145 protein-coding genes, 6 tRNA genes and 1 other RNA gene (1 of these 152 cut by a window edge) are annotated in these 168,258 nt (G+C 60.9%); 113 read left to right on the forward strand and 39 right to left on the reverse strand.

Annotated elements, in window-relative coordinates; all coding sequences use genetic code 11:
* Positions 1-472 carry the 5' portion of a LysR family transcriptional regulator gene (locus tag ACSBQQ_RS17580; RefSeq protein WP_033649519.1) on the reverse strand. It extends 383 nt beyond the left edge of the window, so 472 of the gene's 855 nt are visible here — the first part of the coding sequence; the start codon lies at positions 470-472; its stop codon lies beyond the left edge, outside the window.
* A gap of 126 nt (positions 473-598) precedes the next feature.
* Between ACSBQQ_RS17580 and ACSBQQ_RS17585 the strand changes: the two genes are divergently transcribed.
* From ACSBQQ_RS17585 to ACSBQQ_RS17595, 3 genes are all read left to right on the forward strand, one after another.
* Entirely contained in the window at positions 599-1,798 is a 1,200-nt protein-coding gene (locus ACSBQQ_RS17585; RefSeq protein WP_072269941.1) for a cyanate transporter, read from the forward strand.
* A 75-nt stretch (positions 1,799-1,873) separates the two neighbouring features.
* Positions 1,874-3,217, forward strand: coding sequence for an esterase-like activity of phytase family protein (locus tag ACSBQQ_RS17590; protein ID WP_060429053.1), 1,344 nt, complete (start codon positions 1,874-1,876; stop codon positions 3,215-3,217).
* 97 nt (positions 3,218-3,314) lie between these two features.
* Positions 3,315-3,409: transfer RNA gene (locus ACSBQQ_RS17595), tRNA-Sec, on the forward strand.
* Between the two features lie 146 nt (positions 3,410-3,555).
* Here the strand turns inward: ACSBQQ_RS17595 and ACSBQQ_RS17600 are convergent.
* Positions 3,556-3,894 carry a colicin E1 family microcin immunity protein gene (locus ACSBQQ_RS17600; RefSeq protein WP_052210578.1) on the reverse strand — a complete coding sequence of 113 codons (339 nt, stop codon included), beginning with the start codon at positions 3,892-3,894 and terminating at the stop codon, positions 3,556-3,558.
* Positions 3,895-4,093: 199 nt separating this feature from the next.
* On the reverse strand, positions 4,094-4,996 hold the full coding sequence (locus ACSBQQ_RS17605; RefSeq protein WP_039568343.1) for a LysR family transcriptional regulator: 903 nt from the start codon (positions 4,994-4,996) through the stop codon (positions 4,094-4,096).
* Between the two features lie 140 nt (positions 4,997-5,136).
* Between ACSBQQ_RS17605 and ACSBQQ_RS17610 the strand changes: the two genes are divergently transcribed.
* The 6 genes from ACSBQQ_RS17610 to ACSBQQ_RS17635 all read left to right on the forward strand — a co-directional run bounded on the left by ACSBQQ_RS17610 (position 5,137) and on the right by ACSBQQ_RS17635 (position 11,002).
* A complete protein-coding gene (locus ACSBQQ_RS17610) occupies positions 5,137-6,672 on the forward strand; it encodes an MFS transporter (protein ID WP_060429055.1) in 1,536 nt (511 codons plus the stop codon).
* A gap of 41 nt (positions 6,673-6,713) precedes the next feature.
* On the forward strand, positions 6,714-7,757 hold the full coding sequence (locus ACSBQQ_RS17615) for an HlyD family secretion protein (RefSeq protein ID WP_060426700.1): 1,044 nt from the start codon (positions 6,714-6,716) through the stop codon (positions 7,755-7,757).
* Positions 7,754-9,199 (forward strand): efflux transporter outer membrane subunit, encoded by a 1,446-nt coding sequence (locus tag ACSBQQ_RS17620; RefSeq protein WP_033653984.1) that lies wholly within the window; start codon positions 7,754-7,756, stop codon positions 9,197-9,199. Before ACSBQQ_RS17615 ends, ACSBQQ_RS17620 begins: the two co-directional genes overlap by 4 nt.
* Entirely contained in the window at positions 9,180-9,953 is a 774-nt protein-coding gene (locus tag ACSBQQ_RS17625) for a siderophore-interacting protein (protein WP_033653985.1), read from the forward strand. The genes ACSBQQ_RS17620 and ACSBQQ_RS17625 overlap by 20 nt, the downstream gene beginning before the upstream one ends.
* Positions 9,954-9,974: 21 nt before the next feature.
* Positions 9,975-10,418 (forward strand): universal stress protein, encoded by a 444-nt coding sequence (locus ACSBQQ_RS17630; RefSeq protein ID WP_033636596.1) that lies wholly within the window; start codon positions 9,975-9,977, stop codon positions 10,416-10,418.
* A 71-nt stretch (positions 10,419-10,489) separates the two neighbouring features.
* Positions 10,490-11,002, forward strand: coding sequence for a DUF962 domain-containing protein (locus tag ACSBQQ_RS17635; RefSeq protein WP_060429057.1), 513 nt, complete (start codon positions 10,490-10,492; stop codon positions 11,000-11,002).
* A 64-nt stretch (positions 11,003-11,066) separates the two neighbouring features.
* Here the strand turns inward: ACSBQQ_RS17635 and ACSBQQ_RS17640 are convergent, their stop codons facing one another.
* Positions 11,067-11,237 (reverse strand): hypothetical protein, encoded by a 171-nt coding sequence (locus ACSBQQ_RS17640; protein WP_162846235.1) that lies wholly within the window; start codon positions 11,235-11,237, stop codon positions 11,067-11,069.
* A 731-nt stretch (positions 11,238-11,968) separates the two neighbouring features.
* Here ACSBQQ_RS17640 and ACSBQQ_RS17645 point away from each other — a divergent pair.
* Positions 11,969-13,135 (forward strand): MFS transporter, encoded by a 1,167-nt coding sequence (locus tag ACSBQQ_RS17645; protein WP_039568202.1) that lies wholly within the window; start codon positions 11,969-11,971, stop codon positions 13,133-13,135.
* Between the two features lie 32 nt (positions 13,136-13,167).
* Here ACSBQQ_RS17645 and ACSBQQ_RS17650 read toward each other — a convergent pair whose 3' ends face one another.
* Positions 13,168-13,917 (reverse strand): NAD-dependent epimerase/dehydratase family protein, encoded by a 750-nt coding sequence (locus ACSBQQ_RS17650; protein ID WP_033650001.1) that lies wholly within the window; start codon positions 13,915-13,917, stop codon positions 13,168-13,170.
* 663 nt (positions 13,918-14,580) lie between these two features.
* Between ACSBQQ_RS17650 and bglF the strand changes: the two genes are divergently transcribed.
* The 3 genes from bglF to ACSBQQ_RS17665 all read left to right on the forward strand — a co-directional run bounded on the left by bglF (position 14,581) and on the right by ACSBQQ_RS17665 (position 19,383).
* The gene (gene bglF, locus ACSBQQ_RS17655) at positions 14,581-16,443 is read left to right on the forward strand and encodes a PTS beta-glucoside transporter subunit IIABC (RefSeq protein WP_060429059.1); all 1,863 of its coding nucleotides are present in this window, start codon (positions 14,581-14,583) and stop codon (positions 16,441-16,443) included.
* Positions 16,444-16,457: 14 nt separating this feature from the next.
* Entirely contained in the window at positions 16,458-17,861 is a 1,404-nt protein-coding gene (locus ACSBQQ_RS17660) for a glycoside hydrolase family 1 protein (RefSeq protein WP_033650003.1), read from the forward strand.
* A 127-nt stretch (positions 17,862-17,988) separates the two neighbouring features.
* Positions 17,989-19,383 carry a carbohydrate porin gene (locus ACSBQQ_RS17665; protein WP_039568339.1) on the forward strand — a complete coding sequence of 465 codons (1,395 nt, stop codon included), beginning with the start codon at positions 17,989-17,991 and terminating at the stop codon, positions 19,381-19,383.
* Here the strand turns inward: ACSBQQ_RS17665 and ACSBQQ_RS17670 are convergent, their stop codons facing one another.
* Complete coding sequence (locus ACSBQQ_RS17670) at positions 19,384-19,983, reverse strand: HD domain-containing protein (protein ID WP_033636604.1); 600 nt, start codon at positions 19,981-19,983, stop codon at positions 19,384-19,386.
* Positions 19,984-20,080: 97 nt separating this feature from the next.
* Between ACSBQQ_RS17670 and ACSBQQ_RS17675 the strand changes: the two genes are divergently transcribed.
* The 14 genes from ACSBQQ_RS17675 (at position 20,081) to dppF (ending at position 35,511) form a co-directional block, all read left to right on the forward strand.
* A complete protein-coding gene (locus ACSBQQ_RS17675) occupies positions 20,081-20,545 on the forward strand; it encodes a MarR family winged helix-turn-helix transcriptional regulator (protein WP_033650004.1) in 465 nt (154 codons plus the stop codon).
* Between the two features lie 160 nt (positions 20,546-20,705).
* Positions 20,706-21,131: an organic hydroperoxide resistance protein gene (locus ACSBQQ_RS17680; RefSeq protein WP_004934114.1), complete on the forward strand. Its 426-nt coding sequence runs from the start codon at positions 20,706-20,708 to the stop codon at positions 21,129-21,131.
* 226 nt (positions 21,132-21,357) lie between these two features.
* The gene (gene eptB, locus ACSBQQ_RS17685) at positions 21,358-23,052 is read left to right on the forward strand and encodes a kdo(2)-lipid A phosphoethanolamine 7''-transferase (RefSeq protein ID WP_039568194.1); all 1,695 of its coding nucleotides are present in this window, start codon (positions 21,358-21,360) and stop codon (positions 23,050-23,052) included.
* Positions 23,053-23,179: 127 nt separating this feature from the next.
* Positions 23,180-23,770 (forward strand): transcriptional regulator UhpA, encoded by a 591-nt coding sequence (gene uhpA, locus ACSBQQ_RS17690; RefSeq protein WP_033636607.1) that lies wholly within the window; start codon positions 23,180-23,182, stop codon positions 23,768-23,770.
* Entirely contained in the window at positions 23,767-25,311 is a 1,545-nt protein-coding gene (gene uhpB / locus ACSBQQ_RS17695) for a signal transduction histidine-protein kinase/phosphatase UhpB (RefSeq protein WP_039568191.1), read from the forward strand. The genes uhpA and uhpB overlap by 4 nt, the downstream gene beginning before the upstream one ends.
* Before the next feature lie 95 nt (positions 25,312-25,406).
* Positions 25,407-26,738 (forward strand): MFS transporter, encoded by a 1,332-nt coding sequence (locus ACSBQQ_RS17700; protein WP_039568188.1) that lies wholly within the window; start codon positions 25,407-25,409, stop codon positions 26,736-26,738.
* 120 nt (positions 26,739-26,858) lie between these two features.
* Positions 26,859-26,935 (forward strand) — tRNA-Pro (locus ACSBQQ_RS17705).
* Positions 26,936-26,970: 35 nt separating this feature from the next.
* A non-coding RNA gene (locus tag ACSBQQ_RS17710) (RtT sRNA) lies at positions 26,971-27,099 on the forward strand.
* A 425-nt stretch (positions 27,100-27,524) separates the two neighbouring features.
* Positions 27,525-29,216: a glycosyl hydrolase family 18 protein gene (locus tag ACSBQQ_RS17715; RefSeq protein WP_060429061.1), complete on the forward strand. Its 1,692-nt coding sequence runs from the start codon at positions 27,525-27,527 to the stop codon at positions 29,214-29,216.
* A 601-nt stretch (positions 29,217-29,817) separates the two neighbouring features.
* Positions 29,818-31,425 carry a dipeptide ABC transporter periplasmic-binding protein DppA gene (dppA, locus tag ACSBQQ_RS17720; RefSeq protein ID WP_019452584.1) on the forward strand — a complete coding sequence of 536 codons (1,608 nt, stop codon included), beginning with the start codon at positions 29,818-29,820 and terminating at the stop codon, positions 31,423-31,425.
* A 170-nt stretch (positions 31,426-31,595) separates the two neighbouring features.
* Positions 31,596-32,615 (forward strand): dipeptide ABC transporter permease DppB, encoded by a 1,020-nt coding sequence (dppB, locus tag ACSBQQ_RS17725; RefSeq protein WP_033636611.1) that lies wholly within the window; start codon positions 31,596-31,598, stop codon positions 32,613-32,615.
* 11 nt (positions 32,616-32,626) lie between these two features.
* Complete coding sequence (gene dppC, locus ACSBQQ_RS17730) at positions 32,627-33,529, forward strand: dipeptide ABC transporter permease DppC (RefSeq protein ID WP_060429063.1); 903 nt, start codon at positions 32,627-32,629, stop codon at positions 33,527-33,529.
* A gap of 15 nt (positions 33,530-33,544) precedes the next feature.
* A complete protein-coding gene (gene dppD / locus ACSBQQ_RS17735) occupies positions 33,545-34,525 on the forward strand; it encodes a dipeptide ABC transporter ATP-binding protein (RefSeq protein WP_004934132.1) in 981 nt (326 codons plus the stop codon).
* Positions 34,522-35,511: a dipeptide ABC transporter ATP-binding subunit DppF gene (gene dppF / locus ACSBQQ_RS17740; RefSeq protein ID WP_047569862.1), complete on the forward strand. Its 990-nt coding sequence runs from the start codon at positions 34,522-34,524 to the stop codon at positions 35,509-35,511. Before dppD ends, dppF begins: the two co-directional genes overlap by 4 nt.
* Positions 35,512-35,809: 298 nt before the next feature.
* On the opposite strand, the gene bcsG is transcribed toward dppF, so the two are convergent.
* From bcsG to bcsE, 3 genes are read right to left on the reverse strand one after another with little or no spacing between them, the layout of a single operon-like run.
* Positions 35,810-37,465: a cellulose biosynthesis protein BcsG gene (bcsG, locus tag ACSBQQ_RS17745; protein WP_060429065.1), complete on the reverse strand. Its 1,656-nt coding sequence runs from the start codon at positions 37,463-37,465 to the stop codon at positions 35,810-35,812.
* A complete protein-coding gene (bcsF, locus tag ACSBQQ_RS17750; protein WP_004934139.1) occupies positions 37,462-37,665 on the reverse strand; it encodes a cellulose biosynthesis protein BcsF in 204 nt (67 codons plus the stop codon). Before bcsF ends, bcsG begins: the two co-directional genes overlap by 4 nt.
* On the reverse strand, positions 37,652-39,220 hold the full coding sequence (gene bcsE / locus ACSBQQ_RS17755; protein ID WP_060429067.1) for a cellulose biosynthesis protein BcsE: 1,569 nt from the start codon (positions 39,218-39,220) through the stop codon (positions 37,652-37,654). The genes bcsF and bcsE overlap by 14 nt, the downstream gene beginning before the upstream one ends.
* 189 nt (positions 39,221-39,409) lie before the next feature.
* Here bcsE and bcsR point away from each other — a divergent pair, with 189 nt between their 5' ends.
* The 9 genes from bcsR to ACSBQQ_RS17800 all read left to right on the forward strand — a co-directional run bounded on the left by bcsR (position 39,410) and on the right by ACSBQQ_RS17800 (position 55,447).
* Positions 39,410-39,601, forward strand: coding sequence for a cellulose biosynthesis protein BcsR (gene bcsR, locus ACSBQQ_RS17760; protein ID WP_033649881.1), 192 nt, complete (start codon positions 39,410-39,412; stop codon positions 39,599-39,601).
* A 3-nt stretch (positions 39,602-39,604) separates the two neighbouring features.
* Entirely contained in the window at positions 39,605-40,345 is a 741-nt protein-coding gene (bcsQ, locus tag ACSBQQ_RS17765; RefSeq protein ID WP_049195646.1) for a cellulose biosynthesis protein BcsQ, read from the forward strand.
* On the forward strand, positions 40,342-42,945 hold the full coding sequence (bcsA, locus tag ACSBQQ_RS17770; RefSeq protein WP_033653998.1) for a UDP-forming cellulose synthase catalytic subunit: 2,604 nt from the start codon (positions 40,342-40,344) through the stop codon (positions 42,943-42,945). The genes bcsQ and bcsA overlap by 4 nt, the downstream gene beginning before the upstream one ends.
* 62 nt (positions 42,946-43,007) lie before the next feature.
* The gene (gene bcsB / locus ACSBQQ_RS17775) at positions 43,008-45,314 is read left to right on the forward strand and encodes a cellulose biosynthesis cyclic di-GMP-binding regulatory protein BcsB (RefSeq protein WP_060429069.1); all 2,307 of its coding nucleotides are present in this window, start codon (positions 43,008-43,010) and stop codon (positions 45,312-45,314) included.
* A gap of 5 nt (positions 45,315-45,319) precedes the next feature.
* Complete coding sequence (gene bcsZ / locus ACSBQQ_RS17780) at positions 45,320-46,432, forward strand: cellulose synthase complex periplasmic endoglucanase BcsZ (protein ID WP_033649884.1); 1,113 nt, start codon at positions 45,320-45,322, stop codon at positions 46,430-46,432.
* Positions 46,414-49,887 (forward strand): cellulose synthase complex outer membrane protein BcsC, encoded by a 3,474-nt coding sequence (bcsC, locus tag ACSBQQ_RS17785; protein ID WP_060429071.1) that lies wholly within the window; start codon positions 46,414-46,416, stop codon positions 49,885-49,887. The genes bcsZ and bcsC overlap by 19 nt, the downstream gene beginning before the upstream one ends.
* A 229-nt stretch (positions 49,888-50,116) precedes the next feature.
* Positions 50,117-52,123, forward strand: coding sequence for a biofilm formation regulator HmsP (gene hmsP, locus ACSBQQ_RS17790; protein ID WP_060429073.1), 2,007 nt, complete (start codon positions 50,117-50,119; stop codon positions 52,121-52,123).
* Positions 52,124-52,397: 274 nt separating this feature from the next.
* On the forward strand, positions 52,398-53,684 hold the full coding sequence (locus tag ACSBQQ_RS17795) for a dicarboxylate/amino acid:cation symporter (protein ID WP_060429076.1): 1,287 nt from the start codon (positions 52,398-52,400) through the stop codon (positions 53,682-53,684).
* Positions 53,685-53,944: 260 nt separating this feature from the next.
* Complete coding sequence (locus tag ACSBQQ_RS17800) at positions 53,945-55,447, forward strand: M16 family metallopeptidase (protein WP_033636624.1); 1,503 nt, start codon at positions 53,945-53,947, stop codon at positions 55,445-55,447.
* A 25-nt stretch (positions 55,448-55,472) separates the two neighbouring features.
* Here the strand turns inward: ACSBQQ_RS17800 and ppiC are convergent, their stop codons facing one another.
* The gene (ppiC, locus tag ACSBQQ_RS17805; protein ID WP_004934175.1) at positions 55,473-55,754 is read right to left on the reverse strand and encodes a peptidylprolyl isomerase PpiC; all 282 of its coding nucleotides are present in this window, start codon (positions 55,752-55,754) and stop codon (positions 55,473-55,475) included.
* A 109-nt stretch (positions 55,755-55,863) separates the two neighbouring features.
* Here ppiC and rep point away from each other — a divergent pair, with 109 nt between their 5' ends.
* Entirely contained in the window at positions 55,864-57,888 is a 2,025-nt protein-coding gene (gene rep, locus ACSBQQ_RS17810) for a DNA helicase Rep (RefSeq protein WP_060388287.1), read from the forward strand.
* A gap of 177 nt (positions 57,889-58,065) precedes the next feature.
* On the opposite strand, the gene ppx is transcribed toward rep, so the two are convergent.
* Both ppx and rhlB read right to left on the reverse strand, forming a co-directional pair.
* On the reverse strand, positions 58,066-59,562 hold the full coding sequence (ppx, locus tag ACSBQQ_RS17815) for an exopolyphosphatase (RefSeq protein WP_033636627.1): 1,497 nt from the start codon (positions 59,560-59,562) through the stop codon (positions 58,066-58,068).
* A gap of 5 nt (positions 59,563-59,567) precedes the next feature.
* Positions 59,568-60,854, reverse strand: a complete 1,287-nt coding sequence (gene rhlB / locus ACSBQQ_RS17820; RefSeq protein ID WP_004934183.1) for an ATP-dependent RNA helicase RhlB — start codon at positions 60,852-60,854, stop codon at positions 59,568-59,570.
* Positions 60,855-60,985: 131 nt separating this feature from the next.
* Between rhlB and trxA the strand changes: the two genes are divergently transcribed.
* The 19 genes from trxA (at position 60,986) to ACSBQQ_RS17915 (ending at position 78,582) form a co-directional block, all read left to right on the forward strand.
* Positions 60,986-61,312, forward strand: coding sequence for a thioredoxin TrxA (trxA, locus tag ACSBQQ_RS17825; RefSeq protein WP_033636629.1), 327 nt, complete (start codon positions 60,986-60,988; stop codon positions 61,310-61,312).
* 400 nt (positions 61,313-61,712) lie between these two features.
* Complete coding sequence (rho, locus tag ACSBQQ_RS17830) at positions 61,713-62,972, forward strand: transcription termination factor Rho (RefSeq protein ID WP_004934188.1); 1,260 nt, start codon at positions 61,713-61,715, stop codon at positions 62,970-62,972.
* A gap of 296 nt (positions 62,973-63,268) precedes the next feature.
* Entirely contained in the window at positions 63,269-64,366 is a 1,098-nt protein-coding gene (gene wecA, locus ACSBQQ_RS17835; RefSeq protein WP_049233749.1) for a UDP-N-acetylglucosamine--undecaprenyl-phosphate N-acetylglucosaminephosphotransferase, read from the forward strand.
* A 20-nt stretch (positions 64,367-64,386) separates the two neighbouring features.
* A complete protein-coding gene (gene wzzE / locus ACSBQQ_RS17840; protein ID WP_033636634.1) occupies positions 64,387-65,439 on the forward strand; it encodes an ECA polysaccharide chain length modulation protein in 1,053 nt (350 codons plus the stop codon).
* An 85-nt stretch (positions 65,440-65,524) separates the two neighbouring features.
* Complete coding sequence (wecB, locus tag ACSBQQ_RS17845) at positions 65,525-66,655, forward strand: non-hydrolyzing UDP-N-acetylglucosamine 2-epimerase (protein WP_041037227.1); 1,131 nt, start codon at positions 65,525-65,527, stop codon at positions 66,653-66,655.
* Positions 66,652-67,914, forward strand: coding sequence for a UDP-N-acetyl-D-mannosamine dehydrogenase (gene wecC / locus ACSBQQ_RS17850; RefSeq protein ID WP_033649872.1), 1,263 nt, complete (start codon positions 66,652-66,654; stop codon positions 67,912-67,914). The genes wecB and wecC overlap by 4 nt, the downstream gene beginning before the upstream one ends.
* Complete coding sequence (rffG, locus tag ACSBQQ_RS17855) at positions 67,911-68,978, forward strand: dTDP-glucose 4,6-dehydratase (RefSeq protein ID WP_033649871.1); 1,068 nt, start codon at positions 67,911-67,913, stop codon at positions 68,976-68,978. The genes wecC and rffG overlap by 4 nt, the downstream gene beginning before the upstream one ends.
* A 48-nt stretch (positions 68,979-69,026) precedes the next feature.
* A complete protein-coding gene (gene rfbA / locus ACSBQQ_RS17860; protein ID WP_033649870.1) occupies positions 69,027-69,908 on the forward strand; it encodes a glucose-1-phosphate thymidylyltransferase RfbA in 882 nt (293 codons plus the stop codon).
* On the forward strand, positions 69,886-70,617 hold the full coding sequence (gene rffC / locus ACSBQQ_RS17865) for a dTDP-4-amino-4,6-dideoxy-D-galactose acyltransferase (RefSeq protein ID WP_033649869.1): 732 nt from the start codon (positions 69,886-69,888) through the stop codon (positions 70,615-70,617). The genes rfbA and rffC overlap by 23 nt, the downstream gene beginning before the upstream one ends.
* Positions 70,604-71,734, forward strand: coding sequence for a dTDP-4-amino-4,6-dideoxygalactose transaminase (rffA, locus tag ACSBQQ_RS17870; RefSeq protein ID WP_060429078.1), 1,131 nt, complete (start codon positions 70,604-70,606; stop codon positions 71,732-71,734). Before rffC ends, rffA begins: the two co-directional genes overlap by 14 nt.
* 1 nt (position 71,735) lies before the next feature.
* The gene (gene wzxE / locus ACSBQQ_RS17875) at positions 71,736-72,986 is read left to right on the forward strand and encodes a lipid III flippase WzxE (protein ID WP_033649867.1); all 1,251 of its coding nucleotides are present in this window, start codon (positions 71,736-71,738) and stop codon (positions 72,984-72,986) included.
* The gene (locus tag ACSBQQ_RS17880; RefSeq protein WP_060429080.1) at positions 72,983-74,068 is read left to right on the forward strand and encodes a TDP-N-acetylfucosamine:lipid II N-acetylfucosaminyltransferase; all 1,086 of its coding nucleotides are present in this window, start codon (positions 72,983-72,985) and stop codon (positions 74,066-74,068) included. Before wzxE ends, ACSBQQ_RS17880 begins: the two co-directional genes overlap by 4 nt.
* Positions 74,065-75,432, forward strand: coding sequence for an ECA oligosaccharide polymerase (gene wzyE / locus ACSBQQ_RS17885; RefSeq protein ID WP_033649865.1), 1,368 nt, complete (start codon positions 74,065-74,067; stop codon positions 75,430-75,432). Before ACSBQQ_RS17880 ends, wzyE begins: the two co-directional genes overlap by 4 nt.
* 14 nt (positions 75,433-75,446) lie before the next feature.
* A complete protein-coding gene (wecG, locus tag ACSBQQ_RS17890; RefSeq protein ID WP_060429082.1) occupies positions 75,447-76,187 on the forward strand; it encodes a lipopolysaccharide N-acetylmannosaminouronosyltransferase in 741 nt (246 codons plus the stop codon).
* A 365-nt stretch (positions 76,188-76,552) separates the two neighbouring features.
* Complete coding sequence (thrP, locus tag ACSBQQ_RS17895) at positions 76,553-77,956, forward strand: bifunctional threonine/serine APC transporter ThrP (protein WP_033649864.1); 1,404 nt, start codon at positions 76,553-76,555, stop codon at positions 77,954-77,956.
* A gap of 135 nt (positions 77,957-78,091) precedes the next feature.
* A tRNA-Arg gene (locus ACSBQQ_RS17900) sits at positions 78,092-78,168 on the forward strand.
* A 59-nt stretch (positions 78,169-78,227) separates the two neighbouring features.
* Positions 78,228-78,303, forward strand: a tRNA-His gene (locus ACSBQQ_RS17905).
* A gap of 41 nt (positions 78,304-78,344) precedes the next feature.
* Positions 78,345-78,431: transfer RNA gene (locus tag ACSBQQ_RS17910), tRNA-Leu, on the forward strand.
* Between the two features lie 74 nt (positions 78,432-78,505).
* A tRNA-Pro gene (locus ACSBQQ_RS17915) sits at positions 78,506-78,582 on the forward strand.
* Positions 78,583-79,303: 721 nt separating this feature from the next.
* On the opposite strand, the gene hemY is transcribed toward ACSBQQ_RS17915, so the two are convergent.
* From hemY to hemC, 4 genes are read right to left on the reverse strand one after another with little or no spacing between them, the layout of a single operon-like run.
* Positions 79,304-80,500, reverse strand: coding sequence for a protoheme IX biogenesis protein HemY (gene hemY / locus ACSBQQ_RS17920; protein ID WP_033649634.1), 1,197 nt, complete (start codon positions 80,498-80,500; stop codon positions 79,304-79,306).
* Between the two features lie 3 nt (positions 80,501-80,503).
* A complete protein-coding gene (gene hemX / locus ACSBQQ_RS17925; RefSeq protein WP_033636648.1) occupies positions 80,504-81,628 on the reverse strand; it encodes a uroporphyrinogen-III C-methyltransferase in 1,125 nt (374 codons plus the stop codon).
* A 22-nt stretch (positions 81,629-81,650) separates the two neighbouring features.
* Positions 81,651-82,391 carry a uroporphyrinogen-III synthase gene (gene hemD, locus ACSBQQ_RS17930; RefSeq protein ID WP_060388291.1) on the reverse strand — a complete coding sequence of 247 codons (741 nt, stop codon included), beginning with the start codon at positions 82,389-82,391 and terminating at the stop codon, positions 81,651-81,653.
* On the reverse strand, positions 82,388-83,329 hold the full coding sequence (gene hemC, locus ACSBQQ_RS17935; protein WP_004934233.1) for a hydroxymethylbilane synthase: 942 nt from the start codon (positions 83,327-83,329) through the stop codon (positions 82,388-82,390). The genes hemD and hemC overlap by 4 nt, the downstream gene beginning before the upstream one ends.
* Positions 83,330-83,645: 316 nt before the next feature.
* Between hemC and ACSBQQ_RS17940 the strand changes: the two genes are divergently transcribed.
* On the forward strand, positions 83,646-86,198 hold the full coding sequence (locus tag ACSBQQ_RS17940; protein ID WP_019452546.1) for a class I adenylate cyclase: 2,553 nt from the start codon (positions 83,646-83,648) through the stop codon (positions 86,196-86,198).
* Positions 86,199-86,234: 36 nt separating this feature from the next.
* Here ACSBQQ_RS17940 and cyaY read toward each other — a convergent pair whose 3' ends face one another.
* On the reverse strand, positions 86,235-86,555 hold the full coding sequence (gene cyaY / locus ACSBQQ_RS17945; RefSeq protein WP_015376263.1) for an iron donor protein CyaY: 321 nt from the start codon (positions 86,553-86,555) through the stop codon (positions 86,235-86,237).
* Between the two features lie 78 nt (positions 86,556-86,633).
* On the opposite strand from cyaY, the gene lptM reads away from it, so the two are divergent.
* The 6 genes from lptM to uvrD all read left to right on the forward strand — a co-directional run bounded on the left by lptM (position 86,634) and on the right by uvrD (position 92,311).
* Entirely contained in the window at positions 86,634-86,840 is a 207-nt protein-coding gene (lptM, locus tag ACSBQQ_RS17950; RefSeq protein WP_004934241.1) for an LPS translocon maturation chaperone LptM, read from the forward strand.
* A 71-nt stretch (positions 86,841-86,911) separates the two neighbouring features.
* Positions 86,912-87,736 (forward strand): diaminopimelate epimerase, encoded by an 825-nt coding sequence (dapF, locus tag ACSBQQ_RS17955; RefSeq protein ID WP_004934244.1) that lies wholly within the window; start codon positions 86,912-86,914, stop codon positions 87,734-87,736.
* On the forward strand, positions 87,733-88,446 hold the full coding sequence (locus ACSBQQ_RS17960; protein WP_033636652.1) for a DUF484 domain-containing protein: 714 nt from the start codon (positions 87,733-87,735) through the stop codon (positions 88,444-88,446). The genes dapF and ACSBQQ_RS17960 overlap by 4 nt, the downstream gene beginning before the upstream one ends.
* Complete coding sequence (gene xerC / locus ACSBQQ_RS17965; protein WP_060429084.1) at positions 88,443-89,354, forward strand: tyrosine recombinase XerC; 912 nt, start codon at positions 88,443-88,445, stop codon at positions 89,352-89,354. Before ACSBQQ_RS17960 ends, xerC begins: the two co-directional genes overlap by 4 nt.
* Positions 89,354-90,070, forward strand: coding sequence for a 5-amino-6-(5-phospho-D-ribitylamino)uracil phosphatase YigB (gene yigB / locus ACSBQQ_RS17970; RefSeq protein WP_033649639.1), 717 nt, complete (start codon positions 89,354-89,356; stop codon positions 90,068-90,070). The genes xerC and yigB overlap by 1 nt, the downstream gene beginning before the upstream one ends.
* 78 nt (positions 90,071-90,148) lie before the next feature.
* The gene (uvrD, locus tag ACSBQQ_RS17975; protein WP_033649640.1) at positions 90,149-92,311 is read left to right on the forward strand and encodes a DNA helicase II; all 2,163 of its coding nucleotides are present in this window, start codon (positions 90,149-90,151) and stop codon (positions 92,309-92,311) included.
* Between the two features lie 46 nt (positions 92,312-92,357).
* Here uvrD and ACSBQQ_RS17980 read toward each other — a convergent pair whose 3' ends face one another.
* Entirely contained in the window at positions 92,358-92,831 is a 474-nt protein-coding gene (locus ACSBQQ_RS17980) for a WbuC family cupin fold metalloprotein (RefSeq protein ID WP_033636654.1), read from the reverse strand.
* 445 nt (positions 92,832-93,276) lie between these two features.
* On the opposite strand from ACSBQQ_RS17980, the gene corA reads away from it, so the two are divergent.
* Positions 93,277-94,227, forward strand: coding sequence for a magnesium/cobalt transporter CorA (gene corA / locus ACSBQQ_RS17985; RefSeq protein ID WP_004934262.1), 951 nt, complete (start codon positions 93,277-93,279; stop codon positions 94,225-94,227).
* Between the two features lie 16 nt (positions 94,228-94,243).
* On the opposite strand, the gene rarD is transcribed toward corA, so the two are convergent.
* Positions 94,244-95,131, reverse strand: coding sequence for an EamA family transporter RarD (gene rarD / locus ACSBQQ_RS17990; RefSeq protein WP_033636655.1), 888 nt, complete (start codon positions 95,129-95,131; stop codon positions 94,244-94,246).
* Positions 95,132-95,196: 65 nt separating this feature from the next.
* On the reverse strand, positions 95,197-95,667 hold the full coding sequence (locus ACSBQQ_RS17995) for a thioesterase family protein (RefSeq protein WP_033636656.1): 471 nt from the start codon (positions 95,665-95,667) through the stop codon (positions 95,197-95,199).
* A gap of 203 nt (positions 95,668-95,870) precedes the next feature.
* On the opposite strand from ACSBQQ_RS17995, the gene pldA reads away from it, so the two are divergent.
* From pldA to rhtC, 3 genes are read left to right on the forward strand one after another with little or no spacing between them, the layout of a single operon-like run.
* On the forward strand, positions 95,871-96,749 hold the full coding sequence (gene pldA / locus ACSBQQ_RS18000; protein WP_039568129.1) for a phospholipase A: 879 nt from the start codon (positions 95,871-95,873) through the stop codon (positions 96,747-96,749).
* A gap of 43 nt (positions 96,750-96,792) precedes the next feature.
* The gene (recQ, locus tag ACSBQQ_RS18005; protein WP_033636658.1) at positions 96,793-98,625 is read left to right on the forward strand and encodes an ATP-dependent DNA helicase RecQ; all 1,833 of its coding nucleotides are present in this window, start codon (positions 96,793-96,795) and stop codon (positions 98,623-98,625) included.
* A 12-nt stretch (positions 98,626-98,637) separates the two neighbouring features.
* Positions 98,638-99,258 carry a threonine export protein RhtC gene (rhtC, locus tag ACSBQQ_RS18010; protein ID WP_016929486.1) on the forward strand — a complete coding sequence of 207 codons (621 nt, stop codon included), beginning with the start codon at positions 98,638-98,640 and terminating at the stop codon, positions 99,256-99,258.
* Positions 99,259-99,305: 47 nt separating this feature from the next.
* On the opposite strand, the gene rhtB is transcribed toward rhtC, so the two are convergent.
* Positions 99,306-99,926, reverse strand: a complete 621-nt coding sequence (gene rhtB / locus ACSBQQ_RS18015; RefSeq protein WP_060429087.1) for a homoserine/homoserine lactone efflux protein — start codon at positions 99,924-99,926, stop codon at positions 99,306-99,308.
* A 148-nt stretch (positions 99,927-100,074) separates the two neighbouring features.
* Here rhtB and pldB point away from each other — a divergent pair, with 148 nt between their 5' ends.
* Together pldB and yigL are read left to right on the forward strand one after the other, a co-directional pair.
* Entirely contained in the window at positions 100,075-101,118 is a 1,044-nt protein-coding gene (pldB, locus tag ACSBQQ_RS18020) for a lysophospholipase L2 (RefSeq protein WP_033649643.1), read from the forward strand.
* A gap of 4 nt (positions 101,119-101,122) precedes the next feature.
* Entirely contained in the window at positions 101,123-101,920 is a 798-nt protein-coding gene (gene yigL, locus ACSBQQ_RS18025) for a sugar/pyridoxal phosphate phosphatase YigL (protein WP_033636660.1), read from the forward strand.
* A 54-nt stretch (positions 101,921-101,974) separates the two neighbouring features.
* Here the strand turns inward: yigL and glpQ are convergent, their stop codons facing one another.
* Together glpQ and glpT are read right to left on the reverse strand one after the other, a co-directional pair.
* Positions 101,975-103,054 (reverse strand): glycerophosphodiester phosphodiesterase, encoded by a 1,080-nt coding sequence (glpQ, locus tag ACSBQQ_RS18030; protein WP_033649644.1) that lies wholly within the window; start codon positions 103,052-103,054, stop codon positions 101,975-101,977.
* 82 nt (positions 103,055-103,136) lie between these two features.
* Positions 103,137-104,492, reverse strand: coding sequence for a glycerol-3-phosphate transporter (gene glpT / locus ACSBQQ_RS18035; RefSeq protein ID WP_033636663.1), 1,356 nt, complete (start codon positions 104,490-104,492; stop codon positions 103,137-103,139).
* Between the two features lie 364 nt (positions 104,493-104,856).
* Between glpT and glpA the strand changes: the two genes are divergently transcribed.
* Genes glpA through glpC form a run of 3 tightly spaced genes read left to right on the forward strand, consistent with a single transcriptional unit; the run spans position 104,857 to position 108,960 of the window.
* Positions 104,857-106,506 (forward strand): anaerobic glycerol-3-phosphate dehydrogenase subunit A, encoded by a 1,650-nt coding sequence (gene glpA / locus ACSBQQ_RS18040; RefSeq protein WP_033649645.1) that lies wholly within the window; start codon positions 104,857-104,859, stop codon positions 106,504-106,506.
* Positions 106,496-107,764 (forward strand): glycerol-3-phosphate dehydrogenase subunit GlpB, encoded by a 1,269-nt coding sequence (gene glpB / locus ACSBQQ_RS18045; RefSeq protein ID WP_033654017.1) that lies wholly within the window; start codon positions 106,496-106,498, stop codon positions 107,762-107,764. The genes glpA and glpB overlap by 11 nt, the downstream gene beginning before the upstream one ends.
* Positions 107,761-108,960, forward strand: a complete 1,200-nt coding sequence (glpC, locus tag ACSBQQ_RS18050) for an anaerobic glycerol-3-phosphate dehydrogenase subunit GlpC (RefSeq protein WP_033636667.1) — start codon at positions 107,761-107,763, stop codon at positions 108,958-108,960. Before glpB ends, glpC begins: the two co-directional genes overlap by 4 nt.
* A 35-nt stretch (positions 108,961-108,995) precedes the next feature.
* Here the strand turns inward: glpC and ACSBQQ_RS18055 are convergent, their stop codons facing one another.
* From ACSBQQ_RS18055 to ACSBQQ_RS18065, 3 genes are all read right to left on the reverse strand, one after another.
* On the reverse strand, positions 108,996-109,559 hold the full coding sequence (locus ACSBQQ_RS18055) for a DcrB family lipoprotein (protein WP_033636670.1): 564 nt from the start codon (positions 109,557-109,559) through the stop codon (positions 108,996-108,998).
* An 80-nt stretch (positions 109,560-109,639) separates the two neighbouring features.
* Entirely contained in the window at positions 109,640-110,074 is a 435-nt protein-coding gene (locus ACSBQQ_RS18060; RefSeq protein ID WP_060419881.1) for a GNAT family N-acetyltransferase, read from the reverse strand.
* A 41-nt stretch (positions 110,075-110,115) separates the two neighbouring features.
* Complete coding sequence (locus ACSBQQ_RS18065) at positions 110,116-110,775, reverse strand: 7-cyano-7-deazaguanine/7-aminomethyl-7-deazaguanine transporter (RefSeq protein ID WP_033636672.1); 660 nt, start codon at positions 110,773-110,775, stop codon at positions 110,116-110,118.
* 220 nt (positions 110,776-110,995) lie between these two features.
* On the opposite strand from ACSBQQ_RS18065, the gene tusA reads away from it, so the two are divergent.
* On the forward strand, positions 110,996-111,241 hold the full coding sequence (gene tusA, locus ACSBQQ_RS18070) for a sulfurtransferase TusA (protein ID WP_025304890.1): 246 nt from the start codon (positions 110,996-110,998) through the stop codon (positions 111,239-111,241).
* Positions 111,242-111,330: 89 nt separating this feature from the next.
* Here the strand turns inward: tusA and ACSBQQ_RS18075 are convergent, their stop codons facing one another.
* On the reverse strand, positions 111,331-113,649 hold the full coding sequence (locus ACSBQQ_RS18075) for a zinc/cadmium/mercury/lead-transporting ATPase (RefSeq protein ID WP_049211706.1): 2,319 nt from the start codon (positions 113,647-113,649) through the stop codon (positions 111,331-111,333).
* Between the two features lie 681 nt (positions 113,650-114,330).
* Between ACSBQQ_RS18075 and ACSBQQ_RS18080 the strand changes: the two genes are divergently transcribed.
* On the forward strand, positions 114,331-115,794 hold the full coding sequence (locus tag ACSBQQ_RS18080; protein ID WP_033636674.1) for a serralysin family metalloprotease: 1,464 nt from the start codon (positions 114,331-114,333) through the stop codon (positions 115,792-115,794).
* Between the two features lie 55 nt (positions 115,795-115,849).
* Positions 115,850-116,227, forward strand: coding sequence for an AprI/Inh family metalloprotease inhibitor (locus ACSBQQ_RS18085; RefSeq protein ID WP_038874139.1), 378 nt, complete (start codon positions 115,850-115,852; stop codon positions 116,225-116,227).
* A gap of 42 nt (positions 116,228-116,269) precedes the next feature.
* Here ACSBQQ_RS18085 and ACSBQQ_RS18090 read toward each other — a convergent pair whose 3' ends face one another.
* Positions 116,270-116,896, reverse strand: coding sequence for a lysoplasmalogenase (locus ACSBQQ_RS18090; RefSeq protein WP_033636676.1), 627 nt, complete (start codon positions 116,894-116,896; stop codon positions 116,270-116,272).
* 159 nt (positions 116,897-117,055) lie between these two features.
* On the opposite strand from ACSBQQ_RS18090, the gene ACSBQQ_RS18095 reads away from it, so the two are divergent.
* Positions 117,056-117,412 carry a DUF2500 domain-containing protein gene (locus ACSBQQ_RS18095; protein WP_033649654.1) on the forward strand — a complete coding sequence of 119 codons (357 nt, stop codon included), beginning with the start codon at positions 117,056-117,058 and terminating at the stop codon, positions 117,410-117,412.
* Positions 117,413-117,415: 3 nt separating this feature from the next.
* On the opposite strand, the gene ACSBQQ_RS18100 is transcribed toward ACSBQQ_RS18095, so the two are convergent.
* Complete coding sequence (locus ACSBQQ_RS18100; RefSeq protein WP_004934327.1) at positions 117,416-117,688, reverse strand: DUF1145 family protein; 273 nt, start codon at positions 117,686-117,688, stop codon at positions 117,416-117,418.
* The gene (rsmD, locus tag ACSBQQ_RS18105; protein ID WP_060429089.1) at positions 117,678-118,298 is read right to left on the reverse strand and encodes a 16S rRNA (guanine(966)-N(2))-methyltransferase; all 621 of its coding nucleotides are present in this window, start codon (positions 118,296-118,298) and stop codon (positions 117,678-117,680) included. Before rsmD ends, ACSBQQ_RS18100 begins: the two co-directional genes overlap by 11 nt.
* A gap of 242 nt (positions 118,299-118,540) precedes the next feature.
* On the opposite strand from rsmD, the gene ftsY reads away from it, so the two are divergent.
* The 4 genes from ftsY to rpoH all read left to right on the forward strand — a co-directional run bounded on the left by ftsY (position 118,541) and on the right by rpoH (position 123,042).
* A complete protein-coding gene (gene ftsY / locus ACSBQQ_RS18110; protein WP_077038714.1) occupies positions 118,541-120,247 on the forward strand; it encodes a signal recognition particle-docking protein FtsY in 1,707 nt (568 codons plus the stop codon).
* 5 nt (positions 120,248-120,252) lie between these two features.
* Positions 120,253-120,924, forward strand: coding sequence for a cell division ATP-binding protein FtsE (gene ftsE, locus ACSBQQ_RS18115; protein WP_004934337.1), 672 nt, complete (start codon positions 120,253-120,255; stop codon positions 120,922-120,924).
* Positions 120,914-121,867, forward strand: a complete 954-nt coding sequence (ftsX, locus tag ACSBQQ_RS18120) for a permease-like cell division protein FtsX (RefSeq protein ID WP_033636680.1) — start codon at positions 120,914-120,916, stop codon at positions 121,865-121,867. Before ftsE ends, ftsX begins: the two co-directional genes overlap by 11 nt.
* Before the next feature lie 317 nt (positions 121,868-122,184).
* A complete protein-coding gene (gene rpoH / locus ACSBQQ_RS18125) occupies positions 122,185-123,042 on the forward strand; it encodes an RNA polymerase sigma factor RpoH (RefSeq protein ID WP_004934345.1) in 858 nt (285 codons plus the stop codon).
* Positions 123,043-123,105: 63 nt separating this feature from the next.
* Here the strand turns inward: rpoH and ACSBQQ_RS18130 are convergent, their stop codons facing one another.
* The 3 genes from ACSBQQ_RS18130 to panM are packed head-to-tail and all read right to left on the reverse strand — an operon-like array spanning position 123,106 to position 126,777.
* Positions 123,106-125,127, reverse strand: a complete 2,022-nt coding sequence (locus tag ACSBQQ_RS18130; RefSeq protein WP_371929193.1) for a hypothetical protein — start codon at positions 125,125-125,127, stop codon at positions 123,106-123,108.
* A gap of 43 nt (positions 125,128-125,170) precedes the next feature.
* Entirely contained in the window at positions 125,171-126,388 is a 1,218-nt protein-coding gene (locus ACSBQQ_RS18135) for a DUF3142 domain-containing protein (protein ID WP_060435839.1), read from the reverse strand.
* Entirely contained in the window at positions 126,385-126,777 is a 393-nt protein-coding gene (panM, locus tag ACSBQQ_RS18140; protein WP_049198652.1) for an aspartate 1-decarboxylase autocleavage activator PanM, read from the reverse strand. The genes ACSBQQ_RS18135 and panM overlap by 4 nt, the downstream gene beginning before the upstream one ends.
* Before the next feature lie 405 nt (positions 126,778-127,182).
* On the opposite strand from panM, the gene ACSBQQ_RS18145 reads away from it, so the two are divergent.
* The 12 genes from ACSBQQ_RS18145 (at position 127,183) to ACSBQQ_RS18200 (ending at position 139,470) form a co-directional block, all read left to right on the forward strand.
* Positions 127,183-128,298 (forward strand): branched-chain amino acid ABC transporter substrate-binding protein, encoded by a 1,116-nt coding sequence (locus ACSBQQ_RS18145; RefSeq protein WP_033636684.1) that lies wholly within the window; start codon positions 127,183-127,185, stop codon positions 128,296-128,298.
* 117 nt (positions 128,299-128,415) lie between these two features.
* Positions 128,416-129,342 carry a high-affinity branched-chain amino acid ABC transporter permease LivH gene (gene livH, locus ACSBQQ_RS18150; protein WP_015376290.1) on the forward strand — a complete coding sequence of 309 codons (927 nt, stop codon included), beginning with the start codon at positions 128,416-128,418 and terminating at the stop codon, positions 129,340-129,342.
* Positions 129,339-130,622 carry a high-affinity branched-chain amino acid ABC transporter permease LivM gene (locus ACSBQQ_RS18155; RefSeq protein WP_033636685.1) on the forward strand — a complete coding sequence of 428 codons (1,284 nt, stop codon included), beginning with the start codon at positions 129,339-129,341 and terminating at the stop codon, positions 130,620-130,622. Before livH ends, ACSBQQ_RS18155 begins: the two co-directional genes overlap by 4 nt.
* Entirely contained in the window at positions 130,619-131,389 is a 771-nt protein-coding gene (gene livG / locus ACSBQQ_RS18160) for a high-affinity branched-chain amino acid ABC transporter ATP-binding protein LivG (protein WP_060429096.1), read from the forward strand. The genes ACSBQQ_RS18155 and livG overlap by 4 nt, the downstream gene beginning before the upstream one ends.
* 1 nt (position 131,390) lies before the next feature.
* Positions 131,391-132,092 carry a high-affinity branched-chain amino acid ABC transporter ATP-binding protein LivF gene (livF, locus tag ACSBQQ_RS18165; RefSeq protein WP_033636687.1) on the forward strand — a complete coding sequence of 234 codons (702 nt, stop codon included), beginning with the start codon at positions 131,391-131,393 and terminating at the stop codon, positions 132,090-132,092.
* A gap of 44 nt (positions 132,093-132,136) precedes the next feature.
* Complete coding sequence (locus ACSBQQ_RS18170) at positions 132,137-133,324, forward strand: PLP-dependent aminotransferase family protein (RefSeq protein WP_043148328.1); 1,188 nt, start codon at positions 132,137-132,139, stop codon at positions 133,322-133,324.
* A gap of 188 nt (positions 133,325-133,512) precedes the next feature.
* The gene (gene ugpB, locus ACSBQQ_RS18175) at positions 133,513-134,832 is read left to right on the forward strand and encodes a sn-glycerol-3-phosphate ABC transporter substrate-binding protein UgpB (RefSeq protein WP_060426710.1); all 1,320 of its coding nucleotides are present in this window, start codon (positions 133,513-133,515) and stop codon (positions 134,830-134,832) included.
* 78 nt (positions 134,833-134,910) lie between these two features.
* Positions 134,911-135,798 carry a sn-glycerol-3-phosphate ABC transporter permease UgpA gene (ugpA, locus tag ACSBQQ_RS18180; protein ID WP_015376293.1) on the forward strand — a complete coding sequence of 296 codons (888 nt, stop codon included), beginning with the start codon at positions 134,911-134,913 and terminating at the stop codon, positions 135,796-135,798.
* Positions 135,795-136,640, forward strand: coding sequence for a sn-glycerol-3-phosphate ABC transporter permease UgpE (ugpE, locus tag ACSBQQ_RS18185; protein WP_019455301.1), 846 nt, complete (start codon positions 135,795-135,797; stop codon positions 136,638-136,640). Before ugpA ends, ugpE begins: the two co-directional genes overlap by 4 nt.
* 5 nt (positions 136,641-136,645) lie before the next feature.
* Entirely contained in the window at positions 136,646-137,716 is a 1,071-nt protein-coding gene (locus ACSBQQ_RS18190) for a sn-glycerol-3-phosphate import ATP-binding protein UgpC (protein ID WP_060426712.1), read from the forward strand.
* On the forward strand, positions 137,716-138,453 hold the full coding sequence (ugpQ, locus tag ACSBQQ_RS18195) for a glycerophosphodiester phosphodiesterase (protein ID WP_060388301.1): 738 nt from the start codon (positions 137,716-137,718) through the stop codon (positions 138,451-138,453). The genes ACSBQQ_RS18190 and ugpQ overlap by 1 nt, the downstream gene beginning before the upstream one ends.
* A 60-nt stretch (positions 138,454-138,513) precedes the next feature.
* The gene (locus ACSBQQ_RS18200; RefSeq protein WP_060388302.1) at positions 138,514-139,470 is read left to right on the forward strand and encodes an AEC family transporter; all 957 of its coding nucleotides are present in this window, start codon (positions 138,514-138,516) and stop codon (positions 139,468-139,470) included.
* Here ACSBQQ_RS18200 and ACSBQQ_RS18205 read toward each other — a convergent pair.
* Entirely contained in the window at positions 139,451-139,780 is a 330-nt protein-coding gene (locus tag ACSBQQ_RS18205) for a hypothetical protein (RefSeq protein ID WP_033649665.1), read from the reverse strand. The two genes, ACSBQQ_RS18200 and ACSBQQ_RS18205, sit on opposite strands and share 20 nt — an antisense overlap.
* Positions 139,781-139,931: 151 nt before the next feature.
* Here ACSBQQ_RS18205 and ACSBQQ_RS18210 point away from each other — a divergent pair, with 151 nt between their 5' ends.
* On the forward strand, positions 139,932-140,792 hold the full coding sequence (locus ACSBQQ_RS18210) for a carboxylate/amino acid/amine transporter (RefSeq protein ID WP_060429098.1): 861 nt from the start codon (positions 139,932-139,934) through the stop codon (positions 140,790-140,792).
* Positions 140,793-140,814: 22 nt separating this feature from the next.
* Here ACSBQQ_RS18210 and metR read toward each other — a convergent pair whose 3' ends face one another.
* Entirely contained in the window at positions 140,815-141,759 is a 945-nt protein-coding gene (gene metR, locus ACSBQQ_RS18215) for an HTH-type transcriptional regulator MetR (protein WP_033649667.1), read from the reverse strand.
* A 90-nt stretch (positions 141,760-141,849) separates the two neighbouring features.
* Between metR and metE the strand changes: the two genes are divergently transcribed.
* A complete protein-coding gene (metE, locus tag ACSBQQ_RS18220) occupies positions 141,850-144,138 on the forward strand; it encodes a 5-methyltetrahydropteroyltriglutamate--homocysteine S-methyltransferase (protein WP_080281320.1) in 2,289 nt (762 codons plus the stop codon).
* An 84-nt stretch (positions 144,139-144,222) separates the two neighbouring features.
* Here metE and ACSBQQ_RS18225 read toward each other — a convergent pair whose 3' ends face one another.
* A complete protein-coding gene (locus ACSBQQ_RS18225; protein ID WP_435013426.1) occupies positions 144,223-145,050 on the reverse strand; it encodes a dienelactone hydrolase family protein in 828 nt (275 codons plus the stop codon).
* 491 nt (positions 145,051-145,541) lie between these two features.
* On the opposite strand from ACSBQQ_RS18225, the gene udp reads away from it, so the two are divergent.
* The 12 genes from udp to hemB all read left to right on the forward strand — a co-directional run bounded on the left by udp (position 145,542) and on the right by hemB (position 156,149).
* Positions 145,542-146,303, forward strand: coding sequence for a uridine phosphorylase (gene udp / locus ACSBQQ_RS18230; RefSeq protein WP_004934432.1), 762 nt, complete (start codon positions 145,542-145,544; stop codon positions 146,301-146,303).
* Between the two features lie 129 nt (positions 146,304-146,432).
* On the forward strand, positions 146,433-147,215 hold the full coding sequence (locus ACSBQQ_RS18235) for a tyrosine-protein phosphatase (protein WP_033636699.1): 783 nt from the start codon (positions 146,433-146,435) through the stop codon (positions 147,213-147,215).
* A 79-nt stretch (positions 147,216-147,294) separates the two neighbouring features.
* Complete coding sequence (locus tag ACSBQQ_RS18240) at positions 147,295-147,825, forward strand: DedA family protein (RefSeq protein WP_033649669.1); 531 nt, start codon at positions 147,295-147,297, stop codon at positions 147,823-147,825.
* 140 nt (positions 147,826-147,965) lie between these two features.
* Entirely contained in the window at positions 147,966-149,513 is a 1,548-nt protein-coding gene (rmuC, locus tag ACSBQQ_RS18245) for a DNA recombination protein RmuC (protein ID WP_033655131.1), read from the forward strand.
* Between the two features lie 78 nt (positions 149,514-149,591).
* Positions 149,592-150,347, forward strand: a complete 756-nt coding sequence (gene ubiE, locus ACSBQQ_RS18250) for a bifunctional demethylmenaquinone methyltransferase/2-methoxy-6-polyprenyl-1,4-benzoquinol methylase UbiE (protein ID WP_060429099.1) — start codon at positions 149,592-149,594, stop codon at positions 150,345-150,347.
* A 13-nt stretch (positions 150,348-150,360) separates the two neighbouring features.
* Positions 150,361-150,969: a ubiquinone biosynthesis protein UbiJ gene (gene ubiJ, locus ACSBQQ_RS18255; protein WP_033636702.1), complete on the forward strand. Its 609-nt coding sequence runs from the start codon at positions 150,361-150,363 to the stop codon at positions 150,967-150,969.
* The gene (ubiB, locus tag ACSBQQ_RS18260; RefSeq protein ID WP_033655130.1) at positions 150,966-152,597 is read left to right on the forward strand and encodes a ubiquinone biosynthesis regulatory protein kinase UbiB; all 1,632 of its coding nucleotides are present in this window, start codon (positions 150,966-150,968) and stop codon (positions 152,595-152,597) included. Before ubiJ ends, ubiB begins: the two co-directional genes overlap by 4 nt.
* Before the next feature lie 80 nt (positions 152,598-152,677).
* Entirely contained in the window at positions 152,678-152,941 is a 264-nt protein-coding gene (gene tatA, locus ACSBQQ_RS18265) for a Sec-independent protein translocase subunit TatA (protein WP_033636704.1), read from the forward strand.
* 3 nt (positions 152,942-152,944) lie between these two features.
* Complete coding sequence (gene tatB, locus ACSBQQ_RS18270) at positions 152,945-153,502, forward strand: Sec-independent protein translocase protein TatB (RefSeq protein ID WP_060388304.1); 558 nt, start codon at positions 152,945-152,947, stop codon at positions 153,500-153,502.
* 3 nt (positions 153,503-153,505) lie between these two features.
* The gene (tatC, locus tag ACSBQQ_RS18275) at positions 153,506-154,276 is read left to right on the forward strand and encodes a Sec-independent protein translocase subunit TatC (RefSeq protein ID WP_033649673.1); all 771 of its coding nucleotides are present in this window, start codon (positions 153,506-153,508) and stop codon (positions 154,274-154,276) included.
* A gap of 53 nt (positions 154,277-154,329) precedes the next feature.
* Positions 154,330-155,112, forward strand: coding sequence for a 3'-5' ssDNA/RNA exonuclease TatD (gene tatD, locus ACSBQQ_RS18280; protein ID WP_033649674.1), 783 nt, complete (start codon positions 154,330-154,332; stop codon positions 155,110-155,112).
* Positions 155,113-155,126: 14 nt separating this feature from the next.
* Entirely contained in the window at positions 155,127-156,149 is a 1,023-nt protein-coding gene (gene hemB, locus ACSBQQ_RS18285) for a porphobilinogen synthase (protein ID WP_033649675.1), read from the forward strand.
* A gap of 45 nt (positions 156,150-156,194) precedes the next feature.
* Here hemB and rfaH read toward each other — a convergent pair whose 3' ends face one another.
* Positions 156,195-156,683 (reverse strand): transcription/translation regulatory transformer protein RfaH, encoded by a 489-nt coding sequence (gene rfaH / locus ACSBQQ_RS18290; RefSeq protein WP_039568044.1) that lies wholly within the window; start codon positions 156,681-156,683, stop codon positions 156,195-156,197.
* Positions 156,684-156,928: 245 nt separating this feature from the next.
* Between rfaH and pepE the strand changes: the two genes are divergently transcribed.
* From pepE to fre, 3 genes are all read left to right on the forward strand, one after another.
* Complete coding sequence (gene pepE, locus ACSBQQ_RS18295) at positions 156,929-157,654, forward strand: dipeptidase PepE (protein ID WP_060429100.1); 726 nt, start codon at positions 156,929-156,931, stop codon at positions 157,652-157,654.
* Positions 157,655-157,740: 86 nt separating this feature from the next.
* Positions 157,741-159,237: a 4-hydroxy-3-polyprenylbenzoate decarboxylase gene (gene ubiD / locus ACSBQQ_RS18300; RefSeq protein ID WP_025304926.1), complete on the forward strand. Its 1,497-nt coding sequence runs from the start codon at positions 157,741-157,743 to the stop codon at positions 159,235-159,237.
* A gap of 50 nt (positions 159,238-159,287) precedes the next feature.
* The gene (gene fre, locus ACSBQQ_RS18305; RefSeq protein WP_004934474.1) at positions 159,288-159,989 is read left to right on the forward strand and encodes an NAD(P)H-flavin reductase; all 702 of its coding nucleotides are present in this window, start codon (positions 159,288-159,290) and stop codon (positions 159,987-159,989) included.
* Between the two features lie 172 nt (positions 159,990-160,161).
* On the opposite strand, the gene fadA is transcribed toward fre, so the two are convergent.
* The gene (fadA, locus tag ACSBQQ_RS18310; RefSeq protein ID WP_025304928.1) at positions 160,162-161,325 is read right to left on the reverse strand and encodes an acetyl-CoA C-acyltransferase FadA; all 1,164 of its coding nucleotides are present in this window, start codon (positions 161,323-161,325) and stop codon (positions 160,162-160,164) included.
* Between the two features lie 10 nt (positions 161,326-161,335).
* Positions 161,336-163,525 carry a fatty acid oxidation complex subunit alpha FadB gene (gene fadB, locus ACSBQQ_RS18315; protein ID WP_039568036.1) on the reverse strand — a complete coding sequence of 730 codons (2,190 nt, stop codon included), beginning with the start codon at positions 163,523-163,525 and terminating at the stop codon, positions 161,336-161,338.
* Positions 163,526-163,954: 429 nt separating this feature from the next.
* Between fadB and pepQ the strand changes: the two genes are divergently transcribed.
* Genes pepQ through hemG form a run of 4 tightly spaced genes read left to right on the forward strand, consistent with a single transcriptional unit; the run spans position 163,955 to position 167,950 of the window.
* Positions 163,955-165,286 (forward strand): Xaa-Pro dipeptidase, encoded by a 1,332-nt coding sequence (pepQ, locus tag ACSBQQ_RS18320; RefSeq protein ID WP_039568033.1) that lies wholly within the window; start codon positions 163,955-163,957, stop codon positions 165,284-165,286.
* Positions 165,286-165,900, forward strand: a complete 615-nt coding sequence (locus ACSBQQ_RS18325) for an IMPACT family protein (protein ID WP_033649682.1) — start codon at positions 165,286-165,288, stop codon at positions 165,898-165,900. Before pepQ ends, ACSBQQ_RS18325 begins: the two co-directional genes overlap by 1 nt.
* Before the next feature lie 35 nt (positions 165,901-165,935).
* The gene (gene trkH, locus ACSBQQ_RS18330) at positions 165,936-167,387 is read left to right on the forward strand and encodes a Trk system potassium transporter TrkH (protein WP_004934492.1); all 1,452 of its coding nucleotides are present in this window, start codon (positions 165,936-165,938) and stop codon (positions 167,385-167,387) included.
* 29 nt (positions 167,388-167,416) lie between these two features.
* Positions 167,417-167,950 carry a menaquinone-dependent protoporphyrinogen IX dehydrogenase gene (gene hemG / locus ACSBQQ_RS18335; RefSeq protein ID WP_033636714.1) on the forward strand — a complete coding sequence of 178 codons (534 nt, stop codon included), beginning with the start codon at positions 167,417-167,419 and terminating at the stop codon, positions 167,948-167,950.
* The last annotated feature ends 308 nt before the right edge of the window (positions 167,951-168,258 follow it).

Below are 168,258 nucleotides of genomic sequence, written 5' to 3' on the forward strand. Positions count from 1 at the left end.
GCGGCGGTTGTCGGCGGCGCTGCTTCACCAGGATCAGATCCAGCTCTTCACGCGCGTAGGCGCTGTGCAGATCGGCGCTCAGGCCGCTGGCGACGTCCAATCGCAGGTGTGGGTGCTCGCGGCTGAAGTCGGCCAGCAGCTCGGTGGTGGGCACGGCGAAATCCTCCGGCATGCCGATCCGCAGCACGCCGTCGCGCCAGATGCCGGTTAGCGCGTCGTGGGCCTCTTCATTCAGCGCGATGATGCGGCGCGCGTAGCTCAACAGCTTGACGCCTTCTTCGGTCAGCAGCACCTGATGCGAGGAGCGCTCAAACAGCGGCTTGCCCAGCATCTCTTCCAGCCGGCGCACCTGCTGGCTGACGGTGGACTGCGACAAAAACACCCGCTCTGCGGCGCGGGTGAAGCTGTTGCTGTCGCATACGGCGACGAAGCTGAGCAGCAGCTGCGGATTGAACATCGGGTAGCGATTCATTTTCCCACTGTTGGCTATTTTATTATTTAATTTCCCAATACTAGCGGCGTTGCCTACAGTAACGCAACGCTGCGGCGATCGCGCTGTGACGCCGCACTCTTCATTTTGCAGTACCAGGAATATACCGTGTTAAATCATTCTGTTAATTCACCTTCTTCGCGCCGCTGGTTCAACCCTCTGCTGCTGGCGCTGGTGTTGATCGGCCTGAACATGCGGCCGCTGTTGACCTCGATTGGCCCGTTGCTGCCGACGCTGCGCCAGGCTACCGGGCTGAGCTTTGGCGGCGCGGCGCTGCTGACCACGCTGCCGGTGCTGATGATGGGCCTGATGGCGTTGGCGGGTGGCGCCATCAACCGGCTGTTCAGCGAACGTAACGCCGTGGCGTTGAGCCTGTTGGCGATTGGGTTGGGCGCACTTTGGCGCGAGCTGGCCCCCGGCAGCGTGCAGCTGCTGATGAGCGCGGTGCTGGGCGGGCTCGGCATCGGGGTAATCCAGGCGGTGATGCCCGGTATCATCAAGCATAATTTCCTCAACAGCATGGCGCTGGTGGCCGGGCTGTGGTCGGCGGCGCTGATGGGCGGCGGCGGACTGGGCGCGGCGATCACTCCGTGGCTGATGAGCATAGGGCACGACTGGCACAGCGCGCTGGCCTGGTGGGCGTTACCGGCGCTGGTGGCGCTGCTGGCCTGGTGGCCGGTCAGTCGCGGGCTGTCGCGCCTGGGCGCGGCGGGAGAAAACCGCGGGCCAAGCCTGCTGCGCAACCGGCGCGCCTGGCTGCTCGGCGCCTATTTCGGCCTGATCAACGGCGGCTATACCAGCCTGATCGCCTGGCTGCCACCGTATTACATGCAGCTCGGCTGGCAGCCGCAGGCCAGCGGTTCGCTGCTGGCGCTGATGACCTTCGGCCAGGTGGTGGGCGCGCTGCTGTTGCCGGCGCTGGCGCGCAATCATGACCGGCGGCCGCTGCTGCTGCTGGCGCTGATGATGCAACTGATCGGCTTTATCGGCCTGATTTACCTGCCGCAGACGCTGCCGTGGCTGTGGGTGTTGGTTTCTGGGCTGGGGCTGGGCGGCGCGTTCCCGCTGTGCCTGGTGCTGGCGCTCGATCACCTGCACCAGCCGGCGGCGGCCGGGCGGCTGGTGGCCTTTATGCAGGGCGTCGGCTTCCTGCTGGCGGGCGTGACACCCTACCTCTCCGGCCTGCTGCGCGACTACAGCGGTGGCTTCGTGCTGGACTGGCAGATCCACGCGCTGCTGGTGGTGGTGCTGATCGCCATCACCTGGCGCTTCCACCCGCACAGCTACCGGCGGGCGTTCGCCGAATAATATTTCTGTCATTGCCGCTCCCTATAGTGACGTTGCTTTTACTTCTGGGCGATAACAACGAAAAGGGACAATGACATGCACAACACCAAAACCCGGCTGGCGCTGCTGGTCGGCTGCATGGCGCTGAGCGCCAACCTGTGGGCCGAGGCGCAGCCGGTACCGGCGACGTTGGCGGGGCATGCGCTGCTGCCGGTGAAATCCACCGTTTCCACGCCGAAGGACGCGCCGAGCGATCTGCAACTGAGCGGCAAGTACACCAGCGGCAAACGCGTCACCGAGCTGGGCAGCGTGGCGGGCAAATCCGCCGATCGCCTGACCGGCCTCGGCCTGCCGATCGACGGCCAGCCGCTGCAGGGCCACTCCGGCATCAAACACATGCCCGACGGCACCTACTGGGTGCTGACCGACAACGGCTTCGGCAGCAAGGCCAACTCGCCGGACGCCATGCTGTATCTCAACCACTACAAGATCGATTTCAAAGACGGCACGGTCGCGCCGCTGAAGACGGTTTTCCTGCACGATCCGGATAAAAAAGTGCCGTTCCACATCATTAACGAGAGTACCGAGCAGCGTTATCTGACCGGCAGCGATTTCGATCCGGAAAGCTTCCAGTTTGCCGACGATGCCTTATGGATCGGCGAAGAATTCGGGCCTTACCTGATCAAGGCCGACCTGAACGGCAAGGTGCTGGCGGTGTTCGACACCCAGGTGGACGGCAAGGTGGTGAAATCGCCGGACAACCCGACGCTAACCCTGCCGGGCGCGCCGGACGGCAAGCAGAACTTCCAGGTGGCGCGCTCCAAAGGCTTTGAAGGCATGGCCGCCTCGCCGGACGGCAGCAAGCTGTACCCGCTGCTGGAAGGGGCGCTGTGGGACGGCGAGCAGTTCGAGAACGTCGGCGGCAAACGCTATCTGCGGGTGCTGGAGTTCGACGTGAAACAGCAGGCCTGGACCGGCCGCAGCTGGCAGTACGTGCTGGAAGACAACCAGAATGCCATCGGCGACTTCAATATGATCGACGCCACCCACGGGCTGGTGATCGAGCGCGACAACGGCGAAGGCACGCCGGATAAAGCCTGCGCCGCAGGCGCGCCGACCGACAACTGCTTCAGCCAGGTGGCCAAGTTCAAGCGGGTGTATAAAATCGCCTTCTCGGACGCCAACGTCGGCAAACCGGTCGACAAACTGGCCTATATCGACCTGATGAACATCCAGGATCTGAACAAGCTGGCGCGCAAGCCGCTGAACGACGGCGTGCTGACCTTCCCGTTCTTCACCATCGAGAACGTGGACGTGGTGGACGCCAACCACATCATCGTCGGTAACGACAACAACTTCCCGTTCTCCTCCAGCCGCCAACCCAATATGGCGGATGACAACGAGTTCATCCTGCTGGACGTGAAGGATTTCCTGAAGTAGTTCTCCCCGGCCGCCGAATCGCCGGCGGCCGCCATTTCCCGCTTAGCACAGCGAACAAACTGCGCTATAATCAGCGCCTTGCTTCTCCCTTCTCCAAGGAAGATCCTCGTCCCCGGTGGGGCGGCCGGACTTCAAATCCGGTTGGGGCCGCCAGCGGTCCTGGGCAGGTTCGACTCCTGTGATCTTCCGCCAATCAATATCTCCCAATCTCCCCTGTGATTGTCGGCTCCGGTAGGGGTAATTTACTCCTCTCATTTTGTGATAGTGCGGCTTGTGTGGGTAGAAGAAACGTTCATGAAGAAGGACTACGAGGCGGTAAGCCTTGACGTAAAAACCGCTTACGCGGCCTTTTTATTTCTGAGGAACAGGGCAAGCAGATACAGGGCGCCCAGCGGCACGGCCATGACATAACAGAATGCATAATACAGGATCAGCACGCCATTTTTGCCTATGGTATCGGCGAACAGTCCGCGGTGCCAAAATTCTTCACTCGTGAACCGCAGGGCGAACGTTTCAATGCCTTTTTTAGCACAGGGATACAGTAAAAAGCTCAGAATGGAGAGGATCAACGAAAGTGCGATATTCACCATGTCCTGGAAAGAATAGATGTAATAAAGCGCGGTAAAAAAATAGGCCGCTCCCCACACCTGACTTTTCCAATAATACGCTTTGGTCATTTGTGCCTCCCTGGGCATGAGTTCCTTTCTGTTTCGTGCTTGGCGAAATGGAATACCGATGCCATTGCCCGCGTCGCGCGGTTTACCCAAGACGTCTGAGTATGCGCAGGGCTTCGGCAAAATGCCATGTTACCGGCTTATCTGGCAGGCGTATTTGGGTTCTGCCGCGAGCGTCTTCTCTCCCCAACACCTAACCCCTTCACTCCCTTTGCAAAAAGAACTGCTTGATGGTCTGCCGCAGCCAGCGGTGCGCCGGATCGCGATCGAGGCGCGGATGCCAGGCCTGCACGATGAACACCGATTCCAGCTCGAGCGGCAGCTCGATCTCTGCTAACGGCAGGTGGATGTTGCTCACCCCCTGCAGCACGTGGCGCGGCAGCGGCAGGATAAAGTCCGATTTCATGGTCAACATCATCGCCGAATGAAAGCCCGGCAGGGTCAGGGCGACGTTGCGCTGCAGGCCGAGATCGCGCAGCGCATCGTCGATCGGCCCCTGGGTGCGCCCGCGGCGGGAGACGCTGATATGCGGGTAATGGGTCAGGGTTTCGGGCGTTACCCGGCCAATGATCGGGTGCCCCGGCCGCACCAACGCCTGAAAGGTGCTGGTGAACAGGCTCTGCGTCTTGATTTCCGGGTGCCAGTCGCGTGAGGAACCGATCACCAGATCCACCTTGCCGCTGCGCAGCGCGTCATCCTCGCCGTCGCTTTCGGCGATAAACTTCAGGCCGCTCAGCGGCGCCATGTCCCGCAGCGTCTCCAGCAAGCCGCCTGCCAGCGCGCCGATAAAAATGTCGTTGGCGCGAATGGTGAAGGTTCTGGTCAGCTTGCCGGGCTCGAAGGATTCATTCGGCGCGATCAGCGTGGCAGCCTGCTCGATGATCTCGCCGAGCTGGCGTTTCAACTCCAGCGCACGCGGCGTCGGCACCAGATGCTTACCGGCTCTGACCATGATCGGGTCGTCGAACTGCCGGCGGATGCGCCCCAGAATGCGGCTCATCGCCGGCGCGCTCAGATTCATCTTCTCGGCGGCGCCGCTCACGCTGCCTTCTTCCAGCAGCAGATTCAGCGCATAGATCAGGTTGAAATCAATTTTTTGCGGCATGGCCTCTCCGGTGGTGGTGCGCTCAATGGATTGCGTTTTGTGCAACTAGTTAATTACATCATTTCATTTTAAACAATCGAAGTAAGCCCGGATACTGCCCACGACAACAAAGATTGAGGCTGAAACAGCAGGAGTGGGGAATGGTTGAGGTGTCTGTTACGCCGCACCAAAAAAATCGATGGCTCGCCAGCGCCGGCGAAATCAACGGCCGAACTTGGCTGGGGTTGTTCGGCGTGTTTTTGGCGGTGATGGCCAGCGGCGTGGGGGAAAACGCCAGCAAGTTCGCGCTGGCGGATATACAGGGCGGCATGCTGCTGAGCTTCGATGCCGGCAGCTGGCTGACCACCTGTTATGTCACCGGCTTTGTGATCGGTTCCGGGTTTACGCCCTGTTTTTGGCCGACCTTTTCGCTGCGCCGGGTGGCGTTGACGATGTGCGGCATTTACCTGGCCGGTGGACTGCTGACGCCCTGGTTGGGAGAACAGTATGGCGCGCTGCTGGCGGTGCGCAGCCTGCAGGGCTTCGCCGGCGGCGCGTTGCCACCGATGCTGATGACGGTGGTGCTGCGTTTTATGCCGCCGCTGATCAAGGTGCTGGGGCTGGGCGCCTATGGCTGGGTCTCCGCCTGGAGCGCCACGCTGGGCGCCACTGCCGCCGCCTTTGCCTTTCACTGGGGCTGGAGCGGGTACTTCTATTGGAACCTGCCGCTGATGGCGATCGCCGCTGTGTGTATCGGCTACGGTCTACCGCAGGATCCGTTGCGGCTGGAGCGCCTGCGGCAGTTCAACTGGCGCGGCCTGCTGCTCGGCGGCATGGCGCTCGGCATGCTGACGATGGGCATTTCACAGGGGGAGCGCCTCGACTGGCTGAACTCGCCGCTGATCTACGTTTTATTATTGGGCGGCGGCGGATTATTGGCGTTATTTCTGATGAATGAATGGTATCACCCGCTGCCCTTTTTCAATTTGCAGTTATTAAGCAAAAGGAATTTGTCCTTCTCCTTAATTACGCTGGGTGGCGTGCTGTTAATTATGGTGTCGCTAGTCAATATTACGTCGGGATATTTAGCCGCGATTCAGGGCTATCGTCAGGAACAAACTTCCGACTTAATGCTGTGGGTGGCGTTGCCGCAATTAATTACGCTGCCGATTGTCGCCATGATATGCAATACGCCGCGGGTGGATTGCCGCTGGGTGCTGGCGCTCAGCCTGCTGTTGATGGCCACCGCCTGCGTGCTGGCCGCCCAGCTGACGCCGGAATGGAACGGCGACACGTTTCGCGTTATCGCGTTGTTGCAGGCGGTCGCTCAACCGATGGCGATCATCCCCCTATTGATGCAGGCGACCGGCGGGCTGTTGCCGACCGACGGGCCGTTTGCGGCGGCCTGGTTCAACGCGGTGAAGGGTTTCGCCGCCACCGCGGCCGGCGGCGCCATCGCGCTGCTCAGCAGGCAGCGCGGGGACTATCACGCCGGCACGATCGCCGACGGCTTTGGCTCGGCCTACAGCCGCGCATCGGGGTCGGCGGAGCAGTTGGCGCAGCTTGCCGCTCGGCAGGGCCACGTGCTGGCCAGCGCCGATCTTTATCTGTTGGTTGCCGGCCTGGCGTTATTACTGACCGCGCTGATTTTATTTATGCCGACCCGTATTTATCCGCCGCGTTCGGTCGCCGCCTGACATTTTATCATCAGAAATAAATATTAAGTGGAGTCACTTTTATGGCTAACAAGAAAGTCGCCGTCGCCGTATTGGCGGTTACCGTTATTACGCTGGGGTTATTAATCAATAAATTCTTTATTAAAGAAACACAGCAGAATACCAACGACGCCTATATTCGCGCCGATATCTCGCGTATTTCTCCGCAGATTGCCGGTGAAATTGCGCAGGTGTTGGTCAGGGACAACCAGTGGGTCAAACAGGGTGAATTGCTGGCGGTGATCGACCCGCGTGAATTCAACGTCGCGCTGGCGCAGGCGACGGCGCAGGAGCAATCCGCCCGCGCCCGGCAGGACGACGCCAGGGCCAATCTGACCCGGCAAAGCGCGCTGATCGCCGCCGCGCAGGCGGAGCGGCAGGCGGCGCAGGCGGAGCTGGCGTTTGCGCGCCAGGAGCAGAACCGCTACCAGAGAATGGCCAGCAGCGGCGCGGGCTCCCAGCAGGCGGCGCAGCAGGCGACAACGCGGGTGCACACGCTTTCCGCCAATGTGGCGCAGGCGGAGGCGACGCTCAAAGCGGCGCGAAACATGGAGCAGGTGCTGCAAGCCAAGCTGGCGGACAGCGATGCCGAGCTGATGCTGGCGCAGGCCAAGAAAGCGATGGCCGAGCTGAACCTGTCTTACACCCGAATCACCGCGCCGATCGGCGGCGTGGTCGGCAAGAAAAGCCTGCGGGTCGGGGAGTTCGTCAAACCGGGCGATGCGCTGCTGGCCATCGTGCCGCAGGACAAGCTGTACATCATCGCCAACTACCAGGAAACCCAGCTGGAAAACATTGCGCACGGGCAGTCGGTGGACATCCATATCGATACCTTTCCCGGCCAAACGCTGAAAGGGCAGGTGGACAGCATTGCGCCGGCTTCCGGCGTCAGCTTCGCGGCCGTGGCGCCGGAGAACGCCACCGGCAACTTCACCAAGATCGTTCAGCGCATCCCGGTGAAGATCGTGTTTGATAGCAACAAGGAGCACGCCGCCTTGCTGAGCGCCCTGCGCGTCGGGATGTCCGCGGACGTCAGCATCAATACGCTGGACGGAGGCCTGCAATGAACAGAGCCGTGATCCCGCTGCTGTTGATTGCGCTGAGCGGCTGCCGGGCGGTAGGGCCGGACTACGCTCGGCCGCAGAACGCGCTGCCCAATAACTGGGGCGAGCAGGCCGGCGGCGGAGCGCTGCCGGTGGCCTGGTGGTCGATATTCAACGACGCGCCGCTGTCGCAACTGGTGCAGCGCGCGGCGGCCGGCAACCTGGATCTGCAGCTCGCCACGGCGCGCATGCAGCAAAGCCGCGCCCTGCTGGGCGTGACCGAGGCGGCGCTGATGCCGGATCTGAGTCTGGACGGCGCCTATCAGCGCCAGCGCGCCACCTCGGTGGGCAGCATGGATCCGTCCGGCAACGGCGGAGAGGCGGATTATAACCTCTGGCGCGGCGGATTCAGTGCCAGCTGGGAGCTGGACATGTGGGGCAAGCTGCGTCGCGCGTCGGAAAGCGCGCGCGCCGGCTTCGCCGCTTCGCAGGAGAATCGGCGCGCGCTGCTGACGTCGGTGACGGCGGAGGTGGCGAGCGATTATCTGCGCCTGCGCGCCACGCAGCAGCAGCTGGCGGTGGCGCAGGAAAACCGCGCCACGGCGCTACGCACGCTGCAGCTGACGCAAAGCCGTTATCAAAGCGGCGCGGGCAACGAACTGGATATCGATCAGGCGCAGGTGCAGTTGGCGCAGGTGGATGCCCTGCTGCCGACGCTGGTCGATCGGCAGGAACGCTTGATCAACGCCATCAGCCTGCTGTTGGGCGAGCGGCCGGGCGCGCTGAAAGCGATGTTGTCGCCGACGGGGCCGCTGCCGACGCTGGCGCGCGCGGTGCCGATGGGCGTGCCGTCGGATCTGGCGCTGCGCAGGCCGGATATTCGCGAAGCGGCGGCGCGTTTGCATCAGGCGACCGCCGAGATCGGCGTCGCCACCGCCGACTACTATCCGCGCATCACGCTGACCGGCAACGCGGGCTATCAGGCGCTGGCGCTGGCGGATATGGGCAGTTGGTCCACGCATACCTTCGCCATCGGCCCCACCCTGTATCTGCCGCTGTTCGACGGGGGGAAAATCACCCAGCGGGTACGCCTGAGCGAATACCGGCAGCAGGAAATGGCCATCGCCTACCAGCAAACGGTGCTGCGCGCCTGGCACGAGATCGACGACGCGCTTTCCGGCTATCGCGCCCAGCAGCGCCGCCAGACGCACCTGGCCGAGGCGCTGGCCGCCAACCGGCACGCGTTTGCGCTGGCGCGCGACAGCTATCTGAACGGCGCCAGCGATTTTATCCATGTTCTGAGCACGCAGCGTGCGCTGCTGGATCTGCAGTCCGCGCAAATTGTTTCTCAGGAGGAGACGGCGATCGCCGTGGTGAATATCTATCGAGCGCTGGGCGGTGGCTGGGAACACACCTATCCGTCTGCGGCGCCACAGGAGAAGGCTGATGCACAACACGCTGAATAAAATTGTCGATGAGATGCTGGAAAGGGACACCCGCCGCAAACGGGAGGCCCGGGTGAGCGCCGTGCGGCAAGTCACCGCCCGGATCCGCCGCATCACGTTGAGCGGCGACGATGTGGATAAGTTTATCGCCGATCCGCGCGCGCAGGAACCGGCCAGCTGGGTCAAGGTGTTCTTCCCGTGGCGCGACACGCTGGCCGGACGGGCTTACACCCTGAGCGGCATCGACAAACTCGCCCGCACCTTCGATATCGACATGGTGCTGCACGGCGAAGGCCCGGCGTCGAACTGGGCGCGCGACGCGATGCCGGGCGACAAGCTGGGGTTCGCCGGCCCTTGCTCCGGCGGCTTTCGTCTGTTGCCGCAAACCCGCTGGCTGCTGTTGCTGGGCGATGAGACCGCGCTGCCCGCCATGCGCACCATCCTCGCCTCGCTGTCTGCCCCGTTGCCGGTGCTGTGGTTCGCCGAAGTGGGCGATGCGCAGGAGATTCAGGATGTCGATTACTCCTTTTTGCAGGTGAACAGCTGGCAAATCCGCACCCGACATTTCGACAGTGTGATGAACAGCCCGCTGGTGCAGGCCGTCAGCCATTGCGAGCTGCCGCCCGGCGAAGGGCAGGTGTGGCTGGCCTGCGAACACCAGGTCGCCGCCTATCTGAAGGCGCGCTTTATCAACGAAATGGGCATTTCCCGCGCTGCGCTGTTTGCCAAGGGTTATTGGAAAAAGGGCGAAGCCAACTTCAAGGGTGCGATTTAACTCGGGCGAATGAGGGTTGTTATGATTGAGAGAGTGTTATTGGCGGTGGACTGTTTTGAACACAGCGGCAATGCCCTGGATTTTATGGCGCGTCTGCAAGGCAGCATCGGCGGCGTGATCGTACTGACGGTGGTAGACAATGCCTTCACGCTCAGCCGCAGCGGCCTGCGTTTCGACAGCGACGAGCGCGAGGAATATCCCGCCGCCCAGCGCGAAGAGGCGCTGGCGGAAAAGCAGGTCGGACAGGTGACGCGGGCGCTGAAACAGATGGGCTTCAACGCCCAGGGGCTGCTGGCCGCCGGGGCGCCCATCGAGGTGATCCCGGAACAAATGGCGCTGTTTAACTGCGATTTGCTGATCATCTCGCACCGCCACCTGTCTTCGTTGGGGCGCTGGTTGAACGCCTCCGTCACGCGCGGCCTGCTGGATGAGATTGGCCAACCGGTATTGGTGATCCCGCGCTAAGCTATGGGTAAGGGCAGCCGCATGCGGCTGCGCGCGTTCGGCGACGAAGGCCGTACATACCGGAGGTCAACATGCGAAGCCTGGAAGATCAACTTGCCGCTTATGCCGCCTACCACCGCGATGCGCGCAATATCGCCACGCATTTTATCGGCATCCCGCTGATCGTCGTCAGCCTGCTGGCGCTGCTCTCCCGGCCGGCGTGGGGGGCGGGAGGGCTGCCGTTTTCACCGGCCTGCGCGGTGGTTATCGTCGCGGCCCTCTATTACCTGCGGCTGAGCCTGCGCCTTGGCATCATGATGCTGGCGTTGCTGCTGCTGTGCCTCGTGTTCGGCGCCTGGGTGGCGTCGCTGTCGACGGCGGCGTGGCTGAGCATCGGCATCGGCGGTTTCGTCATCGGCTGGCTGTTTCAGTTTGTCGGGCATTTCTGGGAGGGGCGAAAACCGGCGTTTATGGACGACGTGACGGGTCTTATCATCGGCCCGCTGTTCGTGCTGGCGGAAGCCTGCTTCCTGGCCGGCGGGCTGCGCGAACTGCAACGGAACATCGAACTGCGTGCGGGCAAAGTGCGCAATGCAAAGCGCTAAACGAGGCGATTCCGATAGTCAGATGAAGAGCCTCTTTCAAAGAAAGAGGCTGAATGGGTTCAGATTAGGCGTGTTGGATCAATTTCCAGGTGACGCCTTTGCCGCCATAGGGGGGCATGATATTGCCTTTGGCGATTGGCGCTGTGGTTGAGGGTTTGCCAACCACTTCCCAGACACCGCTTTCCGGGCATTTCTGTCCTGTTGAGGCGGTAGTACCAATAGGTGACTTAGACATACGATCTTTCCTTAATCAAAGCGGCGCCACCATAGCGCCGGGCATAAAGATATTTACATGTTCGCTTAAATATTCAACCCATAGGGGAGAATATGGAAGATAGGCATATTTTCTCTTTCTTATTTGGATTCTTTGACTTTTTTATTTGCGTTTTTAATTTTTAAATATCAACTTATTTATCATTTTAATCTATGAATTGTAATTATTTTTGAATTTAATTGTTTTGGAGGCTATCTGTAAAATGCTTTCAATTTCATTATGTTAGTTTGTTTTTGTGTATTCTGATATCAATGGTGTTTATTTGGCTTATATAATTCACTTCAGAATTATATAAGAATTGATTTTGTTGGTTACATTCATTGCGTGTATATAAGTGAGTTGGTAGGGCAAGGGTTTTCCATGCTATCGCCGATAACGCATAATCAGTAAGGAATATCGTTGGTTTTTCATTGGATTTATCCGGACATGGTATGCGGAGGTTAAATACCCCAAGTGCAGAGTGATTCCCCTCGGCGCTTATCCTTCAGACGCATTAACGCCATTCTCCGCACGCATCGCCGCGATCGCGGTAAAGCAACCTTGATGCCCAATGCCGATCTCACCTCCTCACTTTTAACAAATTTGCAAAAGTCTTTTAGCCTCCCGCCTGCTTATCTTTGGTGTGATCAATGTCATACTTTCGGCATCTTAACTGTTCCCGCGCTTCGGCAGCGGTAAACCGGAGTTGTTGCATGAAAGTGAATTATCCCTTGTTAGCGCTGGCGGTAGGGGCGTTCGGCATCGGCACTACCGAATTCTCTCCCATGGGCTTGCTGCCGACCATCGCCAAAGGGGTGGACGTCTCCATTCCGATGGCCGGCATGTTGATCAGCGCCTACGCCGTCGGCGTGATGGTCGGCGCGCCGCTGATGACGCTGCTGTTGTCGCACCGGGCGCGCAGAAGCGCGCTGATTTTCCTGATGGCGATCTTTACTCTGGGCAACGTGCTGTCGGCCATCGCGCCGGATTACACCACCCTGATGCTGTCGCGCATCATCACCAGCCTGAACCACGGCGCCTTCTTTGGCCTCGGTTCGGTGGTGGCCGCCAGCGTGGTGCCGAAAGAGAAACAGGCCAGCGCCGTGGCGACCATGTTTATGGGCCTGACCATCGCCAATATCGGCGGGGTGCCTGCCGCGACCTGGCTGGGTGAAACCATCGGCTGGCGCATGTCGTTCCTGGCGACGGCCGGGCTGGGCGTGATCGCCATGCTGGGGCTGTGGTTCTCGTTGCCGAAAGGCAGCGCCGGGGCGCGCCCTGACGTCAAGCGCGAGCTGTCGGTGCTAGTGCGCCCGCAGGTGCTGACCGCGCTGCTGACGACCGTGCTGGGGGCGGGCGCGATGTTCACGCTCTATACCTACATCTCGCCGGTATTGCAGCACATCACCGAGGCGACGCCGCTGTTCGTGACGGTGATGCTGGTGTTGATCGGCGTCGGTTTCTCCATCGGCAACTACCTCGGCGGCAAGTTCGCCGACCGTTCCGAGAGCGCGACGCTGAAGGGCTTCCTGCTGCTGTTGGTGGCCATCATGCTGCTGATCCCGCTGCTGGCGCGCAGTGACATCGGCGCGGCGGTGAGCATGGTGATTTGGGGCGCGGCGACCTTTGCCGTGGTGCCGCCGCTGCAGATGCGCGTGATGCGCGTGGCCAGCGAAGCGCCGGGGCTGTCGTCTTCGGTCAACATCGGCGCTTTCAACCTGGGCAACGCGCTGGGCGCCGCCGCCGGTGGCGCGGTGGTCTCCGCCGGTTTGGGCTACAGCTTCGTGCCGGTGATGGGGGCGATTATCGCCGGATTGGCGCTGCTGCTGGTGTTGTTCACCAGCCGCACCGCCGCAAAAGTCGTTTACGCCAACGGCTAAATACGCAGATGCGGCGGGCCTGCTCGCCGCACCTACTCAAAGCCGAGCAGGCTGAACGCATCGTCCTGCGGGGCGTAACCCAGCAGGCGACGGGTCTCTTCCAGCGATAAACGCGTGTAGCGGTTATTGGAAACCCCGTGCACCACCGCATATTGCACCCCTTCGACGCGAATGCAGCGCTCCAGCAGATCGGCGGCGTCGCGATGGCTGAGGAACGCGCTCATGTCGCGAGCGCTGAGCCGATCGCCCGGGCTGAGGGTGGTGAAGTTGGCGATGCGCACCGACAGGGCGGAAAGCCCTTCCTGATGGGCGAAGTAGGCGGCGATGCCTTCGCCGAAGGCTTTGCTGGCGCCGTACAGGTTCTTCGGCTTCGGCGCGTCGTCCGGGCGGATTTGGTAATCGAGCGGATAGCCTTCCACCGCCTGCGCGCTGCTGGCGAACACCACCCGGCGGCAGCCGGCGTCTTTCGCCGCGCGGAAGATATTGAAGGTGCCGAGAATGTTGTTGTCCATCAACGAACCGCAGAAGTCGGCATCGGGGGAGGGATCGGCCGCCAAATGCAACACGGTGTCGATATTGGCGCAGGCCGCGCGGCAGGCATCGAGATCGGCGATGTCGAAGCTGATGACTTCGTCGCCCGGCTGCCGATCGCTCAGCAGGCTGATGTCTCGTTCCGCCAGGCGCAGCGCGTAGCGATCGCCCATCGCCAGACGAAACGCCGTGGCTACCCGGCCGCCGGCGCCGGTGATCAGAATCCGTCCCAACTCAGTCCGCAACGTCATGGTCGCTGTCATCCCTACAATCGATTACGCGTTGACCAGTAATAATCGCCCGCGTGACTTTTGTCCAGTCGTTTTAATTAGTCTCTCTGATGTTTCTGTCGCCATCGTCAATTGCGCACGGTGATTTTTGCGCGGGTGAATATCGTGGGATGTTAACGATGCGCAATCAGGTTTGGCGATCTATTTACCTTATGGATTGCGGGTTGTGACGAAAAAACGAGGACTGGCAGTGGATGAGTGAGCGCTTTGCTTTCGCTTGATAGTGAATTATTAGGTTAGTTAATCTTATGTTTTTGGGCGAAGCGGAGCGGTACTCCGCCACCCCTTTCCATTCTATCGCCTGCGCGATATATCACCGTGGCGCTGAAGCCGATAGAGGGCGGCAGGCCTTATTTGCCACCCCGGGACGGTTTTGCCCACCCGATCACAGTTCGGCAATTTGCCGGCGCAAAGCCTTGCGCCGGCAAAATCCGCGGTGTTAACGTCATAACTCAACCGATTTAGGGTTGTTACTGCTACGGCAGGCAAAACCTAAACCTCGCGTTTCTGTTCCCCGATGGGGCAGAGGCCGCGAGGTTTAGGTTTTTTTTTGCGCCGAATTCCGCCTCAGCGCCAGGCCAGTGCGGGGGGGAGCGGCAGAACGCGAAGTCTAAGGATAACCGTATGAAATATGACACATTAGCCAGTGAGATTTTGGCCGGCGTCGGTGGCCGCGACAATGTGAAAAGCCTGGTGCACTGCGCCACCCGCCTGCGTTTCAAGCTGCGTGACGACACTCGCGCCAACGCGGCAGCGCTGAAGAAAAATCCTGGCGTCATCATGGTGGTAGAGAGCGGCGGCCAGTTCCAGGTGGTGGTGGGCAACCACGTGGCGGAGGTGTTCGACGCGGTCAACCGGGTTGGCGGATTGGCCGACGGCGCGCCGAGCGACGACGTGGGCGGCAAAAAAGACAACCTGCTCAGCCGCTTTATCGATCTGGTGTCCGGCATTTTCACCCCGCTGCTCGGGGTGATGGCCGCTTCGGGGGTTCTGAAAGGCTTCCTGGCGCTGAGCCTGGCCTGCGGCTGGCTGCTGGAGAGCGGCGGCACCTTCAAAATGCTGTTCGCCGCCAGCGACTCGCTGTTCTACTTCTTCCCGATCATGCTCGGCTACACCGCCGGGAAAAAATTTGGCGGCAACCCCTTCGTCACCATGGCTATCGGCGGCGCGTTGACGCATCCGCTGATGATGGCGGCGTTCGAAGCGGCGCAGCAGCCGGGGGCGGTGCGCGAGTATTTCTTCGGCATTCCGCTGACCTTCATCAACTACAGCTCGTCGGTGATCCCGATCATCTTCGCGGCCTGGGTGTCCTGCCGCCTGGAGCCGCTGTTTAACCGGGTGATCCACAGCGCGCTGCGCAATTTCATCACGCCGCTGCTGTGCCTGGCGATCACCGTGCCGTTGACCTTCCTGCTGATCGGCCCGGCGGCGACCTGGCTCAGCCACCTGCTGGCCAACGGCTATCAGAGCATTTACGCCTTTAACCCGATCGTTGCCGGCGCCTTTATGGGGGCGATGTGGCAGGTGTGCGTGATCTTCGGCCTGCATTGGGGACTGGTGCCGTTGATGATCAATAACCTGAGCGTGCTGGGGCGCGACACCATGGTGCCGCTGCTGTTGCCGGCGGTGATGGGGCAGGTCGGCGCCACGCTGGGCGTGATGCTGCGCACCCGCGATGCCAAACTGCGGGCGCTGTCCGCTTCGGCCATCGGCGCCGGGATTTTCGGCATCACCGAACCGGCGGTGTACGGCGTCACGCTGCCGAACAAACGCCCGTTCATCTTCGGCTGCATCGGCGGCGCGCTGGGCGGTGCGGTGATCGGCTACTTCCAGACCTCGGTCTACTCGTTCGGCCTGGTGAGCGTCTTCACCTTCGCGCAGATCATCCCCGGCGGCGGCATCGACGCCACGGTATGGGGCGCGATCGGCGGCACCCTGCTGTCGTTCGTGTTCGCTGCGCTGGCCAGCTATCTGTTCGGCGTTGCGCCGGCGGAAGACGCGGCGCAGCCTGAAGCTGCCGCGCCGCTTAACCGCAAACAGGCCATCCTCAGCCCGATCGCCGGCGACATCGTGCCGCTGGATCAGGTGAACGACGCGACCTTCGCCAGCGGCCTGCTGGGGAAAGGGGTGGCGATCGCGCCGCAGCAGGGGCGCGTGGTGGCGCCGGTGAGCGGCAGCGTGGCGTCGCTGTTCAAAACCAAACACGCCATCGGCATCGAATCGGACGACGGCGCGGAGATCCTTATCCACGTCGGCATTGATACCGTGAAGCTGGACGGGGCGCATTTCACCGCCCACGTGCGGGAAGGCGAGCGGGTCGCCCCGGGCGATCTGCTGATCGAGTTCGACCAGGCGGCGATCCATGCCGCCGGCTATGACACCACCACGCCGATCATCATCAGCAACAGCGATGACTACGTGGACGTGTTGACCAGCGGCCTGTCTCCGGTGCAGGAACAGGCGCCGCTGCTGACTTTATTACGTTAATTGAGGAGCAAGCGATGAACGGCAAGTTTCCGCAACATTTTCTGTGGGGCGGCGCGGTAGCGGCGAACCAGGTAGAAGGCGCGTATCAGGCCGACGGCAAGGGGCTGTCGACCTCCGATCTGCAGCCGCAGGGCATCTTCGGCGCCATCACGCCGCGCACGGCGGGCGACAGCGGCATCAAGGACGTGGCGATCGATTTCTATCATCGTTATCCGGAGGATATCGCGCTGTTCGCCGAAATGGGTTTCAAGTGCCTGCGCACCTCGATCGCCTGGACGCGCATTTTCCCGCAGGGCGACGAAGAGACGCCGAACGAAGCCGGGCTGGCGTTCTACGATCGGCTGTTCGACGAGATGGCGAAGTACGGCATTCAGCCGCTGATCACGCTGTCGCACTATGAGATGCCTTACGGCCTGGTGAAGCACTACGGCGGCTGGGGCGATCGGCGCACCATCGATTTCTTCGAACGCTATGCGCGCACCGTGTTCGAACGCTACAAGCACAAGGTCAAACACTGGCTGACCTTTAACGAGATCAACATGTCGCTGCACGCGCCTTTCACCGGCGTCGGCCTGCCGCAGGAGAGCGACAAGAGCGCCATCTATCAGGCGATCCATCATCAGCTGGTGGCCAGCGCCAAAGCGGTGAAGGCCTGCCACGAGATCGTGCCGGAGGGCAAAATCGGCAACATGCTGCTGGGCGGCATTCTGTATCCGCTGAGCTGCAAGCCGGAAGATCTGCTGGAAACCCAGCGGCAAAACCGCGACTGGCTGTTCTTCGGCGACGTGCAGGCGCGCGGCTATTACCCGGCCTATATGCAGCGCTTCTTCCGTGAAAACGGCATTCAGGTGGCGATCACCGAGGAAGATCGGCAAACGCTGCGCGAAACCATCGACTTCATCTCGTTCAGCTACTACATGAGCGGCTGCGTCACCGCCGATCCGGAGCAGTACGAGACGGCGCGCGGCAACATTCTCGATATGGTGCCGAACCCGCATCTGGCCAGCTCGGAGTGGGGGTGGCAAATCGACCCGATCGGGCTGCGCTACCTGCTCAACGTGCTGTACGACCGCTATCAGAAGCCGCTGTTCATCGTCGAGAACGGGCTGGGCGCCAAAGACCGCGTCGAAGCCGACGGCAGCATCCACGACGACTACCGCATCAACTACCTCAATGACCATCTGGTGCAGGTGGCGGAAGCGATCGACGACGGCGTCGAGGTGATGGGCTACACCAGCTGGGGGCCGATCGATCTGGTCAGCGCCTCGAAGGCCGAAATGTCGAAGCGCTACGGCTTCATTCACGTCGACAGGGACGATGCCGGCAACGGCAGCCTCGCGCGCAGCCGCAAGAAGAGTTTCTTCTGGTATCGCGATGTGATCCACAGCAACGGCGCCAGCCTGAAAGACCGACGCTAACCTCTAAGCCCGGCGGCAAGCGCCGGGCATTAACCTAACGTTATTCGCTGCTGTTCATGATGGGAAATTCTCTCCCAGGGAATGCTGTTGCCCGCAGTCAGCCGTTATGCGGAGAAATATAATAATGATGAAAAGCTTATTACCTCGTTCCATAACCCTGGCGGCGCTGGCGCTGCTCTGTAGCCAGGCGCAGGCGGAAACGCTGCAAACCGGCAAGGACGTCGAAGCCCCCACCGCCAAGTGGGAAGGGGTGGCGCTCGGCTTTGAACCGCCGCAGCCCGGGCTGTTGGGGGATATGCTGGGGATCAGGCCGATCCTGGAGGATCACGGTTTCCACTATAACCTCGGCTACCTCAGCCAGCTGTCGTATAACGCTGGCGGCGGTTACAACCACGATAAACAGGCGTCGTACATCGACCAATTCTCGCTGACCTTCAGCCAGGATTTGCAGGTGCTGACCGGCATTCCGGACGCGGCGATCGAAGGCAATATCGTCAACCGCAACCATGACAACAACCTGACCCGCGATCGCTTGCAGGATCCGCGCGTCGGCCTGACCGATCTGTCGCAGGAGAGCTTTGGCGGGCAGTCGATTACCCGCCTGGGCTGGCTGACCTTCAGCCGGTCCTTCCTCGATCGCCGGCTGCAGTGGCGCATCGGCATGATGAACAAGGTGCAGGATTTCGATCAGATCATCCCCTGCGATTTTCAGACGCTGACGCTGTGCGGCGGCAAGTCTGCCAACTCGTTGACCTGGTACAACTGGAACGTGCATTACTGGGGCACCACGCTGCAATACAAGCTGACCGACGGCCTGACGCTCAAGGGCGGCGTGATGGAGCAGAACCCGAGCGCCCCCAGCCGCAGCCACGCCTGGAGTTGGTCCACCAAGGGCAGCAAAGGCTTCCTGTTGCCGATGGAGCTGGAGCTGAAAACCCACGCCGTCAACCAGCTGCCGGGGGTGTATAACCTGGGCGTGCTGTTCACCAACGCGCGCCAGAGCGATCTTTATGAAGGGGTGTCCGGCGGGCCGGGCGCCAGCGATCCGCAGGGCTATCGCAGCCACGATCGCACCTGGTTCCTGTATACCGGTTTCAATCAGCAGGTGACGCGCCATGCGGACGACATAAACCGCGGTCTGAGCGTGTTTTACAGCCTGGGGCTGGGGGATCAGCGCAGCAACTACCTGCACTGGTCTACCTCGACCGGCATTCGCTATCGCGGGCTGTTCGATGCGCGGCCGGACGACTGGCTGGGGCTGGGCGTCTCGGTGGTGAAGCTGAGCGACCGCTATAAAGATAATCAGCGTTATCTCAACCAAATCAACGGCGTCAGCGATTATCACGATCCGAGCTACCGGCCGGTGCCGGGGCACTCGGTGACGGCGGAGCTCTATTATCGCGTGAACGTCACGCCGTGGTTGCAGCTGCAGCCGGGCCTGCAGTACTGGCATCACCCGGCGGGCGTCAGCGAGACGCAGGACGCCTGGGTGACGGCGTTGAAAACGGTGGTGACCTTCTGATCAGGCCGCATCGCTCTCGCGGTAGCGCCGGCGGGCGTGTTCGAACCAGCTGGCGGGCACGTTGTGCGGCGGCTGCTGCAAGCGGAGCAGCCCTTGCTCAACGATATGGCTGGCCTGGCGCCACAGCGTCGGGTCGCCTTCGGTCAGCACCTCCAGCAGACGCTGTTTCTCGATCAGGTAGGTCTGAGCGAAGTGGCTGTCATAGTCCAGCAGCGAGCGGGTGTTGTCGATCAGATCCGCCAGCTTGATAGTTTTGGCCTGCGGCGATGCGCCGGCGCTGTGGCGCCGATCGCGGTTTTTGCGCTCGAAGCGGTTGCCGTCCTCGGCGCGGCTGACGTTGGTTAGCATCCGCACCAACTCCGCCACCTTCGGCCCGAAGTGGCTTTCGATATCGCCGAGGGTGGTGGGCGTGTCTTCCACCGTGTCATGCAGCCAGGCGGCCGCCAGCATCTCTTCGGTGTGCGGCACGCTGCGCACCAGTTCCATCACCGCCTGTGGGTGGACGATGTACGGATCGTCGGTGTATTTGCGGCGCTGATCGATGGCCGCATGCGCCTTGGTGGCGTAGCGGCGCGCGCGTTCTACAAGCGTGTTCGTCATTTCCTTTCCCTCCGAGCATCCTCTGCATAAAAAAAAGGTAGCATACCTCACAAGAAATAGCTTGCGATTACATCGTGCGCTATCTATATTCAGACACATGAAAAGCACCGATACCGAACAACCCCACGCGAAGAATCTGCTGCAGCTCGATCAGCAGCTCTGTTTCGCGCTGTACTCCGCCAACCTGGCGCTGCACAAAGTCTACCGCAAGCTGTTGAATCAGCTCGAACTCACCTACCCGCAATACCTGGTGATGATGGTGCTGTGGGAGCGCGATCGGGTGACGGTATCGGATATCGGCGAGCGGCTGTTCCTCGATTCCGCCACGCTGACGCCGCTGCTGAAGCGGTTGGAAACCGCCGGTTTGCTGGTGCGTTATCGCGCCACCGCCGACGAGCGGCAGGTGATCATTGCACTCACCGAAGCCGGCCGCGCGCTGCGCGAGCGGGCGCAATCGGTGCCCGAGGCGGTGATGTGCGCCACCGACTGCAGCCTGGACGAGATCGTCTCGCTCAAACAGCAGCTGGAAAAGCTGCGCGGCAGCCTGATCGATCAGATTTGACCCGCCGCCGCCGGACGCAAGAACGGCAGGGGTGGTCTACACTGGTTAATAAGCGTCAAAAATAAGTAGTGCGCGATTTAATCGCAAAAGATAAATATGTGACCGGCTTTACCTCGTGGAAGCCGTAGTCATCTCGCCAACCAGCAAGAAGGAATGAACGATGTCTATTGAGAAAGTGGTTTACCGCGCTCACGCCACCGCAACCGGCGGCCGCGACGGCCGTGCGACCTCCTCCGACGGCGTGTTGGACGTGAAACTGGGCGTGCCGAAAGAGATGGGCGGCGCCGGCGGCGAAGTCACCAACCCCGAGCAGCTGTTTGCCGCCGGTTACTCGGCCTGCTTCCTCGGCGCGTTGAAGTTTGTCGCGGCGAAAGAAAAGGTCAAAATCCCGGCCGAAGCGAAGATCGACGGCACCGTCGGCATCGGTGAAATCCCGAACGGCTTCGGCATCGAAGTGCAGCTGGATATCTCGCTGCCGGGCATCGAGCGCAGCGTGGCGGAGGATTTGGTGAAAAAGGCGCACGTGGTGTGCCCATACTCCAACGCCACCCGCGGAAATATCGATGTGACTCTGAACGTTAAGTAAGATTTTTATCCTTATCGCGAAAAAAATGGAGGGTTTGACCCTCCATTTTCTTATCTGCCCCGCTTGAAAGCCGTTTGCAAAAAGCGTAAAAATTGCCCGTTTTGTGAGAATTCTCTTGATTATTACCCGCAAAATAACGCTTATTGCCGGTTGGCTGAACCAGAAGCCCTAATAAGTGTCTGACTGATCCAGAACCGCTACACCGTCCCCGGAGCCACCGCGTTACATGAACAAAGTTAAATCGCTATCACAGCAGAATTTATCGTTATTGTTAGCGATCTATATCGGCATATTTCTCAACCTGTCCGTTTTTTATCGTCGTTTTGATTCGCTGGCGCACGGCATTCAGGGGATTAAGTTGATTTCGGCGGTGACGGAAGTCATCGCTATCGTCCTGTTCACGTTCTTCATCATGCGGCTGGTATCGCTCGGCGGCCGGCTGTTTTATCGCATCGTCGCTTCGCTGCTGGTGTTGATTTCTGTCGCCGCCAGCTACTACATGACGTTTTTCAACGTGGTGATCGGCTACGGCATCGTGGTGTCGGTGATGACCACCGACATCGATCTGTCGAAAGAGGTGGTCGGCCTGCACTTCGTGCTGTGGATGGTGGCGCTCAGCGCCTTGCCGCTGCTGCTGATCTGGAAAAACAGCCTGCGTTACACCCTGATAGAACAGCTGAAAACCCCCGGTCATCGCATCAAGCCGCTGCTGGTCTTGCTGGCGGTGGTGGCGCTGGTCTGGCTGCCGCTGCGCATGCTGGACGACGAGCAGAGCGTGCAAGAGAAGCTCTCCAACGTCGATCTGCCGAGCTACGGCGGCGTGGTGGCGCACTCGTATCTGCCGTCCAACTGGCTGTCGGCGCTGGGGTTGTTTGCCTATACCCGCTATGACGAAAGCCAGGATCAGAGCACGATGTTCGATCCGGGCAAACACTTCACCTACGTACCGCCGGCGGATATCGACGACACCTACGTGGTGTTCATCATCGGCGAGACCACGCGCTGGGACCACATGGGCATGCTGGGCTATGAGCGTGATACCACGCCGCGGCTGTCTAAAGAGAAGAATCTGGTGGCGTTTCGCGGCGAGTCGTGCGACACCTCCACCAAGCTGTCGCTGCGCTGTATGTTCGTGCGCGAAGGCGGCACCGAAGACAACCCGCAGCGCACGCTGAAAGAGCAGAACGTGTTCGCGGTACTGAAGGATCTGGGCTTCTCTTCCGAGCTGTTCGCCATGCAGAGCGAGGTGTGGTTCTACAACAACACCGAGGTGAACAACTATTCGTTCCGCGAGATGATCGCGTCCGAGAAGCGCAACGACGGCAAGGCGGTCGACGATATGCTGTTGGTGGACGAAATGAAGGAGTCGCTGGCGCGCTATCCGAAGGGCAAACACCTGGTGATCCTGCATACCAAAGGCTCGCACTACCTGTACTCGCAGCGTTATCCGCGCAGCTATGCGCGCTATCAGCCGGAGTGCATGGGGGTGGACGATTCCTGCACCAAGGCGCAGCTGATCAACGCCTTCGACAATACGGTGCTGTATACCGACAGCTTTATCGCCAATGTGATAGACCAGGTGCGCGACAAGAAGGCCATCGTGTTCTATGCCGCCGATCACGGCGAATCGATCGGTGAAAACACGCACCTGCACGGTACGCCGCGCGAGATGGCGCCGCCGGAGCAGTTCCGCGTGCCGATGATCGTATGGGCGTCGGACAAATTCCTTGAGAACCCGCAGCACCTCAGCGCCTTTGAGCAGCTGCAGGCGCAGCAGCGCATCGGCAAAACGCATCGCCACGTCGAGCTGTTTGACACCATCCTCGGCTGCCTCGGCTACACGTCTCCCGATGGCGGCATCGTGGATAAAAACAACTGGTGCCATCTGCCGCAGGATAAAACGGCGCCCGCTAGCCTGTAGTAACCCCTCCCGCCGGGTGCCTGCCTTGCGCACCCGGCAATTTCACCCAATACATTCTCTTCATCAATTATTCCGGTGTGTGCATACGGTATACTTGCGCACTTCCCCCTGTTAACCGGAGATTTCCATGACCCTGCGCGTGGCGTTTATCGACGATCATGACATTGTGCGTTCGGGCTTCGTGCAGCTGCTGTCGCTGGAAGCCGATATTCAGGTGGTGGGCGAATTCAGCGGTGCGGCGCAGGCGCGCGCCGGCCTGCCGGGGCTGGAGGTGGACGTTTGCATCTGCGACATTTCGATGCCGGACGGCAGCGGGCTGGATCTGTTGGCGGACATTCCCTCCGGCATCCGCGTGGTGATGCTGTCGATGCACGATAACCCGGCGCTGGTGGAAATGGCGCTGGATCGCGGCGCCGGCGGCTTTCTCTCCAAGCGCTGCAAGCCGGAAGATTTGATCACCGCGGTGCGCACAGTCGCCGGCGGCGGCGTTTACCTGATGCCGGAAATCGCGCAGCAGCTGGCGCGGGTGAGGGTCGATCCGTTGACCCGCCGCGAGCGCGAGATCGCGCTGTTGCTGGCGCAGGGCCAGGAGGTGCGCGAGATCGCCGCCGCCTTGGGGTTGTCGCCGAAGACGGTGCATGTGCATCGCGCCAACCTGTTCGCCAAGCTGGGTATCAACAATAACGTCGAGCTGGCCAGACGGATGCTGAACCTGTGACGCAGCGCCTGATCACCCAGCTGGCGCTGTTTTTCATCTACGCCGCCAGCGCGTTTTGCCTGTGGGGCATCGGCACCGCGCTGATCGACCCGCCCTGGCAGGCGCTGCTGCTGTTCCCGTTCGGCCTGCGCATGGGTATTTTGCTGCAGAGCCCGTACCGTTTCTGGCCGGGGATCCTGCTGGCCGACCTGCTGCTGATGGCGCTGCTGGCGGACCAGTTCGGTTACGGCCCGGCGCTGTGGGCGTCGGTGGCGGTGCTGGTGTTGACGGTGCTGCTCAGCCTGCTGGCCTCGCCGTGGCTGTTGCGCCATCAGCAGAGCGACAGCGAATGGCGCTGGCCACTGTTGCAGGGCGCGGTGGTGGGCGCCGCCGCCTTGCTGCAGGCGCTGGTGTGGCAGCTGGTGAGCGGTGAAGGCGCCCGCGCGCTGCTGCTCGGCCTGACCGGCGGTTTCACCATCGCACCGACCTGCCTGCTGTTGTGGCACTATCTGGCGCGCCAAATCTGGGTGCCGCTGGAGCCGGGGCTGATCCACAAGCCGGTGGAGCTGCGTCTGGGCCATCTGGCCAGCTACCTGCTGCTGTTTGCGTTCAGCATCTGGCTGCAGCAGCAGGTGAACGCCGCCGAGCTGCGGCGTTTCGCGCCGTTCTGCCTGGCCATTCCTATCGTGTTCATGTCTTACCGCTACGGCTGGCAGGGCGCGCTGTTGGCGACGCTGCTCAACGGCGTGGCGCTGATGGTCAACGAGCCGCCGCAGCCGGAGTCGCACCGCGATCTGCTGCTGTCGCTGCTGGCCCAAAGCCTGACCGGGCTGCTGCTGGGCGCCGGTATTCAGCGCCAGCGCGAGCTGAATCAGCAGCTGAGGCTGCGGCTGGCGGAGAACCGCCAGCTGGCGCGGGCGCTGGTGACGGCGGAGGAGCAAACCCGGCGCGAGGTGGCGCGCGAGCTGCACGATGAGGTGGGGCAGACCATCACCGTGATTCGCACCCAGGCCAGCATCGTCAAACGCCTGGCACCGGAGCCGGCGGTGGTCGGCTGCGCCGACGCCATCGATGCGTTGGCGCTGCGGGTCTACGACGGGGTGCATGATGTGCTGACCCAGCTGTGGCCGGCGGCGCTGAACAACCTGCCGCTGTCGGCGGCGGTGGCGGCGATGCTGCGGGAGTCGCTGCCGCAGGACGCGTCACTGGTGAGCAGCCTGCAGTGGCAGGTGCCGGACGAGCTGCTGGATGAAACGCTGAAAATCACGCTGTACCGGGTGTGCCAGGAAGGGGTGACCAATGTGTGCCGCCACGCCGGCGCCAGCCGCCTGGAGCTGGATGCGCGCCTGCAGCCGCGCAAAGGCGCCGCGCCGCAGATCGCCCTGACCATCCGCGACAACGGGGTGGGCTTCGATGAGGAAAACCATCAGCCGGGCTATGGCCTGCGCGGCATGCAGGAGCGCATCAGCGCCCTCGGCGGCAGCCTGCGGTTCACCGCTGAGGGGGGCGCCTGTTTGAGTGTGATCTTGCCCACAGTTTCGCCGGCGCAAACGCAAAACTAGGAAAAACTCCTAACCGCGTCGGGAATCCGGCGTAAGCCTCCCGCGCGCGCGAGGAGCATCATAGCGGCACTTTATTCAATCCTCTGAGGTTCCACATGTGGTCTTTCCTTAAAAGCCGCCCGGACGCGCCGCAGGTCACCGATCAACGGCAGATCGACGCCAGCTACAAATACTGGCGCATCCAGCTGATGTGCACCATGTACATCGGCTACGCCGCGTTTTACTTCACGCGCAAAAGTTTCAACTTCATCATGCCGGCGATGCTGAGCGATCTGGGCCTGACGATGTCCGACGTCGGCATCCTCGGCACGCTGTTCTACATCACCTACGGCTGCTCGAAATTCATTTCCGGCATGATCAGCGATCGCTCCAACCCGCGTTACTTTATGGGGCTGGGCCTGATCATGACCGGGGTGCTGAATATCTTCTTCGGCCTCAGTTCGTCGCTGCTGATGCTGGGCACGCTGTGGATCCTCAACGCCTTCTTCCAGGGCTGGGGCTGGCCGCCGTGTTCAAAAATCCTCACCAGCTGGTATTCGCGCTCCGAGCGCGGCAGCTGGTGGGCGATCTGGAACACCTCGCACAACGTCGGCGGCGCGCTGATCCCGCTGCTGGTGGGCTTTATCTCGCTGCACTTCAGCTGGCGTTACGGCATGATCATCCCCGGCATTATCGGCGTGGTGCTTGGCCTGCTGATGTGCTGGCGCCTGCGCGACAAGCCATCCACCCTGGGGCTGCCGAGCGTCGGCAAATGGCGCAACGACGCCATGGAGCTGGTGCAGGAATCGGAAGGCCAGGGGCTGAGCAACCGCGAGATCATCAAACGCTACGTGCTGACCAACAAGTACATCTGGCTGCTGGCGGTCTCTTACGTGCTGGTGTACATCGTGCGCACCGCGATCAACGATTGGGGCAACCTCTACCTGACGCAGGAAAAGGGCTATTCGCTGATGACCGCCAACTCGGCCATCTCGCTGTTTGAAGTGGGCGGCTTTATCGGTTCGCTGGTGGCCGGTTGGGGGTCCGACAAACTGTTCCGCGGCAACCGCGGCCCGATGAACCTGATCTTCGCCATCGGTATCTTCCTGTCGGTGGCGGCGCTGTGGTTGATGCCGGGCGTGACCTACCTGCTGCAGGCCTGCTGCTTCTTCGCCATCGGTTTCTTCATCTTCGGCCCGCAGATGCTGATCGGCATGGCGGCGGCGGAGTGCTCGCATAAGGATGCGGCGGGCGCGGCGACCGGTTTTGTCGGCCTGTTCGCCTACCTGGGCGCGGCGCTGTCCGGCTACCCGATCGCGCGGGTGATGGAGATCTGGCAGTGGAACGGCTTCTTCGTGGTGATTTCCATCGCCGCCTGCCTGTCGGCGCTGTTCCTGCTACCGTTCCTGCGCGCGCAGACGCCGGCGCTGAAACCGGCCAAAGCCTGAGCAAAATACGCTGCGCAGCCCCCGGCGCAGCGCATTATGGCGCTTTTATCACCACTTGAAATGCAGGGGCAAAAAAGTGATTGACGCCTATAACTGCCAGCAGTAAGATGCGCCCCGCATCGGCGAGTAGCGCAGCTTGGTAGCGCAACTGGTTTGGGACCAGTGGGTCGGAGGTTCGAATCCTCTCTCGCCGACCACCATTCGAAAAACCTGCTTTTAAAGCAGGTTTTTTTTCGCCTGTCGTTTATGAGGATGAGTACCTCCGCAGGAGGTTCGAGCCTCGCGAAGCGAGACAACGTTGCTTTGGCAACGGCCCGCAGGGCGCGCATCAACGATGCGCGTAATCCTCTCTCGCCGACCACCATTCGAAAAACCTGCTTTTTAAAGCAGGTTTTTTTTCGCCTGCGGTTTATGAGGATGAGTACCTCCGCCGATATGGCCGGCTTCGCTTTATGGCGTGCCTCAATCTGCCGTCCTCGTGAAATATATTTATTCTTTACGCTTAATTAATTCACACTCCTTATTCCCTTTAGGTTTTTATTTCCATATTTAAATAAATTCATGCTTGCCGAATAAAACCCGGTTGATAGCGCTCTTGTTTTCACGTTTTTTTTACCTATAGTCTGAATGGACAACGCGGGATATGTTATTCCCGCCGAGTGGGAAATATCGTGACTATTTATTAACGTTAATCTTCGTGGATTATTGCGGAATCATTTCGCTCCGGCAATGCGTGGCGTCGATTAACTCTTTTATGTTTATCCTCTCGGAATAAAGGAATCAGTTATGCGCAAATTTAATAAACCGCTGTTGGCGCTGGTGATCGGCAGCACGCTGTGTTCCGCGGCGCAGGCCGCCGCGCCGGGCAAGCCGACCATCGCCTGGGGCAACACCAAGTTCGCCATCGTCGAAGTCGATCAGGCAGCCACCGCTTATAATAATCTGGTGAAGGTAAAAAATGCTGCCGACGTTTCGGTCTCCTGGAATTTATGGAATGGCGACACCGGTACGACGGCAAAAATTTTATTAAATGGCAAAGAGGCGTGGAGCGGCCCTTCAACCGGCGCTTCCGGCACGGCGAATTTTAAAGTGAATAAAGGCGGCCGTTATCAAATGCAGGTGGCATTGTGCAATGCCGACGGCTGCACCGCCAGCGACGCCACCGAAATTGTGGTGGCCGACACCGACGGCAGCCATTTGGCGCCGTTGAAAGAGCCGCTGCTGGAAAAGAATAAACCCTATAAACAGAATTCCGGCAAAGTGGTCGGCTCTTATTTCGTCGAGTGGGGCGTTTACGGGCGCAATTTCACCGTCGACAAGATCCCGGCGCAGAACCTGACCCATCTGCTGTACGGCTTTATCCCGATCTGCGGCGGCAACGGCATCAACGACAGCTTGAAAGAGATCGAAGGCAGCTTCCAGGCGTTGCAGCGCTCCTGCCAGGGCCGCGAGGACTTCAAAGTCTCGATCCACGATCCGTTCGCCGCGCTGCAAAAAGCGCAGAAGGGCGTGACCGCCTGGGATGACCCCTACAAGGGCAACTTCGGCCAACTGATGGCGCTGAAGCAGGCGCATCCTGACCTGAAAATCCTGCCGTCGATCGGCGGCTGGACGCTGTCCGACCCGTTCTTCTTTATGGGCGACAAGGTGAAGCGCGATCGCTTCGTCGGCTCGGTGAAAGAGTTTCTGCAGACCTGGAAGTTCTTCGATGGCGTGGATATCGACTGGGAGTTCCCGGGCGGCAATGGCGCCAACCCGAACCTGGGCAGCCCGCAAGACGGGGAGACCTATGTGCTGTTGATGAAGGAGTTGCGGGCGATGCTGGATCAGCTGTCGGCGGAAACCGGCCGCAAGTATGAGCTGACCTCCGCCATCAGCGCCGGCAAGGACAAGATCGACAAGGTGGCTTACAACGTCGCGCAGAACTCGATGGATCACATCTTCCTGATGAGCTACGACTTCTACGGCGCCTTCGATCTGAAAAACCTGGGGCATCAGACCGCGCTGAATGCGCCGGCCTGGAAACCGGACACCGCCTACACCACGGTAAACGGCGTCAATGCGCTGCTGGCGCAGGGCGTCAAGCCGGGCAAGATCGTGGTCGGCACCGCCATGTATGGCCGCGGCTGGACCGGGGTGAACGGCTACCAGAACAACATTCCGTTCACCGGCACCGCCACCGGGCCGGTTAAAGGCACCTGGGAGAACGGCATCGTGGACTACCGCCAAATCGCCAACCAGTTCATGAGCGGCGAGTGGCAGTACACCTACGACGCCACGGCGGAAGCGCCTTACGTGTTCAAACCTTCCACCGGCGATCTGATCACCTTCGACGATGCCCGCTCGGTGCAGGCCAAAGGCAAGTACGTGCTGGATAAGCAGTTGGGCGGCCTGTTCTCCTGGGAGATCGATGCGGACAACGGCGATATTCTCAACAGCATGAACGCCAGCCTGGGCAACAGCGCCGGCGTTCAATAATCGGTTGCAGTGCGTTGCCGGGGGATATCCTTTCGCCCCCGGCTTTTTCGCCGCCGAAAGTTTTTTTACGCCGCACAGATTGTGGGCCTGCCCGGCGCAAAAAGCGCTCATCGGACTCACCCTTTTGGGTAATTCTTCAGCATTTCCTCCTGTCTTTAACGGCGATCACAAAAATAACCGTTCAGATATTCATCATTCAGCAACAAAGTTTTGGCGTTTTTTAACGGAGTTAAAAACCAGTAAGTTTGTGAGGGTCAGACCAATGCGCTGAAAATGTCCGCTTAGCATAAATTTTCATGCTGGAAGTGTTAACAAAAGGTTTTTTTTATGTTTGTTTGCTGTTTCTCACAGTCTGCGTAAATCCCCACTGGTTATATTGACGACACCCCAAACAGTTGGCAACTTGATAGCCTCAGGGGTAAGAGCGAGAGTTGTTTGAGTGAATTCCACGCGCTCAGACGTCCCCGCCGCGATGCGTTCCATCCGGCATTCTCTCCTCGTACACCTTCTGCCTTCGGGCACCGATCGCACAGGCCACGCAATAAAAAATACAGGTCTGGCGGCAATGACACACATCACATCACACAATGGAGCACTAACGATGACACGTTCCTTGGGTAAATCGGGGGTTCTGAAATTCGGCATTGGGCTGATCGCGCTGACCGTGGCGGCCAGCGTACAGGCCAAGACGTTGGTTTACTGTTCTGAAGGTTCCCCGGAAGGGTTCAACCCGCAGCTGTTTACCTCCGGCACCACCTACGACGCCAGCTCGGTACCGATCTACAACCGCCTGGTCGAATTCAAAATCGGCACCACCGAACTGCAGCCGGGCCTGGCTGAGAAGTGGGACGTCAGCGAAGACGGCAAAACCTACACCTTCCACCTGCGCAAAGGCGTGAAGTGGCAGAGCAGCAAAGACTTCAAACCGACGCGCGATTTCAACGCCGACGACGTGGTGTTCTCCTTTGAACGCCAGTTGGATGCGAACAACGCCTATCACAAAGTGTCCGGCGGCAGCTACGAATACTTTGAAGGCATGGACATGCCTAAGCTGATCGCCAAGATTGAAAAAGTGGACGACAACACCGTGCGCTTCGTGCTGAACCGCCCGGAAGCGCCGTTCCTGGCTGACCTGGGTATGGACTTCGCGTCCATCCTGTCCGCCGAATACGCCGACGTGATGATGAAAGCCGGCACGCCGGAGAAAGTCGACCTGAACCCGATCGGCACCGGCCCGTTCCAGCTGCTGCAATACCAGAAAGACTCCAAGATCCTGTACAAGGCATTCGACGGTTTCTGGGGCACCAAGCCGAAGATCGATCGCCTGGTGTTCTCCATCACGCCTGACGCCTCCGTGCGCTACGCCAAACTGCAGAAAAACGAATGTCAGGTGATGCCGTACCCGAACCCGGCCGATATCGCCCGCATGAAGCAAGACAAGTCCATCAACCTGATGGAACAGCCGGGCCTGAACGTGGGTTACCTGTCGTTCAACGTCGAGAAAAAACCGCTGGATAACCTGAAGGTGCGTCAGGCGTTGACCATGGCGGTCAACAAGCAGGCGATCATCGACGCGGTTTATCAGGGCGCGGGCCAGGCGGCCAAGAACCTGATCCCACCGACCATGTGGGGCTATAACGACGCGGTGCAGGATTACGCTTACGATCCGGCCAAGGCGAAAGAGCTGCTGAAAGAAGCGGGCATGGCCGACGGTTTCAGCATCGACCTGTGGGCGATGCCGGTACAGCGTCCTTACAACCCGAACGCGCGCCGCATGGCGGAAATGATCCAGGCCGACTGGGCCAAGATCGGCGTGAAAGCCAAAATCGTGACCTATGAGTGGGGTGAATACCTCAAGCGCGCCAAAGCGGGCGAGCACCAGACGGTGATGATGGGTTGGACCGGCGACAACGGGGATCCGGACAACTTCTTCGCCACGCTGTTCAGCTGCGCGGCGGCGAAAGACGGCTCCAACTACTCCCGCTGGTGCTACAAGCCGTTTGAAGATCTGATTCAACCGGCGCGCGCCGAATCCAACCACGACAAGCGCATCGAACTGTACAAGCAGGCGCAGGTGGTGATGCACGATCAGGCTCCGGCGCTGATTGTCGCACACTCCACCGTGTACGAGCCTGTGCGTAAGGAAGTGAAAGGCTACGTCGTGGATCCGCTCGGTAAGCATCACTTCGAGAATGTCTCTGTAGACTGATTTCGACCGCTTTACCGGAGACGCACGAATGGACTTGCAGGGGCGCAACAGGTTTGCGCCCCTGCTGACCAGTCTCCGGCGTATGGCCGTCGAATCGTTCAAAGGCATGTGAGCGTTAATAAGCCTGGCGGACGATGAGCTGCCGGGCATTGATACAGAGAGTTCGGGATATGTTGCAGTTCATACTCCGACGTTTGGGGTTAGTTATCCCAACGTTTATCGGCATTACATTGCTGACTTTTGCATTCGTCCATATGATCCCCGGCGACCCGGTGACCATCATGGCCGGGGAACGCGGTATCTCCGCCGAGCGCCACGCGCAGCTGATGGCGGAAATGGGGCTGGACAAGCCGCTCTATCAACAATATTTCTCCTACGTGTCCAACGTGCTGCAAGGCGATCTGGGCACCTCCCTCAAAAGCCGCATCTCCGTCTGGAGCGAGTTCGTTCCGCGCTTTCAGGCCACGCTGGAACTGGGCATTTGCGCGATGATCTTCGCGGTGCTGGTAGGCATCCCGGTCGGGGTGCTGGCGGCGGTCAAACGCGGCTCGGTCTTCGACCATACCGCGGTGGGCATCTCGCTGACCGGCTATTCGATGCCGATTTTCTGGTGGGGCATGATGCTGATCATGCTGGTGTCGGTGCAGCTTAACCTGACGCCGGTGTCGGGGCGCATCAGCGACACGGTCTTCCTCGACGACAGCCAGCCGCTGACCGGCTTCATGCTGATAGACACCCTGATCTGGGGCGAGCCGGGCGACTTCGTCGACGCGGTGATGCACATGATCCTGCCGGCCATCGTGCTGGGCACCATCCCGCTGGCGGTGATCGTGCGCATGACCCGTTCCTCGATGCTGGAGGTGTTGGGCGAAGACTACATCCGCACCGCGCGCGCCAAGGGCGTGAGCCGCATGCGGGTGATCGTTGTTCACGCGCTGCGCAACGCGCTGCTGCCGGTGGTGACGGTGATCGGGCTGCAGGTCGGCACCATGCTGGCCGGCGCCATTCTGACCGAAACCATCTTCTCCTGGCCGGGGCTGGGCCGCTGGCTGATCGACGCGCTGCAGCGCCGCGACTACCCGGTGGTGCAGGGCGGGGTGTTGCTGGTCGCCTGTATGATCATTCTGGTTAACCTGCTGGTAGACGTGCTCTACGGCGTGGTCAACCCGCGTATTCGCCACAAGAAATAAGGGGCGCTTTCATGTCTCAAATCACTGAGTCTGCAGTTAAAGGTGCGCCGAAGCCGATGACCCCGTTTCAGGAGTTCTGGCACTATTTCAAGCGCAATAAAGGGGCCGTGGTCGGCCTGGTGTATATCGTTCTGATGCTGGTGATCGCGCTCGGCGCCGGCGTGCTGGCGCCGCATGCGCCGGCGGACCAGTTCCGCGACGCGCTGCTCAAGCCGCCGGTGTGGCAAGAGGGCGGCAGCTGGCAATATATCCTCGGCACCGACGACGTGGGCCGCGACGTGCTGTCGCGCCTGATGTACGGTGCGCGCCTGTCGCTGCTGGTCGGCTGCCTGGTGGTGGTGCTGTCGCTGATCATGGGCGTGATATTCGGCCTGCTGGCCGGTTACTTCGGCGGCGTGGTGGACGCGATTATCATGCGCGTCGTCGACATCATGCTGGCTCTGCCGAGCCTGCTGCTGGCGCTGGTGCTGGTGGCGGTATTCGGGCCGTCGATCGTCAACGCCTCGCTGGCGCTGACCTTCGTCGCCCTGCCGCACTATGTGCGTCTGACGCGCGCAGCGGTGCTGGTGGAGGTGAACCACGACTACGTCACCGCTTCGCGGGTGGCGGGCGCCGGCGCGCTGCGCCAGATGTTCGTCAATATTCTGCCTAACTGCCTGGCGCCTTTGATCGTGCAGGCTTCTCTCGGTTTCTCGAACGCCATTCTGGACATGGCCGCTCTCGGCTTTCTGGGCATGGGCGCGCAGCCGCCGACGCCGGAGTGGGGCACCATGCTCTCCGACGTGCTGCAGTTCGCGCAAAGCGCCTGGTGGGTGGTGACCTTCCCCGGCCTGGCGATCCTGCTGACGGTGCTGGCATTCAACCTGATGGGGGACGGTTTGCGTGACGCTCTCGACCCCAAACTCAAGCAGTAACAGAGGACGAGAGAGATGGCGTTATTAAATGTAGACAAGCTTTCGGTGCACTTCGGTGACGAAGGCACCCCGTTCCGCGCGGTAGACCGCATCAGTTACAGCGTGGAGCAAGGTCAGGTGGTCGGCATCGTCGGCGAGTCCGGCTCCGGCAAATCCGTCAGTTCGCTGGCGATCATGGGCCTGATCGATTTCCCCGGCAAGGTGATGGCCGACAAGCTGGAGTTCAACGGCCAGGATCTGCGCAAGATCTCCGAAAAAGAGCGCCGCCAGCTGGTGGGCTCCGAAGTGGCGATGATCTTCCAGGATCCGATGACCAGCCTGAACCCGTGCTATACCGTCGGTTATCAGATCATGGAGGCGCTGAAGGTGCACCAGGGCGGCAACCGCCGCACTCGCCGCCAGCGCGCTATCGACCTGCTGACCCAGGTGGGCATTCCCGATCCGGCCTCGCGGCTGGACGTGTACCCGCACCAGCTTTCCGGCGGCATGAGCCAGCGCGTGATGATCGCCATGGCCATCGCCTGTCGGCCGAAGCTGCTGATCGCCGATGAGCCGACGACCGCGCTCGACGTGACCATCCAGGCGCAGATCATCGAACTGCTGCTGGACCTGCAGCAGCGCGAAAACATGGCGCTGCTGCTGATCACCCACGATCTGGCGCTGGTGGCGGAAGCTGCGCACCACATCATCGTGATGTACGCCGGCCAGGTGGTGGAATCCGGCAAGGCGGCGGAGATTTTCCGCGCCCCGCGCCACCCGTACACCCAGGCGCTGCTGCGCGCGCTGCCGGAGTTCGCCGCCGACAAGGCGAGGCTGGCTTCGCTGCCGGGCGTGGTGCCGGGCAAATACGATCGCCCGACCGGCTGCCTGCTCAACCCGCGTTGTCCCTACGCCAACGAGCGCTGCCGCAACGAGGAGCCGGAGCTGCGCAGCATTCCCGGCCGTCAGGTTAAATGTCACACACCGCTGGATGATGCGGGGAGGCCGACCGTATGAGCCAGAATCAACCTTTACTGCAGGCAATTGACCTGAAGAAGCATTACCCGGTGAAAAAGGGCCTGTTCGCGCCGGAGCGGCTGGTCAAGGCGCTGGACGGCGTCTCCTTCACCCTGGAGCGCGGCAAAACGCTGGCGGTGGTCGGTGAGTCGGGCTGCGGCAAATCGACGCTCGGCCGCCTGCTGACGATGATCGAAGTGCCGACCGGCGGCGAGCTGTACTATCAGGGGCAGGATCTGCTGAAGCCGGACGCCTCTGCCGAGAAGCTGCGCCGCCAGAAGATCCAAATCGTGTTCCAGAATCCTTACGGATCGCTCAACCCGCGCAAGAAGGTCGGGCAGATCCTCGAGGAGCCGCTGTTGATCAATACCTCGCTCAGCGCCGCCGAACGGCGGGAAAAAGCGCTGGAGATGATGGCGAAGGTCGGCTTGAAGACTGAGCATTACGACCGCTACCCGCACATGTTTTCCGGCGGCCAGCGTCAGCGTATCGCCATCGCCCGCGGGCTGATGCTGAACCCGGACGTGGTGATCGCCGATGAGCCGGTGTCGGCGCTGGACGTGTCGGTGCGCGCTCAGGTGCTGAACCTGATGATGGATCTGCAGCAGGAGCTGGGGCTGTCCTATGTGTTCATCTCGCACGATCTGTCGGTGGTGGAGCACATCGCCGACGAGGTGATGGTGATGTACCTCGGCCGCTGCGTGGAAAAGGGCAGCAAAGAGGCGATCTTCAACAATCCGCGCCATCCGTACACTCAGGCGCTGCTGTCGGCGACGCCGCGATTGAACCCGGATATGCGCCGCGAGCGCATCAAGCTGACCGGCGAGCTGCCCAGCCCGATGAATCCGCCGCCGGGCTGTGCGTTCAATGCCCGCTGCCGCCGCGCCTTCGGCACCTGCGTTCAGCTGCAGCCGCAGCTCAAACAGTACGGTGAGCAGATGGTGGCCTGCTTTGCGGTCGATCAGGACGAACATCCGGGGGCGTGAAGCGCCGGATTTTCCTGTCTAAACCAAACGCCGGCACAGCGCCGGCGTTTTTTATTATTCAATCAAAGGGTTGGTCAGTAGACGATCGTGACAACCCGTCTTTTAAATTATGCTCTTAACGTAATTCTGAAAAACGTTATATTTTTAAGAATCTTCGCATGATAATAGTAATCGAATAATAGAATTCAACGGGTTGCTGTTAATAAGTTTATTTCGGCCGATAGCGTTCGCCATTTTTATTATAAAAACCCAATAAAAAAGCACGCCGGCGGCGTGCTTTGGGTGAATGAGGCCGCGCTTATTGCGGATAAGGCACCCAGTCGCCGCCGTTCAGGCGAATGTAGGGCTTGCCCTGATACAGCATCACGACGGCGTTGTCGTTTTCGGAGATGACCGGGGTCTGCGGCAGCCCCTGGGTCAGCGCCTGCCAGTCGACGCTGGGTTCGCTGAAGACCTTGCCGTCTACCAGACGCGACACCAGTTCAGACAGCGCCAGATAGCTGCTCGGCGTTTTGATCTGCAGCGGGCTGCCCTGATGCGGCGCCTTCATGCCCACCAGTTTGATGCCGACCGGCGTATGAGTGATATTCGGGCTGGGAATGTCGCGCAGGCCGGACATCTGCATCTTGTCGCCCACCAACGCCGCGCCGTGTTCAGGCACGATCACCACCACCACTTTGCGGCCGGATTTCTCCAACTGATCGAGGAAGGTGTTCAGCTGATCGAACAGCTTCTGCGCGCGCGGCGGGTAGTCGGCGCTCTTGTTGGAGCCGACGAAGCGGTTGCCGTCGTGCAGCGGGATGACGTTGAAGAAGGTGGCGGTGCGGCCGTCACCGCCTTTTTGCTGCTGATCCAGCCAACGGGTCAGCAATTCGAGATCGTTATAAATCGGCTCGCCGTCGAACGACGTCAGCTCGTTGCCGATGCCGGCCTGCGACATCAGCGGCGCCTGCATGTCGCCCTGTTCACGCAGCTCTTTCAGGAAGTTGCCGAACACCCCGGAGTGATCGAGCATCAGCTGTTCCTTGAAGCCGAGCTTCGCCAGGTTGTCGAACAGGTAACACTGCTGGTTCACCGGCTGATACAGATCGCGATGCGAAAGCTGGCCGCAGCTGGCGCGCAGCAAACGGATGGCCGCCGGGCCGCTGTAGGCGGTGGCCGAGTTGAAGTTGTCGAACATGATGTCCATCTTCGACCACAGCGGGTGATTTTGCAGGTTGACCGCGTCCATATCGGCCCAGGCCAGCGAACAGATGTTGATCACCAGCAGATCGAACGGCTGGGCATCGGCGGGCAAGCTGGCCGGGAACGCGGTGGTGCGGCCTTTTTCTCGCTCGTAGAACTGGTTCAGGTAGGCCGTCAGGTTGGCGCTGGTCGGCGGCAGGCTGTCTGCCGGCGCAGCATCCCCCGCCGCCGGCGCAGACGTGGCCGGCGTATTGGCGCCGCCGGCCGCGGCCGTGGAGGTCGCGGGCAGCAGCGAGACTGCCGGTCCGGCGATGTTGACGATATTGAGCCACACCAGCGCCGCCACGGTGAACACCGTGACGCGCACCCACTGCGCGACGAACAGGTAGGCGATAAACAGCACGAAGGCCGCGCCGATCATTTGCCAGTTGATAAAGCGACCGATCAGTTCCAGCAGATACTGGGCGCTGAAGCCGGCCAGCTGCGAACCCTGGCTGAGAATGCTGTTGATGCCCGGCAGCCAGGTGTCGTGGTAGAACAACGCGATGCCGATCGGAATGGCGAGGTAATGGCGCCAGCGATGCAGGCGCTGCGGCGGGATCGGCATCAGCAGAAATGCCATGAACACCAGATTCGGCAGCGCGTGGAAGTTCAGGTAGCCGAACCACAGCAGGGCGAATTTGGCCAGAAAGTACAGGTTCCAGCCGCCCAGTCCGCGCCAGTAGCGCCATAGAGCGTTATCGGATTGCGTCTTCGAGTTTGGATTCATGGCTGCTTCTTACGTTTAATCTGAGATGAGGAGCCTGTGCGCACCCACAAACCGGCGGATTTCAAATAGCGTGGCGATAACAACAGGTTTTGCCAGTATTGACGCAAATGCGGAAAACGCCGGTGAAAGGCGTAGCCCAGCGGGATGAAGATCAGCGCGCACAGCAGGATCAGTTGCACGATGTCGTTAAGGTTCAGCATGCGGTTCCTCCTGCGGGCCAAGCGTCAGCGTGAAGGCGACCGGCTGCCGCCGTTCTGCGGGCGCCTCGGCCGCCGTCTCGCGGGGGCGCGGCGCGGCGCCGGCGGTGCCGGTGGCCGAAATCTGCCAGCGCCCCTGGGCCATACGTTTGATTTCCGAAATGATATCGACGTCCTGATGCCACACCACCCGGTTGCTGAAGGCTTCATCCACCGGCAGGCGGAAGATGAACCTCAGCGCGGTATCCAGATCGTTGATGCGGCAGGTGGAGAGAAACAGCACCAGCCGCCCCTGCACCACGGTCATCACGTCGCCGAAGCGCCGCAGGTGGCACAGGGTCATCGCCTGTTCGGCGCGCAGGCCGGTGGCCGGCCGCAGCGCCACCATCACGCCTTTGCCGTCCTCGGGCAGCAGCGTGTTGCCCATCAGCGAAAGCACCGCCTGGCTGAACGGTTCCGGCCGCATATAGCCTTTAAGCTGCAGCGGGCGCAAACCGGCCAGCAGCGCATCGATGTCGGCGGGCACATGGCGCGAGAAGCGCTGCCCCTGGATGCCCTCGAGCATGGTCAGAAAACGCGACAGCGGCGCGACGTGCGGCACGATCAGGTTGGCGCCGCAGGCCAGCAGCAGCCGCTCGTCGCTGTAGCGCAGGCTGGCGCTCATCTCGCGCACCGCGATTTTCAGGCCGTTGCCGCGGCTGCGGCGCAGGGTGTGGATCTGGTGCGCCAGGTGATCGATTTGGTCGCTTTGGTACAGCGCGAAAATCAACGTCGCCGAGAGTCTCAGCATGCCGTGCTGCGCCAGTTCGTCGTTGCTGTCCAGCAACTGCCAGTTGGCGGACAGCGGTGGCGCGCCTTCCAGGATGCTGCGCTCGGCCAGATACAGGCCTTCATCGCTGCGCAAGGCGGTGGGGGAGGGTTGGCTGTTTTCATCCTCACCCTGCCAGCCGCCTTCCGCGGCATACAGCGTCAGCAGCTGATTGGCGTTGATGCCGTTTTCGGTGCTCCACCAGTTCACCAGATATTGCGCGCTGTCCTGTTGCCATTGCAGGCTGGACAGGCCGTTCAGGATGCGATGCTGCGCGCTGAGCTGCCCTTTGAGCTTATTGATGCCGCCGCCGTGGCTGAGAATCAACAGCGTGCAGCCCTGCCGCCGCAGCCAGGCGGCGAGGGCGCGCGTCCACTCACGCAGCTCTTCGGTGGTGAAGGTTTGCCACAGGCTGGCGTGGGCCAGCAGGATAAGTAAGCGATTTTGCGGCCGCAGGGCGCGCATCAGATCGTCGCTCAACTGCGTCAGCGCGGCTTTTTTCTCCGGTAATTGATACAGCGGCAGCTTCTGCAACGCGGGCGAAGCCAGCTCGGCCAACAGGCGATCGGGTTTGTCGCCGCTGCAGATCAGGGCGACTTTGCGGGTGGCCGGCTGGGCGGCAATGACCTGGCGACACAGCAGCGCGGCGTCGCTTTGCCTGTCGATATTGATCCAATAAAGCCCGGGGGCCTGCATCACCGACAGCTCTTCCCAAATCTGCCGAATGCCTAGAGAAAAAGAGTGCGCCATAGGATGTGTTCTACTTTCGTTGAAAGCCGACTAAAGGCGTTTATATATAAAGATAGCCATTTTTACTCTGGCAATAACAAATCTCCTACGCTCTGCAACAATATTTGTTGAGAATCATCTTATTGCCTCTCTCTTTTTGTATCGTTGCTATAGTTAATTAACATAGCCTATTTTCGCCAAGGCGGAAGAATGAATAACGCACCCACCCATTTTCGTGCAGCGGCGCCTGGGGAGAGCCAGGATGACCTGCAGGCGCTCAGCCAGGCTTTTTCATTGCCGAAATTAAGCTATGTCGATATTTCCCGGCAGGAGCGGTTAACGCAAATGATGACGCGCTGGCCACTGTTGGCCGAATTGGCGCAGACCACGGGGAGCCATTGATCTATGCCGGTGATCGCGCTGCAAGGGTTGCGGGGTGGAATGGGGACGACGTCGGTCACGGCGGCGCTCGCCTGGGCGTTGCAGCAGCTGGGTGAGTCGGTGTTGGCGATCGATTTCACGCCGGATAATCTGCTGCGCCTGCATTTCAACACGCCATTCGAGCTGGCGCGCGGCTGGGCTCGCGCGGAGCGGGATGGCGGCGGCTGGCAGGAAGGCGCGCTGCGTTATTGTGAAAACCTCGACTTTCTGCCCTTTGGCTGCCTGAATGCGGCGGAACGGCTGGAAGTGCAGCGTCAGTGTCGGGAGCAGCCGGAACGCTGGCGCGACAACCTGCGCCAACTGATCGCCGGCGATCCGCAGCGCTGGATCCTGCTGGATGTCCCGGTTGGGGACGGCGTGCTGGCGCAGCAGGCGCTGCAGCTTGCCGATTGCGTGTTCATGCTGTTGAACCCCGACGCCAACTGCCAGGTACGGCTCCATCAACAGACGCTGCCGAACGACTGCCGTTTCCTGGTCAATCACTACTCCTCCGCCAGCCAGCTGCAGCAGGATCTGCATCAGCTGTGGCTGCAAACGCTGAGCGGTCTGTTGCCGGTGGTGATCCACCGCGACGAAGCGTTGGCGGAAGCGCTGGCGGTCAAACAGCCGTTGGGCGAGTACCGCCCCGAGAGCCTGGCGGCGGATGAAGTGCTGACGCTGGCCAACTGGTGCCTGATCAACCTCAAACGGGGCGTTGCGCCATGAGCCGGGTATTGAGCCTGCTGCTGGTGCCGCCGGTGCGTCAGGCGGTGCAGACGCGCTACCGCGGCTATCGCCGCAATGGCGCATCGGCGCTGACCGCCTTTTTCGCCACGCTGCTGGTGGCGTTGGGCTGGCTGCTGCTGCGCTTCGAGTCGCCGGCCTGGCAGCGCGTGCGTACCGGCCGCGCTTACTGGTTCCCGCATCTGTCCGCCGAACGCCCGCGCCCGGCGGATGCGCTGCGTTATCTGCTGCAGGGGCTGTGGCTGCTGCTGTTTCGCAGCGGCCGCGCGCCGGTGCAGCGCGACTATTTCGCCGGTTGGCGCCGCCTGCAGCAGCGCTATGCCGACTGGCTGCAGGGCCTGCCGCAGCGGCTGAAGAACGCCGGCGTGGAACAGCGCTCGGTGGAGCGCCTCGGCCGCATGAACCGCGGCATGCGGCGCGCGCTGTTTATTCTGGTCAGCGTGCTGGCGGCGATCCTCGCCATGCTGTGCATCTCGCAACCGTTCGATCTGCCGGCGCAGTTCGTGTTCGTCCTGCTGCTGTGGGGGATCGCGATGGTGGTGCGCCGGGTGCCGGGGCGTTTGCCCGCGCTGATGCTGATCGTGCTGTCGCTGACCGTCTCCTGTCGCTACCTGTGGTGGCGCTATACCGCCACGCTGAACTGGGACGACCCGCTAAGCCTGGTGTGCGGCCTGTTGCTGCTGGTGGCGGAAACCTACGCCTGGGTGGTGCTGGTGCTGGGCTATTTCCAGACCATCTGGCCGCTTAACCGCCAGCCGGTGCCGCTGCCCGCCGATAGCGCCAGCTGGCCGACCATCGATCTGATGGTGCCGACTTACAACGAAGATCTCGGGGTGGTGAAGCCCACCATCTACGCGGCGCTGGGCATCGACTGGCCGAAAGAGAAGGTGAATATCTATATCCTCGATGACGGCAACCGCCCCGAATTCCGGGCGTTCGCCGCCGAAGTGGGGGTGAAATACATCGCCAGGCCGACCCACGAACACGCCAAGGCCGGCAACATCAACAACGCGCTGAAGCAGGCCACCGGCGAGTTCGTGGCGATTTTCGACTGCGACCACGTGCCGACGCGATCCTTCCTGCAGCTGACCATGGGCTGGTTCTTCAAAGACAAAAAGCTGGCAATGCTGCAGACCCCGCACCATTTCTTCTCGCCGGATCCGTTCGAGCGCAACCTCGGCCGCTTCCGCCAGACGCCCAACGAAGGCACCTTGTTCTACGGGCTGGTGCAGGACGGCAACGACATGTGGGATGCGACCTTCTTCTGCGGCTCTTGCGCCATCCTGCGCCGCAGCGCGCTGGACGAAATCGGCGGCATCGCGGTGGAAACCGTCACCGAAGACGCCCACACCTCGCTGCGCTTGCACCGGCGCGGGCACACCTCGGCCTATATCCGCATTCCGCAGGCCGCCGGGCTGGCGACCGAGAGCCTGTCGGCGCACATCGGCCAGCGCATTCGCTGGGCGCGCGGCATGGTGCAGATCTTCCGGCTGGACAACCCGCTGCTGGGCAAGGGGCTGAAACTGGCGCAGCGCCTGTGCTACGCCAACGCCATGCTGCACTTCCTGTCGGGCATTCCGCGGCTGATCTTCCTCACCGCGCCGCTGGCGTTTTTGCTGCTGCATGCTTACATCATCTTCGCGCCGGCGCTGGCGATCGCGCTTTACGTGCTGCCGCACATGATCCACGCCAGCCTGACCAACTCGCGTATCCAGGGGAAATACCGCCATTCGTTCTGGAGCGAAATCTATGAAACGGTGCTGGCCTGGTATATCGCGCGGCCGACGACGGTGGCGCTGTTCAATCCGCACAAGGGCAAATTCAACGTCACCGCCAAGGGCGGGCTGGTGGAGGAGGAGCACGTCGACTGGGTGATCACCCGGCCTTACATGTTCCTGGTGATCCTGAACCTGGCCGGGCTGGCGTTCGGCGTTTGGCGGTTGGCCTATGGCCCGACGGACGAGGTGATGACGGTGATCATCAGCCTGGTGTGGGTGCTGTACAACATGACGATTCTCGGCGGTGCGGTGGCGGTGGCGGTGGAGGCCAAGCAGGTGCGTCAGGCGCACCGCGTGGAAATCGCCATGCCGGCGGCGATCGCGCGCGCCGACGGCCATCTGTATCCCTGCACGCTGCGCGATTACTCCGACGGCGGTGTGGGCATTGAGATGCGGGTGGAAAACGCGTTGAAAGACGGCGACAGGCTCTCGCTGCTGCTCAAGCGCGGCCAGCAGGAGTACAGCTTCCCCTGCGTGGTGACGCGCGCCTTCGGCAACAAGGTGGGGGTGCGCCTGGTCGACCTCTCCACCCGCGAACACATCGATTTCATTCAGTGCACCTTCGCCCGCGCCGATACCTGGGCGCTGTGGCAGGACGGGTTCCCCGAAGACCGGCCGATCGAAAGCCTGCGCGACGTGCTGGCGCTGGGCTTCCGGGGGTATGTGCGCATGGCGGACTACGCGCCGCCGCTGGTGCGCGGTCTGCTGGTCGGGGTCACCTCGCTGACCGCCTGGGTCGTGTCGTTTATTCCGCGCGGCGTCGGCAGGGATCCGACCTTGGGTCAACAAGAAACAGTGGGTTAGCTGCGAGTTCAACCGCCCGCTCACTCGCCCGGTGAACAGGCTCCAACATTGATGATGATACGATGACGAGAAAAATAACCTGGTTAACTGCTCTGGCCTTAGGCATCAGCACCCTGTCGCAGGCCGAAACCGCCACCGCGCCGACCGTGGCGGCTCAGCCGCCGATCGCCGCGGCGGCCGATATGGCGATCGCGCCACCGCCAACCGCCGTGCCGCAGGATCCGAATGCGCCGGTGCGCGACGTGTCGCTGCCGTTTGCGCAGATAGCGCCGCCGCCGGGCACCTTTGTTCTGCGCGGCACCCGGCCGGACGGGCAGATCGAATTCGGCGTGCGCAGCGACGAGGTGGTCTCGCAGGCGATGCTCGATATGGAGTTTACGCCGTCGCCGGCGCTGATCCCGGTGGAGTCGCACGTCAAGGTCTACCTGAACGACGAGCTGATGGGCGTGACCACGATAGCCAAGGAGCAGCTGGGCAAGCCCAATCGCATCCAGATGGCGATCGATCCGCGCTATATCACCGATTTTAACCGCGTTCGGTTGGTGTTCGTCGGCCATTATCAAAATATCTGCGAAAACCCGGCCAGCACCTCGCTGTGGCTCGACGTCAGCAAGTCCAGCGCGCTGAAGCTGCGTTTCCAGACGCTGCCGGTGAAAAACGAGCTGTCGCACTTCCCTGAGCCGTTCTTCGACAGCCGCGATAATCGGCCGCTGACGCTGCCGATGGTGTTCGCCGGCCAGCCGGATCTCGCCCAGCAGCGTGCGGCGGGCATTCTGGCGTCCTGGTTCGGCAGCAAGGCGCAGTGGCGCGGGCAATCCTTCCCGACGCTGTACAATGCGCTGCCGACGCAGCACGCGGTGGTGTTCGCCACCAACTCGCAGCGCCCGGATTTCCTGCGCGATTATCCGGCGGTCAACGGCCCGACGGTGGAGATGATCAGCCACCCGGACAATCCGTACGTCAAACTGCTGTTGATTCAGGGGCGTGACGACAACGATTTGATCACCGCGGTGAAGGGCATCGCGCAGGGCAACATCCTGTTCCGCGGCCAGAACGTAACGGTGGACAAGGTGGAACAGCTGGCGCCGCGCCAGCCGTACGACGCGCCGAACTGGGTGCGCACCGATCGGCCGATGACCTTCGCCGAGCTGCAGCAGTACGCCGAGCAGCTGCAAACCAGCGGTATCGAGCCCGGCCCGATTTCGTTGACCATGAACCTGCCGCCGGACCTGTTCCTGATCCGCAGCACCGGCATCGACATGCACCTGAAATACCGTTACACCGCGCCGCGCATTCAGGACGGTTCGCGGCTGAGCGTCAGCCTGAACAACCAGTTCGTGCAGGCTTACTCGCTGGTGCCGGAGCACGAGCAGGGCGCGCAGCTGCTGCGCCTGCCGTTGACGCAGGGACTGCTCGATTCCGACAAGAACGTCAATATCCCGGCGCTGCGGCTGGGGGCCACCAACCAGCTGCGCTTTGACTTCGATTACACCACGCTGCTGGCCAGCGGCGCGGAAGGGCGCTGTGAAACCTACTCCTTCACGCAAAACCACGCGGTGATCGACGGCGCGTCCACCATCGATTTCTCCGGCTACCGCCACTTTATGGCGATGCCGGATCTGCGCGCCTTCGCCAACGCCGGCTTCCCGTTCAGCCGCCTGGCGGATCTGTCGCAAACGCTGGTGTTGGTGAATCAGAAACCGCAACCGGCGCAGGTCAGCGCGCTGCTGAACGCGCTGGGCGTGATCGGCGCGCAAACCGGCTACCCGGCGCTGGCCTTCACGCTGAGCGATGACTGGTCGCAGGCGAAGGATCGCGACGACGATATCCTGATGGTCGGTACCATTCCGCCGGAGCTGCGCGACGACAAGAAAATCAGCCTGCTGGTGGACGCGACCCAAAGCTGGGTGAAACAGCCGACGCGGCAGCCGCCGCTGCCCAGCGCGGAAGCGCTGGCGGAGGACACCCGGCCGGACAGCAAGACCGCCGTCAGCTCCGAGGGGGCGATGTCGGCGATCATTGGCGTGCAGTCGCCGTTCAACGACCAGCGCAGCATCGTGGCGCTGTTGGCGGACAGCCCGCGCGGCTATGAGCTGCTGAACAATGCCCTGCTGGACAGCGGCAAGCGCGCCGCGGTATTCGGCTCGGTGGCGGTGATCCGCGAATCGGGGGTCAACAGCCTGCGCGTCGGCGATATTTACTATGTCGGCCACCTGCCGTGGTGGGAGCGGCTGTGGTATGCCCTCTCCACCCATCCGGTGCTGCTGGCGGTGATCGCGGTGGTGCTGGTGGTGATCCTGGGGCTGATGCTGTGGCGTGGCCTGAAGGCCTTCAGCCGGCGTCGTCTGGCGCCTGAAGATCGGGATTGACGGCGGTGAACGCCATGCTGCAACGCCTGTCGCTCGGCATGCTGCTGCTGTGCGCCTTCAGCGCCGCGGCGGCCTGCGAGTGGCCGGGCTGGCAACAGTACAAGCAGTTCTACATCAGCCCGCAGGGGCGGGTGATCGATCCGAGCAGCCCGAACAAAATCACCACCTCCGAGGGGCAGAGCTACGGCCTGTTCTTCGCCCTGGTGGCCAACGACCGGCCGACCTTCGATCTGCTGCTGGCCTGGACGGAGAACAATCTGGCGGCGGGCGATCTCAGCGCCCGTTTGCCCGCCTGGCTGTGGGGCGAGAGCGATGACAAACAGTGGAAGGTGCTGGACGCCAACTCGGCGTCGGACGCCGATCTGTGGATCGCCTACAACCTGCTCGAAGCCGGCCGCCTGTGGAAAAGCCGGCGCTATCAAACCCTGGGGACGCTGCTGCTGCAACGCATCGGCCGCGAGGAGGTGGCCGACATTCCCGGCCTGGGCCTGATGCTGTTGCCGGGCAAAGTCGGGTTCGTGACGGACGATCGCTGGCGGCTGAATCCCAGCTACCTGCCGCCGCAGCTGTTGGCGCGTTTTGCGGCGCTGAACGGCCCGTGGCGCGCGATGCGCCAGGTCAATCAACGGCTGTGGCTGGGCACCGCGCCGCACGGTTTCTCGCCGGACTGGGTGGTGTGGCGGGTCGGCGCCGGCTGGCAGCCGGATCCCGTCAAGCCGAACGTCGGCAGCTACGACGCCATTCGGGTTTATCTGTGGGCCGGCATGCTGGCGGACGACGATGAGCACAAGGCGGCGCTGCTCGAACGTTTTCAGCCGATGGCGCAGCTCACCGCCAAACAGGGCGTGCCGCCGGAAAAAACCGATACCGCCAGCGGCAAAACCACCGGCGCCGGCCCGGTCGGCTTTTCTGCCTCGATGCTACCGATGTTGGCGACGCAGGCCGAGGCGCTGGCGACACAGCGGCAACGCATCAGCGAACATCCGCCGGGTGACGACGCCTATTTCAGCGCCTCGCTGACGCTGTTCGGCCAGGGGTGGGATCAACAACGTTATCGCTTTAATCGTCAGGGTGAATTGCAACCCTCGTGGGACGGCCAATGCACAACTTCAAAATAAACTGGCTGAATTTGATTCCGCTGAGCCTGGCGATGCTGCCGCAGGCGCGCGCTGCGGAAGCCGTGGCCCCGGAGCAGTGGCTGCTGGAACAGGTGCGCATTGGCGAGGCCGGCAACAAGGACGATCTGGTGCGCCAGTCGCTGTACCGGCTAGAGTTGATGGATCCGAACAACCCGGACGTGATCGCCGCGCGCATGCGTTTGGCGCTGCGGCAGGGCAATATGGCGCTGGCGCAGCAGCAGTTGGACAAGCTGAAAACCCTCGCGCCGCAGTCCAGCGCCTATCGCCAGGCGCAAATGAACATGCTGCTGACGCAGCCGGAAACCCGGCAGAAGTTGCAGCAGGCGCGCCTGATGGCGACCGCCGGCCGGTTGCCGGAGGCCAAGGCGCAGTACGATGCGCTGTTCCACGGCGAGCCGCCGACGCTCGAGCTGGCGGTGGAATATTGGCGGCTGGTGGCGCGTTTGCCGGGGCAGGAGGCGAAGGCGTTGAAGCAGCTGCAGGCGCTGGATCAGCAATATTCCGGCAACGTGGCGCTGCGCATGTCGCTGGCGCGCATGCTGTTCAGTCAGAACCAGGACGCGCAGGCCTATGAGCTGCTGCAGAAGATCGCCGCCGATCCGGCCGGGCGCGGCGATGCCGCCGATCTGTGGTTGGACAAGGTCAAAGCGATGCCGGTTAGCGCGCAGAGCGTGGCGGCGCTCAACCGTTTCCTCGGCGTGTTCGATACCGGCGATCAGGCGACCAGCGCCCGCGAAGAGCTGGCCAGACAGCAGAAACTGTTGGCCGATCCGGCGTATCAGGCGCGGGTGCGCGGCCTGGCGCAGGTGGATAAAGGCGGCAGCCGGGCGGCCATTCCGGCGTTGCAAAAGGCGCTGGCGGCGACGCCGAACGACGCCGAGGTGCTGGGCGCGCTCGGCCAGGCCTATTCGCGCGCCGGCAACCGCCCGCAGGCGTTGAAGCTGTTCCGCCAGGCGCTTGCCGCCGACACGAACGGCTACGACAGCGGCAAGTGGCAAAGCCTGATCAAGAGCACCAGTTACTGGCTGGCGATAGACGAAGGCGACAAGGCGCTGAAGGCCGGCAATCTCGCGCTGGCCAGGCAGAAATACCAGCAGGCGCGCCAACTCGACGACCGCGACGGCGACGCGTTCATCGGCCTGGGCGATGTGGCGGTGGCGAGCAAAGATGACGCCGCAGCGGAAGGGTTTTATCGGCAGGCGCTGCGGCGCGATCCCGGTAACGGCAGCGCGCTGCGCGGCCTGGTGAATATCTATCAACGGCAGTCGCCGGAAAAAGCGTTGGCCTACCTTAATGGGCTGCCAGGCAGCCAGCAGGCCAAACTGCGCAGCACCCTCGACGGACTGCGGCTCGATATGCTGAAACAGCAGGCGGAGGCATTGGCGGCGCAACAGCAGTGGCGGCAGGCGGCGGAAATCTATCGCCGCGCCCAGCCGATGGATCCCGACGACGTTTGGCTAACCTATCGCTATGCGCAGGCGCTGCGTCAGGCCGGGCAGCCGCAACAGGCGGACGCCTTATTCCGGCAGCTGGCGCAGCGTCAGCGCGCCAATCCGCAGTTGGCCTATGCCTATGCGCTCTACCTTTCCGGCAGCGATCGCGACGACCAGGCGCTGGCGCAGCTCAATACGCTGCCTGCGGCGCAGTGGAACGACAACATGCGCGAACTGGCGCAGCGGCTAAAAATGCAGGCGGTGATTGCACATGCCGAGGGGCTGCGGGCGGCCGGCGACGAACCGGCGGCGGAAGCCTATCTGCGCCGGCAGCCGGCGGACACCCGCATCGATTTGCTGCTGGCCGACTGGGCGCTGGCGCGCGGGGAGTATGCGGCGGCGCTGGGCGACTATCAGCGGGTGAAACGGCGTGAACCGAATAACCCGGATGCGCAACTGGGCGAGATTGAAGCCTATGTGGCGCAGGGGGATCTGGAAGCGGCGCGTCAACGGCTGAAAACCGAACCGCAGCCGCAAGACGCTTCGCTCAACAGCCAGCGGCGGGTCGCCAACGCCTGGGGGGCGGTCGGCGATCCGCAGCAGGCCGAAGCTATCTTCGACCGACTGAAAACGGCGGCGGCTTCGGAGCCCGTCGGGCAGACCAAGGCGCTGATCTACCGTGACGCCGCCCGGCTGGAGCGGGCTCAGCAACAGCCTGAGCGGGCGCAGCAGGATTACCGCCAGGCGATGGTGGCCAGCGGCATCACGCCGACGCTGCCGCAGGACAATGACAGTTACACCTATTTGACGCGCAATAATCCGAGCGACGACTGGCTGAAACGCGGCATCCGCTCCGAGGCCGCGGATCTGTACCGGCAGCAAGACGTGAACGTCACGCTCGATCACGATTACTGGCGCTCGAGCGGCACCGGCGGCATTTCCGATTTCAACGCGCATGACACCATGCTGCAGATGGACATGCCGCTGTATGACGGGCGCGCCTTCTTGCGCACCGACACCGTGCAGCTGGATGCCGGCCGCTTCTCGACCGACGGCAGCGGCAAATACTACGAGACCTTCGGCACCTGCCACACGCAAGGGTGCCGCGGCGATGAACACCAGAAAACCACCGGTACCAGCGTGGCGGCCGGCTGGAAAAACGATCGCTGGGCCGCCGATATCGGCACGACGCCGATGGGCTTTGAGGTGGTCGACTGGACCGGCGGCCTGGCCTACAGCGGCGATTGGAACCACATCGGCTGGACGCTGGCGGCTTCGCGGCGGCCGATCTCCAGCTCGCTGCTGGCGTTCGGCGGCGCCAAGGATCCGAATACCGGCGTCACCTGGGGCGGCGTGCGCGCCACCGGCGTCAGCCTGAGCGCCAGCTACGATCGCGGCGAGGCGAACGGCGTGTGGGCCGATCTCAGCGCGCACCAGATTACCGGCAAGAACGTGGCGGATAACCAGCGGCAGCGGTTGATGGCCGGCTACTACTACAAGCTGATCAACGAAGACAATCGCCGTCTGAGCGTCGGGCTCAATACCATGCTGTGGCACTACCAGAAGGATTTGAGCGGCTATTCGCTGGGGCAGGGCGGCTATTACAGCCCGCAGCAATATCTGTCGCTGTCGCTGCCGGTCAACTATCGCCAGCGCACCGAGAACTGGTCGTGGGAGCTGGGCGGTTCGGTTTCGCTGTCCCATTCGAAAACCGACAGCCAGCGCCGCTATCCGCTGCAGGGGCTGATCCCGGATTCGCTGCCCGATAAGTTCGCCGTTGAGGACGGCAGCTCCTCGAGCGGCGTCGGTTATACGCTGCGGGCGATCGTCGAACGCCGTCTCAGTTCGCACTGGACGCTCGGCGCCGGTATCGACATTCAACAGGCGAAGGACTATACGCCGAGCCACGCGTTGATTTATCTGCGCTATTCCCTGGCCGGCTGGCAGGGGGATCTCGATTTGCCGCCGCAGCCGCTGACGCCTTACGCCGACTTCAAGTAGCCGGGAGGGGAAAGATTCGGAGTGTCGGACACCGGGGAGTTTTGTTACCCTGTGTCCGGGTCGCGTTTGTTCGCTTTAGGAAAAGACTGAAACCCGCGATTTTCTTGGTTTTGCCTGCGGCATAGCCAGATAAAAACAGCCGATGATCGAGTATAATCAGCCCGGTTCGAGGGGGCGGGTGAGAGTCAGCCCCCTTTTTTGTTTCAGCCCGATTTCACGGAGAGCAGGTTTGCGGGTCAGGCGTTCGTTAACGATTAAGCAGATGGCGACGGTGTCCGGCGTGGCGCTGGTCACGATCTGCATCTTTATCGTGATCCAGTTATTCCACTTTGTGCAGCAGCGCAGGGATGACTACGCCCAGCAACTGGAGAATATCGCGCACTCCGTGCGCCAGCCGCTGGCGGAAGCGGTGCTGCGCATGGACGTGCCGGAAGCCAAAAAGGTGCTGAACACGCTGTTGCCGGTCGGCATTCTCAGCCGGGCGGATATCGTCTTGCCGAACGAATTTCAGGCGCTGCACGCCAATTTCCCGCCGGAGCGGCCGGTGCCGACGCTGATCGCCCGGCTGTTTGAGCTGCCGATCCAAATTTCCGTGCCGCTCTATTCGCTGGAGCGGGTGCCGGCCAACCAGCAGCCGCTGGCCTATCTGGTGCTGCAGGCCGATTCGTTCCGCATGTACCAGTTTATCCGCAGCATTTTGTCGACCATGCTATCGACCTACCTGCTGTTGGCGCTGATCCTGTCGGTGGCCATCACCTGGTGCATGAACCGGTTGATGGTGCATCCGCTGCGCGCGATGGCCAAAGAGCTGGAAAACATCTCGCAGGACGAAGCGCCCTACCACCAGCTGATGCTGCCGACGCTGCACCAGGACGACGAGCTCGGCCTGCTGGTGCGCAACTACAACCGTAATCAACAGACGCTGGCCAAGGCGCATGCCGACATGAGCCGCCTGAGCACCCGCCATCCGGTGACCGAACTGCCGAATCCGGCATTGCTGAACGCGTTGCTGGAACAGCATATCGCCTCCAGCCTGCGCCCCGAGCGTTTTAACCTGCTGGTGATCGGCATCGAGACGCTGCATGAAGCCTCGGGCGTGATGAGCCCGGCGATGCGTGAAGCGCTGCTGTTGGCGCTGGCGAAGAAGCTGCGCGGCTGCATCGACGAAAACGGCGTGCTGGCGCAGCTGAGCAATACCGAATTCGCCATCCTGGCCAAGGGGACCGAGCGGCCGTTCCACGCCATGCAGCTGGCGCGACGCATCATGGCGGAGATCAACGCGCCCTTGACCCTGGAAGGTCTGGCGCTGCGGCCCAACGCCAGCATCGGCATCGCGCACTACCTCAATCAGGGGGAAAGTGCGGAACAGCTGCTGCGCAGCGCCACCTCGGCGATGATGTCCGCGCACCGTGATGGAAAAAATCAGATCCTGTTCTTCGAGCCCAGCCTGACGGAGCGCACGCAGAAGCGGCTGACGCAGGAGAGCGAGATTTTGCACGGCATCGAGCAGCGGCATTTTACGCTGTTCCTGCAGCCGCAGATCGACATGCAGTCCAACGAGGTGATCGGCGCCGAAGCGCTGCTGCGTTGGCAGCAGTATGACGGCAGCTATACCCTGCCGGCCGACGTTATCCCGCTCGCGGAAGAGCTGGGCGTGATCGTGCCTCTCGGCAACTGGGTGCTGGAAGAGTCCTGCCGCATCCTGGCGGACTGGCAGCAACGCGGCATTGCGCTGCCGCTGGCGGTCAACGTTTCCGGTATACAGATGCAGCATGAGGCGTTCGTCCCGCATCTGAAAAACCTGCTGGCGCAGTATCGGATAGACCCGCGCAAGCTGCTGCTGGAGATCACCGAGACGGTGCGCATCGACGATCTCGACCGCGCGCTGGCGCTGCTGCGCGAGCTGCACGATCTGGGATTGTCGATCGCGCTTGACGACTTCGGCATGGGCTACTCCAGTCTGGAATACCTGAACCGCTTGAAATCCCTGCCGATCGATTTGATTAAAATCGACCGCAGCTTCATTCAGGGGCTGCCGGCCGACGATGCGATGGTGCGCATCGTCAGTGCGATTTCCGAAGTGCTGGCGTTGCCGGTGATGGCCGAAGGCGTGGAAAACGCCGAGCAGCGCGACTGCCTGCTGCAGCACGGCATTCGCAGCGGGCAAGGATTCCTGTTCGCCCGGCCGCTGCCGCGCGCAGCGTTCGAAGCCGAGTTTTGCCGCGCGGCGCCGTAAGCGCCGCGTTTACCTTTCCGGTACTTTTCCCCGTCCGAAAATCGCTATTTCTCCTCTACCTCTTTTGCGTTAGTGCAAACAAAGCATTACGCAATTTTCAGCTTTGCACCCCGACTGACGCGTTTCAGCTCTTAAATTCACATCAACTCCCAGGGGCAGGTGCAACAAATTATTTCCATGTTGTTAAGTGGGTGTTATTTTCCGCGCAAGCAATGAACAGGCTGGATTTTTAGACTGCTGCCTGGTGCGTGTCTTCCCCCCATAGGATGTTCATATGAAAACAACGATCTTTAAGAGCCTCTATTTTCAGGTGCTGACGGCGATCACGCTGGGTATCCTGCTTGGCCATTTCTACCCTGACCTCGGCGCCGAGATGAAACCTCTGGGCGATGGCTTCGTCAAACTGATCAAGATGATTATCGCCCCGGTGATCTTCTGCACCGTGGTGACCGGCATCGCCGGCATGGAAAGCATGAAGGCGGTGGGCCGCACCGGCGCCATCGCGCTGCTGTATTTTGAAATCGTCAGCACCATCGCGCTGATTATCGGCCTGGTGATCGTCAACCTGGTGCAACCGGGCGCCGGCATGAATGTCGATCCCGGCACGCTGGACGCCAAGGCGGTGGCAGTCTACGCCGAGCAGGCGCAGCAGCAGGGCATCATCCCGTTCCTGCTGGACATCATCCCCGGCAGCGTGATCGGCGCATTCGCCAGCGGCAACATTCTGCAGGTGCTGCTGTTCGCGGTGCTGTTCGGCTTCGCCCTGCATCGCTTGGGTGAAAAGGGGCAGCTGATCTTCAACGTGATCGACAGCTTCTCGCGGGTGATTTTCGGCATCATCAACATGATCATGCGCCTGGCGCCGCTGGGGGCCTTCGGCGCCATGGCGTTTACCATCGGTAAATACGGCGTCGGCACCCTGGTGCAACTCGGCCAGCTGATCGTGTGCTTCTATATCACCTGTATCCTGTTCGTGGTGGTGGTGCTGGGCAGCATCGCCCGCGCCAACGGCTTCAGCATTTTCAAATTCGTCAACTACATCAAAGAAGAGCTGCTGATCGTGCTGGGGACCTCGTCGTCCGAGTCCGCGCTGCCGCGCATGCTGGATAAAATGGAGAGGCTGGGCTGCAAGAAATCGGTGGTGGGCCTGGTGATCCCGACCGGGTACTCCTTCAATCTGGACGGCACCTCTATTTACCTGACCATGGCCGCGGTGTTTATCGCGCAGGCGACCAACACCCACATGGACATCATGCATCAGATTACCCTGCTGGTGGTGTTGCTGCTCTCCTCCAAAGGGGCGGCGGGCGTGACCGGCAGCGGCTTTATCGTGTTGGCCGCCACCATCTCCGCCGTCGGCCACCTGCCGTTGGCCGGCCTGGCGCTGATCCTCGGCATCGACCGCTTCATGTCGGAAGCCCGCGCGCTGACCAACCTGGTGGGCAACGGGGTGGCGACCGTGGTCGTGGCGAGGTGGTGCGGCCAACTGGATGAGAAACAGCTGAAAGCCACGCTGAACAACAAAAACGCCGGCGAGGACAAAACGCTGCCTTCCGCCTGATATTGACGGCGAATCACCGGCCGCAGCCGCGGCCGGTGAGGTTTTCCCCCTGCCTCGTAACGATTTCTTGCATTAAAAACCCCGCTATCTATTATTTTTCACTCTAATGAGTGACATCCGCAAAGGCGCGCGGTCTAACACGATGGTACACTTTCTGCTTTCCGCCCCACTGTGAAACTCAGGGCGTATTTTTATGATTCCATTGAATGGAATACACGCATTTGCATAAGAAATTGGATAGTCATTAAGTAGGGGTTCACATGCAGGGCACCAGAATTCATCTTATAGTTGGTGGGCTGCTATTGGCTGCAGCCAGTAGCAGCGTGCAGGCTGAAGCACTACAACCCGATCCTGCCTGGCAGCAGGGGGCGCTGGCCAACGGGTTTTCATGGCAAATTCTCGATACGCCGCAGCGGCCAAGCGACCGCGTGGAACTGCGGCTGATCGTCAATACCGGCTCTCTGGTGGAGTCTTCGCAACAGACCGGCTTCGCCCAGCTGTTGCCGCGGCTGGCGTTGACGCGCAGTGAAAGCTTTACCGCGCCGCAGCTGCGCGCCCTGTGGCAGCAGAGCGTGGATAACGAGCGGCCGCTGCCGCCGGCTATCATCTCGTATGATTTCACCATGTATAATCTCAGCCTGCCGAATAACCGGCCTGACCTGCTGAAAGAAGCGCTGGCCTGGCTGGCGGACACCACCGGCAAACTGGCGATCGACGAGCATACGGTGCACGCGGTGATGAACTCCACCATCAATCCGGTCGGCACTTTCCCGCCCAATACCCAAGACGTCTGGTGGCGTTACCGCCTGAAAGGCTCGACGCTGCTGGCGCACGATCCTGCGCAGCCGGCGAAACGGCCGGTCAACCTCGAACAGCTGAAGAAATTCTATCAACAGTGGTATACCCCGGATGCCATGACGCTGTTCGTTGTCGGCAAGGTCGACAGCCGCAGCCTGGGCGAGCAGATCAACAAGGCGTTCTCGCCGCTGCAGGGCAAACGTGAAACTCCGGCCCCGATGCCGACTCTGACGCCGCTGCCGCAACAGCCGGTGAGCCTGATCAGCGAGCAGGTGAAACAGGATACGCTGTCGATCATGTGGGATTCGCCGTGGCATCCGATTCGCGATTCGCAGAGCCTGCTCCGTTACTGGCGTGGCGATCTCGCCCGCGAGGCGCTGTTCTGGCATCTTCAGCAGACGCTGGAAAAAAGCGACCAGAAGAGCCTGCATCTGGGCTTTGACTGCCGCGTGCAGTACCAGCGCGGGCAGTGCGCCATCCATCTGGATACGCCGAACAACAATCTTAACGGCAGCCTGGGCTTTATCGCCCGCGAGCTGGCCAACGTGCGTGACAACGGCCTGTCGAAAGAAGAATTCGATGCGCTGCTGGCGCAGAAAAACGATCAGCTGAGCAAGCTGTTCGCGACCTACGCCCGCACCGACACCGATGTGCTGATGAGCCAGCGCCTGCGTTCGCAACAGAGCGGGGTGGTGGATATCGCGCCGGAGCTGTATCAGAAGCTGCGCCAGGAGTTCCTGTCCAGCCTGACGCTGGAGACGCTGAATCAGGCGCTGAAGCTGCAGCTTTCTCAGGAGGCGACGCTGGTGCTGATGCAGCCGAAGGGCGAGCCGGAAATGAGCATGAAGCAGCTGCAGGAAACCTATGACGGCATCATGATGCCGGCGCCGGCGGTGGTGACGGAGGAAGCCAAACCGGCCGACGCCGCGGTGGCTGCACCGGCGACGGACGCCGGCGCGCAGTAATGCCCAACAGGGGGCTCAGGCCCCCTCAGTTGCGGTACAGCACCTTGATGATGTGGTAACCGAACTGGGTTTTGACCGGGCCATAAGGTTTGAGCAGCGGGATGCTGAACACCGCTTTATCGAACGCCGGCACCATCGCGCCCTTGTTGAATTCGCCCAGCGAGCCGCCGTTGCGTTTTGACGGGCAGCTCGAGTATTTGCGCGCCAGCGTGTCGAAGCTGACGCCGCGCTTCAGCTTGGCCAGCAGCTCGTTGGCCAGCTTTTCATTGTCTACCAGAATGTGCAGGGCGCACGCCGTTTTTGCCATGGTATTGCCTTTGTCGATGCGAAAATTGCGCTGATTATACCCGCTAAATCTCATCGGCGCTTTCTGCTACAATTCCCTTCCACGTTTTACAGCCGAGCAAGCCAGCACCATGCGATTAAACCCCAGCCAACAACAAGCCGTCGAATTCGTTACCGGGCCCTGCCTGGTGTTGGCCGGTGCCGGTTCCGGCAAGACGCGCGTTATCACCAACAAGATAGCCCACCTGATCCACCACTGCGGCTACCAGGCGCGGCACATCGCCGCCGTGACCTTTACCAACAAGGCCGCGCGCGAGATGAAAGAGCGCGTGTCGCAAACTCTGGGGCGCAAAGAGGCGCGCGGGCTGATGATTTCCACTTTCCATACCCTGGGGCTGGAGATCATCAAGCGGGAATACGTGGCGTTGGGGATGAAGTCCAACTTCTCGCTGTTCGACGATCAGGATCAGCTGGCGCTGTTGAAAGAGCTGACCGAAAAGTGGCTGGAAAGTGACAAAACGCTGGTGGCGCAGCTGATTTCGACCATTTCCAACTGGAAAAACGACCTGATCGATCCCCAGCGGGCGGCGGCGCTGGCGCGCTCGGAGCGCGACAAGCTGTTCGCCCACTGCTACGGCCTGTACCACGCCCATATGCGGGCGTGCAACGTGCTGGACTTCGACGACCTGATCCTGTTGCCGACGCTGCTGCTGCAACGCAACGAAGAGGTGCGCGAACGCTGGCAGCAGCGCATCCGCTACCTGCTGGTGGATGAGTACCAGGATACCAACACCAGCCAGTACGAGTTGGTGAAGCTGCTGGTGGGCAACCGCGCGCGCTTTACCGTGGTGGGTGACGACGACCAGTCGATCTACTCCTGGCGCGGCGCGCGGCCGCAGAACCTGGTGCTGCTGAAGGAAGATTTCCCGGCGCTGCAGGTGATCAAGCTGGAGCAAAACTACCGTTCCAGCGAGCGTATCCTGAAGGCGGCCAACATTCTGATCGCCAATAACCCGCACGTGTTTGAAAAACGGCTGTTTTCCGAGCTGGGGTATGGCGAAGAGCTCAAGGTGGTGACCGCCAACAACGAGGATCACGAAGCCGAGCGGGTGGTGGGGGAGTTGATCGCCCACCACTTCGTGAAAAAGACCAACTACGGCGACTATGCGATCCTGTACCGCGGCAACCACCAGTCGCGGGTGTTTGAAAAGATGCTGATGCAGAACCGCATCCCGTACAAGATTTCCGGCGGCACCTCATTCTTCTCGCGCCCCGAGATCAAGGATCTGCTGGCCTACCTGCGCGTGCTGACCAACCCGGAGGACGACAGCGCCTTCCTGCGCATCGTCAATACCCCCAAGCGCGAGATCGGCCCGGCGACGCTGCAGAAGCTCGGCGAGTGGGCCAACCAGCGCAACAAGAGTTTATTCCACGCCAGTTTCGATCTGGGGCTGAGCCAGTACTTGACCGGACGCGGGCTGGAATCGTTGCAGCGTTTCACCCACTGGCTGGGCGGCATCGCCCAGCAGGCGGAGCGTGAGCCGGTGGCGGCGGTGCGCGATCTGATCCGCGGCGTGGATTATGAGAGCTGGCTGTTTGAAACCTCGACCAGCCCGAAGGCCGCCGAAATGCGAATGAAGAACGTCAATACGCTGTTCGGCTGGATGACGGAGATGCTGGAAGGCAGCGATCTGGACGAGCCGATGACGCTGACCCAGGTGGTGACGCGCTTCACCCTGCGCGACATGATGGAACGCGGTGAAAGCGAAGAAGAGCTGGATCAGGTACAGCTGATGACGCTGCACGCCTCCAAGGGGCTGGAGTTCCCTTATGTGTTCCTGGTGGGCATGGAAGAGGGCCTGCTGCCGCACCAGAGCAGCATCGATGAAGACAATGTCGATGAAGAGCGGCGTCTGGCCTATGTGGGGATCACCCGCGCGCAAAAAGAGCTGATTTTCACCCTGTGTCGCGAGCGCCGTCAGTACGGCGAGCTGGTGCGGCCGGAGCCGAGCCGCTTCCTGCTGGAGCTGCCGCAGGACGATTTGGCATGGGAAACCGAGCGCAAAGTGGTGAGCCCGCAGGAGCGGATGCAGAAAGGGCAGAGCCATCTGGCCAATATCCGCGCCCAGCTGGCCAAGGCCAAAGGCGGGAATTAAAAAGACAGGGCTAGATGACTGACAAAGGAGGAAAAAGCGTGGTTTTTCCTCCTTTATGGTTATCAGCCGAAAATCAATGAATTTATTTTCCTTATTTTTTATATGCTGTCTTCTGTAAATCTGGCAATGTCATCAGGTTTGCCATTAACCTCAGGCGTGAATCGCGCCCTGGTCATTTCAACGCTGTTCTTCCAACCGCAGCGTCCAGTGGACGTAGCTCTGCCAGTGGCTTTCCTGCTCCAGTGCCTCGGCGCGCAGCGGATGCTGTTCCAGCCAACCCGGCGGCAAGATTACCGTCAGTTCATCGTCCTGATTGGCGCGCAACCGCACCGCCGGCAGCGTGTCATCGCGGCGGCGGCTGGCGAAGATGATCGCCAGGCGCAAAATGCGGCACAGACGCTGCGCAGTGCGCGGCGGCAGGGCGTTTTGCTGGTTCAACAGCGACAGGTCGAGGGGGTTGCTCTGGTTTTGCAGCAGGGTGGCCAGCAGTTTTTTCTGCGCCGGGGTAAAGCCGGGTAAGTCCAGATGGCGGATCAGGTAGGCGGCGTGTTGCGGCGCCTGCTTGAAATCGACGCTGAGGCCGAGTTCGTGGATCAGACTGGCGCTGTGCAACAGCTCGCGACATCGCGCATCCAGCTGCCACTCGTTGGCGACCTGCTGCGAGAAGTTGGCGGCGAGTTGGCTGACGCGTTCGGCCTGCTCGGTGTCGATCAGGTAGCGGCGCTGCAGGTTGCGGATGGTGCGGATGCGAATATCCTGCTCCACCGGCAGATGCAGCATGCCGTAAACCAGGCCTTCACGCAGCGCCCCGCCGGCCAGCATCATGCTTTCGATGCCCAGTTCCTGGAAGATGGCCAACAGAATGGACAGGCCGCTCGGGAACACCAGCGCGCGCTCCAGCGTCAACCCTTCGATCTCCAGCTCTTCCAGCTTGCCGCACTGAATGGCGCGCTGTTTCAGCTGGCGCAGCTTGGGCAGGGTGATGCGCTCATCCATGCCTTGCGCCACCATGATCTCCTGCAGCGCCTGTACGGTGCCGGAAGCGCCGACGCAGATCTGCCAACCTTGCTGGCGCAGCTGCGGTGCGATCGGCCGCACCATTTCGCGCGCGGCCTGTTCGGCGCGCTCGAAGTTTTCTTGCCCGAGGTTGCGATCGCTGAAGTAGCGCTCCAGCCAGGTGACGCAGCCCATCGACAGGCTATACAGCTGCGATGCCTGTGCGCCGGTGCCGGTGACCAGTTCGGTGCTGCCGCCGCCGATGTCGACGACCAGCCGCCGATCCGGCCCGCCGGTGGTGTGCGCGACACCGTGATAAATCAGCCGTGCTTCTTCTTCGCCGCTGATCACCTGTACCGGGCAGCCGAGGATTTGCTCGGCTGCCTGCAGGAACTCATCGGCGTTGGACGCCAGGCGCAGCGTGGCGGTGGCGACGACGCGGATCTGCTCGCGCGGAATGTCCTGCAGGCGTTCGGAGAACAGCCGCAGGCACTGCCAGCCGCGTTGCATGGCCTCATGCGACAGGTGATTGTTCTGATCCAGCCCGGCCGCCAGGCGCACCTTGCGCTTGATCCGCGCCAGGGTCTGAATGCTGCCGGCCACCTCGCGCACCACCAACATGTGGAAGCTGTTGGAGCCGAGATCGATGGCAGCATAAAGCGTGCTGGAGCTGAGCATGGCGATCAGCTCGAGCGTTTACGGTTGTTGCGCGGCGCGCCGCCGCGACGAGGCGCGGAGTTGCGACGTGGGCCGTTGCCGCCGCGCGGGCGCGACAGGCGTTTCGGCGCCGGCAGATCGGTCAGCAGCGCATCGCTATTGTACTTGCTTACCGGAATGCTGTGGTCGATATAGGTCTCGATCGCCGGCAGGTTGAGCGCGTACTCTTCACACGCCAGGCTGATGGAGTGGCCGCTGGCGCCTGCGCGGCCGGTACGGCCGATGCGGTGCACGTAGTCTTCGCAATCGTCAGGCAGATCGTAGTTGAATACGTGGGTGACGGCAGGAATGTGCAGACCGCGCGCGGCGACGTCGGTGGCGACCAGGATGTCGAGGTTGCCTTTAGTGAAGTCGTCAAGGATGCGCAGGCGTTTTTTCTGCGCCACGTCACCGGTCAGCAGGCCCACGCGGTGACCGTCGGCGGCCAGATGGCCCCAGATGTCTTCGCAGCGGTGCTTGGTGTTGGCGAAGATGATGGCGCGATCCGGCCACTCTTCTTCGATCAACGTCTGCAGCAGACGCATTTTTTCTTCGTTGGACGGGTAGAACAGCTCTTCTTTAATGCGGTGGCCGGTTTTCTGTTCCGGTTCCACTTCAACATATTCGGCGTTGTTCATCTGCTCGAAGGCCAGCTCGCGTACGCGATAGGACAGGGTGGCGGAGAACAGCATGTTCAGGCGTTGATCGGCCGCAGGCATGCGGCGGAACAGCCAACGGATGTCTTTGATAAAGCCGAGATCGTACATGCGATCGGCTTCATCCAGCACGACAACCTGCATCGCGCCGAGATCGACATAGTTCTGCTTGGTGTAATCGATTAAACGGCCGGTGGTGCCAATCAGAATGTCCACGCCGCTTTCCAGCACTTTCAGCTGTTTGTCGTAGCCGTCGCCGCCGTAGGCCAGGCCCAGTTTCAGGCCGGTGCTCTGGGAGAGCGCTTCTGCGTCGGAGTGGATTTGCACCGCCAGTTCACGCGTAGGCGCCATGATCAAGGCGCGCGGCTGATTGGTCTGGCGATCCTGTTTCGCCGGGTGAGTCAGCAAATAGTGAAAAGTAGACGCCAAAAACGCCAGCGTCTTTCCGGTACCGGTTTGCGCCTGACCTGCAACGTCACGCCCGGAGAGCGTGAGCGGCAATGCTAACGCCTGGATGGGCGTGCAATTGTGAAACCCTTTTTTCTCAAGGGCTTCAAGGACTAACGGGTGCAGGGCGAAGTCGGAAAACTTCTGTTCAGTCAAGTGTGTTTTGCTCATAGTGTGGTAGAATATCAGCTAACTATTGCTTTACGAAAGCACATCCGTTGAAATAAACGCGGTGCAATAAAATCACCTTGAGTTGGTTAATGCTACACCAACAAGGTAGACATAATCCTGTGGAGTAGAACATGAGCGATAAAATTATTCACCTGACTGACAGCAGCTTCGACGCTGACGTGCTGAAAGCGGAAGGGCCGATCCTGGTCGATTTCTGGGCTGAATGGTGTGGGCCGTGCAAGATGATTGCTCCGATTCTGGATGAGATTGCCGAAGAGTTCGAAGGCAAACTGACCATCACCAAGCTGAATATCGATCAGAACCCGGCTACCGCGCCCAAGTACGGTATCCGTGGCATCCCTACGCTGTTGCTGTTCAAGAACGGTGAAGTGGCCGCGACCAAGGTTGGCGCGTTGTCCAAAGGTCAGCTCAAAGATTTCCTGAACGCGAATCTGTAATCGGGCGGGAAGCCCAGTATCAGGCGCCTGGCGGTGATGTTCAATTCACCGCTAGACGCCTGCCAAGAAGCGTGTTAAGTTTAACCACACTGCATATAGAACTTGCCCGAAGTTTTAAATCTAAAGAGTTTGAATCTAAAGCTATACTCTGTGTCGAATCACTGGCGTTGAAAGTAAACTGAACTCAGCCCGTGTTTTGGCAATCAAACGGTTTTGCAAAAATCATTTTTAAGGTACCTTCGATCTTCAACCGTCAATGCGTGCGCCCGATGTAAGCCATTTCTTACCGCGACGGCTCTGCGCCCGGTGATCGAACGTCCAGTAAACAGGCACGCATCTCGCTGCCATACCATTCACGATACAAGTTCGAGACATACCCCGAGTTTAAGAACCCACCACTATGAATCTTACCGAATTAAAGAATACGCCGGTTTCTGAGCTGATTACTCTCGGCGAAAATATGGGGCTGGAAAACCTTGCCCGCATGCGCAAGCAGGACATTATCTTCTCCATTCTGAAGCAACATGCGAAAAGCGGAGAAGATATCTTCGGCGACGGCGTGCTCGAGATATTGCAGGATGGATTCGGTTTCCTCCGCTCTGGAGACAGTTCCTACCTCGCCGGTCCCGACGACATCTACGTATCCCCTAGCCAAATCCGCCGCTTCAACCTCCGCACAGGTGACACCATTTCCGGTAAGATTCGCCCGCCAAAAGAAGGCGAGCGCTATTTTGCCCTGTTGAAAGTCAACGAAGTCAACTACGACAAGCCGGAAAACGCCCGCAGCAAGATCCTGTTCGAGAACCTGACGCCGCTGCACGCCAATTCCCGTCTGCGGATGGAGCGCGGCAACGGCTCGACCGAAGACCTGACGGCGCGCGTACTGGATCTGGCGGCACCGATTGGCCGTGGCCAGCGCGGCCTGATCGTGGCGCCGCCGAAAGCCGGTAAAACCATGCTGCTGCAGAACATTGCGCAGAGCATCGCCTACAACCACCCAGACTGCGTGCTGATGGTGCTGCTGATCGACGAACGTCCGGAAGAAGTGACCGAGATGCAGCGTCTGGTGAAAGGCGAAGTGATCGCATCGACCTTCGACGAGCCGGCTTCGCGCCACGTGCAAGTGGCCGAAATGGTGATCGAGAAGGCCAAGCGTCTGGTTGAGCACAAGAAAGACGTGATCATTCTGCTCGACTCCATCACCCGTCTGGCGCGTGCCTACAATACCGTGGTACCGGCTTCCGGCAAGGTGCTGACCGGTGGTGTGGACGCCAACGCCCTGCATCGTCCGAAGCGTTTCTTCGGTGCGGCGCGTAACGTGGAAGAGGGCGGCAGCCTGACCATCATCGCGACCGCGCTGGTCGATACCGGTTCGAAGATGGACGAAGTGATCTACGAAGAATTCAAAGGTACCGGCAACATGGAATTGCACCTGGCGCGTAAAATCGCCGAGAAGCGCGTATTCCCTGCGATCGATTACAACCGCTCCGGTACCCGTAAAGAAGAGCTGCTCACCACTTCCGAAGAGCTGCAAAAAATGTGGATCCTGCGCAAAATCATTCACCCGATGGGTGAGATTGACGCGATGGAGTTCCTCATTAATAAGTTGGCGATGACTAAAACCAACGATGAATTCTTCGATATGATGAAACGCTCATAATTCGTTAAAAAATTCGCTGAACGCCACGCCTAGTCGTGGCGTTTTTCGCTTTTGGCGGATACGATAAGTAGCAGTAATGGAAAAGTAAGTTGTTTCCTCGACTTATTGAGAATTCATCTTGTTTGTCGGTCGGCTCGGTGCCGGTCGGCTTTGCTGCTGTCGTTTTGTCAGCCGATGCGAAGAAAATAGGCATGAATCACCGTTGTCATAGGAAATGACCGAAAGGTGGCGGGGGTCGATGGCACAAGCTATTGCCCGTGGTAAGCTGCCTTATCTTCTACAGAGATCTGTTAACTGTGAACTTACTCACTATGAGTACTGAAATTCTATTTGTTTTCCTGTTTTCTTTGGCTTTTCTCTTTGTTGCCCGCAAGGCGGCAAAACGTATTGGTCTGGTAGATAAACCCAATTATCGCAAACGCCATCAGGGGCTGATTCCACTGGTCGGCGGTATTTCCGTTTATGCCGGATTGTGCTTCGCGTTTTGGATTTCCGAACAACCTATCGCGCACGCCAAGCTTTATCTTACCTGCGCCGGCATTCTGGTGTTTGTGGGCGCGCTCGACGATCGTTTCGACATCAGCGTTAAAATCCGCGCCCTGGTGCAGGCGTTGGTCGGCATCGCCATGATGGTGTTCGCCGGTCTGTATCTGCGCAGCTTCGGCCATGTACTGGGCGACTGGGAGATGTTGCTGGGGCCGTTCGGCTATCTGGTGACGCTGTTTGCGGTATGGGCGGCGATCAACGCCTTCAACATGGTCGACGGCATTGATGGCCTGCTGGGTGGGCTGTCGTGCGTCTCCTTCGGCGCGCTGGGTCTGTTGCTGTACCTGAGCGGCCACCATGAGATGGCGTTCTGGTGCTTTGCGATGATCGCCACCATCGTTCCCTATATTTTGCTCAACCTCGGCATTCTCGGCCGCCGTTATAAGGTGTTCATGGGGGACGCCGGCAGTACCCTGATCGGCTTTACCGCCATTTGGCTGCTGCTGCAAAGCTCGCAGGGCAAGGCACACTCGATTAATCCGGTGACCGCACTGTGGATCATCGCTATTCCGCTGATGGACATGATAGCAATCATGTATCGTCGTTTACGCAAGGGGATGAGCCCCTTCTCTCCCGATCGTCAACATATTCACCACCTGATCATGCGAGCCGGCTTTACGCCGCGGCAGGCTTTTGTGTTGATTACCCTGGCGGCCGCATTGCTGGCGGCGGTTGGCGTGATCGGCGAACGCCTGACTTTTATCCCAGAGTGGGTTATGTTGGCATTATTCTTGCTTGCTTTCTTCCTGTACGGTTACTGCATCAAGCGCGCCTGGCGGGTTGCGCGGTACATTAAGCGTATCAAGCGTCGCCTGCGGCGTTCGAGCGATAACAAGCAAGTATCTTAACCAGAGGCTTTTTGGCTGTGATGAATCCAGAAACAACGTCTGACAAGCATACCCCGGCGGTGGATAACGAACTCGATATCCGCGGCCTGTGCTGCACCCTGTGGCGCGGCAAACCGTGGATTATCGGCATTGCGGTGCTGTTCGCGGCGGTCGCGCTGATCGTCTCTTATCTGGTAAAGCAAGAATGGAGCGCGACCGCAATCACCGACAAACCCACGGTAAATGCGCTGGGCGGTTACTACTCCCAGCAGCAGTTCCTGCGCAATCTGGATGTGCGCACGCTGCCGGCGACGGCCGGCGATCAGCCGAGCATCGCGGACGAAGCCTACAATGAGTTCATCATGCAGCTGGCGGCTTACGATACGCGTCGCGATTTCTGGCTGCAGAGCGATTACTACAAGCAACGTCAGGAAGGGGATGCCCGCGCGGATGCGGCGCTGCTCGACGAGCTGATCAACAACATCCTGTTCACGCCGCGCGACGACAAGAAAGTGCCGAACGACGGCGTGAAGCTGACGGCGGAAACTGCCGCGGACGCCAACCGCCTGCTGCGTCAATACGTGGCCTTCGCCAGCCACCGCGCTGCCCTGCACCTGAACGAAGAGATCCAGGGGGCGTGGGCCGCTCGCACTACCTCAATGAAGGCGCAGGTCAAGCGGCAGGAAGCGGTGGCGGAGTCGGTTTACAAGCGCGAGCTGAACACCACGCAGCAGGCGCTGAAAATCGCCGAAAGCCAGGGGATCAGCCGCGCGCAGACCGACACTCCGGCCGAGCAACTGCCGGATTCGGATCTGTTCCTGCTGGGCCGGCCTATGCTGCAGGCGCGTCTGGAAGGCCTGCAGGCCTCCGGCCCGACCTATGACCTGGATTACGATCAGAACCGCGCGATGCTGGCGACGCTGAACGTTGGCCCGACGTTGGATGAGAAGTTCCAGACCTATCGTTATTTGCGCACGCCGGAAGAGCCGGTAAAACGCGACAGCCCACGCCGGGTCTTCTGGCTGATTCTGTGGGGCGCGATGGGCGCTTTGGTTGGCGCGGGCGTTGCCTTGGCGCGTCGGCCGCGTAGTTAAAAATAATATAATAATCTGATGCAGGGCGCGTGAGCGCCCGATTCGCAGGCGGGGCCTGCGATTAACCGACCAAAAGAGATTCGCTGTGAAAGTGTTGACTGTTTTCGGCACCAGACCTGAAGCCATCAAAATGGCACCGCTGGTACATGCACTGGCCCAGGATGAGGCTTTTGACGCAAGAGTCTGCGTAACGGCACAGCATCGTGAGATGTTGGATCAGGTATTGCGGTTGTTTGAGATCACGCCGAATTACGACCTGAACATCATGAAACCCGGCCAGGGGCTAACGGAAATCACCTGCCGCATCCTGGAAGGGCTGAAAGGGGTGCTGGAAGACTTCAAACCGGACGTGGTGCTGGTGCACGGCGATACCACCACTACGCTGGCGACCAGCCTGGCGGCGTTCTATCAACGCATCCCCGTCGGGCATGTCGAGGCCGGGCTGCGTACCGGCAATCTGTATTCTCCCTGGCCGGAAGAGGCCAACCGCAAACTGACCGGCCACCTGGCGATGTACCATTTCGCGCCAACCGAGAACTCGCGCCAAAATCTGTTGCGCGAACTGCTGCCGGACAACCGTATTTTCGTGACCGGCAATACGGTGATCGACGCTCTGTTCTGGGTGCGTGACCGCGTGATGAGCGATGCCGCGCTGCGGGCTGGCCTGGCACAGCGTTATCCGTTCCTCGACGCCGACAAGAAACTGATCCTGGTCACCGGTCATCGCCGCGAAAGCTTTGGCGGCGGCTTTGAGCGAATTTGCAGCGCGCTGGCGGAGATCGCCCGCAATCACCCGGAAGTACAGGTGGTGTATCCGGTGCATCTCAATCCGAACGTCAGTGAGCCGGTGAATCGCATTTTGAAAGGCATCGACAACGTCATGCTGATCGAGCCGCAGGATTATCTGCCGTTTGTCTATTTGATGACCCAGGCTTACATGATCCTGACCGATTCCGGTGGCATTCAGGAAGAGGCGCCATCGTTAGGTAAACCGGTGCTGGTGATGCGCGACACCACCGAACGCCCGGAAGCGATAGATGCGGGCACGGTGCGTCTGGTCGGCACCGATGTGGCCAAAATTGTTGAAGCGGTGACCCGGCTGTTGACGGACGAAAGCGAATATCACGCGATGAGTCGGGCGCATAACCCATACGGTGACGGACATGCCTGTCAGCGTATCCTCGAAGCTTTAAAGAATCATCAGGTGACACTATGAGTTTTGACACTATTTCGGTTATCGGCCTGGGTTATATCGGCTTGCCAACGGCGGCGGCGTTCGCTTCCCGCAAGAAAAAAGTGGTGGGTGTAGATGTTAACCAACATGCGGTAGATACCATTAACCGCGGCGCGATCCACATCGTCGAACCGGATCTGGACAAAGTGGTCAAGGACGCCGTCGACGGCGGTTTCCTGCGGGCGGTGACCAAACCGCTGGCGGCCGATGCGTTCCTGATCGCGGTGCCTACGCCGTTCAAGGGCGATCACGAGCCGGATCTGGCCTATGTCGAAGCGGCGGCGAAATCGCTGGCGCCGGTGCTGAAAAAAGGCGATCTGGTGATCCTGGAGTCCACCTCGCCGGTGGGGGCCACCGAACAAATGGCGGACTGGCTGGCGCAGGCGCGCAGCGATCTCAGCTTCCCGCAGCAAGCGGGCGAAGCGGCGGACGTGAATATCGCCTACTGCCCGGAGCGCGTGTTGCCGGGGCAGGTGATGGTGGAGCTGATTCAAAACGACCGCGTGATCGGCGGCATGACGCCGAAGTGCTCGGAACGTGCCAGCGCGCTGTACAAGATTTTCCTCGAGGGCGAATGTGTGATCACCAACTCGCGCACCGCCGAGATGTGCAAGCTGACGGAAAACAGCTTCCGCGACGTAAATATCGCCTTTGCCAACGAACTGTCGTTGATCTGCGCTGAGCAGGGGATCAACGTCTGGGAACTGATCCGCCTGGCGAACCGCCATCCGCGGGTGAATATTCTGCAGCCGGGGCCGGGCGTCGGTGGTCACTGCATTGCCGTCGATCCGTGGTTTATCGTGGCGCAGAATCCGCAGCAGGCACGCCTGATCCACACCGCACGCCTGGTGAACGACGGCAAACCGCTGTGGGTGGTCGACCGGGTGAAAGCGGCGGTGGCCGATTGTCTGGCCGCCACCGACAAGCGCGCGTCCGAGGTCAAAATTGCCTGCTTCGGCCTGGCCTTCAAACCGAATATCGATGATTTGCGTGAAAGCCCGGCGGTAGAAGTGGTACATCTGATCGCCGAATGGCACGTCGGCGAAACGCTGGCGGTGGAACCGAACGTCGAACAGTTGCCGAAGTCATTGGCCGGCCATGTGACGTTGACGCCAATCGCGGAAGCGTTGCAGCAGGCCGATGTGATCGTGATGTTGGTCGATCACCAGCAGTTCAAGGCCATCCGGCCGGAAGAGATCAAGCAAAGCTGGGTGGTGGATACTAAGGGAGTCTGGCGTTGAAACGTATTTTAGTTACCGGTGGTGCCGGTTTCATTGGCTCCGCGGTTGTGCGGCACATCATCGAGGCCACCGGCGATAGCGTGGTGGTGGTGGATAAGCTGACCTATGCCGGTAACCTCGAGTCGCTGGCGGTGGTGGCCGAGAGCGAGCGCTATGCTTTCGAGCAGGTCGACATCTGCGATCGTGCCGAGCTGGATCGGGTATTTGCCCAGTATCAGCCGGACGTGGTGATGCACCTGGCGGCGGAAAGCCACGTCGATCGTTCTATCGACGGCCCAGCGGCCTTTATCGAGACCAACGTGGTGGGCACTTACACTATGCTGGAAGCGGCGCGCCAGTACTGGCAGCCGTTGGCTGCAGAGAAGAAGCAGGCTTTCCGTTTCCATCATATCTCCACCGACGAAGTGTATGGCGACCTGCACGGCACCGACGATCTATTCACCGAAACCACGCCGTATGCGCCGAGCAGTCCGTATTCCGCCTCCAAGGCGTCGAGCGATCATCTGGTGCGCGCCTGGTTGCGCACCTACGGTTTGCCGACCCTCGTGACCAACTGCTCGAACAACTACGGCCCTTATCACTTCCCGGAGAAGCTGATTCCGTTGGTGATCCTGAATGCGGTAGCCGGCAAACCGCTGCCGGTATACGGCAACGGCGCGCAGGTGCGTGACTGGCTGTATGTCGAAGATCACGCGCGCGCGCTCTATCAGGTCGTGACCGAAGGCGTGGTAGGCGAAACTTACAATATCGGCGGCCATAACGAGCGCAAGAATATCGAAGTGGTGCAGACCATTTGCGATCTGCTGGAAGAACTGGCGCCGAACAAGCCGCAGGGCGTGGCGAACTACCGCGATCTGATCACTTACGTGAAGGATCGCCCGGGTCACGATATGCGTTACGCCATCGACGCCGGCAAAATCGATCGTGAGTTGGGCTGGCGGCCGCAGGAAACCTTCGAAAGCGGCCTTCGCAAAACCGTAGTTTGGTACCTGAACAACGAGACCTGGTGGCGCCGGGTGCAAGACGGTTCTTATGCCGGCGAGCGTTTGGGGCTGTCAGATTAATTTAACGCCGTGTCGCTCTGCGGCTGCGCGGCGGGTTTTGGAGCAAGTATGAAAGGTATTATTCTGGCCGGCGGTTCCGGTACGCGTCTGCATCCGATCACGCGCGGCGTGTCCAAGCAACTGCTGCCGATCTACGACAAACCGATGGTCTATTATCCGTTGTCGGTGCTGATGCTGGCGGGAATCAAAGATATTCTGATTATCTCCACGCCGGAAGATCTGCCTTCATTCAAGCGGCTTTTGGGCAGTGGTGAAGCATTCGGTATCAATCTCAGCTATGCCGAACAGCCAAGTCCCGATGGCCTGGCTCAAGCATTTTTGATCGGTGAAGAATTTTTGGCCGGTGAGCCGAGCTGTCTGGTTTTGGGCGACAATATTTACTTTGGTCAGGGGTTCAGTCCCAAGTTGAGAAGCGTTGCAGCACGCACCACCGGCGCGACCGTGTTTGGCTATCAGGTGATGGATCCCGAGCGCTTTGGCGTGGTGGAGTTTGACGACCACTTCCGCGCGCTGTCGATCGAAGAAAAACCGGTTAAACCGAAGTCTAACTGGGCGGTGACCGGCCTGTACTTCTACGATAGCCAGGTGGTGGAGTTTGCCAAACAGGTGAAGCCTTCGGAGCGCGGCGAGCTGGAAATCACCAGCATTAACCAGATGTATCTGGAACGCGGAGAGCTGAACGTCGAGCTGCTGGGGCGTGGTTTCGCCTGGTTGGATACCGGCACGCACGACAGTCTGCTGGAAGCCAGCAGCTTCGTGCAGACGGTAGAAAAACGCCAGGGCTTTAAAATCGCCTGTCTCGAGGAGATCGCCTGGCGCAATGGCTGGCTGGATGATGAGGGCGTAAAACGCGCGGCTCAGACGCTGGCCAAAACCGGTTACGGCAAATATTTACTGGATTTACTGCATGCGCGTCCACGCCAGTATTGAGCCGCTGGTTTGGGAGAGCGACTTCTTCCAATTAGAGAGCGCCAAATTACATTTCGATAGCTCGGCGGCACCCGTAGCCGAGGCTGATTTGGATGCCTATGCGTTGGTGCAGGCCAAAATTCCCGCTTATCGCCTGGGATGGGCCGATGCGCTGTCGACGCTGGGATTCCGGCTGGTCGAAGGGGAAGTGGACCTGGTGGTGAACGTTGCGCCTGAAAGCGCGATGGCCGATGCCGCTTCGGCGGTTGCGGTGCGTCAGGCCGTTCCCGAGGACATCCCGTCATTGCGCGCTGCCGCCGGTGAGGTGTTCGCTGCCAGCCGATTTCGCGCCCCGTGGTACGATCGCGCCGATAGCGGGCGATTCTATGCGGCCTGGATCGAAAAAGCGGTGCAGGGCACCTTTGATCATCAATGCTTGCTGGTGCTGGATAGCCAGGGGCAACCCGAAGGCTTTGTCAGCCTGCGTGACATTGGCGGCCAGGAAATGCGCATTGGCCTGTTGGCGGCGTTCCCCGGCGCATCCGGCCGGGGCGTGGGCGCCAGGCTGATGACGGCGGCGATCGCCGAATGTCGGCAGCAGGGGATGCAGCGCCTGCGGGTTGCGACCCAGGTGGGCAATATCGCCGCATTACGACTCTATCAACGACAGGGTGCCGTGATTGAAAGCACCGCGTACTGGTTATACAGAGGTAGACATGATTCCATTTAACGCTCCACCGGTTGTTGGCACTGAACTGGAATATATGCAGGCTGCCATGGGCAGCGGCAAATTGTGCGGCGACGGCGGTTTCACCCGCCGCTGCCAGCAGTGGATGGAACAGCGTTTCGGCAGCGCGAAAGTGTTGTTGACGCCTTCCTGCACCGCGTCGTTGGAAATGGCCGCCATTCTGCTGGATATCCAGCCGGGTGACGAAGTGATCATGCCAAGCTTTACCTTCGTTTCCACTGCCAACGCCTTTGTGCTGCGCGGCGCCAAAGTGGTGTTCGTCGACCTGCGTCCAGACACCATGAACATCGACGAAACCAAAATCGAAGCGGCGATCACCGATAAAACCCGCGCGATTGTGCCGGTACACTATGCCGGCGTGGCCTGCGAGATGGATACCATCATGGCGCTGGCGAAGAAATATAACCTGTTCGTGGTGGAAGATGCCGCGCAGGGCGTGATGTCGACCTACAAAGGCAAGGCATTGGGCACCATTGGCCATATCGGCTGCTTCAGCTTCCATGAAACCAAAAACTACACCGCCGGCGGCGAAGGCGGCGCGACGCTGGTGAACGATCCGGCCCTGATCGATCGGGCGGAAGTCATCCGCGAAAAAGGCACCAACCGCAGCCAGTTCTTCCGTGGCCAGGTAGACAAATATACCTGGCGCGACATCGGTTCCAGCTATCTGATGTCCGACCTGCAGGCCGCCTACCTGTGGGGCCAGCTGGAAGTGGCGGAGCGCATCAACCAGCGCCGTTTGGCTCTGTGGCAGAAGTACTACGACTGCTTCCTGCCGTTGGCCCGGTCAGGCCGCATCGAACTGCCGGTAATCCCGGCCGACTGCGTGCATAACGCGCACATGTTCTATATCAAGCTGCGCGATATCGAAGAGCGCACGGCCTTTATCGACTACCTGAAGGAAGCCGAAATCATGGCGGTGTTCCACTATATCCCGCTGCATGATTGCCCGGCCGGCGAACGCTTTGGCCGCTTTGCCGGCGAAGATCGTTACACCACGCAGGAAAGCGCGCGCCTGGTGCGCTTGCCGCTGTTCTACAATATGTCTGATGTCAATCAGCGTACGGTAATCAATACCATCCTGAGTTTCTTTGCCTGATATGTCGTTGGCAAAAGCATCGATATGGACCGCTGGCTCCACGCTGATCAAAATCGGCGTGGGGCTGTTGGTGGTGAAACTGCTGGCGGTGGCGTTTGGCCCCAGCGGGGTGGGGCAGGCGGGTAACTTCCGCCAGTTGATTACCGTGCTGGGCGTGCTGTCCGGCGCGGGCATTTTTAACGGTATCACCAAATACGTGGCGGAGTACCACCAGGATCCGCAGCGTCTGCGTCTGGCGGTGGGCACCGCGTCGAGCATCGTGCTGGGCTTTTCGACCTTGCTGGCGCTGGTGTTTCTGTTCGCCGCCGAACCGATCAGCATCGGGCTGTTCGGGCATGCCGATTACGTCGATGTGGTGCGCGCCGTCGCTTTCATTCAGATGGGCATCGCCTACGCCAACCTGTTTATGGCGGTGCTGAAAGGCTATCGCGACGCGATGGGCAATGCGCTGGCGGTGATCGGCGGCAGCCTGCTCGGCGTGGTGGCTTATTACCTGTGCTTCAAGCTGGGCGGTTATGAAGGCGCGTTGGCGGGGCTGGCGCTGGTGCCGGCGTTGGTGGTGCTGCCGGCCGGGCTGATGCTGTGGCGGCGCAAAACGCTGCCGTTGCGCTACCTGGCGCCGCGCTGGGACAAACTCGTGGCCGGCAACCTCGGCAAGTTCACCGTCATGGCGCTGATCACTTCGGTGACGCTGCCGGTGGCCTATGTGATGATGCGTAACCTGTTGGCCGCGCATTACGGTTGGGATGAAGTGGGGATCTGGCAGGGCGTCAGCAGCATTTCCGATGCCTATCTGCAGTTCATCACCGCCTCGTTTACCGTCTATCTGCTGCCGACGCTGTCGCGGCTGACGGACAAGGGCGCCATCTCGCGGGAGATCGTGCGCTCGTTGAAATTCGTGCTGCCGGCGGTAGCGGCGGCGAGCTTTACGGTGTGGCTGCTGCGTGATTTCGCCATCTGGCTGCTGTTCTCGGATAAATTCGTCGCCATGCGCGATCTGTTTGCCTGGCAGCTGGTGGGCGACGTGCTGAAAGTCGGGGCTTATGTGTTCGGCTATCTGGTGATCGCCAAAGCGTCGCTGCGCTTCTATATCCTGACGGAAGTCAGCCAGTTTCTGCTGCTGACGCTGTTCTCGCACTGGCTGATCCCGCTGCACGGCGCGCTGGGGGCGGCTCAGGCCTATATGGCAACCTACATCGTGTATTTCGCGCTCTGTAGCTGCGTATTTCTTATCTATCGTAGACGAGTATGACCACACTGATTCACGTTCTGGGATCCGATATCCCGCATCATAACCAGACGGTGCTGCGCTTCTTCAACGACGTGCTGGCGCCGCGTTTGCCGGCTGAGCAGACGCGGCATTTTATGGTGGCGGCCAAGGATGTGGCGGCACTGGGTGATTTCCCCGCCCTGAACATTGAGCCCTACGCAGACAAGAAAAGCCTGGCGGCGGCGGTCATCGCGCGCGCTCAGGCCGATCGCGATGCGCGCTTCTTCCTGCACGGCCAGTTCAATCCGGGGCTGTGGCTGGCGCTGCTGAGCGGCAAGATCAAGGCGCGTCAGGTCAGTTGGCATATTTGGGGCGCCGATCTGTATGAAGACGCCACCAGCTGGAAATTCCGGCTGTTCTATCTGCTGCGCCGCATTGCGCAGGGGCGAGTAGGGAACGTGTTTGCTACCCGCGGCGACGTGATCCACTACCAGCAGCGCCATGCGCGGGTGCCGGCCTCGCTGCTGTACTTCCCGACCCGCATGGATCCGGCGCTGACCGACGTTCACGTCGAGAAAAACCTGGCCGGGCCGATGACGATTCTGGTGGGTAACTCCGGCGATCGCAGCAATCGGCATATCGAAGCGCTGCAGGCGATTCATCAGCAGTTCGGCGCCGACGTGCGCGTGATCCTGCCGATGGGTTATCCGGGCAATAACGATACCTACATCGAGCAGGTGCGCGCCGCCGGGTTGCCGCTGTTCGGCGAGAAAAACCTGCAGCTGCTCACGCAGCAGGTGGCGTTTGAGGATTATCTCAATATTCTGCGCGCTTGCGATCTCGGCTATTTCATTTTCAATCGCCAGCAGGGGATTGGCACCTTGTGCCTGCTGATTCAGTTCGGCGTGCCTTTCGTGCTCAGCCGGCAAAACCCGTTCTGGCAGGATTTGGCGGAACAGCATCTGCCGGTGCTGTTCTACGGCGATTCGCTGGACGAGGCGGTGGTGCGTGAAGCGCAGCGTCAGCTGGCGGCGGTGGATAAACAGGCGATCGCCTTCTTCAATCCGAACTATGTCGACGGTTGGCAGCGAGCCCTGGCGTTGGCGGCGGGAGAGCACTCATGACGTTGGCGCAATTCGGCGGCCTGTTCGTCGTCTATCTGGTCAGCCTGACGTTTATCCTGACGCTGACCTATCAGGAGTTTCGGCGCGTGCGCTTTAACTTCAACGTCTTCTTCTCGCTGCTGTATTTGCTGACGTTTTATTTCGGTTTTCCTTTGACCTGCCTGCTGGTGTTCCAGTTTGACGTCGAGGTAGTGCCGGTGGAGTTTCTGCTGTACGCCCTGCTGTCGGCGACGGCGTTTTACGCCATCTATTACGTTACCTACAAGACCCGGCTGCGCAAGCGCCGCACGCAGCCGCGCGCTGCGCTGTTTACCATGAACCGGGTGGAAACCCATATGACCTGGGTGCTGCTGGCGCTGGTGGCGATCGGTACCGTTGGGATCTTCTTCATGCAGAACGGCTTCCTGCTGTTCAAGCTCAATTCCTACAGCCAGATCTTCTCAAGCGACGTGTCCGGCGTGGCGCTCAAGCGGTTCTTTTACTTCTTCATTCCGGCGATGCTGGTGGTCTATTTCCTGCGGCAGGATCTGCGCGCCTGGTTCTTGTTCCTGGTGGCGACGGTGGCGTTCGGCATTCTGACCTACGTGATCGTCGGCGGCACCCGCGCCAACATCATCATCGCCTTCGCGCTGTTCCTGTTTATCGGCATCGTGCGCGGCTGGATCACGCTGTGGATGCTGGCGGCGGCGGGCATATTCGGCGTGGTCGGCATGTTCTGGCTGGCGTTGAAGCGCTACAGCCTGGACGTCAGCGGCGCGGAGGCGTTTTATACCTTCCTCTACCTGACCCGCGATACCTTCTCGCCGTGGGAAAACCTGGCGCTGCTGTTGCAAAATTACGACAAGATCGATTTCCAGGGCCTGGCGCCGATCTTGCGTGATTTCTACGTCTTTATCCCTACCTGGCTCTGGCCCGGCCGGCCGGACGTGGTGCTGAACTCGGCCAACTACTTCACCTGGGAAGTGCTGAACAACCACTCCGGGCTGGCGATTTCGCCGACGCTGATCGGTTCGCTGGTGGTGATGGGCGGCGCGCTGTTTATCCCGCTCGGCGCGATTCTGGTGGGCATGATCATCAAGTGGTTCGACTGGCTGTATGAGCTGGGCAAAACCGAGCCGAACCGCTATAAGGCGGCCATTCTGCAGGGGTTCTGCTTCGGCGCGGTGTTCAACATGATCGTGTTGGCGCGGGAAGGGGTGGATTCATTCGTGTCGCGCGTGGTGTTCTTCTGCATTATTTTCGGCGCCTGTCTGGTGCTGGCGAAGTTGCTGTATTGGCTGTTCGATACCGCCGGGCTGATCAAGGCCAGAGTGACGCGCACCCGCGCGCTGGCGTCGCCGCCTCGGGCCAACGGTCTTTTGTAAGGGTAATGAGAACGATGGAAGCAAAGATTTCGGTGCCGCAGTATGAGCTGCGCGGTTTCAGCCTGTGGGGCTTTCGCGATATGGCGCACTGCATGGACTTTTTGTTCGACGACGGCCGGGTAAAACAGGGCACGCTGGTGGCCATGAACGCGGAAAAGATCCTGAAGGCGGAAGAGGACCAGGCGCTGCATGCGTTGCTGGATGAGGCGGAGTACAAGTACGCCGACGGCATCAGCATGGTGCGCTCGATTCGCCGCAAATACCCGGCGGCGGACGTTTCGCGCGTTGCGGGCGCCGATCTGTGGGAAGCCTTGATGCAACGCGCCGGCCGTGAAGGCACGCCGGTCTTCCTGGTCGGCGGCAAGCCGGAGGTTTTGGCGGAAACCGAGCAAAAGCTGCGCAGCCAGTGGAATGTCAACCTGGTGGGCAGCCAGGACGGCTACTTCAAACCGGATCAGCGCGAGGCGCTGTTCGAGCGTATTCGTGCCAGCGGCGCCGCGATCGTGACGGTGGCGATGGGATCGCCGAAGCAGGAGATTCTGATGCGCGACTGCCGCAAGGTGCATCCGCAGGCGCTGTATATGGGCGTGGGCGGCACCTACGACGTCTTTACCGGCCATGTGAAGCGTGCGCCCAAGGTGTGGCAGAACCTCGGTCTGGAATGGCTCTACCGCCTGCTCAGCCAACCCAGCCGCATCGGCCGGCAGTTGAAGCTGTTGAAGTTTGTCGGCTACTACTACAGCGGCAAGATGTAACCCCTCATCCGGGGCGGAAAGTGCTGTTCCGCTCCGGTCTGCTGTACCAATAATCTGCTTTTGCGCGTTTCTCCCGCATATCTATAACCCTCGGCCCTAAACGTCGTCGCATTTATTCCATAAAGTTTTAAATTGCGGTTTGCTTATAGCGACGAAATGCGAAACGATACCGCCCGGAAATTATCCCTGGCCGCTGAAGCTTGATGCGACAGCGCTGAACGATGTCCTTCTCACGGTCACTTCGCTCCGACAACCCGTTGATGCCAATCCGATCGGCAGGGGATGATTTATTCTTTTAATAATGACAATAACGACCGGCAGCGGCCGGCAGGCAAACACGACCCGAGAAAAATTATTGAGGATTTATGGCACACAAAGAGAAACCGCAAGGGCTACACCGGGGCCTTGAGGCCCGGCATATCGAGCTTATCGCTCTGGGGGGCACCATCGGTGTCGGCCTGTTTATGGGCTCGGCCAGTACGCTGAAATGGGCGGGGCCGTCGGTGCTGCTGGCTTACATTATCGCCGGGCTGTTCGTGTTCTTCATTATGCGTTCGATGGGGGAAATGCTGTTCCTCGAGCCGGTCGCCGGGTCGTTTGCCGTTTACGCGCATAAGTACATGAATCCCTACTTCGGTTACCTGACCGCCTGGGGCTACTGGTTTATGTGGATTGCCGTCGGCATTTCTGAAATCACCGCCATCGGGGTGTATGTACAGTTCTGGTTCCCGGAAATACCGCAGTGGGTGCCGGCGCTGATCGCCGTGGCGATGGTCGCGTTGGCCAACCTGGCGGCGGTGCGCCTGTACGGTGAGCTGGAGTTCTGGTTCGCCATGATCAAGGTCACCACCATCATCGTGATGATTCTGGTGGGGCTGGGGGTGATCTTCTTCGGCTTCGGCAACGGCGGTGAACCTATCGGTTTCGCCAATTTGACGGCGCACGGCGGTTTCTTTGCCGGCGGCTGGAAAGGCTTCCTGTTTGCGCTGTGCATCGTGGTGGCGTCCTATCAGGGGGTTGAACTGGTGGGCATCACCGCCGGGGAAGCCAAGAACCCGCAGGTGACGCTGAAACGCGCGATCAACAATATCCTGTGGCGCATCCTGATCTTCTATGTCGGTGCGATCTTCGTCATTGTCACCATCTTCCCGTGGAACGGCATCGGCACCACCGGCAGCCCGTTCGTGCTGACCTTCGCCAAGATCGGCATCGTTGCCGCCGCCGGCATCATCAACTTCGTGGTGTTGACCGCCGCGCTCTCCGGTTGCAACAGCGGCATGTACAGCGGCGGCCGCATGCTGTACGCCCTGGCCAAGAACCGCCAACTGCCGGCGGCGCTCACCAAGCTTTCCGCCAGCGGCGTGCCGGTGAACTGCATCGCCGTCACCATCGGCTGCCTGTTGGTGGGCTCCGCGCTGAACTACATCATCCCGAATCCGGAGCAGGTGTTCGTTTATGTCTACAGCGCGAGCGTGCTGCCGGGCATGGTGCCGTGGTTCGTGGTGCTGATAAGCCAACTCTATTTCCGCCGCGCCCATAAGGAAGCGATCAAAAACCACAGCTTTAAGTCGATCATGTTCCCGTATGTGAACTATCTGACCATTGCTTTTCTGGTTTGCGTGCTGGTCGGCATGGGAATCAACCCGGATACGCGCATTTCCCTGCTGGTCGGGGCGATTTTCTTAGCCGGCGTCAGCCTGTGCTACTTCGCTTTCGGCATGCACAAGAAACATCATCCGGTTGAAAATCGGGTAGAAACGCGCCAATAAACGGCGAAAAGGGGCTACGGAGTGCGCTTTTGTGCGCGGGAGTGAGCAAAGCGTAATCAAACGCAACATTTCTGCGAAAAAGCACTAGACAGGATTGGCGTAAATCCGTAGTATCCCCTCCCGCAACGGCGCTACGCGCCCGTAGCTCAGCTGGATAGAGCGCTGCCCTCCGGAGGCAGAGGTCTCAGGTTCGAATCCTGTCGGGCGCGCCATTAAGTTTGTGCGCAGGAGCTGCGGTGGTATATTACCGCGTGAGTAAGAAGTAGTAATGGTGGCTATAGCTCAGTTGGTAGAGCCCTGGATTGTGATTCCAGTTGTCGTGGGTTCGAGTCCCATTAGCCACCCCACTTCCTGACGAAGTGACGATTTAGCAGTATTTTTTGACAGTGCGAAGGTGGCGGAATTGGTAGACGCGCTAGCTTCAGGTGTTAGTGTTCTTACGGACGTGAGGGTTCAAGTCCCTCTCTTCGCACCACGCAAAATATCTGATAAATATAAGATTTATATGGACAATGGTCTGATAAATCGGGTAGTATGAGCAACACAAATCGGCGAGTAGCGCAGCTTGGTAGCGCAACTGGTTTGGGACCAGTGGGTCGGAGGTTCGAATCCTCTCTCGCCGACCACTTTCAAAAAAACCGACGCAAGTCGGTTTTTTTACGCCTGCAGTTTATGAGGATGAGTACCTCCGCAGGAGGTTCGAACCTCGCGAAGCGAGACGAAGGTAGGCCCGTGCAGCAATGCGCGGGCTTTTTGCGTATCTAAGGATGGGCACTTTGTCTCTGTCGGCAAGCGTGTTGGTTTTCAGCGACAGCGCCATCCAGCGCTGTCGTCAGGCTGAGACAAATAATTGATTGATTTAAAAAGATAAAATGGGCTTTGGCTTAAGTCGTCGTTTTGAGGCGACATTCTTATTACGGCTGCTGGTATGGAATGCCAGAGAGTGGCATATAACAGGAAAGACAGGGTTAAATTAAAAATTAATATATTTCAATGCATTGAGACCCGTTTTTTATTGGGAATGGCCTCAGCCTTAAAGTTGGCACGCCAAGTGCAATATCAATAGCGTAGATGCTCATTCCACCTCTTATGTTCGCCTTAGGCCTCATAAACCCTGGGAATGACGCAGAGCCGATTTAGGGTGCCTATCGCCCACGAGAACGATGACTAACCCGTCATCACGCTCAGGGCAAAACGTTGAGTGAGGCACCGCCCCTGTTGTCCTAGACCTGATTGCTTCTTTATACACTTGCCCTACGGCAAGTGTTTTTTTTGCGCCTCAGGATGTTAACTGGCAAAAAAAAGCGCGGCATCAAGAGCCGCGCTGTTCTTCAATCGTGCAGGGCGCTATTCGCCGCCGTTCTGTTTCAGCGTCAACATCAGTCCTTCGCGCCGCATCTGCGCCGCTTCATCCGAACGATGCAGTTTTTCCAGCGTATCGGCCAACCAGGCGTAGTCGTAGGCATCCGGGCGCTGTTTCAGCGCTTCGCGGAAGACGTCGGCCGCCTGCTGCCATTCGCCGTGTTTCATCAGCAACTGCCCCAGCGTGCTGTTCAGCAGCGGCGTCGCGCCGTGCTGCTTCATCTGCTGGCGCAGCGCTTTCTCCAACTGCTCGGGGTTGCCGGACTTCAGCCGCGGCAGCAGCAGCACCAGGCGCTCGTCGTATTGGCGCTTCAGGCTGTCGAGCACGATCTCCTGCGCCAGTTCGTGGTCGTTGCATTCGATCAGGTGTTCCACCATCGCGATTTGCAGCGGCACTTCGTGACGCGTCTTGCGGCTCTGATCTTTCCACCAGCGCTTCAGGCCTTCGCTGCCTTCGTCCGCCATCGCCTGATTCATCAGCCCGATATAAGCCTGCTGCTGCAATGCCTGCAGTTGCTCTTCGCTGTGGAGTTCGATTTTACGCATCGACGGCAGCACTTCCAGCAGCGACGCATAGGCGCCGGTGCGCAGATAGGCTTGTTCCGCCAGGCGCAATACTTCCGGATGACGCGGCGCCTGGTTCAGCAGGCGATCGACGCCGTGGCGCGCGGCATGGTTCTCGCCCTGCGCCAGCTGGATGCGAACCCGGGTGATATCCACCGGCAGCTGATCGGTGTCGGCCGCTTCGGCAGCGCGCTCCAGATATTGGTTGGTGCGGAAATCATCGCCGCGTTGCTGTGCGGCCTCGGCGGCCAGCAGGTAGTTCACCACCGGCTGTTCGGCGTGATCGGCGTTGCGCGTCATCAGCTTCTCGACCTGCTTGTAGTCGCCTTCCGCCAGCTTGATCAGCGCGGCTTTGGTTTGCTGGCGCGCGCGAGTGCGCTTGCGGCCGATAAACCAACCGCGCGTGCGGGCGCCGGTGCGGAAGAGACGGCGCAGGATCCACTCGATCGCCAGCAGCACCACGAACAGCAGCACCAGCATGATCGCCAGGCCGGTGACGCTGGTTTCGATATTGTAGTTGTCGGTCTGGATCAGCACATAGCCTTGATGCCCGGCCAACATCGGCCCGAGCACCACGCTGGCGATCACCACCAGGAACAGAAATAGCACGCGTAACATGGCTTAACCCTCCTGGTGAGCGGCAGGGGACTGGGTCATCAGGTTGCGCACCCGGGTCTGCATCACTTTTTCCAGCAGCGGCTGGCTTTTCAGCTGATCCGGCACGTCCATCGAGATCGACTGTTGGCTCAGGCTGTCCAGCTCTTCCAGGAAGGCCTTGGTCGCCGGATCGGTGGTGTCGAAATAGGCGCGCACCCAGGTGGAGACGGTTTCCAGCGATTGCTTGTAGGTCTCGTTCTGGTGGCGCGGGATGGCCTGCGCGGCCACCAGCAGGCGCGAACGGATGTTTTCGCGCAGGTAGATGTCCTGGTTCGGCGCCAGCAGCGGTTCGGCGCTGGCGTCGCGGCGGCGGATGGTAATGAAGTCGGCCATGAAATTGCGCCAGCTCTTGGCCAGGTTCTGCCGCCACTCGGCGATCGAACCGGAGAGCTCGCTGCTGTTTTGATCCATCGGCGCTTCGTCGGTGTCGTTGTCCGCCAAGCGCAGGTTATCCACCTGATTGGACAGCTGATTGACCTTGAGGATGATGCCGTCGTAATCGACCTGGGTCAGCGTAGCAAGCGTGCCGATGTCTTCGGTAATGGCGCGGCGCACGTCGAGCAGGCTAGGATCGTTCATGTCAGCCAGGCTGGCGTCGGCGCTTTTCAGCAGCGCGGCGGCGCTGGTCACGTCCTGATCGCTCCACAGCTTGCGGCCGGCCATTTTCACCAGGAAATCGGCCTGCGCCAGCAGCCAGGTTTTGGCGTCGCTGCCGGAGATGGTCGCCACTTTTTCCTGCAGCTCGCTCAGTTGGCGCGCGAGGTTAGCCTGCTCGCGATCGGCGGCGTCCAGGGTTTTACCCTGCTGCTGCAACAGGCCTTCCAGCGCGTTTCTTTCCTGCTGCTGGCTCTGCTTCACGCCTTCAAGCTGCTGCTGCAGCGCCTGATTGGCGGCGATCAGCTGTTGCGCCTGCTGGTGCGTGTGGTAATAGCCGCCCGCGCCGAGGGCGATGACCAGCACGATAGCGATCGCGCCGAGCACCGGGCCGGTGTTCTTGCCTTTGCGGCTGGCAGCGGCTGGCTGCTGGGAGCTCTCAACCGCGGTGGTTGGCTCTTCAACCGGGGCGGATGGGGTATTTTGTTCCGTCATAGTGGCACATCCCATAGTCAGATTATTGTAGTGCGCGGATCAGCGCGTCATTATCGGCGTTGTCAGCTACCCGAATCGTACGCCAGCCCAAATCCCGGGCGAGGGTAGCCAGGCGTTCGCTCACTACTACCAGGCGGCAACGCAGCAGCCATGAAGAACGATAGTAATCAGGAACTAAAGTATAGAGCTGTTGTAACATTTCACCGCTGGTCACCACCAGCGTATCCACACCGGCGCGCTGCCAGTGGGCGCTCTGCTCGCTGCCGTCGTAGTGCACGGGGCTGCGTTGATAGCATTCATAATAGCTGACGTCGGCGCCGCGCTCGCTCAGCGTCGTGCCCAGCAACTCGCGGCCGCCGTTGCCGCGCAAAATCAGCGCGCGTTTGCCCGCCAGCTTTTGCAGCGCCGGCAGCAGCAGCAGCGTTTCGCTGATCTCGCGTTCGCGCGGGTATTCCACCGGCAAACTGCTGATGCGGTGCAGCGCCAGCCCGGTGGTGCGGCCGATGGCGTAATAATTCAGGTGCGCGGGCCAGCTCAGCCCGGCGCGGCCGATGACCGAATCGGCATAGTTCACCGAATGCTGCGACAGCACGAACACCAGATCGCCGGCGTTCAACTGCTGCAACGCCTGCGGCAGCTGCGGCAGATCGCCACCGGGGGCGAAGTCGATCAGCGGTGCATGATAGGCAACCCGGCCGAGTGCGCGCAGCCGGCTCACTAACTGTTCTCCCGAAGGCGATGGGCGGGTTACCAGGATCGTCATGCCGGCGGATTTCCCTGATAAACTTCGCGCAGGATCTCGCGCGCGCCGCGCGCCAGCAGCTCTTCCGCCAGCTCAACGCCCATCCGTTCGGCCTCGGCGGCCGGGCCGCGGCGCTCGCCGCGCACCATCTGGCTACCGTCCGGCGCGCCGACCAGGGCACGCAGCCACAGGCTGTCGCCATCCAGTTCGGCATAGCTGCCGATCGGCACCTGGCAGCCGCCTTCCAGACGGGTGTTCATCGCCCGTTCGGCGCGCACGCGTGTTTCGGTGGCCGCATGGTTCAGCGGCGCCAGCAGCGCGCGGGTGACGCTGTCGTCGAGACGGCATTCAATGCCGACCGCACCTTGGCCGACCGCCGGCAGGCACTCTTCGGCGCTCAGCGGGCTGCGGATGCGTTGCTCCAGCCCCAGGCGTTTCAGGCCGGCCACCGCCAGAATAATTGCGTCATAGTCGCCGTTGTCCAACTTGGCCAGGCGAGTGCCGACGTTGCCGCGCAGGTCGCGCACGATCAGATCCGGGCGGCGTTCACGCAGCTGGCACTGGCGGCGCAGGCTGGAAGTGCCGACCACGCTGCCCTGCGGCAGTTGATCGAGCGAGGCGAAACGGTTGGAAACAAAAGCGTCGCGCGGATCTTCGCGTTCGCAAATGGTGGTCAAACCCAGGCCGGCGGGGAAATCGACCGGCACGTCTTTCATCGAGTGCACGGCGATGTCGGCGCGGCCTTCCAGCAGCGCCAGCTCGAGTTCTTTAACAAACAGGCCTTTACCGCCGACTTTCGCCAGCGGCGTATCCAGAATAACGTCGCCGCGCGTCACCATCGGCACCAACTCGACCTGCAGGCCGGGATGGCAGGCCATCAGACGTTGCTGCACATAATGTGCTTGCCAGAGTGCAAGCGGGCTTTGTCGGGTGGCAATTCGAATAATTTTGTCTAACATGCTTGTTACCGTTTTTATATTTCGCCATCCATCCTACCACTGAGAGCCAATACTGTCAGTGCAAGAAGCCGGAGGCGGAAAAAGGACAACGGAATCAAAGGGACGTGTGATGTGCTTTGGGGCAGTTAACACTGCGGGTAAATCGTTTAGGGAAGCGCTACAATAATTGTGAAGCGTTACCTCCTTTACGGTCAATCAGCAAGGTGTTAAATTGATCACGTTTCCAGCAATAAGTCGCCAAATATTCTTCTTACACTAACGGCGCTTATGGAATACGGGTTTTTTTCTAAACACCGGGATAATCAGGCGAGACGTCTTGTACCTCTACATCGAGACATTGAAGCAGAGACTGGATGCGATCAATCAGCTACGCGTCGATCGCGCCCTGGCGGCTATGAAGCCCGCGTTTCAACGGGTATACAGTCTGCTGCCCACCTTACTGCACCACCACCACCCGCTGATGCCGGGTTACCTGAACGGTAACGTTCCCCACGGCATTTGCCTCTACACGCCTGATGAAACTCAACAAGATTACCTGAACGATTTAGAAGACAAATGGGGCAGCCCGTTTGACAAACCGGCCAGCGGCGAGCTGCCGATCACCGGCGTCTATTCGATGGGCAGCACCTCGTCTATCGGCCAAAGCTGCAGCTCGGATCTCGACATCTGGGTCTGCCACCAGTCCTGGCTGGACAACGAAGAACGCACCCGCCTGCAGCAAAAATGCAGCCTGCTTGAGAAGTGGGCCGCCTCGATGGGGGTGGAAGTCAGCTTCTTCCTGATCGACGAAAACCGCTTCCGCCATAATGAAAGCGGCAGCCTGGGCGGCGAAGACTGCGGCTCGACGCAGCATATCCTGTTGCTCGACGAATTCTACCGCACCGCGGTGCGCCTGGCCGGCAAGCGCATCCTGTGGAACATGGTGCCGGGCGAAGAAGAAGCGCACTACGATGAATACGTGCTGTCGCTGTACGCGCAGGGCGCGCTGACGCCGAACGAGTGGCTGGATCTTGGCGGCCTGAGTTCGCTGTCGGCGGAAGAGTACTTCGGCGCCAGCCTGTGGCAGCTGTACAAGAGCATCGATTCGCCTTACAAGGCGGTGCTGAAGACCCTGCTGCTGGAAGCCTATTCCTGGGAATACCCCAATACCCAACTGCTGGCGACGGACATCAAACATCGCCTGCATCAGGGCGAGATCGTCAGCTTCGGGCTCGACGCCTACTGCATGATGCTCGAGCGCGTCACCCGCTACCTGACCGACATCAACGACACCACCCGCCTCGATCTGGCCCGCCGCTGTTTCTACCTGAAAGTGTGTGAAAAGCTGTCGTTGGCCAAGGCCTGCGTCGGCTGGCGGCGCGAGATCCTCAGCCAGCTGGTCAGCGAATGGGGCTGGAGCGAAGAGCGTCTGGCGATGCTGGACAACCGCGCCAACTGGAAAATCGAACGGGTGCGCGAAGCGCATAACGAGCTGCTCGACGCGATGATGCAGAGCTACCGCAACCTGATCCGTTTCGCCCGCCGCAACAACCTCAGCGTCAGCGCCAGCCCGCAGGATATCGGCGTGCTGACCCGCAAACTGTACGCGGCGTTCGAAGCGCTGCCCGGCAAGGTGACGCTGGTGAACCCGCAGATTTCGCCGGACCTGTCGGAAAACGACTTAACCTTTATTCACGTGCCGGTTGGCCGCGCCAACCGCACCGGCTGGTACCTGTATAATCAGGCGCCGGCCATGGATTCTATTGTCAGCCATCAGCCGCTGGAATATAACCGCTACCTGAACAAGCTGGTGGCCTGGGCCTATTTCAACGGCCTGCTGACGCCGCAGACCCGCCTGCACATCAAGAGCGGCAACCTGTGCGACACCGCCAAGCTGCAGGAGCTGGTGGCCGACGTTTCCCATCACTTCCCGCTGCGCCTGCCGGCGCCGACGCCGAAAGCGCTGTACAGCCCGTGCGAAATTCGCCATCTGGCGATCATCGTCAACCTGGAAAACGATCCGACCGCCGCCTTCCGCAATCAGGTGGTGCATTTCGATTTCCGCAAGCTGGACGTGTTCAGCTTCGGCCAGCAGCAGCAGTGCCTGGTAGGCAGCATCGATCTGCTGTACCGCAACTCCTGGAACGAAGTGCGCACCCTGCATTTCAGCGGCGAGCAGTCGGTGCTGGAAGCGCTGAAAACCATTCTCGGCAAAATGCACCAGGACGCCGCGCCGCCGGAGTCGGTGGAAGTGTTCTGCTACAGCCAGCACCTGCGCGGCCTGATCCGCACCCGTATCCAGCAGCTGGTGTCGGAGTGCATCGAGCTACGCCTGTCCAGCACCCGCCTGGAGCCTGGCCGCTTCAAGGCGGTGCGCGTCGCCGGGCAGACCTGGGGGCTGTTCTTCGAGCGCCTGAGCGTATCGGTGCAAAAGCTGGAGAACGCGGTGGAGTTTTACGGCGCCATATCCAACAACAAGCTGCACGGCCTGTCTATCAAGGTGGAAACCGATCAGGTGCATTTGCCGCCGGTGGTGGACGGCTTCGCCAGCGAGGGGATCATCCAGTTCTTCTTCGAAGACACCTCAGACGACAAGGGCTTCAACATCTATATTCTGGACGAGTCGAATCGGGTGGAGGTGTATCACCACTGCGAGGGCAGTAAAGAGGAGCTGGTGCGCGACGTCAGCCGCTTCTATTCATCCTCGCACGATCGCTTCACCTACGGCTCCAGCTTCATCAACTTCAACCTGCCGCAGTTCTATCAGATCGTGCAGCTCGACGGGCGCACGCAGGTGATCCCGTTCCGCAGCAACGTGCTGTCCAGCCTGTGCGTGACGGTGGCCGACGGCGCCGCGCAGCCGCTGAAACAGCAGTTCCAGCTGCATTGACGCCGCAAGGGCTCGGTTGCCGAGCCCTGCTTAGCCTCAGGAAAAACGCAATTCCTCGCCGGCCTGCGCGCTGGCCGCTTCGCTGAGCAGCTGGTAAAACGGCTGCCCGCTGCGATCGCATAGCCAAACGCCGTCGCGGTAGTTGAAGTGGTAACCGCCGGCCTTGGTGGCGAGCCACACCTGGTGCAGCGGCTCCTGGCGGTTGATGACGATTTTGGTGCCGTTTTCGAAGCTCAGCGTCATTACGCCGCCATTGGTTTCGTAATCGATGTCCGCATCGCCGTCAAAATCGTCCAGTGTCTCTTCAATATTCAGCATCAGCTGGTCGGCCAACTGGTGAAACTCGCTGTCGTTCATATTCAATTCCTATTGCTTTTCATGATCCACCTGCGATTATAGAGACCTTGGACGCATGAATTACAGGCATTAATGCAAATGAAAAAACAACTACGCTATGCGCTGATGGCCGTTCTGGTTACCGGCCTCGCCGGCTGTGGTCTGAAAGGCCCGCTTTACTTCCCGCCTGCCGACCCCGCCAGCCAAAAACCGGCCAAGCCGCCGGTGCAAACGGGCGATCAGGTGCAAAAGAACCAGCAGGAGCAGTCTGGCTCTCAGCAAAAACCGTCGATGGTCGACCAGTAACACCCTGTTTGCGGTGGCGAGCGCCGCCGTAAAATCAAGACGGATAGCGCGTCCAGATAGCGGAGTATGATATGCAGTTCTCCAAAATGCACGGTCTGGGCAACGACTTTATGGTGGTCGATGCCGTTACACAGAATGTCTATTTTTCACCTGAGCTGATCCGCCGGCTGGCCGATCGGCACCTGGGCGTCGGCTTTGACCAGATGCTGGTGGTAGAACCGCCTTACGATCCCGAGCTGGATTTTCACTACCGAATTTTCAACGCCGACGGCAGCGAAGTGGCGCAGTGCGGCAACGGCGCGCGCTGCTTCGCGCGCTTTGTGCGGCTGAAAGGGCTGACCAACAAACGCGACATCCGCGTCAGCACCCAAACCGGGCGCATGGTGCTCAGCGTCACCGACGACGATCTGGTGTGCGTCAACATGGGCGAGCCTAATTTCGATCCGCAGGCGGTGCCGTTCCGCGCCGCCAAGGCGGAAAAGACCTACATCATGCGCGCGGCGGAACACACCGTGCTGTGCGGCGTGGTGTCGATGGGCAACCCGCATTGTGTTTTGCAGGTGGACGATGTAAAAACCGCCAAGGTGGAGCTGCTCGGGCCGGTGCTGGAAGGGCATGAGCGCTTCCCGGAACGGGCCAACATCGGTTTTATGCAGGTGGTCAGCCGCGATCATATCAAGCTGCGCGTTTACGAGCGCGGCGCCGGCGAAACGCAGGCCTGCGGCAGCGGCGCCTGTGCGGCGGTGGCGGTGGGGATCCAACAGGAATTGCTGTCAGAAGAGGTGCATGTAGAACTGCCGGGCGGCAGCCTGCATATTCGCTGGAAAGGGCCGGGCAACCCGCTGTTTATGACCGGCCCGGCAACCCATGTCTATGACGGATTTATTCATCTATGAAAAGCGTAGAAGAACAGAGCGTCGCCGGCCTGGCGCTGGATGACGACACCGTGATGCAGTACCTGCTGCAGAACCCGGATTTCTTTATTCGCAACGCGCGCCAGGTTGAGCAGATGCGCGTGCCGCACCCGGTGCGCGGCACCGTTTCGCTGGTGGAATGGCATCTGGCCCGCCAGCGCAATCACATCGAGCGGCTGGAAGAAGAGATCACGCTGCTGATGGAGCAGGCCAGCGCCAACGAAGGGCTGTTCGCCCGGTTGTTGCACCTGCAGGCCGATCTGGCCACCGCCGACAGCCTGCAGGACATGCTCAACCGGCTGCAGCGCTGGGCGCGCGGTTTTGGTTTGGCCGGCGCCACGGTGCGCCTGTTCGCCGAGCGCTGGAAGATCGGCGCGCCTTCCGATTTCACCCATCTGGCGCTGACGCGTTCGGCGTTCGAGCCGTTTCGCATTCAGCGGCTGGGCAGCGAACAACATTACCTCGGCGGCCTGAACGGCCCCGAACTGCTGCTGCTGTTGCCGCAGGCCAAACAGATTGGCCAGATTGGCTCGGTGGCGCTGTCGATGCTGGGCGACGACGGCGAACTGGGCATGGTGATCTTCAGCAGCCGCGATACGCAACACTATCAGCAGGGCATGGGCACGGTGATGCTCAATCAACTGGCGCGCATGCTGCCGGCGCTGCTGGAACGCTGGGTCGAACGCGCATGACGCCGATTGCGCCCAGCCTGCAGCAGCCGGTGGACGCTTTTCTGCGTTATCTCAAGGTAGAACGGCAACTCAGCCCGCTGACGCAGCTTAGCTATTCGCGCCAGCTGGCGGCGCTGATGCGCCTGGCGCAGGAGATCGGCGTCACCGACTGGGCGGCGCTGGACGCCGCCCGGGTGCGCATGCTGGCGGCGCGCAGCAAACGCGCCGGCCTGCAGTCCGCCAGCCTGGCGCTGCGGCTTTCTTCATTGCGCAGTTTCCTCGACTGGCTGGTCAGCCAGGGCGTATTGCACGCCAACCCCGCCAAAGGCATCCGCACGCCGCGCAGCGGCCGCCATCTGCCGAAAAACATCGACGTCGATGAAATGAACCAGCTGCTGGAGATCGATCTCAACGATCCGCTGGCGGTGCGCGATCGCGCCATGCTGGAGGTGATGTACGGCGCCGGTCTGCGCCTCTCCGAACTGGTGGGGCTGGATTGCCGCCATGTCGATATGGCGGCCGGCGAGGTGTGGGTGATGGGGAAAGGCAGTAAAGAGCGCAAATTGCCGATCGGGCGCACCGCCGTCACCTGGCTGGAACACTGGCTGGCGATGCGCGATCTGTTCGGACCGGACGATGACGCGATGTTCCTGTCCAATCAGGGGCGGCGCATCTCGACGCGCAACGTGCAAAAGCGCTTCGCCGAATGGGGCGTGAAACAGGGCGTCAACAGCCATATTCACCCGCACAAGCTGCGCCATTCCTTCGCCACTCACATGCTGGAGTCCAGCGGCGATCTGCGCGCGGTGCAGGAGCTGCTCGGCCACGCCAACCTGACCACCACGCAAATTTATACCCACCTCGACTTTCAACATCTGGCGAACGTGTACGATGCCGCGCATCCGCGCGCCAAACGGGGGAAATCCTGATGCATTTTTATCGCCCGCTGCGCCCGCTGGCGGCGCTGACTTTCGATCTGGACGACACGCTGTATGACAATCGCCCGGTGATCCGGCAAACCGAACAACAGTCGGTGGCCTTCCTGCAGAGCTACCACCCCGGTCTGAACAGCTTCCAGTCGGCGGATTTCCACCGCCTGCGCCAGGAGCTGCGCGAGCAGGATCCGGAGATCTACCACGACGTCACCCAGTGGCGCTGGCGCGCCATTCATCTGGCGCTGAGCCGGCAGGGGCTGCGCGATGCCGACGCGGCGATCGGGGCCGATGCGGCCATGCAAAACTTCGCGCTGTGGCGCAGCCGCATCGAGGTGCCGCAAGCGACCCACGCCACGCTGAAGGCGCTGGCCGCGCGCTACCCGCTGGTGGCGATCACCAACGGCAACGCCGATCCGGCGCAGTGCGGCCTGGACGGTTATTTCCAGTTCGTGTTGCGCTCCGGGCCGGACGGGCGCGCCAAGCCGTATCAGGACATGTATCACCTGGCCGTCGAGCGGCTGGGCGTGGCGCCCGAGCAGATCCTGCACGTGGGCGACGATCTGACCACCGACGTCGCCGGCGCGCTGCGCGCGGGGCTGCAGGCCTGTTGGATCAACGATCGGCAACGCTGCCTGATGCAGGCCGCCGACAGCCGCCTGCTGCCGCATATTGAGATTTCGCAGTTGGCATCGCTGACAGCATTGTTATAATCCCTGCCAGAACTCTGTATAAATTTCCAGTGAAAAACCCGTCAGCGGCGGGTTTTCCCTTAACCATTAGTGGTGCCTATGGACGTCTCCGATCTGCTCGACAGCCTGAATGAAAAACAACGTGAAGCCGTGGCGGCGCCGCGCAGCAACCTGTTGGTTCTGGCCGGAGCGGGCAGCGGCAAGACGCGGGTGCTGGTGCATCGCATCGCCTGGCTGCTGTCGGTGGAGAACTGCTCGCCGTATTCGATCATGGCGGTGACCTTCACCAACAAGGCGGCGGCGGAAATGCGCCACCGTATCGAACATCTGATCGGCACCAGCCAGGGCGGCATGTGGATCGGTACCTTCCACGGCCTGGCGCATCGTCTGTTGCGCGCCCACCACCTGGAAGCCAACCTGCCGCAGGATTTCCAGATCCTCGACAGCGACGACCAGCTGCGGCTGCTCAAGCGCATCATCAAGGCGCTGAACGTCGACGAGAAGCAGTGGCCGCCGCGTCAGGCGATGTGGTACATCAACGGCAAGAAAGACGAGGGTCTGCGCCCGCAGCACGTCGAGACCTACAACAACCCGGTAGAGGCCACCTGGCTGCGCATCTACCAGGCCTATCAGGAAGCCTGCGATCGCGCGGGGCTGGTGGATTTCGCCGAGCTGCTGCTGCGCGCGCACGAGCTGTGGCTGAACAAGCCGCATATCCTCAACCACTACCGCGAACGTTTCACCAACGTGCTGGTGGACGAATTCCAGGATACCAACAGCATCCAGTACGCCTGGATCCGTTTGCTGGCGGGCGGCAACAGCAACGTGATGATCGTCGGCGACGATGACCAGTCGATCTACGGCTGGCGCGGCGCGCAGGTGGAAAACATCCAGCGCTTCCTGAAAGATTTCCCCGGCGCGGAAACCATCCGCCTGGAGCAGAACTACCGTTCCACCAGCAACATCCTGAAAGCGGCCAACACCCTGATCGCCAACAACGACGGGCGCATGGGCAAAAACCTGTGGACCGAAGGCGGCGAAGGCGAACCGATCTCCATCTACTGCGCCTTCAACGAACTCGACGAAGCGCGCTTCGTGGTCAACCGCATCAAGACCTGGCAGGACAACGGCGGCGCGCTGAACGACTGCGCCATCCTGTACCGCAGCAACGCCCAGTCGCGCGTGCTGGAAGAGGCGCTGCTGCAGACGGCGATGCCGTACCGCATCTACGGCGGCCAGCGCTTCTTCGAACGCCAGGAAATCAAGGATGCGCTGGCCTACCTGCGCCTCATTTCCAACCGCAACGACGACGCAGCCTTCGAGCGCGTGGTCAACACCCCGACGCGCGGCATCGGCGATCGCACCCTCGACGTGGTGCGCCAGGCGGCGCGCGATCGCCAGCTGACGCTGTGGCAGGCGACGCGTGAGCTGATGCAGGACAAGGTGTTGGCCGGCCGCGCTGCGTCGGCGCTGCAGCGCTTTATCGAACTGGTGGAGTCGCTGGCGCACGAAACCGCCGACATGCCGCTGCACGTGCAGACCGACCGGGTGATCCGCGATTCCGGGCTGTTCATCATGTATGAGCAGGAGAAAGGCGAAAAGGGGCAGGCGCGCATCGAAAACCTTGAGGAATTGGTGACGGCGACGCGCCAGTTCAGCTATCAGGACGAAGATCAGGATCTGATGCCGCTGCAGGCGTTCCTGTCGCATGCGGCGCTGGAAGCGGGCGAAGGCCAGGCCGACGCCTATCAGGACGCGGTGCAGCTGATGACCCTGCACTCGGCCAAGGGGCTGGAGTTCCCGCTGGTGTTTATCGTCGGCATGGAAGAGGGCATGTTCCCGAGCCAGATGTCGCTGGATGAAGGCGGCCGTCTGGAGGAGGAGCGCCGCCTGGCCTATGTGGGCGTAACGCGCGCCATGCAGAAGCTGACGCTGACCTATGCCGAAACGCGCCGTCTGTATGGCAAAGAGGTTTACCACCGGCCGTCGCGCTTTATCGGCGAACTGCCGGAAGAGTGCGTGGAAGAAGTGCGCCTGCGCGCCAGCGTATCGCGCCCGGTCAATCACCGCCGCATGGGCACGCCGATCAGCGAGAACGATACCGGTTACAAGCTGGGCCAGCGCGTGCGCCATCCCAAGTTTGGCGAAGGCACCATCGTCAATCTGGAGGGCAGTGGCGAGCACAGCCGGCTGCAGATCGCCTTCCCGGGCGAGGGCATCAAGTGGCTGGTGGCGGCCTACGCTCGCCTGGAAACGGTATAAAAGAGAGGGGCGCGTTGCAGGGGGCAGCCCCTGCAATCGTTCAGGATCAGTGAGGGTAGCGATCGCCGACCTGCGCGGTGGCATACCAGCGCATCACCGCTTCGGTGCCTTCACCGCCTTCCTGCGGCGCCCACGGCATGCAGTCCTCTTCGGTCAACGCCTGATACGGGCCCTGCTTCACTTCGAACACTACGCCGCCGGCATCGACCGACAACACCGCATGCCAGGTAAATGCCGGCATCTCCAGCACTTTGGTTTCTTCGCCGAGCAGGGTGCGTTGCGTTACGACGCCGTCATCGTTGAACTGCAGCACGACAAAACGGCCGCGCAGCGGCGTCAGCAGTTCCCAGGTTTGCGGGTGACGGTGCGGGCGGATATAGGTGCCGGGTTCCATGGCGATCGCCAGGCGTTGCACCGGGTCGCTCAACTCTTCGTGTAAGGTGCGGTGCGCGCGCAGGCGGGGCACGCTGGCGGCCTGTTCGCTCATCGCGGTCAGTTCATGGGCGGTAATCTGTTTCATCGTTTAAATCCGCATGCTTGTCGTACCATTAGGGTGATGTCATCTTAGCAACATTCTTGGTGGCGGTAAGCGATCGCCGCGACTTTTTCAGTACGGTTTAGGCGCCATTTTTGCCATTGAACATCGTGATGATTTGTTGCGCAATTATCCCGCCTAACGTGTTGACAGGCTTTTTCTTCTCGGCGTAACATGCGCGCACTATTATCATTGAGGACAGACGCCTTGGACACACCCAGTAGATACTGGCTCACTGACCTGCGCCGCAGGTATAACTTCTAAGGCTCTCCGTTTTTGCTGATAGCCTTCGTGGTTGTCGGCGACCCCGCAAAGCGTCGCTATGAGTCAGATCTCTTCATGGTCTGAAACAAATCGGTGATACGCATCCCCTCTGTTTCTGTGCTTCAACGCGTTGTCCGCACCCGTTACCTTCACGGAGTTTTGGCACATGCTGAGCGCTTTTAAATTAGATAACCGCCGCTTGTCCCGTCTGGAGCTGGACGACTCGGATGATCTCACGTCATCGCTGTGGGTTGATCTGGTCGAGCCGGAAGAGGGCGAGCGTGAGCGCGTGCAGAATGAGCTGGGACAAAGTCTGGCGACGCGTCCCGAACTGGACGACATCGAAGCCTCCGCCCGTTTCTTCGAAGATGAAGACGGTCTGCATATCCACTCCTTCTTCTACTTTGAAGATGCGGAAGATCACGCCGGCAACTCCACGGTGGCGTTCACCATCCGCGACGGCCGCCTGTATACCTTGCGCGAGCGTGAACTGCCGGCGTTTCGTCTGTACCGCATGCGCGCCCGCAACCAGACCATGCTCGAAGGCAACGCCTACGAACTGCTGCTGGATCTGTTCGAAACCAAGATTGAACAGCTGGCGGACGAGATAGAGAACATCTACAGCGATCTGGAACAGCTCAGCCGGGTGATCATGGAAGGGCATCAGGGCGATGAATACGACGCCGCGCTATCGACGCTGGCGGAGCTGGAAGATATCGGCTGGAAGGTGCGTTTGTGTCTGATGGATACCCAGCGCGCGCTCAACTTCCTGGTGCGCAAGGCGCGTTTGCCGACCGGCCAGCTGGAGCAGGCGCGTGAAGTGCTGCGCGACATCGAATCCCTGCTGCCGCACAACGAATCGCTGTTCCAGAAGGTGAACTTCCTGATGCAGGCGGCGATGGGCTTCATCAACATCGAGCAGAACCGCATCATCAAGATCTTCTCGGTGGTGTCGGTGGTGTTCCTGCCGCCGACGCTGGTGGCCTCCAGCTACGGCATGAACTTCGAATTCATGCCGGAGCTGAAATGGTCGTTCGGCTACCCGGGCGCCATCACCTTGATGATCCTGGCCGGTCTGGCCCCTTACCTGTACTTCAAGCGCAAGAACTGGCTGTAACCCGGCGGCGCCGGGCTCAGCGCAGCTTGCGCTGGGTGTAGAGCGCGTCGAGGGTGAACAGGATCAGCGCCGCCCAGATAAAGCCGAAGGTCACCAGTTTGTCCTGGCCGACGGTTTCGCCGTAGAAGGTGATCGCCAGCAAGAACATCAGCGTCGGGCCGAGATACTGGAAGAAACCGAGCGTCGACAGGCGCAGCCGGGTGGCCGCCGCGGTGAAGCACAGCAGCGGCACGGTGGTGACGATGCCGGCGGCGACCAGCAGCAGGTTCAGCGACCACGGGTTGGCGCTCAGGTGGCTGGTGGGGCTGTCGGCGAACAGGAACAGATAGGCCGCCGCCACCGGCAGCAGCCACAGCGTTTCGATCAGCATGCCGGTCTGGGCGTCGATGGCGATTTTCTTGCGCAGCAGGCCGTAGAAGGCGAAGCTGAACGCCAGCCCCAGACCGATGATCGGCAACGAACCGAACTGCCAGAGCTGCACCAGCACCCCGGTGAACGCCAGCGCCACCGCCACCCACTGCATGCGGCGAAAGCGCTCGCCGAGAAACAGCATCCCCAACAGCACGTTAACCAGCGGGTTGATGAAGTAGCCCAGGCTGGCTTCCAGCATATGGTGGTTGTTCACCGCCCAGATGAACAGCAGCCAGTTGCCGCCGATCAACAGCGCGGTGACCGCCAGCAGCAGCAGCCGTTTGCGATTTTGGCAGGCGGCGCGCACTTTCGGCCAGTTGCGGCCCAGCGTGATCAGCGCCAGCATGAAGAAAAACGACCAGATGATCCGGTGGGTAAGGATCTCGTCCGCGGATACTTGCTGAATCAGTTTGAAATAGGCCGGGGCGATGCCCCACATAAAATAGGCGGCCAGGGCGAAGAAAATGCCCTGACGCGTTTGCTTTGCGTCCATGACGTCACTCGGTGGGGAACGTAAGATGCGGTGAGTGTACTGAAGACGCCCACCGCACACAATCATCAGCCGACCAGATAGGTGGCGGTCGCGGTCGCGATATGCAGGCCGTCGTGGTTATGCAGTTCTACGCGCGCGACGGCGACCTTATTGCCGCTGCGCAGCACGCTGGCGGAGGCGACGAAGTGTTCGCCGCGGCCGGGGCGCAGGTAGTCGACGCGCAGATCGATGGTGCCCATGCGCGACAGTTTGGCGGCGATCTCTTCTTCGATCAGCGGCTCCATGCGCGTCAGCACCCCGCCGGCGCAGGCCAGCCCGGCGGCGACGTCGAGCACCGCGGCGATCACGCCGCCGTGCAGAATTTCCTGTGCGGCGTTGCCCACCAGCTTGCGCTGGTTGGTGAAGCTCAGCTCGACGTAATCATCGTCGAAGCGGCGCAGCTCCAGGCCAAGCTCGCGGTTGAACGGCATGTGGTAGACAAAGATTTCGCCGATCTTGCGGCGGGCGGCTTCCAGGGTCAGTGGTGTGGTCGACATAGCGGGTTTCCGTTTTTCTTTTGCGTTTTAAGGGAGCTAACTGGTCAGTCCAGGTTAATGGAATGTTGATTTTATGCTTAACCTTTGTTGCTTTCCAGACTATTCCAATAAAACCGGCCTGCGCTGCGGTAAAGCCTCCTTTGTGTGTAAAATGGCCTGATTTTTTCCGGGATTGCCCTTTTTCGTTGGAGTGAGGAGAGGTTATGCGCATTTTGTCAGGGATCGTTTCCGCCACGCTGCTGATGCCGGCGCTGGCATTGGCTGCGGAAGCCAAAGAGCAGCAGATTCACGATAAGCCGGCGGTGCGCGGCAGCATTATCGCCAACCTGCTGCAGGAGCACGATAATCCGTTCACGCTGTACCCTTACGATCCCAATTACCTGCTGTATACCGACACCAGCGATATCAACCAAGAGGCCATCAAGACATACAACTGGGCCGACAAGGCGCGCAAGGACGAGGTGAAATACCAGCTTAGCCTGGCGTTTCCGCTGTGGCGGGGCATTGCCGGCGACAACTCGGTGCTCGGCGCGTCTTATACTCAGCGCTCCTGGTGGCAATTGTCCAACCGCGGCGAGTCTTCGCCGTTCCGCGAGACCAACTACGAGCCGCAGCTGTTCGTGGGGTGGGCGACCGATTACCGCTTTGCCGGTTGGACGCTGCGCGATGTTGAAATCGGCGTTAACCATCAATCCAACGGCCGCTCGGACCCGACGTCGCGCAGCTGGAATCGCGGCTATGCGCGGCTGATGGCGCAAAACGGCAACTGGCAGGTGGATCTCAAGCCCTGGTTCCGTTTCTCGGAGAGCTCGAGCAACGACGACAACCCGGACATCACCAAATACATGGGATACTACCGGCTGAAGGTCGGTTACGCCTGGGGCGACAGCGTGTTCAGCGTCGACAGCCACTACAACTGGAACAGCGGCTACGGCGGCGCGGAACTGGGCTGGAGCTATCCGATCACCCGCAACGTGCGATTCTATACCCAGGTGTTCAGCGGCTACGGCGAATCGCTGATCGACTATAACTTCCGGCAGACACGGGTGGGCGTTGGTGTCATGCTGAACGATATTATGTAATCATACCCGGTGGGTGTGTACCGATGAAAAAATGGGGAAGTGTGTGTCAACCGCAGCAGTGATTAACAGAGAGTTGCTGGCCGAGCAGGTATTGCGCGATACCTTCGGCTACCAGCAATTCCGTCCGGGCCAACAAACGATTATCAACGCCGCGATCGGCGGGCAGGATTGCCTGGTGGTGATGCCGACCGGCGGCGGCAAGTCGCTGTGTTACCAAATCCCGGCGCTGGTGATGGACGGCCTGACCCTGGTGGTTTCCCCGCTGATCTCGCTGATGAAGGACCAGGTCGACCAACTGTTGGCCTACGGCGTTTCCGCCGCCTGCTACAACTCGACGCAAACCCGCGAGGAGCAGCTGGACGTCATGGCCGGCTGCCGCAACGGCACCATTAAGATGCTGTACATCGCGCCGGAACGGCTGATGATGGAAAGCTTCCTCAACCTGCTCGACCACTGCCCGCCGGCGATGCTGGCGGTGGATGAGGCGCACTGTATTTCGCAGTGGGGTCATGACTTCCGGCCAGAATATCGCGCGCTGGGTCAGCTGAAACAGCGCTTCCCGTCGATGCCGGTGATCGCGCTGACCGCCACCGCCGACGAGTCCACCCGCGGCGATATCGTGCGCCTGCTGTCGTTGCAGGATCCGCTGGTGCAGGTCAGCAGCTTTGACCGGCCGAACATCCGCTACACGCTGGTGGAAAAATTCAAGCCGCTCGATCAGCTGTGGCGCTTCGTGCAGGATCAGCGCGGCAAGAGCGGCATTATCTATTGCAACAGCCGCGCCAAGGTGGAAGACACCGCCGCGCGTCTGCAAAGCCGCGGGCTGAGCGTCGGCGCCTACCACGCCGGGCTGGACAACGATCGCCGTGCGCAGGTGCAGGAAGCGTTCCAGCGCGACGATCTGCAGGTGGTGGTGGCCACCGTCGCCTTCGGCATGGGCATCAACAAACCCAACGTGCGCTTCGTGGTGCATTTCGACATTCCGCGCAATATCGAATCCTATTATCAGGAGACCGGCCGCGCCGGGCGCGACGGCCTGCCGGCCGAAGCCATCCTGCTGTACGATCCGGCCGACATGGCCTGGCTGCGCCGCTGTCTGGAGGAAAAACCCGCCGGACAGCAGCTGGATATCGAACGCCACAAGCTGAACGCCATGGGCGCGTTCGCCGAGGCGCAAACCTGCCGCCGTCTGGTGCTGCTCAACTACTTTGGCGAAGGCAAGCACGAGAACTGCGGCAACTGCGACATCTGCCTCGATCCGCCGAAGCGCTATGACGGGCTGGAGGATGCGCGCAAGGCGCTGTCCTGCGTGTACCGCGTCGGCCAGCGCTTCGGCCTGGGGTACATCGTGGAAGTGCTGCGCGGCTCCAACAACCAGCGCATTCGCGAATACGGCCACGATAAGCTGCCGGTGTACGGCATCGGCCGCGATCAAACCACCGAACACTGGACCAGCGTGCTGCGTCAGCTGATCCACCTGGGCTTTATCACCCAGAACATCGCCATGCACTCGGCGCTGCAATTGACCGAGGCGGCGCGCCCGGTGTTGCGCGGCGAAGTGGCGCTGCAGCTGGCGGTGCCGCGTATCCAGAGCCTGAAGTCGCGCGGCAGCGCCAACCAGAAATCCTACGGCGGCAATTACGATCGCAAGCTGTTCGCCAAGCTGCGCAAATTGCGCAAATCGATCGCCGACGAAGAAAATATTCCACCCTACGTGGTGTTCAACGACGCCACGCTGCTGGAAATGGCCGAACAGATGCCGATCAAGGCCGGCGATCTGCTGAGCGTCAACGGCGTCGGCCAGCGCAAACTGGAGCGTTTCGGCGCGCCCTTTATGGCGATGATCCGCGACCATCTCGACAATGACGAAGACTGAGGGCGATAAATCATGCTGATGCTGTTTCTCACCGTGGCGCTGGTGCATCTGATTGCGCTGATGAGCCCGGGGCCGGACTTCTTTTTCGTGTCGCAAACCGCTGCCAGCCGCTCGCGCCGCGAGGCGATGATGGGCGTGGTCGGCATTTCTCTCGGCATCGTGGTATGGGCCGGCGTGGCGTTGATGGGGCTGCATCTGATCCTGCAGAAGATGGCCTGGCTGCATCAGATCATCATGGTCGGCGGCGGCATTTACCTGTGCTGGATGGGGTGGCAACTGCTGCGTTCCGCGCGGGCGCAGCAAGCGCAGCCGGCGGCGGAAGCCCAGGTGGCGTTGCCGAAGGCCGGGCGCAGCTTTATTCGCGGCTTCCTGACCAATCTGTCCAACCCGAAGGCGGTGATCTATTTCGGCAGCGTGTTCTCGCTGTTCGTCGGCGACAGCGTCGGCGCCGGGGCGCGCTGGGGGCTGTTCCTGCTGATCGTCGCCGAGACCTTCGTCTGGTTCAGCCTGGTGGCGGTGGTGTTCGCGCTGCCGGCGATGCGCCGCGGCTACCAGCGGTTGGCCAAGTGGATCGACGGGGTGGCGGGCGTGCTGTTCACCGGCTTCGGGTTACACCTGATCTTTACCCGCTGACCGGCAGTGACATGCCCAAGGCCGAGCAGCGATGCCCGGCCTTTTTTTCAGGCCTTGCGGGCGGTCGCCAGCAGCCCCGCCACCAGAATGAACAGCGAGCCGAACAGCCGGTTGAGCAGCTGCATCTGGCGCGGCGTTCTCAGCCAGCCGGCGATGCGCGTCGCCAGGGTGGCGTAACCGATCATCACCAGAATATCCACCACCACGGTGGTAACGCCGAGCACCAGATACTGCTCGGCCTGCGGCTGATTGGGCAAAATGAACTGCGGGAACAGTGCGGCGAGGAACACGATGCTTTTCGGGTTGGTCAGGTTGACCAGCACCGCGCGGCGGAACAGACGGCGGCGCGGCATGCTACCCGCCAGCGCATGCAGATCCAGCGCCCCGGCGGCGCGCCATTGCTGGATGCCGAGCCACACCAGGTAGGCGGCGCCCAGCCATTTCAGCAGCTCGAACGCCAGCAGCGATTGCGATATCAGCGCACCGAGGCCGATGCCTACCAGCACGATGTGCGCGCTCAGCCCGGCCTGCAGCCCGGCGATCGACGCGGCGGCGCCGCGATAGCCGTGGCTGATGCCGGTGCTCATGGTGTTGATGGCGCCTGAGCCGGGGGACAGGCTGAGGATAAGCGTGGTCAGCAGATAGGTTAACCACCAGTCCAAGGTCATGGTTCTTCGGCTCCCTGAAAGTGTCGTTTTGTGCCACAATGCGCCGAGGCGGCGCCGTTTTTTGTAAGAATTGAATCACAATACGCTAGTATGATTTCTTGTGCCAGCGGTCACATTTTCCGCCGGCCCCACAGGGAAAACGCTCTCGATGACCTCGTTCACTCTCAGCTCCGATGACTGGTTAACGCGTGAAACGCAGTTCGCTGCCTTCGCCACCGGGCCGCTGCTGGACTTCTGGCGGCTGCGGGAAGAGGGCGAGTTCAGCGGCGTGGACGGCGTGCCGATCCGCTTTGTGCGTTTTCGCTCCGCGCGACATCAGCGGGTGGTGGTGGTCAGCCCCGGCCGCATCGAAAGCTACGTGAAATACCCCGAGGTGGCCTACGATCTGTTCCACTGCGGTTACGACGTGGTGATCGTCGATCATCGCGGCCAGGGGCGCTCCGGCCGTTTACTGGCGGATACGCACCGCGGTCATGTGGTAAACTTCGCCGACTACGTGGACGATTTCGAGCAGCTTTGGCAGCGCGAGGTCGAATCGCGCGGTTATCGGCAGCGCTTCGCGCTGGCGCATTCGATGGGCGGCGCGATCCTGGCGCAGTTCCTGCAGCGTCGGCCGCAGGCATTCGACGCGGCGGCGTTTTGCGCGCCGATGTTCGGCATCCAGTTGCCGATGCCGGGCTGGCTGGCCGACCGTATTCTCGACTGGGTGGAGACGCGCCCGGCGATCCGCGACTACTACGCGGTGGGCACCGGCCAGTGGCGTCCGTTGCCCTATGTGGTCAACGTGTTGACCCACAGCCGCGAGCGCTATCGGCGCAGCCTGCGCTATTACGCCGATTACCCCGAGCTGCAGGTGGGCGGGCCGACCTACCATTGGGTGCGGGAGAGCATCCGCGCCGGCCGGCAGATTATCGCTCAGGCCGGGGAGATAACAACGCCGCTGTTGCTTTTGCAGGCCGGTGAGGAACGGGTGGTCGACAACCGTTCGCATCAGGCTTTTTGTCAGGCTCTGTCAGACGCGGGGCGCCCTTGCGAAGGGGGGCTCCCGTGGGTTATCAACGGCGCACGCCATGAGATCCTGTTCGAGCGGGACGCGATGCGCGCCGAAGCACTGAACGCAATCCTGCGCTTCTTTGCTCAACACTTAGGCGGCGCGCTGCCGCCGACAACTCCATCAGAGGTTAGAACATAACGCTATGTATCACGTCGTCGCTTCCGATTTAGATGGCACGCTGCTGTCTCCCGACCATACCCTGTCGCCGTACGCCAAAGAAACGCTGAAGTTGCTGACCCAGCGCGGCGTGCATTTCGTGTTCGCCACCGGCCGCCACCATATCGACGTGGCGCAGATCCGCGACAGCCTGGAGATCAGCGCCTTTATGATCACCTCCAACGGCGCGCGGGTGCACAACACCGCCGGCGAGCTGATTTTCAGCCACAACCTGGACGAGGATATCGCCCGCGATCTGTACGGCATGCTGCACGACGATCCGGAGATCACCACCAACGTCTACCGCAACGATGATTGGTTTACCAACCGCGAAAGCCCGGAGCAGGAAGAATTCTTCCAGGAGTCGGTGTTCAAATACCAGCTGTTCGAACCGGGCCTGCTGGAAACCGACGGCGTCTGCAAGGTCTACTTCACCTGCGAAGATCACGAGCGGCTGCTGCAGGTGGAAGACGCCATCAACGCGCGCTGGGGCGATCGGGTCAACGTCAGCTTCTCGTTCCCGACCTGCCTGGAAGTGATGGCGGGCGGCGTGTCGAAAGGGCATGCGCTGGAAGAAGTGGCCAAGATCATCGGCTATACGCTGCAAGAGTGCATCGCCTTCGGCGACGGCATGAACGATCTGGAGATGCTGTCGATGGCCGGCAAGGGCTGCATCATGCGCGACGCGCATCAGCGCCTGAAGGATATGCTGCCGGAGCTGGAAGTGATCGGCTCCAACGTCGATAACGCGGTGCCGCACTACCTGCGCAAGATGTTCCTCTGACATAACCTGGGCGTTTCTCGGAAATAACAAGGGCGCCTTGCGGCGCCCTTGTTATTACTTGTGCTGGCCCTGCTTCTGCAGGAACTGCACGCCCTTGTCCGGGAAGTCGGTGAACACGCCGTCGACGCCGGCCTGGTTGTAAATCACGTCATACAGCTGGTTCACGTCGGTCACGTACTTCGGCAGCGCATCGGCGCGGATGGTAAACGGATGCACCGCCAGCTTGCTGGCGTGCGCTTCTTTCACCATGTCGGTCAGCACGATGTGGCCCGGCTTGGATTTATCCGCCACCACCAGCATGTGGTAGTCCGGGCCGATGCCGTCGGCATACTGAGCGATTTTCTGCATCGCGCCCGGCTTGAACATCCAGTCGTAATCGTATTCTACCCACTTGCCGTCGGCTTTCTGCTCGTAGGTTTCCTGCCAGTCGTTATAGGCGATCAGCTGCACCAGCTTCAGATCCATGCCCAGCTTCGGCTCCAGCTCGTTCTTGATGCGTTTGAGCTCGTTGGCGTCGAAGCACTGCAGGTAGACGTTGTCGTTTTTGCCGGTGTAGCCGTATTGCTTGAGCACCGCCAGCACTTTGCTGGAGATGTCCTTGCCTTCCTGTTTGTGGAACCACGGCGCCTTGATTTCAGGGTAGATGCCGATGTTCTTGCCGGTCGAATGGTTCAGACCCTGCACGAACTCGATCTCTTCCTGGAAGGTGTGTACGCGGAAGTCGGATTTGCCCATCGGGAAGCGGCCAGGGTAGCCCTGCACCTTCTTGCCGTTTTCGATTTCAAAGCCTTCGGTGAACTTCAGCGATTTGATCTCCGCCAGCGTAAAGTCGATGGCGTAATAACGGCCGTCCTTGCGCGCGCGGTCCGGGAAGCGTTCGGCGACGTCGGTGACGCGATCGAGGTAATGGTCGTGCAGCACCACCAGCTCGTTGTCTTTGGTCATCACCAGATCTTGTTCGAGGTAATCGGCGCCCTGCGCGTAGGCCATTGCCTTCGCCGGCAGGGTGTGTTCCGGCAGGTAGCCGCTGGCGCCGCGGTGGGCGATCACCACTTTGTCCGCCGCCTGCGCGGCGCTGACCATTGAGGTAGCGAGAATGATCCCTGTCAGCAGGGCTTTGACTTGAGTCCGCATTCCGTTTTCTCCGTGTTGTTGGGGGCAGGGTAGTAAAAAGGCCGCAGGGCGGCCTTTAAATCATGCAAAAGTCGTGTGACGGTTAGCCGCGTTTGCCGGCAGCGATTTCCGCGTGGTGTTTCTTTTCGTTCAGCATGGTCAGCAGCAGCAGGATAACCGCCAGCACGCCGCCGCCGATCATCACCATGAAGCCGCCGTCCCAACCGAAGAAGTCTACGGTGTAGCCGACGATGGCGCTGGCCGCGACCGAGCCGCCCAGGTAGCCGAACAGGCCGGTGAAGCCCGCGGCGGTGCCGGCGGCTTTCTTCGGCGCCAGCTCCAGCGCGTGCAGGCCGATCAGCATCACCGGGCCGTAGATCAGGAAGCCGATGACCAGCATACAGATCATGTCCACGGTCGGGTTGCCCGGCGGGTTCATCCAGAACACCACGGTGGCGATGGTCACCAGCGTCATGAAGAACACGCCGGTGGCGCCGCGGTTGCCTTTGAACACTTTGTCCGACATCCAGCCGCACAGCAGGGTGCCCGGGATACCGGCGTATTCATACAGGAAGTAGGCCCAGGAAGACTTGTCCAGCGCGAAGTGCTTCACTTCTTTCAGGTAGGTCGGCGACCAGTCCAGAATGCCGTAACGCAGCAGATAGACGAACACGTTGGCGACCGCGATGTACCACAGCAGCTTGTTCGGCAGGATGTACTGCATGAAGATCTGTTTGGCGGTCAGCTCTTCTTCGTCTTTTTCGCTGTAGTCGTCCGGATAGTCGTTTTTGTACTCTTCAATCGGCGGCAGGCCGCAGGATTGCGGGGTGTCCCGCATCAGGCCGAAGGCGATCAGAGCCACCAGGATGGCGCCGAAGGCCGGCATGTAAAGCGCAGCGTGCCAGTCGTTGAACCAGGCCATGCCCAGCAGGAACAGCAGCGGCGGCAGGCCGCCACCCACGTTGTGGGCGCAGTTCCAGATGGAGACGATGCCGCCGCGTTCTTTCTGCGACCACCAGTGCACCATGGTGCGGCCGCACGGCGGCCAACCCATGCCCTGGAACCAGCCGCACAGGAACAGCAGGACGAACATGATGGCGATGCTGGAGGTGGCCCACGGCACGAAGCCCATGAACAACATCACCGCCGCCGCCAGGATCAGGCCGGCAGGCAGGAACACTCGCGGGTTGGAACGGTCGGAGACCGAACCCATGATGAATTTGGAGAAGCCGTAGGCGATGGAAATGCCCGACAGCGCGAAGCCGAGGTCACCGCGGCTGAAGCCTTGTTCGATCAGGTAAGGCATGGCCAGGGTGAAGTTCTTACGCACCAGATAGTAAGCGGCGTAACCGAAGAAGATCCCCAGGAAAATTTGCCAGCGCAGCTTACGGTAGAGCGGGTCTACCTTATCGCTCGGCACACGGGCGATGTGTGCGGCCGGCTTAAAAATACTCAACATGAGCGCCTCCGATGGCTTTATCTGTTATCACATCAATATGACCTTTTACGTTCATTTGATGATTGAGCGGATATCGAATGTGGTGTTTTTGTGTTCCATAACGAGCGCCATTGTCGTCAAATACGCCTGGTGTCGCTGTGACGAATGGCGCAATTGTTACACTTTTATGAAACCACGGCGGATTTTGAGCGATTCGTTAACGTTATGAAATAGAAAAACGTCCAAAAATCGTGATTATGATCACATTGATGGTTTTTTGTGGACATTTTTATTTCGTTTGGTGTTCGTTCTTGTTCCTTATCAAACAAAGACCCTTATAACCGTGGCTCAATAGGCTCATAACTACCGATCCTGAGGGAGCGACATGAGCAGCTATTTTGACGGCGGCGAAACGGATGTGATCATCATCGGCGGCGGCGCCACCGGCGCAGGCATCGCCCGCGACTGCGCGCGGCGCGGCTTGCGCTGCATTTTGCTGGAGCGCCACGACATCGCCACCGGCGCCACCGGCCGCAACCACGGTTTGCTGCACAGCGGCGCGCGCTATGCGGTGACCGACGGCGAGTCGGCGCGCGAGTGCATCGAAGAGAACCGCATCCTGAAACGCATCGCCCACCACTGCATCGAGCGCACCGATGGGCTGTTCATCACCCTGCCGCAGGACTCGCTGGACTATCAGCAACAGTTTATCGCCGCCTGTCGCCAGGCCGACATCGGCGCCGAAGCGATCGACCCGCAGCTGGCGCTGCGGCTGGAGCCGGCGGCTAACCCGGCGCTGATCGGCGCGGTGCGCGTGCCGGACGGCACCGTCGATCCCTTCCGGCTGACCGCCGCCAACATGTTGGACGCGCGCGAACATGGCGCGCAGATCCTGACCTATCACCAGGTGGTGGGATTGTTGCGCAGCGGCGATCGGGTGACGGGCGTGCGCGTTTACGACCATCAGAATCAGCGGCGCTATGCGCTGCATGCGCCGGTGGTGGTCAACGCCGCCGGCATCTGGGGCCAGCAGATCGCCGAATACGCCGATTTGCGCATCCGCATGTTCCCGGCCAAGGGGGCGCTGCTGATCCTCGGCCACCGCATCAACAACATGGTGATCAACCGCTGCCGCAAACCGGCAGACGCCGACATCCTGGTGCCGGGCGACACCATCTCGCTGATCGGCACCACCTCGACCCATATCGACTACGACCAAATTGACAACATGCTGGTGACCCCGCAGGAAGTGGACATTCTGATCCGCGAGGGGGCGCTGTTGGCGCCCACCCTGGCGCAGACCCGCATTCTGCGCGCCTACGCCGGGGTACGGCCGTTGGTGGCCAGCGACGACGACCCCAGCGGGCGCAACGTCAGCCGCGGCATCGTGCTGCTCGATCACGCCGCCCGCGACGGGCTGGAAGGGTTTATCACCATCACCGGCGGCAAGCTGATGACCTACCGCCTGATGGCGGAGTGGGCCACCGACAAGGTGTGCGAAAAGCTTGGCGTAAACCGCCCTTGCACCACCGCGCAGGATGCGTTGCCCGGCTCCCGCCAGTCGGCGGAGGAGACGGTGCGCAGCGTGGTTTCTCTGCCCGCCAGCATTCGTGGCTCGGCAATTTACCGCCACGGCGATCGCGCCAGCCAGGTGCCGGCGGCCGATCGGCTCGACACCAGCCTGGTGTGCGAATGCGAGGCGGTGACCGCCGGGGAAGTGCGCTATGCGGTCAACTCGCTGACCGTCAATAACCTGGTGGATCTGCGCCGCCGCACCCGCGTCGGCATGGGCACCTGCCAGGGCGAACTCTGTGCCTGCCGCGCCGCCGGGCTGTTGACGCGCTTTAACGTCAGCACGCCGCAGCAGTCCATCGCGCAGCTGTCACAGTTCCTCAACGAACGGTGGAAAGGCGTACGGCCGATCGCCTGGGGCGACGCGCTGCGCGAGAGTGAATTTACCAGCTGGGTTTACCAGGGGCTATGCGGGCTTGAAGCCCAGGCCGACAAGGAGCAGGAGGCGGATGATGCGATTTGACGTGGTGGTGATTGGCGGCGGCCTGGCGGGCCTGAGCTGCGCCATTGCCGTGGCCGAACAGGGCAAGCGCTGTGCGGTGGTCAGTTCCGGCCAGAGCGCGCTCTACTTCTCCTCCGGCTCGCTCGACCTGCTGGCGAGATTGCCGGACGGCACGCCGGTCGAAATGCCGCTGGCGGCGTTGCCGCAGCTGGCGCAGCAGGCGCCGCAGCATCCGTATGCCCTGATCGGGCCCGGCCGGGTGGCGGCGTTGTCCGCCGCCGCGCAGCGGTTGTTGGAGCGCTGCGGGCTGAACCTGCAGGGCGAGGGCGCCAACAACCATCTGCGCATTACGCCGCTTGGCACGCGTCGCGCCACCTGGCTCAGCCCGCAGGCGATCCCGACGCTGCCGCTGACCGGCCAACTGCCGTGGCGGCGCATTGCGGTGATCGGCATCGAAGGCTTCCTCGACTTCCAGCCGCAGATGGCCGCCGACTCTCTGAGCCGGGAGCTCGGCGTAGAGACGGAGGTGGCCTATCTGCACATGCCGGCGCTGGACAGATTGCGCAATAACCCCAGCGAGTTCCGCGCGGTAAACATCGCCCGGGTGCTGGATTTGATGGAAAGTCTGCCGCCGATGGCCGAGGAACTGCGGCGGTTGGCGGGGGCAGCCGACGCGCTCTTTCTGCCGGCCTGTTTGGGATTGGAGGACGACGCGTCGCTGGCGGTGCTGCAGGATGCGGTCGGCAAGCCGATCCGGCTGCTGCCGACGCTGCCGCCTTCGGTGCCCGGCATGCGCTTGCATCAGGCGCTGCGGCGGCGTTTTCAACAGCTGGGCGGCGTTTTCATGCCCGGCGACAGCGTGCTGCGCGCCGAGTGCGAAGCCGGCCGCGTCACGGGCCTGTATACCCGCAACCACGGTGATATTCCGCTGCGGGCGCAGCAGGTGGTGTTGGCCAGCGGCAGCTTCTTCAGCAACGGGCTGGTGGCGGATTTCGACGGGGTGCGCGAGCCGATCTTCGGGCTGGACGTACACAGCCGCGCGGATCGCGCCGACTGGAGCCGGCGCGAGCTGTTCGCGCCGCAGCCTTATCTGCAATTTGGCGTGCGCACCGACGGCAGGCTGCGGGCGATGAAGCAGGGCATGCCGTTCGACAATCTGTACGCCATCGGCGCGGTCGCCGGCGGCTACGATCCGCTGCAGCAAGGCTGCGGCGCCGGCGTGTCATTGATCGGTGCGCTGCACGTCGCGCAGCAGATCGCCGCGGAGGAAAACGCATGAGCCTGCATCAGGACCACAGCTTTGAAAGCTGCATCAAATGCACCGTCTGCACCACCTATTGCCCGGTCGCCAAAGTGAACCCGCTCTATCCGGGGCCGAAACAGGCGGGGCCGGACGGCGAGCGGCTGCGGCTGAAAGATCCGGCGCTGTACGACGAAGCGCTGAAATACTGCACCAACTGCAAACGTTGTGAAGTGGCCTGCCCGTCCGACGTCAAAATCGGCGATATCATTCAGCGCGCCCGCGCCGACTTCGCCCAGAGCAAGCCGACGCTGCGCGACGCCATCCTCAGCCACACCGATATCATGGGCTCGCTGTCGACGCCGTTCGCGCCGATCGTCAACGCCGCCACCGGGCTGAAACCGGTGCGCAAGCTGCTGGACAAGGCGCTGAAGATCGATCACCGGCGAGAACTGCCGAAATACTCGTTCGGCACTTTCCGCCGCTGGTACCGGCAACAGGCGCAGGCCCAGCGGCGCTATGCCGAGCAGGTGGCGTTTTTCCACGGCTGCTTCGTCAACTATAACCATCCGCAGCTGGGCAAGGATTTGATCCGGGTATTCAACGCGCTGGATATCGGCGTGCAGCTGCTGAAACGCGAGAAATGCTGCGGCGTGCCGCTGATCGCCAACGGGTTTATCGAGCAGGCCAAAAAGCAGGCCAGGGTTAACGCCGAGTCGCTGCATGAAGCGGTGCTGGAGCGCGGCATCCCGGTGGTGGCGACCTCATCGAGCTGCACCTTCACCCTGCGCGACGAATACCCCCATCTGCTGGACGTGGACACCACTCCGGTGCGCGACCGGGTGGAGCTGGCGACGCGCTATCTCTATCGCCTGATCAATCAGGGGCGCAGCCTGCCGCTGAAGCGCACGCCGCTGCGGGTGGCTTATCACACGCCTTGCCATATGGAGAAGATGGGCTGGACCGCCTACACCCTGGAGCTGCTGCGGCAGATACCGGGGCTGGAGCTGGTGGTGCTGGATTCGCAGTGCTGCGGCATCGCCGGCACCTACGGGTTCAAATCGGAGAACTACGCCACTTCGCAAGGCATCGGCGCGCCGCTGTTCCGGCAGATCGAAGAGAGCGGAGTGGATCTGGTGGTGACCGACTGCGAGACCTGCAAATGGCAGATAGAAATGTCCACCAGCAAGCACTGTGAGCATCCGATCACCCTGCTGGCGCAGGCGCTGGCATAAAAACGAAAGGGCCGGCAAGCCAGCCCTCTGTGGGATTACTGCTTCAGCTTCAGGGTGGAGATGATGCCTTCGGCTTCGGCCTGCGCCTGCTGCTGATTGTCCGCCGGCAGCGTCACCTGAATGGTCAGCATGTTGTTGTTCAGCGAGCCGATCAGGACGGAGGAATAGGCTTTTTCGCCGCCGCTGGTGATGATGCTGTCCAGCTGACGCAGCGGCACGCCGTTGACGTCGAGCGCTTTGTTGGTGATCACCTGCAGGTTGGCGTCACGCGCGCGCTGGGTATTCTCCAGGCGCTTGGCCAGGGTCTCCAGGCTGTCGGCGGTCTTGTCGCCCAGGATCACGATCACCGCGCGCTGGCCGGTGCTGTCTGCGTAAACATGCATGTTGTTGGCCTGGTTGCCCAGCTTGCCGCTCTGATCCGCCATGCCGACCGGCAGGGTGAACGCCAGTTTACCGTCCAGCAGGCTGACCTGCTGCCCAGCCGGTGCGCTGGCCGCCGCGCCGTCAGACGCTGCCTTGGTGTCTTTGGTGTCGCCGTCGCAGGCCGCGAGGCCAAGCGCCAGCAGGCTGATACCCATCAATTTCGCTACTTTACGCATCGGGCTTCCTTCTTCCTTTCCGGTAGGGATTCACTGTCGTATCGCAACCTATTCCAGGCTGAAATGCAAGGCAGATGTTGTCACAAGTTTTTCTCCAGTAATAGCCGATAATCAGCCACTTCGCCTTTCTTTTCCAGCTGAACAATCTGATAGTGGTGGGCGAGCAGCATCGTCAGCATGGCGCGGAACCGGTTACGGGTTTTGACCGTCAGCCGGCGATAGCCCTGCGCCCGCGCCCAGCGCTCCTGTTCGGCCAACAAGGCCTGCGCCACGCCGTGGCGACGAAATGCCGGCAGCACGCCGCCCAGCCAGCTGTAAAACACCGTTTCCCGCTGTTGATAACCGAGTTTGAAACCGGCCGGCTGGCCGTCGATTTCGGCGATCAACAGGCTGGCGGGGGCACCGCCGATGCGCCGCTGCAGATCGGCCAGGCTATGCAGGCCGCCGAATTCGGGGATGCGTTGGTAAAGGCGGTGGATTTCTTCGAGCGTGGCGATGCGGACGATTGGGATCATGGGCGGCCTCCAAAGGATAGGGCCGCCCAGAATAACACGGCTCAGCCCGGCTGCAGGCTGCCGCTGCGCGCCGCGATGCGTTTGAGCAGCATGTTCAGCAACACGCCGTACATCGGCAGGAAGAACAGCAGGCAGATCATCACCTTGAAGCTGTAATCCACCAGCGCGATCTCCACCCAGTTGTTGGCCATGAAGGGATCGCTGCTCTTGTAGAAGGCGATGAAGAAGAACGCCAGCGTATCGCTGATATTGCCGAAGAACATCGCCGCCGCCGGCGCCACCCACCAGGCGCTGCGTTGGCGCAGGCGATTGAAGACGTGAACGTCGAGGATCTGGCCGAGCACGTAGGCCATAAAGCTGGCGACGGCGATACGCGCCACGAACAGGTTAAAACTGCCCAGCGCCGCGAAGCCCTGCCATTCTCCCTGATAGGTGACGGTGGAGATCACGTAGGAGATGAACAGCGCCGGCACCATCACCGCCAGGATAATCCGCCGCGCCAGCGGCGCGCCGAAGATGCGCACGGTCAGATCGGTCGCGAGGAAGATAAACGGGAAGGTAAAGGCGCCCCAGGTGGTATGGAAGCCGAAAACGGTGATCGGCAGCTGCACCAGGTAGTTGCTGGAGGTAATGATGGCGATATGAAACAGCGAAAGCCAGACCAACGCCGTGAAGCGCTGCTGTGCGGTAAACGAATACATATTGTAGCCTTTTTAGCAGTGGGGTGAGGGAACCCAGTGTGTCTTGTCAAAACAGCAAAAAACGCTGCGCGGCGGCATGATACGCGTTTGCGCAACCAATGCAATGGTTAAATTTAACGCAAACGTTAACGCATCTTGCGCAGAAAAACTACCGGCGTAAACTAGGCGCTAATGAGATGCGGCGAGCGTTCGCCGATCGTTTTTGAACGAGAAAAATTGCATGACTGACTTATTTGCCCAGGCAGACCAGACGCTCGACGCGCTGGGCCTGCGTTGCCCGGAACCGGTGATGATGGTGCGCAAAACCGTGCGCCATATGGACAACGGCGAAACGCTGCTGATTATCGCCGACGATCCGGCCACCACCCGCGATATTCCGGGGTTCTGCCGCTTTATGGAACACACGCTGGTGGCGCAGGAGACCGAGCAGGCGCCATACCGTTATCTGCTGCGTAAAGGTGTATAACGGCGACACGGTCGTGTTGATGAAGGAAAAGTCCCTTTCCCCGAAATGACAACGGGCGCGCTATGCCGCGCCCGTATTGGTTTCCGAACTTAGCTGCGCTTTTTCAACAGCCGCAGCGCGTTGGCGGTGACCAGCGCGGTGGCGCCGGAGTCTGCCAGCACCGCCAGCCACAAACCGGTCAGCCCCAGCAGGCTGGTGATCAGGAAGACCCCTTTCAACCCCAGCGCGATGGTGATGTTTTGCCGGATATTGGCGTGGGTGGCGCGCGAGATGCGGATCATCTCCGCAACGCCCAGCAGCCGGTTGTGGGTCAGGGCGGCGTCGGCGGTTTCCAATGCCACGTCGGTGCCGCTGCCCATGGCGATGCCGATGCTGGAGGCTTTCATCGCCGGGGCGTCGTTGATGCCGTCGCCGATCATCGCCGTCGGACGCAGTTCGCTCAGCTCGGTGACCGCGTTGACCTTATCTTCCGGCAACAGACTAGCGCGATAGTCGAGGCCCAGCTCGCCGGCGATCGCCGCGGCGGCGCGCGGGTTGTCGCCGGTCAGCATCACGCCGCGAATACCCAGCGCGTTCAGTTCGGCTATCGCCTGTTTGGCGTCGCTGCGCAGCGTGTCGCGCAGCGCCAGCAAGCCGATGGGCGCGCCGTCTTCCAGCACCACCACCGCCGTTTTACCGGCGTTTTCCAGCTTGTCTACCTTGCTCTGCCATTGAACGTCGAGCAGGCCCGGCGCCAGCTTGCCCGGCGCGCTGATCAGCACGGTCTTGCCGTCCACGATCCCTTCCACGCCGACGCCGGCCAGCGCGCGGCGCGCCTGCGCCAGCGGCAACTCGGCCCCGCTTGCGGCGGCGCGGTTGATGATCGCCTGCGCCAGCGGGTGATGTGAACCGGCCTCCACCGCGGCGGCAAGCTGCAGCAGCCGCTGTTCGGTGAGCGCGCCGATCGGCAGCACGTCGGTCACCGTCGGCTTGCCTTCGGTCAGGGTGCCGGTTTTATCGAAGGCGATGGTTTGTATCTGGCCCAGTTGCTCCAGCGCCGCGCCGCCTTTAATCAGCGCGCCGCGCCGCGTGGCGGCCGCCAGCCCGGATGTAATGGCCGCCGGGGTCGAGATCACCAGCGCGCACGGACAGCCGATCAGCAGCAGCGTCAGGCCGCGATAGATCCAGGTATCCCACGGCTGCGAGAACAGCAGCGGCGGCAGCAGGATCACCGCGACGGCCAGCAGCATAATGGCCGGGGTGTAATAACGGCTGAACCGGTCGAGGAAGCGTTCGATCGGCGCGCGGCGCTCTTCGGCCTCTTCAATCAGCTGCAGAATGCGGTCGATGGCGTTTTTGCCGGGCTCGGAGATCACCTTCATCTGCGCCGCCTGATCGACGGACAGGCTGCCGGCGGCCACTTTCTCGCCCTGCTGGCGCTCGACCGGCACCGATTCGCCGGTCAGGGCGCTTTCGTCGAAGCTGGCGAACGGATTGAGCAGCTCGGCGTCGGCCGGCAGGCGCCCGCCGGGCGCGATTTCAATCACGTCGCCAGGGCGCAGGCTGGCGACCGGCACGCGTTTGCGTTCCGTGCCTTGCAGCAGCAGCGCGTCTTCCGGCACCAGCTCCATCAGCGCCGTCACGCCGCGTCGCGCGCGGTTGGCGGCGTAGGATTCCAGCAGTTCGCCGACCATAAACAACAGCAGCACCATCGCCGCTTCGGCGGTGGCGCCGATGAACAGCGCGCCGATGGCCGCCACGCTCATCAGCGTTTCGATGGCGAATGGCGTGCCGGAGCGGATCAAACGCAGCGCCTTGGCGGCGACCGGCGCCAATCCGACCAGCGTGGTGGCGATAAAGGCGATGCGCCCCAGCTCCGGGTTAACCCGATCCAGCACCCAGCTGACGACCATCAGGGTAGTTAACAGCAGCAGCGGTGCGAATTCGCCGAAGCGTGAGGTTTTCGGCGCGGCGGCTTTGGCGTTCTGAGTGCCGAGCAGGGTAAAGCCGGCCTGGGCGACCGCGTCCTGGATCCGCAGGCTGATGTCGGACTGTGCGTCGACCACCAGCTTTTCGGTGGCGAACAACACGCGCGCGCTGTCGACGCCGGGGAGTGCGGTGACGGCATTTTCGATTTTCTTGGCGCAGCTGGGGCAGTCCATGCCGGTGACTTTCCAGCTGAAACGTTGGCTGCCGGAAGGGGGAGCGGCGGCCAGCCTGTCGCTTTCCTCGTCCGGATCGTCGGGCGTGGCGGCGCAGCAGCCGCTATCGCCATGATCGTGATGATGGTGGGCCTGTTCGGCCTGCGCGGCGGCGTTTTTCGGTTCGCTGCTGCAGCCATGCTGCGTTTTGCTGTGGCTGTGGTTGCAGCCGCATCCGCCTTCGGCGTGGTGATGTTCCTGATGATTATGGTTTTGCTGATTGTGCATAACGTCCCCCTTCGGGCTGTTAAACGGGTTTGCTCAGTTGACTCTACACCCTGGAGTCCACTCCAGAGTCAAGCGCCGGATGAGAATTATTGCTAACGGCGTTCAAGCGTAGAAAGGGGGATTCATTCAATAATGAATAATGCGAATTTTAATCTATCGGCTTTTCTTATCCCCTATTTGGGGAAACAGGCTCGCCGCCGATAGTTTAAATAAGAAAATAATATTCCTATAGAAACTAAAAAATCGCCCGACCTAATAATAAAGAGTTATTAATCTATAACGCTTTAGCAAAATTTACCTTTTACCCTAGGGAAAGCCAGCATGATTCGCTTGAGTCTGCAGGCCGCATTGCTATTGAAGTTTGGTGCCAACTTCTCCTCATCAAGTTTCATTTGTTTTGTAAAGAAGCCAAAAAAGCAGCATAACAAACTTTCGTTGCGATAATAAATGGTTGATTATTTTATGTGCAGTTTTGCGACCCTGCCTATAATTGGAATCGATTACCATTTTTAATGGTGATCTTATTTGCTGATATATATGCATTAATTCTACCTAACACACTGCCGGCAACGGCGCATAAGCCCCTTCCAGCAAGCCTGAGGTTCATTAACCGTGGCTTACGGGGAGGTTATGTCTATCTGTCTGATTGATATCAATCAGGTAATGAGTGGAATCGAACCAATGCAATCTACTAAAAAGGCAATTGAAATTACTGAATCCAGCCTTGCGGCCGCGACAACCGGCTACGATGCTGTAGACGACCTGCTGCATTATCATGAGCGGGGCAACGGGATTCAGATTAATGGCAAGGATTCATTTTCTAACGAGCAAGCTGGGCTGTTTATTACCCGTGAGAACCAAACCTGGAACGGTTACAAGGTATTTGGCCAGCCGGTCAAATTAACCTTCTCCTTCCCGGACTATAAGTTCTCTTCCACCAACGTCGCCGGCGACACCGGGCTGAGCAAGTTCAGCGCGGAACAGCAGCAGCAGGCTAAGCTGTCGCTGCAGTCCTGGGCCGACGTCGCCAATATCACCTTCACCGAAGTGGCGGCCGGACAAAAGGCCAACATCACCTTCGGCAACTACAGCCAGGATCGTCCCGGCCACTATGATTACGGCACCCAGGCCTACGCCTTCCTGCCGAACACCATTTGGCAGGGCCAGGATCTGGGTGGCCAGACCTGGTACAACGTCAACCAATCCAACGTGAAGCATCCGGCGACCGAAGACTACGGCCGTCAGACGTTCACCCATGAGATTGGCCATGCGCTGGGCCTGAGCCACCCGGGCGACTACAACGCCGGTGAGGGTAACCCGACCTATCGCGACGTCACCTATGCGGAGGATACCCGCCAGTTCAGCCTGATGAGCTACTGGAGTGAAACCAACACCGGTGGCGACAACGGCGGCCACTATGCCGCGGCTCCGCTGCTGGATGACATTGCCGCCATTCAGCATCTGTATGGCGCCAACCTGTCGACCCGCACCGGCGACACCGTGTACGGCTTTAACTCCAACACCGGTCGCGACTTCCTCAGCACCACCAGCAACTCGCAGAAAGTGATCTTTGCGGCCTGGGATGCGGGCGGTAACGATACCTTCGATTTCTCCGGTTACACCGCTAACCAGCGCATCAACCTGAACGAGAAATCGTTCTCCGATGTGGGTGGCCTGAAGGGCAACGTCTCGATCGCTGCCGGTGTGACCATTGAGAACGCCATTGGCGGTTCCGGCAACGACGTGATTGTCGGCAACGCGGCCAACAACGTGCTGAAAGGCGGCGCGGGTAACGACGTGCTGTTCGGCGGCGGCGGGGCGGATGAGCTGTGGGGCGGTGCCGGCAAAGACATCTTCGTGTTCTCTGCCGCCGGCGATTCCGCACCGGGCGCTTCAGACTGGATCCGCGACTTCCAGAAAGGGATCGACAAAATTGACCTGTCGTTCTTCAACAAAGAGGCGCAGAGCAGCGATTTCATTCACTTCGTCGATCACTTCAGCGGCACGGCCGGCGAAGCGCTGCTGAGCTACAACGCTTCCAACAACGTGACCGATTTGTCGGTGAATATCGGTGGCCATCAGGCGCCGGACTTCCTGGTGAAAATCGTCGGCCAGGTTGACGTCGCCACTGACTTTATCGTGTAACACAGCAACGGAACGCCCGGCGCAGTCTCGGCCGGGCGTGATGCGGGAGCCCGGTATGAAAGGTACTTTAACGCGCACCGCTTTGGCGGCGGGCGGCATGATGGTGACAAGTGCGGTCATGGCCGGCAGCCTGGCGCTGCCGACCGCGCAGTCGCTGGCGGGGCAATGGCAGGTGGCCGACAGCGAGCGGCAATGCCAAATCGAGTTTTTGGCGAATGAGCAAAGTGAAACCAACGGCTATCAGCTGGTGGATCGGCAACGGTGTTTGCAAAGCGTGTTTGCGGCGGAAGTCGTGGGCTGGCGCCCGGCGCCGGACGGCATCGCTCTGCTGCGGGCGGATGGCAGCACGCTGGCGTTCTTCTCGCGCGACGGCGATCTGTATCGCAATCAGCTGGGCGCCGATGATGCCCTGACGTTGAAAGCGCTGGCTTGATAATGAAAAACGGGTTCGGCGCGCCGAACCCGCGGCAGAGAGTTACAGGTAGAGCGAACGCACGATCAGGAAGTGGCCGGAGAAGTAACAGAAAGCCACGATGGCGTCCGCCGCGCGGAAGGTGAAACGGTAGCGGTTGAGCAGCCAAACCACGTTGGCCAGCAGCAGCAGCGAGGTGCCGGTCAGCAGCGAGAAGCCGAAATCGGTGCTGCGCAGGAAATATTGCTCGCCCGCCAGCCAGACCATCAGCAGCGTCATCGCCACGTAGGTGACGATCGGCCAGCGCATCTCTTCCAGCCGGGTCCAAAGGGTGGCCAGCAGCAACGCGCCGATCGCCAGCAGCGCCAGCGGCAGCGGCCAGAACAGGCTGAACGTCATCTGGCTGGCGAAGCTCAGGGTATACAGCAGATGGGACAGGAAAAAGGCGCCGATGGCGTACAGCACCCGCTCGCGCGGCAACAGGAGCAGCGCGTCGCCGATCAGCGTCGCCAGCAGGCCGAGCACGATCAGATAACCCGCGGCGCCGAGCACCGGCGCCTGCCAGGCCAACAGCAACAGCAGCAGCAGCGTGACGGGTTTGAACACCCAGCGCTGCCAGCGCGGGCCACGGTATGAGGCGTCGACGAACAGCCAACCGGAAAAGAATACGGCAAGGAACGGCCAACTCATTTATGTCTTCCTTATGCATGAGGGAGCCGCAACAACCGGCTCCAAACTGTCACCAATGTCACTTCTTATTTCAGTGTAGGTAGCCTGCCGACGATCGACAATGCTTTCTTGAGAATGCTATGTTTACGCCGATTTGGCCGTGAAGGAAATGGGAAACCGATGAGCAAGCCACCGTTATTTTTTGTCGCCGTGATTGCGCTGATCGCCGTGCTGGCCACGCAACGCTACTTCAAACAGCGCCAGCGGGAGGCGGAAAACGATCGCGCGCCGATGCGCAGCCTGCAGGTGACGGTGAGCGACAAGCGCAGCTTCCCGGTCGCCAGGACCCGCGCGCCGCAGCGCGAACCGCTGGTCAATGAGCCGATGTATTACGAGGTGGTGTTCAGCCCGAACCAGGGCGGTGAAGACATCACGCTTCGGCTGAAACAGTGGCAATACAACCCGATAGAAAAAGGCGCGCAGGGCACGTTGAACATGCAGGGCACGCGCTTCGTCTCTTTCAGCGTTCAGCCGTAGCGGTCATTTCTTCTTGATGGGCGGCTGTTTCTTTTGCCAGGCCAGCAGCTCGAACACGCCAAAGATAAAGATCTTGGCTTCTTGCCAGTAGCTGATTGGCTGATCCTTCGGCTGGGTGGATTTCAACAGCACCAGCTGCAGGCCGTGCATCACCACCATAAAGAACAGCGCCACGTCGATGAAATACTTCAGCGGCTTGGGAAAAGGATGGAACAGGTTAGAGAGCAGGAAGCCCCACACGCACAGCATCAGCAGACGGCCCAGATTAATCAGCATGGTCGGTTTTCTCTTGCGAACGAATATAAAGGCGATAGGCCACCTGGCCGGCGACCTTCTCCCGGTGCAGCTGCCAGCTGGCAGGCACGTCCGCCGCGGCGCTTTCTGCCTCGGCTTCTACATAGATCCAGGCCTCGTCGGCCAGCCAGCCACGCTGCTCCAGCAGCAAGGTGGTCTCCGCCAGCAGGCCTTTGCGAAACGGCGGATCGAGGAACACCACGTCGAACGGTTGGCCCTCGCCCGCCAGCCAGCTCAGCGCGTTGGTGTTGATAACCACCCCCTTGCCCTGCAGCAGCGCCAGATTTTTTTCCAGCTGCTGCGCCACCGGCCGTTCGAATTCCAACAGCGTGGCGCTGCCGGCGTAGCGCGACAGCGCTTCCAGCCCTAATGCGCCGCTGCCGGCGAAACAGTCCAGGCAGCGCGCGCCCTGAATCACCGGCGCCAGCCAGTTGAACAGGGTTTCGCGCACCCGATCGGTGGTGGGGCGCAGCCCCGGGCTGTTCGGCACCGGAAGCTTGCGACCGCGCCATTGGCCGCCGATGATGCGGATCTGTCCGGCTGCGACCTGGGGCGGTTTTTTGGCCGCCGCCCGTGGCGAGAGTCTTGTCATAAGCGTTGTTTGATTTCTTTTGCGGCGCGGAGCCGTAGAGGTTAACGAAAAGTTGCCCCTATTCTACCGGTGACGGGCTTCGGGGGGAACGGTAAAACTTTGTTGTCTGATTTCACACCGGAAAGCGTGCCGGATGCGTGTTGCTGCGCGAGGGAAAGTGATAGACTCGGCGGATTATTGTCAGCATATATCCTTCAGGTATGTAGGGTAAGCGAGCCTTCAGTACGGAGTAGAGTCATAACATGGCAAAAGATAAGAAACGTGGGTTTTTCTCCTGGCTGGGGTTTGGCCAGAAGGAAAAGGAAGAAGAGCAACAGCAACCTGAGCAGCCGGTAGAGCAGGCGGAGCCTCAGGCCGCGGAGACGCCGGCTGAACCGGCCACCGCCAAGCTGGATGACAAGCTCCCCGCCCAGGAATCTGAACCTGCCGCCTCCGTCGACACCCCGGGAGAGTGGGATAGCGGCCAGGCCGGCGAACCCATCGCGGAAAACCTGCCGGCGGCGGCCGAACACCCGACGGCGCAAGCGTTGGCCGAAGAGATTGTCAGCGTGACCGAGCAGGTAGTGGCGCAGCAGCAGCCGGTCGTCGAGCCCGAGCCGGTGGTTGAGCCCGAGCCGGTTGTTGAACCCGAGCCAGTCGTTGAACCCGAGCCGATCGCCGAGCCTGAGCCGGTTGTTGAGCCCGAACCGGTCGTCGAATCTGAGCCAGTTGTTGAGCCTGAGCCGGTTGTCGAGCCCGAGCCGTTTGTTGAGCCCGAGCCGGTCGTTGAACCTGAGCCGGTCGTTGAACCCGAGCCGGTTGTCGAGCCAGAGCCGGTCGTTGAACCTGAGCCAGTTGTTGAGCCTGAGCCGGTTGTCGAGCCTGAGCCGGTCGTTGAACCCGAGCCGGTTGTCGAGCCAGAGCCGGTTGTTGAGCCCGAGCCAGCCGCTGAGCCCGAGCCCGTCGTCGAACCAGAATCGGAGCCGGAAGAAGAAGCGCCGCTTGAACCTGTGGTGCCGGCCGCTGTGCAAGAGCAGGAGCGGCCGACCAAAGAGGGCTTCTTCGCTCGCCTGAAGCGCAGCCTGCTGAAAACCAAGCAAAACCTCGGCTCCGGCTTTATGGGGCTGTTCCGCGGTAAAAAGATCGACGACGACCTGTTCGACGAGTTGGAAGAACAGCTGCTGATCGCCGATGTCGGCGTGGAGACCACGCGCAAGATCATCACCTCCCTGACCCAGCACGCCAGCCGCAAGCAGCTGAAAGACGCCGAAGCGCTGTATGGCAAGCTGAAGGAGGAAATGTCCGAAATTCTGGCCAAGGTCGATCAGCCGCTGGATGTCAGCGGGAAAACCCCGTATGTCATTCTGATGGTCGGCGTGAACGGCGTGGGTAAAACCACCACCATCGGCAAGCTGGCGCGCCAATTCCAGGCGGAAGGCAAGTCGGTGATGCTGGCGGCGGGGGATACTTTCCGCGCCGCGGCGGTGGAGCAGCTGCAGGTGTGGGGCGAACGCAACCGCATCCCGGTGGTGGCGCAGCATACCGGGGCGGATTCCGCTTCGGTGATCTTCGATGCGGTGCAGGCCGCCAAGGCGCGCGGCATCGATGTCTTGATCGCCGATACCGCCGGCCGTCTGCAGAACAAATCGCACCTGATGGAAGAGCTGAAGAAGATCGTCCGCGTCATGAAAAAACTGGACGACCAGGCCCCCCATGAGGTTATGCTGACGCTCGATGCCAGCACCGGCCAGAATGCGGTCAGCCAGGCGAAATTATTTAATGAGGCCGTGGGCTTAACCGGCATCACGCTGACTAAACTGGACGGTACCGCCAAGGGCGGGGTGATCTTCGCCATCGCCGATCAGTTCGGTATCCCGATTCGCTATATCGGCGTCGGGGAAGGCATCGAAGATTTGCGGCCGTTTAAGGCTGACGATTTTATTGAGGCACTTTTTGCCCGAGAGGATTAATACGGATGATTCGCTTTGAACAGGTCAGTAAAGCTTATCTGGGCGGACGGCAAGCGCTGCAGGGGGTCGATTTCCATCTGCGCCCGGCGGAAATGGCGTTTCTGACCGGCCATTCCGGCGCGGGGAAAAGTACCCTGCTGAAACTGATTTGTGGTATCGAACGGCCCAGCGCCGGCCACATCTGGTTTGGCGGCCACGACATCAGTCGTTTGAAAAACCGCGAGGTGCCGTTCCTGCGTCGGCAGATCGGCATGATCTTCCAGGATCACCACCTGCTGCTGGATCGCACGGTGTATGACAATGTGGCGATGCCGCTGATCATCGCCGGCGCCAGTACCGAAGACATCCGCCGCCGCGTCTCCGCCGCGCTGGACAAGGTCGGTTTGCTGGATAAAGCGAAGAACTTCCCGATTCAGCTGTCCGGCGGTGAGCAGCAGCGCGTGGGCATCGCCCGTGCGGTGGTGAACAAGCCGGCGGTGTTGCTGGCGGATGAACCGACCGGCAACCTGGACGACGCGCTGTCGGAAGGCATTCTGCGCCTGTTTGAAGAATTCAACCGCGTCGGCGTCACCGTATTAATGGCGACGCACGACACCGGGCTTATCGCCCGCCGCAATTACCGCATCCTGACGCTGAGCCAGGGCCGCATGCAAGGGGGCGCTCACCATGGCCAATAACGCAAAAACCGCCAAGAGCAAGGCGCTGCGCGGCGGCTGGCGCGAGCAGTGGCGTTACGCCTGGATGAACGCCATCAAAGACATGCTGCGCCAGCCGTTGGCGACGCTGTTGACGGTGATGGTGATCGCCATCTCCCTGACGCTGCCGAGCGTGTGCTACATCGTGTGGAAAAACGTCAGCACCGCGGCCAGCCAGTGGTACCCGACGCCGCAGCTGACGGTCTACCTGGATAAATCGCTCGACGACGACGCGGCGCTGAAAGTGCTCGACGCCATCAAGGCGGAAGCCGGCGTGGAGAAGGTGAATTACCTGTCGCGTGAAGAAGCGCGCGGCGAGTTCCGCAACTGGTCGGGCTTTGGCGGCGCGTTGGACATGTTGGAAGAGAACCCGTTGCCGGCGGTGGCGATCGTTACGCCGAAGATGAGCTTCCAGAGTTCGGATACCCTCAACACCCTGCGCGATCGCGTGGCGGCGGTGCAGGGCGTGGAAGAAGTGCGTATGGATGACAGCTGGTTTGCCCGCCTGGCGGCGCTGACCGGGTTGGCGGGCCAGATCGCGGCGATCATCGGCGTGCTGATGATCGTGGCGGTGTTCCTGGTGATCGGCAACAGCGTGCGTCTGAGCATCTTCAGCCGCCGCGACACCATCAACGTGATGAAGCTGATCGGCGCCACCGACGGTTTTATCCTGCGGCCGTTCCTTAACGGCGGGGCGATGCTCGGCTTTGCCGGCGCGCTGCTGTCGCTGGTGCTGTCCGGCGCGCTGGTGTGGCAGCTGGAGTCAGTGGTCGCCGGGGTGGCCAAGGTGTTCGGCACCACCTTCACCCTGCACGGGCTGGGCTGGGACGAGGCGCTGTTGCTGCTGATCATCTCCGCGATGATCGGTTGGATCGCCGCCTGGCTGGCGACGGTGCAACATTTACGCCGATTTACACCACAGTAAGATTTTTTTGGTATACTCTTCTCCTGCTGCTTTTGATCGCGTTGCGGGAGAAGAGTGACCTCAAGCGAAGTCAGCACAACACCTCTCTTCTTAGCGCACAAATTCCCTATCGGCCTGCACTCTCGTCACGTATTGTCAGCAACAATGCTTGCAAAAAAGGGTGAACTTTTAGGGCGGAGTACGGTCAAAAATTGCAGCAAATGTTAAGGTGCCCGGCGTGTGGAACCGCTTTTGCTTCAGCAACTGCCGTAGAATCAATCATTTCCCCGCTGTAATAATCACCTGCATGATTTTGTATTCTCATAGAGAGGGTTTGAATGACCAAAGAAATGCAAACTTTAGCCTTAGTACCCCAAGGTAGCTTGGAAGCCTATATCCGGGCAGCCAACGCCTATCCGATGCTGACGGCAGAGGAAGAGCGGGAGCTGGCTGAACGGCTGCATTATCAGGGCGATCTGGATGCCGCTAAGCAGCTCATCCTGTCTCACCTGCGCTTTGTCGCTCATATTGCCCGCAACTATTCAGGCTATGGTCTGCCACAGGCGGATCTGATTCAGGAAGGCAATATCGGCCTGATGAAAGCCGTTCGCCGCTTCAACCCTGAAGTCGGCGTGCGTCTGGTTTCCTTTGCGGTGCATTGGATTAAGGCGGAAATCCACGAGTACGTATTGCGCAACTGGCGCATCGTGAAAGTGGCGACCACCAAAGCGCAGCGCAAGCTGTTCTTTAACCTGCGCAAAACCAAACAGCGTTTGGGCTGGTTCAACCAGGACGAAGTGGAACTGGTGGCCCGCGAGCTGGGCGTAACCAGCAAAGACGTGCGCGAGATGGAGTCTCGCATGGCGGCGCAGGACATGACGTTCGATCCGACTCCGGACGACGAGGCCCGCGATGGCCAGTCGATGGCGCCGGTGCTGTACCTGCAGGACAAGAGCTCAGACTTCGCTGAAGGCATTGAGGAAGATAACTGGGAAAGCAACGCCGCAGACAAACTGGCCTATGCGCTGGAAGGTCTGGACGAGCGCAGCCAGCATATCATCCGCGCCCGCTGGCTCGACGACGACAACAAGTCGACGCTGCAGGAGCTGGCCGATCAGTACGGTGTTTCCGCCGAGCGCGTGCGCCAGCTGGAAAAGAACGCCATGAAGAAATTGAAAATGGCGATTGAAGCCTGAGTCGATGCGATATTCGAAAAAAAAGCCCGGCAAGCCGGGCTTTTTCATGCCTGAAATTCGGCGTTATGGCGCCACGGCGGCGAAGTCCGGCGCTGGGCAGTCGTAGCCGAATTTCGCCGCCCACGGGTAGCGAGTGCCGGTGTTGATGTAGCGTTGATAAAGCGCCCGGCCGGTTTTGGCGTCGCGCTTGATAACCCAGCTGGCGGCGTTACACAGCACGGCGGCATAGGCCTGGCTTTTCGGCGGCAGCAGATCGGCCGCCTGTTGCGCCAGCCCCACCGCCTGCCAGCGATAGTGCAGGAAACGGTTGTCCTGCGCCGGCAGCGCCGCCTTGGCGCGCGCCGCTTCTGCGCTGTCGATCCAGCTTTTATGCTTCAGCTCGCGAGTATCGAACGCATCCCCCAGATAGGAATAGCCAGCGCCATAGATGGCGTAGTCCGGTGTCATCTCATAGCCGGTAAACTCCAGCCCCTGGGCGCGCAGCAGGTTGGCCGCGCGATAGTAAGCTTGCGCGCGTGCCAGCGGCGCGGCGGACTTGTCCTTGGCGGCCTTCAGCTCATTGGCGTACTGCTGCGCCGCTTGCCGGTAGTTGGGGATATCGAAATAGTCCTGCGCTTCCGCGGCCCGCCCGGCGCGCATCAAGCGCCGCGCCAGCAGTTCGCGCAGCTGAACTTCCGGCGTGATTTGCTGGCCGCCACCGTAGTCGTCCGGGTTAACCGGCTTGAGCGGCGTCGTCGGCGCCGGGGCGTGCTTATCGACAAAGCCTTTCAACTCATCGACGGTCAGCACGCGCTCTGCCACATCGGCCACGTCGGCCCAGTAGAGCGCTTTGCCGCGATAAAGCAGGTCCATCGCCTGCAGATAGTCGCCGCGGTTCAGCGCCAGGATAGCCTGTTCGCCGGCCACCCGGCACTCGGGGACGATGGTTTCCGCGACAAAGTCGGCGTTACGCTGTTCGCCCCAGCTTTCGTCGGCGGGGAACGCGCTTGCCGCCTTGGCGTAGGCGGCGGTGGCGGCTTTCACGTCGCCGTCGCGCAGCGCCATTTTGGCGCGCAGCCACCACGCCAGGCCACCGTCGCCGGCGTTTTTCAGCAGGCTCGCCGCCATCGGGTATTGCCCGGAGCGGTAGGCCAATGCCGCCAGCCGATCGCTGCCGGCGAAGCCGCTTTTCACCGTGCCGTCCAGCAGCGTCAGGATCTGGCTGATGATCTGGGCAGAGCGGCCGTTGCCGTCGGTATCCGCCATTTGCAGGTTGCCGCTGCGGGCGAACAGCTCAATGGTCACCAGCTGCTGGATCAACGGATCGCCGATCACCTGCTTCAGCGTTTCCAGATGGTCGGGATTGACCAGGTAGCTGGAGACGTACTGCAGCGACTGCCCGCCGCTCGGATCGCCCTGCGCCGCCTGCTGTGCGTACAGGTGGGCAGCGGGGGCGACGTCACCCAGCCACAGGTGGATGCGCGCCTGCTGCCCGAGGCTGCTCAGCGCCAGCTGGTCGGGATCGGCGGTGCCGCTTTTCACCCGATCGATCACCTGCTGGAACGCCGCCAGCGCCTGTTCAAGTTCGGCTTTAGGCGGATGCTCGGCGGCGGGGGCCGCTTCACCCGATTCATTCACCGGCGTACCGTGGTCAGCCATCAACACCCGCCCAAGTGAATACTGCGCCCGCAGCCCCCAGTCGCCCTGTTCGGCGGCCGGGAGCTTCAGCACCTGCTGGAAATAGTCTGTGGCGCGCGGATCGTGGCTGGCGAAAGCGACGGCGCCCAGTTGATAAAGGCGTGCGGCGTTGGACAACCCCTGAGTATTGACGGCGTCAGCCTCTTCCACCGTTTTGGCGGCGCGCATTTTGCCGATCGCCACCGTTTCCGGCGACTGCGGCATCGGTTTCGGCGGCATCGGCGGCGGGGGGGCTTGCCAGTGCGGCAGCTGCTTATCCGCCGGCACCAGCCGGCCGGCTTCGAAGGCGAAATTGCCCTCCGGCATATACAGCAGGGTGCCGTTGCGGTCGATCAGCAGCCGGTTAGGGAAATCCGGGCCGCAGGCATAGCCGTTCAGCGGCAGCGCCAGCGCGGCGCCGATCAGCATGGCCAGCGGAAGAAGGCGGCGGGTGTTCCGTGCCGCGCGCGAATCAAGGTGTGACAAGGGTGCCTCCTGGCGTCAGTTGTTGGCAGCGCAGCCAGCCCAGCGGCCGGGATTGCCCGGCGCGCAGTTGGTCGCCGCTGATGCGGATAAAGCGTTGCCGTTGCGGTGCGGATTCCAGCCGGTAGTTGCCGACCGCGTCCGCGGCCAGGCAGTCGTCGGCGCGGATGACCACCTCTTGCGGCAGCGGGGCGTCCACCGGCCCGTTGTTATGAATTATCAGATCATACAGCCCGTTTTGCTGTGGCTGAGGCCTAAATTTTACCTGCCAGTCGACGTTCAGCGGCTGCCGTTCGATCACCGCTCGCAGCGTGGCGAGCGACCAGGCGCGCCGATCGTCCGCCAGCGGCAAGCGGAACCAGATAATGCCGCGCAGCCGGGGCGGCGTTTGCTGCGCCAGCGCTTGCAGAAAATCGGCGATCTGCTGCGGCGCGACCGTCAGCTCGCGGCCGTTGCCCGCCACGCGCAGCGAGGACTCGCTCTCCACCTGCGCGCCCTGCGCATCAAACCCCAGCAGCGCCATGCCGTAGGCCGGCAGCGCGACGCGAAACGGCTTCGGTGTGACGGAGGCGTACTGCCGCACCCAGCGCAGCGCCAAGGAGCCGTCAAACAGCCCCTGCTGCGGCGAGAGCACCGCGTGCACCTGCAGGACGGAGCTGTCGGCCTGTTGCAATACGCCGGGCAGGTCGGGCGAGCCGATCCAGGCCGGCAGGGCGGTGATGCCGAGCTGCAAAGCGGCGGGCAGCCGTTGGCGCAGTTGCTGCAGAAAGCGCTGGTAGTCCGGCAGGCGGGCGGTGGCGGCGTCATGATCGATCTCGACGCCGGTGACGGGCAGCCCGGCCGCCTGCCAGCGTTGGGTGAGCGCCAGCAGACGCTGGATAATGGCTTCTTGGTCCAGCTGCGGCAGCTGGCCGTCGAGGCGTGCTACCAGCCAGAGCGGGCGGCCGTCCTGCTTCAGCAGGCTGAGATCGGCTGGGATCTCCCGCCAGCCCTCGCGCGGATGTACCTGCAGCGCCAGCACGCGCAGCCCACCGAACAGATCGCGGCTGTGCGCCAGCGCATCGGCGTGCAGCGGCGTCCAGACCCGCTGCCAGACATAAACCTGCTGATCCCAGCCTGAGGCCAGGCGCAGCGCCTGCTGGCGCCCGAGGAGCGCGGCCGCCAGCCCCAGCACAATCAAGATTAGCGCCGCCAGCCGGCGTTTCATTTTTGCCAGAGATCGCCCTGCGGTGCGAAGCCGCAGGCGCGCATGAAGTTATCGACTTCCCCGCGTTCGCGCGGCGCCAGGCCGGCGGTCGACAGCTGCCAGTGGGCGACCTGCGGCAGCTGACGCTGCGCATCCTGCACCAGGTAAAGACCGACGCCGCGGCGGCGCGTCACTTCGCGTACCAGCAGGTCCTGCAGCTCGGCGCGGTCGTCCTGCAGCGCGATTTTCACCGCCCCCAGTAGCCGCTCGTTGAAGCGGGCGGCGAACAGCGCCTTGCCGTCGCTCAGCCAGCTCTGCCACTGTTCCGGCTGCTGGTGCGGCCAAATTTTGCCGAGGTCGATAAGGTCTTGCGGGGACAGCGCGGTCAGGCGCTCGATGGTCAGTTTCATGCAGAATTTCCGCGCAGCTAAATGATGCCGACAGTGTAATAGATCTTGTGCAGAGCGTTGTGTAAGTTTTTCTGTACGATTACTGTGCAATATGTTTTTTGCACGGGGCATTTTCCGAGTAAATAGTTAGTAAACGGATTGTTAACCAGCACAACGCACTACGCCTCAAGGTAAAGAGCGCAGATTTAATTCGAATTTTATCCTGTTTACACCGCTTGTTTCTGCCTGATGAAGTTGATTTGCAGAAGAAAATTCCTGTTTAATGGCATGAAAAATAAAGTCTTATTAGAAAATAATGCCGACAAAGCGCCTAAATCATTATTACTTATAACAAAAGCGGTCAATAACGATCGGGCGCAGGCAAACATAACAGGTACGTTCACAACGACAGATGGGGATTTGCGGATGAAATTAACAACAGGTAAGGCATTGCTGGCGGGTTGTATTGCGATGGCCATGAGCCAGGCGGCCATGGCGAAAGACATCAAGGTGGCGATCGTCGGGGCGATGTCCGGCCCGGTCGCGCAGTATGGCGACATGGAGTTTACCGGCGCGCGCCAGGCGATTGCCGACATCAACGCCAAGGGCGGCATCAAGGGCGACAAGCTGGTCGGCGTGGAATACGACGACGCCTGCGACCCGAAACAGGCGGTTGCGGTCGCCAACAAGGTGATCAACGACGGCATTCGCTACGTGATCGGCCACCTGTGCTCCTCGTCTACCCAGCCGGCGTCCGATATTTATGAAGACGAAGGCGTGATCATGATTACCCCGGCGGCCACCAACGCCGATCTGACCACCCGCGGCTACAAGATGATCATGCGCACCACCGGCCTGGACTCGGATCAGGGCCCGACCGCCGCCAAATACATCCTCAGCGACATCAAGCCGAAGCGCATCGCCGTGGTGCACGACAAGCAGCAATATGGCGAAGGCCTGGCGCGCTCGGTGCGCGACAGCCTGAAAAAACAGGGCACCGAAGTGGCGATGTTCGAAGGCATCACCGCCGGCGACAAAGACTTCTCCACCCTGGTGGCGCGCCTGAAGAAAGAGAATATCGACTTCGTGTATTTCGGCGGTTACTACCCGGAAATGGGCCAGATCCTGCGTCAGGCCAAGCAGGCCGGGTTGACCACCCGCTTCATGGGGCCGGAAGGCGTGGGCAACTCCTCGCTGTCCAACATCGCCGGGGCCGCTTCGGAAGGCATGCTGGTGACGCTGCCGAAGCGCTACGATCAGGTGCCTGCCAACCAGCCGATCGTCGATGCGTTGAAAGCCAAGAAGCTGGATCCGACCGGCCCGTTCGTCTGGACCACCTATGCCGCGCTGCAGTCGCTGACCACCGGCATGGAGCGCAGCGGCAGCCAGGAGCCGGCGGACATCGTCAAGGATCTGAAAACCGGCAAGCCGGTGGAGACCGTGATGGGGCCGCTGAGCTGGGATGACAAGGGCGATCTGAAAGGCTTCGAGTTCGGCGTATTCGAGTGGCATGCCAACGGCACGTCCACACCGATCAAATAAGCCATAATGATTAGGGTGGGGCGCGGCTCGCTGCGCCCGGCGGGTCGGCTTGCCGGCCCCGTCTCCCTTTACCCGCCGGTTCTCCGCCGGCGGGTTTCGCAGCCAAGGGTTCAGAGTATGTCAGAGCAACTCCTCTATTTTCTGCAGCAGATGTTCAACGGCTTAACGTTGGGCAGCACCTATGCATTGATCGCCATCGGTTACACCATGGTTTACGGCATCATCGGCATGATCAACTTCGCCCACGGCGAGGTGTACATGATCGGCAGCTATGTCTCCTTTATCGTGATCGCCGCCCTGATGATGCTCGGCATCGACGTCGGCTGGTTGCTGATCGGCGCCGCGTTTCTGGTCTCGATCGTCATCGCCAGCGCCTACGGCTGGAGCATCGAGCGGGTGGCCTACAAGCCGGTGCGCAACTCCAAGCGCCTGATTGCGCTGATCTCGGCCATCGGCATGTCGATATTCCTGCAAAACTACGTCAGCCTGACGCAGGGCTCACGCGATCTGGCGCTGCCCAGCCTGGTGACCGGCCAGTGGGTGCTGGGGGAAAGCAATGGCTTCGCCGCCACCATCAGCACCATGCAGCTGACCATCTGGCTCGTGACCTTCCTGGCGATGCTGGCGCTGACGCTGTTTATCCGCTATTCGCGCATGGGCCGCGCCTGCCGCGCCTGTGCGGAAGACCTGAAGATGGCCAGCCTGCTGGGCATCAACACTGACCGGGTGATCTCGCTGACCTTCGTCATCGGGGCGGTGATGGCGGCGGTGGCCGGGGTGTTGCTCGGCCAGTTCTACGGCGTCATCAACCCCTACATCGGCTTTATGGCCGGCATGAAAGCCTTCACCGCCGCGGTTCTGGGCGGCATCGGCAGCATTCCCGGCGCGATGATCGGCGGCCTGGTGCTGGGCGTGGCGGAAGCGCTGACCTCCGCCTATCTCAGCACCGAATACAAAGACGTGGTGTCGTTCGCGTTGCTGATCGTGGTGCTGCTGATCATGCCGACCGGCATCCTCGGGCGTCCGGAGGTTGAGAAAGTATGAAACTCAATCTGCTCAATGCGCTGATCGCCACGGCGGTGCTGTTCGTGATGGCGTCGTTCCTGATGGGCATGCAGCTTAGCTTGGACGGCACCAAGCTGGTGGTGCACGGCGCGGCGGAAGTGCGCTGGATGTGGATCGGCATCGGCTGCGTCATCGTCTTTTTCTTCCAGCTGTTGCGCCCGCTGCTGCAGCAGGGATTGAAAAAAGTCTCCGGCCCGGCGTTCGTGCTGCCGAGCTTCGACGGCACTACGCCGCGGCAAAAGCTGCTGGCGGCTCTGCTCATCGTCGCGGCGGTCGCCTGGCCGTTCCTGGTATCGCGCGGCACGGTGGATATCGCCACCCTGACGCTGATCTACGTGATGCTGGGCCTCGGCCTCAACGTGGTGGTGGGCTTGTCCGGCTTGCTGGTGCTCGGCTACGGTGGTTTCTACGCCATCGGCGCTTACACCTACGCGCTGCTGAATCACTATTACGGCCTCGGCTTCTGGGAGAGCCTGCCGCTGGCGGGCATCGTCACCGCCGCCTTCGGCTTCCTGCTCGGTTTCCCGGTGCTGCGGCTGCGCGGCGACTATCTGGCGATCGTGACGCTCGGCTTCGGTGAGATCGTGCGCATCCTGCTACTGAACAATACCGAGATCACCGGCGGGCCGAACGGCATCAGCCAGATCCCGAAACCGACCTTTTTCGGCCTGGAGTTCAACCGCAGCGTGCGCGACGGCGGTTGGGATACCTTCCATAACTTCTTCGGCCTGAAATACGATCCGAGCGATCGCATCATATTCCTGTATCTGGTGGCGCTGCTGCTGGTGGTGCTGACGCTGTTCGTCATCAACCGCCTGCTGCGCATGCCGCTCGGGCGCGCCTGGGAAGCGCTGCGCGAAGACGAGATCGCCTGCCGCTCGCTGGGCCTCAGCCCGACGCGCATCAAGCTGACCGCCTTTACCATCAGCGCCGCTTTCGCCGGGTTTGCCGGCACGCTGTTCGCCGCGCGCCAGGGCTTCGTCAGCCCGGAATCTTTCACCTTCGTCGAATCGGCCTTCGTGTTGGCGATCGTCGTACTGGGGGGCATGGGCTCGCAGTTCGCGGTCATTCTGGCGGCGATCCTGCTGGTGGTGTCGCGCGAACTGATGCGCGATCTGAATGAATACAGCATGTTGCTGCTGGGTGCGCTGATGGTGTTGATGATGATTTGGCGGCCGCAGGGGCTGCTGCCGATGAAACGGCCGCAGCTGAAGCTGCAGGCGGCGGACATTCACGCGGGCAAGGGGGAGCAGGCATGAGCGTTCAACCTTTACTGCAGGTGGAAGGCCTGTCGATGCGTTTCGGCGGGCTGCTGGCGGTCAACAACGTGGCGTTGACGCTGAACGAAGGCGAAATCGTGTCGCTGATCGGCCCCAACGGCGCCGGTAAGACCACGGTGTTCAACTGCCTGACCGGTTTTTACCGCCCGACCGACGGCACCATCAAATTGCGCGATCGCCACCTGGAAGGGCTGGCGGGGCAGGCCATCGCCCGCATGGGCGTGGTGCGCACCTTCCAGCACGTGCGGCTGTTCCGTGAAATGACGGTGATCGAGAACCTGCTGGTGGCACAGCATCAGCACCTGAAAAGCGGCGTGTTTGCCGGGCTGTTGAAAACCCCGGCCTTCCGCCGCGCCGAAGCCGAGGCGCTGACGCACGCGGCGGAGTGGCTGGAGCGCGTCGGCCTGCTGGAGATGGCCAACCGTTCGGCGGGCAACCTGGCCTACGGGCAGCAGCGGCGGCTGGAGATCGCCCGCTGCATGGTGACCCGGCCGGAGCTGCTGATGCTGGACGAACCGGCCGCCGGCCTCAACCCGAAAGAGACCGACGAACTGGATCACCTGATCGTCGAGCTGCGCGATCGGCATAAGGTATCGGTGCTGCTGATCGAGCACGACATGAAGCTGGTGATGGGCATCTCCGACCGCATTTACGTGGTGAATCAGGGCACGCCGCTGGCGCAGGGCACACCGGCGGAGATCCGCAACAACCCGGACGTGATCCGGGCTTATTTGGGCGAAGAATAATATGCTGTCATTCAATCAGGTATCCGCCCATTACGGCAAAATTCAGGCGCTGCATCAGGTCAGCCTCACGATAAGCCAGGGTGAAATCGTGACGTTAATCGGCGCCAACGGCGCCGGTAAAACCACGCTGCTCGGCACCCTGTGCGGCGAACCGCGCGCCAGCGAAGGCAGCATCGTCTTTCAGGATCAGGACATCACCCAGTGGCAAACCTCGCGCATCATGCGCGAAGCGGTGGCGATCGTGCCGGAAGGGCGGCGCGTCTTCTCGCGCATGACGGTGGAAGAAAACCTGGCGATGGGCGGCTTCTTCGCCGATCGCCGGCAGTATCAACAGCGCATCGAACGGGTGTTCACTCTGTTCCCGCGCCTGCTGGAGCGCCGAAACCAGCGCGCCGGCACCATGTCCGGCGGCGAACAGCAGATGTTGGCCATCGGCCGCGCGCTGATGAGCCAGCCGAAGCTGCTGCTGCTCGACGAGCCCTCGCTCGGGCTGGCGCCGATCATCATCCAGCAGATCTTCGACATCATTCAGCAGCTGCGGGAAGAGGGCATGACCATCTTCCTGGTGGAGCAAAACGCCAATCAGGCGCTGAAATTGGCGGACCGCGGTTATGTGCTGGAAAACGGCCGCGTGGTGTTGGAAGATACGGGGGCTGCATTGTTAGCCAACGAAGCAGTGAGGTCGGCGTATCTGGGCGGTTAATCCGCCCCCCTACGAATTAAAATAATCAGGTACGAGAAGAAGAAATGAAGACAGAAGGGTTACTCGCGCAGCGCATCGTTAACGTAAAAAGTTCGGCCATCCGTGAATTGCTTAAACACAGCAAGATGGAACACGTCATTTCGCTGGCGGGCGGCATCCCCTCTGATGCGCTGTTCGATTTCGAAGGATTGAGCATCGCCACCCAGCAGGCGATCACCGAACAGCCGAAAAGCGCGTTCCAGTATGGCTTGACCGAGGGCAGCCCGCTGCTGCGTGAGCGCATTTGCGCGCTGTGCGCCGAGCGCGGCGTCACCGCGCGCGCGGAAGAGGTGATGGTCACCGCCGGCTCGCAGCAGGCATTGGATTTGGTGATGCGCGCCATCGTCAACCCCGGCGACGTGTTCGTGGTGGAGCGCCCGACCTACCTGGCGGCGCTGCAAACGCTGGAGCTGGCGGAAGCCAACATCATGTCGGTCTCGTCAGACAGCGACGGTATGGTGGTGGAAGAGCTGGCCGAGCTGCTGAAAACCCAGCGCATCAAGGGCGTGTACGTGGTGCCGAACTTCGGCAACCCCAGCGGCATCACCCTGAGCGCCGCGCGCCGCGAACTGCTGGTGAAGCTGGCCGCCGAACATAACTTCCTGATCATCGAAGACGATCCGTACGGCGAGCTGCGTTTCACCGAAGAGCGCCACCCGACGCTGCATCAGGTGTCGCAGCGGGTGCTGGGCAACACCGACCACATCATCTATACCTCGACCTTCTCCAAGATCCTGGCGCCGGGCCTGCGGTTGGGCTGGGCGATTCTGCCGCCGTTCCTGCTGCATAAAGTGGCGATCATCAAACAGGCGGCGGATCTGCACGCCAGCGCGCTGTCGCAGAGCATCGTCGAATGCTACCTCGGCCTGGATCGCCTGCCGGCGCAGATCGACAAGATCCGCACCGCCTACAAGCAAAAGGGCGAGATCCTGGCCGGTTTGGTGGAGCAGGAGCTGGGCGACTACATCACCTTCGATAAGCCGAAGGGCGGCATGTTCCTGTGGGCGCGTTTCCGCCAGCCGTTCAACGCCACCGAATGGCTGAATACCACGCTGCAGCAGGGCGTGGTGTTCGTGCCGGGGGAATACTTCTTCTCCGACAACCCGGATCGTTCGACCTTCCGCCTGTCGTTCGCCACCGCCACCGAGCAACAAATGCAGGAAGCGGTGGCGCGCCTGCGCCGTTCGCTGTAATCCCCGCGGCGGCGGAGCGCATGCCCGCCGCCGACATCAAACTGCCATCTTCACTTCACTCTCCTGTCACATGGCTGTCACTTTTTAGTTATTTTTCTGTCATCCGCGCATGGCATGTTAGCTTCCGAACAAAAAACTGATTCTTTTCGCTCACGCGCTTTTACACCAGCTTTTTTCAGGAGTTAGGCATGCTCACCTACGCTATTCGCAAAACCACGCTGTGCGTCGCGTTGACCCTGGCGGTCAGCACTCAGGCGCTGGCGGCGACCGAGATCCCGTTCTGGCATTCGATGGAAGGCGAACTGGGTAAGGAAGTGGACTCCCTGGCGGATCGCTTCAACCAGTCGCACAGCGACGTCAAGATTGTGCCGGTTTACAAAGGCAACTACGAACAGAGCCTGGCGGCGGGCATCGCCGCTTACCGCTCCGGCAAGGCGCCGGCGATCCTGCAGGTTTACGAGGTGGGCACCGCCACCATGATGGCCAGCAAGGCCATCAAACCGGTCTACGAAGTGTTTAAAGAGGCCGGCATCAACTTCGACGAGTCGGTGTTCGTGCCGACGGTAGCCGGCTATTACACCGACAACAAGAGCGGCCATCTGCTGTCGCAGCCGTTCAACAGTTCCACGCCGGTGCTGTACTACAACAAAGACGCCTTCAAGAAGGCCGGCCTGAACCCGGACCAGCCGCCGAAAACCTGGCAGGAGCTGGCGGCGGATACCGCCAAGCTGCGTGAGGCCGGCATGAAGTGCGGCTACGCCAGCGGCTGGCAGGGCTGGATCCAGCTGGAGAACTTCAGCGCCTGGCACGGCGTGCCGTTCGCCAGCGAAAACAACGGGTTCGGCGGCACCAACGCCAAGCTGGAGTTCAACAAGCCGCTGCAGGTCAATCACATCGAGCTGCTGGAGGCGATGAACAAGAAGGGCGATTTCACCTACTTCGGCCGCAAAGACGAATCCACCGAGAAGTTTTATAACGGCGACTGCGCCATCACCACCGCTTCTTCCGGTTCGCTGGCGGACATCAAGCACTACGCCAAATTCAACTACGGCGTCGGCATGATGCCGTACGACGCCGACGCGAAAAACGCGCCGCAGAACGCCATCATCGGCGGAGCCAGCCTGTGGGTGATGAACGGTAAAGACGCCGCCACCTACAAGGGCGTGGCCGAGTTCCTGCAGTACCTGGCGCAGCCGGAAATCGCCGCCGAATGGCACCAGAAGACCGGCTATCTGCCGATCACCACCGCGGCTTACGATCTGACCAAGCAGCAGGGCTTCTACGACAAGAACCCGGGCGCCGACGTCGCCACTCGCCAGATGCTGAACAAGCCGCCGTTGCCGTTCACCAAGGGCCTGCGCCTCGGCAACATGCCGCAGATCCGCAGCGTGGTGGATGAGGAGCTGGAAGGCGTATGGACCGGCAAGAAAACGCCTCAGCAGGCGTTGGACGCCGCCGTGCAGCGCGGTGACGTGCTGCTGCGCCGTTTCGAAGCATCGACCAAGTAACCCTGCGTCGCGGGCCCGGCAGACCGGGCTCGCGTCTTCACGCCGATCCTTCCGTACCCGATTAATGGTTTAACTGCTATGTCATCTTCCCGTCCCGGTTTCGGCTGCAGCTGGTTGCCCTATGCGTTGGTGCTGCCGCAGCTGCTGATTACCGCCGTCTTCTTTTTATGGCCCGCCGGCGAGGCGCTGTGGTATTCGGTGCAGAGCCTCGATCCGTTCGGCCTGTCCAGCCAGTTTGTCGGGCTGGATAACTTTAAGCAGCTGTTTCAGGATCCTTACTACCTCGACTCGTTCTACACCACGCTGATCTTCAGCTTCCTGGTGGCGGGCATCGGGCTGGCGGTTTCGCTGTTCTTCGCCGCGCTGGTGGACTACGTGCTGCGCGGCAGCCGCCTCTATCGCACGCTGATGATCCTGCCCTATGCGGTGGCGCCGGCGGTGGCGGCGGTATTGTGGATCTTTCTGTTCAACCCCGGCCTGGGGTTGATCACCCATTTCCTCAACGGGCTGGGCTATAACTGGAACCATGCGCAAAACAGCGGCCAGGCGATGTTCCTGGTGGTGCTGGCCTCGGTATGGCAGCAGATAAGCTATAACTTCCTGTTTTTCCTCGCGGCGCTACAGTCGATCCCGCGCTCGCTGGTGGAGGCGGCGGCCATCGACGGCGCCGGCCCGGTGCGGCGTTTCTTCCATCTGGTGCTGCCGCTGATCGCGCCGGTGAGCTTCTTCCTGCTGGTGGTCAATCTGGTGTACGCCTTCTTCGATACCTTCCCGGTGATCGACGCCGCCACCGGCGGCGGGCCGGTGCAGTCCACCACTACGTTGATCTACAAGATCTACCGCGAAGGCTTCGCCGGATTGGATCTCTCCAGCTCTGCCGCGCAGTCGGTGATCCTGATGCTGCTGGTGATCGGCCTGACGGTGATCCAGTTCCGCTTCGTTGAACGTAAGGTGCGCTATCAATGATTGAGAATCGACGCGGGCTGGATATCTTCAGCCATGTGATGCTGATTATCGGCGTGCTGGTGGTGCTGTTCCCGCTGTACGTGGCCTTTGTCGCCGCCACGCTGGACGACAAGCAGGTGTTTCAGGTGCCGATGACGCTGGTGCCCGGCGGCCACCTGTGGGAAAACATCCGCAATATCTGGCAGGGCGGCGTGGGCAACCTCAAGGTGCCGTTCTCGCTGCTGCTGCTGAACAGCGTGATCATGGCGCTGGCGATCACCTTCGGCAAGATCGCGGTGTCGGTGCTGTCGGCTTACGCCATCGTGTACTTCCGCTTTCCGCTGCGCAGCCTGTTCTTCTGGCTGATTTTCCTCACCCTGATGCTGCCGGTGGAGGTGCGTATCTTCCCGACGGTGGAGGTGATCTCCAACCTCAACCTGCTGGACAGCTACACCGGCCTGACGCTGCCGCTGATGGCCTCGGCCACCGCGACCTTCCTGCTGCGCCAGTTCTTCATGACGCTGCCGGATGAGCTGCTGGAGGCGGCGCGTATCGACGGCGCCGGGCCGATGCGTTTCTTCTGGGACATCGTGCTGCCGCTGTCGAAAACCAATCTGGCGGCGCTGTTCGTCATCACCTTTATCTACGGCTGGAACCAATACCTGTGGCCGATCCTGATCACCAGCGACGCCTCGATGGGCACCGCGGTGGCGGGCATCAAGAGCATGATCTCCACCTCCGGCGCGCCGACCCAGTGGAACCAGGTGATGGCGGCGATGATTCTGACTTTATTGCCACCGCTGGCGGTGGTGCTTCTGATGCAGCGCTGGTTTGTGCGCGGTCTGGTTGATAGCGAGAAATAACGACGATGGCAGGATTAAAACTACAGGCGGTCACCAAGTCTTACGACGGTAAAACGCCGGTGATCAAACAGATCGACCTCGACGTGGCGGACGGCGAATTCATCGTGATGGTCGGCCCGTCCGGCTGCGGCAAATCCACGCTGCTGCGGATGGTGGCCGGGCTGGAACGCACCACCAGCGGCGATATCTATATCGATACCCGGCGCGTGACCGATCTGGAGCCCAAGGATCGCGGCATCGCGATGGTGTTCCAGAACTACGCGCTCTATCCGCACATGAGCGTGTACGACAACATGGCCTACGGCCTCAAGATCCGCGGTTTCGGCAAGGATCATATCCGCCAGCGGGTGGAAGACGCGGCACGGATCCTGGAGCTGGAGCCGCTGCTCAAACGCAAACCGCGCGAGCTTTCCGGCGGCCAGCGCCAGCGCGTGGCGATGGGGCGCGCCATCGTGCGCGAACCGGCGGTATTCCTGTTCGATGAGCCGCTGTCCAACCTGGATGCCAAGCTGCGGGTGCAGATGCGCCTGGAGCTGCAACAGCTGCATCGTCGTCTGAAAACCACCAGCCTGTACGTGACCCACGATCAGGTGGAGGCGATGACGTTGGCGCAGCGGGTGATCGTAATGAACAAGGGCGTGGCGGAGCATATCGGCACCCCGAGCGAAGTGTACCAACGGCCGGCTTCGCTGTTCGTCGCCGGCTTTATCGGATCGCCGGCGATGAACCTGCTGCCAGGCACCCTGAGCGCCGACGGTGGCCAGCTGCTGCTGGCGGACGGCATGGCGCTGCCGTTGCCGGTGGCCAAACCGCAGTGGGCGGGGCGGCCGTTGACGTTGGGCATTCGGCCGGAGCATATTCAGTTGGTGGCGCAAGGCCAGGGCGTGCCGCTGCAGCTGCAGACGCTGGAGCTGCTGGGGGCCGACAATCTGGCGCACGGCCAGTGGGGTGGCCACGGGGTGATCGCGCGGCTATCGCACGAAACCTTGCCGGCGGCGGGCAGTACGCTATATTTGCAGCTGCCTGCTCAGGCGCTGCACTTCTTTGACACCGACAGCGGATTACGGATGGATTGATGACCAGACATTGGCCTTACCCTCATATTGTCGCCCACCGCGGCGGCGGTTCTCTGGCGCCGGAAAACACCCTGGCGGCGATCGACGTTGGCGCGCGCCACGGCCACAAGATGATCGAGTTCGACGCCAAGCTGGCGCAGGACGGGCAAATTTTCCTGCTGCACGACGACACGCTGGATCGCACCAGCAACGGCTGGGGCGTGGCGGGCGAGCTGCCGTGGGACAAACTGGTGCAGCTGGACGCCGGCAACTGGTACAGCTCGGCCTTCAAGGGCGAGCGGCTGCCGCTGCTGTCGGAGGTGGCGGAACGCTGCCAGGAACACGGCCTGATGGCCAATATCGAGATCAAACCGACCACCGGCAGCGACGATGAAACCGGCCGGGTGGTGGCGCTGGCGGCGCGGCTGCTGTGGCAAGGGCAGACCGACCCGCTGCTCTCTTCCTTCTCGGTAGAAGCGCTGGCGGCGGCGCAGCGCACCGTGCCGGATTTGCCGCGCGGCCTGCTGCTGGAGGACTGGGACGACAACTGGCGCGAGCTGACCGAACGCCTGGATTGCGTCTCGCTGCATATCGATCACAAAGCGCTGACCGCCGAGCGGGTAAAAGCGTTGAAAGATGCCGGGCTGCGCATTCTGGTGTATACCGTCAACCAACCGGATCGCGCGCGCCTGCTGCTCGACTGGGGCGTTGACTGCATTTGCACCGACCGGATAGATTTAATCGGCCCGGATTTTTAATCCGGCACCGATGAATCCCGCGACGACAAGCCTTGCCGCCGCACCACCGGAAGGAATGCGATGTCTGGCTTTATCCTGTCACTGTGGCACCAGATCGTGCTGTCTTTACCGCTGTTTGTGCTGATCGCGTTGGGTTATGGGCTGATTCGCTGGGGGAAATGGCCTGCCGGCATCACCGATGGCCTGACGCGCTTCGTGTTTTCCCTCGCCTTGCCCGCCATGCTGTTTCGCATGATGTGCGACTTCTCGCAGCGCCCGGCGGTCGACGCCCGGCTGCTGATCGCGTTTTTCGGCAGTTGCCTGATCGTGTTCGTGCTCGGCCGTCTCGTCGCCCGGCACCTCTTTCGGCTGGATGGCGTCGCCGGATCGGTGTTTGCGCTGGGCGGCATTTTCTCCAATAACGTGATGCTCGGCTTGCCGATCGCCAGCGTGATGCTGGGGGAGGCGGCGATCCCGTCGGTGGCGCTGGTGCTGGTGTTCAACGGCCTGATCCTGTGGACGCTGGTGACGGTGTCGATCGAATGGGCGCGCAACGGTTCGCCGACGCTGAGCGGCTTCGCTAAAACCGCGCGCAGCGTGCTGACCAATCCGCTGATCGTCGGCATTCTGTCCGGCACCCTGTTCAGCCTGACCGGCCTGCCGCTGCCGGCCTTCGTCGATCGGCCGATCAGCATGCTCGGCCAGGTGGCGGCGCCGCTGTCGCTGGTGGTGCTGGGGATGGGGCTTGCCGAGTACCGCATCAGCGAAGGCTGGCGGCTGAGCAGCGCCATCTGCGTGCTGAAACTGCTGGTGCAGCCATTAGTGATTTGGCTGCTGGCCTGGATGATGGATCTGCCGCCGATGGAGACCCGGGTTGTGGTGCTGCTGGGCTCGATGGCGGTGGGGGTGAACGTCTACCTGATGTCGCGCCAGTTCAATACGCTCACCGGCCCGGCCGCCACCAGCCTGGTGATGTCCACCGTGCTGGCGGCGATCACTACGCCGCTGATCCTCACCGTTATGGGCGTGCGGGCGTAGCCGGCATCGGCGCCTGCGGCACCGCCGGCGCGGTGCGATTGAACGGATCGCGCGGCTGGTTGCCGTTGGGCAGCAGCTGCCCGCCGTTCGGCGTGGTTTGCAACAGCTGCTGCCGTTGATTGTCGAACTGCCGTTGCTGCTGCAGGCGGCGTTGATCCATCTGCCGATTGTTCAACAGGCGCTGTTGCTGAGCCTGTTGGCTGTTTTGGTTGAGCAACTGCTGCTGTGAGCGCAGGTCGGTTACGCCGTTGGCCGCCGCAGCCAGGCCGGGCAGCCACAGCAGAACAAACAGGATGTGAGAAGTTTTCATGATGGTTACCTCGCCTTTTTATTAAGCCTAACCCAACGGTGAAATTTTGCCGGTAGTTTGTCTTTTGTTCAGATGTAAACCGCCTTTTCGCCAACGCGGCGCGCATCTTCCGTTACAATCGCCCTTTCGGTCTTTTTAGGGTGAACCCATCGTGCTGCTTTTGGTTATAACCACCATCCTGTGGGCGTTTTCTTTCAGCCTGATTGGCGAGTACCTGGCGGGCCAGGTCGACAGCGGGTTCTCGGCGCTGGTGCGCATCGGTCTGGCGGCGTTGGTGTTCCTGCCGTTTCTGCGCTGGCGCAATATCAAGCCCAGGGTGATCCTGCTGTATATGCTGGTGGGCGCTTTCCAACTGGGCATCATGTACCTGTTCAGCTTCCGCGCCTATCTCTACCTGACGGTGCCCGAATTCCTGCTGTTCACCGTGCTGACGCCGCTGTACATCACCTTGATCTACGATTTGCTGAGCGGCCGACGCCTGCGTTGGGGCTACGTATTCAGCGCGCTGCTGGCGGTGCTGGGCGCGGCGATCATCCGCTATCACCAGCTGAGCGAACACTTTTGGTGGGGGCTGCTGTTGGTGCAGGCGGCGAATATCAGCTTCGCCATCGGCATGGTCGGCTATAAGCGCCTGATGGAGGTGCACCCCTTGCCGCAGCACACCGCATTTTCCTGGTTCTACCTGGGGGCGGCGGTGGTGGCGGTGGTGGCCTGGTTCCTGTGGGGCAATCCGCAGCAGCTGCCGACCACCAATCTGCAGTGGGGCGTGTTGATCTGGCTGGGCGTGGTGGCATCGGGGCTGGGCTACTTTATGTGGAACTATGGTGCGAAGCAGGTGGATGCCGGCACGCTCGGCATCATGAACAACATGCATGTGCCGGCCGGTTTGTTGGTCAACCTGGCCATCTGGCAACAGCAGCCGCATTGGCCGAGCTTTATCATTGGCGGGGCGGTGATCGTCGCTTCGCTGTGGGTGCACCGGCGCTGGGTGGCGCCGAAACGGCTCGGCTAAGCGGGCGGGCCACCCGGCACGTTTATACGTCGGCCGTCAACGCTTTGGCGCCGGCGGCGCCAGGGCGTGCCGCGTCGCGCACAAACGGCAGATGATCGCAGGCGTGCTGGCGGGCCGAGCGGATAAAGGCTTCGGTCACCGCCTGGCGCTGTTCGCCGTCGCGCACGGCGGCATACAGGCGGCTCCACAGGCCGTCACCCAGGGTTTTGGTCACTATCAGCCCCTGCTGTTCGAAACTTTCCACCACCCAGTGCGGCAGCGCCGCAATCCCCATCCGCGCGGATACCATCTGGATCAGCAGCAGCGTGTTATCGACGTTCTTCAACGCCGGGCTAACGCCCGCCGGCTGCAGAAAATGCCGCCAGATATCCAGCCGCTGGCGCTGCACCGGGTAAATCAACAGCGTTTCGTCACTCAAGTCTTCCGGCTCGATGTGCGGCTTGCCGGCCAGCGGATGATCCGGCGCCAGCACCAGGCGTACCTCGAAATCAAACATCGGTGAATAGTGCAGGCCGCTGCGCGGCAGAATATCCGACGTCATCACCAGATCCAGCTCGCCCTGTTGCAAGGCCGGCTGCGGATCGAAAGTCACGCCGGAAGTAAAGTCCATCACCACCTGCGGGAAACGCCGGCGGAAGTTGTCCAGCGCCGGCGTCAGCCACTGAATGCAGCTGTGGCATTCGATGGCGATGCGCAGCGTGGTCTGATGCGGCTCGTGGCAGGCCTGCAGCGCCTGCTGGATCTGCGGCAGCACCTGCTCCGCCAGCTGCAGCAGGATCTCGCCCTGGGCGGTGAAGCGCAGGGGCTGGCTCTTGCGCACGAACAGCTTGAAGCCCAGACGTTGCTCAAGATCGCTGAACTGGTGCGACAGGGCAGACTGCGTCTGATGAAGTTGGGCCGCCGCCCCCGCCAACGAACCGCTGTTGCGCAGGGCCTGCAGCGTCCGTAAATGTTTCAGTTCGATCATGAGAGTCCTTCACATTGACAGTGAATAAATTGCGCTTGTGGTTAATACAGTACCTGCTGATTATGGATGTGTAAACATCTGGACGGCTAAATGGGGAATATGACGATGGCAATTTTGAATCACACACTGGGTTTTCCTCGCGTTGGGCTACGACGTGAGCTGAAAAAAGCTCAGGAAAGCTACTGGGCCGGCAACTCAACGCAGGAAGAGCTGTTGGCGGTTGGCCGCGAGCTGCGCGCTCGTCATTGGCAACAGCAACAGCAGGCCGGGGTGGATTTGGTGCCGGTCGGCGATTTCGCCTGGTACGATCATGTGTTGACCACCAGCCTGCTGCTGGGCAACGTGCCGGCGCGCCATCAGAATGCGGATGGCACGATCGATCTGGACACGCTGTTTCGCATCGGCCGTGGCCGCGCACCGACCGGCGAGCCGGCGGCCGCGGCGGAAATGACCAAATGGTTCAACACCAACTATCACTACATGGTGCCCGAATTCCAGCAAGGCCAGCAGTTCAAGCTGGGCTGGACTCAGTTGCTGGACGAAGTGGACGAAGCGCTGGCGCTCGGCCATCGCATCAAGCCGGTGCTGCTGGGCCCGGTGACCTATCTGTGGCTGGGTAAGGTGAAGGGCGAGGCGTTCGACCGCCTGTCGCTGCTGAAAGACATCCTGCCGGTTTACCAACAGGTGCTGGCCGAGCTGGCGAAACGTGGCGTCGAGTGGGTGCAAATTGATGAGCCTGCGCTGGTGCTGGAACTGCCGCAAGCCTGGCTGGATGCGTTCAAACCGGCTTACGACGCGCTGCAGGGGCAGGTGAAGCTGCTGCTGACCACGTATTTCGACAGCGTCGGCCACAACCTCGATACCGTCCGCACGCTGCCGGTGCAGGGGCTGCATGTCGATCTGGTCGCCGGCCATGACGATATCGCCGCGCTGAGCGCCGCATTGCCGCAAGACTGGCTGCTGTCGCTGGGGGTAATCAACGGGCGCAACGTCTGGCGCGCCGATCTGAGCCGCTGGTTCGAACGTCTGCAGCCGCTGGTGGGCAGCCGCCCACTGTGGATCGGCAGCTCCTGTTCACTGCTGCACAGCCCGATCGATCTGAGCGTGGAAAGCCGTCTGGACGAAGAAGTGAAAAGCTGGTTCGCCTTCGCGCTGCAAAAATGCGCCGAGCTGGCGCTGTTGAGCTCGGCGCTGAACGCGCCTGACGCGACGAAACGGGCCGAACTGGACGCCTACAGCGCGCCGATCCGCGCCCGCCGTCAGTCGAGCCGCGTGCACAACCCACAGGTCGAGCGCCGCCTGGCGGCGATCACCGCGCAGGACAGCGAACGCCACAGCGCTTACGCCGAGCGCGCCAGGGCGCAGCGCGAACGTTTCAACCTGCCGGCCTGGCCGACCACCACCATCGGTTCGTTCCCGCAGACCACCGAGATCCGTGGCCTGCGTCTGGACTTCAAACAGGGCCGTTTGGACGGCAACAACTACCGCACCAGCATCGGTGAGCACATCAAACAGGCGATCGTCGAGCAGGAGCGCCTCGGACTGGACGTGCTGGTGCACGGTGAAGCCGAGCGCAACGATATGGTGGAGTATTTCGGCGAGAACCTGGACGGCTTCGTGTTTACCCAGAATGGCTGGGTGCAGAGCTACGGCTCCCGCTGCGTGAAGCCGCCGGTGATCATCGGTGACGTCAGCCGCCCGGAAGCCATCACCGTCGAATGGGCCAAATTCGCCCAGTCGCTGACCGACAAGCCGGTGAAAGGCATGTTGACCGGGCCGGTGACCATCCTGTGCTGGTCGTTCCCGCGTGAAGACGTGACCCGCGAAGTGATTGCCAAGCAGATTGCGCTGGCGCTGCGCGATGAGGTGGAAGATCTGGAAAAAGCCGGCATCGGCATCATCCAGATCGACGAACCCGCGCTACGCGAAGGGCTGCCGCTGCGCCAATCCGACTGGGCGGCGTATCTGAACTGGGCGGTGGACGCCTTCAAACTGAACGCCGCCGTGGCGCGGGACGACACCCAGATCCACACCCACATGTGTTACTGCGAGTTCAACGACATCATGGACTCCATCGCCGCGCTGGACGCCGACGTGATCACCATCGAGACCTCGCGTTCCGATATGGATCTGCTGGAAGCCTTCAAAGAGTTCGAATACCCGAACGAAATCGGGCCGGGCGTCTACGATATCCACTCGCCGAACGTGCCGAGCGTGGAATGGATTGAAGCGCTGCTGCGTAAAGCGGCGCAGAACATCCCGGCGGAACGCCTGTGGGTTAACCCGGATTGCGGCCTGAAAACCCGCGGCTGGCCGGAAACCCGGCAGTCGCTGGCCAACATGGTATTGGCGGCACAGCGCCTGCGCGAGCAAGCGTGATGTCGTGCGGCGGATAAACCGCCGCTTATAGATTTACTGGTGTGATGATTGGGCGCTTCGGCGCCCTTTTTTATGCGGGGGAAATTATTTGACGCCGTGCTGGGCAAACCACGCCAGCATGCGCTGCCAGCCGTCCTCCGCCGCTTCGGCGTTGTAGCTGGGACGATAATCGGCGTTGAACGCATGCCCGACCTCGGGATACACCACGATTTCGGCCTCGGCGTTGGCGGCGCGGATCGCCTGACGCATGGTTTCCACCGTCTCCAGCGGGATGCCGCTGTCCTGCCCGCCATACAGCCCCAACACCGGTGCCGACAGGTGGGTGGCGACATCGACCGGATGCTTTGGCGAGTTCAGCGTTTTCTCGCCGACCAGTTTGCCGTACCAGGCGACCGCCGCCTTCAACTGCGGGTTATGCGCCGCGTACAGCCAGGTGATGCGGCCGCCCCAGCAAAAACCGGTGATCGCCAGCTTGCCGGCGTCGCCGCCGTGGCGAATAGCCCAGTGCGCGGCGTGATCCAGATCCGACAGCACCTGACGATCCGGCACCTTGGTCACCAACTGCTGGAACAGCTCGCCGATATCGGTGTAGTCGTTGGCGTCGCCCTGGCGGAAATAGAGCTCGGGCGCGATCGCCAGATAGCCCTGCTTGGCCAGGCGGCGGCACAGATCCTGAATATGTTCATGAACGCCGAAGATTTCCTGCACCACCAGCACGATGGGGAAAGGGCCGCTCTGGTCGGCGGGTTTGGCGACGTAGGCCGGCAGCGCATCGCCTTGGGAAGGGATGGTCGTTTGCCCGGCGTGAATGCCCTGTTCGTCGGTGATAATCGCGGAGGCGGCCAATGGCGCGGCGGCCGGGGCGAATCCCCCCTGAGCCTGTTCTAATGTTATCACATGTTCGGTTTTCATTGCGGTCTCCGTGCAATAGAAAAAAGCGCTGAGATTAACTATAGGAAAGATTACCCATTATTGGCGCTGCGTGGCGCACTTTCGGACAAGTCGATAAAAAACGGCTAATTATCTGGCTTTGCGGCATTTTTAAGCGCTTTTTATCATGTTATTACGCGTTTTGCCCCGCGTAAGTGCCATAAGGTGCGTTAGAAGGCTTTTTTGTCCCTAAGCAACCGATAAGTTGGGGTTATTTCGGATTGATGAGCTAAATAGTTTCAGCCGGCAACCAACGGGCGAGGAGCAGCCGAGTTTGTCGGCTAGACTGAGGTTTAGCGGCGCGTTCCGGATGCGTCATAGTTCTTTTTTTTTTGTGATAAAAATCACAAAAAATATGTAGCATGTAATTTGTTTCTCTTTTCATAGTGACTGTTGTCACGAAATTAAGCGGCGATTTTCAGTAGAGTGCTTTTTTGTTCCTCCCAATAAACATGATCCATGAGGAGTCTCGTATGTCTCAGTCTGACGTTTTTCATCTCGGCCTCACCAAGAACGATTTACAAGGGGCCCAGCTTGCCATCGTGCCGGGCGATCCGCAGCGCGTAGAGAAGATTGCCAAGCTGATGGAAAATCCGGTGCATCTGGCCTCCCATCGTGAATTCACTACCTGGCGCGCGGAGCTGGACGGCAAGGCGGTGATCGTCTGCTCCACCGGTATCGGCGGCCCGTCTACCTCTATCGCGGTGGAAGAGCTGGCGCAGCTGGGCATTCGCACCTTCCTGCGCATCGGCACCACCGGCGCCATTCAGGCGAACATCAACGTCGGTGACGTGCTGGTCACCACGGCGGCGGTACGCCTCGACGGCGCCAGCCTGCACTTCGCGCCGATGGAGTTCCCGGCGGTTGCGGACTTCGCCTGCACCACCGCGCTGGTGGAAGCGGCCAAGGCCAGCGGCGCCACCACGCACATCGGCGTGACTGCCTCTTCCGATACCTTCTATCCGGGCCAGGAGCGTTACGACACTTACTCCGGCCGTGTGGTCAGCCGCTTCAAAGGCTCGATGGAAGAATGGCAGGCGATGGGCGTGATGAACTATGAAATGGAATCCGCCACGCTGCTGACCATGTGCGCCAGCCAGGGCCTGCGCGCCGGCATGGTGGCTGGGGTGATCGTCAACCGCACCCAGCAAGAGATCCCGAACGCCGAGACCATGAAAAACACCGAAAGCAAAGCGGTGCAGATCGTGGTGGACGCCGCCCGCCGCCTGCTGTAATCGCCTTTCCCCCACGGGCCGCCGACGCGGCCCGTTTTTCCATTCGCGGCGAATCTGTTACGGTGATACTCCTCAGCGCTGCGCCGATGGCCGCCGCGCGTTGTCATAACAAAAACAACGAGGACGTTTATGACCGCCCAGATCCTGCTTCATCCTTCGCTCGCGCCGCTCGACGGCGGCATCAATTTCCGCGACTTCGGCGGCAACGGCGTGGCCGACGGGCGCCGCATCAAGCGCGGCCTGCTGTTCCGCTCCGGTTCCCTCGAGCGGCTGACGGAAAACGACTGCGCCTTTCTCGCCGGCGTGCCGGTGCGCTCGGTGCTGGACTACCGCGATGCCGACGAGGTGCAGGCCAAGCCGGATATTCTGTGGAGTGGCGCCGACTATCACCATGTGCCGGCCAACCCGCTGAGCAGCGAAGTCAACGCAAACCTGGAGAAGCTCACCAACGAGACGCTGGCCGCCTTCGACGCCCGCGCGTTCATGCTGGAGCTGTATCGCCGCCTGCCGTTCGGCAATGCGGCCTATCAGCGGCTGGCGCAACTGTTGAGCAATCCTGGCGGCGGCGCCATCGTGCAGCACTGCGCGGTCGGCAAGGATCGCACCGGGGTCGGTTCGGCACTGGTGCTGTTCGCGCTGGGGGCCGACGAAGCGACGGTGCTGGAAGACTATCTGCTGACCGAAACCACGCTGGCCACTTTCCGCGAGCAGATGCTGGATCAGCTGTCTATCAAGCTGAATGCGGCGGCGCTGGAGCAATTCGCCTACGTGCTCAGCGCGCGCGAGGAGTTCCTGATGACGGCGTTGGGCTGCATCCGTCAGCAATACGGTTCCACCGATCGCTGGCTGGAAGCGGAATACGGCCTGGGCGCAGCCCAGCGCGAAGCGCTGCAGGCGTTCTACCTCGAGTAAATCGCCGCGCGTTTAGCCGGGGTTTAACTCGCCCCGGCCTATCCTAGGCGGCGAATTATCGCGTATCAGGAGCCCCGCATTGAGCCTCAATGACGTTATCAACTGGGTCAGCGACGTCGTGCGTCAGCACGAAGGCTGGGCCATTCCCATCATCTTCTTCCTGGCGTTCGGCGAGTCGCTGGCGTTTTTGTCGCTGCTGCTGCCGGCCACGGTGATCCTGCTGGCGCTGGGCGCGCTGATCGGCGAAAGCGGCATCGCCTTTTGGCCGATTTGGGCCGCCGCCGCCGTCGGGGCGTTTTTCGGCGACTGGCTCTCTTACTGGATCGGCTATCACTATCAGGATCGCGTGGCCCATATGTGGCCGCTGTCGCGCAATCCGCAGCTGCTGGTGCGCGGCCACGCATTCTTTGAACGCTGGGGCGTGCTGGGCATTTTCATCGGCCGCTTCTTCGGCCCGCTGCGCGCCGTGGTGCCGCTGGTGGGCGGCATTTGCGGCATGCCGCAGCGTTATTTCCAGTTAGCCAACGTCACGTCGGCGATGATCTGGGCGTTCGGCATTCTGGCGCCGGGGGCATTCGGCATCAAGTGGCTCAGCCAGTGGCTGGGCTGATTTCTCGCTAAATTGCGCAGCGCCGCGCAATATTGTGCTCGGCGGGCAAAATCAGGCTGGACATCCATACAGCCTCCCCTTAACGTGACGGGCAATGGGCGTGCGAAACGCCGGAACGGCAAGGTGCAACAGGAGGCAGGGTGGATACCAGTCTGATTTATGGGATTGGCGGTGTCGCGATCGGCATGCTGTTGGGGTGGCTGATCGCCAGTCTGCGGGTGCAGCAGGCGAATGCGCAACATGAAACCGAACTGCGGTTGCTGGAGCAAGCGTTGCAGCAAGCGCAGCAGGAAACTGCGGCGCGGCAAGAGGCTCTGCAGCGCCACGAGCAGCAGCTGCGGCAGAGCGAGCTGGAGCTACGCAACCTGCACAGCCAGTTGGCGGCCGGGCATGAAAAGCTGCAACAGCTCAACCATTGGCGCAACGAATGTGAACTGCTTAATCAGGAGCTGCGCGCCCAGCGCGAGGTCAACAGCGCGCAGGAGGCCGAGCTGCGCGAAGTCACTATCCGTCTGGAAGAGACGCGTATGGCGGCGGAAGAGAAGCAGCGCCTGCTTATCAACAGCGAACAGCGCCTCACCACCCAGTTTGAAAACCTCGCCAACCGCATTTTTGAACACAGCGGCCGCAAGGTGGACGAGCAAAATAAGCAAAGCTTGGATCGGTTGCTGCTGCCGCTGCGTGAACAGCTGGACGGTTTCCGCCGGCAGGTGCAGGACAGTTTTGGCCAGGAGGCGCGGGAGCGCCACACGTTGACGCACGAGATACGCAATCTGCAGCAGTTGAACGCGCAGATGGCGCGCGAAGCTATCAACCTCACCAAGGCGCTCAAAGGCGATAACAAGACGCAGGGCAACTGGGGCGAGGTGGTGCTGAGCCGGGTGCTGGAGGCTTCCGGCCTGCGCGAAGGGCACGAGTATGAAACGCAGGTCAACGTGCGGGTGGATCACCAGAGCCGCATGCAGCCCGATGTGATCGTGCGCCTGCCGCAGGGCAAGGACGTGGTGATCGACGCCAAGATGTCGCTGATCGCCTACGAGCGCTATTTCAACGGTGAAGACGAGGTGGAGCGCGAAGCGGCGCTGAGCGAACATATCGCCTCGCTGCGCGGCCACATTCGCATGCTGGGCCGCAAGGACTATCAGCAGTTGCCGGGGCTGCGCTCGTTGGACTATGTGCTGATGTTCATTCCGGTCGAGCCCGCCTTCCTGCTGGCTATCGATCGCGAACCGGAGCTGATCAGCGAAGCGCTCAAGCACAACATCATGCTGGTCAGCCCGACCACGTTGCTGGTGGCGCTGCGCACCATCACCAACCTGTGGCGCTATGAGCATCAAAGCCAGAACGCGCAGCGCATCGCCGATCGCGCGGCGAAACTGTATGACAAGATGCGGCTGTTCGTGGACGATATGTCCGCGCTGGGGCAGAGCCTGGACAAGGCGCAGGGCAGTTATCGTCAGGCGATGAACAAACTGAGCGAAGGCCGTGGTAATCTTATCGGCCAAATTGAAGGTTTCCGCGCGCTGGGGGTTGAGGTCAAACGGCCGATAAACCCGCTGCTGGCGCAGCAAGCCGGCGCGCAACACGATGAAGCGGAAGAGGCGAACGACGACGATGTCGCCGCGCTGCCGCAGACGAAAGACGATGACGATACCGCCGGGGAACCGGGCTTCGTTTCGCACGGCTGAGGCCGTGGCGAGGTGGGGTATTCTCCGAGCTTCTGGTACACTCATCCACACAAAATTGACTGAATAGCAGGCAGGACAATGGCAGATCAACCGCAGGAAACCACCGATTTCGGTTTTCGCACCGTCGCTAGAGACGAAAAACAGGCCATGGTGGCGGACGTTTTTCATTCGGTAGCGGCAAAGTATGACGTGATGAACGACCTGATGTCGTTCGGCATCCACCGTATCTGGAAGCGTTTCACCATTGACTGCAGCGGCGTGCGCCGCGGGCAGCGCGTGCTGGATCTGGCCGGCGGTACCGGCGACCTGGCCGCCAAGTTCTCCCGCATGGTCGGCGAGCAGGGGCAGGTGGTGCTGGCGGACATCAACGATTCGATGCTGAAGATGGGGCGCGAGAAACTGCGCGATCGCGGCATCGTCGGCAACATCAATTACGTGCAGGCCAACGCCGAAGCGCTGCCGTTCCCGGACAATTACTTCGATTGCATCACCATCTCCTTCGGCCTGCGCAATGTCACCGACAAAGACAAAGCGCTGCGCTCGATATTCCGCGTGCTCAAGCCGGGCGGCCGCCTGCTGGTGCTGGAGTTCTCCAAGCCGCTGCTGGCGCCGCTGAGCAAGGCTTACGATGCCTACTCCTTCCACGTGCTGCCGAAGATCGGCGAGTTGGTGGTGAAAGATCCGGACAGCTACCGCTACCTGGCGGAATCGATCCGCATGCACCCCGATCAGGAAACCCTGAAGGGCATGATGGGCAACGCCGGTTTTGAAAACGTCACCTATTTCAACCTGACCGGTGGGATTGTCGCCCTGCATCGCGGCTTCAAGTTCTGAGAGGGAGATGCCGATGCTGTTTACCCCTCTGCTGACCGCTGCGCTGGAAACCTCGCTGAATAACCTGCTGTTTCGCGATCGCAGCATGAAAGCCGCTCGCCAACGCCTGGCGGGCAAGGTGCTGCGCATCGAACTGGAAGAGCTGGCTTCACCGCTGGTGCTGGTGTTCAGCGAACTGCGCGTAGACGTGCTTGGGCAGTCCGAAGACAGCGCCGATTGCACGGTGCGCAGCCGCATTCCCGTCTTACTGAAGCTGCGCGATCGCCAGCAGTTGCCGGTGCTGATGCGCAGCGGCGAATTGACGGTGGAAGGCGATATTCAGGTGGTGCAACAGCTGGTTGGCCTGCTCGATCTGGCGGAGTGGGATCCGGCGGAGTGGCTGGCGCCTTACATCGGCGATATCGCCGCCCAGGGCATTACGCAGGCGCTGGGAAAAGGCGCCTCGCTGCTGAAAGCCGGCTTTATGCGCCGGCAGCAGGACATGGCGGAGACGTTGACGGAAGAGTGGCGCCTGGCACCGGGGCCGCTGGAAGTGGTGTGGTTCAACGAAGAAGTTGATGCTCTCGCCCGCAGCGCGGAAGCGCTGTTTGCCCGCATGGACAAGTTGGAGGGCAAGCGATGACCCCAGGCGAACTGCGCCGTTTGTATTTTATCGTCCGCGTTTTTCTCAGCTATGGGCTGGACGAACTGATCCCTAAAATGCGTTTGACGCTGCCGCTGCGCTTTGGCCGCCGTCTGCTGTTCTGGATGCCTAATCGGCACAAGGACAAGCCGCTGGGCGAACGTCTGCGGCTGGCGCTGCAGGAGCTGGGGCCGGTATGGATCAAGTTCGGCCAGATGATGTCGACCCGTCGCGATCTGTTTCCGCCGCACATTGCCGATCAGCTGACGTTGCTGCAGGATCGGGTGGCGCCTTTCGACGGCGCGCTGGCGCGTAAACATATCGAGCTGGCGATGGGTGGCCCGCTGGAAACCTGGTTCGACGATTTCGACCAGCAGCCGCTGGCCTCTGCCTCGATCGCGCAGGTGCATACCGCGCGGTTGAAAACCACCGGCCAGGAAGTGGTGCTGAAGGTGATCCGGCCGGATATCGGGCCGATCATCAAGGCCGACGTGCGGCTGATGTACCGATTGGCCGGCTGGGTGCCGAAGCTGTTGCCGGACGGCCGCCGTCTGCGCCCGCGTGAAGTGGTGCGCGAGTACGAGAAAACCCTGCTGGACGAATTGAACCTGCTGCGCGAAGCGGCCAACGCCATTCAGCTGCGCCGCAATTTCGACGGCAGCCCGATGCTGTACGTACCGGAAGTTTATTCCGACTACTGCCGTGAAAGCGTATTGGTGATGGAACGCATCTACGGCATTCCGGTCTCGGACATCGCCACGCTTGAACGGCAGGGCACCAACATGAAACTGTTGGCGGAACGCGGCGTCCAGGTGTTCTTTACCCAGGTATTCCGCGACAGCTTCTTCCATGCGGACATGCATCCCGGTAATATTTTCGTCAGCTACGAACATCCTGAAGATCCTTGCTATATCGGCATCGACTGCGGCATCGTCGGCTCGCTGAACAAGGATGACAAGCGCTATCTGGCGGAAAACTTCATCGCCTTCTTCAACCGCGATTACCGCAAGGTGGCGGAACTGCACGTCGACTCCGGTTGGGTGCCGCGCGACACCAACGTGGAAGACTTCGAATTCGCCATTCGCACCGTGTGCGAGCCGATTTTCGAGAAGCCGCTGGCGGAAATTTCCTTCGGCAACGTGCTGCTCAACCTGTTCAACACTGCGCGCCGCTTCAATATGGAAGTGCAGCCGCAGCTGGTGTTATTGCAGAAGACCTTGCTGTATGTTGAAGGGTTGGGGCGCCAGCTCTACCCGCAGCTGGATCTGTGGACTACCGCCAAGCCGTTCCTCGAGAGCTGGCTGCGCGATCAGGTCGGCATTCCTGCCGTGGTGCGCGCGCTGAAAGAGAAAGCGCCGTTCTGGGCGGAGAAGCTGCCCGAACTGCCCGAGCTGTTTTACGACAGCCTGCAACAGCATAAACTGTTGCAACAAAGCGTTGATAAGCTGACCAACCAAATGCAGGCTCAGCGGGTTCGTCAGGGGCAGTCACGTTATTTGTTCGGCGTTGGCGCTACACTGTTAGTAAGCGGTACGCTGTTGCTGCTGGGGCAAATCGAGGTGTTTCCCGCCTGGATGATGGCCGCCGGCATCGTATGCTGGGTGATTGGCTGGAAGCGAACCACCTGATTTAATTCGTTACTCTGGTAAGGCCGAGCCTATAATGCGGGCTGGCTTTAAAAGACCCTTTAAAATTAGAGGTAATTGAAATGGGCGGTATTAGTATTACGCAATTGTTGATCATCGCAGTGATCGTGGTGCTGCTGTTCGGCACCAAAAAACTGCGCACGCTGGGCTCCGATCTCGGCGCCTCGATCAAGGGCTTCAAAAAGGCGATCGGCGACGATACGCCGTCGAACCCCAACACGGCTGAAAAAAGCAGCCTGGATGACGCTGACTTCGCGGCCAAGCCTATTACCGATAAGCAGCCGGAAGTGAAACCGGAAGAGTCGAAGAACAAAGAGCAGGTATAAACCGTGTTTGACATTGGGTTTAGTGAGCTGCTGCTGGTGCTGGTGATCGGCCTGATTGTTCTGGGGCCGGAACGGTTGCCGGTCGCGGTCAGAACGGTGTCGGGCTGGATCCGCGCGCTGCGCTCGCTGGCGGCCTCGGTGCAGCACGAACTGTCTCAGGAACTGAAGCTACAGGAGCTGCAGGACAGCCTGAAAAAAGCCGAACAGGCCGGCCTGCAGAACCTGACGCCGGAACTGAAGGCATCGATGGATGAGCTGAAAGACGCGGCGGAATCATTGAAACGCACCTACCGGGGCGAGACAGAAGAGCTGGCGAACACCATTCATAACCTGCAGATCACCGATCCGGAAGCTTTGCACGACGGCGTGACGCCGGCGGAAGTGGCAACCCGCGCCAGCGCGCCCGCCGCCGTGCCAAAACCGGCAGCGGAGCCTGAGGCCGTTGCGGCTGCGCCCGTGGCGGCGCAACCGGCTAAAGCACCGGTGGAAAACGCGCCGGCACCTGTCGAACCTGTTGCGGATAAAACCCCAGCGTCTCACCAACCTAGTGGCGATCGTTAATACATGGCTGTTGAAGATACCCAACCCCTTATCAGTCATCTGATAGAGCTGCGCAAGCGGCTGTTGAACTCGATTATTTGCGTGCTGGCGGTGTTCGTGGTGCTGGTGTTTTTCGCCAACGACATCTACCAGCTGGTTTCTGCACCGCTGCTCAAGCAGTTGCCGGCCGGGGCGAGCATGATCGCCACCGACGTGGCGTCACCGTTCTTTACGCCGATCAAGCTGACCATGATCGTCTCGGTGTTTGTCTCCGCGCCGATGATTCTGTATCAGGTGTGGGCATTCATCGCGCCGGCTCTGTACAAGCATGAACGCCGCCTGATGATGCCGCTGCTGGTATCCAGCAGCCTGCTGTTCTACCTCGGCATGGCCTTCGCCTACTTCATCGTGTTCCCGCTGGCCTTCGGCTTCTTTGCCAAGACCGCGCCGATGGGGGTGACCATTGCGACCGACATTAAAAACTACCTCGATTTCGTCATGGCGCTGTTTATGGCGTTCGGCGTCGCCTTCGAAGTGCCGGTCGCCATCATTCTGCTGTGCTGGAGTGGCGTCACCTCGCCGGAAGATCTGAAGAAGAAACGGCCGTATGTATTGGTCGGCGCGTTTGTGGTCGGCATGCTGTTGACGCCGCCGGACGTGTTCTCGCAAACCCTGTTGGCAATACCGATGTATCTGTTGTTTGAAGTGGGGGTATTCTTCGCTCGCTTCTATACCGGCAAGCGTCGTCCGCAAGCGGAAGAAGAAGACGAGGGTGACGAACCCCCAGCCTCATGATCCACATTGATTGCTAAGCCGCCCACTGGGCGGCTTTTGCTTTGGAAAAAACTATGTTTGATATCGGCGTTAATCTCACCAGCAGCCAATTCGCCAAAGATCGCCAGGCGGTGGTGGAACGCGCCCGCGCCGCGGGCGTGACGGGGATGTTGATTACCGGCACCGATCTGGCGGAGAGCTGCGAGGCCGCCGAACTGGCGCGGCAATATGCGGGCTACTGTTGGTCTACCGCCGGCGTGCATCCGCACTACGCCAGCGGCTGGGATGAACACACCGCCGAGCAGATTTATGCGTTGGCCGCGCGCCCTGAAGTGGCGGCGATCGGCGAATGCGGCCTGGATTTTAACCGCAATTTCTCGACGCCCGCGCAGCAGGAAGCGGCGTTCACCGCGCAGCTGGCGCTGGCGGCGGAGTTGGCGCTGCCGGTGTTTCTCCACTGCCGCGACGCACACGCACGTTTTGCCGAGCTACTGACGCCGTGGTTGGATAAACTGCCCGCGGCCGTGGTGCACTGCTTCACCGGCACCGCCGAAGAATTAACAAGCTGCCTGTCGCTGGGCCTGTCGATCGGGATTACCGGTTGGGTCTGCGATGAGCGGCGCGGCCTGGAATTGCGCGCCCTGTTGCCGCAGATCCCGGCCGAGCGTCTGCTGCTGGAAACTGACGCCCCTTATCTGTTGCCCCGGGATTTACAGCCTAAACCCGCATCTCGCCGCAACGAACCCTGTTTCCTGCCCCATATCGTGCATCAGGTCGCCGTCTGGCGACAGGAAGAGCCGCAATGGCTGGGGCAAAAAACCGATGAGAACGCCCGCCGGCTATTCCGGCTGGTTTGAGCTAGGAGAAAACTATGAGCTATGCATTTCCGGGCACCTTCCCTGGTCGCCGTATGCGCCGCGTGCGCCGTCATGACTTCAGCCGCCGCCTGGTGGCCGAGAACCAACTGGCGGTCAACGACCTGATTTATCCGGTGTTTGTCATGGAAGGCAGCAACCGTCAGGAAGAAGTGGCCTCGATGCCGGGCGTATCGCGCATGACGATCGATCTGCTGGTCAAGGAAGCGGAAACCATCGCCAAACTCGGCGTGCCGGTGATCTCCCTGTTCCCGGTGATTGAGCCAGGTCTGAAATCGCTGCATGCGGAAGAAGCCTATAACCCGGAAGGGTTGGTGCAGCGCACGGTGCGCGCGCTGAAAGACGCGGTGCCTGAGCTGGGCATTCTGACTGACGTAGCGCTCGATCCCTACACCACGCACGGGCAGGATGGGGTAATCGATGAGCAGGGTTATGTGATTAACGATGTGACCAAAGACATCCTGGTGCGTCAGGCGCTTTCCCATGCCGAAGCGGGCGCGGAAATCGTGGCGCCGAGCGACATGATGGACGGCCGCATCGGGGCGATCCGCGATCGTCTGGAATTGCAGGGTCTGGTGAATACCCAGATTATGGCCTACTCCGCCAAGTATGCTTCCTGTTACTACGGCCCGTTCCGCGATGCGCTGGGTTCCAGCGGCAATCTGAAGGGTGGCAACAAGAAGACCTATCAGATGGATCCGGCCAACAGCGATGAAGCGCTGCAGGAGATTGCACAGGATCTGCAGGAAGGCGCGGATATGGTGATGGTGAAACCGGGCATGCCGTACCTCGACGTTGTGCGCCGCGTAAAGGATACCTTCGGCGTGCCAACCTTCGCTTATCAGGTGTCCGGCGAGTACGCCATGCATATGGCGGCGATTCAGAACGGCTGGCTGCAGGAGCAGCCTGCGGTGATGGAGTCGTTGATGTGCTTCAAACGCGCCGGCGCCGACGGCGTGCTGACCTACTTCGCCAAGCGTGTCGCCCAGTGGCTGCACGACGACGCGATGCGTCGCTAAGCGTGAAATGAGCCAACAAAAAGGCGCCTGAGGGCGCCTTTTGCATTACATCTTCTGGAACTGTCGGTTGTCGATGCTTTGGCTGACCTGTTTGTTGATCAGGTTCAGCAACAACATGGAGCGGGCCTCGCCGTCCGGCTCGGTGTAGATCGCCTGCAGCCCTTCGAACACGCCGTCGACGATCAGGACGGTATCCCCCGGCTGCGGGGTTTCCGGATCGACATAGGTTTCGCTGGCATGCGTGCGCAGCTCATCGATCACCTTGTTCGGGATGACGCTCGGCAGCGCGCCGAAGCGCACGAAGTGGCTGACGCCGCGGGTGGCGCTGATGGTGGTGGTGTGAATGCGCTCCGGGTCGAACTCCACAAACAGATAGTTGGGAAACAGGGGTTCGCTGACCGCGATACGCTTGCCGCGCACGATCTTTTCCAGCGTGATGATCGGGCTGAGGCAGTTTACCTGCTGCCGTTCCAGATGTTCCTGCGCCCGCAACAGCTGACCGCGTTTGCAATAAAGTAGATACCAGGATTCCATAATTTCACATGCCTTTCTGCCAGCCGGTAAGCATATCAAAAGCGCTTCCGGATACATAGTGATGCAAGTTTCAGCGTGTAACATCACCTATCTCTATGAATATGCGGCTATTAGCGAGGGGTCACACACTTATCGATACGGCGCTGGTATAACAGAGGGCTAAAAATTTGTTACCGTCACAGTATGGCAAGGCGTTGCGCCACCGGCTGTGACGCTATTCATCGTTTTTGATCGAGGGAAGATAAATGGAGCTGTTTCTGTTGAGCAACGGCAAGCTGTCTGGCGAAGCCGAGCTGCTGGGGTATGCCAAAAGCCAACTGCTGGCGATGATTGCGCGTCGCGGCATCAAATCCGCCGTCTTTATCCCTTATGCGCTGATCCGTTACGACTACGACCAGCGTGCGCAGGAGCTGGCGCAAACGCTGGGCATTGAAGTCATCAGTATCCATCACGCGGCTTCGCCGGCGGCGGCGATCGCGCAGGCGGAGTGCATTTTGGTCAGCGGCGGCAATACCTGGTTGCTGAACCAAATGCTGCACGAGCAAGGCCTGATCGTGCCCATCCAGCGCGCGGTGCGCGAGCGTGAAGTGCCTTACGTCGGCTGGAGCGCCGGTTGCAACGTGGCCACGCCGAGCATTCGCACCACCAATGATATGCCGGTGCGCTGCAGCGTGGTGCTGCCGGCGCTGGGGCTGTTCCCGGTGCAAATCAACCCGCATTACATCGACGCGCATATCAGCGGCCACATGGGCGAAACCCGTGACGAGCGCCTGGCGGAGTTCTGCGCGATCAACCCGAGCGAATCGGTGGTGGCGTTGCGTGAAGGCAGCCTGCTGCACGTTGAAGGCAACGAGCTGCGTTACTTCAGCGCCAACGGGCAGGGCTTCAAGGTGTTCCGCCACGGCGAGGAGGCACGCGAATATCAGGATACGCGTGCGCTGGCTGCGCTGGTGCCGTTCAACTGCGGCTGAGGGCCACCCGATGGCGGGCGGCGTTAACAAAATTGCAGCAACAACCGTGAAGAGGGCTTATAATGCCCTCCCCACTGGCCGTTATAATGATCAGCATGAAATACCGTGACTTACGCGATTTCCTCTCGTTGCTGGAGAAGAGAGGGGAACTAAAACGCATCAGCCAGCCGATCGATCCTTACCTGGAAATGACGGAGATTGCCGATCGCACCCTGCGGGCGGGCGGCCCGGCATTGCTGTTTGAAAACCCGAAAGGCTACGACATGCCGGTGCTGTGCAACCTGTTCGGCACCGCCAATCGCGTAGCGATGGGCATGGGGCAGGAAGACATCAGCGCGCTGCGCGAAGTCGGCAAACTGCTGGCGTTCCTCAAAGAGCCGGAGCCGCCGAAAGGCTTCCGCGATCTGTTCGACAAAATGCCGAAGTTCAAGCAGGTGCTGAACATGCCGACCAAGGTGCTGGGATCCGCGCCTTGTCAGGAGCAGGTATGGCAGGGCGAGGACGTCGATCTGGGCCGTATTCCGGTGATGCACTGCTGGCCGGAAGACGCCGCGCCGCTGATCACCTGGGGGCTGACGGTGACCCGCGGCCCGCATAAGGAACGGCAAAATCTCGGCATCTATCGCCAGCAGGTGCTGGGCAAGAATAAAGTGATCATGCGCTGGCTGTCGCATCGCGGCGGCGCGCTGGATTATCAGGAGTGGTGCCAGGCGCACCCCGGCGAGCGTTTCCCGGTTGCGGTGGCGCTGGGCGCCGATCCCGCCACCATCCTCGGCGCGGTGACGCCGGTGCCGGATACCCTGTCTGAATACGCTTTTGCCGGGCTGCTGCGCGGCAATAAAACCGAAGTGGTCAAGTGCCTTTCCAACGATCTGGAAGTGCCCGCCAGCGCTGAAATCGTGCTGGAAGGCTATATCGAGCCGGGTGAAATGGCGCCGGAAGGCCCCTACGGCGACCACACCGGTTACTACAATGAAATCGACCAGTTCCCGGTGTTCACCGTCACCCACATCACCCAGCGCCGCAACGCGATCTACCACTCGACCTACACCGGCCGGCCGCCGGATGAGCCGGCGATCCTGGGCGTGGCGCTGAATGAAGTGTTCGTGCCGATTCTGCAAAAGCAGTTCCCGGAAATCGTCGATTTCTATCTGCCGCCGGAAGGGTGCTCGTACCGCCTGGCGGTAGTGACCATGAAGAAACAGTACGCCGGCCACGCTAAACGCGTGATGATGGGCGTCTGGTCGTTCCTGCGGCAGTTTATGTACACCAAATTTGTTATCGTCTGCGATGACGACGTTAATGCGCGCGACTGGAACGACGTGATTTGGGCGATCACCACACGAATGGATCCGGCAAGGGATACCGTTCTGGTGGAGAATACGCCGATCGACTATCTGGACTTCGCCTCGCCGGTTTCCGGCCTGGGTTCGAAGATGGGGCTGGACGCCACCAATAAATGGCCGGGTGAAACCGATCGCGAATGGGGCCGTCCGATTCAGATGGATGAAAAGGTACGTGCGCGCGTCGACGAAATCTGGGATGAGCTCGCAATCTTCAGTGACAGGGAACCGACGCTGTAGCGTCAGGCCCTGTTCTCAGCTTTGCATTGATGACCCGACAGAGGGAACGCATGACAATATTGAGCTGTAAAGTGACCTCGGTAGAGGCCATTACCGATACGGTTTATCGGGTACGTCTGGTGCCTGAGCAGCCGTTTTCTTTCAAGGCAGGGCAATATCTGATGGTGGTGATGGACGAGCGCGACAAGCGTCCGTTCTCGCTGGCATCAACCCCGACGCAGCAAGATTACATTGAGCTGCACATCGGCGCTTCGGAGCTGAATCTGTACGCCATGGCGGTGATGGATCGCATCCTGAAAGAGCAGGCGATCACCGTCGACGTGCCGCACGGCGACGCCTGGCTGCGGGAAGAAGGCAGCCGTCCGCTGGTGCTGATCGCCGGCGGCACCGGTTTCTCTTATGCGCGTTCAATCCTGTTGACCGCGTTGGAGCAGCAGCCCGATCGCGATATTTCTATCTACTGGGGCGGGCGTGAGCTGAAGCACCTGTACGATCTGAGCGAGCTGGAAGCGCTGTCGTTGCAGCATCCGAATCTGAAGGTGATCCCGGTGGTCGAGCAGCCGGAAGCCGAATGGCGCGGCCGCAGCGGCACCGTGCTCAGCGCGGTGCTGCAGGATTTCGGCACGCTGGCGGAGCACGACATCTATATCGCCGGGCGTTTCGAGATGGCGAAAATCGCCCGTGAGCGTTTCTGCGCCGAGCGCGGCGCGCTGGAAGCGCATATGTTCGGCGACGCGTTTTCGTTTATCTGACCGATGCGATGTGCAGTGAACGGGGTGGCCGAGGGTCGCCCCGTTATTATTTGGGCGCTGGCAAACGTCAGGCATAAAAAACCCGCCCCTGACAGGCGGGAAGAACGGCAACTAAACTTGGCGGGATGCCGCGATTTGAAGTGGTGACGCGGTCATCCCAAGATAGACACAGCTAAACGCGTTCAAAGACGGTGGCGATGCCCTGACCCAGGCCGATGCACATGGTCGCCAGGCCGAACTGCGCGTCGCGACGTTCCATGTTGTTCAACAGGGTGGTCGAGATGCGGGAGCCTGAACACCCCAGCGGGTGGCCGAGCGCGATGGCGCCGCCGTTCAGGTTGATCTTGTCGTCGATGCTGTCCATCAGCCCCAGATCCTTGATGCACGGCAGCGACTGGGCGGCGAACGCTTCGTTCAGCTCGAACAGATCGATGTCCTGCACGCTCAGACCGGCGCGTTTCAGCGCCAGCTTGCTGGCCGGCACCGGGCCGTAACCCATGATGGAAGGATCGCAGCCGACGACCGCCATCGAGCGGATGCGGGCGCGGGCCTTCAAACCGAGCGCTTTGGCGCGCGATTCGCTCATCAGCAGCATGGCGGAAGCGCCGTCCGACAGGGCGGAAGAACTGCCGGCGGTGACGGTGCCGTTGACCGGATCGAACGCCGGACGCAGGGCCGACAGGCTTTCGACGGTGGTTTCCGGGCGAATGACTTCATCGAAATCGTAACGGGTCAGCACGCCATCGGCGTCGTGACCGTTGGTCGGTATGATCTCGTTTTTGAAGTAACCCGCCAGCGTCGCCGCATGCGCGCGCTGGTGGGAGCGGGCGGCGAACTCATCCTGCATCTGGCGGCTGATGTTGTGCATCTTGGCCAGCATTTCGGCGGTCAGCCCCATCATCCCGGCGGCTTTGGCCACGCTGCGGCTCAGCCCCGGATGGAAGTCCACGCCGTGGTTCATCGGCACATGGCCCATGTGTTCCACGCCGCCGATCAGGCTGACGTGTGCGTCGCCAACCATGATGGCGCGCGCCGCGTCGTGCAGCGCCTGCATCGAAGAGCCGCATAGGCGATTGACGGTCACCGCCGGCACGCGGTGCGGGATCTCGGCCAGCAGCGCGGCGTTGCGGGCGATGTTGAAGCCTTGTTCCAGCGTCTGCTGTACGCAGCCCCAGTAAATATCATCGATCTCGGCGGCGTCCAGCGCCGGGTTGCGGCTCAGCACTTCACGCATCAGGTGAGCGGAGAGATCTTCGGCGCGCACCTGGCGGAAGGCGCCGCCCTTGGAGCGGCCCATCGGCGTGCGTACGGCATCAACAATAACTACGTTTTCCATCTTTATGACCTCATGCCGGTTGGCGGGTAGCGACGTCGGACAGCGGTGTCGCCACCGGGTAGTAGCTTTCATTGCGTTCGGCCTTGGCGCGCAGACCGGCCGGCACCTGATACAGGGCGCCGAGGTGTGCGTAACGCTGGGCCAGCTCAACGTAGTTGGCGGTGCCGAGCGTATCCAGGTAGCGGAACGCGCCGCCGTGGAACGGAGGGAAGCCAATGCCGTAGACCAACGCCATATCGGCTTCCGCCGGGCTGGCGACGATCTTCTCTTCCAGGCAGCGAACCACTTCGTTGATCATCGGGATCATCATGCGCGCGATGATTTCTTCGTCGCTGATGGTCTGGCGCGGTTTGCTCACTTCGGCCAGCAGCGCATCGGTCTGCTCGTCGTTGTCCTTGCGCGGTTTGCCTTTGCTGTCCTGGCTGTAGCGGTAGAAGCCCAGCTGATTTTTCTGACCGAAGCGCTGGTTGTCGAACATCACGTCAATGGCGTCGCGGTAGTCTTTGCTCATGCGATCCGGGAAGCCGGCGGCCATTACCGCCTGCGCATGATGCGCGGTGTCGATGCCCACGACGTCGAGCAGGTAGGCCGGGCCCATCGGCCAGCCGAACTGTTTTTCCATCACTTTATCGATCTGACGGAAGTCGGCGCCGTCGCGCAGCAGCAGGCTGAAGCCGGCGAAATACGGGAACAGCACGCGGTTGACGAAGAAGCCCGGGCAGTCGTTCACCACGATCGGCGTTTTGCCCATGCGGCTAGCGTAGGCCACCACCTTGGCGATGGTGTCATCGCTGGTCTGTTCGCCGCGAATGATTTCAACCAGTGGCATGCGGTGTACCGGGTTAAAGAAGTGCATGCCGCAGAAGTTTTGCGGGCGCTTCAGCGATTTTGCCAGGTGATTAATCGGAATGGTCGAGGTGTTCGACGCCAGCACGGTGTCCTCACCGATCAGGGTTTCCACTTCCGACAGCACGGCGGCTTTGACTTTCGGGTTCTCGACGACCGCTTCGACGATCACCTGCGCGCGTTCGATACCAGCGTAGTCCAGCGTCGGCTGAATGGTCGACAGCACCTGTGCCATTTTCAGGCCATCCAGCTTGCCGCGTTCCAGTTGCTTATTGAGCAGCTTGGCCGCTTCGCTCATGCCCAGCGTCAGCGACTTGTCGCTGATGTCTTTCATGATCACCGGCACGCCTTTCAGCGCCGATTGGTAAGCGATGCCGCCGCCCATGATGCCGGCGCCCAGCACCGCCGCCTGTTTCGGCGCATCCACATTCTTGGCCAGCTTTTTCGCCTGGCCCTTCACGAACTGATCGTTGAGGAAGATGCCGACCAGCGCGCGCGCTTCGTTGGAACGCGCCAACGGCACGAAGCTGGCGGTTTCCAGTTTCAGCGCTTCATCGCGGCCCAGCTTGGCGGCGGCTTCAATGGTCTTCACCGCGGTCATCGGCGCCGGGTAATGTTTACCGGCGGTCTGCAGCACCATGCCTTTGGCGGTGGTGAAGCTCATCGCCGCTTCAATCGGGCTGAGTTTCAGCGGCTCCAGCTTAGGTTGACGCGCGGCGCGCCAGTCCAGCTTGCCGTCGATCGCCTGTTGCAGCATGTTGAGCGCCGCTTCGGCCAGTTTTTCCGGTGCCACCACCGCATCCACCAGGCCGACTTTCAGCGCCTCTTTGGCGCTGACGTCTTTGCCGGCGGCGATGATTTCCAGCGCGCTGTCGTTACCCAGCAGGCGCGGCAGGCGGACGGAACCGCCGAAGCCCGGCATGATGCCCAATTTGGTTTCCGGCAGGCCGATGCGCGCGTCCGGTGAGGCGACGCGGAAATCGGTCGCCAGAATGCATTCGCAACCGCCGCCGAGCGCATAGCCGTTAATGGCCGAAATGGTCGGCACCGGCAAATCTTCCAGCCGGTTAAAGACATTGTTGGCGAACACCAGCCACTCTTGCAGCTTTTCAGCCGGTGCGGCGAACAGAGAAAGGAATTCGGTGATATCGGCGCCGACGATAAACGCGGCTTTGGAGGAACGCAGCAGCAGCCCTTTCAGCTCAGGCTGGTTTTCCAGCACGGTGAGCGCTTCGCCCAGGCTGGCGACGGTGCGGGTGTCCAGCTTGTTGACCGAGCCCGGTGCGTTGAACACCAGCTCGGCGATGCCGTTATCGAGCCAGTGCAGTTGTAATGTTTCGCCTTGGTAGAGCATGTCTATCTCCTGAATCAGCGTATGATCTGGTATGACCAGATGATGAGGAGTGTGGTTTTTATGTTAAAAATATGCAAATGAGAGATTGCATATTTGCTGGTCTGATCACATCTCACCAAGTTAGCGTTTTGATTTAAAACGAAGTTATATTTTATGTGCTATCGGCATTTGCTGGCGGTTGTCGGTCTTCATACACTTGCCAGCGGCGATTTATCATTCAGGTGAGGTTAGGCTGAATAAGGCGGCTGGTGTCATGGCGACGACGATGCGGGGCTGAAGATGGCACTCGGCTGGCTAAGGTTAAACTGCGGATGTAACGGCATTTGCCGGGAATTGCGAGCTGCTCCGCATGCCCAACGCGATGAGGTTGGTGCGCCGGAGCGCTGTGTTAAGATGACTTCTTTCGTGCTAAGGCATAAGGGTAATGTGATGGAAACGCTGGCTTCTTTGTATAACGACCACCTGGCAGAGCTGCAAAAACGCGCGCGCGAAGTGCTGGAGCGCAACAAGTTGGATGCGCTGCTGATTCACTCCGGTGAACTGCAAAAGGTATTTTTGGACGACCATAGCTATCCGTTCAAAGTGAACGCGCATTTCAAAGCCTGGGTGCCGGTGACGTCGGTGCCGAACTGCTGGTTGTGGATTGATGGCGTCAACAAGCCGAAGCTGTGGTTCTACTCCCCGGTTGACTACTGGCACAGTGTAGAGCCGCTGCCGGACAGTTTCTGGACCAAATCCCTTGAATTGATGCCGCTGGCCAACGCCGACGCTATCGCCCAGCAGCTTCCGCCGCAGCGCGAGCGCGTGGGCTATATCGGTTATGCGCAACAGCGCGCCCGCGATCTCGGCATCCCTTCGGAAAACATCAACCCGAAAGCGGTGTTGAACTACCTGGATTTCCACCGTTCGATCAAAACCGGCTATGAGCTGGCCTGCATGCGCGAAGCGCAGAAGACGGCGGTAACCGGCCATCGTGCGGCGCATGAAGCCTTCCTCTCCGGCATGAGCGAGTTCGACATCAATCTGGCCTACCTCACGGCGACAGGCCACCGCGATACCGACGTGCCTTACGACAACATCGTGGCGCTGAACGAACACGCTTCGGTACTGCACTACACCAAGCTGGATCATCAGCCGCCGGCCGAATCCCTGAGTTTCCTGATCGACGCCGGCGCGGAATACAACGGCTACGCCGCCGATCTGACCCGCACCTACGCGGCGCAAAGCGGCAGCGAATTCGCCCATCTGGTGAAAGATCTCAACGGTGAACAGCTGGCGCTGATCGACACCATCAAAACCGGCGTGCGCTATACCGACTACCATGTGCAGATGCACCAGCGCATCGCCAAGCTGCTCAAGAATCACAAGCTGGTGAACGGCCTCAGCGAAGAGGCGATGGTTGAAACGGGCATCACTACGCCGTTCCTGCCGCACGGGCTGGGCCACCCGCTGGGCCTGCAGGTGCACGACGCCGCCGGCTTTATGCAGGACGAGCAAGGCACCCATCTGGCGGCGCCGGCCAAGTATCCGTTCCTGCGTTGCACCCGCGTGTTGCAGCCGGGCATGGTGTTGACCATCGAGCCGGGTCTGTACTTCATCGAGTCTCTGTTGGCGCCGTGCCGCAGCGGTGAGTTCAAGCAGCACTTCGCCTGGGATCGCATCGATGCGCTGAAGCCGTATGGCGGCATCCGCATCGAAGACAACATCGTAATCCACGAAAAGCGCATCGAGAACATGACGCGCGATCTGAACCTGGCCTGATGCGGCCGTATCCGATACCGGCGGAAGCAACCTGCTTTACCGAAGAAATAAAGAAGAGCCGTTTTATCACCCTGCTGGCGCCGACCAGCGGGGTAGAAGCGGCAAAGACGTTTATTCAGCAGGTGCGGGATGAGCACCCGGCGGCGCGGCACCATTGTTGGGCCTTCGTCGCCGGCAGCCCCGATGACTCGCAGCAGCTGGGATTCTCCGACGACGGAGAGCCGTCGGGTACCGCCGGCAAACCGATCCTCGCGCAGCTCATGGGCAGCGGCATCGGGGAAGTGACCGCCGTGGTCGTTCGTTACTACGGCGGCGTCAAGTTGGGCACCGGCGGATTGGTGAAAGCCTATGGCAACGGTGTTCAACAGGCGTTGAAGCAGCTGGCGTTGGCTCAAAAGGTGCCGGAAGCCGAATATATCTTGCAGTGCGACTATGCGCAGTTGGCGTTGGTGGAGAACTTGCTGCAGCAAACCGCAGGTCGGATCCTGCAGGGCGAATACGGCGCCGCCGTCGTGCTGCATCTGGCGTTGCCGGCCACGGAGGTCGAGCTGTTTGGGAATAAATTGCGTGATCTTAGTCGCGGTAATTTGCAATTAACCCCCATTTCGCAATAATTCCTCCCAATTGAATTGCTAAGGATCGTGCTGAAATGCATTTTCGCGCCATAACCCGTATCGTTGGTCTGCTGGTCATCCTGTTCTCCGGGACGATGTTTATTCCCGGCCTGGTGGCATTGATTTACCGCGATGGGGCGGGGCGCGCGTTCAGCCAAACCTTCTTCGTGGCGCTGACCATCGGTCTGATGCTGTGGTGGCCGAACCGCAAACAGAAACACGAACTGAAACCCCGCGAAGGCTTCCTGATCGTCGTGCTGTTCTGGACCGTGCTGGGCAGCGTGGGGGCATTGCCGTTCCTGTTTTCTGAACGGCCCAACTTGTCGCTGACCGACGCCTTCTTTGAATCCTTCTCGGGGCTGACGACCACCGGTGCGACGACGCTGGTGGGACTGGATTCGCTGCCGAAGGCCATTCTGTTCTATCGCCAAATGCTGCAATGGATGGGCGGCATGGGGATCATCGTGTTGGCGGTGGCGATACTGCCGATACTCGGCGTCGGCGGCATGCAGCTGTATCGGGCGGAAATGCCCGGGCCGCTGAAAGATAACAAGATGCGCCCGCGCATCGCCGAAACAGCCAAAACCCTGTGGCTAATCTATGTGTTGCTGACCGTAGCCTGTGCGCTGGCGCTCTGGGGAGCAGGAATGTCGGTGTTCGATGCCATCGGCCACAGTTTCTCGACCATCGCCATCGGCGGCTTTTCTACCCACGACGCCAGTATCGGTTATTACGCCAGTCCGACCATCAACACCATCATCGCCGTGTTCCTGCTGATTTCCGGCTGTAACTACGGCCTGCACTTCGCTTTGCTCAGCGGCCGCAGTCTGAAGGTATACGGGCGCGATCCTGAATTCCGCATGTTCATCTTCGTCCAGCTGACGCTGGTGGTGGTGTGCACGTTGGTGCTCTGGGGACATGGCGTCTATAAGAGCGGTATGGAAACGCTCAATCAGGCGTTCTTCCAGGTGGTATCGATGGCGACTACGGCCGGTTTTACGACCGACAGCATCGCCAAGTGGCCGCTGTTCCTGCCGATGCTGTTGTTGTGTTCGGCATTCATCGGCGGCTGCGCCGGCTCGACCGGCGGCGGCCTGAAGGTGATCCGTATTCTGCTGTTGTACCTGCAGGGCTCGCGCGAGTTGAAAAGGCTGGTGCACCCTAACGCGGTCTATACCATCAAATTGGGCAACCGCGCGCTGCCGGAACGCATTCTGGAGGCGGTGTGGGGATTTTTCTCCGCCTATGCGCTGGTGTTTATCGTCAGCATGCTGGCGATCATTGCTACCGGCGTTGATGATTTCTCCGCGTTTGCCGCAGTGACGGCAACGCTGAATAACCTCGGCCCCGGCCTGGGCGTAGTGGCGGATAACTTCACCACGATGCCGGCGGCGGCCAAGTGGATCCTGGTGGTGACGATGCTGTTCGGGCGCCTGGAAGTGTTTACATTGCTGGTGCTGTTCACGCCAACCTTCTGGCGTGAGTGAGCCTGATATCCTGATATAAGGAGTACGCCATGAAGGCATTGATACTTTATTCGAGCCGTGACGGGCAAACACGTGCTATCGCTTCTTATATAGCAAGCAAATTGCAGGATACGCTGCGCTGTGAGGTGATCGATCTGCTGCAGGCGGAACAGGTCGACCTTAATCAGTATCAGCTGGTGATGATCGGTGCTTCTATCCGTTACGGGCACTTTAACCCGGCGCTGGATAAATTCGTCAAACGTCATGCCGAGCAGCTGAATCGAATGCCGAGCGCGTTCTTTGCCGTGAACCTGACGGCGCGCAAACCGGAAAAGCGCTCGCCGCAAACCAACGCTTATACCCGCAAGTTTCTGCTGGCCTCGCCGTGGCAGCCAAAACAGTGCGCGGTGTTTGCCGGCGCATTGCGTTATCCGCGCTATCGCTGGTTCGACCGCATCATGATTCAATTTATTATGCGTATGACGGGTGGTGAAACGGATACCAGTAAGGAAGTGGAGTACACCGATTGGCAGCAGGTCGATCGTTTCGCCCAGGAATTTAGCCAGATCCCGTACGAAAAGTGACAAAAACGCGGGTTTGGCCAGCGTTTTGCCGAAAAAATCCGCGCTTGAAAAGTTTTTTGCATTTAGGGGTTGCGGCCTGCCGAGAACTCCCTATAATGCGCCTCCACTGACCGGGAACAACGACTGACAAGCCGCCGGGTCAGCGAGAAGACAGCGAAATAAACGCTTGACTCTCCGGGCTAAAAGCGTAATATACGCAGCCCGCGCCGATGAGTTTCTCGGCACTGCTCTTTAACAATTTATCAGACAATCTGTGTGGGCACTCCACAAGACGATATCCAGCATCTTCGGATGCAAAAAAATATCAA

The organism is Serratia sp. G204Y, from assembly GCF_051172435.1.
GTDB classification, from domain to species: Bacteria; Pseudomonadota; Gammaproteobacteria; order Enterobacterales; family Enterobacteriaceae; genus Serratia; species Serratia sarumanii.

Bases quoted from the DNA above. Each gene is read 5' to 3' on its own strand.
- metE (WP_080281320.1), top strand. From the start codon at position 141,850: ATGGGGAATATGACGATGGCAATTTTGAATCACACACTGGGTTTTCCT.
- fadB (WP_039568036.1), bottom strand. From the start codon at position 163,525: ATGCTCTACCAAGGCGAAACATTACAACTGCACTGGCTCGATAACGGC.
- ACSBQQ_RS17800 (WP_033636624.1), top strand. From the start codon at position 53,945: ATGCAGGGCACCAGAATTCATCTTATAGTTGGTGGGCTGCTATTGGCT.
- ACSBQQ_RS18065 (WP_033636672.1), bottom strand. From the start codon at position 110,775: ATGTATTCGTTTACCGCACAGCAGCGCTTCACGGCGTTGGTCTGGCTT.
- corA (WP_004934262.1), top strand. From the start codon at position 93,277: ATGCTGAGCGCTTTTAAATTAGATAACCGCCGCTTGTCCCGTCTGGAG.
- trxA (WP_033636629.1), top strand. From the start codon at position 60,986: ATGAGCGATAAAATTATTCACCTGACTGACAGCAGCTTCGACGCTGAC.
- ACSBQQ_RS17615 (WP_060426700.1), top strand. From the start codon at position 6,714: ATGGCTAACAAGAAAGTCGCCGTCGCCGTATTGGCGGTTACCGTTATT.
- tatC (WP_033649673.1), top strand. From the start codon at position 153,506: ATGGCTGTTGAAGATACCCAACCCCTTATCAGTCATCTGATAGAGCTG.
- ACSBQQ_RS18325 (WP_033649682.1), top strand. From the start codon at position 165,286: ATGCGGCCGTATCCGATACCGGCGGAAGCAACCTGCTTTACCGAAGAA.
- hemD (WP_060388291.1), bottom strand. From the start codon at position 82,391: ATGACGATCCTGGTAACCCGCCCATCGCCTTCGGGAGAACAGTTAGTG.
- rffC (WP_033649869.1), top strand. From the start codon at position 69,886: ATGCGCGTCCACGCCAGTATTGAGCCGCTGGTTTGGGAGAGCGACTTC.
- ACSBQQ_RS18085 (WP_038874139.1), top strand. From the start codon at position 115,850: ATGAAAGGTACTTTAACGCGCACCGCTTTGGCGGCGGGCGGCATGATG.
- ubiJ (WP_033636702.1), top strand. From the start codon at position 150,361: ATGCTGTTTACCCCTCTGCTGACCGCTGCGCTGGAAACCTCGCTGAAT.
- ACSBQQ_RS18145 (WP_033636684.1), top strand. From the start codon at position 127,183: ATGAAATTAACAACAGGTAAGGCATTGCTGGCGGGTTGTATTGCGATG.
- ACSBQQ_RS17665 (WP_039568339.1), top strand. From the start codon at position 17,989: ATGAAAAGCTTATTACCTCGTTCCATAACCCTGGCGGCGCTGGCGCTG.
- ACSBQQ_RS17670 (WP_033636604.1), bottom strand. From the start codon at position 19,983: ATGACGAACACGCTTGTAGAACGCGCGCGCCGCTACGCCACCAAGGCG.
- udp (WP_004934432.1), top strand. From the start codon at position 145,542: ATGTCTCAGTCTGACGTTTTTCATCTCGGCCTCACCAAGAACGATTTA.
- bcsB (WP_060429069.1), top strand. From the start codon at position 43,008: ATGACGAGAAAAATAACCTGGTTAACTGCTCTGGCCTTAGGCATCAGC.
- bcsF (WP_004934139.1), bottom strand. From the start codon at position 37,665: ATGCTGAACCTTAACGACATCGTGCAACTGATCCTGCTGTGCGCGCTG.
- ACSBQQ_RS17675 (WP_033650004.1), top strand. From the start codon at position 20,081: ATGAAAAGCACCGATACCGAACAACCCCACGCGAAGAATCTGCTGCAG.
- panM (WP_049198652.1), bottom strand. From the start codon at position 126,777: ATGAAACTGACCATCGAGCGCCTGACCGCGCTGTCCCCGCAAGACCTT.
- ftsX (WP_033636680.1), top strand. From the start codon at position 120,914: ATGGCCAATAACGCAAAAACCGCCAAGAGCAAGGCGCTGCGCGGCGGC.
- dppC (WP_060429063.1), top strand. From the start codon at position 32,627: ATGTCTCAAATCACTGAGTCTGCAGTTAAAGGTGCGCCGAAGCCGATG.
- ACSBQQ_RS17625 (WP_033653985.1), top strand. From the start codon at position 9,180: ATGCACAACACGCTGAATAAAATTGTCGATGAGATGCTGGAAAGGGAC.
- trkH (WP_004934492.1), top strand. From the start codon at position 165,936: ATGCATTTTCGCGCCATAACCCGTATCGTTGGTCTGCTGGTCATCCTG.
- ACSBQQ_RS18055 (WP_033636670.1), bottom strand. From the start codon at position 109,559: ATGCGTAAAGTAGCGAAATTGATGGGTATCAGCCTGCTGGCGCTTGGC.
- rfbA (WP_033649870.1), top strand. From the start codon at position 69,027: ATGAAAGGTATTATTCTGGCCGGCGGTTCCGGTACGCGTCTGCATCCG.
- livG (WP_060429096.1), top strand. From the start codon at position 130,619: ATGAGCGTTCAACCTTTACTGCAGGTGGAAGGCCTGTCGATGCGTTTC.
- cyaY (WP_015376263.1), bottom strand. From the start codon at position 86,555: ATGAACGACAGCGAGTTTCACCAGTTGGCCGACCAGCTGATGCTGAAT.
- rhtC (WP_016929486.1), top strand. From the start codon at position 98,638: ATGCTGATGCTGTTTCTCACCGTGGCGCTGGTGCATCTGATTGCGCTG.
- ACSBQQ_RS17650 (WP_033650001.1), bottom strand. From the start codon at position 13,917: ATGACGTTGCGGACTGAGTTGGGACGGATTCTGATCACCGGCGCCGGC.
- ACSBQQ_RS18205 (WP_033649665.1), bottom strand. From the start codon at position 139,780: ATGAAAACTTCTCACATCCTGTTTGTTCTGCTGTGGCTGCCCGGCCTG.
- rarD (WP_033636655.1), bottom strand. From the start codon at position 95,131: ATGGACGCAAAGCAAACGCGTCAGGGCATTTTCTTCGCCCTGGCCGCC.
- ACSBQQ_RS18090 (WP_033636676.1), bottom strand. From the start codon at position 116,896: ATGAGTTGGCCGTTCCTTGCCGTATTCTTTTCCGGTTGGCTGTTCGTC.
- ACSBQQ_RS17700 (WP_039568188.1), top strand. From the start codon at position 25,407: ATGTGGTCTTTCCTTAAAAGCCGCCCGGACGCGCCGCAGGTCACCGAT.
- ACSBQQ_RS17960 (WP_033636652.1), top strand. From the start codon at position 87,733: ATGAAAAGCGTAGAAGAACAGAGCGTCGCCGGCCTGGCGCTGGATGAC.
- tatA (WP_033636704.1), top strand. From the start codon at position 152,678: ATGGGCGGTATTAGTATTACGCAATTGTTGATCATCGCAGTGATCGTG.
- ubiE (WP_060429099.1), top strand. From the start codon at position 149,592: ATGGCAGATCAACCGCAGGAAACCACCGATTTCGGTTTTCGCACCGTC.
- ACSBQQ_RS18170 (WP_043148328.1), top strand. From the start codon at position 132,137: ATGAAGACAGAAGGGTTACTCGCGCAGCGCATCGTTAACGTAAAAAGT.
- rhtB (WP_060429087.1), bottom strand. From the start codon at position 99,926: ATGACCTTGGACTGGTGGTTAACCTATCTGCTGACCACGCTTATCCTC.
- bcsA (WP_033653998.1), top strand. From the start codon at position 40,342: ATGAGCCGGGTATTGAGCCTGCTGCTGGTGCCGCCGGTGCGTCAGGCG.
- ACSBQQ_RS18225 (WP_435013426.1), bottom strand. From the start codon at position 145,050: ATGAAAACCGAACATGTGATAACATTAGAACAGGCTCAGGGGGGATTC.
- ACSBQQ_RS18080 (WP_033636674.1), top strand. From the start codon at position 114,331: ATGCAATCTACTAAAAAGGCAATTGAAATTACTGAATCCAGCCTTGCG.
- dppD (WP_004934132.1), top strand. From the start codon at position 33,545: ATGGCGTTATTAAATGTAGACAAGCTTTCGGTGCACTTCGGTGACGAA.
- bcsQ (WP_049195646.1), top strand. From the start codon at position 39,605: ATGCCGGTGATCGCGCTGCAAGGGTTGCGGGGTGGAATGGGGACGACG.
- uhpA (WP_033636607.1), top strand. From the start codon at position 23,180: ATGACCCTGCGCGTGGCGTTTATCGACGATCATGACATTGTGCGTTCG.
- livH (WP_015376290.1), top strand. From the start codon at position 128,416: ATGTCAGAGCAACTCCTCTATTTTCTGCAGCAGATGTTCAACGGCTTA.
- hemG (WP_033636714.1), top strand. From the start codon at position 167,417: ATGAAGGCATTGATACTTTATTCGAGCCGTGACGGGCAAACACGTGCT.
- ACSBQQ_RS17645 (WP_039568202.1), top strand. From the start codon at position 11,969: ATGAAAGTGAATTATCCCTTGTTAGCGCTGGCGGTAGGGGCGTTCGGC.
- ACSBQQ_RS18235 (WP_033636699.1), top strand. From the start codon at position 146,433: ATGACCGCCCAGATCCTGCTTCATCCTTCGCTCGCGCCGCTCGACGGC.
- dppA (WP_019452584.1), top strand. From the start codon at position 29,818: ATGACACGTTCCTTGGGTAAATCGGGGGTTCTGAAATTCGGCATTGGG.
- glpT (WP_033636663.1), bottom strand. From the start codon at position 104,492: ATGTTGAGTATTTTTAAGCCGGCCGCACACATCGCCCGTGTGCCGAGC.
- pldB (WP_033649643.1), top strand. From the start codon at position 100,075: ATGACCTCGTTCACTCTCAGCTCCGATGACTGGTTAACGCGTGAAACG.
- pldA (WP_039568129.1), top strand. From the start codon at position 95,871: ATGCGCATTTTGTCAGGGATCGTTTCCGCCACGCTGCTGATGCCGGCG.
- bcsC (WP_060429071.1), top strand. From the start codon at position 46,414: ATGCACAACTTCAAAATAAACTGGCTGAATTTGATTCCGCTGAGCCTG.
- glpA (WP_033649645.1), top strand. From the start codon at position 104,857: ATGAGCAGCTATTTTGACGGCGGCGAAACGGATGTGATCATCATCGGC.
- thrP (WP_033649864.1), top strand. From the start codon at position 76,553: ATGGCACACAAAGAGAAACCGCAAGGGCTACACCGGGGCCTTGAGGCC.
- xerC (WP_060429084.1), top strand. From the start codon at position 88,443: ATGACGCCGATTGCGCCCAGCCTGCAGCAGCCGGTGGACGCTTTTCTG.
- tusA (WP_025304890.1), top strand. From the start codon at position 110,996: ATGACTGACTTATTTGCCCAGGCAGACCAGACGCTCGACGCGCTGGGC.
- rho (WP_004934188.1), top strand. From the start codon at position 61,713: ATGAATCTTACCGAATTAAAGAATACGCCGGTTTCTGAGCTGATTACT.
- ACSBQQ_RS17680 (WP_004934114.1), top strand. From the start codon at position 20,706: ATGTCTATTGAGAAAGTGGTTTACCGCGCTCACGCCACCGCAACCGGC.
- glpC (WP_033636667.1), top strand. From the start codon at position 107,761: ATGAGCCTGCATCAGGACCACAGCTTTGAAAGCTGCATCAAATGCACC.
- ubiB (WP_033655130.1), top strand. From the start codon at position 150,966: ATGACCCCAGGCGAACTGCGCCGTTTGTATTTTATCGTCCGCGTTTTT.
- wzxE (WP_033649867.1), top strand. From the start codon at position 71,736: ATGTCGTTGGCAAAAGCATCGATATGGACCGCTGGCTCCACGCTGATC.
- bcsR (WP_033649881.1), top strand. From the start codon at position 39,410: ATGAATAACGCACCCACCCATTTTCGTGCAGCGGCGCCTGGGGAGAGC.
- ACSBQQ_RS17590 (WP_060429053.1), top strand. From the start codon at position 1,874: ATGCACAACACCAAAACCCGGCTGGCGCTGCTGGTCGGCTGCATGGCG.
- ACSBQQ_RS17605 (WP_039568343.1), bottom strand. From the start codon at position 4,996: ATGCCGCAAAAAATTGATTTCAACCTGATCTATGCGCTGAATCTGCTG.
- pepE (WP_060429100.1), top strand. From the start codon at position 156,929: ATGGAGCTGTTTCTGTTGAGCAACGGCAAGCTGTCTGGCGAAGCCGAG.
- ACSBQQ_RS17795 (WP_060429076.1), top strand. From the start codon at position 52,398: ATGAAAACAACGATCTTTAAGAGCCTCTATTTTCAGGTGCTGACGGCG.
- ACSBQQ_RS17660 (WP_033650003.1), top strand. From the start codon at position 16,458: ATGAACGGCAAGTTTCCGCAACATTTTCTGTGGGGCGGCGCGGTAGCG.
- ppiC (WP_004934175.1), bottom strand. From the start codon at position 55,754: ATGGCAAAAACGGCGTGCGCCCTGCACATTCTGGTAGACAATGAAAAG.
- ACSBQQ_RS17995 (WP_033636656.1), bottom strand. From the start codon at position 95,667: ATGTCGACCACACCACTGACCCTGGAAGCCGCCCGCCGCAAGATCGGC.
- hemY (WP_033649634.1), bottom strand. From the start codon at position 80,500: ATGTTACGCGTGCTATTTCTGTTCCTGGTGGTGATCGCCAGCGTGGTG.
- hemX (WP_033636648.1), bottom strand. From the start codon at position 81,628: ATGACGGAACAAAATACCCCATCCGCCCCGGTTGAAGAGCCAACCACC.
- ACSBQQ_RS18200 (WP_060388302.1), top strand. From the start codon at position 138,514: ATGTCTGGCTTTATCCTGTCACTGTGGCACCAGATCGTGCTGTCTTTA.
- ACSBQQ_RS17635 (WP_060429057.1), top strand. From the start codon at position 10,490: ATGCGAAGCCTGGAAGATCAACTTGCCGCTTATGCCGCCTACCACCGC.
- ACSBQQ_RS17715 (WP_060429061.1), top strand. From the start codon at position 27,525: ATGCGCAAATTTAATAAACCGCTGTTGGCGCTGGTGATCGGCAGCACG.
- dppB (WP_033636611.1), top strand. From the start codon at position 31,596: ATGTTGCAGTTCATACTCCGACGTTTGGGGTTAGTTATCCCAACGTTT.
- ugpB (WP_060426710.1), top strand. From the start codon at position 133,513: ATGCTCACCTACGCTATTCGCAAAACCACGCTGTGCGTCGCGTTGACC.
- glpB (WP_033654017.1), top strand. From the start codon at position 106,496: ATGCGATTTGACGTGGTGGTGATTGGCGGCGGCCTGGCGGGCCTGAGC.
- ACSBQQ_RS18130 (WP_371929193.1), bottom strand. From the start codon at position 125,127: ATGCTGATCGGCGCCGCGCTGGCGCTGCCGCTGAACGGCTATGCCTGC.
- bcsE (WP_060429067.1), bottom strand. From the start codon at position 39,220: ATGGCGCACTCTTTTTCTCTAGGCATTCGGCAGATTTGGGAAGAGCTG.
- rfaH (WP_039568044.1), bottom strand. From the start codon at position 156,683: ATGGAATCCTGGTATCTACTTTATTGCAAACGCGGTCAGCTGTTGCGG.
- ACSBQQ_RS17620 (WP_033653984.1), top strand. From the start codon at position 7,754: ATGAACAGAGCCGTGATCCCGCTGCTGTTGATTGCGCTGAGCGGCTGC.
- ftsY (WP_077038714.1), top strand. From the start codon at position 118,541: ATGGCAAAAGATAAGAAACGTGGGTTTTTCTCCTGGCTGGGGTTTGGC.
- wecG (WP_060429082.1), top strand. From the start codon at position 75,447: ATGGAAGCAAAGATTTCGGTGCCGCAGTATGAGCTGCGCGGTTTCAGC.
- eptB (WP_039568194.1), top strand. From the start codon at position 21,358: ATGAACAAAGTTAAATCGCTATCACAGCAGAATTTATCGTTATTGTTA.
- ACSBQQ_RS17640 (WP_162846235.1), bottom strand. From the start codon at position 11,237: ATGTCTAAGTCACCTATTGGTACTACCGCCTCAACAGGACAGAAATGC.
- ACSBQQ_RS17630 (WP_033636596.1), top strand. From the start codon at position 9,975: ATGATTGAGAGAGTGTTATTGGCGGTGGACTGTTTTGAACACAGCGGC.
- rep (WP_060388287.1), top strand. From the start codon at position 55,864: ATGCGATTAAACCCCAGCCAACAACAAGCCGTCGAATTCGTTACCGGG.
- wecC (WP_033649872.1), top strand. From the start codon at position 66,652: ATGAGTTTTGACACTATTTCGGTTATCGGCCTGGGTTATATCGGCTTG.
- fre (WP_004934474.1), top strand. From the start codon at position 159,288: ATGACAATATTGAGCTGTAAAGTGACCTCGGTAGAGGCCATTACCGAT.
- ugpA (WP_015376293.1), top strand. From the start codon at position 134,911: ATGTCATCTTCCCGTCCCGGTTTCGGCTGCAGCTGGTTGCCCTATGCG.
- ppx (WP_033636627.1), bottom strand. From the start codon at position 59,562: ATGCTCAGCTCCAGCACGCTTTATGCTGCCATCGATCTCGGCTCCAAC.
- ACSBQQ_RS18075 (WP_049211706.1), bottom strand. From the start codon at position 113,649: ATGCACAATCAGCAAAACCATAATCATCAGGAACATCACCACGCCGAA.
- rhlB (WP_004934183.1), bottom strand. From the start codon at position 60,854: ATGAGCAAAACACACTTGACTGAACAGAAGTTTTCCGACTTCGCCCTG.
- yigL (WP_033636660.1), top strand. From the start codon at position 101,123: ATGTATCACGTCGTCGCTTCCGATTTAGATGGCACGCTGCTGTCTCCC.
- lptM (WP_004934241.1), top strand. From the start codon at position 86,634: ATGAAAAAACAACTACGCTATGCGCTGATGGCCGTTCTGGTTACCGGC.
- ugpQ (WP_060388301.1), top strand. From the start codon at position 137,716: ATGACCAGACATTGGCCTTACCCTCATATTGTCGCCCACCGCGGCGGC.
- bglF (WP_060429059.1), top strand. From the start codon at position 14,581: ATGAAATATGACACATTAGCCAGTGAGATTTTGGCCGGCGTCGGTGGC.
- wzzE (WP_033636634.1), top strand. From the start codon at position 64,387: ATGAATCCAGAAACAACGTCTGACAAGCATACCCCGGCGGTGGATAAC.
- bcsG (WP_060429065.1), bottom strand. From the start codon at position 37,465: ATGAATCCAAACTCGAAGACGCAATCCGATAACGCTCTATGGCGCTAC.
- tatD (WP_033649674.1), top strand. From the start codon at position 154,330: ATGTTTGATATCGGCGTTAATCTCACCAGCAGCCAATTCGCCAAAGAT.
- ugpE (WP_019455301.1), top strand. From the start codon at position 135,795: ATGATTGAGAATCGACGCGGGCTGGATATCTTCAGCCATGTGATGCTG.
- ACSBQQ_RS17980 (WP_033636654.1), bottom strand. From the start codon at position 92,831: ATGAAACAGATTACCGCCCATGAACTGACCGCGATGAGCGAACAGGCC.
- dppF (WP_047569862.1), top strand. From the start codon at position 34,522: ATGAGCCAGAATCAACCTTTACTGCAGGCAATTGACCTGAAGAAGCAT.
- ACSBQQ_RS18095 (WP_033649654.1), top strand. From the start codon at position 117,056: ATGAGCAAGCCACCGTTATTTTTTGTCGCCGTGATTGCGCTGATCGCC.
- pepQ (WP_039568033.1), top strand. From the start codon at position 163,955: ATGGAAACGCTGGCTTCTTTGTATAACGACCACCTGGCAGAGCTGCAA.
- rsmD (WP_060429089.1), bottom strand. From the start codon at position 118,298: ATGACAAGACTCTCGCCACGGGCGGCGGCCAAAAAACCGCCCCAGGTC.
- ACSBQQ_RS18190 (WP_060426712.1), top strand. From the start codon at position 136,646: ATGGCAGGATTAAAACTACAGGCGGTCACCAAGTCTTACGACGGTAAA.
- uvrD (WP_033649640.1), top strand. From the start codon at position 90,149: ATGGACGTCTCCGATCTGCTCGACAGCCTGAATGAAAAACAACGTGAA.
- ftsE (WP_004934337.1), top strand. From the start codon at position 120,253: ATGATTCGCTTTGAACAGGTCAGTAAAGCTTATCTGGGCGGACGGCAA.
- ACSBQQ_RS18060 (WP_060419881.1), bottom strand. From the start codon at position 110,074: ATGATCCCAATCGTCCGCATCGCCACGCTCGAAGAAATCCACCGCCTT.
- rpoH (WP_004934345.1), top strand. From the start codon at position 122,185: ATGACCAAAGAAATGCAAACTTTAGCCTTAGTACCCCAAGGTAGCTTG.
- metR (WP_033649667.1), bottom strand. From the start codon at position 141,759: ATGATCGAACTGAAACATTTACGGACGCTGCAGGCCCTGCGCAACAGC.
- ACSBQQ_RS17880 (WP_060429080.1), top strand. From the start codon at position 72,983: ATGACCACACTGATTCACGTTCTGGGATCCGATATCCCGCATCATAAC.
- ACSBQQ_RS17610 (WP_060429055.1), top strand. From the start codon at position 5,137: ATGGTTGAGGTGTCTGTTACGCCGCACCAAAAAAATCGATGGCTCGCC.
- ACSBQQ_RS18155 (WP_033636685.1), top strand. From the start codon at position 129,339: ATGAAACTCAATCTGCTCAATGCGCTGATCGCCACGGCGGTGCTGTTC.
- rffA (WP_060429078.1), top strand. From the start codon at position 70,604: ATGATTCCATTTAACGCTCCACCGGTTGTTGGCACTGAACTGGAATAT.
- hemB (WP_033649675.1), top strand. From the start codon at position 155,127: ATGAGCTATGCATTTCCGGGCACCTTCCCTGGTCGCCGTATGCGCCGC.
- glpQ (WP_033649644.1), bottom strand. From the start codon at position 103,054: ATGCGGACTCAAGTCAAAGCCCTGCTGACAGGGATCATTCTCGCTACC.
- ACSBQQ_RS18135 (WP_060435839.1), bottom strand. From the start codon at position 126,388: ATGAAACGCCGGCTGGCGGCGCTAATCTTGATTGTGCTGGGGCTGGCG.
- ubiD (WP_025304926.1), top strand. From the start codon at position 157,741: ATGATCAGCATGAAATACCGTGACTTACGCGATTTCCTCTCGTTGCTG.
- hemC (WP_004934233.1), bottom strand. From the start codon at position 83,329: ATGTTAGACAAAATTATTCGAATTGCCACCCGACAAAGCCCGCTTGCA.
- fadA (WP_025304928.1), bottom strand. From the start codon at position 161,325: ATGGAAAACGTAGTTATTGTTGATGCCGTACGCACGCCGATGGGCCGC.
- ACSBQQ_RS17600 (WP_052210578.1), bottom strand. From the start codon at position 3,894: ATGACCAAAGCGTATTATTGGAAAAGTCAGGTGTGGGGAGCGGCCTAT.
- livF (WP_033636687.1), top strand. From the start codon at position 131,391: ATGCTGTCATTCAATCAGGTATCCGCCCATTACGGCAAAATTCAGGCG.
- ACSBQQ_RS18100 (WP_004934327.1), bottom strand. From the start codon at position 117,688: ATGCTGATTAATCTGGGCCGTCTGCTGATGCTGTGCGTGTGGGGCTTC.
- wzyE (WP_033649865.1), top strand. From the start codon at position 74,065: ATGACGTTGGCGCAATTCGGCGGCCTGTTCGTCGTCTATCTGGTCAGC.
- dapF (WP_004934244.1), top strand. From the start codon at position 86,912: ATGCAGTTCTCCAAAATGCACGGTCTGGGCAACGACTTTATGGTGGTC.
- yigB (WP_033649639.1), top strand. From the start codon at position 89,354: ATGCATTTTTATCGCCCGCTGCGCCCGCTGGCGGCGCTGACTTTCGAT.